The organism is Acidiphilium sp. MT5 (assembly GCF_054767495.1).
The window spans coordinates 283210-447031 of sequence record NZ_BAABMR010000001.1 but is presented as its reverse complement, the minus strand read 5'-3'; the positions used below and the strand labels follow the sequence as shown (position 1 = coordinate 447031).

The following is a 163822-nucleotide window of genomic DNA, read 5'->3' as shown; positions in this document are numbered from 1 at the left end:
TTGCGGAGCATGTGCGCGATCGCGGTGAAGCGGTCGGCGAGACTCTGTGCGAGGGGGTTAGTGACCTGCTCCATGTGCCTAACATGGCATAGGAGGGGGTGGGTGCGAAAGGGGCAAAATTAGGGTGGTTGGGTAGGGCTGGGCAATGGTTGCCACGATGGCTTGTGCTGTTATTGTGACTATGGTTAAGGTTGGGGTGGGTTTAGACGGGGTCTTGATGTTAATGCGTTGGTATTATCGTCAGAGTGATTGCGCGTAGCCGTGGGCAATGCGATTTCTTCGTTTGGCATGAACGCCGCGCCTGATCACGTGATGGCGTGGCCGCGTTTGGTGCTGGGCGATTGGCATATTCATGGCAAATTTTTGATTGTGCCAGCCTCACCGGATACGGCGCGGTTGCAAACATTTCAGATTATGCAATTGCCGTTGCGCGGTGGCCTTCCGTCGATGTTATTCGAGCAGTTGCTGAAGCGAATTCGCGATTATAGCCAGACGGACGGGCTTTATGGCGGCGCTATTCATAAGCTTCGGGAGTTTTATTTTTTTGGTCTGGGATAATGCCGCAGAGTGAGCCGCGGGTGTTGGTTGAGCGGTTGGGCCGCGATACGCAGAACGGTGCGTTGGCGGTATTTTACCTGGAGGATGATCCACGGTTCAATTTGGTGCGCCCCCGTCCCGAGCCAGCGCCGCTGCCGAGTGGCGATGTTGCATCCTGGAGCCGCAAGCAACGGATTATGGCGATGTTTGCGGCGGTGCCGGCGGCCGCGGCAGCGGCGTTTGGCCCGGCGATCGGCGAGCAGTTGCGGGCATTTTTTTCGCTGCGCAATCTGGAGGTTGTGGCGGCGATTTTTGTGGTAGTGATTGTGGCGCAGGCGGTGCCGGTTGCCGATGGTGCGGTGGATATTGCGCTGTTTTCGCTGGCGCTGGCGCAGTTTGGCTGGTCCGGGGTTTTGACGCTGCGCGACCTATTCGCGGCGGTGGTGATGGCGGCGAACGCGAAGAATCAGGCGACGATTGATGCGGCGGCGAAGCGGGCGGCGGAGGGGTTGGTGTCGCTGGGGGTTACTGCGCTGTTGGCGGCGGTGATGGAGCGGTTTAGCGAGGGAACGCTGCCTCAGAAGGGGGAAGAAGTCGTCGCGCCCGGGCGGGTCAGGAATCATGAAAAAATAGATAAAAATATTCAAAACGGAGGTAGTAAGGTTGAGAACTAAACAATTTTACCGAACGATCAGAAGCTTTGGCGCATAGATGGCAGAGGAACTGATGATATTTTTGAAAACGGCTTCAACGCTAGAGGAGAAGACACAGATATACAAAATTATGTAAACACTAACTCACCAAGTATATTTATAGGAACATCAACAAATCCAAATATTTTGCAGAATCCTGATTTTGGATTACCCGGAAAATATTTTTATCAGATTGACGGTTCCGGTTTAGAAATTGTTAATATTAATCAAGTCTATCCAACAAATCCGTTTTCAGATGAAGAAGAGATGGCGATAATAGGTAAAATTCCGATAGAATCGATTGTCGGTGCGCAACAAATACTACCAAATGGTGATTTAGGTAGTTTCATAATGAATCCCAACTATGGTGGAAACCCATAATGATTGATAAAAATAACCGTGAAGTGAGAACGCCGCCTACTGATAGTAGGTTGATTGCTGCGGCAAAAAAGCAACCAAATAGTTGGGTATACGATGTAGATTTCCAGTACTCGGCAAGGGAACGCACGCCACCTGAAGCAATTATTGGGGCTTGGGAAGTAGATAAATATGGATATCTAACTGGTGTATTTATGAGAAATCCAAACTATCGTCCAATTGAGATATGCGATCGGAATCTGCCAAAATATATGCATGCTGGCGCGAGGCATAATCCTAATAAATGGGTTGCAGAAATTGCTCCTGATGCAGAATCTATGTTTCCGAATATCCCAGAAAATAAGATTGTTGGTTGGTGGTACATCGACGAAGATGGAATTCTAACAAAACAATTTAGACCTAACTCTAAATTCCAAAATCAAGATTCACGGTAAGCCAGCTCGCCCTTGTCGACTCAGAGGCCTATACCTTCCGTAAGGTCGAGGGCATAGCGTCGAAAGCACACGACCGATTCGGGCATTCGCGCCGTCGAACGAAATTATGTCGGGGTCTTCGAGGAAGCCGATCAGGTGCGTGCGACGAAGGGGATGTGATGGCCGGGGAGTGTTTGCAGCAGCCAGCCATTTTGCCGGGGTAGGTTGCTCTTTGCGCCGGTCATGGGAATTGACGCTTATCCGGTGACGGTTTGAGCTTTGGGCTGCAGTTTCCGTTCGCGGATTGAGCGGGGATTGCAGGAGCGAGGTAACTGTTCGCCGCAGACCGTTTCGGGATTTCGTGAGCTTTGGGCGGGCTTTCAGGTGCGCTGGCTGATTGCCCAGGAAAGGCGTTCGCTGATCTGGTTAGCTGGATATTTGTGGAATACGGCCATCTGTTGCGCGTATTTTTTCATCGGTTTTGCCCGTATCCGGCGGAAAAGCCACCTCTACCTGCGCTGGTGCTGAGGCTTGATCTGCCGACGCCTGATTTTATGGCGTTCAAGCGGTTGCTGGATGGTGCGGGATGATTGAGATTGCACCGGTGATGATATTGGGAGAACATCCCTCAATGAAGGAGAAAATGCCGATGAAACCGCCTCGTCAACCTTTAACGGATGAGGAGTTAAAAAACCTCTCCGTCAGGGACCTTATTCGGTGGCAACTAACTGACGACGAAACATCGAGGTTACGTCAAATCAACGAACTGAAAAGACAAAAACGCAAAGAATTTTCCAAAAAGCTTCGGATCGAGGAAGAACCGCTCCTGGCTGATCTTCGTGCGATTGGTTGGGATCCGGGTGTGGATTCAGTCTGGGATTTGGTGAATACAGCCGAACCTTATCCTGAGGCCATTCCGATTTTGCTCCGGCATTTAACGCGACCTTATTCAGACCGGATTAAGGAGGGGATTGCGCGTGCTTTGGCGGTGTCCGATGCGGTGGACGCTTGGCCGATTTTGGTCGCGGAATATAAGAAGGCCGAGGAGGGTCAGGAGAACGGGGTTATGCGCGGGTACAAGGACGGTCTTGCGGTTGCGTTGGCGGCCATCGCGACCGATGCTGTGCTTGGGGAAGTTATTTCACTCATCAAAGACACATCAAACGGGAGCACCCGGATATTTTTCTTAGGGCCGCTTTGCGAATCAAAAAATCCGTTGGCCCGGCAGACTATCGAGGAATTGAAAGATGATCCGGATATCAAGAAAGAAATTACGTTTCTGAAAAAGAAAGAAGCCATGGCGCTTCGCAAAAAGCAGCGCCAAGGCGCTTAGGGGCTGGTGGGTTGTGATTTTGAGTGTTGTTTCATGGTGAAGCTTTGTTTCCGGCGATTCCAGACGAATTGATACGCGGATGGTGGTATGTCGATAATGATGGGAAAATCACAGATTTGTTCCGGGAAAACTCGCTGTGGGAGCCTCCAGAGTAAGATTTAGTGATCGGATATTTCTTTGCCTGATATGGCGGGTCTGCCATTGAGCCAATGGAGTTTTGATGTCGCAAACTGTGTGTAATGATCCATCGCCGCCGGATTTTACGGCGGTGAAGCGGTTGCTGGATGGTGCGGCGTGATTGAGATTACCCAAGCGATGATCGGGCCTGCCGATCCGGTGGCTTCGATTGAGGAGGAATATGCGCAAGCGCTGCCGCGAGTTCGATTTTTGCTGGAGGCGTTTCGGGGGCATGATCCCTCGAACAATACCGCGCATGGGCGGATGGTTTATCAGTTGCGGTGGCTGGAGCGAGAACTGGTGGCGCGGCGGGTGCCAATTCCGCTGGATCGGCGGTGGATTGGGACGTTGTGTTATTTGGTGGGCTCGGGTGAGGTGGATGATAGCAAAGAGATTGCTACGTCCATGGGCGAGTTAACCCGGATTCTTCAAGGTCCGGGCTTGCTGAAGCCACGGCACACGCCGGTGGTACTCTCGATGCTGGATGATTTGATTGCGGCGATGCGTCGCTATGGTGATCCGCTGCTGCTTTCTGAGCAAGAATTGGTTGAGGAATTATCGGCGGTGGCGGCGGGGATGCGGGCGGGCGCGATTATTCCGCCGATTGGTGGAGGGATGAATTTGCCGCCATTGAAGAAAAAAATGCTGGAAGCCAAGAGGTTTAAAGGGGTCTTTCCGGCTCATCCGTCACCAGAAAACTATTTGCAGGTATTTTTTAATCTCTCGAAGCCGTTGTTTGGTGGTTGGTGCCCGTACCCAGCGAAAAAGCCGCCTCTATCTGCGCCGGTGCCGGGGCTTGATCCGTCACCGCCGGATTTTACGGCGGTGAAGAGGCTGCTGGATGGTGCGGCGTGATTGAGATTACCCAAGAGATGATTGGGCCGGCTGATCCGGTGGCCTCGATTGAGGAGGAGTATGCGCAAGCGTTGCCGCGGGTTCGGGGCGAGCGAGCGGAAGCGGAGCGAAAGAGCGGAAATACGGTGCCAGATGGCCCACTTGGGCGAAAGATCGAAGCGGGCGTAGTCGGGGGCGCCGAGGGTTTTGCGGAACAGGAGCAAAAGGGTGGTGTTGGCGTGCGGTGGTTCCGAGATGATGGGGTGCTCAAGCGCATCCCATCCTACGCGCTGGAATTGGGTCAATTATTATCGTTGAATTATTGGATATGGTATCCCGTAGGGGATTCGAACCCCTGTTGCCGCCGTGAAAGGGCAGTGTCCTAGGCCTCTAGACGAACGGGACGTTGGAGAGCCACATATGCGGAAATTGCGGCGGCATCAAGCGGGGGGGCGATTTTTTTGTTTGATCGCGTTTGCCCGCCGACCGGTGCGGCAGGCATCCGAGCAATAGCGCACCTGATCCCAATCGCGCGCCCATTTGCGGCGCCAGGTGAATGGGCGCTTGCAGGCCTCGCAAATTTTTTGCGGAAGATTGGCTTTGGCGATCATGGCGCGCCGCCCAGCGTGATGGTCCCGGTGATGGCACCGGTGCGCGGATTGATGAGAACGATCTCACCGCCCTGGGGCGTGCTGACGCGCACGGCGAGGTTATGGCCCAGGGCAATGACGCTTTTGATGGCGCCACCGTTCGGCGCTGGAATGCCTGTGTGAAACGGGGCGGTTGGCCGTGCTGCGAGGGGGCTAGGCTCTGGCTTGGGTGCGGTGGATACGGCATAGAGGCGGTGAATAATCACGCCGATCACCATTGCCGTGCCGATGATGATCAGCACGCCCATCCCAATCACCAACGCCTTTAACCCGCGGTAACTCTGTGTCTGATCCATCGCCCTTGGTCTCCGATTCTTTGCCATCAGCTTCTTTGCCATCAGCGCCGCCGCCCGGCCCGTTTTTGGCCGAGGCCGCGGATGCGGGCATGCGCCTTGACCGCTTTATTGCCGCAAGGCTGGGCAGCGTGTCACGGGCGCGGATCAAAAATCTGATCGAGGCGGGTGCGGTGAGCATGGCGGGCATGCCCATCACGGCACCAGCGACGGCGGTGCGAGCGGGTGCGGTATACGCCATTGCGATGCCTGCCCCCGAGCCTGCGACACCCGTTGGCCAGCCCATGGCGCTGACGATTTTATATGAGGATGCCGATTTGCTGGTGCTCGACAAGCCGGCTGGGCTGGTTGTGCATCCGGCACCGGGTAATCTGGATGGCACCTTGGTTAATGCGTTGATCGCTCATTGTGGCGACAGCCTGACCGGCATTGGCGCGGAGCGGCGGCCCGGCATTGTGCATCGTCTGGACAAGGACACGTCCGGCTTGATGGTGGTGGCGAAGACCGAGATGACCCATGTGGCATTGTCGGCGGCGTTTGCGGCACGCGATATTGACCGGGCCTATACGGCTGTTTGCTGGGGCGTTCCCGGTGCGCGCGAAGGCGAGATCGAAGGCGATATTGGCCGCGATCCACGGGATCGCAAGCGAATGGCGGTGGTCACGCGGGGCGGAAAGGCCGCCCTGACGCGCTATCGGGTCGAGGAGAGTTTCGCGGCCTCGGCTTCGGTGCTGACATGCCGGCTGGCGACGGGGCGAACCCATCAGATCAGAGTACATCTTGCTGCACGCGGGCATCCATTAATTGGGGACCCGGTTTACCTGCGGCGCATACCCGCAATGGCCGCCCGGTTTGATCCGACGCTGCGGCGGGCTTTGCTCGATTTTCCGCGACAAGCGTTGCACGCGCATCGGCTTGGGTTTCGCCATCCGCGTTCGGGGGCGGCGTTGAGCTTTGAGACCCCCCTGCCCGCCGACTTGGCTGATTTGCTGATTTTGCTACGCAGTTGCGAATTTTAATCAGGACCGCGCAAGTCCATTTTCTTGACAAAGCCCGATATTCCCTTTAATGCGGATTTGTCTGGGTTGAGAGAGACCCAAAGCGTTCTTGCTCGGGAGTTACTGCCTTTTTAGGGGTTCTCGCGGGTTCGTGATACGTCAGGAGCGCTGACTAGTGTATGATGGTCATATATTGATTCTGTCTGAGTTGCCGGTTCGGATTGGATGCGTCCTGCATCTGGGAGCATTGTTCAGTCCGTATTCGGCACGAAACAAATGGACGAAGGGAGTAGCCCGATGGCCTCTGGAATCGGTTCGCTCGCCCCCACCGAGGGCAACATGGCGCGGTATCTGCAAGAGATCCGCAAATTTCCGATGCTCACCCCTGAGGAGGAGGATCGGCTCGCGCGTGCCTGGCGGGATCGCGAAGATCACCGGGCTGCGCACAAGCTGGTCACCTCGCATTTACGCCTCGTGGCCAAAATCGCGATGGGGTATCGCGGTTACGGCCTGCCGGTCTCCGAGCTGATTTCGGAAGGCAATGTCGGCATGATGCAGGCGGTTAAACGGTTTGATCCGGAACGGGGTTTCCGGCTGGCGACCTATGCGATGTGGTGGATCCGTGCGGCAATCCAGGAATATATCCTCCATTCCTGGTCGCTGGTGAAAATGGGCACCACGGCGTCGCAGAAGAAGCTGTTTTTCAATCTCCGCCGGCTGAAGGGCCAGATGCGCGCGATTGATGATGGGGATTTGCAGCCCGAGCAGGTGGCGCATGTTGCCCGCATGTTGGATGTGCCTGAGCAGGATGTGGTGAGCATGAATCGTCGCCTCGCGGCGCCGGATCATAGTTTGAACTCGCCGATCCGGCTTGATGGTGATGGTGAATGGCAGGATTGGCTGGTCGATGACAGCGAGAGCCAGGAAACCATGATCGGCGATCATGAGGAAATGACTGGGCGGCGGGCTTTGCTCGCGACGGCGCTGAAAACCCTGAATGATCGTGAGCGGCATATTCTGATTGAGCGGCGGCTGAAGGATAACCCCACCACGCTCGAAGATTTGTCGCAGCAATATAATATCTCACGCGAGCGGGTGCGCCAGATTGAGGTGCGGGCGTTCGAAAAGCTGCAGAAATCGATGAAGGCGCAAGTTGCCGAGCAACGCGCAGATCAGCGGCAAGCCGTGCTGAGTTTGGCGGACGCGTAACGCCGATTTATCGGAAAATAAAAGACGGCCGACCCGATCAAAGGTCGGCCGTCATTTTTTTAGGCGTTTATTGCGCCTTTTTTTGTGCTTGGATTTGCTGAAGCTGCTCAGCATTCAACTGTTCGGCGGTGAGTTTTTTCGCCTTCGCCACCTTCTTTTCATGAACGGCGAGTTCATGGCCGGCAATGCAGCCGCCAATCGCGCCGAGAATCGCGTGATGATGCGCCTCATGCCCGGCGACGGCGCCGACAACGGCGCCTGAAACGCAGCCAACCGCTTGGGCTTGGCCGACAAAGAAGCCCAGTAGCCCCAGGGCCAGGGTGGTGCGGAGAAGAATTGATTTGGTCATGGGTAAACGCTCCTCATAATGATGAGGTCTGCGTATCATAACGGTAACGATCTGTCACGTATTTGTGATGGTGGGACGTTCAATGGACGGCGGACCACACCCCATCCGCTTCGACCGCCATGGATTCCGCCTGAAGTTTGAGCAAATGCGCCAACACATTGCGCTCGGCGGCCATTTTCAGCATCGGATGCTGTTTGGCGTAGAGCGTTGCGGCCAGATCGGGGATTGTGGCTGGTTGGGTGCGCAGCGCATCGAGGATCGCGGTTTCACGCCGATGGCGGTGCGCAAGCATTTCCGCCACCAGCGTGCGCGGTTGCCAGAGCACCGGGCCATGACCCGGCAAATAGGCGACCTCGTCACGGGCGAGCAGCAAATTCAGGCTGGCATAATAGGCCTGCATGTCGCCATCCGGCGGATTGACGATCGAGGATGACCAAGACATCACATGGTCCGCGCTGAACAGAATTGTGCCGGTATCCGGGGCCTTCCAGATATAAGCCAAGTGATCGCTGGCATGGCCGGGCGTGTGCAGGGCGAGCAAATCCCCGATTGCATCGCCATGATGCAGCGGGATGTCGGGGGTGAATAAAGGCGAGGCCGAGCGGAAATACCCGTAGGTCGGCGCGCCGGTGGCTGCTTGCAGGGCGGCGGTGGCCCCGCGATGATCGTGATGGGTGTGGGATAATAAAATGCGTCGGATGGGTTGATCATGCGCCGCGTTCAGAACGTCCTGAACATGCTGCGCGTCATCGGGGCCTGGATCGAGGATGGTCAGGCCGTCCTCCTGCGCGATCAAATAAGTGTTGGTGCCATGATAGGTCATCACGCCGGGATTACGGGCAACAACACGGCGCACGCCGGGAATGACATCGAGCGGCACGCCACGGGGTGGTTCGTCTTCGGTTAAAAAGGGCATGAGGTCTGACTAAGGCGATAAGAAGCTATCGGCAAGGGCAATAAGCAAGGGGCCTCTTGCCGCGCCGCTTGGGCTGCGCCACATCCGCACCATGGATGAAGGTGACATTGATCCCGAAGCGCCGCTCCGGCGAACGCTGGCGCGCTACCGGGCGGTGGCGACGGGATTATTAGTTTTGATGGCGGCGCTAACCGTGTTGGGTTATGTGTTGCCTGACAGTGTGGGAAGTTTGGCACTGCGCGATGCCGCCAAGGCCGGCTTGATTGGCGGGATTGCCGATTGGTTCGCGGTGACGGCGCTGTTTCGCCACCCGCTCGGCTTACCGATCCCCCATACCGCCATTTTACCCGCGCAAAAGGAACGGCTGGGGGCTGCGTTGGGCCGGTTTGTGGCGAACCATGTGTTCACCGAGGCCGATGTGGCCCGGTTTTTGGCCGGGCTGGACGTACCGCAATTACTCGGGAAATTTTTGGCGGACCCGGCGCTCGCGCGACCCATGGCTGGGGCCATCGCGGAGTCGTTGCCGCGCTTATTGCAATCGATCGAGGATGGCCGCGCCAAGCGCCTGCTGGGCCGGTTATTGCCCCGGGTTGCTGGCGGGCCGGCGGCGGGACGGGTGGTGGCGCGGGCGCTGAGCGCGTTGGTGGAAAGCGGGCGTCATCAAGAGGTGTTTAGTTTCGTGCTTGGTCAGTTGCGCGAGATTTTACGCGCCCGCGAGGCGGATTTGAAACTGATCGTGCGCGATCGGGTGCGCGAGCAAGGCGGTGTGCTGGTCGGCTGGGCGGTTGGGGCCAATATCGCCAGCAAAGTGGTGACGGCGCTGAATGTCGAGCTGGATCGGGTGGGGCCGGATGGATCGGAATTGCGCGACGCTTTCGATGAATGGGTGCATCGGGAAATTGCCCGGCTGACCGAAGACCCCGATCGTGCGGCGGAATTGGGCGGCGTGCTGCGCCGTCTTGCGACGCATGAGAGCGTGCGGGCCTGGGGGGCTGATATTTGGCAACGCTTGCGCACCGTCATCGTGACCGACTCGCGCAAGCCAGAAGGTCATTCAATCGTGTTGATCCAGAACGCGCTGGGCAATCTGGGAATCGTGCTCGCTGAAGACCCGACCGCCCGGGCGCGAATTTCGGGGGCTGCCGGTGCGGTGGTGGCAAGGCTGCTGCCCGCCGCACAGGCTGAGATTGCGGGGTTTATTGGGCGGGTGGTGGGGAATTGGGACGCCAAGACCATTACCGACAAGCTCGAATTGCGGGTGGGGCGCGATTTGCAATTCATTCGGATGAACGGCACGTTGGTTGGGTTTTTGATCGGATTGATCTTGTTTGGGTTGATCCATTTCGGCTTGCATCGCGCGGGTTGAGCGGCGCAGGTCCAAAGGAGCGAACCGCGATGCGCATTCATATTCACGAGCTTGCTGACTCACCCTTTGATCCGATGACGCCAGCCGAGTTCGCCGAGGCCGCTGCATTGGCCGGGCCGATTGGTGCGGGGCATCAGGTGAGTTTTGGCACGAGCTTTGAAGAATTTGCGGAACACGCGCCGATGATTGAGGCGCTGATTGCGGGGCCGCACACGATTCGTGCGCTTGATCTTGGGTTGGCCCCGCATTTGCGGCTGATCCAATCGACCAGTGCCGGTGTTGACCCGCTCGCGCCGTTTGATCGGATTCCAAAGACGGCGTTGCTGCTGAATAATCGCGGCGTGCATGCTGATCGCGCTGGCGAGTTTTCGATCATGGCGATGTTGATGTTGGCGACGCATATGCCGCGCTTTGCCAGCAACCAGCGGACGAAAAAATGGGAGCGGTTGCCGTCGGGCATCATTGCCGGTCGGCGCGCCACCATTATTGGCGTTGGCGGCTTAGGCGGCGGTGCGGCGCGGCGGGCGCGGCAATTTGGCGTGCATGTCACCGGCATCCGATATGGCAGCGTGCCGCATCCCGATTGCGATGAAACCAAAAATATCGATCAACTGGACCAGGTTTTACCCACGACGGATTTGTTGCTGCTGGCCTGTCCGCTCACGGACGCTACGCGCAATGTGCTGGATGCACGGCGGATTTCGCACCTGCCCGCAGGAGCCGGGGTGATTAATATCGGCCGGGGCGGGTTGATTGATCAGGCGGCCCTGATTGCCGCCTTGCGGCGCGGACACTTGGCTGGGGCGGTGCTTGATGTGTTTGCGCAGGAGCCAATCCCGACGGATGATCCGATCTGGGATGCGCCGAATTTGATCATCACGCCGCATATCTCATCGGATGATCCGCTGCGCTATAACGCTGCGACCTTGGCGGTGTTTTTCGATAATCTGCGCGCCATCGCGCAGGGGCGCGTGCCGCCGACCTTGGTGGATCGGGTCAAGGGCTATTAAAGCGTGATTGGGGGTCGGGCGCCGAACAGCGCCGAGCCGATCCGCACCTGGGTGGCACCGCACGCGATGGCCGCCTCGAAATCGTCTGACATGCCAATCGAGCGGATCGGCAAGCCGTGATGGTCTGCCATGGCCACCAAATCGTGGAAATACGGTTTCGGGTCCTGGCCAACGGGCGGAATCGCCATCAGGCCGCGCAATTTATCACCAAATCGCGCCCGCATGGCGGTGATGAATTGATCGGCGTCGGCGCGGGCAATGCCGGCCTTTTGCGGCTCATCGCCGATATTCACCTGCACCAGTAAATAAGGCAGCGTGCCTTCACGGTCGGCAGCGTCGGCCAGCGCATCGGCGAGCTTGGGGCGATCGAGCGACTCGATTTGGTCAAATAGCAGCACGGCATCGCGGGCTTTGTTGGATTGCAGGGCGCCGATACAATGCAGATCGATATCGGGATGGGTGATCCGCAAATCGGGGAATTTGGTCGCGGCTTCCTGCACCCGGTTTTCGCCGAAGACCAATTGCCCCGCCGCGAGCGCCTCAATGATCGCGGCGGCGGGTTGGGTTTTCGAGACGGCGATCAGCGTGACCGCGCGGCCCTGCGCAGCGGCGGCGATGCGGGCGCGCAAGGCGGTGAGTGATGCGGCGATGGGAGTGAGCGTGGTCATGGATCAGAGGTTGATTGCGGATGCGCGGGCGGTCAAGCGGCGGCGGCGCTGCGCGCACCCAACCTTGTGGTTTTTTACCGATTTCCGGCGGTTGCCCGATCCGCTGCCGGTGATTGCCCGACTTCCTGCCGATATTGCGGGCGTGGTGTTTCGTCATGATGATGATCCGGCGCGCGACGCGACGTTGGGGCGGGTGATCAATCTGTGCCGGGCGCGGCGAATCCCGCTGGTGGTGGCGGGCGATGACGCGGCGCCGGCGCATGCCGGCGAGCACCGGCGCCGAGGGGCCGGGCGCCGCATGCCCAAACCGCATGGCTGGATTACCGCTTCCGCGCATAACGGCGTGGAGCTGCGCCGTGCGGCGCGGGCGGGGGCCGATTTGATTTTTCTCTCGCCCTTGTTCGCCACGGCCAGCCACCCCGCGCAAACGGGGCTTGGTGCCTGGCAATGGCGGCAATTGGCGCGGTTTAGCCCGGTTCCGGTGTTGGCGCTGGGCGGCGTGCGCGGGTTGACGCTACGGCAGCTTGGGAATTTTTGTGGCGGTGCGGGCGCGATTGATGCGCTGATCACGGGGTGATTGCGACTGTGTCGTCAAAACAACATTCGTTCAAAAATCCTGAAATTACTGGTCTATGTGGTTGCGCGCTCCCATCGATTTGCTGTTAATCCACCAACCGTGACGCCAGTGGTCGGATTGTCGTGAATACGATGAGCGATCGTCTCGGGGTTTTTAGCCGGGTTATCCGGTAACGACACAAAGGGGATTCGAATGCGCAAGTATCTTTTGGCGACGGTTGCGTCGCTCGGCATGTTGGCCGCCGCTTCCGGCGTCGCCCATGCCCAAGCGGCTAAGGCGCCCGCGCCGGGCACGATTGTCGTGCACCTGAACGGGTTGTTGAACGACCAGATCAACGACATTGGTTCGTCGATCAATACGGTGAATGGTTACAAGCTGAACCCGATTGGCATGAGCGGCTTCCTCCGCCTGTATCCGGGTTTTGACGGGACCACCGAGGGTGGCCTGCAATACGGTGTCGCGTCTGAACTACGCACCGCATTCACCAATGCCGGTCAAGGCATTCACGAAGGCGGCGGCGGCGTTGAATCATTGGTGATTCGTCGTGCCTATGCGTATGTTGGCACCAAGGAAGCGGGCTATGTCCGTTTTGGCCAGACTGACGGCACCTGGGATTTGCTGACCACCGGTGAGTATTACAATTACGGTGACGGCAATGAGTTCAACTCTGACGGTGGCGTTGGTGCAGCGACTCCGGGCAATGCTGAGCCGAAGGGTTTGTTCTCGGTCTCTGGCGCGCTCTACACCACCAACAAGATCGTTTACCTCTCGCCAGACATCGCCGGTTTCCAGGTTGGCTTTGACTTCGAGCCAAACTCGAATGGTTTCAAGGAAGGCGAGACCTGCGGTCTGCCGGGCGTCGACTGCGCCACGCTGGCCAGTGCGCCAGGCGGTGCGGGGAACGCGCGCCGCAAGAACACGTTGGGCGCTGCTGCCGAATATACCGGTAAAGCCGGAGCAATTGGCTATAAGGTCAGTGCGGCCTACTTGATGGCTTCGCCGATCGGAAGCAGCGGTCCTCTTAGCACGACCACCATAACCCAAACTGGCGTTAACAGCGCCGGTCTCATTACGGGGAAATCGACGACAACTGTAACCAATCCGCAGTATAAAGGTCTGCGCGTTGATCAGTTCTCCGCGCAAGTAACTTATGGTGGGTTCCTACTCGGCGCAAACTTCAAATCCGGTCAAGTGAACAATGGCTACACGTTCCTTCTGCCGGGTCAGCGTGATGCGCTGTTCTATGAAGTGACCGGCGTTTACACGATGGGTCCGGCTACGATTGGTGCCCAATATTTCAATAACCAATCTGCTGGTGATTACACGCTAGGCAGCATGATCGGGCGAACCGAAACCGACTATGGCTTTGATGTCGGCGCAAACTACGCCTTATCTCCGCATTTCGGCGTCTACGCGACTTACCTCTATGGTCATCGTCACCAATACGGCGCGGACCTCGCAGGAACAGCCGGGAAGACCAGTCCAATTGTGGTTGGCAACAACGTCCAGTCGCAGGCGATCAGCGCTGGTGCGCAGTTGAAGTGGTAATCTGATCCTTCGGATCGGGTGCTGAATCGGGCGGCGGAGCAATCCGCCGCCCTTTTTCGTGCCGGGTGGTGGCCGATCCTGCGCAATCGACGCGGCTGCTCTTGGCGTTCATCGATCACACGGTTAAACAGTTTTGTGTGATTGTCCGGATCAGCCGGCTCACCGAGAGCTGATTGGTTTGGATCAATCAGGCTCTATCCTTTGTTTGGCGATCAATGTCGTTGATTTGTCTCGAATCCGAAGATTCGATACAAAGCAATATTGCTCTAGCGGAGACCACAGTGCGCCCTCACCTCTTTTCTCACCTGACCCTCGCCCGGCGTGCCACAGCGCCCGTGATCGCCGCGAGCTGCGTGCTCGCTTTGGCCGCCTGCAGCAACGCCAAGCAGCCCAACCTGCCCAATATGGAAACCTATCGGGTGCCCACCCAAATGCAGGGCAATGGTAGCGGCGGGATTGGCGATTTATTCACCTTTGGCAAAGGGGGTCATGAAAGCGCTGGCGCCACCGGGGTTGCGGTGAATGCCTATTTGTGGCGCGCCTCGCTCGATACGCTGAGCTTCATGCCGCTCGCTTCGGCGGACCCGTTCGCTGGGGTGATTATCACCGATTGGTATTCACCGCCCGGCAACGCCAATGAACGTTTCAAAGCAACGGCCTATGTGCTGGGCAAAACGCTGGCTGCGAATAATTTGAAAGTTTCGGTGTTCCGCCAAGTGCGCGCGGGGAGCGGCTGGGTGGATGCGCCGGTTGATCCCGCGACGGCGCATGGGATTGAGGACCGGATTTTGGCCCGCGCGGCCCAGCTCAAAGGCGGCAGCCAGATCAATGGCTGATCTGCCGACCCAAGCGGTGGGAGTCGCTGAGGATTCCTACGATTTTCGCGCCGCCGAGCCGCATTGGCAGGCGGCCTGGGCGGCGGCAGGGTGCTTTGCCACCAATGATAAGCCTGTGGGCAGCAAGCCCAAATGCTATGTGTTGGAAATGTTCCCCTACCCGTCTGGCAAAATCCATATGGGTCATGTTCGTAACTACGCGATTGGCGATGTGGTTGCCCGCGCCCGCCGCGCGCAAGGCTATGATGTTCTGCACCCGATGGGGTGGGACGCGTTCGGTTTGCCCGCTGAAAATGCGGCGCGCGAGCGCGGCATCGATCCGGCAGAATGGACGGTGCAGAACATTGCCGCCATGCGCGACGATTTGAAGCGCGTTGGCCTGTCGCTGGATTGGTCACGCGAATTCGCCACCTGCGATCCGGATTATTATGGCCAGCAACAGAAAATCTTCCTCGATTTCTGGCGCGCGGGCCTCGCTTATCGGCGCGAATCGGCGGTGAATTGGGACCCGGTTGATATGACCGTGCTCGCCAATGAGCAGGTGATTGATGGGCGTGGTTGGAAATCCGGCGCGCTGGTTGAAAAGCGCAAGCTGCGGCAGTGGTTTTTCAAAATCACCGAATTTGCCGATGAATTGCTATCCGGGCTGGACACGCTGGAGCGTTGGCCGGAGCGGGTGCGCACGATGCAGCGCAACTGGATTGGGCGCAGCGAGGGCGCGAATGTTGAATTTTCGCTCACCGCACCGATCGCGGGGCATGACAAGGTCAAGGTGTATACCACCCGGCCCGATACGTTGTTTGGGATGAGTTTTCTGGCCATCGCGCCGGATCATCCGCTGGCGCTGGCGGTGGCGGCGCAGAATGACGCGGCTTCGGCTTTTATTGCCGAATGTCAGAGCAGCGGCACCTCCGAGGCGGCGATTGAAGCGGCAGAGAAGCGCGGTTTTGATACTGGTTTGCGGGTGAAGCACCCATTCACCGAGGCGACTTATCCGGTTTGGATCGCGAATTTTGTGTTGATGGATTATGGCACGGGTGCGATTTTTGGCTGCCCGGCGCATGACCAGCGCGACTTGGATTTCGCCCGGAAATATCAGCTCAGCGTGATTGCTGTGGTGGCACCGAAGGGCGAGGCAGCGCCTGAGATTGGCGATGTGGCGCTCACCGGCGATGGCGTGATCATCAATTCGGATTTTCTCACCGGGCTTGATGTGGCGGCGGCCAAGCGGCTGGTGATTGCGCAATTGGAGCAGCGTGGCATCGGCCAGGGTGTGGTGAATTGGCGCTTGCGCGATTGGGGCGTTTCGCGGCAACGGGCTTGGGGTTGCCCGATCCCGGTGATCCATTGCGAGGTTTGCGGCGCGGTGCCGGTGCCCGAGCGGGATTTACCGGTCAGGCTGCCGGAGGGTTTGCCGTTCGACCGGCCCGGCAACGCGCTCGATCACCACCCGACTTGGAAACATGTGACTTGCCCACAATGCGGCGCTGCTGCTGCGCGCGAGACCGATACGTTCGATACGTTTGTCGATAGCTCCTGGTATTTTGCCCGGTTTTGTGCGCCCCGCGCCGCGACACCGACCGATATTGCCGCGACCAAGCATTGGATGCCGGTCGATCAATATATTGGCGGCATTGAGCACGCGATTTTGCATTTGCTGTATGCGCGGTTCTTCACCCGGGCGCTGCATCGGCTCGGTCATGTGGGGGTGGATGAGCCGTTCGCCGGCCTGTTCACCCAAGGCATGGTCACCCATGCGAGCTATCGCACCGAGGATGGACGTTGGCTCTATCCGGACGAGGTGACCCATCATCCGGATGGCAGCGCAACCTATCAGGGTCAGCGCGTGACCATCGGCCCGAACGAGAAAATGTCGAAATCCAAACGCAACACCGTCGATCCGGCGGCGGTGATCGAGCGGTTTGGCGCGGATGCGGCACGCTGGTTTACCCTGTCAGACAATCCGCCGGAGCGCGACGTTGAATGGACCGAGGCGGGCGCGCAGGGCGCGTTCCGATTTGTTCAACGTGTCTATCGGCTTGCCCGAATGATTGCCGCCGAACCGCGTGATCTGACCGCATTGGATCAGGCGGTGGGCGATGCGCGCTCATTGCGGCAGGCAACGCACCGGGCAATTGCCGGGGTGAGCGAGGCGATTGATGGTTTTGCCTTCAACGTTGCGATTGCGCGGCTCTATGAATTGGCCAATGCGATTAGCGATACCGATGGCAAAAACTCTGCCGGCCTTGGTGCGGCGCGGCGCGAGGCCGTTATCGCGCTGATCCGTCTGGCGGCACCGATTATTCCGCACGTGGCCGAGACCGCCCATGCGCTGCTGGAACCGGACGCTGGCTTGGTGGCCAATTTGCCCTGGTTGGTCGCTGATCCCGACTTGGTGCGGCGTGATCGGGTGACGATTGGGGTGCAAATTATGGGAAAATTGCGCGCTGCCATCGAGTTGCCAATTGGCGCGGATGCGGCAACGGCGACGCAAGCCGCGATGGCCGAGCCGAAAATTGCCCAGGCGCTCGCGGGGGCAACTATCGTGAAGACTATCCATGTGCCGGATCGGATCGTGAATTTTGTCATTCGCTCCTAAATTTCGCGCGCTGCTGCTCATGCTCGGGGTCGTTCCGGCCTTGGCCGGGTGCGGGTTTCACCCGGTCTATGCCCCGTCCTCGGGGGCAACGCCGTCAGTGGCGGCACAATTGGATGAAATTCAGATCGGGCTGATCCCGAATCGCTCGGGGCAATTGCTGCATGAGGCGCTGGAAGCCGATTTGCGGCGGGCCGGGGCGCCGGTGTTTTTTCGCTATCATTTGCATGTCAATTACGGCATCAGCGCTCAGGTGATCGGCTTGCAACCGGATAGTTCAAGTTCGCGCACCCGGCTATTTGCCAATGCCAGTTGGCAGCTCACCAAGGCGGGTGAGCCGAGCCAAGTGGTGACTAAGGGGTCGGCCTCGACGATGGATGCGGTGAACGTTGTCGATAATCAGTATTTCGCCCTCTCGCTCTCCAACGATCAGGCGCATCATCAACTCGCCCGCGCCATTGCAGAGCAAATTACTTTGGAATTGGCCACGTATTTCAACGCCCATCCGCACGCGGGCTGATCGCGCTCGATGAAAATCGATGCGCGCCACACTGACCGTTTTCTGGCCGATCCTGGCAAAACCCGCCTGGTGCTGATTTTTGGCGCTGACACATCGCGGGTGGTGGAGTGGGGCCGGGGTTTGGCGAAGCGGATCGCCGGATCGCTCGATGATCCGTTTCGCGCCACCGAGCTGAGTGCCGATCAGGCGGAGCGTTTGGCTGAGGAAGCCTCAGCCCCAGCGTTTGGGGGCGGGCGGCGGGTTGTTTTGCTCCGCGATGTCGGGGATGCGCAGGTAAAATTTGTTGAGGCCGCCTTGGCGACGCCGGGCGATGCGCTGATGGTGGTGCTCGCCGGGGATTTGACCACGCGTTCGAAATTGCGGGGGCTTGCCGAGAAGCGCGATGATTGTGCCGCGATCATTTGCTATGTGCCGGACGCCTCGGCGCGTGGCCCTGCCTTTGCTGCGATGCTGCGCGAAGCGGGGGTGAGCATAACCAGCGAGGCGCTGACATTGGCGGCTGCACGATTGGGTGGCGAGACTGGCGCGTTGCGCGATGCGGCCGAGCGGGTGATTTTATATGCTGGCGCCGATAAGCGGGTTGATGTTGCCGAGATCGACGCGGTGTTGGACGATCAAGGCACCGGCTCGATGCAGGACGCCATTGATGCGGCGTTGGCGGGTGATCTGGCCGGGGCGGATCATGCGCTCGCGCTGGCGCTGGATGAGGGGGCGGCTCCGGTCGCGGTGATCCGGGTTTTGCTCAGCGAATTGGCAAGATTGCGCTTGCTGGCGGAAAAAATTGCGCAAGGCGCCGCGCCGCGCGATGCGGTGGCTTCAATGCGCCCGCCGGTGTTTTTCCGGCGGGTGCCCGTGGTGGTGCAGGCCGCGACGCGCTGGCGTGAACCCGCGATTATCCGGGCGATCAGCATGGCGCTGACGGCGGAGGCGGCGTGCAAATCCTCAGGCGCGGTGCCGGACTTGCTGTGCAAGCGGCTTTTTTATGATCTGGCCGGGGCTACAGCCCGAGCTCGTTGATCATCGTTTCGCGCATGATGAATTTTTGAATTTTCCCGGTTACCGTCATGGGGAATGTATCGACGATGCGCACATAGCGCGGGATTTTGTAATGGGCGATTTGCCCTTCGCAGAAGTGCCGCACCTCGGCATCGGTCAGGCGTTCACCCGGCGCCGGCTGCACCCAGGCGCAGGGCACCTCGCCATATTTGGGGTCTGGCACGGCAAAGACGCTGGCGGCGGCAATTTTCGGGTGACGGAATAAGAACTCCTCGACCTCACGCGGATAGATATTTTCACCGCCACGGATGACGATATCCTTGCTGCGCCCAACGATGGTGCAATAGCCCTGCGCATCGAGCACGCCGAGATCGCCGGTATGCATCCAGCCCGCATCATCGATCGCTTCATGGGTCTTTTCCGGCTCGCCCCAATAGCCGAGCATGACGGAGTAGCCGCGCGTGCAAATTTCGCCCTTGGTGCCGACCGGGACGATTTTACCCTCGGTATCAATGAGTTTCACCTCAAGATGCGGGTGGATCCGGCCAACCGTCGCCACGCGCAGTTCGGTTGGGTCATCCGGGGCGGATTGAAAGCTGACCGGCGATGTTTCGGTCATGCCGTAGCAGATGGTGATCTCGGCCATGTTCATGCGCGAAATCACCCGGTTCATCACCTCGATCGGGCAGGTGGTGCCCGCCATGATGCCGCCGCGCAGCGAGGATAAATCAAAGCTGGCGAAATCCGGGTGATCCAGCTCGGCGATGAACATGGTTGGCACGCCATAGAGATGCGTGCAGCGCTCAGCGGCGACGGCGGCGAGGGTGGCGCGCGGATCGAACCCTTCGGCGGGATAAACCATGGTGGCCCCATGGGTGATCGCGGCCAGATTGCCCATGACCATGCCAAAACAATGATAGAGTGGCACCGGGATACAAATGCGATCCCCCGCGCGCAGGCCACAGCCGGCACCGACAAAATAGCCGTTATTCAGAATATTATGATGCGATAAGGTCGCACCTTTGGGCGCGCCGGTGGTGCCGGAGGTGAATTGGATATTGATGGCCTCGTCAAACTGCCGGGTTGCCGCGAGCGCATCACGCTGGGCGCAGGAGGCTGGGGTCGCGGCGTCATCGATCGCGTCAAACCTGATCATGCCGGGCGGGGCGGTTTCAGCACCGATGGCGATGCAAAGCTTGAGATGTGGCAAAGAAGCCGCCTCCAGCGCGCCGGGGGAGGCTTGGCGCAATTCGGGCGCGAGTTCGAGCAGCATGGCGACATAGTCGCTGGATTTGAACGACCGGGCCAAGACCAAAGCTTTGCACTGGACTTTGTTCAAGACGAAAGCGAGCTCGGCGGTGCGATAAGCGGGGTTGATGGTGACCAGAATAATGCCCACGCGCGCCGAGGCGAATTGCAAAATTGCCCATTCGGCATTGTTGGGCGACCAAATGCCAATCCGATCACCGGGCTCCAGCCCAAGAGCCAGCAGACCAGCCGCGCAGGCATCGACCCGCGCATCAAATGCCGCGTAGCTCAGCCGCACGCCTTGGCTGCAAGACACCAGCGCGTCACGCTCGGCATGGTCACGCGCCGCCTGCGCCAGTGCCGCGCCAATCGTTAAACCGAGACGCGGTGTGGCACTTAAACCCTGAACATAGCTATTTTGCATGTTTCACTCCCGTTGCGGCCAGACTACCGTGCCGCAACGGATCGTGAAAGAGGATTACTCAGCGGCGAGTTTGTAGTGGTGCGATTGCGGTGCCGGCGCGCTGCCATTGGCGAAAACAGCATCCAATGACTGCCAAAGCGGTTCAACGGCGCGCAAATTCGCCTCTTTCACGTGGCCATAGCCACGAATTTGCGCGGGTAGGGTCGCGAGTTCGACCGCCTTGGCGAAATTATGATCATCCAGCACCGCGAGCGCCTGGCGGATCGAGCGTTCATAGCGCCCTGGCAAGGCCCGCTCGATACGGCGTTCCTCGGTCCGGCCGAACGGATCGAATTCGGTGCCGCGCAGGAATTTGAATTTTTCCAACACGCGGAAGGCGGTGAGCACCCAGGGGCCGAAGGCGCGTTTTTGCAAATGGCCGGTGCGCGGGTCGCGCTTGGCGAGTAGCGGCGGCGCGAGATGGATATGGATTTTGCCGCCATCGACGAATTGCGCGGCGATGGCGGTCCGGAACGCAGGCGCGTTATAGAGGCGGGCGACTTCGTATTCGTCTTTGTAAGCAAGCAATTTGTAGAAATTACGCGCCACCGCCTCGGTCAGGGCGATGGAGCCAGGGCGCAAGCGCGCTTCTATCGCCCGCACATCGGCGATCAAGGCTCGATAAGGCTGGGCGTAGGCCGCGTTTTGGTAAGCCACGAGCTCGTTGTCAAAACGGTGGATGAGCGTGTCGAGGTCAGGCGCGGCATCGGCTTTTTTGGTGGTATTGGGCAGTTTGGCGAGCACGGCAGGGAGATCAAGACAGGCAGCGCGCCCCCAGGCGAAGGCGGCGAGATTAAGCTCAACCGATTGATTATTAACCCGTATCGCCTGCTCCAGTGATTCCCGCGATACCGGCACTTTACCCATCTGCCAGGCATAACCGAGCACAAACAGATTGGTTGCAATCGCATCGCCCATCAGCGCCGTTGCGATCGAGGTGGCATCGAGCGCGGAGAGATGCGCCTCGCCAACCCGCGCGGCGATGGTTTGGCGCAGCCGACGCATGGGCAATGAAAAATCAGGATCGCGGGTGAAGGCGCCGGTGATGGTCTCGTGCAAATTGACCACGCTTGCGGTATTTTCGCCCAGGCAATCGAGCGTTTCATGCTCGCCGGCAACCAGCGCATCGCAGCCCAGCAGCAAATCAGCGCGACCTTCCGGCACCCGCAGCGCTTGGCCGGTGCCCGCAGCGCCACCAAAGCGGACATGCGAGACGACGGCTCCGCCTTTTTGAGCAAGCCCCAGCACATCGAGCACCGATACTGGCAACCCATCGAGATGCGCGGCCATACCGAGCATGGCGCCGATTGTGACCACGCCGGTGCCGCCGATACCGGCGATGACCACGTTCCAGGGCCGCTCTAGGCCTGGGCGTGTTGGCTCGGGCAGATCGGTCGGGGCTGCGGCGAGCGTTGCCTCCGGCTTACGCAGGCCCGCGCCATGCACCGTCACGAAACTGGGGCAAAACCCATCGACGCAGGAGAAATCCTTGTTGCAGGATGACTGGTCAATGGCGCGCTTGCGGCCATAATCGGTTTCCAGCGGCACGACCGAGACGCAGTTGGAGGCTTTCGAGCAATCACCGCAACCTTCGCAGACGCGCTCATTGATGAAGGCCCGCTTGGCCGGATCGACCATGGTGCCGCGTTTGCGCCGACGGCGTTTTTCGGTGGCACAGGTTTGGTCGTAAATCAGGGCGGTGGTGCCGGGAATGGTGCGGAATTCGCGCTGGATCGCATCAAGATCGCGGCGATGGTGAATTTTCACGCCCGGCGCCAGATCCGACACCGTTTGGTATTTCTCCGGCTCATCGGTGACGATATCGATGCGCGCGACCCCTTCGGCGGCAAGCTGGCGGGTGATTTGGGGGACTGACAGCGGGCCATCGACATGTTGGCCGCCGGTCATGGCCACCGCATCATTGAACAGGATACGATAGGTGATGTTCACCCCCGCCGCGACGGAGGCACGAATCGCGAGCAAACCGGAATGGTGGTAGGTGCCATCGCCCAAATTGGCGAACACATGATTTTCTTCGGTGAATGGTGATTGACCAATCCAGGCGACACCCTCGCCGCCCATATGGGAGAACACATCGGTCGATCGATCCATCCAGGTGACCATATAATGGCAGCCGATGCCGGCCATGGCCCGTGAGCCATCGGGCACTTTGGTGGAGGTGCTATGCGGGCAGCCGGAGCAGAAATGCGGCACGCGATGAGCGCCGAAATTGAGCTGATTCGCGGCATCGATATTGCTGCGCAATTTGGCCAGAATATCGGCGCGGGCGGCGCTTGGCATCAGGGCCTGTGCGCGGTCCCCTAGCGCCAGAGTGATTTCGGCGGCGGAGAGATCAGATTCCGGTTTAAGCAAAGTGGCACCCCGATCATCGGTTTTGCCCAACACGCGCGGTGCCGTCGCACTGCCATAGAGAATTGATTTAATTTGATTTTCAATAATCGGTTGTTTTTCTTCGACGACGATGATTTCTTCCAGTCCACGGGCGAAATCGCGAATGATCTCAGGCTCAAGGGGCCAGGTCATGCCGAGTTTGAGCAAGCGGACGCCCTCCAGGCCCAGATCGCCGCGCGCCTGCTCAACATCGAGGAATGATTTGCCCGCCGTGACGATGCCGATGCGCGCACCGGGCGCACGCTCGATCAGCCGGTTGATCGGGTTGGCGCGGACAAATTCGAGCAAAGCGGGATAGCGTAGGCGCAGCACCCGCGCCTCTTGATCCAGGATCGCCTCATGCAAGCGCATGGCGACGGAAGCCGGATCAATCTCCGGCATGACGATGGGTAGGGTTTCCGGATCGCTGCTGATCGAGGCCGTGCAATCGATAATTTCCTCGACGGTTTTAAAACCGATATAGAGCCCGGAATGGCGCGACGCCGCCCAACCGTACAGGCCAAGATCGAGAATATCGGCGATTGAGCTTGGCGCCAGAACCGGCACGCCCGCCGCGATCAGCGCCTGTTCGCTCTGATTGGCGATGGAGGAGGATTTAGCGGCGTGATCATCGCCCGCCACCACCAGCACGCCGCCCAAACGGGTGGTGCCGGCATAATTGGCGTGCTTCATCGCATCGCCCGAGCGATCGACACCGGGGCCTTTGCCATACCACATGGCGAACACGCCATCGCGCTTGGCGCCGGCGAAGAGCGGGGTCATTTGACTGCCCCATACCGCCGTCATCGCTAAATCTTCGTTGAGACCGGGCTTGAACACGATGTCATCGGCGTCCAGCATTTTTTTCGCGGCAAAAGCCTGCACATCCAACCCGCCGAGCGGTGAGCCGCGATAGCCGGAGAGAAACCCTGCCGTGTTAAAGCCACTGGCCCGATCACGGCGGCGCTGGGTCAGCAGCAACCGGATCAGCGCCTGGGTGCCGGTGAGGATCATCCGACCCGATTGGGCTTGATACCGGGCATCACGTGCAAGTTCGGCGGTCTTCATCAATCGTTTCCCCGTAAAATCATCACGACAGGTAGCGCCCTGCGCACAACGATGCCGCCGGGACCTGTGTAATATGCCGGTTTAGTCCTGAAATTACGAGGAAAATCCGTCAAACTTGGCGATCAGGCGGCGACCGACACCGAATTTCCGGATACTGCTTGGCAATGGGAAACGCCGTGTAACCTGTCCTGTTACGATCATGCTCGGCGAAATAAAATGTCGTTCAATTTTGTGCAGTGCCGAAGGATAGGGCGAAAATCCGCCCTATCTTTCCCAATACTCACGAAAATGTGATATTAATCAGCGAACGGGTCTTGCATCAAAATCGTATCGTCGCGCTCTGGGCTGGTGGAGAGCAAGGTCACTGGGCATTCCACCAATTCCTCGATGCGCCGCACATATTTGATCGCCTGTGCTGGCAATTCGGCATAAGACCGGGCGCCGCGCGTTGAGTTGGTCCAGCCTTCGATAGTCTCGAAAACCGGCTCGGCCCGCGCCTGCGCGCGTGCCCCGGGCGGTAAATGCCGCATCATCGTGCCATCGATACGATAGCCGACGCCGATTTTTAATTCTGGCAAACCATCAAGCACATCGAGTTTAGTGAGGGCCAAGCCCTGAATGCCGCCGACCTTGACGGCTTGGCGCACCAAGGCGGCATCGAACCAACCGCAGCGGCGTGGCCGACCCGTGACGGTGCCAAATTCGTGCCCCCGCTCTCCCAGCAACTGGCCGGTGGCGTCATGCAGTTCGGTAGGGAACGGGCCGGAACCAACCCGCGTGCAATAGGCTTTGGCGATACCGAGCACACGCCCCACGGCGTCCGGCCCAATGCCCGCCCCCGCCGCCGCTTGGCCCGCGACGGTGTTGGACGAGGTTACAAACGGATAGGTGCCGTGATCGACATCAAGCATGACCGCCTGTGCGCCTTCAAACAGAATGCGGGCATTTTCATGCCGCGCTTGGGCCAAACGCTCCCAGATCGGCTCGGCAAAAGGGAGGATTCGCGGCGCTAAAGCCAGCAATTCGGCGAGCAAGGCGGCTTTTTCGAAAATCGGCGCGCCGAGACCGGCGAGCAACGTGTTGTGGTGCAGCAATAATTCATCGAGACGCCAATCGAGCGTTTCCGGCTCGGCCAGATCGCACACCCGGATCGCCCGGCGTGCCACCTTGTCCTCATAAGCCGGGCCAATACCGCGCCCGGTGGTGCCAATGCGCCGTTCGCCGCGTGCGGCCTCGCGGGCACGATCAAGGGCTGCATGCACGGGTAAAATCAGCGGCGCATTATCCGCGATTCGCAACGTCTCTGGCGTGATCGATAAGCCTTGCGCGCGAATCCGATCGATCTCGGCGAGCAAGGCCACCGGGTCGATCACCACGCCATTGCCGATCAAGCCGAGCTTACCGCGCACCAATCCTGAGGGCAGGAGCGATAATTTATAGGTCTGATTGCCAACCACCAGCGTATGCCCGGCATTATGCCCGCCTTGAAACCGCACGACGATGTCCGCGCGCGAAGCAAGCCAATCGACCACCTTGCCCTTGCCCTCGTCGCCCCATTGAGCGCCGATAATCGTGACATTGGCCATGGATTATACTCCTGAAAGATCGATAATGGCGCCATCGCGCCAGAGATGCGAACAACCGAGTCGGCCAGCTTCGTGAACGAGGTCCGCCACCGGGCTAAGGCCGGCAATGGTTGCGAAGCCCTGCGCGCGCGCTGCCGCACCGGCCTCAACCGGCGCGTCGGCGGGCAGATAAAGCCGGGCGCGCAAGATCAGCTTTGGCGCGACGCGCAAGGCCGTGTCAGGATAAAGCGTGATACCGGTGGCCGATTCGCCGTTTTCACAGAGATAACGGCCACCACGTCCCAACTCGACCTGCCGACCCGGCGCAAAAATCGTGACGGCGGCACCGGTGTGATAGCGATAGCCCCGAAATTCCACCGGATCGATGGTGACCCGCAAATCGGGGTCTGCCGCGGCGATGCAGGCAACGATTGCCGCAAGACGATCCGCCAGAGCGCGGGCCGGTTTGGGTAGATCGATTTGCGCGATCATATCGAGGGCGCGCGGCGCAAGGCCGGTGGCATCGAGCAAGGTGCAAAGGGAATTTGCTCCATCGCCCCCGTGCCGGGCAATGGCGGCGGCGTCCTTGCGATCAAGCGCATGAGCGAGTTCAGCCCGATCCGCCGCGCCAAGGGCGGCATTGCCGATCAAGGCTGGGATCAAGGGCGGCATGGTCAGATCAATGCTCATCGACCCGATGCCTGAGGCGCGGAGCGCATCGGCGGCGACCAGGATCGCCTCGGCATCGGCTTGCGGCAAGTCTGGGCCGATCAATTCAATCCCCGCCTGCGACACCTGACGCTCGGGGGCCATTTGCGTGCCGCGCACCAGCAGGCACGGGCCGGCATAAGCGAGGCGCAGCGGGCGCGGCGCACCCGCCATCCGGGTGGTGGCGATCCGCGCAATTTGCGGCGTGGTATCCGCCCGCAACCCCATCATGCGCTGTGATTCCGGGTCCATAATGCGATAGATTTGCTCGCCGAGAGCCGCACCGGCACCGGAAAGCAGGGTGGTTTCGAATTCAACCAAGGGCGGTTGCACCCGTTGATACCCGTTCAAATCGAACCGATGCATCAGGGTTTCGATCAAATGCGCCTCGCGGGCTGCGTCCGGCGGCAATGTATCGCCGAAGCCGGCTGGCAATAATCCGCGATGCGGTGGCAAATCTTCGGTCATTTCGGTCTTCCCAGCGTTGCGCGGCCTCATACCATTAGCGCTGCCTGACGCCAAACGACGCGCGGCCAGACAGAACCAGGCAGCGCAGAAAATAATTGGCAAATTCCGCGCGTCATGCTTACGTGGTCACAACCTAAGCGAGCATTGTCATGCTATTCAACACGCCAGCCTTTATACTGGCCTTCCTGCCGCTCACGATACTGGGGTTTGCCGTGGCCGGACGCTGGAGCCGGCGTGCGTCGTTATTGATCTTGTTGCTGGCCAGCCTCGTTTTTTACGCATGGTGGAAGCCGATATTTCTGCCGTTGTTGGTCGGCTCCATCCTGGTCAATTACGCGCTGGTCGGGGTGATGCGGCGCTCAGCACAAGCGCGAACATGGCTCATCCTCGGCCTAATCGGCAATCTCGGCTTGTTGGGCTGGTTCAAATATGCCGGGTTGCTCGCCGATACCGGGGCCGCGCTGTTGGGACATGGCCCGGTGCAACTTGGAATTATTCTGCCGTTGGGCATTAGTTTTTTCACCTTCCAGCAAGTGATGTTTCTGGTCGATTCATATAGGGGCCAAGTGCCGCGATGCGGCATGCTCGATTATGCCTGTTTCGTTGGGTTTTTCGCCCATTTGATTGCTGGCCCGATTGTGCGGCCGGCCGATATTATTCCGCAATTCACCAACCATGACGGGCGCGTGCATCAGGCTAATCTTGTGGCCGGTATTGAAATATTTTTAATCGGTCTTGCTAAAAAATTAGTCCTGGCCGACAGCTTGGCACGGTTTGCCGATCCTGGTTTTCGGGCCGCGATGGCTGGGCATTCGCTCACGCTGGTTGAAGCCTGGTTCGCAGTGCTCGCCTATGGGGCGCAAATCTATTTCGATTTTTCGGGTTATTCGGACATGGCGATTGGCCTTGCGCGGATGCTGGGTATTGCGTTCCCGCTGAATTTCCGCAGCCCCTATCAAGCGCGGGACATCAGTGATTTCTGGCGCCGCTGGAACATCACGTTATCAATGTTTTTGCGCGATTATCTCTATATCCCGCTTGGCGGCAACCGCTGTGGCGAAGGGCGGCGCAATGCCAATTTGCTGATCACGATGCTGCTGGGCGGCCTATGGCATGGTGCGGCCTGGAGTTTTGCACTCTGGGGCGGCCTGCATGGAGCATATTTGATTATTCATCATCAATGGCGCCGCACCGGTTGGCAATTACATCGCACCCTGGCTCAGGCTGTAACAATGCTGGCCGTGTTACTGGCCTGGGTGCCGTTCCGGGCCGGATCGCTCGCCTCATGCACGATTATGGCGCGCGGCCTGGCCGGGCTTGATGGGTTTGCGCTACCGACATTGCTGCTCAAGGCCGTTCCTGCCCTGCGCTTGATGGCGACGCCGGTTGCCGTGCTGCCTTATCTCGGGGCCGCCCGCACGCTGAGTGTGGTGCAGGGGGCCGCTTTGCTGGCACTCGCTTGGGTGATCATTTTGCGAATGCCCGATTTGCATTCCCTCTCGTTGCGAGGGCGCAATGCCGCGTTGATCGCCGGATTTGCCTTTAGTGTGCAAGCCTTATTTTTTGCGCCGTTTGCGCGCCCCTTTATCTATTTTCAGTTTTAATGCGCCGCTTACTCCTTTGCTGCTTGATTTCCGTGGCGCTGTATCTGGCCAGCTTTGCCTTCGTGCTGAACAGGCCTTTATCGCTGGGACTGATTCGGTTGGAGATGCAGCAGAAATTAGCGCGCGGTGCCCGGCTGCCTTCACCAAAAATCGTGATCCTGGCTGGCTCCAACGCGCCATATTCGCATTCCTGCCGCGTGATTGGCGCAATGCTGCGAATGCCCTGCGAAAATGCTGGAATTGCCGTGGGTTTTAGCCTTGATGATTTATTCGCCCGGTGGCGACCGCTGCTGCATCGTGGCGATATTGTCTATTTGCCGATGGAAATACAGCAATATGACGTTACCCGGACGCAAAATGATCTGTCGGTTGATAGCGCGCTGCTGTTTCGCGATCATCGCGCATTGCTTTGGCGCTTGGGGCCACAACGCGCCTTGGCCAGTGCTTTTTCCAACCGGCTGACCGATGGGCTTGAGGCGATGATCGAGATGCTCGCGCACGGGGTTGGCTATGGGCATCGCCGCGCCAAGCTAGCGGCGCAATTTGATCGGCAAGGCGATCGGATCGGCACCACGCTGTTGACCGCTGATCCGCAATTCCTCGCCTTGTTGCATCGTTCGGAGCCGTCACCAAGGACAATTCGCGATGGGTATGGCCGACGGATTATTGCCCGATTCGTGCGCGCCGAACAGGCGGCAGGGGTCACGATGATTGGCGGATTGCCGACTGATTTTGATACGGTGACGCTGTCAGCCAGGGATATTGCGCCCATTCGAGAGACATACACAAAAAATGGTGGCGCATTCTTGATCACGGCAAACCATAGCCGATACCCGCCGGCTGATTTTTACGACAGCGAGGATCATTTGGCTCAACCCTGCCAATATTTGCAATCTTTCGCCGTCGCGCGCGGGTTGGGGCGCTTAACGCATCGCCCGGTTAGCGCACCAACCACCGCAATGCAAAAAGAAGCAGAAACATGTCCGTCTTACCGGACAGAAATTGCTTTAGTGAAACACACAACGCACTAACCACCGATGCCCCGATACTGAAATCAATACGAAATCAGGATCGGGACCGGGTGGATGTCAGACCATTTTTTTGAGCGACGGCGAGGCCTTGAAGCGGACGGTTTTACCAGCTTTGACCTTGATTTCAGCACCCGTGCGCGGGTTGACGCCCTTGCGAGCCTTGGTTTTGCGCACAGTGAACGTGCCGAAGCTCGGCAGGGTGAATTTGCCTTCTTTTTTCAGCTTCTTCACGATTTCTTCGATCAGGTCCGTCGCGGCCCGATTCGCCGCCACGCCGGTAATTTCGGCTGATTCCTGGATAACTTGAGCAATAAACGCTTTCGACATGGGTGAAAGCCCCTCTCTGTGTCCGATCCGATCGGGGTTTGCCCTCGATGCGGACGCCGATTTGTCGGCGGGTTGAAGATTCTTGCGCTAGCATCGGGTCTCGATGCGACACGCTCGATTCTTCTAGCGATTCGCGCAGGTTTTGAACAGGGGGATCAAAATGAAATTACAGAAAACCCATGACCACAGCCGCGCCGACAAAAGCACTGGCGCCAAGGGCGATGGATGCCCAGCTAAAGGATTTGATCTCAGTAATCACTGAAACGGATGCTAGAACAATGGCAATTTGCAGCGCGCCAACGGCGAGTTCCAACAAATGATAAAGATGTAATTGATGATTGCGCTCGCGGGTTTCTTGCTCGGCTTGCTGGCGCAATTCGGCCTTTCCATTTCCATTGGTGGTATCAGACAGATTTTTTACGGCCTTTTGACTGACCAATTTTGCCGCTTGCGCCAATTTTGGATCGTTATTCAGCCGTGCCAATGCCGCCAAGGTTTTGGCTTCGCCTGATGCGAGCTCGGCTTTGATCGCCTTCGCCTGATAAAAATTCCACGTATCAGTTACCTGGATCTGTTTGGCGATGTAATCGTTCTGCGCCGATTTTTCGCCCATCTCGCTGATCGCCAGACACGCGGCCAAAATACCGATCAACAACCCCATCCGCTTGGCATGTTCGTTTTGCGGATGTTCCTCGATATGCTTATGGCGCTCCAACGTCTCGGTCGCGAGCTCGGAAGGTTCCATGGTCGTGGCCTACGTAAGTGTTGATTGCAAGGAGATGGGGACTGGATAAACCAGAAAATGGTGCCCAGGGGCGGGATCGAACCACCGACACTACAATTTTCAGTCGTATGCTCTACCAACTGAGCTACCTGGGCACTGACGGATGAAATAGCCGAACCGAGCGCCGCCATCAAGCCGTCATGTTCAATCGGTGCAAATGCCCCCCTCTTGCGTCGCAGCCGCGAAGGCGATAAGGCCGCGATTGGGCCACGTCCCCCCACCGGGACGCTTTATCTTCTGAAAGGGAGAGCCATTATGACTGCGCATGCGCCAACGCCGCCTGCAACCCGCCCTGCCAATCCCAATTTTTCATCTGGCCCCTGTGCCAAGCGCCCCGGCTTCGCGCTGGATGCTTTGCAGGGTGCATTATTGGGCCGCTCGCACCGCGCGAAGGAGCCGAAGGCGAAGCTCGCGGAAATTATCACCCGCTCGTGCGATATTCTGGGCCTGCCCGCCGATTGGCGGTTGGCGATTGTCCCGGCGTCAGACACGGGTGCCGTGGAAATGGCTTTATGGTCCATGCTGGGTGCGCGTCCGGTTGATGTGCTTGCCTTCGAGAGTTTTTCCGAGGCATGGGCAACCGACATTCTTAAACAGCTCAAGCTCGACAATGCGCGCGTTTTGGCCGCTCCCTATGGGCAATTGCCCGATTTGTCGGCGGTTGATTTCAGCCATGATGTGGTCCTGGCCTGGAACGGCACCACCTCTGGCGTGCGCATTCCCAATGGTGATTGGATCCCTGCTGACCGGGCGGGATTGGTGATTGCCGATGCGACTTCGGCGGCCTTCGCCATGGCGTTGCCGTTCGACAAGCTCGATGTCGTTACCTGGTCGTGGCAAAAAGTGTTGGGGGGTGAGGCCGCGCACGGCATGTTAGCGCTCAGCCCCCGCGCGGTCGAGCGGCTATTGACCTATAAGCCGGCCTGGCCGCTACCCAAAATTTTCCGCATGACATCCGGCGGAAAACTGACTGAAGGCTTATTTGCGGGCGAGACGATCAACACGCCGTCAATGCTGGCCGCTGAAGACGCGCTGGATGGGCTGCGTTGGGCGCAATCGATCGGTGGTCTACCCGCCTTGATCGCCCGATCCGAGGCTAATCTTGCCGTTGTTGCCGATTGGGTCGCGCAGAATGATCGCGTGGGCTTTCTGGCTTCTGATCCGGCAATCCGGTCTTGCACCTCGATTTGCTTGGTGATCGCCGCCCCCTGGTTTGTCTCGCTTGAGAGCGATGCGCAGGCCAAAGCCGCGAAAAAAATTGCGGCCTTATTGGAAACTGAAGCGGTTGCCTATGATATTGCCGCTTACCGCGATGCGCCGCCGGGCTTGCGCATTTGGGGCGGGGCGACCGTGGACACCGCCAATATCGCTTCGTTGTTGCCCTGGATTGATTGGGCCATTGATCAGGTTGGTGCCGATCAAACGACCGCGTGATGAAACGACGATAGGCGGTGGTTGATGCAACAGGCACCGTCACGATCGGTGGCAACTGCGTTGTTATCGCCGATTTCTATCTTTCGATCGATTAAATTGCCCCTTTTTTCTGAGGTTTCTCATGCCTAAAGTTCTGATCAGCGACAAACTCTCCCCCGCCGCCATCGACATCTTCAAGCAGCGCGGCCTTGATGTCACCGTCAAGACCGGCCTCACGCCCGCTGAATTGCGCGCGATTATCGGCGAGTTTGACGGGCTCGCGATCCGCTCGGCCACCAAAGTGACCCGCGAATTGCTCGATGTGGCGCATAATTTGAAAGTCATTGGTCGCGCCGGGATTGGCGTTGATAATGTCGACATCAAATCAGCCACCGCCCGCGGCGTGGTTGTGATGAATACACCGCACGGCAACGCCATCACCACCGCTGAGCATGCCATTGGCATGATGTTCGCACTCGCGCGTGACTTACCGGCGGCTTCCGCTTCGACCAAGGCCGGCAAGTGGGAGAAAAATCGCTTTATGGGCGTGGAACTCACCAATAAAACGCTCGGTTTGATTGGCGCAGGGAATATCGGCTCGATTGTCGCGGATCGTGCGTTAGGGCTGAAAATGCGGGTGATTGCTTATGATCCCTATTTGACCGAGGTGCGTGCGACATCGCTCGGCATCGAAAAAGTTGAACTCGATGCGTTGTTGGCGCGGGCTGATTTTATCACCCTGCACACGCCGCTCACTGAGCAGACGCGCAATATTCTCTCGCGCGACAATTTGGCCAAAACCAAGCCGGGCGTGCGCATTGTCAATTGCGCGCGCGGCGGTTTGGTGGACGAGGACGCCCTTTATGACGCGCTGGTGGCGGGGCATGTTGCCGGCGCAGCCCTTGATGTGTTCGACATTGAACCCGCAACCGACAATAAATTATTCTCGCTCGAAAACATGGTTTGCACGCCGCATCTGGGTGCCGCAACGACCGAGGCGCAGGAAAATGTGGCTTTACAAGTGGCAGAGCAGATCAGTGATTTTCTGCTCACCGGCGCAGTGACCAATGCCATCAACATGGCCTCGGTCTCCGCAGAGGATGCACCGCGTTTGAAACCCTATATGGAACTGTGCCAGTTGTTGGGAAGTTTTGCCGGCCAATTGACCGAGGCGCGCCAAGGCGTGATCCAGCGGGTGAGCTTCGAATATGAGGGGGCAGCGGCGCATTTGAATCATCGACCCCTAACGGCTGCCCTGTTGGCGGGCTTGTTGTCGCCGCTCACCGAGGCTGTGAACATGGTGAATGCGCCGGTGTTTGCCCGCGATCATGGCATTGATGTATCCGAAACGATCCATGATCGCGATAGCGAATATCAAACCCTGATCCGGATCAGCGTGACCACCGGCGATCAGACGCGTTCAGTGTCTGGCACCTTGTTCGGTGGCGCTAAGCCGCGCTTGGTTGAGGTCAAAGGCATCAAAGTCGAGGCCGATTTTGGCCGCCACATGCTCTATGTCACCAACCAAGACAAACCCGGCTTCATCGCCAAATGCGGCGCCATTTTGGCTGACGCCTCGATCAATATCGCGACCTTCCATCTTGGCCGTGCGGCTGCCGGTGGTGATGCGGTATGCTTGATCTCGGTTGATGAGGCTTTGCCGGAATCCGTTCTTGCCGCCATTCGTGCCTTACCGCAGGTGATGCAGGCGACGGCTCTGGCGTTTTAGATCAATATTGGTTTAGGTCGAATCAACAGATTCGATCGAAGCCGATGAAATTGATCGACAAACAAAAGCTAGAGCGGTTCAGGCCACCTGCTCGCGCGTCGCGGCAAAGCGGATCTCAGGAAACCGCTCTGCCGCGAACCGCAGCGACCATGAATCCCGCGCCAGAAACACCGGCTTGTCATCACGATCCAAACCCATCGATGATTGGTTGGCGTCGATAAATTCTTTGAGCCGCTTGGCATCATCGCCGCTGACCCAGCGCGCCGTGCTATAGGGTGCTGCTTCAAAGCGGATCGGGATTTTATATTCGGCATCAATCCGCGCTGCCAGCACATCAAGCTGCAACGCGCCGACGACACCGACGATCCAATCTGCCCCCTGCACCGGGCGAAAGATCTGCGCCACACCCTCCTCGGCCAGATCTTCGAGCGCACGCCGTAATTGTTTGGCCCGCATCGGGTCGGTCAAGACAATGCGCCGCAGAATTTCCGGCGCAAAGCTTGGGATGCCGGTAAAGCGCAGCATTTCGCCCTCCGTGAGCGTATCGCCCACGCGCAGCGATCCATGATTGGGAATGCCGATAATATCACCGGGATAGGCTTCTTCCGCCAGTGAACGATCACGCGCGAAGAAAAAAATCGGTGCCTGCACGGCCATCGACTTGCCAGCACGGACATGAAACAGCTTCATCCCGCGTTGAAATCTTCCCGAGCAAATGCGGGTAAAAGCGATCCGATCGCGGTGGTTCGGGTCCATATTCGCCTGAACCTTGAACACAAACCCCGTCACCGCCGCATCCGATGCCGCAACCGGGTGTGGCTCGGCGCGCTGGAGGCTGGGGGCCGGTGCAAAATCCGCGAGCAAGGTCAAAAGCTCGGCGACGCCGTAATCCTTCAGCGCACTGCCAAACAACACCGGCGTGAGGTGGCCCGCGCGAAATGCCGCCAGATCAAAGGCGGGATAGGCACCCACCAATTCGACAGCGTCGCGCAGCTCCGCCAGTTGGTCGGGCGGCACCGAAACCGGCGCCGAAATCTCTCCGTCTGGCGATTGCCGCCCGATGGCGAGGTTGCGGGATATATCCCAGCAGCCGCGAAACAATCCCCCCATGCCAATCGGCCAAACCAGCGGACAAACATCCAACGCCAGCGTGCTGGCGATTTCATCCAGCAGCGTGAACGGGTCCTGACCTTCGCGGTCGATTTTGTTGATAAAAGTGATGATCGGAATGTCGCGCAGGCGGCAAACCTCAAATAATTTGAGCGTCTGTGCTTCAATCCCGCGCGCCGCATCAATCACCATCACCGCCGCATCGACGGCGGTGAGCGTGCGATAGGTATCCTCCGAGAAATCTTGGTGTCCGGGTGTATCGAGCAGATTGAACACCACGTCATGCCAAACGAAAGTCATTACCGAGGACGTGACGGAAATGCCGCGTTGGCGCTCAATCGCCATCCAATCTGATCGGGTATTGCGCCGATCACGTCGGGCTTTGACCATGCCGGCTTCGTGAATGGCACCCCCGAATAGAAGTAGTTTTTCAGTCAGGGTGGTTTTGCCAGCATCCGGATGGGAGATAATCGCAAATGTCCGGCGCGGCAGAACGGCTGACGGGTCTGGTGCATCGATGGGGGCGGTCATCGCCTCAAGGGGGGGATCACGCGGCAAATCATTCATCATGGGGCGTGCTATAGCGAGCATAAGGCGGATTGTGTAGGGAAGTGCGGTGAATTGCTTGGCCACCCTCCCTGCCCCTTTATTCATCACCTCGGCGGTACATCGCCAGCCGATTGCCGCACCGCCGCATCCGCTCGCGGTTTTGCGCGCATCGCTGGCGGAAGATTTGGCACGCGCGCTCGGCTGGCTGTGCGACCATCATTGCCAGCCAGCACCGCAAGCCAGTCAGGCGGCGCTCGAACAATATCATTCGCCTTCTTATCTGGATGCGTTGGCGCGCGCCGAGGCCATGCAGGATTTGCCGATGGCGGATAAACGGCGTTTCGGCATCGGCGTGGAGTCTAATCCAATTCATCCGGCAGTGTTTCGCCGTCCGGCTGTGGCGGCGGGCGGCACCCGACGCGCCGCTGAGCTGACGATTTCTGGCGGGACCGTGTTTTTCCCCTTTGGTGGCAATCACCATGCGATGCCGGCCCGCGCCAGCGGCTTTTGCTACCTCAACGACGCGGTGCTTGGCCTGATGCGCTGGCGGGCTTTGGGACTAGGCCGCCTCGCCTATGTCGATTTTGACGCGCATCACGGCGACGGCGTTGAGCACGCCTTTGCCCATGATCCCGATATTCTGACGATCTCCATGCACGAGGCCGGTCGTTGGCCGCGCACCGGCACCGAGAGCGATCCTGCACATGGCGTGCTCAATTTCCCGGTTCCTGCTGGCTTTGATGATGTGGGCTTTGATCATCTACTCCACCATACCATTATTCCTGCCCTGATAGCGCATCAACCCGAGGCGATCATGCTGCTCATCGGCGCCGATGCACTGGCAGACGACCCGATGGCGCGGCTTTCGCTGAGTAATCAGGCGCTTTGGCGCGCCCTTGCCGCGATCCGCCCGCTTTGCCCACGGCTGATTGTGCTCGGCGGCGGTGGCTATAATCCTTATGCCGTGGCACGCTGCTGGGCCGGATTATGGGGTGTGTTGACCGATCAACCGATCCCAACATCGCTCCCGGAAAGCGCCTTGGACGTTCTCGCCGGAATCCGCTATTTCCGCGCCGAGGGGCGCAACCCGCCCCAACGCTGGCTGACCACGCTGGCCGATTAGGCTCGCCGTATCGTTACTCGTCCCTTCCCTGCTCTGATGATAAAGGATCACCCGATGCGTCGCCGTTCAATTTCCCAACCTGCCTGCTCTGCCCTCGCTTTGCTTGGCGCTGCGGTGACCTCGGCGGTCATTGCAGTCAGCGTAGCGCCGTCGGCAATGGCTGCCATAACCGGGCCACAGGCCAAATTACCGACCGAAACACTGGTCATCATCGATCAGCATGGCAAACCGCATAAATTCACGGTGGAACTCGCCACGACACCGAAACAGCAGGAAATTGGCTTGATGTTCCGCAAAACCGTGCCAGCCAGCACCGGCATGCTGTTCCCCTGGAATCCGCCGCAGGTTTCAGAAATGTGGATGAAAAACACGCTTGCACCGCTGGACATGGTGTTTATCGGACCGCACGGCACCATCCGTCATATCGATGAGAACACGGTGCCGCAAAGCCTACGGGTGCTCTCCAGCCATGTGCCGGTGGCCGCCACATTGGAACTCCAAGCCGGGATTACCGCCAAATATGATATCGATGTTGGCGACAAGGTCATTGCGCCGCAATTTGCCAAGTAAGCTTGCCTGCACCCGGCGCCACGCGGGCGGCGCCGGTGCGAGCGCTCAACTGACCTGCACCTGTGGATCCAACGCCGCCGGATAAGCGACGACGCTATTGAGATGGATGATCAAACGATTGGCCCCGACGACCAATTCGGCCGGGATGGCAGCGCAACCATCGGTCCAGCGATGATCATCTTCGAGATTATGCCAGCCAAAACACAGATTGGCGCTATGAATTGGGATCGGCACCGCGCCGCGATCAGTGACCAGTTCAAGCGCTGCGACATCAAGCCCGAGCTTGCGCCAATCCTGGGAATTTGCCTCCCATTCTGCGGGAACGACAACGCGGGAAAATAACAACAAATCATCATTGATGTCTGGCAGCGTGACCTCATAGCAGGTTGCACTGATCGCCCGCACGGGCAGCGTGCGGCGATCAGAAAATACGCGCAAATGGCAATCATACGTCACGCCGCGCAAACCTAGTCGGCCAATGATGCGGGCGCGAATCGCGGACACGGCGGGTCCGCACTCGGCAAACGGGGCGCATCCTTGTGTTTCGCGAAATTCTTGCGCTTGGGCGGTTGGATACAGCGCGACGGGCCCCTCGGCGTTCTCGAAAAATCTACGATTGCCGGTGTCCAAATACGATTCCACCGGCAATGATTCGGCATAAATGACCGCATGCTCGGCGAGCTCGATATGATAATAGCTGAAATGGCTGCGGCGGACCTGCACGATCGAGCGCCCATTGACCAAAGCTTTGGCGGGCACCAGCAAGCCATCGAGATAAATCGCGTGATCGGGCGAGATAAACAGGTCACGGCTCGGCAGCCCATCTGCGATTGCACTCGCGGTAATGCGGATCGGCCAAAGCGTTTCTGGCGCAGCGTGGCGTTGTGCGTTGATCCGGCGCCGACCGATCCATGTTATCGGTTTCAACCCGCCGCCCTTGGTGACAATTAGATCACCCTCCTGCAAGTCTTCGACAGCGCGGCGCCCTGCCGCCAATTGGACTTGGGTGCCTTCCAAGAAACACACGGAGAGATCAACGCCACCGTTCGGGTCCGGCGTGGCCATGAACGCGTTGGCGGCAAAGGTGCCGTTCGCCAACACAATATCGCCCACCACGGACCCGGACGCATTTTCCAGGGCAATGGTGCCGCCGGGCGCTGGCCCTAACAATCCAGTATTCTGGGTGAATACGGCCTGGGTCGCCGAAGTAATTCCCTTGATTTCAATTGTATCACTCGGGGCGAAATTATTGACCGCGTCAAGCAATGACAGGTTCAAGCCCGCATCCAGGATCACTTTGTCATCGCTGCCAAACAAATTGATCGATTGGACCAGCGTGACGCCAAGTAACTGCGATCCAAGCTCTAGCGTCCCATGGCCGTTAATGGTGCCGTTCGCATCTTCGCCAAGATTATAGGTCTCGATCGCTGAAAGACCGACCGTTGGATTTAGAAATTCACTGGCGCCATTACTGATATCGGTGGTGAAAGCGGCGCCAACCCCCAATAGACCGACAAGGTCTGCGGTAATCGGGGGGCCAGAGGCACCAGGCCCTTCGATATTCACGGCTCCCGCCAACGCGACGTCAAGTTCGTAGGTACCCGAAGTTGTAATTTGTCCCGTACCCAGCAACCCAATCGTTACGATTGTTGTACCTGACATGATGTTCTCCATTGCCATGATCAGTGATCGTGGTAGGAAGCAATCTCATCCGTTTAATCACCAGATATTACTACCACCGCGCGAAACTAGCACAGCCTCCGGTAGAGTCACGCACATTAGTATTTTTTAATGTGCATCTAGAGCGTTAATTAGACTGTATAAAGCGATTCATTCAAATAACTTTGAATAATTTTGTTTTCAAAAAATGTGATTTCTTGTTAAATCTTATAAACTTTCAATTGCAATCGATTGGTATGCTGTATTTGTGACGATTGATGTTCGCCTTGAATTGCAAACGCAGCCTTGTCAACAAATCGTGACATACGTGATCCGGCATCGATCAGCATCACGCATCTGAGCCGCCGATCCCCCTTGCGGCGCACTGGCAATATCGTGAGAATTAAGGTATCTATACGGTAATGCAGTTAGTATTTTTGATATTCGCACTCGCGGCCGCCTTGGTGGAATTAATCACCGGCACATTCTATCTCGCCGCTGTTGCGGTCATCGCTCTGGTCACCGCCGGCCTCGGCTTCGTTTTGCCCGATGATGCGCTGATCCTGGTATTTCTAGCGGGCAGCATCGCCGCCATGGCTCTGGTGCGCGCGTGGCGACGTCGGCAGGCGCGTAAGCCCGGCCTGCCGGACCTCGATGCCGGGCAGCGCGTGACTGTGGCAGGGCACGGGGCGAGTGCCGATCAAGTGATTGTGACATACCGTGGCACGCGTTGGGACGGCGTGATGGTGGATGGCGCAAAGCCCGCCATCGGCAGTCAGGCCGTCATTGTTCACAAAGCCGGTAGCGTGCTGCATCTGGCCGCGCCCGACCACACGGAAAATCCACCACCAGCCCCCATCACGCCCTCATCGGAGCCCATCTAATGTCATCATTCATGGCGTCACTGATTATTTTTGTCCTGTTACTCCTGCTGATCCTGGCAACCTTGCGCTCGGCCTTTCGCATTGTCCCCCAACAGCAAAATTGGCTGGTTGAACGGCTCGGCAAATATCATCGGACCCTGGGGCCAGGGCTGAATTTTGTTGGCCCCTTCATTGATCGGGTCGCGTTTCGCTTTGATATGCGCGAAGTGCCGACTGAGGTGGCGCCGCAAGTTTGCATCTCGCTTGATAATACCACGCTCACGGTCGATGGTTTTCTCTATCTGCAAATCACTGACCCGGTGAAAGCGGCCTACGGCTCCAGCAATCCGATGAATGCGGCCATGCAGCTCGCTCAAACCACCATGCGCTCAGAAATTGGCAAGCTGCATCTCGATCAAGCCTTATCATCGCGGCAAATCCTGAATACAGCGGTTGCCTCGTCAGTTGATGAGGCGGCGGTGAATTGGGGCATCAAGGTGCTGCGCTACGAAATCAAAGACATCACCCCACCCGCCGAAATCCTCCATGCGATGGAACTGCAAATCACTGCCGAGCGTGAAAAACGTGCGACCATCGCTCGGTCCGAGGGTCAGCGGCAACAGCAAATCAACACATCCGAGGGCCAACGCCAGCAGGAAATCAACATTGCCGATGGCCGCCGTCAAGCCGAAGTGCTGCGCGCCGAGGGCGAGGCCAAGGCGATTGAACTGGTCGCGACCGCCACCGCCGCCGCCATTCGCACCATCGGTGAATCCGCCGTGACCGATGGCGGCATGGCGGCGCTGCAAATGCAGCTCGCGAAAGATTATATCAGCCAGTGGGGCAATCTGGCCAAGCAAGGCACGTCACTCATCGTGCCGGCTAATCTCGGCGATATCGGCTCGATGGTTGGCACCGCCTTGCAAATGGTTCGCACCGAAACCGCGCCGCGCCCGACAACGCCGCCCGCGTCCAGCACGGTGCCTGCCGCCCGGTAGGATTATCAGCGCCGCAAGGCGGCCAATCCACGGTCAATATCATCAATCAGGTCGGCCACATCCTCAAGCCCGACGGAAAACCGGATCGTGCCATCGGTAATGCCCAGAAGCCGGCGTTCCTCAGCACCAATGCGCATATGGGTGGTGGTGGCTGGATGGGTCATCAGCGATTTGGAATCGCCCAGATTGTTCGAAATCGCGATGAGCTCCAGCGCGTTCATAAAACGAAACGCCGCCTCTCGCCCGCCTTCCAACTCGAACGTGACCAACGTGCCGCCATCCGCCATTTGCGCCCGCGCCAACGCCATTTGCGGATGATCCGCCCGGAATGGGTAGAGCGCCCGGCGCACACCAGGCGCTTGCGCCAAATGATCGGCCAAAGCCGCAGCAGACTGGCAAGAATGCTTCACCCGCAGCGCCATGGTCTCCAGACCTTTGAGAATGACCCAGGCATTGAACGGCGAAAGCGCCGGCCCGGTATTGCGGGTAAAGGGCTGCAATATTGTCTCAATCCAATGCTTACTCCCCAAAACCGCACCGCCAAGCACCCGCCCCTGCCCATCCATATGCTTGGTCGCCGAATACACCACCACATCCGCGCCAAACTCAATCGGGCGCTGCAAGAGCGGCGTGGCGAACACGTTATCCACCACCACCATCGCGCCTGCGGCATGCGCCAAATCCGCCACGGCGCGCAGATCGATAATATCCAGCATCGGGTTGGATGGGGTCTCCAACAGCACCATCGCTGTTGGGCGTGACAGCGCGTGCTGCCAAGCCGTCAAATCGCTCCCATCGACAAACAAGGTTTCAATCCCGTAGCGCGGCAGTAACGTCGATACGATCCAATGGCATGACCCAAACAGCGCGCGAGACGCGACCACCCGGTCCCCCGCCTGCAATTGGCACAGCATCGCCGCATGCACCGCTGCCATGCCGGTTGCGGTTGCCCGGCACGCTTCTGCGCCCTCAATCGCGGCGAGCCGCCCTTCGAGCATCGCCACGGTTGGGTTGCCGAAGCGCGAATATTGATAATGCTCGATCTCGCCTTTGAACGTTGCCTCAGCCTGCTCGGCATTGTCATAGACAAAGCCAGAGGTGAGGAACAACGCTTCGGCGTTTTCCCCGAAATTGGAGCGCATTTGCCCCGCATGAACCAGTTGGGTGGCTGGACGATAAGATTTCTTGCTCATTTCTCTCCTATATCGCCTGCACGCCGCACGGCAAGTGATGCCAGAGGGCCTCTGCCTTGGCCGGACCGCATTTGAGGAATATTGGGCCGGAAAATTCACTCTTTGTTATTTTTTTGCCGCTAATCATCGCGAAATGAAACGTCGCCCCCGCCTCGCTGTGTTGTTGCTGCCCAGCCTGGATCATTTCATGCTGGATATTATCGCCCGGCTGCCCGCTGCGAGCGGGTGGGATGTGCGTGGCTTTTTGCTCCATGCCGGCCAGCCGGATGCGCTGCTGCAGGCCCTGGCCTGGGCGGATGATCCGGCGCGTGATGCGCTATGGTTTGAGTTTTGCTGGCCGCCCTTCCCGGCCCTGATCGCCGCGACCGATTTTGCCGGGCGGCGGATCATCATGCGGGTACACCGGATCGAGGCGTTCGAGACCGATCATGCGGCGCGCGCACCATGGCCCAAGATTTCTGACGTGATTGTGGTGAGCGATGATATGGCCAAGCGGCTGCGCGATATCGCACCCAGCCTTGAGCGCAGCACGCGCCTGCATGTTATCCATAATGGCGTTGATATCGAGCGGTTTGCCCCTGATCCGGCGATCCCACCGGAGCCGTTTCGCCTGGGCTGGTGCGGCAATTTTATTCTCCGCAAAAATCCAACCTTGGCCCTGCAAATTCTTGCCGCCCTGCACCGCACCGAACCGCGCTGGCGCCTTGCCATGGCCGCCGGACCTGGCGATCCGGTAGCCTTTGCCAGCTTCAGTCATTTGGCTGCGCGTTTAGGCGTATCGATGGCGATCGATTGGGAGGGCGCCGTGCCACAGCACGAGATCCATCACTGGCACCGGCGGAATATTTTGCTCCTTTCCACCAGCATCCATGAGAGTTTCGGCTATGCGATTGCCGAGGCTGGAGCGTGCGGATGCGATTTAGCGATCCTCGATCACCCGGGCGCTGCGCGTTTCTGGCCGCAAGAGCTTCTATTTGGCACGGTTGAGGAGGCGGTTGCGATCATCAAGGCAGCGCAGCCTGGCCGCTGGCAGGCGCTGATCCGCGATACGCTCTCGCTCGGGAGGCAAATCAGCGCAATTGCTGGCATGCTCAATCACGGCGCGGCGCCATGAGCGCTTAACTCACTTGGATCGTGCCGGTTAGATTGAGCGGATAGCTGGTCGCGAAACCCGGAATTGGCACTGGCAATTTGACAGTCGCGGTAATCGAGTAGGTCACGAAGGTCTGTAAGGGATTCGTGGTCGAGCAGGTGGGTTGGGTTGTGGTGAGCGCACTTGGCGACGCCGATTGCTGGTTAGACGCACAATCATACGTTGTCGTCGGCGCCGAGGCGAGCGTGACCCCCGCAATCGTGCTCTGTGCAGCCGTTGTCAGAGCTGACTGGACATCAGTCTGGTTTCCCGCATTGGAGGGATTGCTCCATGCGTAAAAATACAAGGATTGCAGCGCGCGATGCATTTGAAAGCGCTGGGTCAGCACATAGAGCATATCAATCGACCCAAGCGTCAATGGCAACAAAAAAAACGCTGAGACCAACGCTAATTCAACCGAGACTGAGCCGCGCCGCCCCGCCAATTTTCTGATCACGAGGTCTGCCCCGAATTCACATTCGGCCCCATCACCGCCTCGGTGTCCGACGCGGTCAGTTGGATCCCGTTATTGAACAAATAGGCCAGAGCAACCGGCTTCCAGAAATAACTGATCGAAACGGTAACGTAATTGCTCGTTGCGGTATTCTGGGACACGCATCCGGATGGCAATCCACTCGTCGGACCAAACCATTGCACCGTTACGTTTGGCGCATTGCTGCCATTGAACGGCGGCGACGCGCCGGCGTCAAAAGCCTGCTGCACGGCGCTGCTCGTGGTTGGCAAATCAGGACAGGTCGTTGGCGGCGTGCCGCCATTCGCGACGGTGGACATGATGTCCGAGGCGTCGGCACTGGCAACCCGCGCCGCATTGGCAACCCCATTTTGCAGCCCATTTTCGGTCAAGGCGAGAAAACCAAGATTAATAATCCCAAAAATGAAGATGAACAGCACCGTCGCACCAATCGCGAACTCGATGGCTGCCGCACCGCGCCGCGCTCGCCGAAACCGGCGCGCACAAGCGACCAATCTCGCTCTGCCGATGTAAGCCATGCAAAACCCTGCCGTCCTATCCGAAATCTCGCTCAATCGCTCATCCAGAGGTTGCTGCTATTCACGGCGGACACGAAAATCGTCCCCTTGCTGGCGATCGCCACTAATTTCGGCCCAGAACCGCAAACCTGAACAGAATCGGACTGTGTTGAGTAAGAGGTTGCGGTGCTATAACCTTCGTTAGCCGCCGTCGTTGCGCTATACAAACTATTCGCTGCCCCTGCCGAGCATGTCAGTTGGGCGGTGGTCGGGGGCGGTGCTGAATTATTCGGATTGATATTTTGTCCTGTTACCAAATATAAATTTCCGCTCGCCTGATCCGGTGAGCAGGTTGTGCCGTAACAATAATATGACGTCTCCGAGACTTGTGCATAAGTCGGCACCCCAGAGATGAAATAGACGCTCGTTACATAGCTATCAACAAAAGTGACGGGATTGTCCTGCGAAGCGGTAAAACTCAAACCGCCATTTGCTCCGCACGTATCACCTTGCGGACAATAGCCCGAATTTGAGGCAATGCCTGCAGAATTACCTGTTCCAACCGTCGATGTGTTGGTTACACCGTTTGCGGTTGTCTGCGTAACTCCAGCGCATTGCGCGTTTGAATTGCTAGTTAGCCCGTCTGGCAAAACACCTGCCGGACAGACTTGATCGACATAATAGTAGCTTCCGGAATAGAGCGTCTCCGTCTCTGTTGTTGTATAAACGACGGCACCTTGTTGGATTTCACCCGGATAAATCGTCGTTTGTGTCGTGTTAAGTAATCCACCAACATAAGACCCGCCAAAATTAAAGCTATATTGAGGGTCGGTTGAGGTGTAGGCCACCAAGGTGGGCGCCGCCGAATTTGGCATGATCGCATTACCGTCCAGGATCATGAACGCCTGACCGTCGCCACCGGTATTGGTGAAATTGATCGTGCTGCCCGGATTGACGGTCAAGCCGCCGCAATAAGCCGCTGCCGGAATATCACAGGTTGCCGTCGGCGTGTTGGAACCGTTTTGCGCGCAATACAGGCTGCCGTCGACAGATGTTGTCGGCGTGACCACCACCGGACTCCATTCCGGCACCGTTGCGCCTGAATTCGGATCGGTCGTCGTCGGAACCGCGTAAGAATAATAAGCCTTTTGATATTTACAGGTCCCAGCGCCATACTGATAATTGATCTGTTGACATTGCGATTTCGTGAAGGTCCCATAGCCAGGGACGTAATAAGACGCCGCGTGATATGTCGACTGGATGGTCGTACCCGCACCGAAATACACTTTCACCGTGCCACCCTGACCATTATTCCAGGTGGTCGAGGTGATGCCCGTCGTTGTCAACGTCGCGCCCGAGCCGGTGTTCAAGGTGGACGCATTCAACGCCCCCAATAAATCCGTGCATGGTGGCGCCTTATTGCTACTGAGCGTGCCCGTTGCACCCGAATTCACGGACTGATTGTTATTTGAGACGTAAGTTGCCGAACTAAGCTGAAGCTGCCCGCTCGTCCCGCCATTCAAACCGACACTGGTAAAATTCTGATTGATCTGATCGTTTGGGACGAAATTCAAACCGCCGACATGGAATGTCGGTCCCGTGTTACCGGTAAGGGATAACAGGGTTGAATTGTTCGGCGGCTGGATATTTTGCCGAAGCGTACTCGATGCGCTTGCGGCCAGCGCTCCTTGGGGTACGCCGATAATCGCCGAGAAAAACACTGGAGCAGGCGTTTTTGCCGTCACGGTTACCGTGCTGAAACTCGTCGACGATGACGAGGATGAGGGCACCGATTGGGTTCCCGACGGGGTCTTGAAGCTCGCCCCGCCATTGGTCAACGTCACGACCAAATTATTTGAGTTAAATGCATAACGGTTATTGGTCGCCATGTTTGCCGCGTTAATCGCGACCGTCTCCAACGTTGCCTGCGTGGACTGCCCCGAGGCGCGCGCCGCTGCCATTGCGCCAGCGTCGGCGGCGAGTTGCATGGCTTGGCGCGAGCCATACCAATAGGTCACATCGGTCACCAACCCTGCCATACCCAGCAACACGGGTGCCGAGAGTGCCACCATGATGGCCACTGCCGCCCGCCGTCTGACCAGCCGCAACTTAATCGCACAAGCAGCTTGATTCAAAAGATTTTTCATCGATGACCCCAAACACCATTCCGGGTGGAAACCCATAACCGCTTGATTTAATAACCATTTCCTGAAAATAAATCAATTAATTCTTTTGCATTGCCATAACCAAGGGTCATCGGCGGGACCGCCCGTGCCGTTCAGCCCCGAAACCCGGTCGCGACCAGGTATAATTCCCGGCTATCCTTGCGGCTCGCCGCCGGCTTGGCGTGACGAACCAAGCCGAAATTCTGCTTGAGCGCCGTCAACATGTCCCCCTGCGCGCCGCCCTGGAATAATTTTGTGACAAACGCGCCGCCAGGGTTCAGGGTGCGGAGCGAAAAATCAAGCGCCAACTCCGCGAGCGCCATGATGCGCAAATGATCGGTCGCGACGTGGCCGGTAGTGTTGGGCGCCATGTCCGACAACACCAAATCCGCCTTGCCGCCCAACGCCTCAAGGAGCGCACCCTCAATCGCCGGGTCTTGGAAATCGCCCTGCAAAAACTGTGCGCCCAGCATTGGGTCAATCGGCAGCAAATCAATGCCCAGCACCGCCGCCGCACCCTGCTTCAACGCCACCTGCGCCCAGCCACCAGGGGCCGCGCCTAAATCAACAACCCGCAAGCCACGCCCGCTGGGCCGCGCCCGGAACAGCGAAAATTTCTGGTCCAATTCAATCAGTTTAAACGCGGCGCGGGAGCGCAAACCTTGCGCTTGGGCCGCTTGCACGTAAGGATCATTCAGTTGCCGGGCCAACCAGCGTTGCGATGAGGGCGAGTGCCTGCGCGCGGATTTCAACCGCACAGCGTTGCTGCGCGGGGGCGGCGTAAATTGATCGGTCATAAGCGGCGGCTTTGTGGCCGCGCCCGGCTCGCCCGGATCAACCGCAGCAACATCCCCTCACGCAAGCCACGATCCGCGACCGCTAAATCCGGCGCCGGCCACAGCCGGGCAATGGCCGCGAAAATCGCGCAGCCGGGGAGAACAAAATCGACCCGGTCCGGCCCAATGCACGGATGTTGCATCAACCCGTCCCGGCCCAACGAGCGAATGGTGGAAAGCCCGCCCATAAACACCGCGCGCGGCAGCAATGCCCCATCAATCGCGCCGCGCTTATAGCGATCAAGCTTCAAAGCAATACCCGCAACCGTGGTGACGGTGCCGCTGGTTCCCACCAGCCGCACACCACCCTGGCGGATTTCCTGGCCAATCCGGTGCGTGCGCTCAAAGGGCTCCAGCAACGCCTGCACCTCGTCCACCACCTCGTTGAACCCGTGCTCGCTTTCACAAAACCCAACACAGCGTTCCGCGAGCGTCACCACCCCTACCGGGATCGTATGAAATCCGATCACTTGCGGTTGGCGGTGGGATAATGGTCCTTGCCGCGGCGGCACCCGCACCCAAGCCACCTCGGTCGAGCCGCCACCAATATCAAACAGCAATGCCCGGCGCTCAGTGTTGCAAATCAGCGAGGCGCAGCTCTCAACCGCCAGCCCAACCTCCTCGCGCGGCGAGACAATCTCAATCGGCAAACCGGTATCGGCCCTCGCCTGACTGATGAAACGCGTTCCATTCTCAGCCTGCCGACAGGCCTCGGTGGCAATGGCGCGGACATCATCAACCTGCCAGCGTTCCAGCCGGTCCGCGCACACACCGAGCGCATCCATCGCCCGGCCCATCGCCGCCTCGCCCAGCAAGCCAGTGCGATACAGGCCTTCGCCCAACCGAACCACGCGGCTAAAACTATCAAGGATGTGAAACCCCTGCCCGCTCGGCACACCAACCAGCATCCGGCAATTATTGGTGCCCAGATCAATCGCCGCAAAAGCCGGTGGTCGACCACGCCGCACCGGCGCCGGACCAGACCGTCCAGCAGCAGCATCAATCGGAAGGGTTAGGTCACTCGCCATCAACTCTTATATTGGCAAGATGTTGGGGGGCAGGGCAAGCACCATTTGCAGCCCAGCCATGAATAAACATTTGAATAAGCCGAGAGGCCGGAAAAAAACAGGTTGATCTTGCCAGCAACCAGGCGCGATGCTAGCTGCACTGGCATCAATGGGGGATAGTTTAGCGGTAGAACTTCCGGCTCTGACCCGGACAGCCCTGGTTCGAATCCAGGTCCCCCAGCCAGCATCATCATAAGCTGCCAAAATTCCACAATTGGCTAAACCAGATCGGTAAAACCGTTGGTAATCGGATAGCGCCGGTCACGCCCGAATGCGCGGGCGGTGATTTTAACGCCCGGTGGCGCTTGCCGGCGTTTATACTCGGCCCGATCAAGCAGGCGCCAAACCCGTGTCACCGTCGCGCGGTCATGGCCGGCTCCCACCAGATCAGTGATCGACGCCTCGCCTTCCACTAGCCCCGCCAAAATCGCATCGAGCTGATCATAGGGCGGCAGCGTGTCCTGATCGGTCTGATTTTCCTTCAATTCCGCCGAGGGTGGTTTGGTGATCACCCGCTCCGGCATCACCGGCCCTATTGGTCCCTGCAAGCCGTCCGGGCGCTGCGCGTTGCGCCACGCTGACAGGGCAAACACGGTGGTTTTGTAAATATCCTTGAGCACCGAAAATCCACCGCACATATCGCCATACAAAGTGGCATAACCTACTGACATTTCAGACTTATTGCCGGTGGTCAGCACCATGTCGCCAAATTTGTTGGACAAGGCCATGAGCAGCAGCCCGCGCATGCGTGATTGGATATTTTCCTCGGTACTATCCGCCGAGCGCCCGACGAAATGCGGCGCCAACGCCGCACCAATGGCTGTTGTTGCTGCCTCAATCGGAATGGTCTCGTAGCGAATACCCAGCATTTGCGCGCAGGATGCCGCATCCTCAAGACTTTCCGCACTCGTATAGCGGCTCGGCAGCATCACCGCGCGCACCCGCGCAGCCCCCAGCGCATCGACCGCCACCGCCGCCGACAACGCACTATCGATGCCACCGGACAAGCCCAGAATAACACCGGGGAATTTGTTTTTATTGACATAATCCGCCAAGCCCAGCGCCATCGCGCGGTAAATCAGCTCCAACCGCTCCGGTTCGCGCGGCAAGGAATGAGGCTCCGCCACCAGCCCCTGCGCCGTGCGCCGCCAGGTGGTGAGCGTCACGGCCTCTGCAAAATGCGGCATTTGCAGCGCCAGACTGCGATCAGCATTCAACGCGAACGAAGCCCCATCGAACACAATTTCATCCTGCCCACCGGTAAGGGCCGCGAATATGAATGGCAGACCCGTCTCCACCACGCGGCGCAGGGCCAGTTGCAACCGTTGACCTTGCTTGCGATCCTCAAACGGCGAGCCATTGATGCTCAGCAGCAATTCTGCGCCACTCTCGGTCAAGGTTTCCGGCACCGCAGGCAGCCACCAATCTTCGCAAATCATTAAACCAAGCCGGAACCCTCGAAAGGGTACCGGGCCAGGCGCCGGGCCAGGCGCAAACACCCGTTTCTCATCAAATACCCCATAATTGGGCAATTCATGCTTGGCCCGACGGGCAATAATCGCCCCACCATCCAGCACGAACGCCGCATTATGCAGCTTACCATCGACCCGCCAGGGCAATCCGACGATCAATCCAGGCCCGCCATCCGCCGTCTCGTCAGCAAGGCGCTGCGCCGCCGCCTCACACGCCGCAACAAAGGCGGGTTTCAAGACCAAATCCTCGGGTGGATAGCCCGCAATGCTCAATTCCGGGGTCACCACCAAATCGGCGCCGAGTCGCCCCCCTTCTGCGCGGGCCGCGCGAATTCGAGCGATATTATGCTCAATCGCCCCCACATGAAGGTCGAGCTGAGCGATGGCAAGGCGGAGCGTTTCGGTCATGATGCAGTGATAGCGCGAAAACGACCCGCCGTGCAGCCCAGGGGCGGCCCAGGGGCGGCACAGGAGCGACCCAGGAACGACCCGGGAGCGCAAGCGCAATATCGGTTCGGATATGCCATGATTTCGCCACGCAACCTCGGTAACAAAATGCTGCGCAACCGCGCGAGCCGCGAACCATCCCGGCGGCCATTCAGGGACGGGCTGTAATATTTTTTCGGAGTGACGCATGAAAATCGGAACATGGGCAAAAACAATTGCGCCGACGCTGGCGCTGGTTGCTGTCATGGGCATGGTTGGGACCGCCCAGGCCCACAAGAAGAAAACGACCAACCAAACCACGACATCGAGCAGCATGTCGAAAAAGTCGACCACCAAAAAATCGGCGATGAAAGGTCATTTGACCGGCTATAAATCCGAAGCTGAAGCCAAGGCCGCCTGCGGCATGGGCGGCGTTGCTTGGCACGCGACGGGCAGCAAGGCGTTCCATGTCGCCGGGTCGAAATATTTCGGCAAAACCAAGCATGGCGCGTATGTTTGCGAAAAGGCTGCCATGTCGGACGGCTTGCACAAGGCCAAGAACTAAGCCTGCCGCAAAAGTTTCGTTTGACGCCCGACCGGATTTGTCTGTTATCTGTAACGGATTAATCCGGTCGACGCATTTGGGCGCGCGGCCTCACAATAGGAGACCACAATGGGTTTATTCGATGACATCGCCGGCATGGCGAGCGGGCTGATGGGCGCGGGCGGCCAGTCGTCAGGCGTGCAAGGCCAATTGATGGGTATTTTGCAGCAAAATGGCATTTCCGGCGTGTCTGGCCTGGTTCAACAATTCGAGCAAAGCGGCCTTGGCGCCCATGCGGCGTCCTGGGTTGGGAACGGTCAAAATCTACCGATTTCGGCTGATCAGGTGCAGCAAGCCCTGGGCAATCCGATTATCGAGCAAGTGGCGCAGAAATTCGGGATCAACACCGCCGATGCCGCGCAATTGCTCAGCCAGCATCTCCCCGCTGCGGTCGATCAAGCAACGCCCGATGGCACTGCCAGCGGCGGCAATTAATTCGCAACCGGCTTCAGCCCGAATTGATAGGAGAGATGCCGCCAAGGCTGCGCTGTCGCTGAGCCATCAGGCAGCGCACCCGGCGGCATTTTGACAAAGTCAGCGATCAGTGACGTCTTAACTCCAAACACCGCGTCGCTATCCAGATATTGATCCTCGGCGACAAAAACATGGGTTATCAATGTCTCGAACCCTGGTGCCGCGATCATGAAATGCACATGGGCCGGGCGCCAGGGATGGCGTTTGGTCGCACGGAGCAGCGCACCAACCGGCCCATCATCGGGGATCGGATACGCCGCCGGCACGATACTGCGAAACCAGAAACGGCCATTCGGATCGCTGCGCAGCCTTGCACGCAATGCAGATCCGCCCCGCTCGGAACGCTGCAAATCATAAAATCCCTCAGCATCGGATTGCCAAACATCAATCTGCGCCCCCGCCAGTGGCGTTCCCTGCGGATCAAGCACGCACCCATCAACAAACAGTAATTCGCCCGCGACGCCCGCGCTAATATCAGCCCCATTGGCACAGAGCGGCGCATCGGCCACGTGAAACGGCCCGAGCACAGTGGTTTCCGTGGCGCCCTCTGACATCCGATGATTGATCGCGTCGATCAGCATCGAAACACCGAGCACATCGGCCAGTAAAATAAACTCCTGACGCCGCTGATCGCTGATCTGTCCAGTTGCGGTCAAAAAACGCACTGCAGCCTGAAATTCCTCGAAGCTCGGCGCCACGTCGCGGATAAATTCGTGCATATGAGCGACCAAATGGCTCATGATTTGGGCAAGTCGCGTATCCGGCGTGCCCGCAAAACTCTGATGGACCGCATCAGTGATGGTTTGCTCATCAAAATCGCGCATGCAAGCTCCTGATCCAGCCTTGTCCGGCTGGTGCCGGGTGAGGGATTTGAACCCCCGACCTTCGGTTTACAAAACCGCTGCACTACCACTGTGCTAACCCGGCGCGCCGAGATTTCCCTCTATCATGCCGGACGCGTTTGTGCAGCCCCCGGCCCTCGGCAACGCGCATTCGCTTCCCGCATCGACGGGGGGGCTTGTCGGTCACGCGTCACCGCCCTATACCGCCCGGCACCGGTGCGGGGCCATAGCTCAGTTGGGAGAGCGCCTGAATGGCATTCAGGAGGTCGTCGGTTCGATTCCGATTGGCTCCACCAAATCTCCGAAAATTTCCAAAATTTCTCTGACTTGGAGACCCGGCTTGGATATCCCGGCCCGACGCGGTAAGCCCCTGCCATGTCGCTCGCCCCTTATGCCTCTGACCCTGCCCGTTCGCGTGGCCGCCAGCATGCGGAGGCGCCGAGCAGCACGCGCAGCCCGTTTCAGCGTGATCGTGACCGGGTGTTGCACTCCACGGCCTTTCGCAAGCTGCAATATAAAACCCAGGTCTTCGTGATCCATGAGGGTGATTTTTACCGCACCCGCCTGACCCACAGCCTGGAGGTGGCGCAGATTGCCCGCAGCCTCGCGCGCGGCCTTGGTCTTGATGAGGATTTAACCGAAACCCTCGCCCTCGCGCATGATCTGGGCCACCCGCCCTTCGGCCACGCGGGCGAAGCTGGACTAAACGACGCTCTCGCCGCGCATGGCGGCTTTGATCACAACGCCCAGAGCCTGCGCAGCATTTCGCTCCTTGAATGCCGCTATCCGGGTTTCGATGGGCTGAACCTGACATGGGAATCGCTCGAAGGCATTGCCAAGCATAATGGCCCGCTGCCCAATCCGCCCGCTTATATCGCCGCGTTTGATGCATCCTACCCGCTTGACCTGACCCACCAAGCCGGCGCCGAAGCGCAAGTGGCCGCCCTCGCCGATGACATCGCCTATCACGCGCATGACCTCGATGACGGGCTACGGGCCGGCTTGTTCACCCTCGATGATCTGGCCGCCCTGCCCGTGGTGGGGGCCGTTCTGACCGAGGCGCGGCAGCTTTCCACCGATCCGCGACGGATTCGCGCCCATATGGTCCGCCAGATGATCGGCGTTTTTGTGACCGGCGCCCTGGCCGAAAGCCGTGCGCGTCTGGCGACATTAGCCCCCGGCTCAGCCGATGCCATCCGGCGCGCCGATCAGCCGGTGATTGGCTTCAGCCCCGCTTTGGTGGCGGCCAATCAAGCGATCCGCCGCTTTCTCTACGCGCGCATGTATCGCCATTGGCGGGTCAATCGCATGACCCATAAGGTTGAAGCCGTGGTCCGTGAGATGGCCAGCTTGTTTCTCGACCGACCCGATTTGCTGCGCGATGATTGGCGCGACCGCGCCGGCGCGCCGCATAGTCCTGAGACCGCCGAAATCGTGCGTGACTACATCGCGGGCATGACGGATCGTTTCGCCCTGGATGAGCATCGCCGCTTGATCGATCCCTATTCTGCTGCCTGAGGTTACGATGTCTGAGAATTTGTTTACCGACCTGCGCGAGATCGTGCTCACCACCATGCTCCGCCTATATCCGGGATTGGGGGCTGACGCGCTCGGGCGCATCGAAGTGACCCCAACGCGCGAGGCCGCGCATGGCGATATGGCGACCAATGCCGCGTTGATCGGTGCAAAGCCGCTCGGTGAAAATCCGCGCACGCTGGCCGCCCGCCTTGCGGCTGAACTCGCTACCCATACGCTGATCGCCAAGGCCGAACCGGCTGGCCCCGGTTTCATCAATATTTCACTCCATGATGCGGTTTGGCAGGCGCAGCTTCCGGTCATGCTGCGCACCGGCCCCGCCTTTGGCGCCAGCCGACTGGGTCAGGGCCAGCGCGCCAATGTTGAATATGTGTCGGCCAACCCGACCGGGCCGCTGCATGTCGGTCATTGCCGGGGCGCTGTGGTCGGCGATGCGTTGGCCAATCTGCTGGCCAAAGCGGGCTTCGCGGTCACGCGCGAATATTACGTGAACGACGCCGGCGCCCAAGTGATTGCGCTCGCTTGGTCCGTCTATTGGCGCTATTTGCAAGCTATCGGCACCAGCCTAAGCGAGGCGGATTTCGCCGCCGCCACGCCAACCGGCCTGCAATATTCGGGGGATTATTTGATCCCGATTGGTGCGCACTTGGCTGAAATCCATGGCACTGGCTTAGCCAGCGCCGAACGCGGCATCGCTGATCCAGCCCTGTGGCTGGACCGCGTGCGCGATCATGCGATCAACGCGATGATGGCGCTGGTGCGCGATGATCTGGCAGCCCTGGGCGTGCATCACGACGTGGTCACCAGCGAGGCGGACATGATCCGTTCCGGCGGAGTGACCCGCGCCGTCGCAACACTCGAACAGCGGGGTCTGCTCTATCAAGGCGTGCTGGAGCCGCCGAAGGGCAAAACCCCGGATGATTGGGAACCGCGTGAGCAAACCTTGTTTCGCAGCACCGATTTCGGCGATGACGTTGATCGTCCGGTTCGAAAATCCGATGGCTCAAACACGTATTTTCTTAATGACATCGCCTATCATGCCGATAAAATCGCCCGTCAATACAGCTTGCTGATCGACGTGCTCGGCGCCGATCATGGCGGCTACACCAAGCGCATGCAGGCGGCGGTGCAAGCGATTGGCGGCAATCACGCACCGGATTTCGAGATCGTGCTGTGCCAAATCGTGCGGGTGCTCAAGGATGGCGTGCCGATGCGCATGAGCAAGCGGGCCGGCACCTATGTTGAATTGCGCGATTTGATCGATGCGGTCGGCCGCGATGTGGTGCGATTCATTATGCTGATGCGCAAATCTGACGCGCAAATGGATTTCGACCTCGACGCCGCCGTTGCCCAAACCCGAGAGAATCCGGTTTTTTACGTGCAATACGCCCATGCGCGCTGCCGCTCGGTGCTGCGCGCGGCAGCCGCGATTGATGAACTCGGCGCCGTTGATGATGCCAGCTTGGCGCATGCCGAGCTAACCGCGCTCACCGCCCCGGAAGAATTGGCACTGATCAGGCGTCTCGCCGCGTGGCCCCGGCAGGTGGAGGCCGCTGCCATCGCCCGCGAGCCACACCGAATCGGATTTTTCGTGTATGATGTGGCATCGGATTTTCATGCGCTCTGGAATAAAGGCCGCGATGACACATCGCTTCGCTTCATTCGTTCGGACCAACCGGTTGAAACCCGCGCGCGGCTCGCGCTGGTCGCGGCCACCGCCTTGGTCATCCGCTCGGCTCTGGCCGTCATGGGGGTCACCCCGGCCGAGGAAATGCGGTGAGGCGCAACTGGCAATGAGCGCGCAAGGGCTGCCCCGCCATGGATGACGAGGATCTCGACATCCCGCCTTATGCCCATCCGCAATTGCGCGAACGGCGCATGGATGATGCCACGCGGCGAATAATTCTGATCGCGGGCGGGCTTGGTATCGGGGTCATTCTGGTGGCGATTATCTGGAATGGCTACCATGCGGGGCTAGGCCCGCCCCCCGTGGTTAAGCCGCTCGCGACGCCGATGCGCACAATCCCGGCCAATCGCGGCGGGCTCCAAGTACCCGGTGCCAATGAGCCGATTCTCTCCGGCGCGCCGCCATCACCCCCCCATCTCGCGCCGCCGCCGCCATCGCCAGACCTCGCCCCGCTGGAAGCCGCGAAACCAACCAGCCCACCCGGACTATCCGGACCATCCGGCACGCCGAGCGCCGCGCCGGCACCGCTTTCGCTGCCGTTACCCCCCGCACGCGCGCCGGAAGCGCCGCGCTCACCCACCCGTGCGGTGCCGCTGGCCTCATCACCCACCACCAATATATCCAGCGCCGCAGCACCCGCAGTGAAATCAACGACCACCATTGCAGCCAGCACGAACGCGCCAAAGCCGGTGGCCAATGGTTCCGCTGCCGTGCAACTCGCGGCACTCCCCTCCCAGGCCGGAGCGATGCAGGCTTGGCAAACGTTGGTTGCGCGGGTTCCGACCATTCTGGGCGGGCTTACGCCGGATATCGTCTCCGGACAGGTTCACGGCCAAACCTATTATCGGGTCCGGCTCAACTTCGCCTCGCCCGCCGATGCGAGCGCGTTCTGCGCACGGTTACACGCGCGCGGCGTTCCATGCTATCAGCCTCATTGACAACCATTTAATGTCTGGGTCCTTGCCATGAAAGCCGCTATCGTTGGAATCGCTGGCCCTGAGCTGACCGAGGCCGAACGCTCTTTGTTCGCCGCACTCCCGCCCGCCGGTGTCATTTTATTCTCTCGCAACATCCAAAACCCGGCCCAGCTTCGGCAGCTGGTTAGCGATTTGCGCAGCGCCTTGCCGGCCGAGGCGGTTCTGATGCTCGATCAGGAAGGAGGACGCGTTGCCCGATTGGCCGCGCCGCACTGGCCTTCCCTACCGCCAGCCGCCACACTCGGTGCGCTCTGGAGCCAAGACCCTGCCGAAGCCCGCAGCACCGCACGCAAGCGCGGCATGGCTCTGGGCCTGATGGCGCAAGCCGCCGGGATCGACATCATCACCGCTCCCGTGCTCGATGTGCCGGTGCTGGGGTCGGACAAGGTGATTGGTGATCGGGCGATCAGCACCGATCCGGTCGCCGTTGGCGTGCTTGGCGCGGATATTGCCAGCGGCATTCTCAGTCAGGGCGTGCAACCGGTGATGAAACATATCCCCGGCCATGGCCGGGCCACCATCGATAGTCATGTCTCGCTGCCGCGCGTTGCGACCAAGCAGCTTGACCAAGACCTTGCCCCATTCGTGGCCAATGCCCGGCTACCCTGGGCGATGACGGCGCATATTGTGTTCGAGGCCTGGGATGCGCTGCGCCCGGCAACCGTATCGCCGCGCGTGATTGAGGAAGTCATTCGGCGGCGCATTGGCTTTCAAGGCATTCTGGTCAGTGATGATTTGGCGATGGGCGCGATGACCGGCGATCCCGCCAGCCGGGCGCGCGACGCGCTGGCCGCCGGCTGCGATATCGCCCTGTTCTGCTCAGGCGATCTGATCTTGAACCGCGCCGTGCTCGAAGCCGCGTTCGTGCTCAGCGCCGCGCGGGCGGCAGAACTGAAATTCCAGGCGGACGACCCGCTCGCCACCGATTTTACCACGGCGCCGGCCCCTGCCCTCGCCGACGCTATGCCATGAGCCGGAACGCCGTCGCGACATGACCGGGGATCACGGCCTCGGTATCACCCTCGCTATTTTAGCTTTCGTGATCGCCGTTATTTTACATGAGCTGGCCCACGGCTATGCCGCACGCGCGCTTGGCGACACCACAGCGGCTCAGGCTGGCCGATTATCATTCAACCCGCTGAGCCATATCGATCGGTTCGGCTCGGTGCTGCTGCCGTTGATGCTCTATGTCGGCCAGATGCTCACGCTGGGTCGCGTCGGTTTCATGTTTGGCTGGGCCAAGCCCGTGCCGGTTGATCCCAGCCGATTTCGCTATCCGCGCCAGGGCATGGCTGTTGTTGCGATCGCGGGTCCCGCGACCAATTTTGCACTGGCATTCCTTGGCGCTGTGGGTCTTGCTGCGTTCGGTGCCCACGGGCTGACCGGATCGTTTTTTGCGGATTTCATCCAGTTCAATCTGCTACTCGGCCTGTTCAATCTTTTGCCGCTCCCGCCGCTCGATGGTGGGCGCATCGTCGCCGGGATTTTGCCCGCCCGCCTCGCTTTGTATTACGCCCAAATCGAACGGGTCGGCATCTTCACGGTTTTGGTCGTCGTCCTGGTGCTGCCTTGGGCGCTCGGTGAAATCGGCGTGCGTTTCGATCCGGTGGGCGCTGTTTTGAACCAGCTTGTTCCCGGCATTGGCAATATTATGCTGCGAGTCGCAGGTGCCCATGCCCGATTCTGAACCCCTCAAAGCCGATAGCGCCCATCGCCTGATCCTGGCGCTCGACGGGTTTGAAGGCCCGCTCGATCTGCTGCTCGATCTTGCGCGCGCGCAAAAAGTTGATCTGGCGCGCATCTCGATCACCGCGTTGGTCGATCAGTATCTTGCCGTGATCGAAGATGCCCGGCGCATCCGCCTTGAACTCGCCGCCGACTGGCTGGTGATGGCCGCCTGGCTCGCCTGGCTGAAATCGCGCCTGCTATTGCCCGCAGACAAAGTCGAAGCGGTCGAGGCCGAACGTGCCGCCGAAGACCTTGCCGAGCGGCTGCGCGAGCTGGAGACGATGCGCAGCCTCGCAGCCTGGCTGAACGCCCGGCCATTATTGGATCATGACGTGTTCGCCCGTGGCGCGCCGGAGGATTTCACCGAAATCGACCGCTCCGGATTAAAGGTCGATCTGCCCTCACTGCTCACGGCCTATCTCGCCGCCCGCCGCCGCGGATCATCAAGTCAAGCCTATCAGCCCAAGCCGATGCGCTACTGGTCGGTGCAGCAAGCCTTGGAGCGCCTCAGCCGATTGCTGCCGATCAGCGCCGATTGGCAGACGCTCGAACAATTTCTGCCGCCCCACGCCGATGAGGCTGCACCGCCCGACCCGTTGGCACAACGCGCCGCCTTGTCGAGCACGCTGCTGGCCGGGCTCGAGCTGGCCCGCAACGGCGCTATTTCACTCCAGCAGGAAGCGCCCTTCGGGCCGATCCGCCTGCGCCGCGCCGAGGAGCCTCGCGCCCATGACTGAAGCCGCCCCCCCGCCCAGCACAGCCGAACGGCTGCTGGAAGCCGCTATTTTTGCCGTCCGCGAGCCGGTGCCCTTGCGCACCCTGGCCACCTTGCTGCCCGACGGCGCTGATCTCGACGCCACAATCGAAGCGGTGCGCGCCCGCTATCAAGGGGCCGGCGTGGAACTTATCGCCATCGGCCAGGGTCTGATGTTTCGCACCGCGCCCGACCTTGCCGGTGCTTTGCGCAAAATTATCGAAGCACCGCGACGCCTGCCGCGTGTGGCGCTCGAAACTTTGGCGATCATTGCGTATCATCAGCCGGTCACCCGAACCGAAATCGAGACGATCCGGGGCGCAAGCCTGTCGCAAAACACGCTGGACGCGCTGCTGCAAGCCGATCTGGTTGCTCCGCGCGGCCATAAGGAAGTGCCGGGCCGCCCGACATTATGGGGCACGACGCCGCATTTTCTCGCCGCCTATGGCCTGCGTGACCTGCGCGATCTGCCCAAGCGGAGTGATTTGCTGATCGAGCCGGAGCCGCAAAAGCCGGTCGAGCCACCCGCAATCCTTGACCCCACCGATCAGGCTGCTAGAGCAGCGTCCGATTAAGCGGACACACCACCGGGTGGCCCGCTTTTGTGCGCCGCGACAACAGTGAGCGAGAATGTTCGGATTTTCCTGGGCAGAAATTGGCGTAATTCTGGTGGTGGCTCTGCTGGTCATCGGCCCGAAAGACCTGCCGGTGGCCATTCGCACCGCAACGGCGGCCTTGCGCAAAATGCGCGGCCTGGCGGGTGAGTTCCAAGGCCATATGCAGGAATTGATGCGCGAGGCGGATTTGGCGGATGTCGGGTCCGAATTGCGCAGCCTGCGCAATTTCGACCTGGGCAGCGCCATCGAGCGCCATATCGACCCGGTGGGCGATTTACGCCACGCTTTTGACCCCACCACCGGCGAAGAAACCCCCGCAATCGGCGAGTCGGCTTCATTTGGCAGCAGCTACACCGGCTATGATAGCGAGGCGACTTTGCCGCCCGATGCGCCCGCTTTCATTCCACCCGATGCCGCGCGCAACCGGCCGATCCCGGCCTTCATACCTCCCGGCACGCGAATCTGGTAAGAGACCTTTATGGATATCGACTCCACCGAACCTGACAGCAAGCCGGACGACCCGATCAATGACCGGGAAATGCCGTTGCTCGACCATCTGGCCGAATTGCGCAAACGCCTGCTCTGGTCGGCAGCGGCGTTTCTGGTCGCATTTCTGATTTCCTATTATTTCGCCAAGGATGTCTATTACTTTCTGGCGCAACCGCTGGTGCATATTCTCAAAGAGCGGGGCCAGAAGCCTGAGCTGGTCTACACGGCGCTGTACGAAGCCTTTTTCACCTATGTGAAAGTCGCAATTTTCTCCGCCGCCTTCTTCTCGTTCCCGATCATCGCTACCCAAATCTGGCTCTTCATCGCGCCGGGCCTCTATCGCAGCGAAAAACGCGCGCTGCTGCCCTTTTTATTCGCAACACCGATCTTGTTCTTCGCCGGCGGCGCGCTCGCTTACTATGTGATTTTCCCGAATGCTTGGAAATTCTTCCTTAGTTTCCAAACCAGCCCCGCCAACCAGAATTTCCAAATCGACGTGCTGCCCCGCGTGTCGGACTATCTGAATTTGGTGATGAAGCTGATTTTCGCGTTTGGCCTGTGTTTCGAACTCCCGGTTCTGCTCACCTTGCTGGGCCGTGTGGGTATTGTTACCGCCGCCGGCTTGAAAAAATATCGCCGTTACGCCTGGGTCGGTTGCTTCATCGTCGCGGCAATCCTCACCCCGCCCGATGTGTTCACCATGACCGGCTTAGCGCTCCCGCTGATTTTTCTGTTTGAGTTGTCAATTTTTGCGGTCAAGCTGGTACAACCCAAACCCGCCGACGCGTAACCACGAGTATCGTATCCATGCATGACCTCAATGATGTGCTCCGCCAAGGTGCGAAATTCGATGAAGAACTTGGCCGCCGACATCTTGCCGGCCTGCCCGCGACCTTCCTGAGTCGCACCGAAGAGCGCAAAGCCGCCCTTGCCGCACTTCAGGCGCATCAGGCCGAGCGCAATCAGCTTGCCGCCGCCATCGGCACCGCCAAACGCCAAGGCAGCGACACAACATCCCTCGAAGCGCAAGGCATGGCGCTGCGCCAAATTGTCGATCAATTGACCGAAAAAGTTGGCACCATCGAAGCCGAATTGCACGAAATTCTGGCGTCTTTGCCCAATAGTCTCGATCCTGATGTACCCAATGGAATTAACGAATCTGCCAATGCCGAAATATCGCATTATGGCACCATCAAAAATTTTGCTTTTCCACCGCGCGAACATTTCGATCTTGGTGAAGCGCTCGGCCTGATGGATTTTGCCGCCGCGGGCAAAATTGCAGGCAGTCGATTTACCGTCTTGCGCGGCGATCTGGCGCGGCTGGAACGCGCTCTTGGTCAATTCATGATCGATCTGCACACCAGCGAACACGGCTATACTGAGATCTCCACGCCGCTGCTGGTCAATGACGCGGCCTTGTTCGGCACCGCCCAATTGCCGAAATTCGCCGAAGATTTGTTCAAAACCAACGATGGCCGCTGGTTAATCCCGACCGCCGAAGTGCCGCTCACCAACCTCGTCAGGGACGAGATTATCGATGTGGCGAGGCTGCCGCTGCGCGTCACCGCCCTGACCCCATCATTTCGCTCGGAAGCCGGATCTGCTGGGCGCGACACGCGGGGTATGCTGCGCCAACATCAATTTTGGAAGGTCGAGCTGGTCTCGATTACCACGCCAGACGCCAGCAACGACGAACATGAACGCATGACCCGCTGCGCCGAAACCGTGCTGGAGCGCTTGGATCTGCCCTATCGGCGCATGTTGCTCTGCGCCGGTGATACGGGCTTCGCCGCCGCGAAAACCTACGATCTCGAAGTCTGGCTGCCCGGCCAAGGCACGTTCCGGGAGATCTCCTCCTGCTCGAATTGCCACGCCTTCCAGGCCCGGCGCATGAATGCCCGCTACCGCCCGGCGCAAACCGGCGCCAAACCAGAAAAACCGGCCTTCGTTCACACGCTGAATGGCTCGGGCGTTGCCGTTGGTCGGGCACTGATTGCCGTGCTGGAGAATTATCAAAACCAGGACGGCACCATCACCATTCCCGAAGTGCTCAGGCCCGCGATGGGCGGACGGAGCCTGATCGGCAAGCCATCCTAAATACATTCACATCTGGGCGCGCAAGGCACTGAACGTCGAAACCCTGGTGCCGGTGCGCGCCGCGATTTGGTTGAGGATCGCCTGATAGCGGGCGGGCGGCGCAATACCGAGCCTGGCGCGCACCCTATCGATATCCTCTGCCAGCAACGCTTCCAAATCCTCGCCCGGCAGCCAAGCGGCCTGGGCCCCGTGCGCGGCGGCTTCGCGCACCGCCTCCGCAACACCGGGTATTTTCAGTTTCGATTGACGCAGCAACTGCCCAATGCGCAGCCGGCCCAGAAACGCAATGACCGCAAAACTGCGGATTTTTTGCTGCGGATAGGAAAACGCCAACACGCACACCTCGCCCAGCTCATCGCGGCCATAGCCAGCCAGGACATGATATAAATCATGCATGTCGCGCATGCGCATCGCGAAAAGCCTCGCCCCTTCCTCACGATTGGCCAACGAGGCAATCGCCTCGCTCGAAATTTCGGCAAGCCCCTCGGCAGTCAGGTTTTCCTCCGCCATGAACGCCAAATAGCATCGCCCAACGCTATTGTCCGGCAGCGTGGCCAAAGCGGCCCGATCCGCCAGTGTATGGATCAGATGCCGGCGCTCCGCGATGATCTGCGCCCCCACAGGCGAGTTCCGAAACCGCTGGTAAGGCTTAACCCCAGAGCGCCCGCGCAACGCGTCGGTCAGGCGGAAAACCTGCGTGGTATCCTGAGGATCGCGCAACAAGCGCATAATCGCGATGGCTGCATCAAGCGGGCGCACCCGCGGCGGCTTATAAGGGCTGGAATTTGTCACCTGGGACATTGCTCGCCATTCCTCGCAAAAGGCGCACCGGATCGGTCCCACCCCTTCATGCAGATTGCAGCACGAAATGCCAACTGTTTTCTAAATTGTCAATAGAAATCGGGCCAGCCGCCCGCCGCATCGCGGTAAAACGACCCGCCAAACCGGGTCCGAGAGTTGCCCCGACACGGATTCACCGTTATGCCGACGCCCGCGCCATCAGGCGCGCCCGGAGGATCGACAGTGCCCACTCAGCCACCCTTGAACGTCCCAACACCGCGTCGCAGCGCATCGGCGCGTCGCCTCGCGATATTGGCTTCATCCGCCCTTACGCTGCTTTTATCGAGCTGCGGCCTGCAGCAAAACCTGTTCGGCGGCAGCGCCAAAGGTCTGGGTGAGCCTGCGCCACAACGCGGTGTGGTCGGGTTTGCCGTCACGCCGGTCCCCGAAGCCACCTTGGCCGCGCAGCAAATCCTCAATCAAGGCGGCAACGCCGCCGATGCCGCCACGGCTGCCGGCTTTGCGCTCGCCGTCACCCTGCCGTCGCGCGCGGGGCTGGGCAGCGGTGGCGCCTGCCTGATTCGCATGAAAGTCCATAAAGGCCCCATCACCACAACGGCGCTGATGTTCCTGCCCGAACCCGGCACAGGCGGCGGCTCACGCCCCGCCGCCGTGCCGATGCTCGCGCGTGGACTGGTCGCGATGCAAGCGCGCTATGGTCGTCTATCACTCGCGGCGGATCTGGCACCGGCTGAAACCATGGCCGGTGGCGGGGTGCCGGTTTCGCGGGCGTTGGCTGCTGATTTATCCGTGGTCGGTAACGCATTCCTTGCTGATCCCGCCGCCCGTGTCATTTTTGCCGGGCCAGACGGGCGCATTCTGCGCGAAGGCGAGACCCTGCAACAACCTGACCTCGCAAACATTCTCAATCACCTGCAGGCCAATGGCGTGCTTGATTTCTATCAAGGCCGCCTTGCCGCACGCATCACCCGCGCGGCGGATCAAGCGGGTGGCGGCCTCACCGCTGTTAATTTCCAAGATGCCAAACCGTTTTACGCGGCACCGATCATGCTGCACCGCTTTGGCGCACAGATTGCGCTGCTGCCACGCCCTGCGTCCGGTGGTGTCGGTGCCGCCGCCGGCATCGAGGCGCTCGCGCAAGACCCACAAAACCTTCCCATGGCTGCAACCCAAGCGCTCGATAGCGCCATGGCCGCACGCAATGGCAGCGTTCCTGCCGCGGGCACGGCCTTGCCCGCCTCAGCGGGATTCGCGGTGCTCGATGATCAGGGCGGTGCGGTCGGCTGTGTTACCAGCATGGATAATCTATTCGGCACCGGTCGCGTCGCACCGGGCACCGGCATTGTGCTTGCCGCATCACCAGCACGGATCAAGCCGCCCTTGCTCGCCGCCGGTCTCGCCAGCCAAGGTGCGAAATTTCGCGCCATTGCCGTGGGTTCAGGCCAGCAAGGCGCGCCGATGGCAGTGGCTGACGGCCTTTACAATGCCCTGCATGCGCGCATCGCCATGCCCAAAATGGTGCCTAGCCCTGGTCGCGTGAGTGTAATTGCTTGCGCGGGTGGTTTACCCGGCGCGCCGAAAAGCTGCACCGCCGCCGCTGATCCGCGCAGCTTCGGCCTCGCCGTGGGCAACCGTTAGCGCGCCGATCATGCTGAAAATCGGTGCGGCACAGGCGGTTCCGCCTTTTCGGGTAATGGATGTAATCACCGCTGCCAACGCCCTCAGCGCGCGGCTTGGTCCCTCTGACCCCGCCATCATCCGCATGGAAGTCGGCCAACCAGCACGCGGCGCGCCGGCCCACGCGCTGAGCGTTGCGCATCATGCCATGGGACAGCACGCGCTCGGCTATACCGAGGCGCTGGGCCTGCCCGAATTGCGCGCGCGCATCGCCACCCATTATGGCGAATGGTATGGCCTTGATGTTCCATCCAGCCGCATCGCGGTGGTGGCCGGCGCATCAGCCGGGTTTCCGCTCGGCTTTCTCGCCGCCTTCGAGCCAGGCGATCGCATCGCCCTCGCCACACCCTGTTACCCACCTTATTTGAACATCATGACCGCGCTCGGCCTGCACCCCGTCCGGCTGCCGAGCGATGCGTCAACCGGCTTTCAACCCACCATCGCCATGCTCGAGGCGCTCGATCCAGCGCCCGATGGGCTGCTCATCGCCTCGCCCGCCAATCCCACCGGCTCGATGCTCAGTGGCGATGATCTCGCCGCTTTGGCGCGCTACTGCCACGCCAAAGGCATCCGCCTGATCAGCGATGAGATTTATCATGGTCTGACCTACGGCAAACCTATCGCGACCGCGGCGGCTTACAGCCCCTCAGCCATCGTGATCAATTCTTTCTCGAAATATTTCTCAATGACCGGCTGGCGCGTTGGCTGGATGCTGTTGCCCGATGATTTAATCCGCCCGGTCGAACGGCTGGCGCAAAACATGTTCATTTGCGCGCCGCATGTTTCCCAAGTCGCGGCCCTCGCCGCGTTCGATTGCCACCCCGAACTGCAAGCGCGGCGTGATCGCTATGCCCAATCGCGCAACATCCTGCTCGCCACCTTGCCGCAAGCCGGGCTCGGCGCCATCGCCCCGCCCGATGGGGCGTTCTATCTCTACGCCGATATCAGCGCCGCCGGTCAGGACAGCACCGAATTCTGCCGCGCGCTGCTCGCCGATTGGCATATTGCCGCAACGCCCGGCCATGATTTCGACAGCGAACGCGGCGGCCACTTCATCCGCCTGTCCTATTGCGCTGACCCTGCGGATATCGAAATCGCCGCGCAACGCTTCATCGCCCGCGCCGCACAATCCTAGAGCGTGATTGATTATCATCAATATCGATCTAACTGCGAAACGCCATACTCTGCCCAACCGGCGCACCTAAAACCGCCCCATCGCGCATCACCACCGCACCGCGCACAATGGTCATCATCGGCCAGCCCGTCACTGACTCGCCCATGAACGGTGACCATCCGCACGGGCTGACGAGCCATTCCGGCTCAATCCGGCGCTGTGCCCGCAAATCCACCAAGGTAAAATCTGCATCATACCCCGCCGCGATCCGCCCCTTGCCCACGGCGCCATAAATCCGGGCCGGCCCCGCCGCCATCAATTCAACCAAGCGGGGCAGCGATAATCGGCCCTGATGCACCTGCTCCAGCATCACCGGCACCAGGGTTTGCACCCCGGTCAATCCGGCGGCGGTCTCTGGCCAGGGCCGCTGCTTGGCGCTGCGCGGATGCGGGGCATGATCGGAGCCAATCGTATCAACCAGCCCATCGGCCACCGCCCGCCACGCCGCCTCGACATGGCGGCGATCACGGATCGGCGGATTCATCACCGCATAAGCACCCAGCCGATCATAGGCGTCGGGCGCCATCTGGGTCAGGTGATTGACCAGCACCTCGACGCTCGCGACGTCCCGATAATCGGCGAGGAACGAAAACTCCTCCTCGGTCGAGACATGCAATATATGGGCAGGCCGTCCGGTCTTGCGCGCCAGCGCCATGATCCGCCTCGTGCCGAGCGCTGCACATTCTGGATCGCGCCATAGCGCATGATGGGCAAAGCCATCCCCGAGCGCAAAAAGCTGGCGCCGCGCCTGCAGCCGATATTCATCCTCCGAATGAAATGCAATCCGCCGCCGCCCCGCCCGCATCACCGCCTCGATCGAGGCATCATCCTCCACCAACAACGTGCCGGTCGATGAACCGGCGAATACCTTGATCGCGCAAATCCCTGGCTCTGCCTCCAAGGAAGCCAGCTGACCAATATTCTGCTTGGTCGCGCCGACATAAAGCCCGACATCGCACCAAGCGCGCCCGGCAATCGAGGCGCGCTTGGTCGCGAGTGCCGCTTCGTCAATGCCGGGCCTGCCAGTATTGGGCATATCGAACACAGCGGTGATGCCGCCCAGCACTGCACCGCGCGTGCCGGTCTCTAGCGTTTCCACCGTGGATAATTCACCCGAACCCGAATCCCGAAAATGCACGTGCGGATCAATCAAGCCCGGCAATATATGCAACCCGCTGGCATTGATACGCTGCGCCGCCTCACCCTGCGCGGCCAACGTTACGATCCGGCCCGCCCGCACCCCAATGCGCGCCTCAACCATCCCCCAGGGCAGGACCGCCACACCATTCTCGATGATCAAATCAAATTGCTCAACCATGACTCACCCCGCTAAAACCTCAAATACATCACCATCGACTGCACCGCCCAGCCCGTGCTGGTGATGCCACAACGCCAGAAACAACAGCCGCCAACATGCCATCCCAGCTCGCCGATCATGCGCCCGGCCAAATAAACGCCGCACCGCATCCGGCTCGGCCAATTCGGTGATGATCGGCGCGCGCGCCACCAAAGCGCCGAGCCGCTCGCCCTGACCGGCAATCCACGCCGCCACCGGCACGTCAAATCCTTGCTTGCGGGCAAAGGGGCGCGCCGCCGGTAAATAATGCGCAAGCCAGCGCCGCAGCAAATATTTGCCAAACCCGTTTTGCACCCGCAGCCGATCCGGCAGGGAGAACGCAAATCGCGCCACCTCTTTGTCCACAAAGGGCGTGCGCCCTTCAACCCCATGCGCCATCAGGCATCGGTCCAATTTCAACAGCAAATCATTCGGCAGCCATTCCGCAATATCCGCCCGCTGCGCGCGCGCCAACCGCGATCCCGGCAAGCCCTCAGCGCTCGCCGCAATCCCGGCGCGCCATTCTCTCCCGGTTGCACGCAAAACGCCAAGCTGATCGAACGCGCCTTTCGCACGCATCGGTCGGCCAAACGGCCAAGGCCGCATGGCGGCACGATACCGCCCGTACCCGGCAAACATTTCATCACCGCCCTCACCTGAGAGCACGACTTTCACCGACCCTGCCGCATGGCGCGCCAGAAACCAGGTCGGGATAATCGCATAATCCGCAACCGGATCATCCATCGCCGCAACGATTTGCGGCAAATGCCGCCACATCATCGCTTCACTGATCTCAATGCGCTCATGGCGCGCCCCCACCGCACGCGCCGTCATCGCCGCCGCGTCGCGCTCATCCGCGACCGATGCGGAATCAAACCCGGCGGTAAAAGCCAGCACCTTCGCGTTATTCAGCCGCGCCATCAACGCCAAAATCGTGGCACTATCGATGCCCCCGGAGAGAAACATACCATAAGGAACATCGCTGCGCTGATGCATCTCGACACTGTCTTGCAAGACCCGATCCAGCATCGCGAGCGCCGCATCCTCGCCCGATGGCGCGGCCCCCGCGATAATCGCCGGATGCGCGGCCCGCGCCACGATCTGCCCGTCACGCAGCGTCAGCACATCGCCCGGGCGCACCCGGTCAATCCCGGCAAACACCGTCTCGGTGCCGGTGGTAAATTGCACCTGTAACAGCTCCACCAGCCGGTCCGGGCGCAGCGTCGCTGGCGCCAACCCCGCACCGATCAGCGCTTGCGGTTCGGACGCAAAGCCGACGCCCTGATCGCTCATCGCGGTGTAAAGCGGCTTGATCCCGAATGGATCGCGCGCCAGCAAAACATCGCCCGCGACCGCCCGATCAAGTGCGAGCGCATACATGCCACGCAACGGGGCGATCAGGTCGGGCTGGTCTCGCGCCAAATAGAGCGGTGGCTCACAATCGCTGCCACTGGTCCAGGCGATATTGGGCATCGCCGCGCGCAATTCGCGATGATTGTAAATCTCGCCATTGCCAATCAGCACCGAATCCGCACCAAATAATGGCTGATCGCCGGTCGTCAGATCGATAATCGCGAGTCGGGTTTGCACCAAGGCCGCCCGCGCACTGATATGCGCCCCGCTGCCATCCGGCCCCCGATGCGCCAATCCACGCGCTAAGGCGGCCATGATTTCTGGGGTGATCCGCCCGCCTGGCTTGAACGCCATGCCCGCAATGCCGCACATCAGCGCACCAGCCCGCTCAGCGCATCCTGCCAAACGCGCAGCACCGCATCGCGCTCAAACTCAGCCTCGAACCGGGCGCGCCCCGCCGCCGCCAGCGCAGCGCCCCGCTGCCGATCATCCAGCACCGCCCGGATCGCCCCGGCCAATGCGTGCGGATCATCGATCGGCACCAACAGCCCATCCTGCCCGTCCTCGATCAGCTCGGACGGACCTTCCGCCGCCGCCGCCACCACCGGTGTACCCGCCGAAAACGCCTCCAGCACCATATTACCCAGCGGCTCGTGGCGCGACGAGGATACAAATACATCCGCCGCCTTGAGCAAGGCCCCGGCATCACCGCGCCAGCCGGGCAGATGCACGCGATCCCGCACGCCACACTCGGCTACCAACCGCTCCAGCGCCGCCCGCTCCGGCCCCGCACCCGCGATCACCGCATGCGCCGCGGGCACCTGCGCCATTGCGCGGATCAACACATCAAAACCCTTTACATTGTGCAGCCGTCCGAGCGCCAAAACCAACGGCACCGCATCCGGCACGCCCAATGGCGCGCGCGACGCGGCTTGCGTCGCTGCGAAATCATCGACAAAATTGGGCCAATAATGCACTTGAGCGGCGGGCCAGCCTTGATCCGCGATCCACCGAACGATCCCTCTGGTATTACCCACCAAATGATCGCAACGGCGAAAATATTTCAAATCATAATAGCCACCGAGCCGCCCTACCAAGGTCCAATCACCTTGCGGCGCATGCATCGCCGCCCGGCTCATCCAGGCAATCGCAATCTCGGCGCGAAAATCGCGCAACGCGGCAGCGATCACGGGCTTTGAGCGAAGATCCAGCACGCCGCCATACCGGGTCGTCACCGGCGCCAGTCCCAGCGCCGTCAATCGCGCAACGCGCTCAGGCTCGCCGCGAATCACCGGCAATACATCATTGCCCGACTGCGCCAATGCCAATGTCATCCGCTCGTAAAATAATTCGGCACCACCCTGCGCGGCACCGGCCATGAGCTGGGCGATTCTCATGCGGGCGCCAGCACGCCGAGTAAATCCCGCGCCGCCTGCGCCACGTCCTCCACCCGCAACCCCTCCATCGCCGCCTCACCCTCCGGACCCGGCGCGGCTACATACGCCGCATGCAGCCCCGCCGGTGCATATTCCGACGCACGCGAGCGCCCGAACAGCCCCAGCGTCGGCGTGCCTGCGGCCGCTGATAAATGCATCAGCCCAGAATCATTACCCACAAACAGCGAACAGCGGGCCAAGCAGGCGGCGGCCTCGGCCACGCTCAGCGCCCCGACCAAATCAATCGCCCCCGGCAACCCGGCGAGCACTGGCGCAGCCCGCGCCCGCTCAGCATCGCCAGGGCCACCAAATATCGCGATGCGCGGCAACGCCAAATGCTGCGCCAGCGCCACAAATCGGTCAGCCGGCCAAATTTTTCCATCCCAATTCGCCGTCGGCCCTAGCCCCAACAGCGCAGGCCCCTCCAGCAAAGCAGCCGCCCGCGCCCGATCTTGCGGTGCGGTCCACACCACCGGCAAAGGCGGTGGCGATAAGCGTAATGCATCGCCGATTTGCTGGTAACGCCGTCCCGGTCGCCGCCCACCCCGCACAATCAGGCGGCGTCGTGCCGGCAGCGCATAGGCCAAGACTGAGCCGCGAAAATCCACCACCAAATCCCAACGCTGCACCACCAGCCGCGACCATAGCGACAACCAATGCCGATCGAGGCTTTGTTTCTCAAAAATAATCAACCGCTCCAAGCCGGGCAGCCGGGCAAACACCCCTGCCGCCGCTGCGCCGCACGCCACCGTCAATTTCGCACCCGGATGCGTGGCACGAATATGCTCAATCGCGCCCGACGCTATGACCGCATCGCCCAGCCGAGACGAGGTAATGAATAAGATCGCCATCAACCCGGCTTAGCACGCCTTGCCGTCGTCAAGCCAAGGGGCCACATCTCGGCCATGAGCCATATCGCCACCCTGCCCGATCGCGGCGTCATCGCGGTCAATGGTCCGGATCGTATCAGTTTTCTCCAAGGGCTGGTGTCCAACGACGTCGGCCGTAGCGCGCCGGATCAGGCCGTCTGGTCGGCCCTGCTCACCCCGCAAGGCCGCTATCTCGCGGAGTTCTTTATCCTCACCGATGGCGCGTCCCTCCTGCTTGATGCACCAAGCAGCGCCATCCCCGATTTAATCAAGCGCCTGTCACGGTTTCGTCTGCGCAGCCAGGTCGAGATCGCGGATCGCTCCTGCGCGTTCACAATCCATGCCGCCTGGGGCGATGATTTTACACCACCCACCAGCAGCATCGCCGCCCGCGATCCGCGCCTGCCGCAAGCCGGTTGGCGGATTTTGGCACCAACGCCATTGCCGGACGCGCAAGAGCCCCCGGCATACCTCGCCCACCGGCTTGCTCTGGGTCTCCCCGATCATGCCGACCTGGAGCCAGAAAAAACATTGCTCATGGAAGCCGGCTTCGGCGAGCTCAACGGCATCGATTGGGAAAAAGGCTGTTATATGGGCCAGGAATTGACCGCCCGCACGCGCTATCGCGGCTTGGTCAAGCGCCGCCTGATCCCGGTCAATGGCGCGCAAACACTGCCCACGACCGGCCCGATCACCGTGGCGGACCGCGAGGTTGGCGAAATTCGCACGGCCCTTGGTCAGCGCGCCCTCGCGATGCTGCGGCTCGATGCGCTGGATCAACCCTTGCTCGCGGGCGTGATTGCCCTCAAACCCGACATACCAAGCTGGATGCAACTGCCCGCCGCCCCTTGATCTGCCCAACCATAACGGAGCGCCCGATGATTATTGTCCACCACCTCGAAGCCTCGCGCTCGCAACGGATTCTCTGGCTCCTGGAGGAGCTGGGTCTAGACTATGAGGTCAAGCTCTATAAGCGCGATCCGAAGACGATGCTCGCACCGCCAAGCTTGCGGGCGATCCATCCGCTCGGCAAATCCCCGGTGATCACCGATGGCGATCTGACCATCGCCGAAACCGGCGCGATCATTGAGTATCTCATTGATAAATACGGCGCCAACCGCCTGATCCCGCCAGCTGGCAGCGATGAGCGGCGCCTCTACACCTATTGGCTGCATTACGCCGAAGGCTCAGCCATGCCCTTTCTGGTGATGAAGCTGATTTTCACCGAAATGCCCAACCAAGGCCCACGCCTTGCAGCCCCCTTGCTCCGCATGATCGGCAAACAGGTCGGCGATAAATTCCTCGACCCCAACATCGCGACCAGTATTCGCTTTTGGGAGGATAGCCTCGCCAATTCGACCTGGTTTGCCGGCAATGAATTGACCGGCGCCGATATCATGATGAGCTTCCCCATCGAAGCCGCTCGCTCGCGCGGCCTGCTCCACGGCAGCTTTCCGCGCCTGAACGCTTTCCTCGCCGCCGCCCACGCCCGCCCGGCCTATCAGCGCGCACTGGCCAAAGGCGGACCCTACCCTTACGCCTGACGGGTCGCTGACCGCACTGACCCAAGCCCTACCGATAACGCGGCGCCGCCCACAATCAACAAAGCGGCGCCGATAATCGGCAGCGTCAATGCGGCGCGACCCGCGAGGATCAGCAAGCCGGTTGAGAGCAGCGGCGCGGCATAGGATAATGTCCCCAGCAGCGCCAAATCGCCGCGCTTGGTGGCAAAATCCCAGAAGAAGAAGGCAAGCCCGACCGGCCCCAACCCCAGCGCGATCATGGCCAAAAACTGGCCCTCACGCGGCAGTACCGTCGGCTCAGCGGCGGTGTGGACCAGCAACGCGGCCAGCGATACGGCGCCGCAAACACCGGCGATCAATTCGCTGGGCACCTCGCTAATCCACCGATTCGCAACAGAATAACCCGCCCACACAAAAGCCGCAGCCAGCGCACAGCCATAGCCCAGCGCCGTGCCATGACCGCCCCAGCCGCTGCCCAACAAAATCAACATGGTCCCCGCCAATCCCATCGCCGCACCCAGCATATGCCGCCAACGCAACGAACCGTCGGGCAAGGCGGCTGAAAACAACACAATCAACAGCGGCCACAAATAATTCAACAGGCTCGCTTGTGCCGGCGGCGCATAATCCAGCGCGGTGAAATAGAGCGCATGATAACAAAAAATCCCGCCAAACCCGATGGCCCAAGCCCGCCAGCCTTGCCGCAGCCGGGCGAGCCGCCCGCGCGCGATCACCACGGTCAAACCGGCGCAAAAAGCCACAAAAAAACTGATCGCCAGCGTCTCGAACGGAGGAATCCCGCGCGTCACCACCGCGAGCAGAGCAAGGCTCGACCATAACAAAATGGCCAGCCCGCCAATCGCCGTCGCCCGGCGCCGAAGCTGCATCGCCGTCACCGCGCCTTGATTGCAGGCCGCACCCTGCTGCTCACCGAGGCCTCAGCCGCAAAGTTCTGCCTTGGCTTGCCGATATTCAGCAATCAACCGCTCGATCCGCACGCGCGCCGGCACCACCGCATCAATCGCGCCAATCCCCTGCCCCGAGCCCCAAATATCCTTCCAGGCCTTGGCTTTCGCCCCTTCATGGAAATTCATCGCTGATGCATCGCTCTCGGGCAAATGATCCGGATCAAGCCCCGCCGCGACCACGCTTGGCTTGAGGTAATTGCCATGTACGCCGGTAAATAAGTTGGTATAAACAATATCATCTGCGCCATTATCCACGATGGCCTGCTTATAGGCTTCCGAGGCATTCGCTTCTTCGGTCGCGATAAAGGCCGAGCCGATATAGCCGAAATCCGCCCCCATCGCCTGCGCCGCCAGCACCGCCCGCCCGGTCGCAATGGCCCCGGACAAGGCCAACGGCCCGTGGAACCAGGTTCGAATTTCCTGGATCAACGCAAACGGCGAAATAACCCCGGCATGGCCGCCGGCACCGGCGGCCACCGCAATCAACCCATCAGCCCCTTTCTCAACCGCCTTATGGGCAAATTTGTTATTAATAATGTCATGCAGCACTACGCCGCCATAAGAATGCACGGCGGCATTCACATCCTCACGCGCGCCGAGCGAGGTAATCACCACCGGCGCCTTATATTTCACGCACATCGCCAAATCATGCTCAAGCCGCGCGTTCGAGCGATGCACAATCTGATTGACGGCATAAGGTGCGGCTTTCCGATCAGGATGCGCCCGATCCCAAGCCGCCAAGGCCTCGGTGATCTCGGCCAGCCACTCATCGAGCTTGGCATCAGGCCGCGCATTCAGCGATGGAAACGAGCCCACAATCCCGCTGGTGCATTGGGCAATCACCAGCTTGGGGTTGGACACAATGAACAACGGCGAGCCGATCACCGGAATCGCCAAATTATCGCGTAATATTGCTGGAACGGTCATACCTCTTTGTGGAATGACCGCCCGATTACGTCAAGGAACCATCCGGCCCCAATCGGTCGCGCTATGAGCTGCCAATCAGCACGCCCATCACAAACACAATGGCACCGCCCAGCGCGACCTGCATCGCCGCCCGCATTGGCGGCGTATCCATATATTTGGCCCGAATCCACGAAATAATCCCCAATTCCAGCACCACCACCGCAAAGGCGATCGACATGGCCGTCCAGAAATTCGGGATCAGGAACGGCAATGTATGGCCAAGCCCCCCCAACGTGGTCATGCCGCCAGTAATCACACCACGCACAATCGGCGAACCACGCCCGGTCAAGCTGCCATCATCGGATAAAGCTTCGGCAAACGCCATCGAAATACCCGCGCCCAATGATGCGGCAATCCCAACAATGAAGGCATCCCAAGGTTTGCCAGTGGCAAAAGCCGAGGCAAACACCGGTGCCAGCGTTGAAACCGACCCATCCATCAACCCGGCGAGGCCCGGCTGAATATAGCGCAGTACAAAATTGCGCCGGGCCGCATCATCCTCTTCCGAGCGCACCGATTGCGGTAAATTCTCTTCGGTCAATTGGTCGGCCACCCGCTCATGCCCCTGCTCGGCCTGAGCCAGATCGCCCAATAATTTCCGCACCGCGACATCTGATGTGCGGCTGGCCGCCAACCGATAGAAATTGGCCGTCTCGGCCTCCATGCTCTCGGCCAACTTACGCACATCTTGAATGCTGGGGCGGGGCATTTGCCACACCGCCTTGCGGCTCAAAAAGCCGCGCACATCCTGGCGCCGGATCAGTGGAATATGGTTGCCGAATTTCTCTTGATATAAATCGATCAGGCGGCGGCGATGCTCGCTTTCCTCCTCCGCCATATCGACAAACACTTTCGCCGAGGCCGGGTAATCGACATGCAGCCGCTCGGCAATATCAGCATAAATCCGACCATCCTCCTCTTCGGAGCCGATCGCCAACGCCAAGATCTCTTGTTCAGACAGTTCAGAAAAGTTTCGCATGCCCATCAGAGTGGTGGTGCGCCGCGAAACGGTCAAGCCCTAACTTATTGACATTTATTCGCAATTCGCTCCCAAAATCGCAAAATGGCAGACCCAGCAGACGATAAAAACACAGACGACCGATCGCTAACCTATTGCACTCGCTGCCGATCCCTGCATGATCGCGTTCATGAGTGCCACCACCGCCCGTCCTGCCACGCCCGAGCCAGAACCTAAGCTGCTGGCCGACCCGACTTTGTGCCCCTGCAATTCGGGATTACGCCGCACGCGATGCTGCGGCCTGAGTGCCGCTGGTTTGCCTGATCCTGCCAATCATTCACTGCTCGATACGACGGTTGAACTCGCCAAAACCGCGCGCACCGGCGGGCGCAACCGCGAGGCCGAGCGCTATTTGCTGCAGGTGCTTGATTTAGCGCCGCTACACCGTGAAGCTCTGCGCGTGCTCTATGAATTGCGTCGCGCGGAAAACCGCCTGCAAGCCGCCGAGGCCCTGATTAAGCGCATTTGCAGCATCGACCCGCCCGTCGCGGTCATTCTGCTGCAATACGCCCAACTGCTGATCGGGCTTGGCCGCCATGCCGATGCCGAAGCCCCGGCCCGCGCCGCGCTCAAATTGGCCCCGCGTGAGGCATCTGCACATCACATGATCGGCATGATTTTCACCGAAACCAATCGCGTCCTCGCGGGCGAGCGCCATTACCGCCTTGCACTCAGCTTCAGCGAACCGAACGACGCGGCGATCATCGGCAATCTGGCCTGGAACTTGAAATTGCAGGGGCGGCTCGACGAGTCGGCGGCTTTGTATCAATCGGCCATGGCGCAGCGGGCCGAAAACCCGCGCACCCTCTCTGGTCTGGCGCAGGTCGAGGCCGGGCGTGGTAATTTCGACCGGGCCGAGGCCCTGATTGGCCAGGCGAAACAAGCTGCACCCAATGATCGGATGATCGGCCTGCTCGACGCGCTGGCCCGGCTGCACCGCAACGACCCCGCCGGCTGCATCGAACGGATCGATGCCACCGCCGCCGCCATCGCGCCGCAAAGCTTGGTCGCCACCGAACTAGCGGCCAAAGGCCAAGCGCTTGAGCGGCTTGGCGATATCGAGGCTGCTTTCAGCGCCTACCAGCAAGCCCGCAGCTTCCAGCGTGAGCGCGCCGGTCGGCGGTTCGACCCGGCACCGCTCGATCAGCGCCTTGCCGCCCTGAAACAAACCTTTCTCTCCGATCGGCTCGGCGCTTTGCCGCGCGCGCCGATCCAACCAGGCGCGCCGATGCCAATTTTCCTGCTCGGCACCGCACGCTCAGGCACCTCGTTGCTGGAATCGATGCTCGCCCAAATCCCAGGCATCGACCCCGCCGATGATCGCGGCCCGCTGCCCGACCTATCGCGCCTGCTGCCCAAAATGATCGCCGGACTCGGTGGCCCGGCCAGCGAATTTCCCGATGCGCTGATCGATACCATCGCCGGTGACGCGCGCGATGTCATCCCGATGCTCGGCGCGCGGTATCTGCGCAGCATGCAAATCAGCGGCATCGCCAATGCCGAAACCCGCTTCATCACCGATCGCAGTGCCGACCTGCCCTGGACGCTCGGCCTCGCCGCCATGCTGTTCCCCACCGCCCCGGTGATCCAGGTCTTGCGCCATCCGCTCGATGTCGGCCTGTCGTGTTTCGCACAGGACCGATTATACGCGGGCAATGCCGGCGTGACACTGGAAAGTGCGGCCAAATTTTATGACACCACAATGTCCGCGATCAGCCATATTCGCGGCCAAATGACCCTGCGCTATCTGCCGGTTCGCTACGAGGATTTGATCACCGCCCCGGTCGCCACCTTCGCGCGGGTGCTTGATTTTATCGGCATTCAGGTCGATGCCGCCGCCGCCCTGACCGCACCGGCCCGCAAAGTGCCGCGCACCCCCGCCTATGCGGTCACACGGGAAAAACTGCATCGCCGCAGCCTGAACCGCCATCAGAATTTCGGTGCCCGGCTCGACCCGATGCGCCCCATCCTCAACCCCTGGATTGAGGCTCTCGGTTACACTCCCAGCGCACAGCAGGCCGCATGAACGACATGCCACCCCCCCAAGCCGACGCCGCACCGGCCAGCGCGCCACCTGCCAGCGTTCCGGCGTCGGCAGCGCCTGATGCTGCGCCAGCGCAAGCGCCATCGGGACCGGCCAGCGCTGGTGCGCCACCACCGCCCATTGCCGGCGGGATCAAAGTGACGCTCGGCGAAGTGCTCAATGAAATCAGCGCCTATGAGCGTGATGGCAAGCTTGATCTGGCCGAAGACCTCGCCGAACGTGTGTTGCGCGCCGCCCCCAACCACGCTCATGTGCTGCATCTCTCCGGCATCGTCGCCTATCGGCGCGGCAAAATCGATCTGGCCATCGAACGGATGGAACGCTCGATGGAACTTTCCCCTGAAGTGCCGGTCTATCCGCGCAATATGTGCGAAATCTATCGCGGCGCGGGCCGGCTGGATGACGCACTGCGCGTCGCCCACCGCGCCATCGAACTGGCACCCGAGGATAGCCGCGCCCATTTCAATCACGCGCTGATCCGCTACGAGCGGCTCGAACTCAATGACGCACTCGCCGCCGCAGATCGCGCGATTGAGCTTGATGCCAATTTCCCCGAAGCCCATTTCGAGCGCGCCGAAATCTTGCTCCTCGCAGGCCAATTAACCCCCGGCTGGGAGAGCTATGAATGGCGCTTCAAGCTCAAACAAGCCGAAGGGATGCTGCCAAAGACCGACAAACCACAATGGGATGGCGGGCCATTGCCCGAAGGCCGACTCCTGATCGTTGCCGATCAGGGCTTTGGCGATTGCATCCAATTTGGCCGCTACATCCCCTGGCTCGCCGAACGCGCGCCCAAACCCGTGCTCGCCTGCAGCGGCGATCTGGTGCCGATCCTTAAACAAATTAACGGCATCGGTCGCATCGTCACACGCTGGGAAGCCACCGGCGATTTTGATGCCTACATCCCGCTGTCCGGCCTGCCCCGTCTGGCTGGCACCACTATCGATACGATACCCGCAACCATCCCCTACCTCCACCCTGACCCCGCCAAAATCGCCGCGTGGCGGCAACAGCTCGACGCACTCACCCCGCGCCATAAAAAGCGCATCGGCCTCGTTTGGGCAGGGCGGCCAACCCATAAAAACGACCGGAAACGCACGGTCAAACTGCGCCAATTCGCCCCGCTATTCGCCCGGCCCGATATTGCGATTGTCACCGTGCAAAAAGGCGACCGGATCGATGAGGTCGGACAGTATTTCGGCCCCGCCCCGTTGGTCAATCTTGGCCCCACCATCCAAGATTTCACCGATACGCTGGCGATCATGCAAAGCCTGGATCGGCTGGTCACCATCGATACCTCGGTCGCCCATCTCGCTGGCGCGAGTGGCGTGGCCACCTCGCTGATCCTGCCTTTTGCGCCCGATTGGCGCTGGCTGCATGGGCGTGATGACACGCCGTGGTATCCATCGATCAAATTATATCGCCAACAGCGCCCCTATGACTGGTCTGGCGTGGTCGAGCGACTCGCTGCCGAGATTTGATCAAGTCAAAGCGTCGAATTATGACAATTTAATGACAGTAAAACGGATCAAATATCAGTTATAATTGCCTTTTTACCATGATCGCCGCCAATTCACCCGGCCCGATCGGTTGCATGGCCCGGCACGTTTGGCTATCCGCCACGCGAGTTCGAGAGGGATCATGCGTAAAATCATCGCCGCCGTGCTGGCCGTCATTCTCATTGTCATCGCCGCCATGTTGCTGTGGCCCGCGGGTAGCGCCAACACGCTGATCGTTTATTCCGGCCTTGATTACGGCCCTGCGGTCGCCCGCGCGTTCACCGAAAAAACCGGCATCAAAGTTAAACTCATCCGCCTCTCCACCGGCGCGTTGCTCGCGCGGATCAGCGCCCAGGGCCATCATCCGGACTGGACGCTCGCATGGTTTGATGGTGCCACCGCCGCCGTTTCGCTCGATCACGCAGGTCTGCTCGCCCATCATTTGCCCGAGCCCGCTGATTTGACGCCGCTCGGTCAATCGATGGTCCCGGCCAATGGCGCGTATGTGCCCACCGGCTGCACCCTCGCCGGCGTATTCATCATGCCACGCAACGCCAGTTTCGCCCCGCCCGTGAACTGGTCCGACCTCACCCAGCCGATTTATCACGGGCTGATCGGCATGAACGACCCCTCAATTTCCGGCCCCACCTACCCGGCCTTGGCCGGTATGCTGAAATCAGCCGGCGGCTGGCCGCAGGGAAAAGATTTCATCACCGCGCTCAAAGCTGATGGCCTGCATATTTACGCCAAGAACGATGCCACCCTGGCTGCTTTGCGCAGCGGCGCCATTCAAATCGCCATCGTGCAATCCTCCGCCGCCTTGCATTACGCCCAAACGATCGATCATTCGCTGACCGTGACCATCCCGCACCCCGCCTATGTGCTGCCGAATGTCATGGTCATGGCCCCCGGCCTGACGGCCAAACGCAGCACCGAGGCCAAGCTTTTCATTGCCTTCGCGAACAGCCAAGCCGCGCAAGCCATTCGCACCCACCAAAATGATGGCGACGCCTATTATTGGCCGATCATAACCGGAGCCGCGCCGCGCGCTGGGATGCCGCCATTGGCCTCCCTTGATCTTGCGACACTCAATGCGCAACGCTGGGGCGCTGCCCAAAACAACATCACCGCCTGGTTCGCCAAACGGATCATTGGCTCTGGATCGTGATCGCCCGTGACCACCCTTGTCCGGCATCGACGCTCGATCTCTGCACGTCTGGCACGCTCCGGCGGGCTGATCGCCCTCGTGCTGATCGTCGCTCTGTTCATCGTGCCGTTGCTGCGCCTGCTGGCGTTGCCGCTGCTCCAGCCAAGCATGCCCAGTGCCGGATGGCAGCCGGTTTGGGACTCATTATCACTCGCCATCCTCACCGCCCTGATCGCCGCCCCGCTCGGCGGCTTGATCGCTTGGTTCATCACTGACTATCGGGGGGTCGCCGCGACCCTCGCCAATGTTACGCTTTGGGCCCTGTTCCTCGCCCCAAGCTATGTGTTGACCACGGGCTGGATCATTTTGTTCAGCACACCACAGACCCGGCTGAGCCTGTTCGGTCGTGCCTTCTTTGGCCTGCCCGGCCTGATCATGCTGTTCGTGATCAAAGCGCTGCCCTTCGCCAGCTTTGTCGCGCGTTCCACAGTCGCGGGGGCGGGGGCGGGGTTACGCGAAGCCGCCCTCATTCATAATCTGCCGCCACTGCGCCGTCTGCTGATCATCGCTCGCCTGATCGCGCCCGCACTGGCCCTTGCTTTCGCAGTCGCGGTGATCGAGACCATGCAGGAATTCGGCATCCCCGCGACACTTGGCACCGCCAGCAAAATTCCATTACTCACCTACGCGATCTATCAAAATCTTGCCGAAACCCCGACCGATTTTGCCGGCGCTGCCCTGCTCTGTTGGCGTCTGGTGCTGATCGCCGCTTTATTTGGCCTCGCCAGCTTGGCACTGCAACGGCGCGGCGCCAATCTGCGCAACGGCCGCAACCGCATGGTCCAGCGCCGCAGCCCCAGCCCGGCCCTGTCACGCTTGGCGCTGAGCGGGATTATTCTGCTGCTCACCCTCGGCATCGTCATCCCTTTTTGCTTTTTGCTCCTGCGCGGGTTCAGCCATGGCTGGCAACCCACCCCGCATCTCAACCCCATCCTGCGCTCGCTCGGCTTCGGGCTGATCGGCGCAACCCTAGCCACCGCCACCGGCGTCGCGCTTCTGCAAATTCGCGCGCAGCGGCGCGGCCTGATTACCACCACCATCGATGCCGCTTTGCTGGCCAATATGGCGGTGCCCGGCCTCGTGCTCGGCGCGGGCTATATTCTCACCTTCAATAACAATATCCTGCCGCTCTATGGCACCACGACCCTGCTGATCATTGCCTATGCCGCCGGCACAATTCCGCTCGCCGCCCGCATGGTGCAGGGTGCCTTCGCCGATCTTGACCGCAATTTGGCCGCCGCCGCACGGATCCACGGCCTCTCCGCCAGCACCCGCGCCATCGACATCAATGCCACCCTGCTGGCCCAACCCTTGCTCTATGGCCTGCTGGTCGCCACCGGTGCCATCATGTTCGAATTGCCAATCTCGGAACTCCTATACCCGCCGGGGGCCACCCCGCTGGGTGTTGCCATCGTCGGGCTCGATCAAATGGGCGATCTGGCTGCCGCCGCTCGGCTCGCGGTGCTGGGCATGGTGGCGATGATTGCACTCGCTTGTGCGCTGCTGCTGATCGTGCGCCTGCTCACCACCCCGCGTGGTGCCGCACGCGCATGACCCAGTCACTCACCATCACCAATCTCGGGCGCGAGATCGCCCGCCGCCGGGTTCTGGATGCCATCACCCTGGATGTGCAGGAGGGCGAATGTTTGGTGCTGGCCGGCGAATCCGGCTCAGGCAAAACCAGCATACTGCGCCTTGTCGGCGGGCTTGACCGGGCTGATCACGGCACCATCGAAATCGGCACCACGCTGGTCGATGACGCGGATCGCGTTTTCATCCCGCCCGAACGGCGCGGCCTTGGCATGGTGTTCCAAGATTTCGCCCTGTGGCCGCATCTCTCGGTGCTGGAAAATGTGGCCCTCGCGGTGCCGCGTGGCACCAACGGCCCCGCCCGGGCGCGCAGCCTGCTTGAGCGCTTTGGTGTCGCCGATCATGCGGGCCGCTTGCCCGCCACCTTGTCGGGCGGTCAGCAGCAGCGCGTTGGCATCGCCCGCGCCCTCGCCGCCGCCCCGAAATTATTGCTGCTCGATGAGCCCTTCTCCAGTCTTGACCTTGAAACCCGCGAAACGCTGCGCACCGAACTGCGCGCCGTCATCGCCGAATCCGGACTGACCGCACTCTGCGTGTCGCACGATCCCGCCGATTGCGTGCATCTCGGCGATCGGGTCGCCGTGCTCGAAGCCGGGCGCATCAGCCAATCCGCCACACCCGAAATCCTCTATCACCGCCCCGCCAGCGCCTATGCCGCCCGCATCGCCGGGTTGCTCGGCGGCCTCGCACTCCCCGCTTATGCCGAAGGGCCAGATGCCCTGCTGACCCTGGGCGCTACCACGCTGCGCCTGCCGGGCCGGGCCGATCAGCTCGGCGGCGCACGATCAGTGCGCGTATTTTGGCGTCAAGCTGCCATCTTCCCCACCGAGGATCATGACGGCATCGCCGCCCAATGCCTCACCAGCCAGTTCGATACCGGGCAATTCCGCGCCACCTATCGCGTGGCCGACTGCGCGAGCACCATCCCGGTGATCGCCGCCACCCGCCCCAGCCTCGGGCCGGCCCGATTGCGCATCGACCCCGCATGTTTACATATTTTCCCTCAATTGGAGGCGCGTTAATGTCGGATCTCAGCGTGATGATCGCAGCCTTTCTGACGGCTTCGGTCGAGTGGGTGGAAGCCTTTACCATCGTGCTCGCGGTGGCGCTGGCGATTGGTTGGCAACGCACCATCGCCGCCGGCCTCGCCGCCTTGGCCGTGCTCGCCGCCCTGACCCTGGTTGGTGCCAGCGCGATCAGCGCCATCGGCAATTTACGGATCGCGCAATTCATCATTGGCGTCTTTTTGCTCCTGTTCGGCCTGCGCTGGCTCGCCAAAGCCATCGCGCGCGGTGCCGGGCTGAAGCCGTTGCATAATGAAGCCGCCGCCTTTGCCAAACTCTCCGCCAGCGAGGCACTAGCGGAACGGCGCGGCGCTATGCTGGTCGCGTTCCAAGGCGTGCTGTTTGAAGGGTTGGAAGTCTGGCTCATCGTGGTCGCGCTCGGCGTGCAAACCGGTCACACCGCCGCCGCCGCTGCCGCCGCCATCGCCGCCCTCATCGTCGTCATGGCCATTGGCACGGCGCTGCGCGCACCGCTCGCCCGGGTGCCGGAAAACACCATCAAATTCATGGTGGGCTGCGCCATTCTCAGCTTCGGCACCTTCTGGACCCTTGCAGCCCTCGGCTATCAATGGCCGCTGGGCGATTATGCGCTCCCCGCGCTGCTGGGCTTTTATGCCGCCGGCGGATTATTGCTGATCAGCGCTCTCAAGCGCCCTGCCGATATGGCGGCCCGATAATGCGCGGCCTGATCAAAACCTTGATTGGTGACGCACGCAACCTTGGCTGCATCGCCATCATCACCGCCCTTGCCGCCGCGCTGATCGCCTCGCCCGCGCGCCTATTCGCCGGCGCGCTAATCCCGCTCGCCCTGCTCGCCGCCGCCGCTTATCTCGCCCGTAGATAACACTTATACACGCGCAGCAGGTGCTTGCCATGCTGGCGTCAATGGTTCAGAAGCGAACGCATAATTCCGGGCGTTACCGTTAAGGTCACCCGGCGCAAAAAGGGGAACGCGATGAGCAAAATCAATCCGGTTGTTGATTATGAAACCCATGACGGGATCGCGCTGATCGCGATCGATAGCCCGCCGGTGAACGCTCTCAGCCACGCCGTTCGCGCCGGACTGATCGCCGCCCTCGACCAAGCCGACCATGATCCCGCCATCCATGCCATTGTACTGGGCTGCCGGGGCCGCACCTTCTCTGCCGGTGCCGACATTACTGAATTCGGCAAACCGCCACAGGAGCCCGGCCTCCATGCCGTGATCGAACGCTTTGAGGCTAGCGCCAAACCCGTGGTCGCCGCCCTGTTCGGCACCACATTGGGCGGCGGGCTTGAACTCGCCTTGGGCTGCCATTTCCGCGTTGCCGCCGCCGAGGCCCGGATGGGTCTGCCGGAAGTCAAGCTCGGCCTGCTCCCCGGTGCCGGTGGCACCCAGCGCCTGCCCCGGCTGATCGGCCCGGAAGCCGCCGTCGCCGCCATCGTCTCAGGTAAAATGATCAGCGCCAAAGCCGGCCTTGCCGAAGGGCTGATCGATGCCATCGTCGCTGATCCGATTCCAGGCGCCATGGATTTCGCCCGCATTGTGCTCGCCCAAAAAACCCCAAGCCCGCGCGTGCGCGACCGGAGCGAAAAACTCGCCGCCGCCAAGGCCGATCCATCGGGCTTTGAAAAGGCCGCCGCCGAGGCCACCAAGCGACTTAAAGGCGTGGAAGCGCCCGCCGCCTGCGTGCAGGCCGTGCGCAACGCCTTCACCCTCGATTTTGAGGCCGGCCTTGCCGCCGAGCGTGACTTGTTCATGAAATTGGTGGTGGGCGATCAATCCCGCGCCCAACGTCATATTTTCTTCGCCGAACGCGAGGCGCAAAAAATCCCCGGCATCGGCCCGGAGCAAAAACCAGCCAAAATCACCCGCGCCGCCGTGCTCGGTGGCGGCACTATGGGCGGTGGCATCGCGATGAATTTCGCCAATGCTGGCATCCCGGTCACAATCGTTGAAACTGACGATGCGGCTCTGACCCGTGGACTTGATCGGGTGCGCGAAACCTACGAGATCTCGGTCAAACGCGGCGCGCTGCCCGCAGGCACCACCGAAAAGCGCATGGCCCTGTTTTCGGGCACCACCGATTGGTCCAAACTCGCTGATGCGGACGTGATCATCGAGGCCGTGTTCGAGGAAATGGAGCTGAAAAAGCAAATTTTCGCCCGGCTCGACACCCACGCCAAACCCGGCGCCCTGCTCGCCACCAACACCTCCACCCTGGATGTGGATGCCATCGCCAACGCCACATCCCGCCCGCATGATGTGCTGGGCATGCATTTCTTCTCGCCGGCCAACGTGATGAAATTGCTGGAAATCGTGCGTGGCAAAGCCACGTCCCACCAAGCTATCGCCACCGCCATCGCAATTGGTAAAGCCATGGGCAAAGTCCCGGTCGTGGTTGGCAATTGCGATGGGTTCGTCGGCAACCGCATGCTCGCCCGCCGCACCACCGAATGTGAACGCCTCCTGCTCGAAGGCGCCTTGCCGCAACAGGTCGATGCGGTGATCCTGAAATTCGGCTTCCCGATGGGCCCGTTCGCCATGGGCGATCTCGCCGGGCTTGATGTCGGCTGGCGGATTCGAAAACATCGCGGCGTCAAAGCCCCGATTTCCGATGCGCTCTGTGAACAAGGCCGTTTCGGGCAGAAAACCGGCAGCGGCTATTATCTGTATGAAAATGGCAGCCGCACCCCCACGCCTGACCCGGTGGTGGAAGCCCTGATCACCGATACGGCGGCGCGCCTCGGCATCACCCGCCGAGCGATTAGCGATCAGGAAATCCTTGAGCGCATGACCTACCCGATGATCAACGAGGCTGCACGCATCCTCGAAGAAGGCATCGCCATCCGCCCCTCAGATATCGATGTGGTCTGGGTCTATGGCTATGGCTGGCCGGTCTGGCGCGGCGGCCCGTGCTTCCATGCCGATCTGGTCGGCCTCCCCACCATCGTCGAGCGGCTGGAGCATTACGCCGGCACCATCAAGGACCCAGGCCTCGCCCCCGCCGCCTTGCTGAAATCTCTCGCGGCCAGCGGCAAGGGCTTCGCGGGCTTTGCCGGTCACGCGCAAGCAGCGGCCGAATGAGCGCGCGGCCTTATCCCTGGGAGGCCAATTACCCCAAAGGCCTGCCCTGGGATCTCACGCCGCCGCATGAAACCATTCCGGCGATGATCGGGCGCACCATCGCCGAATTCGGTGATGATCCGGCGCTCGATTATCGTGGCCATAAAATCAGCTTTACCGCCCTCGGCACTGCCCTTCATGAGGTGACACAAGGTCTGCTCAGCCTCAATCCCGGCAAAGGGGCGCGCATAGCGCTCTATCTGCCCAACACCCCTGCCCATCCGTTCTGCTTTTTTGGCACCCTCACCGCAGGGCTGGTGGTGGTGCATCTCTCGCCGCTCGATGCCGAACGCGAACTGGCCCATAAACTCCATGATTCCGGGGCGCGGATTCTGATCTGCACCAATATCGGCGCCATGCTCGGCATGGCCCAAAAGCTCCTGGCCCGGGGCGATCTCGATCACCTGATCGTCGCCGATGATGCCGCCTACGGCCCCATCCCCGGCATGCCCCACCCGCCAATCCCCACCGATGATCCGCGTGTGATCACGCTGGATGCGTTGCGCGCCACAGGCCGCACCCGAGCGGCCCCGCTGCCGGTGATCGATCCGGATGATCTGGCGCTCCTGCAATATACCGGCGGCACCACCGGCCTGCCGAAAGGGGCGATGCACACCCACGCCACCCTGCGCGCCTCCGTTGCCATCTACGAGGCCTTCATCGATGGCCAGGGCCGGTTTCCCCGTGGCACCCGCCTGCGCGCTATTTGTGTGTTGCCGCTGTTTCATATCTACGCGCTGGTCGTGTTGCTGCTGCTGCAACTCTCGCGCGGCAGCGAATTATTGCTCCGCCTGAAATTCGATCCGCAAACCACCCTGCATGATATCGAAGTCAACAAGGCCAGCTATTTCCCGGGCGTGCCAACCATGTGGATCGCCCTCGCCAACGTGCCAGACCTGGAAAACCGCGACCTGTCCTCCCTGCTCTTGGTCGGCTCCGGCGGCGCGCCCCTGCCCGTTGAAATCGGCCAGCGATTTGAGCGCATTACCGGCATGCGCCTTGGCGGCGGTTGGGGAATGACCGAAACCGCCTCGGCGGGAACCGGCAATCTGCTCGATGGCATCTTCATCCCCGGCTCTGCCGGCATGCCGCTGCCCGGCGTGCTGCTCGATGTCGTTGCCCTTGATGATCCAACACGGATTTTGCCCTATGGCGACGTCGGCGAGGTGCGCGTCAAAGGCCCGAACGTATTCAAAGCCTATTGGAACAAGCCTGAGGAAAATGCCGCAAGCTTCATCGACGGCCATTTCCTCACCGGCGATATTGGCCGGATCGACCCGAACGGCATGGTATTTTTCGTGGACCGGAAAAAGGACATGATCCTCTCCGGTGGCTTTAATGTTTACCCAACCATGATCGAATCCGCGATCTATGAGCATCCCGATGTCGCCGAAGCCATTGTCGTCGGCATCCCCGACCCTTATCGCGGCCAATCGGCCAAAGCCTTCATCACGCTCAAACCCGGTTCCCCTCCTTTCACGCTCGAAGCCTTGCGCGATTTTCTGGCCGACAAGCTCGGTCGCCACGAAATGCCTACCGCCATCGAGTTTCGGGATCATCTCCCCAAAACCTCGGTCGGCAAGTTCTCGCGCAAAGAGCTGGTCGCCGAAGAAATTGCCAAAACCACTCACCACCAGCCTACCCTCTAGGAGTCTCGCATGGTCGAAGCCGTCATCGTCTCCACCGCCCGCACGCCGATCGGCAAAGCCTTTCGCGGCGCCTTTAACATCACCCCTGGCCCCACGCTCGGCGCGTTCGCCATCCGCGAGGCGCTCAGCCGCGCCAAAGTCGCCCCGGATGAAATCGAAGACGTGATCCTGGGCTGCGCGACACCCGAAGGCACCACCGGCAGCAACGTCGCCCGCCTCGCCGCCGTGCGCGCGGGTATCAATGTCAATGCCGCCGCCATGACAGTGAACCGGTTCTGCTCCTCCGGCCTGCAAGCCATCGCGCTTGGCGCTCATCAAATCATGGTCGAGGGCGCGCCGGTGGTCATCGCGGGCGGTTTGGAATCGATCAGCCTGACCTCCAACCCGATTGGTGGTGAACGCGCCTTCGATCCCTGGCTGCGCGAACACAAGCCCGCAATCTATATGCCGATGATCGAAACCGCCGACATTGTGGCCGCCCGCTACCACATTACCCGCGAGATGCAGGATGCCTACGCGCTCGAAAGCCAGCGCCGCACTGCTGCCGGCCAGCAAGCTGGGCGTTTCGATCACGAAATTATCCCGGTAACCACCACTAAAGCGGTGGAAAATAAAGAAACCAAGGAAATCACCCATGAGCAAGTGACGCTGCGCCAGGACGAAGGCAACCGGCCGGACACCAATATTGAAGGCCTCGCCAAGCTCAAGCCAGTGCGCGGCGAGGATAAATTCATCACCGCCGGCAACGCAAGCCAGCTCTCAGATGGCGCCTCCGCCTGCGTAATGATGTCCGACACCGAAGCCGCCAAACGGGGCCTGACCCCGCTTGGCATTTTCCGGGGTTTCGTGGTCGCTGGCTGCGAGCCGGACGAGATGGGAATTGGCCCGGTCTATGCCATTCCGCGTTTGCTCAAACGTCACGGCCTGACCATCGATGATATTGACCTCTGGGAACTGAACGAAGCCTTCGCCAGCCAAGTGCTCTATTGCGCGAATAAGCTTGGGATTCCGCACGAAAAACTGAATGTCGATGGCGGCTCCATCTCAATCGGCCATCCGTACGGCATGAGCGGTGCTCGCATGACCGGCCACGCCCTGATCGAAGGCAAAAGGCGGGGTGCGAAACGCGCCGTCGTCACTATGTGCATTGGCGGTGGCCAAGGTGCCGCCGGCCTGTTTGAAATCGTCTGAAAGGACCCAAGCCATGGAACTCAGCTTCTCCGCCGAAGAAAGCGCCTTTCGCGATGAGGTGCGCCAATTCATCCACGATCATTTGCCCCACGATGTGCAAAAAAACATGATCGAAGGCCGCGAGATCGGCAAGCAAGCCATTGTCGATTGGCAGCGCAAGCTCAACGCCAAAGGCTGGGCGGTGCCACATTGGCCGCAAGCCTGGGGCGGCAAGGATTGGAGCCCGGTGATGGAATATATCCTGCTGGAAGAACTCCAATCCGCACCCGCGCCGCAGCCTTTGCCCTTCAATGTCTCGATGGTCGGCCCGGTGATCGCGACCTTCGGCAGTGAAGAGCAAAAAAAGAAATTCCTGCCCGCAACAGCGAATATCGATATCTGGTGGTGCCAAGGCTTCTCCGAACCCGGCGCTGGATCGGACCTCGCGGGCCTGAAAACCACCGCCCGCCGCGAGGGCGATTTCTATATCATCAACGGCCAGAAAACCTGGACCACCCTCGCTCAATATGCCGATTGGATTTTCGTGCTGGCGCGCACCAACCCGCAAGCCGCCAAAAAACAAGAAGGCATTTCCTTCATCCTGGTCGATATGAAAACCCCCGGCATCACCGTGCGCCCGATCCAACTGATCGATGGCGGCCATGAGGTGAACGAGGTTTGGTTTGATGAGGTTAAAGTCCCCGCCGAAAATCTGGTCGGCGAGGAAAATAAAGGCTGGGATTATGCAAAATTCCTGCTCGGCAACGAACGCACCGGCATCGCACGCGTCGGCGCCTCCAAACAGCGCCTGCGCCGCGTGCGCGAACTCGCGGCCCTGGAACGCGCGGGCGATGGCAAGCTGATCGATGCGCCCTGGTTCCGCGAAAAGCTCGCGGAGGTGGATGTCGATTTGAAAGCCCTGGAAATCACCCAGCTGCGTATCCTTTCCGATGCCCGTAAATCCGGCAAGCACGGCGTGCCTGATCCACGCTCCTCGATCCTGAAAATCAAGGGCTCGGAAATCCAGCAAACCACCACCGAATTGCTGATGGAAGTGGTCGGTCCGCTCGCTATGCCGTTCCAGGGTTCCGGCGAACCGGAGGATGAGAGCAACGCCATGGCCATCGGCCCGGAAGACGCCGCCTATGCCGCGCCAACCTATTTCAACTGGCGCAAAATCTCGATCTATGGCGGATCAAACGAGATCCAGCGCAACATCATCGCCAAAGCCATTCTTGGCTTCTAATCCCCCGCTCTAGCTCAGGACCAAAGCCATGGATTTCGATTTTACCGACGAACAACGCCTGCTCTCCGACAGCGTGGCCAAGCTGTTCGCCAATCGCTACGGCGATTTTGAAAAGCGCAAACACTACGCCACCCTGCCGGGCGGTTTTGATCGCGCCATCTGGGCCGAATATGCCGAAGCTGGGCTGCTCGCCTTGCCCTTCGCCGAAGACCATGGTGGCTTTGGCGGCGGCCCGGTGGAAACCATGATCGTCATGGAACAAATCGGCCGTGCTTTGGCCCTGGAACCCTACATGGCCAGCACCCTCTTCGCGGGTGCCATTCTGCGCCACAGCGCCAATCACGCGCTGCGCGACGAAATCTGCCCCCAGCTCGCCACCGGCGAAAAAATCCTCGCCGTCGCCCATACCGAACGCCACTCCCGCTACGACCTGCATGACGTGACCACCACCGCCAAGCGCGATGGCGATCATTTCGTGCTCGAAGGCGACAAAACCGTGGTAATCGGCGGCGACTCCGCCGATTATCTGATTGTCAGCGCCCGCATTGAGGGCAGTCGGCGTGATCGTCACGGCATCGGGCTGTTCCTGGTTGATGCCACTGCCCCCGGCGTCTCGCGGCGCGGCTATAAAATGCAAGACCTCACATCAGGTGCTGAAATTTCCTTGGCCAGCGTGCGGGTGCCCGCCCATCATGACCTTGGCGATCTGAAGCTGCTTGAACGCGCGGTCGATGAAGCCATCGCCGCGATCTGCGCCGAAGCCGTCGGGGCTATGGAGTCTCTGATCGCCATCACCGTCGAGTATATGAAAACCCGCAAGCAATTCGGCGTGCCAATCTCGGTATTCCAAGCGCTGCAGCACCGGGCGGTGGATATGACGGTTGCCGCCGAACAAGCCCGCAGCATGGCGGTCTATGCCGCCCTCAGTGCTGGCAGCGACAATGCCAAAGAGCGCAGCGAAGCCATCGCCATGGCCAAAGCCGCCGTGAGCAAAGCGGCCCGCTTCGTCGGTCAACAAGCGATCCAACTGCATGGCGGTATCGGCGTCACCATGGAATATAAAGCCGGGCATTATTTCAAGCGCCTGACCATGTTGACCCTGCAATTCGGCGACGCTGATTATTTCCTGCGCCGCCTCGCCGCCTAATTTTTGCACCTGCACGGCGCGGCCTTGTTCAACCGGCCGCGCCGTGATCCATTGCCCCCATGCTCCTCTCTGGAAAAGCCCGCCTCGCGGGCGTCATTGGCTGGCCCGTCGCGCATTCGCGCTCGCCGCGCCTGCACGGCACCTGGCTGCACCGCCATCAGATCGATGGTGCCTATGTGCCACTCGCCATCGCACCGGCTGATTTTGCCGCCAGCATCCCCATGCTCAGCCGGATCGGTTTCGTCGGCGCCAACGTCACGATTCCGCACAAGGAAGCGGCCTTCGCCATCTGCACCACCCTTGCTGACAGCGCGCGCCGCGCTGGCGCCGTCAACACGTTGTTATTCCAAGACGGTGAAATCATCGGCTCCAACACCGATGGTATCGGCTTTCTCGCCAATCTGCGCGCCCATCAGGTCGATCCGCGCACCGGCCCGGCTCTGATCCTCGGGGCCGGCGGTGCGGCCCGCGCCATCGGCGCTGCCCTGCTCGATACGGGCACGCCGGTCACGTTCTGCAATCGCACCCATGAACGCGCCGACCATCTTGCCACCACCCTCATGGCGCAGACGCTCGCTTGGTCGCAGCGCCACGGCGCCCTTGCCGATTTTGCCCTGCTGATCAACACCACATCCCTCGGCATGACCGGGCAGCCACCGCTCGAGATTGCGCTGGATCGCGCACCGCCCGCCATGGCGGTGGCCGACATCGTCTATAGCCCGCTGCAAACCCCCTTGCTCGCCGCCGCCGCCCGCGCTGGCCTGCGGCCGGTCGAGGGGCTGGGCATGTTGCTGCACCAAGCGGTTCCCGGCTTCGCCGCCTGGTTTGGCGTCACCCCCAGCGTCGATGCCGAGCTTTATCGCATCGTCGCTGCCGACTTGCTCAGCTAAATCATGCGGATCATCGGCCTCACCGGCGGCATCGGCATGGGCAAATCCACGGTTGCCGCGATGTTTCGCCGCTACGGATTCGCGATTTTTGATGCTGATGCGGCGGTCCGCGCGCTGCAAGCCCCGCACGGCGCCGCCCTACCCGCCATCGCTGCGGCCTTCCCCGGCACCATCCGCCACGGCGTGCTTGATCGCGCCGCCCTGCGCGCACGCATCCTCGCAGATCCAACCGCCAAACGCCGCCTCGAGGCCATCATCCACCCGCTCGTGCGCCAAGCCCAGCGTCGCTTCATCGCCGCCGCCCAACGCCGTGGCGCCCGCGGCGTGATTCTCGATGTCCCGCTCTTGTTCGAAACCGGCGGCGACCGATTGACCGACTTTACCATCACAATCTCCGCCCCGCCCGCCCTGCAGCGCGCCCGCGTGCGCGCCCGCGGCCTGAGCGACGCCGAGATCAGCGCGATCATCGCCAAACAAATGCCCGATGCCGAAAAAATCCGCCGGGCTGACGCTGTCATCCGCACCGGCCTGTCGCGCCACGCCACCCATCGCAGCATCCGCCGCCTGCTCGCCATGCCCGCATGGCAACGCCCGCACGGCAAAGCTTGCCGCGACTCCGCCGCACTGCGCATTGGTCGATAATGACTCGCTCTGTTCTGTTTGATACTGAAACCACCGGCCTTGACCCGCTGCATGGCGACCGGATCATTGAAATCGCCGCGATCGAATTGCGCAATGATTTACCCACCGACCGGGTCTTTCACACCCTGCTCAACCCCGAACGCGACATCCCCAGCGATGCGACGCGGATTCACGGCATCACCAACGCCGACATCGAAGGTAAACCGATTTTTGCCGCAATCGTCGACCAATTTCTCGATTTTCTCGGCGATTCGCCCCTAGTCGCTCATAATGCCGCGTTCGATTTCGGCTTTCTGGACGCCGAATTAGGCCGCATCAACCGGCCACCGCTCGACCGCGCCCGCATGATCGATACGCTCGCTCTGGCCAAAACCCGCTTCCCCGGCCTGCCCAACAGCCTCGATGCGCTATGCCGACGCTTCAATATCGATCTTTCGCTCCGCACCACCCACAATGCGCTGCTCGACTGCAAACTCCTCGCCGCTGTCTATATCGAACTCACGGGCGGCCGGCAGCGCGGCCTTGCGCTTGAAACCGCAGGCCTGAACACCGCCGCCGTGGAATATGCCAGTGTTGCGAACCGCACACCGCGTTTGATCGCGGTCCCGCCCGCGGAACAGGCCGCCCATGCCGATTTCATCGCCAAACTCAAAGACCCGGTTTGGCTGAGTGCCGATTTTACTCCGAAGGCGTAAGGATCACGGCGGTGCCATAAGCGGTCACCTCGTTCATCGCCTGGCCCTGCCCGGCATCAAACTCGCCGGAGTCAAACCGCATCCCCACCACCGCATTCGCCCCCAAACTCAGCGCATGCGCCCGCAGCGCCGCCAAGGCCTGGTCGCGCGTCTGGCTGACCATCTCGGCATAGCCCTCCTGCGACCCACCAAACATCGCGCGCAAGCCGCCGACGAAATTGCCAACGATCGAGCGGCTGCGCACCGATGTCCCATAAACCGGCCCGATCACCCGTGAAATCCTCGCGCCCGCGACGTCATTGACCGTGACCACCAAAATTTCCGTCATTTTTTTCGCCCTATTCGCAGTTTCAATATCTTTTTATAGATTTGTTTTGCCCATTGAATCAATTCTAATTTGCAATCGCCTTGACCGAACTCGCTTCTAATGATTTAACAACGGTTAACAAATATTTCATTTGTTAACTGATCGAACAATGATCGAACCGGGAGAATAGCATGGCGGAGAGCAATCTCGATGGCGTGTCACTGGCCGCTCATCACACAATGTCGCATCCCGCCACCGCCATCACGCTTCCAGCAGTAAATCCGCCCTCATCTCCCTTCTCCAACCCAGACCTGATCAGCCTGCCGGATCTCAACGCCGCCAGCGCCATGAGCGTCACCTCCATCACCCCATTCATGATGTCGGCATCACTCCCGTTCGACGCCAAAACCGGCCCCTCTGTCGGGGTCGATCTGACCGCTGGCACGCTTCATGCCGCCAGCACCAACCCCGGCACCTACACCACCGTCACCACCAGCGTCGCCGGTAATCTGACCCTGGTTCTCGATGAAGCAAGCTCGGTGCCCACCGCCATGGCCACCGCCCTCGCCTATGCCGCGACCTATCTCGACAAAATCATCACCAACCCGATCGCGGTAACCCTGCAAGTCAACGCCTCTAGTCTTGGTTCCGGCATTTTGGGAGAGGGCAGCGATCACAGCTATTACATGGCGCTGAGCAAGGTCGAACAATACATTGCCAAGGCCGATCCTTCGGTTGCTAATTATCTGCCCAGCACCCTGCCCGCGGGCGTCTATGGCCGGATTCAAGTCTCCAAAGCCGAAGCGCAAGCCTGGGGCGTTCCCGCGTCCTATTTTGCCAATCAAGGTCGGAGCTACGGGGTTGCGGGCAGCGTTGCCTTTAACAATGCCAGCCCCGGTTCGCTCTATTATGGCACCGGGATCGATCAGGGCCGCGCCGGCACGCCAGGCGCGAACCAACAAGATTTCTTCGCACTCGCGCTCCATGAATTCACCCATGCGCTGGGCCGGATCTCCGCAAACGGCGGAACCCAGACCGGCACTGGCGCCACGGCAGGCTATATTTTTTCGCCGCTCAATCTGTTTCGCTTCGCATCGCCCGGCACCCTGCAGATTGATGGGGTAGCCTCTAAAACCAACAACACCCTGCCTTATTTCTCGGTGGATGGCGGCAAAATCAATCTGTCCTACTTCGCCACCCCCAGCCGCACTGATTGGGGACAGTCACCCGCCGCACAGAACAGCCATGGCAACAATAAATATACCTATGTCGGCCACGGCCCGTCGCCGGTCCCCAACTATGTCATCCAGGATTCGTTCAACGGCACCTCCTACCCAGCAACCCCCGGCTATCTCACCAAACTTGATCTCACCGAGCTGAATGCGCTGGGCTTCAACGTGAATTATGAGGGCTTGAACTGTTTCGCTGCCGGCACCCGCATCCTGCTTCGGCGCGGTGAAGTCGCTGTTGAAAATCTAACCATCGGCGATGAAGTCGTGCTCGCCACCGGCGGCACCGCCCCCATCCGCTGGATCGGCCAGCGCAGCATCACGCTCGCCAACCAGCCCAATCAATCAAATTTACGCCCCGTGCTCATCAAAGCCGGCGCCATTCTCGATGGCGTCCCCGCCCGCGACCTGCTGGTCTCCCCCGATCACGCCTTCTTCCTTGATGGTCACTTGATCCAAGCCAAAACCCTGCTCAACGGCAGCACCATCCGTCAGGTCCCGCGTAAGCGCATCACCTATTATCACATCGAACTGCCCACCCACGCCGTCTTGTTCGCCGAAGGCGCTCCCGCCGAATCTTATCTCGACACCGGCAACCGCACCGCCTTCGAGAATGCCGGCATCGCCGTATCGCTCCATCCGGATTTTGCCCCAGCCGATGCCCAAGCGCTTCGCATCCAACAATCCTGCGCCCCCTTGATCGAATCCGGCCCGGTGGTCGAGCAAATCCGGGCGCGCATCCTCGCCCGCGCCGCCATCACCACCACCAATGACCCCGCCCTTACCATCGAAACCACACCGACTGGCGACAGCCTGATCCGCTCACGCCACGCCATACCCGGCCTCCTCGCGCCCGACCCGCGCGACCGCCGCACCCTCGGCGTCAAAATCCTATCGCTCCACGCAGGGCCGCATAAAATTCCGCTCGATCATCCGCTCCTCACCGAAGGCTGGCACAACCCCGAACCCGATGGTCGCTGGACCAATGGCCACGCCATCATCCCAGCCGCCCTGCATCGCGGCAACCCCATCACCCTCACCCTAGCCGCGACACTCAACTACCCAACCGCCCCAGCCAAGCGCTCCGCGCCGGAGCAAAAATCAGGCTAAAATTTTTGCATCGCAACAGATTTGATCTTGCAAATAAACATAACCCTGTGTCACAACCCTAGGTAACAGTTTTGTGGGTTGATACAGGAGTATTGGCGTGGATCATGTGCTGACGGATGGTGTTTCGCTCCCCTCCCCTTTGACCCAGACCGTTGAGCACCACGCCACCCACCTGCAATCGGGTATCACGCTCAGCAACCCCACCCTCACAGCGTTACCCTCCTTCAGCGAAACCCCATTCCTGATCATCAACGATCCATCGCCAACGCCGCATGACGCCATCGGCGTCAACAATGTCTCGCTGGCACCCCCCGCGCTGACCGAGCCTGCAAAAATCTCCGAAGGCACCAGCCAGATGGCGGGCCATATGACCATCGATGTGGTCGCCGCCCCAGGCGCGTCCTTCTCCAACGCCGCCAGCGCCGCCCTGCACTACGCTGCCATCTATCTCGGCAACCTGATCACCGACCCGATTGCGGTCACCATCCAGGCCAATGTCAGCAATTTGAGTTCCACTCCCAGCCTGCAAGGGGTTCTCGCCTACGGGTCCGCCGAAGGTTATTTCGAGAATTTTAAAACCGTCCGCAACGAAATCGCGCTGCACGACCCATCTGTCGCAAAATATCTGCCGACCAGCCTGCCCAGCGGCGTCTATACCTCGATGGTCGCATCAAAATCCGAGCTGCAAGCCTGGGGAATTAGCTATACCGCCGCATACAGTATTGGTGGTTCGATTGTCATCAACACCGCCTTTTCCAGCAGCTTTAATTACAGCACCGGCATCACCGCCAAAAACGCTAATAGCAGCCTCATCGATTTCGTCGGCGTCGCCGAACACGAGCTCAGCCACGCGCTCGGGCGAATTTCGTATAATGGTAATACGGCATCAAACGGACAGTATCTGTTCGGCCCGTTAAACTTGTTCCGCTTCGACTCTCTCGGCAAATTACAGGTCGACGGCATCTCGAGCAGTTCGAATGCCACAATCCCCTATTTCTCGCTCAATGGCGGCAAGAAAGATCTGATCAGCTTCGCCAGCGTCAGCCGCACAGATTGGGCCAACCTCGCCAGCGGCACGCGCTACAGCAACGACGCATGGGACGGTTACGCCCCCAGCTCTGGCTACGCCCGGATGTATAATCTCGACCGCTCGCTGCTGAACGTCATCGGCTTTGATGTCAATTGTTTTGCCGCCGGCACCCGCATCCTCACCCGCACCGGCCCTGTCGCCGTTGAACATCTAACCGAAGGCGATGAAGTCGTGCTCGCCACCGGCGGCACCGCCCCCATCCGCTGGATCGGCCACCGCCGCGTCAACGCGACGAAACACCCAAAACCCGACTCCGTCTGGCCGATTCTCATCAAAGCCGGCGCCATTCTCGATGGCGTCCCCGCCCGCGACCTGCTGGTCTCACCCGATCACGCCCTCTTCCTTGATGGTCACTTGATCCAAGCCAAAACCCTGCTCAACGGCAGCACCATCCGTCAGGTCCCGCGTAAGCGCATCACCTATTACCATATCGAACTGCCCACCCATGCCATCTTGTTGGCCGAAGGCACGCCCGCCGAATCTTATCTCGACACCGGCAACCGCACCGCCTTCGAGAATGCCGGCATCGCCGTATCGCTCCATCCCGATTTTGCCCCAGCCGATTTTGCCTCCGGGGACGCCCAAGCGCTTCGCATCCAACAATCCTGCGCCCCCTTGATCGAATCCGGCCCGGTGGTCGAGCAAATCCGCGCGCGCATCCTCGCCCACGCCGCCATCGCCACCACCATTGACCCCGCCCTTACCATCGAAACCACACCGACTGGCGACAGCCTGATCCGCTCGCGCCACGCCATCCCCGGCCTCCTCGCGCCCGACCCGCGCGACCGCCGCACCCTCGGCGTCAAAATCCTGTCGCTCCACGCAGGGCCGCACAAAATTCCGCTCGATCATCCGCTCCTCACCGAAGGCTGGCACAGTCCCGAACCCGATGGTCGCTGGACCAATGGCCGCGCCATCATCCCCGCCGCCCTGCATCGCGGCAACCCCATCACCCTCACCCTAGCCGCTACACTCAACTACCCAACCGCCCCAGCCCAACAGTCCGAGCGGGAGCAAAAATCACTATCCGGTTAAAATAACTAAAATTTAATTCTATCAAAAAATGGCCAATTTTTGCGAAAATAATCTATAAAAATACACAGCGAAAATCGCCGTATTTTTGTAATAATTCTGTTACAAATAGCGTAACAACACAGATCATTCACGCAATCAAACCTAATATTATGACAAAAGGGCATCTAACATGTCCTATTCATTGCCCGTTTGCAAAGGCTTCTAACGCTTGGTAGCTGAGTCATGCGATTTACACAGATCAATCATGCAGGAGCATTAAATGGATCAATTTGCCCATCTCGACGGTGTTTCAGTCGGTATCTCGCTCACCGCCATCGATCATGAAAAATCGCATACGATCACCGCGCAATCGATCAGCACAGCACCGCTCGCAACCACCCCGCTCGATCAAACCCAATCGCCCTTGCTCGGCATCTCGATCCCGCAAGCCGATTTTCACATCGCCCGCGGCGTCGCCGCCCAGGATTCCGGCATGATGACCTGGCACCCGCTCACGGGGGCATCAGGAACGGCCTTGTCTGACGCCCTGCTGCCGCCACTCGGCACCAGTGAAGCCGCTAAACTCGCCGCCCTGGGTGCCGCGAGCCCCGGCTCACACATGACCATCGTGGTGCAAGATGCGCCGGGCGTCACCCTCAGCGCCGCCGCCCAAAATGCCCTGAACTACGCCGCCACCTATCTCGGTGATATCATCGCCGATCCAATCGCCGTAACAATTCAGGCCAACATCTCCAATCTCAACGCAGTCACCAAATCCAACGTCCTCGCCTACGGCTTCCCCGAAGCCTATTACGTTCCGTATTTCATTGCCCAAGGTGAACTCGCCCAGCACGATCCCGCGGTCGCTGCCTATCTGCCCGCGACCGACAAAGCCGCCGGCGGTGTGCAAGCCGTCGTATCAAAATCCGAACTCCAAGCCTGGGGTCTGCCCACCCAAAATTACTACGCGGTCGGCGGCTCAATCGTCATCAACACCTATTTTCAGAAATATTTTAACTACAGCACCAATAACGCGCTGCAAGCCGCTGGCGGCAATTCGTTGGATTTCGTCGGCCTCGCTCTGCACGAGCTGTCCCACGCGCTGGGCCGCGTCCGCTTTGATCAAAGCAAAGCTGGCACCGCAACCGGCCAATATGCCGGTGATCCGTTAGCCGGCCTAATGGACCTCACCGCCTTCACCGCCCCTGGCACCTTGCAACACACGGCCACCGCGGGCGTCGGCACGGATCCGTATTTCTCTCTCAATGGTGGCAAAACCCCGATCGTTTATTCCGCCACCTCGACCCGCACGGACTGGAACAACACCATGCAGAATAGCGCCTTCCTGCATGATGCTTGGTCGGGCTATCTTTATCCGGGCCTCGCCACCATGTCTGCGGTCGATGTGACGCTGCTCAACGCGCTCGGCTTTGATCTGGTCTGCTTCGCGGCGGGCACCAAAATCCTCACCAGCACCGGCCCCGTCGCCGTTGAACATCTCGCCGAAGGCGATGAAGTCGTGCTGCATCGCGGCGGTACCACGCCGATCAAATGGATCGGTCATCGCCATGTCGATGCCAGCAAACATCCCAAACCCGAGACTGTCTGGCCGGTCCTGATCGAAGCAGGCGCCATTCTCGATGGCGTGCCCCATCGCGACCTGCTGGTCTCGCCCAATCACGCTTTCCTGCTCGATGGTCATTTGATCCCCGCGAAAACCCTGATCAACGGCACCACCATCCGTCAGGTCGAGCGTAAACGCATCACCTACTACCACATCGAACTACCCGAACACGCCGTGCTGTACGCTGAAGGCGCCCCCACCGAATCGTATCTCGACACTGGCAATCGCAGCTTTTTCGAAAATGCCGGCATCGCCGTGTCGCTGCATCCCGATTTCAGCACCACCGCATCAGCCCAGCAGGACCGCGCCCAACAATCCTGCGCCCCCTTCATTGAATCCGGCCCGGTGGTCGAGCAAATCCGCGCGCGCATCCTCGCCCGCGCCGCCATCGCTACCACCAACGATCCTGCAATTCTCATCAACAAGCAAGCGGATGGCAGCGTCGTTCTACACTCCCGCCACGCCATCCCCGGTTATCTCTCGCCGGACCCGCGCGACCGCCGCACCCTCGGCGTCAAAATCCTGTCGCTCCACGCAGGGCCGCGCACGATTCCGCTCGATCATCCGCTCCTCGTCGAAGGCTGGCACAACCCCGAACCCGATGGTCGCTGGACCAACGGCCACGCCATCATCCCCGCCGCCCTCGTTGCGGATCATGACATCACGATCGACACCACTGGCAGCCTCGCCTACCCGGTAGCGTCAAAGCCCGCGAAAAAACTCAGCTCCGGCGTGCGACGGTAAACGCCGCCAAGTCGCGCAGCCGGTCGGCGCGCGGGCCGAACATCTCCAAATGCAGCGCCGCTTGCTGCGCCAGATGTTCGGCCTGCACCCGCGCCCGCTCGATCCCTAACACCGCAACCATCGTGGCTTTACCCTGCGCTGCGTCCTTGCCCGCCGTCTTGCCAAGGCTCGCATCAGAGCCTTCGGCATCCAGAATATCATCGGCAATCTGAAAGGCTGCGCCTAAATCCCGGCCATACGCCGCGAGCAAATGCCGCTGCGCCGCCGGTGCGCGCCCCAAAATCGCCCCCGCCTCGGCACTATACTGGATCAGCCGACCGGTTTTCAGCGCCTGCAACCGCGTGACCAAATGCGCCGATAATTCCTGACCGGACGAGACCATATCGATCATCTGACCGCCCGCCATGCCGCGCGCGCCTGATGCCGCACCCAGCGCCATCACCAGCTCGCAGCGCACCTCCGGGTCGGAATGGGTGTCCGGCTCGGCCAACACCTCAAAGGCCCGCGTCTGCAACGCATCCCCAGCCAAAATCGCCGTCGCCTCGTCAAAGGCTTTATGACACGAGGGTTTGCCGCGCCGCAGATCATCATCATCCATCGCGGGCAAATCATCATGCACCAGCGAATAGGCATGCAGCATCTCCACCGACGCCGCCACCCGCGCCGCACAGGTCAGATTGACCATGAATAATTTGGCCGTCTCAATTACCAAAAACCCGCGCATCCGCTTGCCGCCGCCCAGCGTTGAATAGCGCATCGCCTCGATCAATCGGCGCTCATCCCCCTCATGCAACGGCATCAACGCATCGAGCGCATCCTCCACCAGCGCCGCCGCATCCAGCATGGCGCTGGCCAAATCCGTGTCCATGGTCATGACGACGCTCCGTCCTGCGCTGCACTTAACGCCATAGCGCCATCCGCCCGCGTCACAATGGTTTGCACCAACTGTTCAGCCTCGGCGAGCCGCGCCTCGCAATGGCGCTTGAGCTGGTCGCCGCGCTCATAGGCCGCAATCGCCTGTGCCAAGCTCTGCTGGCCCGATTCCAACCCGCGCACAATCATCTCAAGCTCCGCCAGCGCCGCCTCGAACGACATCGTCGCAATGGCAGGCAGTTCAGTCCCGTTCGTCATTCATCCCATCCTATCTCAAACGCCCATCAGGGCCCGCACATGCACCACCACGCCGGCCGCCAGCGCGTCCAGATCATACCCGCCTTCCAGCAACGAAACGACCCGCCCGCCACAATGCCGTTCCGCCACCGCGACCAATTGTGCCGTCAGCCAGGCAAAATCCGCGGTCTCGACATTCAATTCCGCCAGCGGATCGAGCCGATGCGCATCAAACCCCGCCGAAATTGCGCATCAAACCCCGCCGAAATAATGATCAATTCCGGCGCGAATCGCTCAAGCGCCGGCATAATCACATCCTGCCACGCTGCGCGAAACGCCGCCGAACCCGATCCCGGCGCCAGCGGCACATTGACAATATTGCCCGCAACCCCCCGCTCGCTGGGCCGCCCGGTGCCCGGATAGCACGGAAATTGATGCGACGAGCCATAGAACAAATCCGCATTGGTCTCAAAACAAGCCTGGGTGCCGTTGCCGTGATGCACATCAAAATCCAGCACCGCAACCCGCCGCACCCCATGCGCGGCTCGTGCGTGCGCCGCCGCAATCGCCGCATTGGCGAACAGGCAAAACCCCATCGCCCGGTCCGGCTCCGCGTGATGCCCCGGCGGCCTGACCGCCACAAACACGGTGCGCGCCCATCCGTCCATCACCGCGTCCACACCCTGCATCGCCCCACCGGCGGCCAGCAGCGCCGCGCGTAACGACCCGGCACTCATCGCGGTATCCGCATCCAAATGCAGCCGCTCATCCCCCTCAAGATGCACCGCCATGATCCGATCGACATAGGCGCCATCATGCACCGCACGGATCGCTGCCACCGGCGCTTCCTGCGCCATCTCGCGCAGCAATGATTGAAATTCCGGCGCCTCCAACGCACCCAACACCGCCGTCAGGCGCGCCGGTCGCTCCGGATGATGCGGTCCCGCCTCATGGGCGAGACAATCCGGATGAGTAATCAACGCCACCGTCATGGCTCCGCTCCTACCGGTTCAGCACAGCGTATCGAAAAACTATACACACCCTTGGTCTCGCTCCACGACACCAAAGCATGGCCCGATTGCTGGCAAAAATCGCGAAAATCCCGCACCGAGCCGGGATCGGTCGCCAGCACCAACAGCCGCGTCCCCGCCGACATCGACCGCAGCGCACGCGCCGCGCGCAGCACTGGCATCGGACATTTCAGATATTTCGCGTCAATGACGGCCTCACCCATAAACCTATCGTGCCGGTTCACCCGCGCTTGGGCAAGAGGGTGCGGCCATCGGCCAGTTTCGTCCCCCGAAATCTTCGTCTATTGACTCGCCATGACCTTAGAATCCGGCACCAAACCCGGCTACCGAATCGGCGTCGATCTCGGCGGCACCAAAATCGAAATCGCCGCCCTGCGCCATGACGGCAGCCTCGCGCACCGCCACCGGATCGCAACGCCGGACAGCTATACCGGCACCATCGCCGCGATCGCAGGTTTAGTGCGCGCGACCGAACAAAGTCTTGGCCCCGCCGCCTCGGTCGGTGTCGGCATCCCCGGCACTATCAGCAGCGCCACCGGCCTCGTTAAAAACGCCAATTCCGAGCGCCTCAATGGCCACCCGTTCGATGCTGATCTTGCCGAAGCCTTGCAACGGCCGGTCCGCGCCAGCAACGATGCGAATTGTTTCGCCATCAGCGAAGCGACCGACGGCGCAGGCGCGGGCGCGAAAACCGTGTTCGGCGTGATCCTCGGCACCGGCGTCGGCGGCGGCATCGTGGTGAATGGCGCCGTGCTCGATGGGCGCAACGGCATCGCTGGCGAATGGGGCCACACCCCCTTACCCTGGCCGCGCGCCGATGAAATGCCCCTGCGCGCCTGCTGGTGCGGGCGTATCGGCTGCCTCGAGACCTATCTGCGCGGCCCCGCCCTCGCCGCCGACGCCGATGGCCCCGGCGCGCATGACGCCGGCACCCTGCCCGCGCGCGCCAGCCAGGGCGATCCCAACGCCCGCGCCGCGCTTGATGCCCATGTCGAACGGCTGGCCCGCGGCCTTGCGATGATCGTCAATATCCTTGATCCCGACGTGATCGTGCTCGGCGGCGGCCTGTCGCGCATGGATCATCTTTACACCCGCCTGCCGGACTTGATGCGGCCCTATATTCTCTCCGACCAAGTCGCCACCAGCATCAAACGCAACCAGCACGGCGATTCCTCGGGCGTGCGCGGCGCCGCCTGGCTCTGGCCGCCGCCGTAACCCACGCGCACAGCGATGATCCTCTGCCGCGATTGCGACGCCCTGTTCCCCAGCGCGCAACGCTGCCCGGTTTGCGACGGGGCACGCCTGGTCAGCCATCCCGAACTCACCGACCTCACCATCGCCCATATCGATTGTGATGCGTTTTTCGCCAGCGTCGAAAAGCGTGACCGCCCTGCGCTGCGGGATCGACCCTTGATCGTCGGTGGCCGCACCCGTGGCGTGGTCGCCGCTTGTTGCTATATCGCCCGCCTCAGCGGTGTGCGCTCGGCGATGCCGATTTTCAAAGCCCTGCAACTCTGCCCGGATGCCACCATCATCGCACCCGATTTCGCCAAATATAGCGAGGCCAGCCGCCAGATCCGCAGCCTGATGACCAGCCTCACCCCGTTGGTGCAGCCCCTCTCGATCGATGAAGCGGCACTCGATCTGTCGGGCACTCAAGCCCTGCACCGCGCGCCCCCTGCCGTGATGCTCAGCCGGCTCGCCCGGCGCATCGAGCAGGAGGTGGGCGTGACCGTCTCAATCGGCCTCGCCGCCAATCGCCTGCTCGCCAAACTCGCCGCCGAGCGTGACAAACCACGCGGCTTCGCAGTGCTCGGTCGCGATGCCGCAAGCCTGCTCGCCCCGCTGCCGATTTCGGTGCTGCCCGGCGTTGGCCCCGCACTGGCGCGCAAACTCGCAGGCCTGTCGATCACCCGCGTCGGCGAACTCGCCCGGCTCGACCCGCTGCAAGCCCGCAAAATGCTCGGCGAAGACGGGCCCGGCTTGGTCGAGCGCGCCAATGGCATCGATCATCGCCGGGTCGATCCCACGCCGAACCCCAAATCGATCAGCGCGGAAACCACCTTCGCCGAAAACATCACCGATCCCGCACACCTGCGCGCGAGCTTGGTTCAACTCGCCGAAAAACTGGCACGCCGCCTGCGCCAAGCCGAGAGTGCGGCGGGTAACCTCACGCTGAAACTGCGCACCGCACGCTTTGAGACGCGCAGCCTCGCCGTGCCCCTGCACGCGCCCACCCAACTGAGCGAAACCATCCGTGACGCTGCCACCCCGATCCTGCTCGCCGCCGCGGACGGCACCGCCTATCGCCTGCTGGGCATTGGCACCAGCCGCCTGCTCCCGGCGAGCGAGGCGGATCATGGCGATCTGCTCGACCGCGAAACCCCGCGTCGCGCCGCCCGCCAGCGCGCCATCGATCACCTCACCGAAAAATTCGGCCCCGATAGTATTCGGCGCGGCCTACCCCCTAAAAAATCATGATCGCGGCGCACGCGGCGCCAACAGCCCCTGCCGGCGCAGCCGATGCCGCAACTGGTCATAGCTCAACCCCAACGCCCGCGCCGTGCGCCGCTGGTTGAATTGATGCGCCTGCAAAGCGCGCTCCAACCGCACCCGCTCATCCCCCCCATCCTCCCCGCCCTCAGCCACATTCGGTGCGGCTGTCGGCCCAAACGGATCAATGCGCAGCAGCGATAATCGCTCACGCCAGGCCGTATGCCGATACAGGCTGCGCTCCACCACATTGCGCAATTCACGCACATTCCCCGGCCAATCATGCGCGCGCAACGAAGCCTGCGCCGCCTCATCAAACCCGGCAAAAAACGCTCGCCCCAACTCTGCGGTCATTTTTTGCGCGAAATAATCGGCGAGCAACAAAATATCCTCACCACGCTCGCGCAACGGCGGAATCCAGATCACATCAAAAGCCAACCGGTCCAGAAAATCCGCCCGAAATCGCCCCGCCCGCACCAAAGCGGGCAAATCCTCATGCGTCGCGGCAATCACCCGCACATCCACCCGCACCGGCTCTGATCCGCCCACCCGCTCGAACCGGCCATACTCAATCACCCGCAGCAGCTTTTCCTGCACCGCCAGCGAGGCATTGGCGATTTCATCGAGAAAAATCGTGCCGCGATCCGCCATTTCAAAGCGCGAGACCCGCCGACGCACCGCCCCGGTAAATGCTCCGGCCTCATGGCCGAATAATTCGGAATCGAGCAATGATTCCGCCAGCGCCGCACAATTCAATTTCACCAAACTTTGGCTCCAGCGCGGCGATAAATAAGCCAACCGGCTCGCCACCACCTCCTTGCCGGTCCCGCGCTCGCCAATCACCAAAACCGGCCGGTCGATAGGCGCGAGATCCGAAACATGCGCGAGCATCGCCAGAAAGGCGGGGCTTTGACCAATCGGCGTCGCTGGCGTGTCGGTGCTCATCCTAATTCCTAATAATTAGCAACCAATATTTAGCATTATAGCGCCCCACGAACAAGTAAAATCCGCTAACCCATTGAAAAATAACATTCACAAATGTTGGCACGCCCTTTGCAATCTAATTCGTCATCGTCTCATCATCGTCACCGCAATCCACGGAGCCTCCTATGAGTATCTTTTCCCGCCTCTCCGACATCATCAATTCCAACCTCAACGCCCTGCTCGATCACGCGGAAGACCCGCAAAAGCTGGTCCGGCTGGTGATCCAGGAAATGGAAGACACGCTGGTCGAAGTTCGCTCCGCCGCCGTGCGCATGATCGCCGAGCGCCGGGAACTCGAACGCCGGATCGCCAGCCTCACCCGCGATGCCGATGAATGGCAGCGCAAAGCCGAATTCGCGCTTGGTCGCAACCGCGAAGACCTCGCCCGCGCCGCCCTGCTCGCCAAATCCCGCGCCGCCACCGCCATCGCCGAAGCCCAAGAGCATATCGCCCAGGTGCAAGCCGCCATCGCCCAGCAAAATGAGGATGTCGGCAAACTCCAGGCCAAGCTCGATGACGCCAAATCCCGCGAAAAATCGATCGCGATCCGCCAGCAAAGTGCAACAACACGCCTGCGCGTCAAACGCAGCCTCTATGATGAACGCGTCACCGATGCTTTCGCCCGCTTCGAACAGGTCGAGCGCAATCTCGATATGATGGAAGGAAGAGCCGAATCCTATGAGCTGGGCCGCACCCCGCCGACCCCCAGCCTGCATGACGAATTTGCCAATCTCGAAGCCGATGCCAGCGTCGAGGCCGAATTGGCCGCCCTGAAATCCAAACTCAATCCGAACGATCAAGCGGCCTAAACCGCGCCAATAGGGAGATATCCATGGTCGAATATATGCCCTTCCTGATCCCGATCGTTGCGATCATCTGCGTGTTTGGGTTCAAGGCCTATAAATTACACGTGATGAGCCGTGGCGTCGGCCTCAGCAGCCAGGATCGTGCGGTGCTCGAATCGCTGCAAGCCTCGGCCTCGCGCCTCGAAGCGCGCATCGCCACCCTCGAACGCGCCGTGCTCGATAACGATCAAGCCTTCAGCGTCCCGCAACCCGAAAGGCGTTTCCCATGAGCAGCACACTCTACCCCACGCACCGAATGCCCGCCCGGCCCCTGATCGGCGGCGTCTGCGCAGCCATCGCCAACGCGAGCACCCTGCCGGCCTGGATCATCCGCCTAGCGACCCTCCTGATCGCGCTGCATGCGCCGATCATCACCCTGATCCTCTATCTGGCCCTCTCCATCGGCCTGCATCGCCGCCGCACCCGGCTAACACGCCATCTCAGAGGGCTGCATGATCACCTGAGTGGCATGGCCGCCCCACCGCCCAACCCGTTTTCCAGCCTAATCGATCGCCTCGCCCATCGTTTCGCCACGCTCGATCAACGCCTCGCCCGCCTCGAACGCACCAACCGCGTCCGTGACGCCGATGATCGAAGCTGATTTTCTCCTCCACCGAAAGGCAAAAACCATGTCCACCGTTATCAATGATGATTTCATCGCCACTGCCCGGTCCCACCCCACCTTATCGGCCAAAAGCCACCCGCGCCTGATCCGCGAAGCCTATGCGCGCGGCCTGTCGATCAAGGCCTCGCCCTCGCCCGAGCAACTCATGCCGGTGTCATGGCGCGTGCATCTGGTAAGCCTGATTGGCGCCATCGCGATCACGGGCTTGATTTTTAGCGTCATAGCCTTTCTGATCGGTGCCACCTTGTAAGGAACCGCCCCATGCCCCGCCCCCCCGCCATCATGACCGCTAGCACAACGACGCGTCCAGCGACGAAATTAATCACCTCAACCCTCGGCCTGGCGCTGCTGGCAGGCATTCTCACCCACCCCGGCGCGGCGCGGGCCGCAACCCCAGCGCCCGTCGCGGAAACGCTACCACCCTTTCATGCCATCACCATCAGCCCGCTGATCGGCCTGCATTTCACCCAAGGCCCGACCCAGAATGTGAGCGTCACCGCCCCCGCACCGGTGCTGCGCCATCTACGTCTGTCGGTGCATGACGGCGTGCTCGATGTGCATACCGAGGGGGATCTGAATAATTTCAGCATGAACGGCCATTCGATCCTGCTGACCATCACCCTGCCGCGCCTGACCCGCATCGATGATAGCGGGCTGGTCCACGGCACACTCGATCATCTGGATGCGCAAAACCTCACGCTTAATCTCTCAGGGGCCGCCGAACTCGCCCTGCAAGGCCACATCCAAAACCTCACCGTCGAGATCAGTGGCGATTCCCGGATCGATGCGCGCCAGCTCCAAATCGACAATTTCACCGCCCATATCAGCGGGATTGGCAAAATCAAGGCCAACGTCACCAAAAGCGTCACCATCGCTTTGAGCGGCGTCGGCCATGTCACCATCCACGGCAACCCGCCGGTGCGCCATATCCACACCAGCGGGCTGGGCACGGTCAATTTCAAACCATGATCACGCGGTCGCCAACGCCGGTGCCAGCAACGCCTCTGCCTGCGCAAACAGCGCCGGATCGATTTTCGCGTCCGAAGCCACGACATTCTCGTCAATCTGCTCCGGGCGTGACGCGCCAATAATCGCGGAGGCGACATTCTCCAGCCGCAGCACCCAGGCCAGCGCGAACTGCGCCAGCGTCAGCCCCGCCTGTGCCGCCAATCCACTCATCGCCTGCACCGCTTCCAGCACCGCGCGCCGCTCGCCCAAATCCTGCAGGAAATGCCCCATCGTCGCACTGGTCGCGCGTGATCCTGCCGGCGGCGGCGCACCAGGCCGATATTTCCCGGTCAGAATCCCTTGCGCCAGCGGCGACCACACAATTTGCGAAATCCCATGCGCCGCACAATACGGAATAATCTCCGCTTCGGGCTTGCGCCACAGCATCGAATATTGCGGCTGGCTGGAGACAAATTTCTCCACCCCCGCCATCTCGGTCGCTTCCTTGATTTTCTCAACCGGCCATTCGGAAAACCCAATCGCCCGGGTCTTGCCGGACCGAACCGCCGCACTCAAAGCGGCCATCGTCTCTTCTAACGGCGTGTCATGATCATAGCGATGGCATTGATAGAGATCGACATAATCAACCTTCAGCCGCTGGAGCGAGGCATCGAGCTGCTTTTCAATCTGCTCGCGCGACAAGCCCTTATCGGTTTCCGTCATCGGAAAATATAATTTGGTGGCCAGCACATAGCTCTCGCGCTTCACCCCAGCCAAGGCCTCACCCAGCACGGTCTCGGCAGCGCCTTTGCCGTAAATATTCGCCGTATCGATCAAGGTAATACCCAGATCCAACGCCCGATGCACACAAGCAATCGACTGCGCTTTCTCCACCCCACCCGAATACGTCAGCCACGAGCCCAGCGAAATATCCGATACCTCAATGCCGCTCGATCCCAATTGCCGATATTTCATCCTTGATGTCCCATTCCATCCACACCCGGCCCGTTTGACCGAATTGTCGCGCAACTTTGTGTCACCAACCGCGCGGCGCAACCCTTTACCATGCCTGATCAGCCCGATAATCTCGCCTGATGGATGATTTTACCGCCCGCCTTGCCCTGATCGAAGCCTGCCAACGGCTGAACCCGCTTGGCATCAATCAAGGCAATGCCGGCAATATTTCGCTGCGCGCGGGCGATGCGATGCTGATTTCCCCCTCCAGCATCCCCTATGACCAACTCCGCCCCGAATTGATCGCGCAAATGTCGCTCGACCCGGACCAACCCGCCATCACCACGCCAGATGATCCAACCGACATCTGGACCAGCCCGTGGACCGGCCCGTGCAAACCCTCCAGCGAATGGCGCTTTCATCGCGATATTCTGCGCGCCCGCCCAGAGATCACCGCGATCGTCCATACCCACGCCATTTTCGCCACCACCCTCGCCATCGCCCATCGCCCGATCGAGGCTTGCCACTACATGATCGCCTGCTTCGGCGGCCATGATGTGCGCTGCGCCCCCTACGCCACATTCGGCACCCAAGCCCTGTCGGACCACGCCCTCGCCGCACTCGAAGGCCGCACCGCTTGCCTGCTCGCCAATCATGGCATGATTGCGCTGGGCGAAACCCTCGAGCGCGCTTTGTGGCGCGCCGTCGAACTCGAAACGATTTCAAAACAATATATTCACGCCCTGATGCTGGGCCAGCCCCATATCCTCAGCCGCGCCGACATCAACGACGCCCTGGCCCAATTCGCCACCTATGGCCACGCATCACCGCTTGCCAAAACCGCAACATCCCGTTAATATCTTTAAAACTCAATGAGGTGCGGCCATGCGCGATCGTTCTTTCGGGCAAATGATTTCGCATGCCAGGATCGGCATCGCCGCCATGCTCGTCACCCTCGTGAGCCTGACCCCCACCGCCCTAGCTTCCGCGCCGCCCACCACCCCCACCGCTACCGCCACCAAAACCGTCGATCCGCATGCGCCCTGGAACAATCCGCGCATCCTGATTTTCATCAACCAAACCCTCCCCGGCCTCGGCAGTGACGCAAGCCAGCTGCGCTTTGACCTCACCCAGCCCAACATCGCTCTCACCGCCAGCGCCCAAGCCCACCGCGCCCACGCCGAAGCCGCGATGGACCAAGCGCTGCACGCCAAAAACTGGCGCGCCCTGCGCGATGCCGCCATCCGACGCATCGGCCTCGGCGCTGCCGCCAAACCCCGCCTCTGGCTCGATTACGGCACCGCCATGCTCAATCTGCATGATGGCGAGGCCCAAGCCGCCCTCGAAGCGGGCTATCTCGCCTTCACGCTCCGCAATGACAGCGACAATCCCGCCACCACCACCCGCACAGCGCTCGAAATCATGCGCCGCGCCCTCGCCCGGCGCGGCGATCATCTGGCCGAGATCGGCCTGCTCGGCCAAATCGTCCAAGCCTACCCAACTGATGCCCAGGCGCGCACCCTGCTCAATCAAAAAGTTCAGCGCTACGGCTTCACCGCTCGCAAAATCACCACCCACGCCGAAAGCTTCCCGGCCAGCGCCTGCATCGCCTTCACCATCCCGCTGCCGCGCGGCGGCAATCGCCATCCGGGCGATTACGTCACCGTCACGCCCAGCCGCCACAGTCTCGCCGTCACCGAAAACCAAGGCCAGCTCTGCATCACCGGCCTCAGGCCCGGCACCACCAGCACCGTCACGCTGCATCCGGGCCTGCACGGCATCGCGGGCACCACCCTGACCAAGCCGCTCACCATCAAGGTCAGCCTAACCAACCGCCAACCCGCTTTGATCGCCGATCCGAACCATTACATCATCCCGGCCAGCGACCCGCCGGCCATCGGCTTCGCCAGCATCAATCTCTCCAAAGTCAAAGTCAAAATCACCCGCGTCGCCGAACGCAGCCTGCTCAATTTCATCAATAACCATCCGCTGCTGAACCCTAATGGCTTCTCTTCAAGCCTCTATGGCAATAACAGCCCGATCATTTTCACCGGCACCGCCAACATACCGGCCTTCCGCCGCAACCAACTGATCCACACGGTGCTGCCGCTCGCCAATGTCATGAAAAAACCAGGCCTGTACGCCGTGGCGCTCAGCCCCGCCGATGGCACGCCGAACAACGGCACGTTATCCCTCGTGCAAATCGTGCTGCGCACCAACATCGCCCCCACCACATGGCGCGGGCGCGATGGGCTGCATGTGCAACTTCGCCGCTACACCAATGCCCGCGCAATCAGCGATGCCACCATCAATCTGATCGCCGCCGATAACGCCATTCTCGGCACCGCCAAAACCAATGATGATGGCATCGCATTTTTTCCAGCCCCACTCCTCGCCGGCCCCGGCGGCCAAGCCCCCGCCGCCCTCCATATCACCGATGACAGCGGTGATTTCACCCTGGTCGATCTCAACGCCTCACCGTTCGACCTCTCTGATCGCGGCGTATCTGGCCGCCCCGAACCCAAGCCAATCGATCCCTATATTTATGTTGATCGCGGCATTTATCGGCCCGGCGAAACCATCCATCTCACCGCCTTGCTGCGCAACCCCAACGGCAAACCCCTCAACGTGCCGCTGCATCTGATCGTGCGCCGCCCCGGCGGCCAGATTTTCTCCGATACCGTGCCGCGCTGGAGCGATGACGGTGCCTTCACCCAACCCATACGCCTCTCACCCGGCGCGCAAGCGGGCACCTGGAGCATCACCCTCGCGGTCAATGACCATGCGAACCCGCTCGCCGAGCGCGATGTCACAATTGCCGCCTTCGTCCCCGAACGCCTCGCCGTTGCCCTCGGCAAACCAACCGAACTCACCCCCAACGCAATCGATCCCTGGCCGGTCCATGTGCGCTTTCTCTACGGCGCACCCGGTGCCAACCTCACCGGCACCGCCAGCGTCAAAATCACCCAAAACCCAACGCCCTTCCCCACCTTCAAAGACTATCAATTCGGCCTGCAAGGCGAAATCTTCGGCTCGCCACTGCGCACACCCAAATTGCCCGAAACCAATGCCACCGGCGCCAGCGCAGTGCCGATCGACCTGACCCATCTGCCTGACAGCACCCATGCGCTGCAAGCCAAACTCACTGTCACCATCAACGACCCTTCAGGCCGCGCCGTCGGCAGCGCCCTCACCATCCCGATCCGCCCCACCACGCCCCTGATCGGCCTCAAGCCCGATTTCACCGGCGGCGCGGTCGATCAAGGCGTGAAACCCGCGTTCGATCTGGTCGCGGTCAATCCAGCCGGCCAACCGGTCGCGATGAAACTCGATGTCGCGCTGGTGCGCCAAGATTACGAATGGGGCATTATCTGGAATCAATCCGTCGCCCGCTGGCGCTTCACCTATATTAACCGCCCGGTGCTGAAACAAACCATCAGCATCCCGGCTGGCCAGCCTTATCATTTGGTGCTGCCCACCCTGCCCTATGGGCGCTACCGGCTGCGGGTGATCCAGCATGAAGGCGGCCTCGCCGCCACCTCGACCATTTTCTATTCCGGCTGGATCACCGCGTCGAACCCCGGCGTGCCCACCCGCCTCACCGTCATGCGTGACAAGCGCCGCTATTTGCCGGGTGAAACCGCACATCTGCACATCACCGCCCCCTATGGCGGACGCGCCACGCTGGTCATCGCCAATAACCGCGTGCTCGCCACCCGCAATTTTACGCTCTCCGCCAGAGGCCGCGATATTTCGGTGCCGATCTCCGCAAAATGGGGCGCGGGTGCCTATGCCATTGTCCATGTCTTTCGCCCGGCCGACAAAACCAGCGCGCCCGATCGCGCCATCGGTCTCACCTGGCTGGGGCTGAAGCCCGGCAAACGCCAATTGCCGCTCACCTTCGCCGTGAAAAAACTCTATCGCCCTGGCCGTGACGTCACCTTCACCATCAACACCAAGCCCGGCGCCTATGTCACGCTCGCCGCCGTCGATGAAGGTATTTTGCGCCTGACCGATTTCGTCAGCCCTAACCCGCTCGGTCATTATTTCGGCAAGCGCACCCTCGGTGTCGATATCAATGATAGCTACGCCGCCCTGCTGCGCCTCCCCACCGGCCAATCAACCGCGCTGCATGTCGGCGGTGGTGGAGATTTCGGTGCCGCCGCCGCGCCGATCCCGCAAAAAATCGTCTCGCTATTCGCAGGCCCGGTGCAAGCCAATAGCGACGGTGTCGCCAAAATCACCCTGCACATCCCCGATTTTAACGGCCAGATTCGCCTGATGGCGGTGGGCTGGAAACATCGCGCCGTCGGCTCAGCCAGCACCGACATCATCACCCGCCATAAAATCATCGCCGATTTGCTGTTGCCGCGCTTCCTCAGCCCCGGCGATCACGCGGATATCGGCATCATGCTGCAAAATCTCGACCTGCCAGCCGGTCGTTTCCACATCACACTCACCAGCACCGGCGCCATCGCGGGCAACGCTGATGCCCAGTTCAACCTCACGCCCCAGCGCCGCCTGATCATGCCCGCCACCCTCACCGCCAACGCCATCGGCACCGGCACCCTGCATCTGCGTGTCACCGGCCCGAACGGCTACACCCAATCGCGCACCCGCCAAATCTCGGTGCATGTGGTGCGCGCCCCCAGCACCATCCTCACCTCAACCATGATCGGCGGTGGCGACAGCGTTAAACTCAGCCCCGATCTAACCCCCTTCATCACCGGCTCCGCGCAAGCTGATCTCACGCTCGGCAACCATCTGCCGTTCGACCCCACCGCCTATCTCCAAGCCCTGCACGCCATCACCTATCATTTCCTCGAAATCAGCGTGAGCCAAGGCATGCCGCTGACCGCCCTGCACGGCAAAGCGTCAGGCCCGGACCCCACCGGACGCCTCGCCAAAGCCGTCGAAAACGTGCTCGATGATCAACGCTATGACGGCGCCTTCGGCCTGTGGTCCTCGCAAGACGACGCACAACCCTGGCTCACCGCCTATGCCACCGAATTTTTGCTCCGCGCCCGCCAAGCCGGCGCCGATGTGCCGCAAGCCCCGCTCGCCTCGGCGCTGGATTGGCTGCGGAGCGAAGTGATCAACAACCCCGCCCCAACCCAAGCCGATATTTACGCCGCCTATGTCCTCGCCCTCGATCACAAAGCCCCCGCCGGTGCGATCCGGGTGATGGACAACCAGCTCAGCGCCGTCTCCCACCCGCTGGCCCGCGCCCAACTCGGTGCCGCCCTCGCTTTGATCGGCGAGCCGGATGAAGCCCGCGCCGCCCTGCAAGCCGCCCTCAAAATCCATAATCGCGGCGGCTATTTCTGGTGGCGCGGCCAGGATTGGATGGCCGGGTACGGCACCCCGCTGCGCGATGCCTGGGCGGTGCCCACCATCATCCGCGAAACCGGCCTGCTGCGCGCTCAATACCCCACCCTCGCTGCCAATCTGCCCGGCCAGGGCGTCGATATCGCCAGCCTCAACCCGCAAGAGCTGGGCGATGCCGGTCTCGCCGCCGGCATCTTCGCGGGCCATCCCACCATGCTCACCCTGACCCTCAACGGCAAAGCCATCGCGCCCACCACCAGCCTGACCCGCCCGATCAGCCAGCCCATCACCGTGGCTAATGGCAGCAAAAAGCCAGTTCCCGCGACCATCGCCGTCACCGGCATCCCCGCGCAAGCGCCGGGGGCCACCTCGAAGGGCATGTCACTGCACGAAGCCTTCTACACGCCGGACGGCCAACCGCTCGACATCTCCACCCTCACCCAAAACACCGTCTTCGTGATGGTCGTCAGCGGTCGCGCGACCGATTCCGCGCCGCACCACGTCATTCTCACCATCGGCCTCCCAGCCGGCTGGGAGCTGGCTGGCAATATCTCCAGCGGCAAAGCCTCGGTCGCCGCAATGCCCTGGCTGCACCAACTCACCCCACCCGACGCCATCGCCGCCGAGGATGATCGCTCAATGGCTGCCTTCACCCTGTTCCCGCCCTGCTCCGACATTCGCACCTGCGAGGATAACGGCCATGATCAGGAGTTCCGCACCGCCATCATGCTGCGCGCCGTCACCAAAGGCCGGTTCACCCTGCCCGGTGCCAGCCTGGTTGATGTCTATCATCCGCTGATCCGCGGCACCCTGGCCGATCAATCGATCACCGTGCTCGCCCCCAGCGCCGCTCCGCCATCAGCACCCTAATCGGCCCAAGGTGCGCAGCCGCCTCAAAACCATCCTGGTCCGCCTCAGCCTGATCGGGCTGAGCGGTCTGCTGATCCTGCTCGTCTGCGCCTACGCTTTCCCGCCCAGCCTCAGCCGCCTTGCCGTGCAAGGCCGGATCATTAATGACCGCAACGGCCACGCCATCGCCTACTACACCGACCCGCAAGGTGAGTGGAAATACCCCACCCAAGCCGCCTCGGTGAACAAAGTGATGATCCGCATGCTGATCGGCATCGAGGATCACCGCTTCTACCACGATCCGGGGATCGATCCGCTCGCCATCGCCCGCGCCACCGTGCAAATGCTCGCCGCCGGCCATGTCGTCTCCGGCGCCTCCACCCTGACCATGCAGGTCACCCGCCTGCTGCACCCCGCACCGCGCACCCTCCCGGTCAAGATCATCGAGGCCTTTCAGTCCATTTCTCTCACCGAACATTATTCCAAAACCCGCATCCTCGGCATGTGGCTTTCCCTCGCCCCGTTCGGCGGCAATATCGTGGGCGTCAACGCCGCCGCCCATCTCTGGTTCGGCGAAAACCCCAACCAACTCTCGCCCGCCCAAGCCGCCTTGCTGATCGCTTTGTGCCGCCGCCCCGAAGCCCTGCGCCCCGACCGGCATCCGCACGCCGCCATGATCGCGCGCAACAAAGTCCTCGCCGAAGCCGAACGGCTGCATTTGCTCTCCCCACACGCCGCGCGCGAAGCGCAAGCGACACCCGTGCCCCGCCACTGGCACCGCCTACCCGCCCAAACCCCGCAACTCACCGCAGCCCTGCCCACTGGCAGCACCACCACCCTGAACGGCCCGCTCAACGCCGCCCTCGCTTCCTTGGCCCAGCGCGATCTCACCGCCATGCGCCCCGCCGAATCCCTCGCCATCCTCATCATCAACGCCCGCGACCACGCCATCCGCGCCGCCTATCTCGGCGATTGGGCCAATCCGCGCCGTGCGGGCTTTCTTGATCTCAGCCGCAGCATCCGCTCGCCCGGCTCAGCGCTCAAACCCTTTCTCTACGGCCTCGCCTTCGCCGATGGTCTCGCCGGCCCCAACACGCTGTTTCGCGATTTGCCTGCCAATTTCGGCGCTTACGGGCCGGATGATTTCACCCATAATTTCATGGGCGTGGTCACCGCCGCCAGCGCGCTGCGCCGCTCGCTCAATCTGCCCGCGGTCAAGCTGATGCGGCGCTACCGGCCTGACCGTTTCGCCGCCCATCTGCGGGCCGCCGGCACGCCCTTGGCGCTCCCGCTCGGCGCACGCCCCACCTTGCCGCTCGCGCTCGGCGGCGGCGGCATCAGCATGCGCCGCCTCGCCGCCCTCTATGCCGGCCTTACCACCGATGGCAGCATCACCCGCCTGCATTGGCTCAAAGGCCAACAGCGGCGCACCCGCCCGCTGCTAACCCCAAGCATCGCCGCCGAAGTAGCCGGCATCCTCACCCGCCCGCTGCCCGGCACCCAAATCAACGGCATCGCCTGGAAAACCGGCACCAGTGCCGGCAATCGCGATGATTGGGCCGCCGGCTTTGACCGCCGCAGCGTCATCATCGTCTGGGTCGGCCGCCCCGATGGCGGCGCGCTGCCCGGCGCCGCGGCGATCGACCGCGCCGTGCCCATTCTCACCCAAGTCACCGGCTTGATCAAAATTGCACCCCGTCAGCCGCTCGCGCCGCGCCACGTCTTCACCCTCGCCGCACCACCCGCCTTAGCACAGCTCCAACTCGCCTACCCGCCACCCGGTGCGGCCATCGCCGATCTCGGCCCGATCCAACTGCGCGCCACCGGTGGCCAACGTCCCCTGACCTTCCTGATCGATGGCAAGCCGCTCGCCTCAATCGCGGCCCTCAGCACCGCCCGCTTCACCCCGCACTCCCCCGGCTTTTACCGCATCCGCATCATCGATGCGCGCGGCCACAGCGTCAGCGCCATGTTTCGCGTCCTGCCCGCGCACCACCCGGATCAGTAACCCCCCTTTACCCGCAGCACCCGCGCCGATAAGCCCGGATCATGACCGAGCCCCAAACCAGCCTCGACCCCGCCGATTGGACCGGCCTGCGCGCCCTCGGCCACCGCATGCTCGACCATGTCATTGATCGCCTCGCCCGGCTGCGCCAGGGCAAAGTCTGGCAACCCATGCCCGCCCCGATCCGGGCCAGTTTCCGCACCGCCCTGCCACGCACCGGCATCGGCGCCGAAGCCGCCTATGACGAATTTTTGCGCCGCATCGCGCCCTACGCCTCAGGCAACACCCATCCGCGCTTCATGGGCTGGGTGCAAGGCGGCGGCAACCCGGTCGCGATGCTCACCGCCCTGCTCGAAGCCGGCCTGAACGAGAATTGCGGGGGCCGCGATCATGTCGGTCTCGCGGTCGAGCGCCAAATCATCGCCTGGTCCGCCGAAATGCTCGGCCTGCCCACCAGCACCGGCGGCTTGCTGGTCACCGGCTCGTCAATGGCCAATTTCATCGCGGTGCTCTGCGCCCGCCGCCAAGCCCTCGGCGCCGATGTGCGCACCCACGGCCTCGGCAGCCACCGCCTCACCGGCTACGCGCAAACCGGCGTGCATCGCTGCGTCCCCGGCGCGTTCGACATGGCGGGCATCGGCAGCGATGCGCTCCGCCGCATCCCGACCAACGCCGCCTGCCAGATCAATCTCGCCGCGCTGGAGGCCCAAATCATCGCGGACCGCGCCACCGGCCACACCCCGTTCTTGATCGTCGCGACCGCCGGCACGGTCGATGTCGGCGCGATCGATCCGCTCCCCGCCTTGGCCGATCTTGCCGCTAAATACGGGCTGTGGCTGCATGTGGATGCCGCTTTCGCCGCCCTCGCCGCGCTATCACCCCGCCATGCGGACTTGCTCACCGGCATTGATCGCGCCGATTCGGTGGCCTTTGATTTCCATAAATGGGCGCAAATCCAATATGATTGCGGCTGCGTGCTGGTGCGCGCCGAACAGCTCATGCTCGATAGCTTCGCCCAAAACGCGCCCTATCTCAGCGCAGCACCCAGCTCAGCGCCTCGGGGCCTCGCCGGCGGCACACCCTGGCCGTGCGATCTTGGCCCCGACCTGTCGCGCAGTTTCCGCGCCCTGAAAATCTGGATGACCCTGCAAAGCTACGGCGCGGACGCGCTCGGCGCGGTGGTCGATCAAACCTGCGCCGTCGCATCGCATCTCGGCGCGTTGATCGATGCCACGCCCGGCTTGACCCGGCTCGCCCCGGTTGCCCTCAATATCGTCGGTTTCCGCTACGATGATGGCGGGGATGATCTCGATGCGCTCAACGCCGATCTGGTCGCCGATCTGCAAGAATCAGGCGAATTCGTCGTCTCCTCAACCTTGATCGATGGCCAGCGCGCCATCCGCGCCGCCTTCGTCAATCACCGCACGGTCAAAGCCGACGCTGACGCGCTGGTGGCAGCCATCCTGGCCGCCGCCACCGCCCGCCAGCGCCCGACCCAGAATTAGAGCCTTGTTTGTCGATCAATTTCATTGGTTTAGCTCGGATCTGACGATCCAACCTAAACCAATATTGATCTAATGGCGCCAGCCACCACCCCAACCGCCGCCGCGCCAGCCATCATCATCATCGCCGCCGCGCCAGCCGCCCCAATAGCCACCGCCAACCACAACACTACCCGTGACCACCGGTGGTGCAACGTAACCCGGATAGCCATAGCCAGGATATCCATACCCGTAGCCATAGCCGGGGTAATAAGCGCAGCCACCCAACCCCAGAGCAGCCACAGCCGCCCCAACCAACAGAATTTTCTTGCCAAACTTGATCATTTTCATGCTCCTTGCGCGCAGGACAGGTCGGGCGCGCTCTTTCATTTGATCAACATGGCGATGATATTGGGCAGAACTGCGGCATGACAGTGATGATTTTGTAACCTCGCGCAACACCGTGCCATGATTTTGCCCGCTTGCCGCCCGCTTCAAAGCACATCATATCAGCATAACAATAATCAACCGCAGTTCCGCGGCCCCGCTTCGGAGAGAAACCATGCGTCGTCCCCGCCCCTTTTTCGGTTCCGCGCTGAGCTTGACCACGGCCCTGTCCTTAACCCTGCCGCTCGCACTCTCGCTCCTCGGCACCGCCCGCGCCCAAACCATCGCCACACCACCCGCGCGCGTCGGTCAGGTCGCCGCGATCAATGGCCAAGTTTCCTTTGCCGATAGCAACACCAATGGCTGGGCCCAGGCCAGCTTGAACTACCCTATTGTTTCGGGTGACGCGCTCTACACCCAGCCCGGCGCGCAAACCGCCGTCGCGATCGATGCGAGCCGGATCACCCTAAATAGCGGCGCGGAACTCACCTTCACCCGGATCGGCAACCGCACCGTCACCGCCGCCCTCGCCCAAGGCGAAATCTTCCTTGATCTGCGCTACATGCCGCCCGGTGACAGCTACAGCATCACCACCCCGCGCGGCACCGTCACCCTGAGCCAGAATGGCCGCTATGACATCATCGCGGGCGATGCCAACACCCCCACCGAAATCTCCACCCTGCGCGGCAACGCTAATCTGCAAACCCAAGACGTCGCCTTGAGCATCGCCGCCGGCCAAACCGCCTATCTGCAAGGCAGCCAGCCGGTCACCGCCTCGCTGACCACCCTACGCGTCGATCCGTTCATTAACAGCTTCAATCAACGCCATTACATCGCACCGCCAAGCTATGTGCCGCCCGTGGTCGATCAAATGACCGGCATCACCCAGCTCTCCGCCTACGGCGCCTGGCAGCAAGCGCCGCAATATGGCGCCATCTGGTATCCCACCGTCGCCCCTGGCTGGGTGCCCTATCATTATGGCCATTGGGCCTATATCGCGCCCTGGGGCTGGACCTGGGTGGATAATGAACCTTGGGGCTTCGCACCGTTCCATTATGGCCGCTGGGTGCAATATGGCGGTCGCTGGGGCTGGGCGCCCGCTTATGCCGGCGTGCCCTATAACGCCTATCAACCGCCGGTCTATGCCCCCGCTTTGGTCAGTTTCTTCTCGGTCGGCTCCGGCGTCGCCCTCTCGGTCGGGCTTGGGGTCGGTGCCTTCGCCCAAGGCAATATCGGCTGGGTGCCGCTCGGCCCGCAGGAACCCTATCTGCCCTGGTATCGCTGCCGCCCGGATTATGTGCGCAATCTCAACGTGTACAACGTCCGCAACATCAACCGCGTCACCACGATCTACAACAACAATACCACGGTGGTGAACAATACCCGGACCATCAATAATTATTACGGCCCCACCCGCCTGATCAATCGCGGCGCCGCCACCGTGATCCCCGCCAGCGCCATGCGCCAGGGGCTACTGGTGCAAAATGTCGCGCACGCGGCCCCGCAAACCATCCTCGCCGCCGCCCACCCGATCCCGCCAGCCAGCGTGCCGGGCTACCAGCATCTTCAATTAACCGCCCTGCATCCCGGCCCCATTGGTCGACCCATTGGCCGACCCGGTGCCCAACCCGGTGCCCAACCCGGTATTGGACCAAACCATGGCGCGCTGCCGCAACCCGGCCAGCCAATCCATGCGATTCCGGCGGTCATGCGCCTGCCCGCCCCCCCCGCAGTGCCGCACCGCATCGCCGCCCCCGCACCGCGCCCGGCACCGTTCGCCGCCGCACGCGGCCTGCCGGTCGCCAAACCCGGCCCGGTTCACGGCATCGCGGCCCGCCCGGTCGTGCTCCAGCATATGCCAACCCGAATCCAGCCGCCCCATTCGCTGGCAACGCCCACGCCCTTTAATCGCCCGGTCAACCAACCGGCGATCAACCGCCCTACCCCGGCGATCGCCCGACCGACGACCCAACCCTTCCATCCGCCCGCCCATAGTTTTTCGCCACCGCCACTGCCGCACGTCGTAACCCCCCAGCCGCTCGCCCCACGCCCGGCAGCGCCGCAATATCACCCGCCGGTGCAGACTTATCATCCGCCCGTGCAAACTTTTCACCCGCCCGTGCAGGCCTACCACCCGCCCGTGCAAACCTATCACCCGCCTGTGCAAACCTACCATCCGCCCGTGCAGGCCTACCACCCGCCCGTGCAAGCCTACCATCCGCCCGTGCAGGCCTACCACCCGCCTGTGCAAACCTATCACCCGCCCGTGCAAGCCTACCATCCGCCCCCGCGTCCTGCCCCGCGTCCGGCCCCGCCACCGAAAGATCTGCAACATCCATGAGCAAAATCCTGCTATAGACCGCGCATGAGCGATCAGCCCGCCTTTCGTCCGCCACCGCCTGCGCGCAATCGCCGCCGCATGGCCGAAGATCTTTTGCTCCTGCCGCTCGCGCTGGTCTTGGAACTTTGGAGCCGCGTCATCTGGCGCGGCTCCCTCGCCTTGCTCGATGCCTTGTCACGCACCGCCGCCCTCGCGCGGCTGCGGCGCCGCCTGCAAACCTTACCGCCCTGGATTGTGCTCCTGCTGTTCCTGATCCCCGAAGCCATGGATCATCTGAGCGGCTTCTGGGCCACAATCTTGTTCGTTCATGGCAATTGGCTCGGCGCCACCCTGGTCGCCGTGTTCATCAAAGGCAGCGCCATCTTGATCGCCCTCTGGATCTATCAATCCTGCGAGCAAAGCCTGATGTCGGTGCGCTGGTTCGCCACCCTGCATGATCGGGTGATTGCCGGCAAAAACTGGGTGCTCGCCCGCACCGCGCCGATCCGCGCGCGCATCCTCGCCCCGCTGGGCCGATCAAGCTATCTATCGCGCCGCCTCAGCGCCTGGCGGCTTTATGTCGCCCGCCTCGTGCGCCAACGTTTCAGCTAACCCATGTCCGCCCGCGCACGCGCCCATCTCGCCGCGATGGACCCCATCCTCGGCGCGCATATCCGCAGCATCGGCCCTTGCACCCTGAAGCCGGATCGCACCCGCGAGCCTTATGCCGCCTTGGTTTCCGCCATCGCCCACCAGCAGTTGCATGGCCGCGCCGCCGAAACCATTCTCGCCCGCCTGCACGCCCATGCTGGCGGTGCCTGCCCCGACCCCGCCACACTGCTCTCGCTCCCTGAGAGCACCCTGCGCGCCTGCGGCTTTTCCGGCGCCAAGGTTGCCGCCCTGCATGACATTGCCCGCCACAGCCTCGCCGGCACCATCCCCACCCGCCGCGCCTGCACCCGCATGAGCGACGCCGCTTTGATCGAGCGCCTCTGCACCGTGCGCGGCGTGGGCCGCTGGACGGTGGAAATGCTGCTGATCTTCACCCTCGGTCGGCCCGATATTTTCCCCGTCGATGATTTCGGCGTCCGCGAAGGCTATCGCCTGCTCCACGCCCTGCCCAGCCAACCCAAACCCCGTGACTTCGCGATCATCGGCGAGGCCTACGCCCCCTATCGCAGCACCGCCGCCTGGTATCTCTGGCGCGCGGCCGACGCGGCCAAGAAAATTCCGCCCCCACCCTAATCATGGGCGCCTTAATCATCCCCGCGCCATCCTTGCCTATTCGCCCCCAACCCGCTACACCCCCCGGCTTCAGCCCGGTCGGTATCGGGCGACCCCCCAGGAGCGACAGATGAAACCGAGCATTCACCCCGATTATCACGAAATCAACATCATCATGACCGATGGCACGGCGTACAAAACCCGCTCCTGCTACGGCAAACCCGGCGACACGTTGCGCCTGGACATTGATCCGAAATCCCACCCCGCCTGGACCGGTCAAACCCGCATCGTCGATACCGGCGGTCAGGTCGCGAAGTTCAACAAGAAATTCGCCTCCATCGGCGCCCGCACGAAATAATTTTTGCGGCCTGCGTGACGCCGGGCTCTTGAACGGCCCGGCGCGACACCCTTAATGATTGGATGAAGGATGCCTCAGGGGTCCTTCTCAGCTAGGCTACGGGCTGGTCATCGTGACAGTCCGGATCGAAACCTTGCTACAATCAGGAGGTTGTTATGACACTCGATTTCTCACCCTTGTTCCGTACGGCCATCGGCTTTGATCGCGTCGCCGCCATGCTCGATGCGCTGCCGGATGCGCCGACCAACAGCTACCCACCCTATAACATCGAAAAACTCAGCGCCGAGGATTATCGCATCACCATGGCGGTCGCCGGTTTCCGCGCCGAGGATATCGAATTGGTGGTCAAAGAGAACACCCTGGTCATCAGCGGCAAACTCACCACTGAAACCCCCCAGGGCGAAACCCTCTATCGCGGCATCGCGTCCCGCGCCTTCGAGCGCCGCTTCGTCCTCGCCGATCACATGATCGTCGATGGGGCCTCGCTCGAAAACGGGCTGTTGCACGTGGCTTTGAAGCGGGTAATCCCCGAATCGCTGAAACCGCGCCGGATCAGCATCACCAGCAGCGCCGCGCGGCCCGTAACCACGATTAGCAACGATACCACCACGGTCAGCGCTAACACGGTGAACGCCAACACGCTCAACGCCAACACGACGGCGCACGCCGCCTAATTTCGCTCTCATCGGCAGGCCCAGCGTCCCGCGCTGGGCCTGTTTTTATGTCGGACAATGGTGCATTCATGGATCAATTGGCTCTCTACACCACCTTTGTCCGCGTCGCCGAGCGCGGATCATTTTCCGCCGTCGCGCGCGATCTGAACACCTCCCAGCCAATGATCTCACGGCAAATCTCCGCCCTCGAAGATCATCTCGGCGTTCGCCTGGTCCAGCGCACCACCCGCCATCTGCACCTCACCGAAGACGGCCAAGCGCTGCTGCCCCACGCCCGCACCATCCTCGAATCCCTCGAAGCCGCCGCCGAGAGCATCGGCAAAAGCCAAACCAACCCAACGGGCCGCGTCCGCGTCGGCGTGCCCACCTCGCTCGGCGTCTATATGGCGCGGCGGCTGAACGCATTCTTCGCCGCCTACCCGCAGCTCTCGCTCGATCTCAAAATGCGCGATGGCACGTTTGACCTGATCGACGAAGGGCTGGACCTGGTCATCGCGATCACCCAGCCGAGCCAATCGAGCCTAATCGCGCGCCGCCTCGGCCTCGTTGCCTCCGCCCTGGTCGCCGCCCCCGATTATCTGGCCCGCCACGGCGCACCGCGCCAACCCACCGACCTGCTCAACCATGAATGTATCGTCTATGATCGCCCAGGCGTTGAGAATAATTGGCGCTTCTCCACGCCCACCGGCGAACAAACCGTCTCAGTGCAAGGGCGTTTCCATGTCGATAGCAGCGAAGCCGTCCGCCTCGCCGCCCGCGCTGGTTTTGGCATTGCCCTGCTGCCGCGCGTGAGTGTGGTCGATGACATCGAATCCGGCGTCCTCGCCCTCGTGCTGCCCGATCATGAGCCGGTGCGCGTGCCGCTCTACGCCATCCTCCCCTCGCGCCGCCACGTATCACCGCGCACCCGCGCCGTGCTCGATTTTCTGATCAACGAGCTGGAAACCACGCCCTTCACCAAGCCAAGCGGCGAAATCGACCGCTTGAATATCAGGCTCTAAAACCGCTCAATCACCGCGCCACAGACGGCAAGCTTTTTCTCCACCGCCTCATAGCCGCGATCAAGATGATACACTCGGTTCACCACCGTCTCCCCCTTCGCCGCCAACCCGGCCAGCACCAGCGAAAACGAGGCGCGTAAATCCGTCGCCATCACCGGCGCGCCCGACAGGCTCGGCACCCCGCGCACAATGGCCGACGCGCCATGCACATTAATCCGCGCGCCCATCCGGTTCAGTTCCGGCACATGCATGAACCGATTTTCAAAAATCGTCTCGGTAATCATCGAGGCGCCCTCCGCCACCGCCATCAGCGTCATGAATTGCGCCTGCATATCCGTCGCAAAGCCCGGAAACGGCTCGGTCATCGCATCGGTGCCGTGCAGCCCGTTGCGCCGGCTGACCAAAATCCCGTCCGCCTGCTCGTCGATCACCACGCCGGCCTGCGCCAAAACCGCGAGCACCGCGCCCAAATCCGCCGCCCGCGCCCCGCGCAGCAGCACCGACCCGCCGGTAATCGCCGCCGCACACGCATACGTCCCGGTCTCGATCCGATCCGGCAAAATCCGGTGCCGCGCCCCATGCAGCGCCCCCACCCCATTCACCACCAGCCGATCCGTGCCCGCCCCGGCAATATCCGCCCCCATCGCGCTCAAACACGCAATCAAATCGCCAATCTCCGGCTCGCGCGCGGCATTCATCAACACCGTCTGCCCCTCGGCCAAACTCGCCGCCAGCAGCAAATTCTCCGTGGCCCCCACCGAGACAAACGGAAAAATAATTTCTGCACCCCGCAACCCGTGCGGCGCTTCGGCCTGGATATAGCCCCCTTCGAGGCTAATCCGCGCGCCCATCGCCTCCAGACCCTTCAAATGCAAATCCACCGGCCGCGTGCCTATCGCGCAACCGCCTGGCAACGACACCCGCGCCACCTGCTTGCGCGCCAAAAGCGGCCCCAGCACCAAAATCGAGGCGCGCATCTTGCGCACAATATCATACGGCGCCTCAGTATTGGTAATCGCCCCCCCGAGCGACAAGCACCGCGCTTGCTCGGCCTCCACCGCAATCCCGTGCTGGCTCAGCAGCGCCGCCATCGTGGTCAAATCGGCCAGCTCCGCCACATTCTCCAGCACCAACCGCTCATCGGTCAGCAGCCCCGCCGCCATCAAGGGCAGCGCGGCATTTTTCGCGCCAGAAATGTCGATAACGCCTTCAAGCGGATGCCCGCCCTCAATCCTGATCCGATCCATGAAAACTCAGCCCAATCCTATAGTTTCGGTAGCGCAACGCCGCGCTGGCGCATATATTTGCCCGCCTTGTCCGCGTAACTCACCTCGCACGGCCCCGCCCCCTGCAAAAACAGGAACTGGCAAATCCCCTCATGCGCATAAATCTTCGCCGGCAACGGCGTGGTGTTCGAAATCTCAATCGTCACCTGCCCCTCCCATTCCGGCTCGAGCGGCGTGACATTCACAATAATCCCGCAGCGCGCATAGGTCGATTTACCGAGGCAAATCACCAAAATATCCCGTGGCACCCGGAAATATTCCACCGTATGCGCGAGCGCGAAGGAATTGGGGGGAATAATGCAAACCGGCCCGCTGCGATCGACAAAACTCGACGGCGCAAAATCCTTGGGGTCCACCACAGCCGAATCAACATTGGTGAAAATCTTGAACTCATCAGCCACCCGCGCGTCATAGCCGTAAGATGATAATCCATAGGAAATCACCCCATCGCGCTTCTGGGTTTCCACAAACGGCTCAATCATCCCCCGCGTGAGCGCCTGCTCGCGGATCCACACATCCGGCATTACCGGCATGGCTGCCCCGCGCCATCCTCGCGGCCCTCGCTCGCGCCGATCGCGGGCGGGTCCGCAGCCCCCGCATCACGAGCGCGCAATTGCGCCTTGCGCCGCGCCAAATTGGCCCGCAACGCCTGCGCCTCGCGCTCACGGCGCGCCGCCGCCGCCATCGCCGCCGCCTGCTTCATCGATTGATCCGATTCCATCGCCGGACAAAGCCGCGCCATCAAGCCGCCGTCAAGTGCCCCGCTTGCACAGCCCAACCCCGTTCGATATACCGCCCGCATCGCTGTCATAGCTCAGGGGTAGAGCACCTCATTGGTAATGAGGAGGTCGAGGGTTCAATTCCCTCTGACAGCACCATAAAAATCAATCTTTTGCACCGCTGTCTTCGCCTCGGCGCCGATCTGATAGCGCCGCGACACAGAATCAAATTCGGGAGTGAACAAAATGCCGCGCATCCTGACCCATTTCATCGGCGGTGCCGCCGTCGAAGGCCAATCAGGCCGCTTCGATGACGTGTTCGACCCGAATACCGGTGCCGTCCAGGCCAAAGTGCCGCTCGCCAGCCAGCACGAGGTCGAAGCCGCCATCGCCAACGCCGCCGCCGCGCAACCCGCCTGGGCCGCCACCAACCCGCAGCGCCGCGCGCGCGTGCTGATGAAATTCCTCGATCTCATCAACCAAAATATGGACCCGCTGGCCAAATTGCTCTCCTCCGAGCACGGCAAAACCGTGCCCGACGCGAAGGGCGACATCCAGCGCGGTATCGAAGTGCTCGAATTCGCCATCGGCATCCCGCATCTGCTCAAGGGCGAATTCACCGAAAATGCCGGCACCGGCATCGATGTCTATTCGCTCCGCCAACCGCTCGGCGTGGTCGCGGGCATCACCCCGTTCAATTTCCCGGCGATGATCCCGCTTTGGAAGCTCGCACCGGCCATCGCCTGCGGCAACGCCTTCGTGCTCAAACCCTCCGAGCGCGATCCCTCGGTGCCGCTGCGCCTCGCCGAACTTTTCACCCAAGCCGGCGGCCCGCCCGGCATCCTCAACGTCGTCAATGGCGATAAAGTCGCGGTCGATGCCCTGCTCCATGATCCGCGCATCGCCGCCGTCGGCTTTGTCGGCTCTTCATCCATCGCCAATTATATCTACGCCACCGCCGCCCAAAACGGTAAACGCGCCCAATGTTTCGGCGGTGCCAAAAACCACATGATTATCATGCCCGATGCGGACATGGATCAAGCGGTCGATGCGCTGATCGGTGCCGGCTACGGCTCCGCCGGCGAGCGCTGCATGGCCATCTCGGTCGCCGTCCCGGTCGGCCAGGCCACCGCCGATGCGCTGGTGAAAAAACTAATCCCCCGCGTCGAAGCCCTGAAAATCGGCCTATCCTCGGATGCCAGCGCCGATTACGGCCCGCTGGTCACCAAAGCCGCGCTGGAGCGGGTGAAACATTACGTCGATACCGGCGTGCAAGAAGGTGCCAAATTGCTGGTCGATGGCCGCAACTTCAAAATGCAAGGCTATGAGGGCGGCTATTTCATCGGCGGCTGCCTGTTCGATCACGTCACCCCGGACATGGCGATCTACAAAGACGAAATCTTCGGCCCGGTGCTCAGCATCGTGCGCGCCAAAAACTACGAAGACGCCATCCGCCTGCCCACCGAGCATGAATATGGCAACGGCGTCGCCATCTTCACCCGCGATGGCGATGCCGCGCGCGATTTCGTCTCGCGCGTCCAGGTCGGCATGGTCGGCGTCAATGTGCCGATCCCGGTGCCCATCGCCTATCATACGTTCGGCGGCTGGAAGCGCTCTGGCTTTGGCGATTTGAACCAGCACGGCCCGGATTCGATCCGTTTTTACACCAAAACCAAAACCGTCACCGCGCGCTGGCCCTCCGGCGTGAAAGACGGCGCGGAATTCGTCATCCCCACCATGGGTTGAAGCCCAACCCGCAACCCGGAGCGCGCGCATGGCAAAAATCGGCTTCATCGGCCTCGGCAATATGGGCCTGCCCATGGCGGCGAACCTGCTGAAAGCCGGCCATGTGCTCACCGGCTATGATCTGTCCGCTCCAGCGCGCGCCAACGCGCAAGGGGCGAACATCCCCCTCGCCGACACGCCCGATCAAGCCGTTCGCGATGCCGAGATCATCATCACCATGCTGCCCAACGGCGCCCTGGTGCTCGATGTGTGGCAAACCATCCTCACCACCGCCGCCCCCGGCACGTTATTGATCGATTGCTCAACCATCGATGTCGCGAGCGCCCGCCTCGCCCATCAGCGCGCCGATGCAGCGGGCTGCCCGGCACTCGATGCCCCGGTGTCCGGCGGCGTCGGCGGTGCCATCGCTGGCAGCCTCACCTTCATGGTCGGCGGGGGCGAACGCGCCTTCTCCAGCGCCGAGCCGATCCTCGGCGCCATGGGCAAAAAAATCGTCCATTGCGGCCCCGCCGGCTCCGGCCAAGCCGCCAAAATTTGCAATAACATGATCCTCGGCATCTCCATGATCGGCGTGAGCGAAGCCTTCGTGCTCGCCGAGAAGCTCGGTCTCGATGCCAAGGCCCTGTTCGATGTCGCCTCAACCTCCTCAGGCCAATGCTGGGCGCTCACCAGCTATTGCCCAGTCCCCGGCCCGGTGCCGGCCAGCCCGGCCAATCATGACTATAAGCCCGGCTTCGCCGCCGCCCTGATGCTCAAAGACCTCGCCCTCAGCCAAGACGCCGCCAGCAGCGTCGGCGCGCAAACCGCCCTCGGCGCCCACGCCGCCGAGATTTATCGCCGCTTCGTCGAAGCGGGCGGCGGCGGTGATGATTTCTCCGCCATCATCAACACACTCCGCGAGCAGAGCCAAGCCAAGTCTTAGCATCCCCCAATTACGAGGCGGCTTGATCTCGATCAATGACGCGCCGCGCCGCAGCCCCTAGCGTGCCCTGGTTCCCCATAACCAGGAGGTTGCTATGACCAACCAAACGACGCCATCGCCGTTTTTTGATCTCGCCGGAAATTTCAGCGGACTCGGGTTCACGCCCGTGCTGTTTGAGCAAATGACCGGCGGCATGATGCGCCTGATCGAAGCGCAATTCGCCCTCACCCAAACCATCGCCCAAGCCCAGTTCGGCCTGCTCGATGCCATGATGCGCGCGAGCCACCGCACCGAGGCCGACAGCCCGGCACCGGCCAAACCCGCCACCCACCATATCGATCTGCGCCAACCCGAACGCGCTCGGTCCTAATCCGATGCCAATCCCCTCAGCACGGCCGATCATCGATCTCTCCGGCAAAATCGGTCTCGTGCTCGGCATCGCCAACGAACATTCGATCGCGACGGGCTGCGCGCAGCGCTTTGTGGATGCTGGTGCGCATCTCGTCGCCACCTATCTCGATGACAAAGCCCGCCCTTTCGTCGAGCCGGTCGCCCGCGCCTTGCCGTGCGATCTGCTGTTGCCATGCGATGTGCGCGTGAACGGCGCGTTGGAATCGGTCTTCACCGCGATCCGCGATCGCTATGGTCGGCTCGATTTTCTGCTCCACGCCATGGCCTTCGCCCCGCGCGAGGATCTGCACGCCCGCGTCACCGATTGTTCCGCCGCCGGCTTTGCGTTGGCCATGGATGTCTCGTGCCATTCCTTCATTCGCTGCGCCCGCTTGGCCGAGCCTTTAATGGCCCAAGGCGGCGCTCTGCTCAGCGTCAGTTTTTACGGCGCCGAGCGGGTGGTGGAGCATTATAACCTGATGGGTCCGGTGAAAGCCGCCCTCGAATCCAGCGTGCGCTACCTTGCCGCCGAACTCGGCCCCCGCCATATCCGGGTCAACGCCGTATCGCCCGGCCCGATCGCCACCCGCGCCGCCAGCGGTATCGACAGGTTCGATGAATTATTGGAGCGCGCCGCCCTCGCCGCCCCCGAACATCAACGCGTCACCATCGAGGATGTCGGCGCCCTCGCCGCCTTCCTCGCCAGCGATGCCGGCGCGCGCATCACCGGCAGCATCATTCCCGTCGATGGCGGGCAGCATATCATGGCGTGATCCACGCCGATCAGGAGTATCCATAATGAGCACCGAAACCCAATCCACCCCCCCCAAAATCGCGCCCAAAATCGCGCCCAAAACCGGCCCCAAAACCACCCCAAAACCCAGCCGAACCCCCGCACCCACCCCGCCGATCACCCGCGAGCGCGTCTCCAACACCGATGCGATCGATCGCACCTTGCACGCCGCCCAAGCCCGGCTCACCGCCGGCCTATCCCCCGCCGGCTTCGCCCTCGCCTGGCGTGATTGGGCGGTGCATCTCGCCAATCAACCCGCCCGCCAGATGAATCTCGCCCGCCAAGCCCTTGAGGACGCTGCCAGCATCACCCGCGTTGCCCTCGGGCTCGACCAACCCGGCACCGAACCCAACCCTGATGATCGCCGCTTCGCCCATCCGCGCTGGCAGGACATGCCCTACAGCCTATACAAAGAACAATTCCTGCGCACCGAACGCTGGTGGCATGACGCCACCACCGGCATCGCCGGGGTCGATCCCGCGCATGAGCGCATCGTCAGCTTCATCACCCGCCAAGCGTTGGACGCCATCGCCCCCACCAATGTTCCGCTGCTCAACCCCGAAGTCACCGAAGCCGCCCGCACCAGTGCCGGCCAATCGGTGCGCGCGGGCCTGAAAAATTGGCTGCAAGACAGCGCCATCGCCCTGCGCCACCATACCGACCTGCCGCTGCAACCGGGCAAGCAGGTCGCCATCAGCCAAGGTGCCGTGGTTTATCGCAACGCCCTGATCGAATTGATCCAATACAGCCCCACCACCGCCAAAGTCCGGCCCGAACCGCTGCTGATTGTCCCGGCCTGGATCATGAAATATTACATTCTAGACCTCTCGCCGGAAAATTCCCTGGTCCGCTATCTCACCGACCAGGGCTACACCGTTTTCATGATCTCCTGGCACAACCCCACCGAAGCGGATCGCGATCTGGGCCTTGATGATTACCGCCAAAACGGCGTGATGGCGGCACTCGATGCCATCAGCGCGATCACCGGTGCTGCGAAAATCCACGCCGCCGGCTATTGCCTCGGCGGCACCCTGCTCTCCATCGCCGCCGCCGCCATGGCCCGCGATCATGATAACCGCCTCGCCTCGGTCGCGCTGTTCGCCGCCCAAACCGATTTCACCGAAGCCGGCGAGCTGCAACTCTTCATCACCGAATCGGAACTCGCCTTCCTCGACGATATTATGTGGCGCCAAGGCTATCTCGATGCCACCCAAATGGCCGGCGCGTTCCAAATGCTGCAATCGAACGATCTGATCTGGTCGCGGATGATCCGCCGTTATTTCATCGGCGAACAAGACCACCCGAATGATCTGATGTCCTGGAACCAGGACGCAACCCGCATGCCCTATCGCATGCACGCGGAATATCTGCGCCATTTATTCCTCCATAACGATCTCGCCGAAGGACGCCTCAATGCGGGCGATCAGCCGGTCGCGATCAGCGACATCGCGGTTCCCCTGTTTGTGGTCGGCACCGAGCGTGACCATATCGCCCCCTGGCACTCGGTCTATAAGCTGCATCTCCTCAATCAAGGCCCGCTCACCTTCGTGCTCACCTCCGGCGGCCATAATGCCGGCATTGTCAGCGAACCCGGCCATCCACACCGGCATTTTGCGCTCCTGCACCGCCCGGCTGACGCGCCCTATCGCGCCCCGGAGGAATGGCAACGCGAAGCCCCGGTGCAAGAAGGGTCTTGGTGGCCAGAGCTGGTCAAATTCCTCGATGCATTGTCAGGCGCGCCAACCGCCCCACCCCCATTAGGCCGCGATGACGCTGGCTATAAACAGCTCGAAGCCGCCCCCGGTCGTTACGTTCATGAAATGTGAGATGAGCTGATGGATACCCAGGCACCACCCCCCGCAATGCTCCACGCCGCCAGCTTGGAAAACCGAACCTTCGATGAAATCGCCATCGGTGATTCGGCCACGCTGAGCCGCACCCTGAACAATGATGACATTTCGTTATTCGCCTATCTCTCCGGTGACATCAATCCCGCCCATCTCGATCCGGATTATGCCCGCACCGACATGTTCCACCATATCATCGTGCATGGCATGTGGACGGCGGGGCTAATCTCCGCCCTGCTCGGCACCAAACTCCCAGGCCCCGGAACCATCTATCTCGATCAATCACTGCAATTCCGCGCCCCGGTCGCCCCCGGTGACACCATCACCGCCACCGTCACGGTGAGCGAGCGCATCCCCGAAAAACACCGGCTCAGCCTTGAATGTCTGGCGGTCAACCAAAACCAAATCGTGGTGCTCAAAGGCACAGCCCTGGTGCAAGCCCCGACCGAAAAAATCCGCCGCCCCGCCATGGCCCTGCCCGACATCCGATTAAGCCGCCATGAGCGTTTTAACACGCTGTTACAACAAGCCCGGTCCAACGGCCCCATCCCCACCGCCGTCGTGCATCCCTGCGATGCACTCTCGCTCACCGGCGCGCTGGAGGCCGCCGCCGCCGGGCTAATCATCCCGATCCTGGTCGGTCCAGAGGCCAAAATCCGCGCCGCCGCCGCCGCCGCACAGCTTGATCTCACCGGCCTGCGGATCGAAACCACCCCGCACAGCCACGCATCGGCTGCGCGCGCTGTCGCCCTGGTGCGCAACGGCGACGCCAAACTCCTGATGAAAGGGGCTTTGCATACCGATGAATTGATGCATGAGGTGGTCGATGCCAGCACCGGGCTGCGCACCGATCGGCGCGTCTCGCATGTCTATGTCATGGACGTGCCCAGCTACCCGCGCCCGCTCTTGGTGACCGATGCCGCGATCAATATTGCTCCTGATCTCGCCACCAAGCGTGACATCGCGCAAAACGCGATCCATCTCGCCCACGCGCTCGGCATCGACACACCCAAACTCGCCGTTCTCGCCGCCGTCGAAACCATCAACCCCGCGATGCCAGCGACGCTCGATGCCGCGGCCCTGAGCAAAATGGCCGAACGGGGCCAAATCACCGGCGGCATCATCGATGGCCCGCTCGCCTTCGATAACGCCGTCAGCCCGCAAGCCGCCCGCGAAAAAAACATCGTCTCGCCGGTGGCCGGCCAAGCCGATATTCTGCTGGTCCCCGATATCGAGGCCGGCAACATGGTCGCCAAGCAACTCACCTTCCTCGCCGGCGCGGATGCGGCCGGGATTGTGGTCGGTGCGCGCGTGCCCATCGTGCTGACCAGCCGGGCCGATGATGCGCGCACCCGCCTTGCCTCCTGCGCCGTCGCAATCCTGCTGGCCGCCCACGAGCAACGCAACAGCGCGCGGACCACCACCCCATGACCGATGCCGTTCTGGTCCTGAACGCCGGCTCCTCCAGCCTGAAATTCGCCCTGATCGAAACCACCCGTCAGCGCCTCGCTGTGGGCGAAATTGAGCGCATCGGCGAAGCCCCGCATTTCTTCGCGCATAACCAAGCGAGCCAAACCCTGATCGATCGCACCTGGCACGATGGTGCCAGCCTCAGCCATGAAGATTTGCTCAAACCCCTGCTTGATTGGGCAGAAAATCACCTGCAAGGTGATCGTCTGATCGGTGTTGGTCATCGCATCGTGCATGGCGGCACCCAGTTCGCAGCGCCAGTGCGCCTCACCGCCCAAATTATTGACGCGTTAGCAAAACTTACCCCCCTTGCGCCCCTGCACCAACCCCACAACCTCGCCCCGATTCGCGCCATCGCCACCCTGCGCCCGGATCTGCCGCAAATCGGCTGTTTTGATACCGGCTTTCACCACACGATGCCCGACATCGCGACCCGCCTGCCTTTGCCGGACGCCTATCACCAGGCCGGCGTGCGCCGCTACGGCTTTCACGGATTATCCTACGAATATATCGCCCGCCGCTTCGCAAATCTCGATCCGCACCGTGCTGGTGGCCGGGTGATCGCCGCCCATCTCGGCAATGGGGCCAGCGCCTGCGCCCTGCGCGCCGGCCAATCGGTGGAAACCAGCATGGGCTTCACCGCGCTCGATGGGCTGATGATGGGCACGCGCACCGGCAGCCTCGATCCGGGCGTGGTGCTCTATATGCTCGAACAGGAGCATCGCAGCGCCGCCGCCATCAGCCATCTGCTCTATAACAGTTCAGGATTACTCGGCGTCTCCGCCGAATCCTCCGATATGCGCGTCCTGCTCGCCAGCACCCGCCCGCAAGCCAAGCTCGCCATCGCCCTGTTCTGCCACATCGCCGCACGCGAAATCGCGGCGCTCACCACCGCTCTCGGCGGGCTTGATGCGCTGATCTTCACCGCCGGCATCGGCGAACACGCAGCGCCAGTGCGCGCGGGCATTTGCGCCAACCTCGCCCATTTCGGCATCACGCTCGATGATAACGCCAACAATCAAAACGCCCTGCTCATCAGCCGCCCCACCACCCCAGTCGCCGTCTATGTCATCCCCACCGATGAAGAAGCCATGATCGCCGAACACAGCCTGACGCTGCTTGCTAACCAAGCGCCAACCAACGCTCAATCCGATGCTCAATCCAACGCTAACAAATCAGCGAGCGTGTAAGCCAGCACTTCAGTCGCCCGATATAAATCGCTCAGCGCAAGCCGCTCATCGGCACGATGCGCGTTCGCCTGCTCAATCGTGTGCGGCCCCGCACCGTAGAGCACAATCGGCACGCCAAACGCCGCATAATGCCGCGCATCGGTGTAAAGCGGCACCCCGGTCGCGCGCACGATTTCGCCCATCACCACCGAGGCATGCTGACATAACAAATCGGTCAAAACCTGACTGCGGGCATCCGGCACTAACGGCTCAGCCAGCAAAATCCGCCGCACTTGCACCACCGCCCCCGGCACTGATCCGGGCACCGCCAGCACCGCCTGCTCAATCAGCGCACGCAATTCCGCCTCAACCACAGCCGGGTCTTCCTCAGGGATCATCCGCCGATCCAGCCGAAACAGCACCCGATCCGGCACCACATTGGTGTTAATCCCGCCATGGATCAGCCCCACCGTGAGTTGCGGGCTGCCAATCCCCTCAATCGCCGAAACTTTTTTCGCCAATAACGGGCGCTGCGCATAGAGCGCGGTCAAAATCGCCGTGCTCGCCTGCAACGCATCAATGCCGGTGAACGGCATCGCCGCATGCGCCGAACGCCCAGTCACCTGCACCTCCAAATGCAAGCAGCCATTATGCGCAGTCACCACCGCATACGAAAAACCCGCGCCAATCGCCAAATCCGGCTTGGAAATCCCCTCGCGCAACAGCCAGCCCGGCCCAATCGCCCCACCCGCTTCCTCATCATAGGTGAAATGCAACTCCACGCTTCCCGCCAACTTCTTTCCCAACGCCATCAACGCCAGCAGCGCCCAGCTATAGGTCGCAAAATCCGATTTCGAGACCGCAACCCCCCGCCCGAACATCCAGCCATCAATCACCGCCGCCCCATACGGATCATGCTGCCACCCCGCACCCGGCGGCACCACATCGCCATGCGCATTCAGCGCAATCACCGGCCCTGGCCCAAAACGCTGGCGCACCACCAAATTGGTTGCACTCACCATGCCATTCGCCGTCACCAAATCCTGCGGCACCGGATGGCGCTCAACGGTAAAACCAAGCCCCTCCAACAGCCGCGCCGTCATCTCGGCATGCGCCGCACAATCGCCCGGCGGATTATCCGAAGGGGCGCGCACCAAAGCCGCCAAAAACGCGGTCTGGCGCGCTTGCTCACCCTGCAAAAACGCCGCCATCGCCGCTCGCTCCGCTTGCTTCACCGCAACACCCCATCGCTTGGAAAATGCTCTAAAAAATCAACCAACACCGCCACCGCCCGATCAACATCCGCAAGCGTCACCGACTCATCCGGATGATGGCTGATCCCGCCTCGACAGCGCACAAACAGCATCCCAATCGGGCATAAATCAACCATCGCCTGCCCATCATGCCCCGCCCCGCTCGGCAAAATCATCGGCGTCATGCCACAGCGCGCCACACTCGCTGACAACGCCGCCACCATCGCCGGCGCGCAAGGGGCCGCTTGCGTTTGATAAACATCATCGATCCGCAATTGGACGCCACGCCGCGCCACAATCTCCGCCATCGCCGTGCGCAGCGCCGCCGTCGCGCGCTCGCGCGTCGCATCCTCACCATGGCGAATATCGAGGGTGAAATCCACCTGCCCCGCAATCACATTCATCGCCCCCGGCGCCACCCCGATCATCCCGGTCGTGATCACCAACCCCGCGGTCGCACGGGCCACCGCCTCCGCCGCCAGGATCATCTCCGCCGCCGCACAGACCGGGTCATGACGCAGCGCCATCGGCACCGTCCCCGCATGGCCCGCCCGCCCCACCACCGTCACCCGATGGCGTGACGCCCCGGCAATCGCACTGACCACCCCCACCGCCAACCCCGCCGCCTCCAGCACCGGCCCTTGCTCAATATGCACCTCGCAATAGCCCAGCACGCGGTCTGGCGGATAAGCGAGTGCCGCAACATCACCAAGCGGCGGCGCCTCAAACGCGACCAGCGCCTCGCGGATCGAAATCCCCGCCGCATCCCGCACCTCCAGCGCCGCCGTCGCCAACGTGCCCGCCAGCGCACGCGATCCGGTCAGCGTGACGGGAAACCGCACCCCCTCCTCATCGCCAAAAGCGACAATCTCAATCGCATAGGGCAAATCCCGCTCCATGGCGGCAACCGCCTCAATCGCCACCACCACCCCCAACGCCCCATCATATTTCCCAGCATGGCGCACCGTATCGATATGCGAGCCCAGCACCAAAACCGGCCGATCCGCCGGCACGCCATCCCGCCGACCGATCACATTACCCACCGCATCAAACCGCACCGCCAGCCCCGCCTCGCGCATCCACCCCGCCACCCGCAACGCCGCTTCCCGATGCGCTGGCGTCAAATAGAGCCGGGTCAGCCCATCCGCCGTCGCCGAATGCTGTGCTAAAGCCTCCAGCCGCGCCATCACCCGTGCGCCCCGTCCTAGCCCCTCGCGCATCGCGCCACCCTCCCTCATCGCTGCACCGCGCCAGTAAACGCCGCAATCGCCTCAGCGCCAAGGGCCATGCCGCGCCGTGCCGTGTCACACAGCCATTTGACGCAGCCGCCCGCCTGCGCCATGAACCGCGCACCAGACGGCCGGGCAGCCGCTGTCGTGATCCAATCACGATGGAGGAAAGTCCGGGCTCCACGGAACAACGGTGCCGGCTAACGGCCGGCGGGGGTGACCCCAGGGACAGTGCCACAGAAAACAAACCGCCCGCGCGCGTAAGCCCGCAGGCAAGGGTGAAACGGTGCGGTAAAAGCGCACCGCGTGGCCGGTAACGGTCGCGGCAGGGTAAACCCCACCGGGAGCAAGACCGAATAGGGGTGGCCGGCGGCATGAGCAATCATGGCCGCAGGGATGTTTCGGCCCGCCGCCCGGGTTGGTCGCGTGAGGTGCGCAGCAATGCGCATCCCAGAGGAATGGCTGCCCCGTGCGGCAACGCACGGACAAAACCCGGCTTACAGGCCGTCTGGTATTCCGCGCCCTTGCCCCGCGCCCCATGCATCCCCAATTCATAATCTCATCATGAAACGAATCCTCATCCTCCCCATGCTCAGCACCTTATTTCTTTCCGGCTGTTCGGTCTTCGGCATTCGCTCGGGCACGCCCGAGCCAAAATTCAGCGTCATCACCCAGGTCGGCCCCGTCGAAATCCGCCAGTACGCGCCGCGCATCGCCGCTGAAACCACGATCGATGCCAGTGCCGAAACCGCCCGCTACCAAGGCTTCCGCCGCCTCGCCGGCTATATTTTTGGCGCCAATCACGGCGACCACACCATCGCGATGACCGCCCCCGTTTCGCAATCATCAGTTGCGCAATCCCCCGCCGAATCAACCAAAATCGCCATGACCGCCCCGGTCGCGCAATCGCACAGCGCGAAAGGCTGGACCATCCGCTTTTACATGCCCGCGCAATACACGCTCGAAACCCTGCCCGTCCCCAACAACCCGCACGTCCACCTCGTCACCGTCCCCGCCGCCGATTACGCCGTGCTGCGCTTTTCCGGCAGCCGCAGCCCGCGCGCCATCGCCGCCAAGCAAGCGCTCCTGCTGAAATCCCTGGCCAACACCCCCTGGCACCCGATCGGCACGCCCGATGCCTGGTTCTACGACCCACCTTGGACCTTGCCGCCATTCCGCCGCAACGAAGTCGCCGTCGAGGTCAGCCAATCCTCTCCGTAGAGTGCGATTGCTTATCATCAATCACACTCCCGCTTTTGTTTGCCGATCAATTTCATTGATTGAGCTCGAATCTGCCGATTCGACCTCAACCAATATTGATCTCACCCCAAGCCTTGCCAATCGCGCCCAAACATCGGATACCACGGGCGGGAGATCGGTCGCGGACGGGCGTCTCGCCAACCCGGTCAGGGCCGGAAGGCAGCAGCCGCAACGAGTTTCCGCACGGGTCGCTGATCCGGTCTCCCACCCCTCACTTTCTTCAACCTAACAGCGTTCGGAGCCCATGGCCGGTTTATTCGACGATGATCCGCCGCCGCCGCAAACAGGCCCGTCCCTGTTCGGCGATGACGCCGCCTCCGATCCCGTTCCCGAATCCGCCCCCGCTTACCGCGTCCTCGCCCGCAAATACCGCCCAACCCATTTCGATGATCTGATCGGCCAAGACGGCCTGGTCCGCACCCTGCGCAACGCCTTCGCGATGAACCGCATCGCCCATGGCTTCATGTTCACCGGCGTGCGCGGCGTCGGCAAAACCACCACCGCACGCATCATCGCCCGCGCCCTGAATTGCATCGGCCCGGATGGCACCGGCAGCGCCACCGCCGATCCCTGCGGCGTCTGCGCCAATTGCCGCTCGATCCTCGAAGACCGCCACCCCGATGTGATCGAGATGGACGCCGCCTCGAATACCGGCGTCGATGATGTGCGCGCGATCATCGATGCCACCCAGTTCAAACCGATGATGGCGCGCACCAAAGTCTTCATCATCGATGAAGTGCATATGCTCTCGCGCAACGCCTTCAACGCGCTGCTGAAAACCCTCGAAGAACCGCCCCCGCACGTCAAATTCATCTTCGCCACCACCGAAATCCGCAAAGTCCCGATCACCATCCTCTCGCGCTGCCAGCGCTTCGACCTCAAGCGCGTCCCCATCGAAACCCTCGCCGCCCATTTCGCCAAAGTCGCCGCCGCCGAGGCCATCACCATCGAACCCGGCGCGCTCGAAGCCATCGCCCGCGCCGCCGATGGCTCGGTGCGCGATGGCCTGTCCCTGCTCGACCAAGCCATCGCCCTCGGCCCGGACGCCACCACCATCACCAGCGACGCCGTCGCCACCATGCTCGGCCTCGCGGACCGCTCGATCGTGTTTGACCTGATGGATGCCATCGCCGCCGGCAACACCGCCCAAGCGCTCGGCGTGCTCGATCACGCCCATGATAACGGCGCCGAACCCGGCCAGATCATGCAGGATTTGCTCGGCCTGACCCATACGCTCTCGCGCCTTAAATCCATCCCCAGCCTCGCCACCAGCAGCGCCCTGCCCGAGCTGGAACGCACCCGGGGCCGCGCCTTGGCCGACCAACTCTCAATCCCCTGGCTCGGTCGCCTCTGGCAAATGCTGCAAAAAGGCCTGGCCGACATCGATCAAGCGACGGATCGCCGCACCTGCGCTGACATGGTGCTGATCCGCCTCTGCTTCGTCGCCGACGCCCCCACCCCCGGTGATTTGCTCCGCCAATTGCGCGATGGCGCACCAACGCCCACACCAGCCCCCAACCCCATACCCCCCAGCGGCGGCGGCCCGTCGCTCCGCGCGGTGGCCAACGGCGCGCCCATCAGCAGCGCCGCCGCCCACCCCGCGCCAACCCCCGCACCGAGCGCAACCCAATCCCCCCGCCCGATGCCCACCAGCTTCGAGCAAATCGTCGCCCTCGCCCATGACCGGCGCGATATCCGCCTCCATGCGCATCTGCGTCACGATGTCGGGCTGGTGCGCTTCGCCCCGCCGGTGATCGAGCTCAACATCGCCCCCGCCGCCCCGCGTGACCTCGCCTCGCGCCTCGCCGCCATGCTGGAGCAGGAAACCGGGCGGCGCTGGACCATCGCGGTATCCACCGAAAAATCGACCCCCAGCCTCGCCGCCGCCGAAGAGCAGGAAGCCGCCAACGCCCATCAGCAAGCCAGCCAACACCCGCTGGTGCAAGCCGTGCTCGCCGCCTTCCCCGGCGCGCGCATCGAAGCCCTGCACCGCCCCGAACCGCAACCCAGCGTTAGCACCGATGACGATGGAATGCCGCACGACCCCTCTCTCGATCAGGAGTATTCATGAAAAATCTCGCCGGCCTGATGAAGCAAGCCCAGCAAATGCAGCAAAAAATGCAGGATATGCAGGCAATGCTGGAAACCCTGGAAATCGAGGGCCAATCCGGCGCCGGCCTCGTGCGTCTCACCCTCTCCGGCAAAGGTGCGCTCAAGCGCGTCATGATTGACCCGAAACTCCTCGCCCCCGAAGAAGCCGAAACCCTGCAAGACCTGCTGATCGCCGCCCATAGCGATGCCCGCACCAAGCTCGATGCCGTCTCCGCCGCCGAAATGCAAAAAGCCACCGGCGGCATTTCGCTGCCTGAAGGCATGAAGTTCCCGTTCTGATCAAGTCCCGTTCTGATCAGGGCTTTCCCAACAACCGCCGATAATAATCATGCGCCGCAGCCGGTAATCCCGGCGCGGCGTCGCGCTTGATCAAGCTGCGCTCAATCCGGCGCGCCACATCATCACGCCCCGCTCGCTTCAGATCAAACACCCCGCCGCCCACCGCCCCCTCGGGTCCCGGCGGGCCATCACCGGCCTGCGCACCCGCTCCCGGCGCACCACTGCCGGGTGTTGACCCCGCCTGCTGCGCCTCGGCTTGGGCCTGTGCGCGCGCCATCGCTTTCCCAGCCTGCTGCAATGCCGCAATCGCCGCACGCTGGGCGGGTGCCGCCCCCGCCGGATCACCCGCCTGCAACTTGGCCTGCGCCTGCGCCATCGCCGCCGCCGCCGCCGCCAATTGGCGCGCCCCCGCCATCTGCGCGCCCGCCACACGCTGCGCCAAAGCCTGCGCCTGCGCCTGCAAACCCGCCTGCGCCCCCGCCAGATTTTGCGAACCTGCCCCCCCCGCTTGCTGGGCTGCCATCGGCGTCCCTGATTTTCCCGTCCCTGGTTTTTGCGTCCCTGATTTTTGCGCACCCGAAAATGCCGGATGCGCCGCCGCCACGCTCTGATCGAGCAACGCCGATTGCGCCCGCGTCATCTGCGCCAATTGCCGGGCCTGCGCTCGCGCTTCCTGCGCCCGCGCCTCGGCTTGCGCCGCCTGCGCCGCACTCATCGGTCGCGCGCGCTGCAACCCGCGCAACATCCGGTCCAATTGCCGCAAATCCGCCGCCGCGCGCGCCTTCTCGCCCGCCTGCGCCTCCTGCGCAATCCGCTGCACCTGCTGCTCCACCGCCTGATTAACCCGCGCCTGCGCCGCTGCACTCTGCGCGGAGGGCGCACCCGCCACCGCGGCCAAATGCGCCGCCGAGGCCCGTTCCACCGCCTGCACCAAACGCTGCAACGCCGCCTGATCCACCGCACCGTGGGCAATATCGCGCCGCAACGCCCGCTCCAGCGCCGCGCGCGACGCCGCTAGGCGCTGCGCCGTGCGATAGCCAACCCCCTGCTCCGCCTGCTGCACCAAGCGCCATAACAGCGCAAACGGGTGCGCCACATTGCCATGAGCGAACCGCGTCGCCGCCGCCGCCATCGCCAAATCGGTCGCCGCCGTTACCCGCTCCGGCGGCGAGGAAGCCAAGCGCGCCAAACCCGCCGCCACCGCCGCCTGCGCGCTCGGATGCAGCGCCAAATGCTGGCGGAGCAAAAATATTTGCGCCGCCGTCGCATTGCGCAAAACCGGGGCGGGTAGCCGAAACGTCACCAGGAGCGAAACCCCCACCATGTCTCGCTGATTGGTCGCGACCAGCATGGCGCGCACCATCAGCCCAGCATAGCGGCTCGCCGCCAAGCGCACCCGTTCGCGCCCCACCCCCGCCGCCCGTGCGCCCAGCGCCACGCTCTGCACCGGCAACCGCACCGGCTGAGGGTCGCGCCGCGGAGGCCGCAACCGCAGCAGGAGCGATTTAACGCCATACGGACTATCGATCCGCCAACCAATTTTTTCGCCGCCATCGCGATCCTGCATCGGCATCCCAGCAAACGCGACCTTGGGTGCGCTCGGCGCCAGCACCATCACCCGCAGCCGCAGCAAATGCCGCCAGAACGAGCCGACCCGCAGCACACCACTCCGCTCAATCGGCATCTGGGCGCGAAAACTACCGCCGCCTAACGCGGCCAAATTCTGCTTCACCCCGCCAAACCGCACCGCCGGCCCAGCCTCGCCGCGCCCCACCCCGGTCACAATCAATGACAACGAACTCCCGGCCAACACCTGCTCGCGCGATACAGCTTGGCCCGATCCATGCGGGTGCGATTGTGGTCGCAGCACCATCGGCGCCCGCCCGGTCCAAACCGGCGGCGTCAGCCAAAGCTGGATTTTTGGCCGTGGCCCAAACAGGCTGGGCGGTGAAAATCCCCGCGCCAGGCGCGGCCCCGCCTGCGGTCCCGCCAGCGCCGCCGCCACCACCAGCCCCAGCAGCAACAAAGCGCGCAGCCCAAACCGGTCGCGCGCAAACACATCCAGCACCGGCGCCCCGACCCGCGCTGTCGCCACCTCACGCGCCAACCGCGCCCGATGGGCAGCGAAAAGCTGCACCGTCGCCGCCGACAGCGCGCTGCCCGGTGCCGCCACCAGCCGATCCTCGATCATCGCCAAATTCCACGGTGCCAGCCCGGAATCCCGCTCAATCCGGCGATCCACCTCCGAAGCACCGGGCCGTGGCACCGCCCGCACCCCCCCGATCAGCGCCGCCACCAACGCCACCAGCCCGCCCAGTTGCAGCCAAACACCCGATAGCCCGGCCAGCACCAGCAGCGCGTATCCCAGCAGCACCGCCAGCGGCCCGATCGCCACCGTGGCCAGCCTTTCGCTCCACAGCACCAGCAGCGCGCGTCGGCGCACCCTCTGGAGCCGCGCGCGCATCAGCCAAGCCCTCCCGTTTCAAGCCCGCCAGTTTCAAGCCCGCCAGTTTCAAACCCACCAGTTTCAAACCCACCAGTTTCAAACCCACCAGCGCCCAAAAACTCCGGCACAATTTCGTCGCGCCACAAATCAGGCACGCTCTGGCGCGCCCGGATCACAAAATCACGCCCACCCTCCAGCAAAATCTGCGCCGCCAATGGCCGCCCATTATACGCGCTGCTCATCACCGCCCCATAGGCCCCGGCATCCAAAATCGCGACGATGGATCCCGCCGCAACCTCCGGCAAATCATACCAACCAAACCGGTCGCTACTCTCACAAACCGGCCCCACCAGCGCCGCTGGTGCGCCGTGCTGCACCGCCAAGCCGGGCGAGACCGGCACCACCCCATGATGCGCCTCATACAAAGCGGGCCGCAGCAAATCATTCATCCCGGCATCCAGCACCACAAAACGCTGCTGCGCCGTGCGCTTCACCCGCGTCACCGACGCGAGCAAAATCCCCGCCGGTCCCACCAGCCAGCGCCCCGGCTCGACCAATATTTCCAAATTCCGCCCGGCCATCAACCGCGCCAGCATCGCCGCATAGGCCGACAGCGCAAAACCCGGCCCGTCATCAAAAGGGGTTCCAAATCCCCCGCCGACATCGAGCCGCCGGATCGCATAGCCTTCCGCGCCCAACCCATCCACCAGCGCCAACACTCGCCGATACGCCGCCTCGAACGGCGCGGGCGCAAAAATCTGACTGCCAATATGGGTGGAAAACCCCACCGGCGTGATCCCCGGCAGCGTCGCCGCATGCCGAAACAACGACGCCGCCGCATCAAAATCAATCCCGAACTTATCCGCCGCCCGGCCCGTGCTGATCTTGTCATGACCGCCTGCGGCAATATCCGGGTTCACCCGCAACGCCACCGGCGCCATCACGCCCAGCCGCTGCGCCGCCGCCGCAATCACCGGCAATTCCTCAGCGCTCTCCACATTAATCTGGCCAATCCCCACGGCCAGCGCCTGCTCAATCTCATCATCGCGCTTGCCGACCCCGGAATACACCATCCGCGCCGGCGCGATCCCGGCGGCCAGCGCCCGGCCCATCTCGCCGGCACTGGTCACATCGGCACCCGCACCGCCCTCACGCAGCAGCGTCAGCACCGCCAAATGATCATTGGCCTTCACCGCATAGCAAACCGACGCTGGCACCCCGGCCTCGCTCAACGCGCCTTGCAGCGTGGCGAGCCGCCCGCGCAGCATCGCGGCGCTATACACCCAACTCGGCGTGCCATGCGCCTGCGCCACCCGCGCCAACGCCACCCCATCGAAACACAGCCCCTCGGCGGGATCGATGCGCAGCCAAGGCCGCGCCGCCACCAGCCGATGCCATGCTTGATCGCGCATCAAATCCATCCGCGTCCGACCTTATTGCCGCGACGGATATTGATGCGGATAGGTCACCGCACTGGCCGGCCCCGGCGCCGTCGGCGCGCCCGCCCGCCCGCAGCCGCTCAGCGCCGCACAAGCGAGCAACGCCGCCAACAGCCACGAAACCCGAATCACTGGCTTCAATTCAATGCCTCCAACCAATGCGCCGCCGCCGCCTGCACCAAAGCCGGCGCGGTGCCACCATAACTCCGCCGCGACGCGACGGAGGCCTCCACGCTCAATACCGCAAACACCGCCTCGGTCAGGCGCGGCTCGATCGCCTGCATCGTCGCGAGCGGCAAGCCGGTCAGTTCAACCCCCGCTTGCTCCGCCGCCGCCACAATCCGCCCGGTCACATGATGCGCGGTGCGAAACGGCATGCCCAATTCGCGCACCAAATAATCCGCCAAATCGGTCGCGGTGGCATAATCCGCCCCCGCCGCCGCGCGCAGCCGCGCACCATCCGGCTGCATGTCACGCACCATCCCCGCCATCGCCGCAATCACCAATTCCGCCGCGTCAAAACCGGCAAACGTCGCTTCCTTGTCATCCTGCATATCCTTGGCATAGGCCAAAGGCAGCCCTTTCATGATCGTCAGCAGCCCGATCAACGCGCCAAAAATCCGCCCGGTCTTCGCCCGCGCCAATTCCGCCGCATCCGGATTGCGCTTTTGCGGCATGATCGATGAGCCGGTGGAATAGGCATCGGACAAGCGAATGAAGCGAAACGGCGCGCTGGTCCAAATCACAATCTCCTCGGCAAAGCGCGATAAATGCATTGCGAGGATCGACAACGAAGCCAAAAACTCGATGGCAAAATCCCGGTCCGACACCGCATCCAGCGAATTGCCGCAGGGCGCATCAAAGCCCAGCGCCGAAGCCGTCATCTGCCGGTCAATCGGAAACCCGGTTCCCGCCAACGCCGCCGCCCCCAGCGGCGATTGGTTGAGCCGCTTGCGCGCATCGGCCAACCGGCCCCGATCCCGCGCCAACATCTCGACATAGGCCAGCAAATGATGGCCAAACGTCACCGGCTGCGCCGATTGCAAATGGGTAAATCCCGGCATGATCGTCGCGGCATGCTCCAAAGCGCGCTCAGCCAAAGCGCGCATCAAATCGACCAGCCCGGCATCCAGCGTATCAATCGCGGCGCGCACCCAAAGCCGAAAATCCGTCGCCACCTGATCGTTGCGGCTGCGCGCCGTGTGCAACCGCCGGCCTGCCTCGCCAATCCGCGCCACCAACGCCGCCTCGATATTGGTGTGAATATCCTCAAGCGCCGGATCAAAGCGAAATTCCCCCGCCGCAATCGCCGCCGCAATGGCGCTCAACCCCGCGTCAATCGCCGCCCCATCATCCGCCGTGACAATCCCTTGCGCCGCCAGCATCGCCGCATGCGCCCGGCTCGCGGCAATATCCTCGCGCCACAGCCGCTGATCCACCCCAATCGAGGCATTAATCGCCTGCATCACAGCATCGGGACCCGCCGCAAACCGCCCGCCCCATTGCAGTTTTGCCGCCGACGGGCCAACATCATATTCGTCATTTGCCGTTTTCGAGGATTCGCTACTCATGAAACTCACGCTTTCCAGACGATCTTTCGCGCGCCGTGCCGTGGCCACCCTGGCCGTCGGTGCCGCCGCTCCTGATCTAGCGGCGCTGGCCGGGTTCAGCAAATCCGCGCACGCCGCCATCCAATTGCCGGATGCCGCCTCGGGCTGGAACGAGACCATGCCGGTCCCCGCGCCCAAATTCCACTTCATGGACCAGGAAGGCCGCCGCCTCACCCTGGCCCATTACCAAGGCACCGGCCTGATCGTGAATTTCTGGGCCACCTGGTGCCCGCCCTGCCGCGCCGAGCTGCCCACCTTGCTCGCCCTCAACAAATCGCTGCACGGCACCGGCATCCGCGTGCTGCTGATCTCGGTGGATTCCGCCGGCGCCCAAGTGGTGCGCCCATTTTTCGAGCGCCACCACATCACCGACATCCCGATGCTGATCGATCCAAACTCCAGCGCCCTCAACGCGTTCGATGCCAGCGGCATCCCCTTCACCGCCGTTGTCAATCGCGATGGCCTAGTCGCCGCCACCCTCGAAGGTGCAGGCGATTGGAACACCCCCACCACCATCGCCGCCCTCAAACACATCATGGGCCCCGCCAAAACCAAATCCAAACCCAAACTCACCGCGACCTAACCGCGCCGCGCCGCACGCAGCCAAATGTCCGCAACCCTCACCATCCGCGCCGCCCAACCCAGCGACGCGCCTGCCCTCGCCGCGATCCGCAATCTGCCCAAGGTGCGCCACGGCACCCTCGCGCTCCCGTTCAGCCGCCTCGCGGATACCGAGGCCTATATCGCCAAACTCGGCCCCAACACCCATCTGCTGGTCGCCGAGCAAAACGGCATCATCACCGGCTCCGCCTCACTCGATCGCCATACCGGTCGCCGCGCCCATGCCGGGGTGATCGGCATCATGGTGGGCGATCCCTATCACGGCCAAGGCATCGGCACCGCGCTGCTCACCGCTCTGCTCGACCTCGCAGATCACTGGCTCGGCCTCACCCGCCTTGAACTGAACGTCTTCGCCGATAACAGCCGCGCCATCGCCCTTTATCAGCGCCTCGGCTTCGTCCAAGAAGGCCATCTGCGCCACTACGCCATGCGTGACGGCACCTTAGCGGATAGCCTCACCATGGCCCGGCTCCGCCCACCCCCCAGCCGCTAAAAAACCCAGTCTTACACCGGCAACCCAATCCGCGCGCGCAACCCGCCCAGCGGACTATCCTCCAACACCAGCTCGCCGCCATGCGCGGTGATAATATCCAGCGCAATCGCCAGCCCCAACCCGGTCCCCGCCGCCGAGCCGCTCTCGAACGGGCGCATCATCCGCGCCCGCCGATCCGCCGGAATCCCCGGCCCATCATCATCCACCACAATCCGCACCGCCCGCTCGCCATCGCGCATCGCCGCAATCCGCACCAAGCGCGCATGGCGCATCGCATTATCGAGCAAATTGCTCAGCACCCGCCGCATCCCCTCGGGTCGCAACAGCACGGCCGGCAGCGGGTCAACATCGCTCACCACCCGCGCCCCGCCCTGCGCCTCATGCCGGCGCGCCTGCACCACCACCTCACCGATCAGCAGCGACAAATCAGTCGCCACCGGCTGCTCCTCGCCCTCGCCGCGCGCAAATTCCAAATAGAGCCGGATCAGCCGCTCCATCTCCTCAATATCGCGCTCCATCTCCGCCCGATCCGGCAATTCCTCCGGCAGCATCGCTAACGCGAGGCGCATGCGCGTCAGCGGCGTGCGCAAATCATGCGAAACCCCCGCCAACATCGCGGTGCGCTGCGCCAAAAACCGCCGCACCCGATCGCGCATCCGGTTGAACGCCGCCCCCGCCCGCCGGATCTCCGCCGCCCCCTCCGGGCGGATCGGCCCGGTATCGCGCCCCATCCCGAACGCCTCCGCCGCCCCCGCCAGCCGCTTGATCCCGCGCACCTGATTGCGCAAAAACAGCGTCGCCAACCCCAACAGCAAAATCGTCGTCCCCGCCAACCAGGCGAAGAAAATATAAAGCTGCCCCACATAAAGCCGCTTGCGTGGCACATCCACCGTCAACTCACCCCCCGGCTCGGCAATATCCACCCGGATCATCCCCGGCGGCCCGTGCCACACCAGCGCAAACGGACGCCCCAACCCGCTGCGCAACGCCGCGATCAAATCCTGATCCACCGGCCCGAACGCATGCGGCGGCAATTGCGCCACAAAGGGCCGCCCCGGATGCTCATGAAACGCAAACTCAAAGCGCTCTGCCGCCCGATTGAAAATAATCTGCCTGCGCGCCGGATTGCGATCCGCCGCATCCACCACAAACGCAATTTCCCCCGCCACGCTGAACGCCAACCGGCGCGACAGCACATCCAAATGACTGCCATAAAAAATCTGCAACGCCACCGCTTCGGACAAAATCAGCGGCACCAGCACAATCAACAACGTCCGCCCAAACAAACTCCGCGGCAGCACCCGCCGTAAAAACCGCTCCGGATCAACCCGCTCGGTGCGCAGCCGCACCCTCAGGCCCCCGGTTTCAAAATATAGCCCCGCCCCCGCACCGTCTGCAAAAAGCGCGGCTCACGCGGATCAATTTCAATCTTGCGCCGCAACCGCGTCACCTGCACATCGATCGCCCGTTCCCCGGTCTCATCCATGCCCAATAATTCCGCCAGTGCCTCGCGCGACAAAATCTGATGCGGGCGCGCCGCCAACGCCGCGAGCAACCCCGCCTCCGCGCCGGTCAACCGCACCCGCCCGCGCGGCGTCACCAACTCGCCCCGCGCCGCATCAAACTGCGCCGCCCCCAGCTGCACCGGCCCCACCAACACACTCGGCGCCACCCGCCTGCGCAACAACGCCCGCAAACGGAGCAATAATTCGCGCGGATCAAACGGCTTGGCCAAATAATCATCCGCCCCCGCCTCAAACCCCGCGATCCGATCCTCCGGCGCCCCGCGCGCCGTCAGCAATAATATCGGCAATGACGGCGCCCGATCCGCGCGCAACCGCTCGGTCAACTCAAGCCCGGTCTCATTCTCCATCATCACATCCAACACCAGCACATCCGGGTCGATGCTGCGCAGCAAATCCCGCGCCTGCGCCGCACTCGCGGCCACCGTCACCATAAACCCGTGCTCGGTCAAATACCGCGCCATCAATTTGCGCAGCCGCTCATCATCATCCACCAGCAACACATGCCCCTGCTCGGGCATGATCGGCTGGATCGCCATCAGCGCTGACCCTGCATGCCTTCTCGACGCTTACCATCCCGGCGCGCCAATTCCCGGCGCTCCAAATAATCCCGCGCCGGCGGCTTCATCAATCCGAGCAACACCCGCCGAAACCCCTCGACCGCCGGCCCGCCCGCCTCACGAAACGCCGCCACAAACCGCTCGCGCTGCGCCTCGAATAATTGCCGCTCCAGCGCCACCCCCGCCGCGGTCAAATTCAGTAAACGCTGGCGCCGATCGACCCGCCCCGGCTCCTGGCTCACATAACCCTGCGCGATCAACGGCCCCAACACCCGCGCCAAACTCTGCTTGGCAATCCCCAAAATCTCCAATAATTCGCCCACCGGCATCCCCGGATTACGCCCAATGAAATGCAACGTGCGATGATGCGCCCGCCCCATATCCAACCCCGCCAAAATCGCATCCGGCGCCGCGACTAGATCACGCTGGGCAAAAAACAGCATGTCCTGCGCCAAACGCAACTCTTCCTCGCGCAAAAACAACAGCCCGGCGGGCAAACCGGCTTGAGCAGACTTGTCTTGCATGGCATCCTCTCTCCTCTATTGGTCCGATCACCAACCATTCGCCTAATGTGATAGGACAGTTTCTACGACCTTTAACACCTCGAAATCAATCGCAACCCCGCCCACCCGTAACGAATGCCCAACAATGAGGAACTTCCGATGAGCTTGATCCCCTTCGATGACCGCGATGGCACCATTTGGTGGGATGGCGCGCTAATCCCCTGGCGGGACGCCAAGCTGCATGTCCTCTCCCACGGCCTGCATTATGCCTCGGCGGTCTTTGAAGGCGAACGCGCTTATTCGGGCAATATTTTCCGCCTGCGCGAACACACCAACCGCCTGATCAATTCCGGCAAAATCCTCGGCTTTGACATCCCCTACACCGCCGATGAAATCGATGTCGGCTGCAACGCCGTGCTCAAAGCCAATAATCTGACGGACGCCTATATCCGCCCCCTCGCCTGGCGCGGCTCCGAACAGCTCGCCGTCTCCGCCCAAAAAACCAAAATCCATCTCGCCATCGCCGCCTGGCCCTGGCCCAATTTATTCGGTGCGGATCGGATGAAAGGTGTGCGCCTCGGCATGGCCCAATGGCGCCGGCCAGACCCGCGCACCGCCCCCACCGCCTCGAAAGCGGCAGGCCTCTATATGATCGGCACGCTCTCCAAACACGCCGCCGAAGCCGAAGGCTTTGATGACGCGCTGATGCTCACCCTCGAAGGCCATATCGCCGAAGCCACCGGCGCCAATATCTTCATGACCATCGATGGCGCGCTGCACACCCCGACCCCGGAAAGCTTCCTCGATGGGATCACCCGCCGCACCGTCATGGCGCTCGCGCGCGCCCGTCAAATCCCGGTGATCGAACGGCGGATCCCGCTTGAGGATCTCAGCCGCGCCAATGAAGTGTTCCTCGCCGGCACCGCCGCCGAGGTCACCCCGGTGCGCGCCATCGGCACCCACAGCTTCACCCCCGGTGCGATCACCGAAACCCTGATCGCGGATTACACCGCCCTGATCCACATGTCGCCCGAGGAAGTTGCCCGGCGCGCGGCGTGAGCGCGCCTCTTATCAACCAAGAGTGCGCGGCATGAGCGCGCCTCTTACCAACCAAGAGCGCGCGGCATGAGCGCGCCTCTCATCAACAAAGAGTGCGCGGCGTGAGCGCGCCTCTTACCAACAAAGAGTGCGCCGCTTGAGGCGCGCCCGGCGATGACCGTTCCGCATTTTACCGACCACGCGGCGAACGAGCGCACCTTCCTCGCCTGGGTGCGCACCGCCATCGCCGTGATGGCCTTCGGCTTCCTGGTCGAACGCTTCGATATTTTTCTCAAAATCGCCGGCCAATCGCTGCATAAATCGATTAATCTTTCCGGTCAGGTCGCCTCCGCCCTGGTCGGCGTCGGCCTGATCATCGCCGGCGCGCTGATGGTCGCCGCCGCCATGATCCGCTTCGCCCGCAACCGCGCCGCCATCGAGAGCGACGCGCCCACCCCACCCCAATCCGCCCGGCTCGACCTCGCGCTCGCCACCCTCATTTCGCTCCTCGGAATCGGCCTCGCCGCCTATCTCGGCCTCACCATGCTGCACGGCACCCATCCATAGCCATCCGCGCCCTCTCCGCAGCGCGACGATCTTGCGTAACATTGCCACATTCCGTAACTTTAAATCGAATTAATCCCCCAGCAAGAACCAATCTTTTATTTTTATTTTTTGGCTAAAATTCGCACATCAGCAATGCAAAAACGCCTTGCGGAACCCGACATCGTCATAAATACTCACTTAACAAAACGCCAGCTGGGGGCCTTTAACGTTAATTCTAACGAATGAAAGTAATCTGGGGATGACTGGACTTGGCTGTCAAAAACTAAGCATGCGGGTTTTCTTGGCGATCACGTGCTCGTTACTGATAACGGCGCACGCAGCAGCACAAACATCAACACAACCGATCACCATCCCGCTTGACATCATCACCGAGGCCGCAGGTGGCCAAAGCTTTGACCGTCTGGGCATCAATGTCGGCGTCAATGGCGCAACCCCGGAAGAATATATTTTCGACACCGGCTCCACCGCCTTTAACATCGATGTCGGGTCCAGCCCTAACGGCCAGCCCTGGTTCCCAATCATCCCCGGCGTGCCGATCACGCCCACCGTGCCCGCGATGAATCTCTACGGCAACGGCACCTATGGCAATCTGGGGGCCAACAGCACGATCGGCTCGATCCAATTCTATAATTCCGGCACCGGCTCCCAAGCCGCCAATTTCTCGAACAATCAGGGCATCCCGGTTCTGATCAACACCGGCAATGTCGCAACCCAAGCCTCACTCGCCGGCGATACCGCCGGCGCGCAAGTCGGTTATTTTCTCCCCGCCATCGGCTATGGCTTCACGTTCAACGAAATCACTAATTTTGGTTTTACGGCCAGCGAGTTGGTTGGCGAAATCCCGATGTATTACGACGCGACCTGGCAAACCAACCTCAACGCCGGCATCGGCCCGGAAGATGGCGGCGGCTATAATCTGTTCGGCATTTTCGGTGCCGGCCCGTTCCAAAGCAACAGCGTGCTCGGCAACCTGACCACCACCGGCTATGTGGTGTCGGCCAATTCCGAGCTGAATGGCCCGCAAAGCTGCACCGCCTGCGGCAATGTCATCCTCAATCTCAACGCCGCCGTGCGCGCCCAATTCATCAGCCTGGTCCCCTGGAACGCCGCCTCCACCAGCACCTTCCCGCTCAGCAACGCCCCGGTCGATGCCAATCAGTTCGATCTGAATTTCTCCTACACGCTCGGCGGCAGCCCCTATAGCGTGGTCCTAACCACCCTGCTCGATTCCGGCACCCCCTCGATCTATCTAAACGATCAAGGCCTGCTCACCACCCAAACCGCCGCCGGCAATGTCAATCAATATGGCGATGAAGTCCCCGGCGTGAAACTCACCATGACCGGCACCGGCGCGGGCGATCAACCAACCTCCATCCTCACCGGCAATGATTCCTCCGGCGATTACAGCAACGTCACCACCCCCGGCCCCGATGGCTTCACCAATCAAGGCCAGGCCCTCTACGGCATCTCGTTCTTCTTCAATAATTCGGTGATGTATGATCTACAAAACCAAGAAACCGGCTACACCCCCTTCTACGTGACCGACACGCCGATCTCGACCAATAATGGCGGCTACACCATCTCCTCTGCCATGGCCGCCCAAGGCATCGCTGGCGTGATTTCTGGCACCGGCCCGCTCAGCATCACCACCGGCGGCTCAGCCCAGCTCACCGGCACCAATCTCTATACCGGGGCGACCAACATCGCCCAAGGCGGCTGGCTCGGCCTCGCCGGGCCCGGCTCCATCGCTACCTCCTCCGGCGTCAATGATAACGGCACGTTTGACATCTCGCGCGTCAGCGCCATGGCCCAAATCCAATCCCTCACCGGCACCGGCACCGTCGCCCTTGGTGCTAACACGCTCGAGCTCACCAATGCCAGCGGCAATTTCTCCGGCACCCTCGCCGATGGCGGCCTGATCGGCGGCAGCGGTGGCAGCCTGATCATCGCCGGCGGCGCCGAAACCCTCTCCGGCGCTAACAGCTTCACCGGCAGCACCGGCATCAGCCCCGGCGCGCAACTCGCCCTCACCGGCTCGCTCGCCGGCTCGGTGATCGATGCGGGCCTGCTCACCGGCACCGGCAGCATCGGCAACGGCCTCGTCGTCGCCAATACCGGCATGATCGCCCCCGGCACCGCTCCCGGCCAGTTCCAAACCCTGTCAGTATCGGGCAATTTTCTGCAAAGTGCCGGCAGCACCTATGTCGCCTATTTCAACCCCGCCCAGCCCGGTCAATCCAGCAAAATCGTCGTCTCCGGCGTCGCCGATCTCGGCCAAGGCGCGATCCTCGATGCAATCCCGGTCGGCCAAGTCCAACCCTACACCCTGTCGCGCTTCTCGGTGCTGGACGCCCAAGGCGGCATCCAAGGCAACTACACTTTGCTGAACAGCGCACTCACCGCCTCGCTCGGCCTCGAACTGGTCGATCCACCGCAGAGCCTCTATCTGCAAATCGTCCAACGCCGCAGCCTCGCCAGCTTCGCCACCACCCGCAACCAGGCCGCCACCCTCGCCGGGCTGAACAGCACGCCCAGCACTAACGCCACCTTCATCGCCGTCACCAATCTCATGACCGGCGCGCAAATCCAAGCCGCCGCCAACGAACTCTCCGGTGACATCCACCCGAGCATTCTCTCAGCCACCCTCAATGATGCGGGCATCGTGCGCAACGCCGTCGATCAACGCGCCTTCTCAATGCTCAATCCAGCGGGGTTGGATCCCACCTTCCCCAACGCCGCCACCGGCCAAATGGCCCAACCCGGTCAACACGCCATCGTGTTCTGGGGCGAAGGCCTCGGCGCGGGCACCCATTTCAGCAGTGATGGCAATGCCGGCACCCTCACCGACGCCCTCGGCGGCTTCGTCGTCGGCGCGGACGCCGCCCTCAACCCGCAAATCCGCGCGGGCCTGTTCGCCGGCTACAGCAGCGCCTCCTTCTCCCTGCCCAGCCGCGCCGCCTCCGGCTCCAGCGATGACGCTTATGTCGGCCTCTATGGCGGTCGCCGCCTGGGTCGCGTCCTGATCAGCCTCGGCGCCACCTACGGCCAGAATTACCTCGCCACCACCCGCAGCGTCGCCCTCCCCGGCGTCAATGAAGCCGAAACCAGCCGCTACGACGCCTCAACCGCCCAAATCTATGGCCAGGTCGGCTATCCGCTCACCACCATGATCAAAGCCCACCGCGTCAACCTGCTGCCCTTCGCCCAGCTCGCCTATATCAATCTCTCCAGCGCCGCCTTCCAAGAATCCGGTGGCAGCGCCGCCCTACACGGCTATGGCAGCACCCTATCCATGGGCATCAGCACAATCGGCGCCCGCGCGGAGACCAACTTCATGCTCAAAGGCCGCGCCATCACCGCCTTCGCCAAACTCGGCTGGCAACATGCCTACGGCACCGTCAACCCCACCGAAGCCCTCAGCTTTACCGCAGGCCAACCCTTCACCGTCCAAGGTGTGAGCACCGGTCGCGACGCCGCCATCACCCAACTCGGCCTCGCCGTCCGCCTCACCCCCAAAATCTCCGCCAACATCGCCTATAACGGCAGCTTCGCCAGCCGCGTCACCAGCAACGGTGTCAACGCCGGCCTCAACTGGAACTTCTAATTTCGCTCCGGGGCGCGGTTTCCCACCGCGCCCCCACCAGCGATCGGGTCGGCAACAGGATTGGTAACCGGACTAACATTCAACCGAAAATGCAAATCCCCCGGACAATCCAACCCCATCGCCCCGAGCAACGCGGGAATCACATCCCCATCGCGCTCCATCGCCGCCTCATACTCAATTGCCGTCACCGGCCCCAGCTGCGCCCAAAAAGCCCGAATCGCCTGTTTATCGAACCACCAATCACCCAGCAGCGGAAAATCAGCATCCGCCATCCGCGGCCCGGCAACCGGATGACGCGCAATCCCAGCAACCCAGCTCCTGCGCCAAGCCGTATCCTCCCGAAACACCACCAGCGGCACAATCCGCCCCGCCTCAGCGCCCAACACCCGCCGCAGCGCCCCCAATTCCGCCGCATTCCGCAGAAAACTGAACGCCTCGGCACTGAATAAAACACTGCGTCCAGCCGCCCGCGCCCCCGCTAAAAATTCCTGCACATGGCACGCAAGGGCCGCCAGCCGCGCGTCATGCGGCGGCGCAACCGCCCCAACATAGCGCGACATCGTCATCACCTCGGCGCGCAACACATCATGCACCAGCCGATAACAATTCGCATCCGCCGCCCCCTCTTGCGTCTCAATATACGGCTCAATACCCGCTCGCCGCAGCCACTCCCGCCGCTCCAGCATAAAACGCTGAAACGATGTCGTGCCCGTCTTATGCGTCCCCAAATGAATAAATATTCTCTCCATCACACCACCTTTCCGCGCCACCCCACCACGCCCCGCACCAACCATCCGCCCGCCGATCCCATCATCGCATTTTCCCCTTTCGCACCCACCCCCTCTTATGCCATGTTAGCGAAATGGAGCAGGTCACTAACCCCCTCGCACAGAGTCTCGCCGACCGCTTCACCGCGATCGCGCACATGCTCCGCAAAACCCTCGGCGCCCCCGACTACGCCCGCTTTAATCTCGCCCTCAAATGGGTCGTCTGGCACCGTATTTCGCTCCTCTCCCGCCGTTTCCGTTCTCTCTCCTGCAATCCCCGCCCCATCCGCGAACGGAAACCCCAGCCCAAAGCTCAAACCGCACCCGAACCCGCGCCAACACCTCCAGCCGGCGCAAAAAAGAGCAAATTGCCGGGGCAAAATGGCTGGCTGCTGCAAACCTTCCCCGGCCATCACATCCCCTATGTGCGCGGTCATCTCATCCGCTTCCTCGAAGACCCTGGCTTGTCGCTCCTCCACGGCGAAAATCCCCGAATCGGTCGCGTGCTGCGCCCAATCTGCCACATGCTCGCAATCCCGCTCCCTGCTTACCTCAAATTACCGCGCAAGCCCCGCAAACCGGAGCAAAAACCACAGCGCAAACCAGCGCGGCGGAGAGAAAAAAAGGCGGAGCCGTCATTTTACGACTATATGCTGGCAAAATATCCTGCTCCGCCGCCACGCCCCACACTCCCCGGCCACATCTACGCACTCCCCGCCCGCGCAAAAATCAATTTCGAGCGTTAGGCGGAGAATATTGCCCAAATCGTTCCGGAGAGGAAACAAAAAAAGAGCAAAAATCAGCGCTTGACGGTTGCGCGCATCATCCCGCGCCGGAGCAAAATAACGCCGAGCAGGATCAACAGATCAATCGCCACCAGCACCGCCGGGCTGAGCCGTGCCGTGGAAAAATTAGCCGCCAGCACCAAGCGCGGATTAAACCCGGAGTGCAGCGCGTACCATCCCGCCTCCACCAGCGCCGTCAGCACCACACATATCGCCGCCAGCCCGGCCATCACCCACCAGGAGCGCCGCCAATCCGGCTTGAGCAGTCGCCACAAACCGAGCCAAGCGAACAGCCCCGCCGGCACCAGCGCAATGCCGACATCGACTTTCTGGGTCAGAAAAAAATGCCAGAATGACAGGATCGCAATTGGAAAAATCAACCGGTGCAACAATTTCCAGCGCCGCCCCAACCGCATAATCGCCGCATCGGTGGATGTCACGGCGAGTGCGATGAAGCCCAAAGTCGCAATCGTGCCCAAAATCAAATAAAATACCGTGAACATTTGATTAAGAACAAAACCCAACCCCCAACCTTCATCCCCCGCATATAAAATAATATGCACAATCGTATAAAATGCCGCCGCTAAGCCTAACATGCGCCGCACCTGCACCACGCGCGGCCAATTAAACAGGCTGCGGGCGGGCGTCACCGCAAGACACAGGAGCAAAAACCGGATCGCCCAAAATCCGGTTTCCAACATCGCATGATGCAAGGGCCGCCCGCCCAGCCGCCCCATTTGCGCCTGCCAAACAACGAACAACGCCGGCAGCACCACGCAAACCAAGGTCGCCGTTTTGAACCATGAAAACCGTCCCGCCGGATCGCGCCAAGGGGCTGCAAAAATCTTGGCCCGGCGCCGGGGCTTGCTCTCACGCACAGCAACCATGCCGCACCTAACCCGAAGCGCCAAGCAGTTGTGCCAACATCGCGGGCGGCAGCGTAATCTGCGAATAGCCCGGCGGCGGATCAAACGCCCCCGCCGGCTGCGCCGCATCCTGCACCGACAAAGCGGTAATCCGCACCGCCCCCTGCCGGTCATGCCCCTGCCCAGCGAGCAACACGCCATGCCGGGTCAAACATACGCTCCCCGCCGCCCCGCGCTTCAACACCAAATAGCGCGCACATTCATGCCCGGCGATTTGCGCATTGCCGAGCCGGGTGAACTGGGCCCCATCCCCGGTCAAAACCCGATCCAGCACCGCCCCAACCCCCGGCACCGCCACCACCGCATGCATCTGATCGAGCACAATGATCGCATTGCGCGATCGCATATTCAGCAAAATCACCATCCCCGCCGCCGCGCCATCCAGGCTGCGCGCCCGCGCAACCTCCGCCCCCGCACTATAGCGCACCCGCCAGGTGGTACTCGGCTTGCCCGGCTGGCTCAGCCGATAGGTGCCGGCAATGTCATGGTCCGGCAAAAACATCGGCACCGCCCCCCACGCCGGCCCCGCCGCGATCCAGATCAACGCCCCGATCCATGCGCCCCAGCGATATGTCATATCCGCTCCATCTCCGGCTCCCTCTGCTGCGACAACCGCCGCAAAGTCATAATTTCCGCCTCAAGCGCTGACACCGATGGTGCAGCCAGCCAACGCGCGGGCCGCTCCACCGCCACCGCCAGCTGGGCCCGATACGCCGCCCGCGCCAGTTCCAGCGCCCCGAAGCGCGCCAAATGGCTGGTCAGAAATTGCGTATCCAGCAACAAAAATCCTCCCAGCCGCAGCCGCGCCACCAAATGCACCAAAGCCAATTTCGACGCATCACGCTCCAGCGATACCATACTCTCGCCAAAAAACGCCCCTCCAATCGCCAGCCCGTACAATCCCCCCACCAACCGCGTGCCGTCCCATACCTCAATCGAGTGCGCGTGCCCCATCGTGGCCAAGGTGCAAAATAGCCGTTCAATCTCGCGATTAATCCACGTCTCTGGCCGCTCCGGTCGGGCCTGCGCACAAAGGCCAATCAACTGGGGGAAATTCGCATCCGCCGTCACCCGCAACCCCGTCCGCCGCGCCGTGCGGGCGAGCCGCCGGGTTAAATGAAACCCATCAAGTGGCAAAACCCCGCGCTGTTCGGGATCGAGAAAATGCAGCTTGGTCGAGTCCCGCGTCTCCGCCATCGGAAAAAATCCCAGGCGATAGGCCCGCAGCAACGTCTCAGGATCGATGGTATAGAAACGCGCGGACATGCCCGCACTGTCGCGCTTATTTCACGCGGCTTCAACTAGCGCTGCATGACATTGCGGTAAGCGCGCCGCCGCCCGATCATAGAGCACCCGGTCAAGCGCCGTCCGCCGCTCCAACGCCGCTCGCACAGCCCCCCCGCGCAGCCCCCGGCGCATCGGGCGAAAAAACCCACCCGCGGTGCGATGATTATCCGCCGTTACATTGGCCCGCAGCGTTTCGCGTGGCAACGCCAAACCCAACTGCGCGGCAAAATGCGCCACACTCTCCTCCATCCGTTCGGTAATCCCCACTGCATCCAGCCGGTCCAACGCTGCGCGTGCCCCCGCAAGGGCTGCCACCGGGTCCGCCACCAGCGGGTCAACCGCCGCCCCGGTTGCATAAAGCCCGGTCAGCCGCCTTGTATAAACATTATCGATCAAATCGCGCGTCAGCGGATCATCACCATCGAGAAATTCCTCAAGCGACAAACGATGCGCCTGGGCCACCGCGAAACTCAAATCCGGGTCGATCCGTGCGGGGTCCACGCTGCGCCAATAATAATACAGGGACTCCAACCGATCACACGGATCGCGCAGGAGCGAAATAATCCGCCGCGCCGGATCATCCCGGGTGAGCAACGCCAAATCATAATGACCCCACACCAACGCATAGGGCGCAAGCGTCTCGAACCGCGCGAACAGATGTGGCGCTAAATCACGATGAGGGTCGGCATTGATTTGCCTTGGATGAAATTGCTGGGTCAACCAGCGCGTCAGGGCAATGCCGCCGCATTTCTCAAAATGCAGGAATCCCAACGGCGGCCCCTCCCAAAGCGTGAATAAATTCCCCCCCAAAGCCGGCGGGTCAGGCGGAAAAAAGTCCGGTTCAGTCACCCGGGCGGCGACCAAAAGATGGTCTGACAATTTACCAATCAGCGCCCGCGAACTCGGCACCGCCAACAAACCGCGTAAAATCGGCGGGATCGGACGCTCTCGGGCGGCGAAACCCTCCACAAAGGCTGCGCGCTCGCCCGCCATTGGCCAACGGCCAATGGTCAGGCGCAGCAAAGTGCTTGCGCTCAATTGGCCGAGACCTCGAATTGACAATTCACGAAACCGTGATAAGTATTTGGAAATCATCACAAAAATAGATTTGAGCGCTCGATGCGCGTAAATCAACAAATATTAAGTTACTCGGCGTTACATAATCTCAATAACTGGATAAGCCGAAACGATCTTGTCATGATCCCTTTCATCAGCGGGGGCTTGCCGTTGCACACCCAGATTGCGACAAGCTAAGGTTCAATTTGATTGTTTTAGGGAGATCCCGCTTTGCATATCGCAATTATCGGCGGTGGCTATGTTGGCCTCGTATCCGGGGCGTGCTTTGCCGAATTCGGCGTTGATGTGATCATTGCCGAGACCGACCCGGCCAAGCTTGATTGCCTATCACGCGGCGAAATTCCGATTTACGAACCTGGTCTGGACGGCCTGGTGGCGCGCAATGCGGCTGCTGGACGCTTGCGGTTCACCGGCTCGGTTGCCGAAGCGGTGGCGCGGGCGGAGGCGGTGTTCATCGCCGTGGGCACGCCAACCCGGCGCGGCGATGGCCATGCCGATTTGACCTATGTGTTTGCCGCCGCCGAGCAAATTCTCGCATCACTCGATCATCCGACCGTGCTCGTCACCAAATCGACCGTGCCGGTTGGCACGGGTCGCAAGCTCGCCGCCCTGGCCCGTGCGCGGCGTCCGGACTTGGCGATCGAGATTGCTTCGAACCCCGAATTTTTACGCGAAGGCAGCGCGATTGGCGATTTCATGCGCCCGGATCGGGTGATTGTCGGTGCGGAGACCCCGCGCGCGGAAGCGGTGCTGCGCGCTCTATATCGGCCCTTGAATTTGATCGAAACGCCGATTTTGGTCACCGGGCTGGAAACGGCGGAACTGACCAAATATGCCGCCAACGCATTTTTGGCGATGAAAGTCACCTTCATCAATGAAATGGCCGATCTCTGCGAGAGTTTGGGCGGCGATGTGCATGATTTGGCCCGCGGTATCGGGCTGGATGGGCGGATTGGCCGGAAATTTCTGCATCCAGGGCCGGGTTTTGGCGGCTCCTGCTTTCCGAAAGACACGCTGGCGCTGGCACGGATTGCCGAGGAGGCCGGTGCGCCCTCACGCCTGACCGAAACCGTTGTTGCGGTGAATGATGCCCGCAAATCCGGGCTGGCGGGCCGGGTGATCGCCGCCGCCGGTGGGTCGGTGCAAGGCTTGCGCATTACCGTGCTGGGTCTGGCCTTCAAGCCGGAGACCGATGATTTACGTGAAACCCCGGCGATCCCGCTGATCAACGGGCTGTGCGAGGAGGGTGCGCGCGTGATTGCCTATGATCCCGCCGCGATGGAGGGCGCGCGGGCATTGCTGCCGGCGGCGGTGATTTTTGCCGAGGACGTGCCAAAAGCGCTGGAAGGCGCTGATATTTTGGTGATCGCGACGGAGTGGAATGCGTTTCGCGCGCTGGCCCCTGAACGCATTGCGGCCTCGATGCGCGGGCGGATTATTATCGATTTGCGCAATATTTTCGACCCCGACGCCATCCGCGCCGCTGGGTTGATCTATCACGGCATCGGACGGGGCAAGACGCGCCCTTCCGCTCCTAACAAGGCTGAGGCATAAGCAGCGCCATGAACGAAATTGCCCCCAACCCGAGTTCAGCGCTGATCGATCTGGATGACGTGACCGACACCAAACCACCGGCGTCGCGCAGCTTAATTCCAATGATTGGCAATTATCCCGATTACGCCAATCCTGATTTGGTGGAGGCGATTCCGCTGAGCGCGCGCACGATCCTGGATGTCGGCTGCGGCGGCGGGGCGGTGGGGGCTGCCTATCGGCAACGCAATCCGCGCGCGCGAATTTTGGGCATTGAGAGCGATCCCATATCAGGCGCGCGTGCCGCCGAACGGCTCGATGCGGTGCAGATCGGCGATGTCGAAGCCACACCGATGCCCTTTGATCTGCCCAACGGGTTGGATTGTTTGATTTATGGCGATGCGCTCGAACATATGCGCGACCCGTGGAGCTTGTTGCGCAGCCAGGCCGCCTTTTTGAACGATGACGGCGCGGTGGTGATGTGCTTTCCCAATGTTGAGCATTTCAGCATCGTGTTTCGGCTGCTGAATGGCAGTTTCGATTATGATCCCGAAGGGCTGCTGGACCGGACCCATTTGCGCTGGTTCACCCCGCGCATGATGGCGCGCGCCGTGAGCGATGCCGGGCTGGCGCTGTGCGATATTCGCCCGCGCCCGACCGACCCAACCGGGGCGACCCGCTTTGTCGAGGCGATGCGGCCCGCCTTGGCGGCGCTGGGCGTCGATCCTGGTGACTATTTGAACCGCGCCGCCCCGGTGCAGTTCATCCTGCGCGCCAAAAAAGCGCCGCGACCGCGCCTCGTGGTCAATGCCTCGATGCTGCCGCCGATCGGCGGTGTGTCCGATGTGCGGGTGGTCGAGCCGATCCGCGCGATTTCCACCGATGCGTCGGTGCTCGCGAGTATTCGCACCGAACCTGATTTCGCGACCTTATTGCCCGAAGCACCGCATATCGCGGTGCTGCATCGTCCGTTGCTGCTGGGCGATGCCGGGATCGGGCGGGTGCGCGCCTTGATCGAACGGGGTTTCCTGGTGGTCACCGAATTCGATGATCATCCGGTGTTCATGGAGAAAAACGGGGTTCCGTCCGATCAATTATTCACCTTCACCGCAACCCATGCGATCCAAACCTCCACCGAACCGCTGGCCGAGGCGCTGAGTGCCTTTAATCCGGAAATCGCGGTGTTCCCGAACGCGATCAGCGCGCTCAGCGAGCCGGTGAATTTCACCAATCCTGAGCGGATGACGCTGTTTTTCGCCGCGCTGAATCGCGAGGAAGATTGGGCGCCGCTGATGCCGGCCCTGAATGAGGTGCTGCGCGCGGTGGGCGCACGATTGGCGGTGACGGTGTTGCATGACCAAGGGTTTTTCGATGCGCTGGATACGCCGCATAAAAATTTCCTGCCCACCACCGACTACCCGTCCTATCAGGCCGCACTCGCCCGCTCGGAAATTTGCTTCATGCCGCTGGGGGATACGCTGTTCAACCGGGCCAAGTCCGACCTGAAATTCATCGAAGCCAGTGCAGCGCGGGTGGTCTCGCTCGCCAGCCCGGTTGTGTATGAAAACAGCTTGGTTGATGGCCAAACCGGCCTATTATTCCGCTCGCCGGACGCACTGCGCATGCAATTGCTGCGGCTACTGGCCTATCCGGATGCAGCACAGCGCATGGCCAATGCCGCGCGCGATTATGTCGCGCGCGAGCGCATGCTGGCCTATCAAACCGAGGCGCGGATTGCGTGGTATCGCTCGCTATGGGATCGGCGCGACGCCTTGACCGAGGCGCTGCGGGCGCGCGTGCCGCGCCTGTTCGGTTAGACCGATTTTGAGCGACAGCGCACGCACCGCACCCGAAGCGGCGATCAGCGTTATCTGGGCGGATCAGGCGGCGGCACCGTTCGAGGGTTCCTGCCCGAATTGCGGTGCCATCGGGGCGAAGCGCCGCCTGCTCGATGTTGCTTGGGTTGCGCCAAAATTACCCAAAGGCGACCGCAAGGGCGTGTTTGCCTGCCCCGATTGCGCGGCGCGGTTTTATCCGCCGCTGAAAGTGCCGAATTATCACGATCCGGACGTGATGGATTGGGGGTGGCACCAGTTTCACATCCAGCAAGGCG

The 163822-nt window shown here is 61.6% G+C and carries 150 protein-coding genes, 6 tRNA genes and 2 other RNA genes (1 of these 158 cut by a window edge); 100 read left to right on the top strand and 58 right to left on the bottom strand.

Annotation, left to right across the window (positions count from 1 at the left end; all coding sequences use genetic code 11):
• Positions 1 to 288: 288 nt before the first annotated feature.
• The 6 genes from ACYUCQ_RS02105 to ACYUCQ_RS02080 all read left to right on the top strand — a co-directional run bounded on the left by ACYUCQ_RS02105 (position 289) and on the right by ACYUCQ_RS02080 (position 4385).
• The gene (locus ACYUCQ_RS02105) at positions 289 to 558 is read left to right on the top strand and encodes a hypothetical protein (protein ID WP_460252834.1); all 270 of its coding nucleotides are present in this window, start codon (positions 289 to 291) and stop codon (positions 556 to 558) included.
• On the top strand, positions 558 to 1211 hold the full coding sequence (locus tag ACYUCQ_RS02100; RefSeq protein WP_460252833.1) for a hypothetical protein: 654 nt from the start codon (positions 558 to 560) through the stop codon (positions 1209 to 1211). The genes ACYUCQ_RS02105 and ACYUCQ_RS02100 overlap by 1 nt, the downstream gene beginning before the upstream one ends.
• 3 nt (positions 1212 to 1214) lie before the next feature.
• Positions 1215 to 1610 carry a scabin-related ADP-ribosyltransferase gene (locus tag ACYUCQ_RS02095; RefSeq protein ID WP_460252845.1) on the top strand — a complete coding sequence of 132 codons (396 nt, stop codon included), beginning with the start codon at positions 1215 to 1217 and terminating at the stop codon, positions 1608 to 1610.
• Positions 1610 to 2041 carry a hypothetical protein gene (locus ACYUCQ_RS02090; protein WP_460252832.1) on the top strand — a complete coding sequence of 144 codons (432 nt, stop codon included), beginning with the start codon at positions 1610 to 1612 and terminating at the stop codon, positions 2039 to 2041. Before ACYUCQ_RS02095 ends, ACYUCQ_RS02090 begins: the two co-directional genes overlap by 1 nt.
• Positions 2042 to 2606: 565 nt before the next feature.
• Positions 2607 to 3353: a hypothetical protein gene (locus tag ACYUCQ_RS02085; RefSeq protein WP_460252831.1), complete on the top strand. Its 747-nt coding sequence runs from the start codon at positions 2607 to 2609 to the stop codon at positions 3351 to 3353.
• A gap of 294 nt (positions 3354 to 3647) precedes the next feature.
• Entirely contained in the window at positions 3648 to 4385 is a 738-nt protein-coding gene (locus ACYUCQ_RS02080; protein WP_460252830.1) for a hypothetical protein, read from the top strand.
• A gap of 308 nt (positions 4386 to 4693) precedes the next feature.
• Here ACYUCQ_RS02080 and ACYUCQ_RS02075 read toward each other — a convergent pair.
• The 3 genes from ACYUCQ_RS02075 to ACYUCQ_RS02065 all read right to left on the bottom strand — a co-directional run bounded on the left by ACYUCQ_RS02075 (position 4694) and on the right by ACYUCQ_RS02065 (position 5310).
• A tRNA-Glu gene (locus ACYUCQ_RS02075) sits at positions 4694 to 4769 on the bottom strand.
• Between the two features lie 35 nt (positions 4770 to 4804).
• Positions 4805 to 4975, bottom strand: a complete 171-nt coding sequence (locus tag ACYUCQ_RS02070) for a DUF2256 domain-containing protein (RefSeq protein WP_460252829.1) — start codon at positions 4973 to 4975, stop codon at positions 4805 to 4807.
• Positions 4972 to 5310, bottom strand: coding sequence for a hypothetical protein (locus ACYUCQ_RS02065; protein WP_460252828.1), 339 nt, complete (start codon positions 5308 to 5310; stop codon positions 4972 to 4974). The genes ACYUCQ_RS02070 and ACYUCQ_RS02065 overlap by 4 nt, the downstream gene beginning before the upstream one ends.
• An 89-nt stretch (positions 5311 to 5399) precedes the next feature.
• Here ACYUCQ_RS02065 and ACYUCQ_RS02060 point away from each other — a divergent pair, with 89 nt between their 5' ends.
• Positions 5400 to 6326 (top strand): RluA family pseudouridine synthase, encoded by a 927-nt coding sequence (locus ACYUCQ_RS02060; protein WP_460252844.1) that lies wholly within the window; start codon positions 5400 to 5402, stop codon positions 6324 to 6326.
• A gap of 276 nt (positions 6327 to 6602) precedes the next feature.
• On the top strand, positions 6603 to 7514 hold the full coding sequence (gene rpoH / locus ACYUCQ_RS02055) for an RNA polymerase sigma factor RpoH (protein ID WP_460252827.1): 912 nt from the start codon (positions 6603 to 6605) through the stop codon (positions 7512 to 7514).
• A gap of 67 nt (positions 7515 to 7581) precedes the next feature.
• Here the strand turns inward: rpoH and ACYUCQ_RS02050 are convergent, their stop codons facing one another.
• Complete coding sequence (locus ACYUCQ_RS02050) at positions 7582 to 7863, bottom strand: hypothetical protein (protein ID WP_460252826.1); 282 nt, start codon at positions 7861 to 7863, stop codon at positions 7582 to 7584.
• A gap of 79 nt (positions 7864 to 7942) precedes the next feature.
• The gene (locus ACYUCQ_RS02045) at positions 7943 to 8779 is read right to left on the bottom strand and encodes an MBL fold metallo-hydrolase (protein ID WP_460252825.1); all 837 of its coding nucleotides are present in this window, start codon (positions 8777 to 8779) and stop codon (positions 7943 to 7945) included.
• A 91-nt stretch (positions 8780 to 8870) separates the two neighbouring features.
• Here ACYUCQ_RS02045 and ACYUCQ_RS02040 point away from each other — a divergent pair, with 91 nt between their 5' ends.
• Both ACYUCQ_RS02040 and ACYUCQ_RS02035 read left to right on the top strand, forming a co-directional pair.
• Positions 8871 to 10145 carry a DUF445 domain-containing protein gene (locus ACYUCQ_RS02040; RefSeq protein ID WP_460252824.1) on the top strand — a complete coding sequence of 425 codons (1275 nt, stop codon included), beginning with the start codon at positions 8871 to 8873 and terminating at the stop codon, positions 10143 to 10145.
• A 29-nt stretch (positions 10146 to 10174) separates the two neighbouring features.
• Positions 10175 to 11155 carry a D-2-hydroxyacid dehydrogenase gene (locus ACYUCQ_RS02035; protein WP_460252823.1) on the top strand — a complete coding sequence of 327 codons (981 nt, stop codon included), beginning with the start codon at positions 10175 to 10177 and terminating at the stop codon, positions 11153 to 11155.
• Here ACYUCQ_RS02035 and ACYUCQ_RS02030 read toward each other — a convergent pair.
• Positions 11152 to 11823: a YggS family pyridoxal phosphate-dependent enzyme gene (locus ACYUCQ_RS02030; protein WP_460252822.1), complete on the bottom strand. Its 672-nt coding sequence runs from the start codon at positions 11821 to 11823 to the stop codon at positions 11152 to 11154. The two genes, ACYUCQ_RS02035 and ACYUCQ_RS02030, sit on opposite strands and share 4 nt — an antisense overlap.
• On the opposite strand from ACYUCQ_RS02030, the gene ACYUCQ_RS02025 reads away from it, so the two are divergent.
• The 6 genes from ACYUCQ_RS02025 (at position 11822) to holA (ending at position 18917) form a co-directional block, all read left to right on the top strand.
• Complete coding sequence (locus ACYUCQ_RS02025) at positions 11822 to 12400, top strand: thiamine phosphate synthase (protein WP_460252821.1); 579 nt, start codon at positions 11822 to 11824, stop codon at positions 12398 to 12400. The genes ACYUCQ_RS02030 and ACYUCQ_RS02025 overlap by 2 nt on opposite strands.
• Before the next feature lie 192 nt (positions 12401 to 12592).
• Positions 12593 to 13948: a porin family protein gene (locus tag ACYUCQ_RS02020; RefSeq protein WP_460252820.1), complete on the top strand. Its 1356-nt coding sequence runs from the start codon at positions 12593 to 12595 to the stop codon at positions 13946 to 13948.
• Positions 13949 to 14229: 281 nt separating this feature from the next.
• On the top strand, positions 14230 to 14784 hold the full coding sequence (locus tag ACYUCQ_RS02015) for a DUF3576 domain-containing protein (RefSeq protein WP_460252819.1): 555 nt from the start codon (positions 14230 to 14232) through the stop codon (positions 14782 to 14784).
• Complete coding sequence (gene leuS / locus ACYUCQ_RS02010) at positions 14777 to 17383, top strand: leucine--tRNA ligase (protein WP_460252818.1); 2607 nt, start codon at positions 14777 to 14779, stop codon at positions 17381 to 17383. The genes ACYUCQ_RS02015 and leuS overlap by 8 nt, the downstream gene beginning before the upstream one ends.
• 19 nt (positions 17384 to 17402) lie before the next feature.
• Positions 17403 to 17900, top strand: a complete 498-nt coding sequence (lptE, locus tag ACYUCQ_RS02005; protein ID WP_460252817.1) for an LPS assembly lipoprotein LptE — start codon at positions 17403 to 17405, stop codon at positions 17898 to 17900.
• A 9-nt stretch (positions 17901 to 17909) separates the two neighbouring features.
• The gene (gene holA / locus ACYUCQ_RS02000; RefSeq protein WP_460252816.1) at positions 17910 to 18917 is read left to right on the top strand and encodes a DNA polymerase III subunit delta; all 1008 of its coding nucleotides are present in this window, start codon (positions 17910 to 17912) and stop codon (positions 18915 to 18917) included.
• On the opposite strand, the gene ACYUCQ_RS01995 is transcribed toward holA, so the two are convergent.
• The 4 genes from ACYUCQ_RS01995 to ACYUCQ_RS01980 form a co-directional block, all read right to left on the bottom strand.
• Positions 18898 to 20568 carry an AMP-binding protein gene (locus ACYUCQ_RS01995; protein WP_460252815.1) on the bottom strand — a complete coding sequence of 557 codons (1671 nt, stop codon included), beginning with the start codon at positions 20566 to 20568 and terminating at the stop codon, positions 18898 to 18900. The genes holA and ACYUCQ_RS01995 overlap by 20 nt on opposite strands.
• A 54-nt stretch (positions 20569 to 20622) precedes the next feature.
• Positions 20623 to 24066: an indolepyruvate ferredoxin oxidoreductase family protein gene (locus ACYUCQ_RS01990; protein ID WP_460252814.1), complete on the bottom strand. Its 3444-nt coding sequence runs from the start codon at positions 24064 to 24066 to the stop codon at positions 20623 to 20625.
• 296 nt (positions 24067 to 24362) lie between these two features.
• Positions 24363 to 25652, bottom strand: coding sequence for an adenylosuccinate synthase (locus tag ACYUCQ_RS01985; protein ID WP_460252813.1), 1290 nt, complete (start codon positions 25650 to 25652; stop codon positions 24363 to 24365).
• A 3-nt stretch (positions 25653 to 25655) separates the two neighbouring features.
• Entirely contained in the window at positions 25656 to 26807 is a 1152-nt protein-coding gene (locus ACYUCQ_RS01980) for an ATP phosphoribosyltransferase regulatory subunit (protein ID WP_460252812.1), read from the bottom strand.
• Positions 26808 to 26956: 149 nt separating this feature from the next.
• Between ACYUCQ_RS01980 and ACYUCQ_RS01975 the strand changes: the two genes are divergently transcribed.
• Both ACYUCQ_RS01975 and ACYUCQ_RS01970 read left to right on the top strand, forming a co-directional pair.
• The gene (locus tag ACYUCQ_RS01975; protein WP_460252811.1) at positions 26957 to 28411 is read left to right on the top strand and encodes an MBOAT family O-acyltransferase; all 1455 of its coding nucleotides are present in this window, start codon (positions 26957 to 26959) and stop codon (positions 28409 to 28411) included.
• On the top strand, positions 28411 to 29442 hold the full coding sequence (locus ACYUCQ_RS01970) for a hypothetical protein (protein WP_460252810.1): 1032 nt from the start codon (positions 28411 to 28413) through the stop codon (positions 29440 to 29442). Before ACYUCQ_RS01975 ends, ACYUCQ_RS01970 begins: the two co-directional genes overlap by 1 nt.
• A gap of 57 nt (positions 29443 to 29499) precedes the next feature.
• On the opposite strand, the gene ACYUCQ_RS01965 is transcribed toward ACYUCQ_RS01970, so the two are convergent.
• The 3 genes from ACYUCQ_RS01965 to ACYUCQ_RS01955 form a co-directional block, all read right to left on the bottom strand.
• The gene (locus tag ACYUCQ_RS01965) at positions 29500 to 29769 is read right to left on the bottom strand and encodes an HU family DNA-binding protein (RefSeq protein WP_460252809.1); all 270 of its coding nucleotides are present in this window, start codon (positions 29767 to 29769) and stop codon (positions 29500 to 29502) included.
• A gap of 166 nt (positions 29770 to 29935) precedes the next feature.
• Positions 29936 to 30514, bottom strand: a complete 579-nt coding sequence (locus ACYUCQ_RS01960; RefSeq protein WP_460252808.1) for a DUF4337 domain-containing protein — start codon at positions 30512 to 30514, stop codon at positions 29936 to 29938.
• Between the two features lie 58 nt (positions 30515 to 30572).
• Positions 30573 to 30648: transfer RNA gene (locus ACYUCQ_RS01955), tRNA-Phe, on the bottom strand.
• A 160-nt stretch (positions 30649 to 30808) separates the two neighbouring features.
• Between ACYUCQ_RS01955 and ACYUCQ_RS01950 the strand changes: the two genes are divergently transcribed.
• Both ACYUCQ_RS01950 and serA read left to right on the top strand, forming a co-directional pair.
• Positions 30809 to 31987 (top strand): phosphoserine transaminase, encoded by a 1179-nt coding sequence (locus tag ACYUCQ_RS01950; protein ID WP_460252807.1) that lies wholly within the window; start codon positions 30809 to 30811, stop codon positions 31985 to 31987.
• A gap of 121 nt (positions 31988 to 32108) precedes the next feature.
• Positions 32109 to 33695, top strand: a complete 1587-nt coding sequence (serA, locus tag ACYUCQ_RS01945; protein ID WP_460252806.1) for a phosphoglycerate dehydrogenase — start codon at positions 32109 to 32111, stop codon at positions 33693 to 33695.
• A 78-nt stretch (positions 33696 to 33773) separates the two neighbouring features.
• On the opposite strand, the gene ACYUCQ_RS01940 is transcribed toward serA, so the two are convergent.
• Entirely contained in the window at positions 33774 to 35336 is a 1563-nt protein-coding gene (locus tag ACYUCQ_RS01940) for a peptide chain release factor 3 (RefSeq protein WP_460252843.1), read from the bottom strand.
• A gap of 94 nt (positions 35337 to 35430) precedes the next feature.
• Here ACYUCQ_RS01940 and ACYUCQ_RS01935 point away from each other — a divergent pair, with 94 nt between their 5' ends.
• Positions 35431 to 36477 carry an arginase family protein gene (locus ACYUCQ_RS01935; protein WP_460252805.1) on the top strand — a complete coding sequence of 349 codons (1047 nt, stop codon included), beginning with the start codon at positions 35431 to 35433 and terminating at the stop codon, positions 36475 to 36477.
• Positions 36478 to 36633: 156 nt separating this feature from the next.
• On the top strand, positions 36634 to 37047 hold the full coding sequence (locus ACYUCQ_RS01930) for a DUF192 domain-containing protein (RefSeq protein WP_460252842.1): 414 nt from the start codon (positions 36634 to 36636) through the stop codon (positions 37045 to 37047).
• A gap of 45 nt (positions 37048 to 37092) precedes the next feature.
• Here the strand turns inward: ACYUCQ_RS01930 and ACYUCQ_RS01925 are convergent, their stop codons facing one another.
• Positions 37093 to 38709, bottom strand: a complete 1617-nt coding sequence (locus ACYUCQ_RS01925) for a Hint domain-containing protein (protein WP_460252804.1) — start codon at positions 38707 to 38709, stop codon at positions 37093 to 37095.
• Positions 38710 to 39128: 419 nt separating this feature from the next.
• Between ACYUCQ_RS01925 and ACYUCQ_RS01920 the strand changes: the two genes are divergently transcribed.
• Both ACYUCQ_RS01920 and ACYUCQ_RS01915 read left to right on the top strand, forming a co-directional pair.
• Complete coding sequence (locus tag ACYUCQ_RS01920) at positions 39129 to 39590, top strand: NfeD family protein (protein WP_460252803.1); 462 nt, start codon at positions 39129 to 39131, stop codon at positions 39588 to 39590.
• 11 nt (positions 39591 to 39601) lie between these two features.
• Complete coding sequence (locus ACYUCQ_RS01915; RefSeq protein WP_460252802.1) at positions 39602 to 40567, top strand: SPFH domain-containing protein; 966 nt, start codon at positions 39602 to 39604, stop codon at positions 40565 to 40567.
• Positions 40568 to 40572: 5 nt separating this feature from the next.
• Here the strand turns inward: ACYUCQ_RS01915 and metZ are convergent, their stop codons facing one another.
• Positions 40573 to 41760: an O-succinylhomoserine sulfhydrylase gene (gene metZ, locus ACYUCQ_RS01910; protein WP_460252801.1), complete on the bottom strand. Its 1188-nt coding sequence runs from the start codon at positions 41758 to 41760 to the stop codon at positions 40573 to 40575.
• A gap of 133 nt (positions 41761 to 41893) precedes the next feature.
• Here metZ and ACYUCQ_RS01905 point away from each other — a divergent pair, with 133 nt between their 5' ends.
• Positions 41894 to 42874 carry a glycosyltransferase family 4 protein gene (locus tag ACYUCQ_RS01905; RefSeq protein WP_460252800.1) on the top strand — a complete coding sequence of 327 codons (981 nt, stop codon included), beginning with the start codon at positions 41894 to 41896 and terminating at the stop codon, positions 42872 to 42874.
• 4 nt (positions 42875 to 42878) lie between these two features.
• Here ACYUCQ_RS01905 and ACYUCQ_RS01900 read toward each other — a convergent pair whose 3' ends face one another.
• From ACYUCQ_RS01900 to ACYUCQ_RS01880, 5 genes are all read right to left on the bottom strand, one after another.
• Positions 42879 to 43349 carry a hypothetical protein gene (locus ACYUCQ_RS01900; protein WP_460252799.1) on the bottom strand — a complete coding sequence of 157 codons (471 nt, stop codon included), beginning with the start codon at positions 43347 to 43349 and terminating at the stop codon, positions 42879 to 42881.
• Positions 43346 to 43903 (bottom strand): TadE/TadG family type IV pilus assembly protein, encoded by a 558-nt coding sequence (locus ACYUCQ_RS01895; protein ID WP_460252798.1) that lies wholly within the window; start codon positions 43901 to 43903, stop codon positions 43346 to 43348. Before ACYUCQ_RS01895 ends, ACYUCQ_RS01900 begins: the two co-directional genes overlap by 4 nt.
• Positions 43904 to 43935: 32 nt before the next feature.
• Positions 43936 to 46065 carry a TadE/TadG family type IV pilus assembly protein gene (locus ACYUCQ_RS01890; RefSeq protein ID WP_460252797.1) on the bottom strand — a complete coding sequence of 710 codons (2130 nt, stop codon included), beginning with the start codon at positions 46063 to 46065 and terminating at the stop codon, positions 43936 to 43938.
• 95 nt (positions 46066 to 46160) lie between these two features.
• On the bottom strand, positions 46161 to 46844 hold the full coding sequence (locus ACYUCQ_RS01885) for an RlmE family RNA methyltransferase (protein WP_460252796.1): 684 nt from the start codon (positions 46842 to 46844) through the stop codon (positions 46161 to 46163).
• A complete protein-coding gene (locus ACYUCQ_RS01880) occupies positions 46841 to 47911 on the bottom strand; it encodes a Ppx/GppA phosphatase family protein (protein WP_460252795.1) in 1071 nt (356 codons plus the stop codon). The genes ACYUCQ_RS01885 and ACYUCQ_RS01880 overlap by 4 nt, the downstream gene beginning before the upstream one ends.
• 149 nt (positions 47912 to 48060) lie before the next feature.
• Between ACYUCQ_RS01880 and ACYUCQ_RS01875 the strand changes: the two genes are divergently transcribed.
• A tRNA-Gln gene (locus ACYUCQ_RS01875) sits at positions 48061 to 48134 on the top strand.
• A 34-nt stretch (positions 48135 to 48168) separates the two neighbouring features.
• Here the strand turns inward: ACYUCQ_RS01875 and ACYUCQ_RS01870 are convergent.
• Positions 48169 to 49830 (bottom strand): NAD+ synthase, encoded by a 1662-nt coding sequence (locus tag ACYUCQ_RS01870; RefSeq protein WP_460252794.1) that lies wholly within the window; start codon positions 49828 to 49830, stop codon positions 48169 to 48171.
• A gap of 226 nt (positions 49831 to 50056) precedes the next feature.
• Between ACYUCQ_RS01870 and ACYUCQ_RS01865 the strand changes: the two genes are divergently transcribed.
• Positions 50057 to 50413: a hypothetical protein gene (locus ACYUCQ_RS01865; protein WP_460252793.1), complete on the top strand. Its 357-nt coding sequence runs from the start codon at positions 50057 to 50059 to the stop codon at positions 50411 to 50413.
• A 108-nt stretch (positions 50414 to 50521) separates the two neighbouring features.
• The gene (locus tag ACYUCQ_RS01860; RefSeq protein WP_460252792.1) at positions 50522 to 50887 is read left to right on the top strand and encodes a YidB family protein; all 366 of its coding nucleotides are present in this window, start codon (positions 50522 to 50524) and stop codon (positions 50885 to 50887) included.
• Here the strand turns inward: ACYUCQ_RS01860 and ACYUCQ_RS01855 are convergent.
• Together ACYUCQ_RS01855 and ACYUCQ_RS01850 are read right to left on the bottom strand one after the other, a co-directional pair.
• Positions 50884 to 51750: an intradiol ring-cleavage dioxygenase gene (locus ACYUCQ_RS01855; protein WP_460252791.1), complete on the bottom strand. Its 867-nt coding sequence runs from the start codon at positions 51748 to 51750 to the stop codon at positions 50884 to 50886. The genes ACYUCQ_RS01860 and ACYUCQ_RS01855 overlap by 4 nt on opposite strands.
• 28 nt (positions 51751 to 51778) lie before the next feature.
• Positions 51779 to 51853 (bottom strand) — tRNA-Thr (locus ACYUCQ_RS01850).
• Positions 51854 to 51988: 135 nt separating this feature from the next.
• Here ACYUCQ_RS01850 and ACYUCQ_RS01845 point away from each other — a divergent pair.
• The 11 genes from ACYUCQ_RS01845 (at position 51989) to serS (ending at position 61653) form a co-directional block, all read left to right on the top strand.
• A tRNA-Ala gene (locus ACYUCQ_RS01845) sits at positions 51989 to 52064 on the top strand.
• A gap of 79 nt (positions 52065 to 52143) precedes the next feature.
• Complete coding sequence (locus tag ACYUCQ_RS01840; protein WP_460252790.1) at positions 52144 to 53286, top strand: deoxyguanosinetriphosphate triphosphohydrolase; 1143 nt, start codon at positions 52144 to 52146, stop codon at positions 53284 to 53286.
• A 7-nt stretch (positions 53287 to 53293) separates the two neighbouring features.
• Positions 53294 to 55084, top strand: a complete 1791-nt coding sequence (argS, locus tag ACYUCQ_RS01835) for an arginine--tRNA ligase (protein WP_460252789.1) — start codon at positions 53294 to 53296, stop codon at positions 55082 to 55084.
• 38 nt (positions 55085 to 55122) lie between these two features.
• Entirely contained in the window at positions 55123 to 55929 is an 807-nt protein-coding gene (locus ACYUCQ_RS01830) for an SPOR domain-containing protein (protein ID WP_460252788.1), read from the top strand.
• 27 nt (positions 55930 to 55956) lie between these two features.
• Entirely contained in the window at positions 55957 to 56940 is a 984-nt protein-coding gene (gene nagZ, locus ACYUCQ_RS01825; RefSeq protein WP_460252787.1) for a beta-N-acetylhexosaminidase, read from the top strand.
• 19 nt (positions 56941 to 56959) lie between these two features.
• Positions 56960 to 57655 (top strand): site-2 protease family protein, encoded by a 696-nt coding sequence (locus tag ACYUCQ_RS01820; protein WP_460252786.1) that lies wholly within the window; start codon positions 56960 to 56962, stop codon positions 57653 to 57655.
• Positions 57642 to 58433, top strand: coding sequence for a segregation and condensation protein A (locus ACYUCQ_RS01815; protein ID WP_460252785.1), 792 nt, complete (start codon positions 57642 to 57644; stop codon positions 58431 to 58433). Before ACYUCQ_RS01820 ends, ACYUCQ_RS01815 begins: the two co-directional genes overlap by 14 nt.
• Complete coding sequence (gene scpB, locus ACYUCQ_RS01810; RefSeq protein ID WP_460252784.1) at positions 58426 to 59025, top strand: SMC-Scp complex subunit ScpB; 600 nt, start codon at positions 58426 to 58428, stop codon at positions 59023 to 59025. Before ACYUCQ_RS01815 ends, scpB begins: the two co-directional genes overlap by 8 nt.
• Positions 59026 to 59080: 55 nt before the next feature.
• Positions 59081 to 59536 carry a Sec-independent protein translocase protein TatB gene (gene tatB, locus ACYUCQ_RS01805; RefSeq protein WP_460252783.1) on the top strand — a complete coding sequence of 152 codons (456 nt, stop codon included), beginning with the start codon at positions 59081 to 59083 and terminating at the stop codon, positions 59534 to 59536.
• 9 nt (positions 59537 to 59545) lie between these two features.
• On the top strand, positions 59546 to 60346 hold the full coding sequence (gene tatC, locus ACYUCQ_RS01800; RefSeq protein ID WP_460252782.1) for a twin-arginine translocase subunit TatC: 801 nt from the start codon (positions 59546 to 59548) through the stop codon (positions 60344 to 60346).
• A 17-nt stretch (positions 60347 to 60363) separates the two neighbouring features.
• Positions 60364 to 61653 (top strand): serine--tRNA ligase, encoded by a 1290-nt coding sequence (gene serS, locus ACYUCQ_RS01795; RefSeq protein WP_460252781.1) that lies wholly within the window; start codon positions 60364 to 60366, stop codon positions 61651 to 61653.
• 6 nt (positions 61654 to 61659) lie between these two features.
• On the opposite strand, the gene ACYUCQ_RS01790 is transcribed toward serS, so the two are convergent.
• The gene (locus ACYUCQ_RS01790; protein ID WP_460252780.1) at positions 61660 to 62454 is read right to left on the bottom strand and encodes a Coq4 family protein; all 795 of its coding nucleotides are present in this window, start codon (positions 62452 to 62454) and stop codon (positions 61660 to 61662) included.
• Between the two features lie 222 nt (positions 62455 to 62676).
• Between ACYUCQ_RS01790 and ACYUCQ_RS01785 the strand changes: the two genes are divergently transcribed.
• Entirely contained in the window at positions 62677 to 64092 is a 1416-nt protein-coding gene (locus ACYUCQ_RS01785; RefSeq protein ID WP_460252779.1) for a gamma-glutamyltransferase, read from the top strand.
• Between the two features lie 7 nt (positions 64093 to 64099).
• Positions 64100 to 65266 (top strand): pyridoxal phosphate-dependent aminotransferase, encoded by a 1167-nt coding sequence (locus tag ACYUCQ_RS01780; protein WP_460252841.1) that lies wholly within the window; start codon positions 64100 to 64102, stop codon positions 65264 to 65266.
• Between the two features lie 28 nt (positions 65267 to 65294).
• Here ACYUCQ_RS01780 and ACYUCQ_RS01775 read toward each other — a convergent pair whose 3' ends face one another.
• Genes ACYUCQ_RS01775 through ACYUCQ_RS01760 form a run of 4 tightly spaced genes read right to left on the bottom strand, consistent with a single transcriptional unit; the run spans position 65295 to position 70281 of the window.
• On the bottom strand, positions 65295 to 66623 hold the full coding sequence (locus ACYUCQ_RS01775) for a dihydroorotase (RefSeq protein ID WP_460252778.1): 1329 nt from the start codon (positions 66621 to 66623) through the stop codon (positions 65295 to 65297).
• 3 nt (positions 66624 to 66626) lie between these two features.
• Positions 66627 to 68366 (bottom strand): asparagine synthase (glutamine-hydrolyzing), encoded by a 1740-nt coding sequence (gene asnB, locus ACYUCQ_RS01770; RefSeq protein WP_460252777.1) that lies wholly within the window; start codon positions 68364 to 68366, stop codon positions 66627 to 66629.
• On the bottom strand, positions 68366 to 69391 hold the full coding sequence (locus ACYUCQ_RS01765; protein WP_460252776.1) for a glycosyltransferase: 1026 nt from the start codon (positions 69389 to 69391) through the stop codon (positions 68366 to 68368). Before ACYUCQ_RS01765 ends, asnB begins: the two co-directional genes overlap by 1 nt.
• Entirely contained in the window at positions 69388 to 70281 is an 894-nt protein-coding gene (locus ACYUCQ_RS01760) for a glycosyltransferase family 9 protein (RefSeq protein WP_460252775.1), read from the bottom strand. Before ACYUCQ_RS01760 ends, ACYUCQ_RS01765 begins: the two co-directional genes overlap by 4 nt.
• Positions 70282 to 70335: 54 nt before the next feature.
• Between ACYUCQ_RS01760 and ygfZ the strand changes: the two genes are divergently transcribed.
• Both ygfZ and ACYUCQ_RS01750 read left to right on the top strand, forming a co-directional pair.
• Positions 70336 to 71151: a CAF17-like 4Fe-4S cluster assembly/insertion protein YgfZ gene (ygfZ, locus tag ACYUCQ_RS01755; RefSeq protein WP_460252774.1), complete on the top strand. Its 816-nt coding sequence runs from the start codon at positions 70336 to 70338 to the stop codon at positions 71149 to 71151.
• 26 nt (positions 71152 to 71177) lie between these two features.
• Positions 71178 to 71843: a glutathione S-transferase family protein gene (locus ACYUCQ_RS01750; protein ID WP_460252773.1), complete on the top strand. Its 666-nt coding sequence runs from the start codon at positions 71178 to 71180 to the stop codon at positions 71841 to 71843.
• Here the strand turns inward: ACYUCQ_RS01750 and yddG are convergent.
• The 3 genes from yddG to mbfA form a co-directional block, all read right to left on the bottom strand.
• Complete coding sequence (gene yddG / locus ACYUCQ_RS01745; protein ID WP_460252772.1) at positions 71834 to 72709, bottom strand: aromatic amino acid exporter YddG; 876 nt, start codon at positions 72707 to 72709, stop codon at positions 71834 to 71836. The two genes, ACYUCQ_RS01750 and yddG, sit on opposite strands and share 10 nt — an antisense overlap.
• A 51-nt stretch (positions 72710 to 72760) precedes the next feature.
• Positions 72761 to 73717, bottom strand: a complete 957-nt coding sequence (locus ACYUCQ_RS01740; RefSeq protein WP_460252771.1) for an NAD(P)H-dependent flavin oxidoreductase — start codon at positions 73715 to 73717, stop codon at positions 72761 to 72763.
• Positions 73718 to 73778: 61 nt separating this feature from the next.
• On the bottom strand, positions 73779 to 74735 hold the full coding sequence (gene mbfA / locus ACYUCQ_RS01735) for an iron exporter MbfA (RefSeq protein ID WP_460252770.1): 957 nt from the start codon (positions 74733 to 74735) through the stop codon (positions 73779 to 73781).
• 169 nt (positions 74736 to 74904) lie between these two features.
• Here mbfA and ACYUCQ_RS01730 point away from each other — a divergent pair, with 169 nt between their 5' ends.
• The 15 genes from ACYUCQ_RS01730 (at position 74905) to dnaQ (ending at position 92723) form a co-directional block, all read left to right on the top strand.
• Positions 74905 to 76800 (top strand): sulfotransferase family protein, encoded by a 1896-nt coding sequence (locus tag ACYUCQ_RS01730; protein ID WP_460252769.1) that lies wholly within the window; start codon positions 74905 to 74907, stop codon positions 76798 to 76800.
• Complete coding sequence (locus ACYUCQ_RS01725; protein ID WP_460252768.1) at positions 76797 to 78299, top strand: tetratricopeptide repeat protein; 1503 nt, start codon at positions 76797 to 76799, stop codon at positions 78297 to 78299. Before ACYUCQ_RS01730 ends, ACYUCQ_RS01725 begins: the two co-directional genes overlap by 4 nt.
• A 160-nt stretch (positions 78300 to 78459) precedes the next feature.
• Entirely contained in the window at positions 78460 to 79485 is a 1026-nt protein-coding gene (locus ACYUCQ_RS01720) for an ABC transporter substrate-binding protein (RefSeq protein WP_460252767.1), read from the top strand.
• Positions 79486 to 79491: 6 nt separating this feature from the next.
• Entirely contained in the window at positions 79492 to 81078 is a 1587-nt protein-coding gene (locus tag ACYUCQ_RS01715) for an ABC transporter permease (protein WP_460252766.1), read from the top strand.
• A complete protein-coding gene (locus tag ACYUCQ_RS01710) occupies positions 81075 to 82136 on the top strand; it encodes an ABC transporter ATP-binding protein (protein ID WP_460252765.1) in 1062 nt (353 codons plus the stop codon). Before ACYUCQ_RS01715 ends, ACYUCQ_RS01710 begins: the two co-directional genes overlap by 4 nt.
• Entirely contained in the window at positions 82136 to 82855 is a 720-nt protein-coding gene (locus ACYUCQ_RS01705) for a hypothetical protein (protein ID WP_460252764.1), read from the top strand. The genes ACYUCQ_RS01710 and ACYUCQ_RS01705 overlap by 1 nt, the downstream gene beginning before the upstream one ends.
• Positions 82855 to 83022, top strand: a complete 168-nt coding sequence (locus tag ACYUCQ_RS01700; RefSeq protein ID WP_460252763.1) for a hypothetical protein — start codon at positions 82855 to 82857, stop codon at positions 83020 to 83022. Before ACYUCQ_RS01705 ends, ACYUCQ_RS01700 begins: the two co-directional genes overlap by 1 nt.
• A gap of 111 nt (positions 83023 to 83133) precedes the next feature.
• Entirely contained in the window at positions 83134 to 85245 is a 2112-nt protein-coding gene (locus ACYUCQ_RS01695) for a 3-hydroxyacyl-CoA dehydrogenase NAD-binding domain-containing protein (protein WP_460252762.1), read from the top strand.
• Positions 85242 to 86933 (top strand): AMP-binding protein, encoded by a 1692-nt coding sequence (locus tag ACYUCQ_RS01690; RefSeq protein WP_460252761.1) that lies wholly within the window; start codon positions 85242 to 85244, stop codon positions 86931 to 86933. The genes ACYUCQ_RS01695 and ACYUCQ_RS01690 overlap by 4 nt, the downstream gene beginning before the upstream one ends.
• 9 nt (positions 86934 to 86942) lie before the next feature.
• Complete coding sequence (locus ACYUCQ_RS01685; RefSeq protein ID WP_460252760.1) at positions 86943 to 88124, top strand: acetyl-CoA C-acyltransferase; 1182 nt, start codon at positions 86943 to 86945, stop codon at positions 88122 to 88124.
• 13 nt (positions 88125 to 88137) lie between these two features.
• Positions 88138 to 89349 carry a pimeloyl-CoA dehydrogenase large subunit gene (pimC, locus tag ACYUCQ_RS01680; RefSeq protein ID WP_460252759.1) on the top strand — a complete coding sequence of 404 codons (1212 nt, stop codon included), beginning with the start codon at positions 88138 to 88140 and terminating at the stop codon, positions 89347 to 89349.
• A 28-nt stretch (positions 89350 to 89377) separates the two neighbouring features.
• Positions 89378 to 90496: an acyl-CoA dehydrogenase family protein gene (locus ACYUCQ_RS01675; protein WP_460252758.1), complete on the top strand. Its 1119-nt coding sequence runs from the start codon at positions 89378 to 89380 to the stop codon at positions 90494 to 90496.
• Positions 90497 to 90555: 59 nt separating this feature from the next.
• Positions 90556 to 91386 carry a shikimate dehydrogenase gene (locus tag ACYUCQ_RS01670; RefSeq protein ID WP_460252757.1) on the top strand — a complete coding sequence of 277 codons (831 nt, stop codon included), beginning with the start codon at positions 90556 to 90558 and terminating at the stop codon, positions 91384 to 91386.
• Between the two features lie 3 nt (positions 91387 to 91389).
• Entirely contained in the window at positions 91390 to 92028 is a 639-nt protein-coding gene (gene coaE / locus ACYUCQ_RS01665) for a dephospho-CoA kinase (protein ID WP_460252756.1), read from the top strand.
• The gene (gene dnaQ, locus ACYUCQ_RS01660) at positions 92028 to 92723 is read left to right on the top strand and encodes a DNA polymerase III subunit epsilon (RefSeq protein WP_460252755.1); all 696 of its coding nucleotides are present in this window, start codon (positions 92028 to 92030) and stop codon (positions 92721 to 92723) included. Before coaE ends, dnaQ begins: the two co-directional genes overlap by 1 nt.
• Here the strand turns inward: dnaQ and ACYUCQ_RS01655 are convergent.
• On the bottom strand, positions 92707 to 93051 hold the full coding sequence (locus tag ACYUCQ_RS01655; protein ID WP_460252754.1) for a YbjQ family protein: 345 nt from the start codon (positions 93049 to 93051) through the stop codon (positions 92707 to 92709). The two genes, dnaQ and ACYUCQ_RS01655, sit on opposite strands and share 17 nt — an antisense overlap.
• A 170-nt stretch (positions 93052 to 93221) precedes the next feature.
• Here ACYUCQ_RS01655 and ACYUCQ_RS01650 point away from each other — a divergent pair, with 170 nt between their 5' ends.
• The 3 genes from ACYUCQ_RS01650 to ACYUCQ_RS01640 all read left to right on the top strand — a co-directional run bounded on the left by ACYUCQ_RS01650 (position 93222) and on the right by ACYUCQ_RS01640 (position 99841).
• On the top strand, positions 93222 to 95369 hold the full coding sequence (locus tag ACYUCQ_RS01650; protein WP_460252753.1) for an NF038122 family metalloprotease: 2148 nt from the start codon (positions 93222 to 93224) through the stop codon (positions 95367 to 95369).
• A 97-nt stretch (positions 95370 to 95466) separates the two neighbouring features.
• Entirely contained in the window at positions 95467 to 97494 is a 2028-nt protein-coding gene (locus ACYUCQ_RS01645; protein ID WP_460252752.1) for an NF038122 family metalloprotease, read from the top strand.
• Between the two features lie 259 nt (positions 97495 to 97753).
• The gene (locus tag ACYUCQ_RS01640) at positions 97754 to 99841 is read left to right on the top strand and encodes an NF038122 family metalloprotease (protein ID WP_460252751.1); all 2088 of its coding nucleotides are present in this window, start codon (positions 97754 to 97756) and stop codon (positions 99839 to 99841) included.
• Here ACYUCQ_RS01640 and ACYUCQ_RS01635 read toward each other — a convergent pair.
• The 5 genes from ACYUCQ_RS01635 to ACYUCQ_RS01615 are packed head-to-tail and all read right to left on the bottom strand — an operon-like array spanning position 99819 to position 102185.
• Positions 99819 to 100715, bottom strand: coding sequence for a polyprenyl synthetase family protein (locus tag ACYUCQ_RS01635; RefSeq protein ID WP_460252750.1), 897 nt, complete (start codon positions 100713 to 100715; stop codon positions 99819 to 99821). The genes ACYUCQ_RS01640 and ACYUCQ_RS01635 overlap by 23 nt on opposite strands.
• The gene (locus ACYUCQ_RS01630) at positions 100712 to 100972 is read right to left on the bottom strand and encodes an exodeoxyribonuclease VII small subunit (protein ID WP_460252749.1); all 261 of its coding nucleotides are present in this window, start codon (positions 100970 to 100972) and stop codon (positions 100712 to 100714) included. The genes ACYUCQ_RS01635 and ACYUCQ_RS01630 overlap by 4 nt, the downstream gene beginning before the upstream one ends.
• 15 nt (positions 100973 to 100987) lie before the next feature.
• Positions 100988 to 101152, bottom strand: a complete 165-nt coding sequence (locus ACYUCQ_RS01625) for a hypothetical protein (protein WP_460252748.1) — start codon at positions 101150 to 101152, stop codon at positions 100988 to 100990.
• A complete protein-coding gene (locus tag ACYUCQ_RS01620; RefSeq protein ID WP_460252747.1) occupies positions 101149 to 101943 on the bottom strand; it encodes an arginase family protein in 795 nt (264 codons plus the stop codon). The genes ACYUCQ_RS01625 and ACYUCQ_RS01620 overlap by 4 nt, the downstream gene beginning before the upstream one ends.
• Positions 101940 to 102185, bottom strand: a complete 246-nt coding sequence (locus ACYUCQ_RS01615; RefSeq protein WP_460252746.1) for a sulfurtransferase TusA family protein — start codon at positions 102183 to 102185, stop codon at positions 101940 to 101942. Before ACYUCQ_RS01615 ends, ACYUCQ_RS01620 begins: the two co-directional genes overlap by 4 nt.
• 91 nt (positions 102186 to 102276) lie before the next feature.
• On the opposite strand from ACYUCQ_RS01615, the gene ACYUCQ_RS01610 reads away from it, so the two are divergent.
• Complete coding sequence (locus tag ACYUCQ_RS01610) at positions 102277 to 103197, top strand: ROK family protein (RefSeq protein WP_460252745.1); 921 nt, start codon at positions 102277 to 102279, stop codon at positions 103195 to 103197.
• A 15-nt stretch (positions 103198 to 103212) separates the two neighbouring features.
• On the top strand, positions 103213 to 104463 hold the full coding sequence (locus ACYUCQ_RS01605; RefSeq protein ID WP_460252744.1) for a DNA polymerase IV: 1251 nt from the start codon (positions 103213 to 103215) through the stop codon (positions 104461 to 104463).
• Here the strand turns inward: ACYUCQ_RS01605 and ACYUCQ_RS01600 are convergent.
• Complete coding sequence (locus ACYUCQ_RS01600) at positions 104458 to 105420, bottom strand: sigma 54-interacting transcriptional regulator (protein WP_460252743.1); 963 nt, start codon at positions 105418 to 105420, stop codon at positions 104458 to 104460. The two genes, ACYUCQ_RS01605 and ACYUCQ_RS01600, sit on opposite strands and share 6 nt — an antisense overlap.
• 164 nt (positions 105421 to 105584) lie before the next feature.
• Here ACYUCQ_RS01600 and pspA point away from each other — a divergent pair, with 164 nt between their 5' ends.
• Genes pspA through ACYUCQ_RS01575 form a run of 5 tightly spaced genes read left to right on the top strand, consistent with a single transcriptional unit; the run spans position 105585 to position 107898 of the window.
• Positions 105585 to 106268: a phage shock protein PspA gene (gene pspA / locus ACYUCQ_RS01595; protein ID WP_460252742.1), complete on the top strand. Its 684-nt coding sequence runs from the start codon at positions 105585 to 105587 to the stop codon at positions 106266 to 106268.
• A 23-nt stretch (positions 106269 to 106291) separates the two neighbouring features.
• The gene (locus ACYUCQ_RS01590) at positions 106292 to 106534 is read left to right on the top strand and encodes a hypothetical protein (RefSeq protein ID WP_460252741.1); all 243 of its coding nucleotides are present in this window, start codon (positions 106292 to 106294) and stop codon (positions 106532 to 106534) included.
• Complete coding sequence (locus ACYUCQ_RS01585; RefSeq protein ID WP_460252740.1) at positions 106531 to 106905, top strand: PspC domain-containing protein; 375 nt, start codon at positions 106531 to 106533, stop codon at positions 106903 to 106905. The genes ACYUCQ_RS01590 and ACYUCQ_RS01585 overlap by 4 nt, the downstream gene beginning before the upstream one ends.
• 28 nt (positions 106906 to 106933) lie before the next feature.
• Complete coding sequence (locus tag ACYUCQ_RS01580) at positions 106934 to 107179, top strand: hypothetical protein (protein ID WP_460252739.1); 246 nt, start codon at positions 106934 to 106936, stop codon at positions 107177 to 107179.
• Positions 107180 to 107190: 11 nt separating this feature from the next.
• On the top strand, positions 107191 to 107898 hold the full coding sequence (locus ACYUCQ_RS01575; RefSeq protein WP_460252738.1) for a head GIN domain-containing protein: 708 nt from the start codon (positions 107191 to 107193) through the stop codon (positions 107896 to 107898).
• Here the strand turns inward: ACYUCQ_RS01575 and ACYUCQ_RS01570 are convergent, their stop codons facing one another.
• Positions 107899 to 108852 carry an aldo/keto reductase family protein gene (locus ACYUCQ_RS01570; RefSeq protein WP_460252737.1) on the bottom strand — a complete coding sequence of 318 codons (954 nt, stop codon included), beginning with the start codon at positions 108850 to 108852 and terminating at the stop codon, positions 107899 to 107901.
• 119 nt (positions 108853 to 108971) lie between these two features.
• Between ACYUCQ_RS01570 and ACYUCQ_RS01565 the strand changes: the two genes are divergently transcribed.
• The 4 genes from ACYUCQ_RS01565 to ACYUCQ_RS01550 are packed head-to-tail and all read left to right on the top strand — an operon-like array spanning position 108972 to position 118518.
• Entirely contained in the window at positions 108972 to 109688 is a 717-nt protein-coding gene (locus tag ACYUCQ_RS01565; protein WP_460252736.1) for a class II aldolase/adducin family protein, read from the top strand.
• A gap of 28 nt (positions 109689 to 109716) precedes the next feature.
• The gene (locus ACYUCQ_RS01560) at positions 109717 to 115029 is read left to right on the top strand and encodes an alpha-2-macroglobulin family protein (protein ID WP_460252735.1); all 5313 of its coding nucleotides are present in this window, start codon (positions 109717 to 109719) and stop codon (positions 115027 to 115029) included.
• Positions 115030 to 115039: 10 nt separating this feature from the next.
• Entirely contained in the window at positions 115040 to 117016 is a 1977-nt protein-coding gene (locus ACYUCQ_RS01555; RefSeq protein ID WP_460252734.1) for a transglycosylase domain-containing protein, read from the top strand.
• Between the two features lie 41 nt (positions 117017 to 117057).
• Positions 117058 to 118518 carry a pyridoxal phosphate-dependent decarboxylase family protein gene (locus tag ACYUCQ_RS01550; RefSeq protein WP_460252733.1) on the top strand — a complete coding sequence of 487 codons (1461 nt, stop codon included), beginning with the start codon at positions 117058 to 117060 and terminating at the stop codon, positions 118516 to 118518.
• 69 nt (positions 118519 to 118587) lie between these two features.
• Here ACYUCQ_RS01550 and ACYUCQ_RS01545 read toward each other — a convergent pair whose 3' ends face one another.
• Positions 118588 to 118839, bottom strand: a complete 252-nt coding sequence (locus ACYUCQ_RS01545) for a hypothetical protein (protein WP_460252732.1) — start codon at positions 118837 to 118839, stop codon at positions 118588 to 118590.
• A 217-nt stretch (positions 118840 to 119056) separates the two neighbouring features.
• Between ACYUCQ_RS01545 and ACYUCQ_RS01540 the strand changes: the two genes are divergently transcribed.
• From ACYUCQ_RS01540 to ACYUCQ_RS01515, 6 genes are all read left to right on the top strand, one after another.
• On the top strand, positions 119057 to 121222 hold the full coding sequence (locus ACYUCQ_RS01540) for a DUF6600 domain-containing protein (protein ID WP_460252731.1): 2166 nt from the start codon (positions 119057 to 119059) through the stop codon (positions 121220 to 121222).
• A 24-nt stretch (positions 121223 to 121246) separates the two neighbouring features.
• Complete coding sequence (locus tag ACYUCQ_RS01535) at positions 121247 to 121813, top strand: hypothetical protein (protein WP_460252730.1); 567 nt, start codon at positions 121247 to 121249, stop codon at positions 121811 to 121813.
• Positions 121814 to 121816: 3 nt separating this feature from the next.
• Positions 121817 to 122446: a DNA-3-methyladenine glycosylase family protein gene (locus ACYUCQ_RS01530; RefSeq protein WP_460252729.1), complete on the top strand. Its 630-nt coding sequence runs from the start codon at positions 121817 to 121819 to the stop codon at positions 122444 to 122446.
• Between the two features lie 109 nt (positions 122447 to 122555).
• Positions 122556 to 122783, top strand: coding sequence for a 50S ribosomal protein L31 (gene rpmE, locus ACYUCQ_RS01525; protein WP_460252728.1), 228 nt, complete (start codon positions 122556 to 122558; stop codon positions 122781 to 122783).
• Positions 122784 to 122938: 155 nt separating this feature from the next.
• Positions 122939 to 123457 carry an Hsp20 family protein gene (locus ACYUCQ_RS01520; RefSeq protein ID WP_460252727.1) on the top strand — a complete coding sequence of 173 codons (519 nt, stop codon included), beginning with the start codon at positions 122939 to 122941 and terminating at the stop codon, positions 123455 to 123457.
• A 68-nt stretch (positions 123458 to 123525) separates the two neighbouring features.
• On the top strand, positions 123526 to 124458 hold the full coding sequence (locus ACYUCQ_RS01515) for a LysR family transcriptional regulator (RefSeq protein ID WP_460252726.1): 933 nt from the start codon (positions 123526 to 123528) through the stop codon (positions 124456 to 124458).
• Here ACYUCQ_RS01515 and murA read toward each other — a convergent pair.
• From murA to ACYUCQ_RS01500, 3 genes are read right to left on the bottom strand one after another with little or no spacing between them, the layout of a single operon-like run.
• Entirely contained in the window at positions 124455 to 125705 is a 1251-nt protein-coding gene (murA, locus tag ACYUCQ_RS01510) for a UDP-N-acetylglucosamine 1-carboxyvinyltransferase (protein ID WP_460252725.1), read from the bottom strand. The genes ACYUCQ_RS01515 and murA overlap by 4 nt on opposite strands.
• Before the next feature lie 17 nt (positions 125706 to 125722).
• Complete coding sequence (gene dcd, locus ACYUCQ_RS01505) at positions 125723 to 126277, bottom strand: dCTP deaminase (protein ID WP_460252724.1); 555 nt, start codon at positions 126275 to 126277, stop codon at positions 125723 to 125725.
• Positions 126268 to 126546: a hypothetical protein gene (locus tag ACYUCQ_RS01500; RefSeq protein WP_460252723.1), complete on the bottom strand. Its 279-nt coding sequence runs from the start codon at positions 126544 to 126546 to the stop codon at positions 126268 to 126270. The genes dcd and ACYUCQ_RS01500 overlap by 10 nt, the downstream gene beginning before the upstream one ends.
• A gap of 1 nt (position 126547) precedes the next feature.
• Between ACYUCQ_RS01500 and ACYUCQ_RS01495 the strand changes: the two genes are divergently transcribed.
• The 8 genes from ACYUCQ_RS01495 (at position 126548) to ACYUCQ_RS01460 (ending at position 134821) form a co-directional block, all read left to right on the top strand.
• Positions 126548 to 126622: transfer RNA gene (locus tag ACYUCQ_RS01495), tRNA-Thr, on the top strand.
• 87 nt (positions 126623 to 126709) lie between these two features.
• Complete coding sequence (locus ACYUCQ_RS01490; RefSeq protein ID WP_460252722.1) at positions 126710 to 128209, top strand: CoA-acylating methylmalonate-semialdehyde dehydrogenase; 1500 nt, start codon at positions 126710 to 126712, stop codon at positions 128207 to 128209.
• Positions 128210 to 128237: 28 nt separating this feature from the next.
• On the top strand, positions 128238 to 129131 hold the full coding sequence (gene mmsB / locus ACYUCQ_RS01485; protein ID WP_460252721.1) for a 3-hydroxyisobutyrate dehydrogenase: 894 nt from the start codon (positions 128238 to 128240) through the stop codon (positions 129129 to 129131).
• A 94-nt stretch (positions 129132 to 129225) separates the two neighbouring features.
• Positions 129226 to 129501: a hypothetical protein gene (locus ACYUCQ_RS01480; protein WP_460252720.1), complete on the top strand. Its 276-nt coding sequence runs from the start codon at positions 129226 to 129228 to the stop codon at positions 129499 to 129501.
• A 4-nt stretch (positions 129502 to 129505) separates the two neighbouring features.
• Positions 129506 to 130294 carry an enoyl-ACP reductase FabI gene (fabI, locus tag ACYUCQ_RS01475; protein ID WP_460252719.1) on the top strand — a complete coding sequence of 263 codons (789 nt, stop codon included), beginning with the start codon at positions 129506 to 129508 and terminating at the stop codon, positions 130292 to 130294.
• Between the two features lie 25 nt (positions 130295 to 130319).
• The gene (locus ACYUCQ_RS01470) at positions 130320 to 132140 is read left to right on the top strand and encodes a PHA/PHB synthase family protein (RefSeq protein WP_460252718.1); all 1821 of its coding nucleotides are present in this window, start codon (positions 130320 to 130322) and stop codon (positions 132138 to 132140) included.
• A 9-nt stretch (positions 132141 to 132149) separates the two neighbouring features.
• Entirely contained in the window at positions 132150 to 133592 is a 1443-nt protein-coding gene (locus ACYUCQ_RS01465) for a bifunctional enoyl-CoA hydratase/phosphate acetyltransferase (RefSeq protein WP_460252717.1), read from the top strand.
• Positions 133589 to 134821, top strand: coding sequence for an acetate/propionate family kinase (locus tag ACYUCQ_RS01460; protein ID WP_460252716.1), 1233 nt, complete (start codon positions 133589 to 133591; stop codon positions 134819 to 134821). Before ACYUCQ_RS01465 ends, ACYUCQ_RS01460 begins: the two co-directional genes overlap by 4 nt.
• On the opposite strand, the gene ACYUCQ_RS01455 is transcribed toward ACYUCQ_RS01460, so the two are convergent.
• The gene (locus tag ACYUCQ_RS01455; RefSeq protein ID WP_460252715.1) at positions 134788 to 136035 is read right to left on the bottom strand and encodes a M20/M25/M40 family metallo-hydrolase; all 1248 of its coding nucleotides are present in this window, start codon (positions 136033 to 136035) and stop codon (positions 134788 to 134790) included. The two genes, ACYUCQ_RS01460 and ACYUCQ_RS01455, sit on opposite strands and share 34 nt — an antisense overlap.
• The gene (locus tag ACYUCQ_RS01450) at positions 136032 to 137273 is read right to left on the bottom strand and encodes an allantoate amidohydrolase (protein WP_460252714.1); all 1242 of its coding nucleotides are present in this window, start codon (positions 137271 to 137273) and stop codon (positions 136032 to 136034) included. Before ACYUCQ_RS01450 ends, ACYUCQ_RS01455 begins: the two co-directional genes overlap by 4 nt.
• Positions 137274 to 137405: 132 nt before the next feature.
• On the opposite strand from ACYUCQ_RS01450, the gene rnpB reads away from it, so the two are divergent.
• The 5 genes from rnpB to ACYUCQ_RS01425 all read left to right on the top strand — a co-directional run bounded on the left by rnpB (position 137406) and on the right by ACYUCQ_RS01425 (position 140933).
• Positions 137406 to 137798, top strand: an RNA gene (rnpB, locus tag ACYUCQ_RS01445) — RNase P RNA component class A.
• Positions 137799 to 137846: 48 nt separating this feature from the next.
• Positions 137847 to 138503, top strand: a complete 657-nt coding sequence (locus tag ACYUCQ_RS01440) for an SOUL family heme-binding protein (protein ID WP_460252713.1) — start codon at positions 137847 to 137849, stop codon at positions 138501 to 138503.
• 149 nt (positions 138504 to 138652) lie between these two features.
• Positions 138653 to 138750: signal recognition particle sRNA small type (gene ffs, locus ACYUCQ_RS01435), an RNA gene on the top strand.
• A 36-nt stretch (positions 138751 to 138786) separates the two neighbouring features.
• The gene (locus ACYUCQ_RS01430) at positions 138787 to 140613 is read left to right on the top strand and encodes a DNA polymerase III subunit gamma/tau (protein ID WP_460252712.1); all 1827 of its coding nucleotides are present in this window, start codon (positions 138787 to 138789) and stop codon (positions 140611 to 140613) included.
• Complete coding sequence (locus ACYUCQ_RS01425) at positions 140610 to 140933, top strand: YbaB/EbfC family nucleoid-associated protein (RefSeq protein WP_460252711.1); 324 nt, start codon at positions 140610 to 140612, stop codon at positions 140931 to 140933. The genes ACYUCQ_RS01430 and ACYUCQ_RS01425 overlap by 4 nt, the downstream gene beginning before the upstream one ends.
• 16 nt (positions 140934 to 140949) lie before the next feature.
• Here ACYUCQ_RS01425 and ACYUCQ_RS01420 read toward each other — a convergent pair whose 3' ends face one another.
• Genes ACYUCQ_RS01420 through argH form a run of 4 tightly spaced genes read right to left on the bottom strand, consistent with a single transcriptional unit; the run spans position 140950 to position 146389 of the window.
• Positions 140950 to 143397, bottom strand: a complete 2448-nt coding sequence (locus ACYUCQ_RS01420) for a DUF4175 family protein (RefSeq protein WP_460252710.1) — start codon at positions 143395 to 143397, stop codon at positions 140950 to 140952.
• The gene (gene lysA / locus ACYUCQ_RS01415; protein ID WP_460252709.1) at positions 143397 to 144791 is read right to left on the bottom strand and encodes a diaminopimelate decarboxylase; all 1395 of its coding nucleotides are present in this window, start codon (positions 144789 to 144791) and stop codon (positions 143397 to 143399) included. Before lysA ends, ACYUCQ_RS01420 begins: the two co-directional genes overlap by 1 nt.
• Positions 144792 to 144812: 21 nt before the next feature.
• Positions 144813 to 144959, bottom strand: a complete 147-nt coding sequence (locus ACYUCQ_RS01410) for a hypothetical protein (protein WP_460252708.1) — start codon at positions 144957 to 144959, stop codon at positions 144813 to 144815.
• On the bottom strand, positions 144956 to 146389 hold the full coding sequence (gene argH / locus ACYUCQ_RS01405; RefSeq protein WP_460252707.1) for an argininosuccinate lyase: 1434 nt from the start codon (positions 146387 to 146389) through the stop codon (positions 144956 to 144958). Before argH ends, ACYUCQ_RS01410 begins: the two co-directional genes overlap by 4 nt.
• Here argH and ACYUCQ_RS01400 point away from each other — a divergent pair.
• Together ACYUCQ_RS01400 and ACYUCQ_RS01395 are read left to right on the top strand one after the other, a co-directional pair.
• Positions 146388 to 147011 carry a TlpA disulfide reductase family protein gene (locus ACYUCQ_RS01400; RefSeq protein ID WP_460252706.1) on the top strand — a complete coding sequence of 208 codons (624 nt, stop codon included), beginning with the start codon at positions 146388 to 146390 and terminating at the stop codon, positions 147009 to 147011. The two genes, argH and ACYUCQ_RS01400, sit on opposite strands and share 2 nt — an antisense overlap.
• A 24-nt stretch (positions 147012 to 147035) precedes the next feature.
• On the top strand, positions 147036 to 147542 hold the full coding sequence (locus tag ACYUCQ_RS01395; protein ID WP_460252705.1) for a GNAT family N-acetyltransferase: 507 nt from the start codon (positions 147036 to 147038) through the stop codon (positions 147540 to 147542).
• A gap of 11 nt (positions 147543 to 147553) precedes the next feature.
• Here ACYUCQ_RS01395 and ACYUCQ_RS01390 read toward each other — a convergent pair whose 3' ends face one another.
• Genes ACYUCQ_RS01390 through ACYUCQ_RS01380 form a run of 3 tightly spaced genes read right to left on the bottom strand, consistent with a single transcriptional unit; the run spans position 147554 to position 150149 of the window.
• Positions 147554 to 148891, bottom strand: a complete 1338-nt coding sequence (locus tag ACYUCQ_RS01390; protein ID WP_460252704.1) for an ATP-binding protein — start codon at positions 148889 to 148891, stop codon at positions 147554 to 147556.
• A gap of 2 nt (positions 148892 to 148893) precedes the next feature.
• The gene (locus ACYUCQ_RS01385) at positions 148894 to 149604 is read right to left on the bottom strand and encodes a response regulator (RefSeq protein WP_460252703.1); all 711 of its coding nucleotides are present in this window, start codon (positions 149602 to 149604) and stop codon (positions 148894 to 148896) included.
• Complete coding sequence (locus ACYUCQ_RS01380; protein WP_460252702.1) at positions 149604 to 150149, bottom strand: MarR family winged helix-turn-helix transcriptional regulator; 546 nt, start codon at positions 150147 to 150149, stop codon at positions 149604 to 149606. Before ACYUCQ_RS01380 ends, ACYUCQ_RS01385 begins: the two co-directional genes overlap by 1 nt.
• Before the next feature lie 138 nt (positions 150150 to 150287).
• Between ACYUCQ_RS01380 and ACYUCQ_RS01375 the strand changes: the two genes are divergently transcribed.
• The 3 genes from ACYUCQ_RS01375 (at position 150288) to ACYUCQ_RS01365 (ending at position 155337) form a co-directional block, all read left to right on the top strand.
• A complete protein-coding gene (locus ACYUCQ_RS01375; protein ID WP_460252701.1) occupies positions 150288 to 151187 on the top strand; it encodes a branched-chain amino acid aminotransferase in 900 nt (299 codons plus the stop codon).
• 153 nt (positions 151188 to 151340) lie between these two features.
• On the top strand, positions 151341 to 151733 hold the full coding sequence (locus ACYUCQ_RS01370) for a YidH family protein (protein ID WP_460252700.1): 393 nt from the start codon (positions 151341 to 151343) through the stop codon (positions 151731 to 151733).
• A gap of 268 nt (positions 151734 to 152001) precedes the next feature.
• Positions 152002 to 155337 carry an autotransporter family protein gene (locus ACYUCQ_RS01365; RefSeq protein ID WP_460252699.1) on the top strand — a complete coding sequence of 1112 codons (3336 nt, stop codon included), beginning with the start codon at positions 152002 to 152004 and terminating at the stop codon, positions 155335 to 155337.
• On the opposite strand, the gene ACYUCQ_RS01360 is transcribed toward ACYUCQ_RS01365, so the two are convergent.
• Positions 155334 to 156086: a hypothetical protein gene (locus ACYUCQ_RS01360; RefSeq protein ID WP_460252698.1), complete on the bottom strand. Its 753-nt coding sequence runs from the start codon at positions 156084 to 156086 to the stop codon at positions 155334 to 155336. The genes ACYUCQ_RS01365 and ACYUCQ_RS01360 overlap by 4 nt on opposite strands.
• A gap of 113 nt (positions 156087 to 156199) precedes the next feature.
• Here ACYUCQ_RS01360 and ACYUCQ_RS01355 point away from each other — a divergent pair, with 113 nt between their 5' ends.
• Positions 156200 to 156850: a hypothetical protein gene (locus ACYUCQ_RS01355; RefSeq protein WP_460252697.1), complete on the top strand. Its 651-nt coding sequence runs from the start codon at positions 156200 to 156202 to the stop codon at positions 156848 to 156850.
• Between the two features lie 53 nt (positions 156851 to 156903).
• Here ACYUCQ_RS01355 and ACYUCQ_RS01350 read toward each other — a convergent pair whose 3' ends face one another.
• The 4 genes from ACYUCQ_RS01350 to ACYUCQ_RS01335 are packed head-to-tail and all read right to left on the bottom strand — an operon-like array spanning position 156904 to position 160140.
• Positions 156904 to 157776, bottom strand: coding sequence for a protein-methionine-sulfoxide reductase heme-binding subunit MsrQ (locus ACYUCQ_RS01350; protein WP_460252696.1), 873 nt, complete (start codon positions 157774 to 157776; stop codon positions 156904 to 156906).
• A gap of 7 nt (positions 157777 to 157783) precedes the next feature.
• Positions 157784 to 158392, bottom strand: coding sequence for a hypothetical protein (locus ACYUCQ_RS01345; RefSeq protein WP_460252695.1), 609 nt, complete (start codon positions 158390 to 158392; stop codon positions 157784 to 157786).
• Positions 158389 to 159081: a leucyl/phenylalanyl-tRNA--protein transferase gene (gene aat, locus ACYUCQ_RS01340; protein WP_460252694.1), complete on the bottom strand. Its 693-nt coding sequence runs from the start codon at positions 159079 to 159081 to the stop codon at positions 158389 to 158391. The genes ACYUCQ_RS01345 and aat overlap by 4 nt, the downstream gene beginning before the upstream one ends.
• A gap of 21 nt (positions 159082 to 159102) precedes the next feature.
• Positions 159103 to 160140 carry a hypothetical protein gene (locus tag ACYUCQ_RS01335; RefSeq protein WP_460252693.1) on the bottom strand — a complete coding sequence of 346 codons (1038 nt, stop codon included), beginning with the start codon at positions 160138 to 160140 and terminating at the stop codon, positions 159103 to 159105.
• A gap of 249 nt (positions 160141 to 160389) precedes the next feature.
• On the opposite strand from ACYUCQ_RS01335, the gene ACYUCQ_RS01330 reads away from it, so the two are divergent.
• The 3 genes in view from ACYUCQ_RS01330 to ACYUCQ_RS01320 are tightly spaced (at most 8 nt apart) and all read left to right on the top strand, a layout consistent with a single transcriptional unit that may run on beyond the window.
• Positions 160390 to 161733, top strand: a complete 1344-nt coding sequence (locus ACYUCQ_RS01330; protein WP_460252692.1) for a UDP-glucose dehydrogenase family protein — start codon at positions 160390 to 160392, stop codon at positions 161731 to 161733.
• An 8-nt stretch (positions 161734 to 161741) separates the two neighbouring features.
• Positions 161742 to 163526, top strand: coding sequence for a methyltransferase domain-containing protein (locus ACYUCQ_RS01325; protein ID WP_460252691.1), 1785 nt, complete (start codon positions 161742 to 161744; stop codon positions 163524 to 163526).
• A 7-nt stretch (positions 163527 to 163533) separates the two neighbouring features.
• Positions 163534 to 163822 carry the 5' portion of a methyltransferase domain-containing protein gene (locus ACYUCQ_RS01320; protein ID WP_460252690.1) on the top strand. 3851 nt of this gene lie beyond the right edge of the window, so the window shows 289 of its 4140 coding nt (coding positions 1-289); it begins with the start codon at positions 163534 to 163536; its stop codon lies off the right edge, out of view.

Coding starts and splice junctions, on each gene's coding strand:
- ACYUCQ_RS01375 (WP_460252701.1), top strand. CDS start 150,288: ATGAGCTTGATCCCCTTCGATGACCGCGATGGCACCATTTGGTGGGAT.
- ACYUCQ_RS01520 (WP_460252727.1), top strand. CDS start 122,939: ATGACACTCGATTTCTCACCCTTGTTCCGTACGGCCATCGGCTTTGAT.
- nagZ (WP_460252787.1), top strand. CDS start 55,957: ATGAAAGCCGCTATCGTTGGAATCGCTGGCCCTGAGCTGACCGAGGCC.
- ACYUCQ_RS01925 (WP_460252804.1), bottom strand. CDS start 38,709: ATGTCAGGTACAACAATCGTAACGATTGGGTTGCTGGGTACGGGACAA.
- argH (WP_460252707.1), bottom strand. CDS start 146,389: ATGAGTAGCGAATCCTCGAAAACGGCAAATGACGAATATGATGTTGGC.
- ygfZ (WP_460252774.1), top strand. CDS start 70,336: ATGAGCCATATCGCCACCCTGCCCGATCGCGGCGTCATCGCGGTCAAT.
- ACYUCQ_RS02105 (WP_460252834.1), top strand. CDS start 289: ATGAACGCCGCGCCTGATCACGTGATGGCGTGGCCGCGTTTGGTGCTG.
- ACYUCQ_RS01575 (WP_460252738.1), top strand. CDS start 107,191: ATGCCCCGCCCCCCCGCCATCATGACCGCTAGCACAACGACGCGTCCA.
- asnB (WP_460252777.1), bottom strand. CDS start 68,366: ATGTGCGGCATTGCGGGCATGGCGTTCAAGCCAGGCGGGCGGATCACC.
- ACYUCQ_RS01775 (WP_460252778.1), bottom strand. CDS start 66,623: ATGGTTGAGCAATTTGATTTGATCATCGAGAATGGTGTGGCGGTCCTG.
- ACYUCQ_RS01610 (WP_460252745.1), top strand. CDS start 102,277: ATGACCTTAGAATCCGGCACCAAACCCGGCTACCGAATCGGCGTCGAT.
- ACYUCQ_RS01440 (WP_460252713.1), top strand. CDS start 137,847: ATGAAACGAATCCTCATCCTCCCCATGCTCAGCACCTTATTTCTTTCC.
- ACYUCQ_RS02030 (WP_460252822.1), bottom strand. CDS start 11,823: ATGACCACGCTCACTCCCATCGCCGCATCACTCACCGCCTTGCGCGCC.
- ACYUCQ_RS01905 (WP_460252800.1), top strand. CDS start 41,894: ATGAAACGTCGCCCCCGCCTCGCTGTGTTGTTGCTGCCCAGCCTGGAT.
- ACYUCQ_RS01705 (WP_460252764.1), top strand. CDS start 82,136: ATGTCGGATCTCAGCGTGATGATCGCAGCCTTTCTGACGGCTTCGGTC.
- ACYUCQ_RS01885 (WP_460252796.1), bottom strand. CDS start 46,844: ATGACCGATCAATTTACGCCGCCCCCGCGCAGCAACGCTGTGCGGTTG.
- ACYUCQ_RS01345 (WP_460252695.1), bottom strand. CDS start 158,392: ATGACATATCGCTGGGGCGCATGGATCGGGGCGTTGATCTGGATCGCG.
- ACYUCQ_RS01490 (WP_460252722.1), top strand. CDS start 126,710: ATGCCGCGCATCCTGACCCATTTCATCGGCGGTGCCGCCGTCGAAGGC.
- yddG (WP_460252772.1), bottom strand. CDS start 72,709: ATGCAGCTTCGGCGCCGGGCGACGGCGATTGGCGGGCTGGCCATTTTG.
- ACYUCQ_RS02060 (WP_460252844.1), top strand. CDS start 5,400: ATGCGCCTTGACCGCTTTATTGCCGCAAGGCTGGGCAGCGTGTCACGG.
- ACYUCQ_RS01970 (WP_460252810.1), top strand. CDS start 28,411: ATGCGCCGCTTACTCCTTTGCTGCTTGATTTCCGTGGCGCTGTATCTG.
- ACYUCQ_RS01570 (WP_460252737.1), bottom strand. CDS start 108,852: ATGAAATATCGGCAATTGGGATCGAGCGGCATTGAGGTATCGGATATT.
- aat (WP_460252694.1), bottom strand. CDS start 159,081: ATGTCCGCGCGTTTCTATACCATCGATCCTGAGACGTTGCTGCGGGCC.
- ACYUCQ_RS01470 (WP_460252718.1), top strand. CDS start 130,320: ATGAGCACCGAAACCCAATCCACCCCCCCCAAAATCGCGCCCAAAATC.
- leuS (WP_460252818.1), top strand. CDS start 14,777: ATGGCTGATCTGCCGACCCAAGCGGTGGGAGTCGCTGAGGATTCCTAC.
- ACYUCQ_RS02020 (WP_460252820.1), top strand. CDS start 12,593: ATGCGCAAGTATCTTTTGGCGACGGTTGCGTCGCTCGGCATGTTGGCC.
- ACYUCQ_RS01965 (WP_460252809.1), bottom strand. CDS start 29,769: ATGTCGAAAGCGTTTATTGCTCAAGTTATCCAGGAATCAGCCGAAATT.
- tatB (WP_460252783.1), top strand. CDS start 59,081: ATGTTCGGATTTTCCTGGGCAGAAATTGGCGTAATTCTGGTGGTGGCT.
- ACYUCQ_RS01350 (WP_460252696.1), bottom strand. CDS start 157,776: ATGGTTGCTGTGCGTGAGAGCAAGCCCCGGCGCCGGGCCAAGATTTTT.
- ACYUCQ_RS01370 (WP_460252700.1), top strand. CDS start 151,341: ATGACCGTTCCGCATTTTACCGACCACGCGGCGAACGAGCGCACCTTC.
- ACYUCQ_RS01820 (WP_460252786.1), top strand. CDS start 56,960: ATGACCGGGGATCACGGCCTCGGTATCACCCTCGCTATTTTAGCTTTC.
- ACYUCQ_RS01815 (WP_460252785.1), top strand. CDS start 57,642: ATGCCCGATTCTGAACCCCTCAAAGCCGATAGCGCCCATCGCCTGATC.
- ACYUCQ_RS01365 (WP_460252699.1), top strand. CDS start 152,002: ATGCGGGTTTTCTTGGCGATCACGTGCTCGTTACTGATAACGGCGCAC.
- ACYUCQ_RS01840 (WP_460252790.1), top strand. CDS start 52,144: ATGTCGCTCGCCCCTTATGCCTCTGACCCTGCCCGTTCGCGTGGCCGC.
- ACYUCQ_RS01765 (WP_460252776.1), bottom strand. CDS start 69,391: ATGAGAATCGCCCAGCTCATGGCCGGTGCCGCGCAGGGTGGTGCCGAA.
- ACYUCQ_RS01670 (WP_460252757.1), top strand. CDS start 90,556: ATGCTCCTCTCTGGAAAAGCCCGCCTCGCGGGCGTCATTGGCTGGCCC.
- ACYUCQ_RS02065 (WP_460252828.1), bottom strand. CDS start 5,310: ATGGATCAGACACAGAGTTACCGCGGGTTAAAGGCGTTGGTGATTGGG.
- ACYUCQ_RS01465 (WP_460252717.1), top strand. CDS start 132,150: ATGGATACCCAGGCACCACCCCCCGCAATGCTCCACGCCGCCAGCTTG.
- ACYUCQ_RS01830 (WP_460252788.1), top strand. CDS start 55,123: ATGGATGACGAGGATCTCGACATCCCGCCTTATGCCCATCCGCAATTG.
- ACYUCQ_RS01540 (WP_460252731.1), top strand. CDS start 119,057: ATGCGTCGTCCCCGCCCCTTTTTCGGTTCCGCGCTGAGCTTGACCACG.
- ACYUCQ_RS01690 (WP_460252761.1), top strand. CDS start 85,242: ATGAGCGCGCGGCCTTATCCCTGGGAGGCCAATTACCCCAAAGGCCTG.
- ACYUCQ_RS01425 (WP_460252711.1), top strand. CDS start 140,610: ATGAAAAATCTCGCCGGCCTGATGAAGCAAGCCCAGCAAATGCAGCAA.
- ACYUCQ_RS01605 (WP_460252744.1), top strand. CDS start 103,213: ATGATCCTCTGCCGCGATTGCGACGCCCTGTTCCCCAGCGCGCAACGC.
- pimC (WP_460252759.1), top strand. CDS start 88,138: ATGGAACTCAGCTTCTCCGCCGAAGAAAGCGCCTTTCGCGATGAGGTG.
- coaE (WP_460252756.1), top strand. CDS start 91,390: ATGCGGATCATCGGCCTCACCGGCGGCATCGGCATGGGCAAATCCACG.
- ACYUCQ_RS01580 (WP_460252739.1), top strand. CDS start 106,934: ATGTCCACCGTTATCAATGATGATTTCATCGCCACTGCCCGGTCCCAC.
- serA (WP_460252806.1), top strand. CDS start 32,109: ATGCCTAAAGTTCTGATCAGCGACAAACTCTCCCCCGCCGCCATCGAC.
- pspA (WP_460252742.1), top strand. CDS start 105,585: ATGAGTATCTTTTCCCGCCTCTCCGACATCATCAATTCCAACCTCAAC.
- scpB (WP_460252784.1), top strand. CDS start 58,426: ATGACTGAAGCCGCCCCCCCGCCCAGCACAGCCGAACGGCTGCTGGAA.
- ACYUCQ_RS01515 (WP_460252726.1), top strand. CDS start 123,526: ATGGATCAATTGGCTCTCTACACCACCTTTGTCCGCGTCGCCGAGCGC.
- mmsB (WP_460252721.1), top strand. CDS start 128,238: ATGGCAAAAATCGGCTTCATCGGCCTCGGCAATATGGGCCTGCCCATG.
- ACYUCQ_RS01975 (WP_460252811.1), top strand. CDS start 26,957: ATGCTATTCAACACGCCAGCCTTTATACTGGCCTTCCTGCCGCTCACG.
- ACYUCQ_RS02100 (WP_460252833.1), top strand. CDS start 558: ATGCCGCAGAGTGAGCCGCGGGTGTTGGTTGAGCGGTTGGGCCGCGAT.
- ACYUCQ_RS01420 (WP_460252710.1), bottom strand. CDS start 143,397: ATGCGCGCGCGGCTCCAGAGGGTGCGCCGACGCGCGCTGCTGGTGCTG.
- lysA (WP_460252709.1), bottom strand. CDS start 144,791: ATGCGCGATCAAGCATGGCATCGGCTGGTGGCGGCGCGGCCTTGGCTG.
- ACYUCQ_RS01750 (WP_460252773.1), top strand. CDS start 71,178: ATGATTATTGTCCACCACCTCGAAGCCTCGCGCTCGCAACGGATTCTC.
- murA (WP_460252725.1), bottom strand. CDS start 125,705: ATGGATCGGATCAGGATTGAGGGCGGGCATCCGCTTGAAGGCGTTATC.
- ACYUCQ_RS01630 (WP_460252749.1), bottom strand. CDS start 100,972: ATGACGAACGGGACTGAACTGCCTGCCATTGCGACGATGTCGTTCGAG.
- ACYUCQ_RS01855 (WP_460252791.1), bottom strand. CDS start 51,750: ATGCGCGATTTTGATGAGCAAACCATCACTGATGCGGTCCATCAGAGT.
- ACYUCQ_RS01685 (WP_460252760.1), top strand. CDS start 86,943: ATGGTCGAAGCCGTCATCGTCTCCACCGCCCGCACGCCGATCGGCAAA.
- ACYUCQ_RS02090 (WP_460252832.1), top strand. CDS start 1,610: ATGATTGATAAAAATAACCGTGAAGTGAGAACGCCGCCTACTGATAGT.
- ACYUCQ_RS01395 (WP_460252705.1), top strand. CDS start 147,036: ATGTCCGCAACCCTCACCATCCGCGCCGCCCAACCCAGCGACGCGCCT.
- ACYUCQ_RS01325 (WP_460252691.1), top strand. CDS start 161,742: ATGAACGAAATTGCCCCCAACCCGAGTTCAGCGCTGATCGATCTGGAT.
- tatC (WP_460252782.1), top strand. CDS start 59,546: ATGGATATCGACTCCACCGAACCTGACAGCAAGCCGGACGACCCGATC.
- ACYUCQ_RS02050 (WP_460252826.1), bottom strand. CDS start 7,863: ATGACCAAATCAATTCTTCTCCGCACCACCCTGGCCCTGGGGCTACTG.
- ACYUCQ_RS01920 (WP_460252803.1), top strand. CDS start 39,129: ATGCAGTTAGTATTTTTGATATTCGCACTCGCGGCCGCCTTGGTGGAA.
- ACYUCQ_RS01530 (WP_460252729.1), top strand. CDS start 121,817: ATGTCCGCCCGCGCACGCGCCCATCTCGCCGCGATGGACCCCATCCTC.
- ACYUCQ_RS01865 (WP_460252793.1), top strand. CDS start 50,057: ATGAAAATCGGAACATGGGCAAAAACAATTGCGCCGACGCTGGCGCTG.
- ACYUCQ_RS01860 (WP_460252792.1), top strand. CDS start 50,522: ATGGGTTTATTCGATGACATCGCCGGCATGGCGAGCGGGCTGATGGGC.
- ACYUCQ_RS01730 (WP_460252769.1), top strand. CDS start 74,905: ATGAGTGCCACCACCGCCCGTCCTGCCACGCCCGAGCCAGAACCTAAG.
- ACYUCQ_RS01620 (WP_460252747.1), bottom strand. CDS start 101,943: ATGACGGTGGCGTTGATTACTCATCCGGATTGTCTCGCCCATGAGGCG.
- ACYUCQ_RS01565 (WP_460252736.1), top strand. CDS start 108,972: ATGGATGATTTTACCGCCCGCCTTGCCCTGATCGAAGCCTGCCAACGG.
- ACYUCQ_RS01640 (WP_460252751.1), top strand. CDS start 97,754: ATGGATCAATTTGCCCATCTCGACGGTGTTTCAGTCGGTATCTCGCTC.
- ACYUCQ_RS01675 (WP_460252758.1), top strand. CDS start 89,378: ATGGATTTCGATTTTACCGACGAACAACGCCTGCTCTCCGACAGCGTG.
- ACYUCQ_RS01360 (WP_460252698.1), bottom strand. CDS start 156,086: ATGGAGAGAATATTTATTCATTTGGGGACGCATAAGACGGGCACGACA.
- ACYUCQ_RS01960 (WP_460252808.1), bottom strand. CDS start 30,514: ATGGAACCTTCCGAGCTCGCGACCGAGACGTTGGAGCGCCATAAGCAT.
- dnaQ (WP_460252755.1), top strand. CDS start 92,028: ATGACTCGCTCTGTTCTGTTTGATACTGAAACCACCGGCCTTGACCCG.
- holA (WP_460252816.1), top strand. CDS start 17,910: ATGAAAATCGATGCGCGCCACACTGACCGTTTTCTGGCCGATCCTGGC.
- ACYUCQ_RS01635 (WP_460252750.1), bottom strand. CDS start 100,715: ATGACCATGGACACGGATTTGGCCAGCGCCATGCTGGATGCGGCGGCG.
- ACYUCQ_RS02045 (WP_460252825.1), bottom strand. CDS start 8,779: ATGCCCTTTTTAACCGAAGACGAACCACCCCGTGGCGTGCCGCTCGAT.
- ACYUCQ_RS01585 (WP_460252740.1), top strand. CDS start 106,531: ATGAGCAGCACACTCTACCCCACGCACCGAATGCCCGCCCGGCCCCTG.
- ACYUCQ_RS01990 (WP_460252814.1), bottom strand. CDS start 24,066: ATGAAGACCGCCGAACTTGCACGTGATGCCCGGTATCAAGCCCAATCG.
- ACYUCQ_RS01650 (WP_460252753.1), top strand. CDS start 93,222: ATGGCGGAGAGCAATCTCGATGGCGTGTCACTGGCCGCTCATCACACA.
- ACYUCQ_RS01500 (WP_460252723.1), bottom strand. CDS start 126,546: ATGCGGGCGGTATATCGAACGGGGTTGGGCTGTGCAAGCGGGGCACTT.
- ACYUCQ_RS01895 (WP_460252798.1), bottom strand. CDS start 43,903: ATGGCTTACATCGGCAGAGCGAGATTGGTCGCTTGTGCGCGCCGGTTT.
- ACYUCQ_RS01460 (WP_460252716.1), top strand. CDS start 133,589: ATGACCGATGCCGTTCTGGTCCTGAACGCCGGCTCCTCCAGCCTGAAA.
- ACYUCQ_RS01400 (WP_460252706.1), top strand. CDS start 146,388: ATGAAACTCACGCTTTCCAGACGATCTTTCGCGCGCCGTGCCGTGGCC.
- ACYUCQ_RS01535 (WP_460252730.1), top strand. CDS start 121,247: ATGAGCGATCAGCCCGCCTTTCGTCCGCCACCGCCTGCGCGCAATCGC.
- ACYUCQ_RS01615 (WP_460252746.1), bottom strand. CDS start 102,185: ATGGGTGAGGCCGTCATTGACGCGAAATATCTGAAATGTCCGATGCCA.
- ACYUCQ_RS02040 (WP_460252824.1), top strand. CDS start 8,871: ATGGATGAAGGTGACATTGATCCCGAAGCGCCGCTCCGGCGAACGCTG.
- ACYUCQ_RS01870 (WP_460252794.1), bottom strand. CDS start 49,830: ATGACCGAAACGCTCCGCCTTGCCATCGCTCAGCTCGACCTTCATGTG.
- ACYUCQ_RS01710 (WP_460252765.1), top strand. CDS start 81,075: ATGACCCAGTCACTCACCATCACCAATCTCGGGCGCGAGATCGCCCGC.
- mbfA (WP_460252770.1), bottom strand. CDS start 74,735: ATGCGAAACTTTTCTGAACTGTCTGAACAAGAGATCTTGGCGTTGGCG.
- ACYUCQ_RS01560 (WP_460252735.1), top strand. CDS start 109,717: ATGCGCGATCGTTCTTTCGGGCAAATGATTTCGCATGCCAGGATCGGC.
- ACYUCQ_RS01600 (WP_460252743.1), bottom strand. CDS start 105,420: ATGAGCACCGACACGCCAGCGACGCCGATTGGTCAAAGCCCCGCCTTT.
- ACYUCQ_RS01700 (WP_460252763.1), top strand. CDS start 82,855: ATGCGCGGCCTGATCAAAACCTTGATTGGTGACGCACGCAACCTTGGC.
- dcd (WP_460252724.1), bottom strand. CDS start 126,277: ATGCCGGTAATGCCGGATGTGTGGATCCGCGAGCAGGCGCTCACGCGG.
- ACYUCQ_RS01590 (WP_460252741.1), top strand. CDS start 106,292: ATGGTCGAATATATGCCCTTCCTGATCCCGATCGTTGCGATCATCTGC.
- ACYUCQ_RS01950 (WP_460252807.1), top strand. CDS start 30,809: ATGACTGCGCATGCGCCAACGCCGCCTGCAACCCGCCCTGCCAATCCC.
- ACYUCQ_RS01930 (WP_460252842.1), top strand. CDS start 36,634: ATGGCTGCCATAACCGGGCCACAGGCCAAATTACCGACCGAAACACTG.
- lptE (WP_460252817.1), top strand. CDS start 17,403: ATGCTCGGGGTCGTTCCGGCCTTGGCCGGGTGCGGGTTTCACCCGGTC.
- ACYUCQ_RS01890 (WP_460252797.1), bottom strand. CDS start 46,065: ATGGGTTTCCACCCGGAATGGTGTTTGGGGTCATCGATGAAAAATCTT.
- ACYUCQ_RS01480 (WP_460252720.1), top strand. CDS start 129,226: ATGACCAACCAAACGACGCCATCGCCGTTTTTTGATCTCGCCGGAAAT.
- ACYUCQ_RS01760 (WP_460252775.1), bottom strand. CDS start 70,281: ATGGCGATCTTATTCATTACCTCGTCTCGGCTGGGCGATGCGGTCATA.
- ACYUCQ_RS01450 (WP_460252714.1), bottom strand. CDS start 137,273: ATGCGCGAGGGGCTAGGACGGGGCGCACGGGTGATGGCGCGGCTGGAG.
- ACYUCQ_RS01720 (WP_460252767.1), top strand. CDS start 78,460: ATGCGTAAAATCATCGCCGCCGTGCTGGCCGTCATTCTCATTGTCATC.
- ACYUCQ_RS01995 (WP_460252815.1), bottom strand. CDS start 20,568: ATGCAAAATAGCTATGTTCAGGGTTTAAGTGCCACACCGCGTCTCGGT.
- ACYUCQ_RS01790 (WP_460252780.1), bottom strand. CDS start 62,454: ATGTCCCAGGTGACAAATTCCAGCCCTTATAAGCCGCCGCGGGTGCGC.
- ACYUCQ_RS01980 (WP_460252812.1), bottom strand. CDS start 26,807: ATGACCGAAGATTTGCCACCGCATCGCGGATTATTGCCAGCCGGCTTC.
- ACYUCQ_RS01430 (WP_460252712.1), top strand. CDS start 138,787: ATGGCCGGTTTATTCGACGATGATCCGCCGCCGCCGCAAACAGGCCCG.
- ACYUCQ_RS01740 (WP_460252771.1), bottom strand. CDS start 73,717: ATGACCGTTCCAGCAATATTACGCGATAATTTGGCGATTCCGGTGATC.
- ACYUCQ_RS01655 (WP_460252754.1), bottom strand. CDS start 93,051: ATGACGGAAATTTTGGTGGTCACGGTCAATGACGTCGCGGGCGCGAGG.
- ACYUCQ_RS01550 (WP_460252733.1), top strand. CDS start 117,058: ATGACCGAGCCCCAAACCAGCCTCGACCCCGCCGATTGGACCGGCCTG.
- ACYUCQ_RS01545 (WP_460252732.1), bottom strand. CDS start 118,839: ATGATCAAGTTTGGCAAGAAAATTCTGTTGGTTGGGGCGGCTGTGGCT.
- ACYUCQ_RS02085 (WP_460252831.1), top strand. CDS start 2,607: ATGATTGAGATTGCACCGGTGATGATATTGGGAGAACATCCCTCAATG.
- ACYUCQ_RS02070 (WP_460252829.1), bottom strand. CDS start 4,975: ATGATCGCCAAAGCCAATCTTCCGCAAAAAATTTGCGAGGCCTGCAAG.
- ACYUCQ_RS01725 (WP_460252768.1), top strand. CDS start 76,797: ATGAACGACATGCCACCCCCCCAAGCCGACGCCGCACCGGCCAGCGCG.
- ACYUCQ_RS01985 (WP_460252813.1), bottom strand. CDS start 25,652: ATGGCCAATGTCACGATTATCGGCGCTCAATGGGGCGACGAGGGCAAG.
- ACYUCQ_RS01355 (WP_460252697.1), top strand. CDS start 156,200: ATGGAGCAGGTCACTAACCCCCTCGCACAGAGTCTCGCCGACCGCTTC.
- serS (WP_460252781.1), top strand. CDS start 60,364: ATGCATGACCTCAATGATGTGCTCCGCCAAGGTGCGAAATTCGATGAA.
- ACYUCQ_RS01380 (WP_460252702.1), bottom strand. CDS start 150,149: ATGCAAGACAAGTCTGCTCAAGCCGGTTTGCCCGCCGGGCTGTTGTTT.
- metZ (WP_460252801.1), bottom strand. CDS start 41,760: ATGAGCAAGAAATCTTATCGTCCAGCCACCCAACTGGTTCATGCGGGG.
- ACYUCQ_RS01385 (WP_460252703.1), bottom strand. CDS start 149,604: ATGGCGATCCAGCCGATCATGCCCGAGCAGGGGCATGTGTTGCTGGTG.
- ACYUCQ_RS01940 (WP_460252843.1), bottom strand. CDS start 35,336: ATGACCGCCCCCATCGATGCACCAGACCCGTCAGCCGTTCTGCCGCGC.
- rpmE (WP_460252728.1), top strand. CDS start 122,556: ATGAAACCGAGCATTCACCCCGATTATCACGAAATCAACATCATCATG.
- ACYUCQ_RS01695 (WP_460252762.1), top strand. CDS start 83,134: ATGAGCAAAATCAATCCGGTTGTTGATTATGAAACCCATGACGGGATC.
- ACYUCQ_RS02035 (WP_460252823.1), top strand. CDS start 10,175: ATGCGCATTCATATTCACGAGCTTGCTGACTCACCCTTTGATCCGATG.
- fabI (WP_460252719.1), top strand. CDS start 129,506: ATGCCAATCCCCTCAGCACGGCCGATCATCGATCTCTCCGGCAAAATC.
- rpoH (WP_460252827.1), top strand. CDS start 6,603: ATGGCCTCTGGAATCGGTTCGCTCGCCCCCACCGAGGGCAACATGGCG.
- argS (WP_460252789.1), top strand. CDS start 53,294: ATGTCTGAGAATTTGTTTACCGACCTGCGCGAGATCGTGCTCACCACC.
- ACYUCQ_RS01880 (WP_460252795.1), bottom strand. CDS start 47,911: ATGGCGAGTGACCTAACCCTTCCGATTGATGCTGCTGCTGGACGGTCT.
- ACYUCQ_RS02025 (WP_460252821.1), top strand. CDS start 11,822: ATGGATCAGAGGTTGATTGCGGATGCGCGGGCGGTCAAGCGGCGGCGG.
- ACYUCQ_RS01915 (WP_460252802.1), top strand. CDS start 39,602: ATGGCGTCACTGATTATTTTTGTCCTGTTACTCCTGCTGATCCTGGCA.